This is a genomic window from Streptomyces sp. NPDC012827 (genome assembly GCF_042900905.1).
GTDB lineage: Bacteria > Actinomycetota > Actinomycetes > Streptomycetales > Streptomycetaceae > Streptomyces > Streptomyces gulbargensis.
This window is the reverse complement of sequence record NZ_JBIBBY010000003.1, coordinates 167,788-398,473: the sequence shown is the minus strand read 5'-3', so window position 1 is coordinate 398,473 and position 230,686 is coordinate 167,788. Positions and strand designations below refer to the sequence as shown.

Sequence of the window (230,686 nt, the reverse complement as noted above, 5' to 3'; positions counted from 1 at the left end):
CGGCGGACTCGGCTACGCCTTCCCCGCCGCCCTCGGCGCGGCGGCGGCCGAGCCCGGCCGGCCGGTCCTCGCGGTCTCCGGTGACGGCGGCGCGATGTACTCGCTCGCGGAGCTGGCGACGGCGAAGCAGTACGGCCTCGACGTCACCTGGCTGATCGTGGACGACGGCGGCTACGGCATCCTGCGCGAGTACATGACGGACGCCTTCGGCGAGGCCACCGGCACCGAGCTCGCCCGCCCCGACTTCGTGGCCCTCGCCGAGTCCTTCGGCGTCCCCGCCGTCCGTACGACCCCGGACACCCTCGCCGCCGACCTCGCGAAGGCCCTCGCCACCCCGGGCCCCTCCGTGGTCGTCCTCCCGGCCCTCCTCCGGATGTTCGAGCCGACCCACCTCTGACCGAGCACCGTCCACCGGGCCGGCCGCCACGCCCGGCCCGCCCCTCTCGCGGGCGGCGAACAGCCGGGGCCCTGCCCCCGGCGCCGCACCGCGGGTCCTAGGACCTTCGTCCCGTCTTCGCGCGCCGTTCGTGTCCGGGGGATGAAAACGCAGGCCGGGCACGTTGGAGCCTTCCGGTACACCAGGACGAACGGGAGGCGCCACGTGGCGGCGGTGGGGCAGAAACAGGCGGAGGAACGACGCGCGGAGGACCGGCCCGGGGAGGCGCGGGTCGGCTGGGCGCGGCGGCTGTGGGGATACGCCTGGCGGTTCCGCACGGACGTCGTCCTCGCGCTCGGCTCCTCCCTCGCCGGCATGGCGGTCCTCGCCCTCGTCCCCCTGATCACCAAGGTGATCATCGACGACGTCATCGGCACCCGCACCCGCTCCCTCGCCGTCTGGACCGGCCTCCTCATCGGGGCCGCCGTCCTCGTCTACGCCTTCACCTACGTCCGCCGCTACTACGGCGGACGCCTCGCGCTCGACGTCCAGCGCGACCTGCGCACCGACATGTACGGCACGCTCACGCGGCTCGACGGGCGACGGCAGGACGAGCTGTCCACCGGGCAGGTCGTGGGCCGGGCCACCAGTGATCTCCAGCTCATCCAGGGCCTTCTCTTCATGCTCCCGATGACGATCGGCAACATCCTGCTGTTCGTCATCTCCCTGGCCGTCATGGCCTGGCTCTCGGTCCCCCTCACCCTCGTCGCGCTCGCCGTCGCCCCCGCCCTCTGGTTCATCGCCCGGCGCAGCCGCACCCGCCTCCACCCCGCCACCTGGGCGGCGCAGCAGGAGGCCGGAGCCGTCGCGGGCGTGGTCGACGGGGCCGTGACCGGCGTCCGGGTCGTCAAGGGCTTCGGCCAGGAGGAGCAGGAGACCGGCAAGATCCGGCAGGCCGGCCGGCGCCTCTTCGCCACCCGGCTCCGCACCATCCGCCTCAACTCGCTCTACACCCCCGCCCTCCAGGCCGTCCCCGCCCTCGGCCAGGTCGCCGTCCTGGCCCTCGGCGGCTGGCTCGCCTACCGGGGCCAGATCACCCTCGGCACCTTCGTCGCCTTCTCCGCCTACCTGGCCTCCCTCGTCGGCCCGGTCCGCATGCTCGCCATGGTCCTCACCGTCGGCCAGCAGGCCCGCGCGGGCGTCGAGCGCGTCGTCGACCTGATCGACACCGAGCCGGTGATCAAGGACGGCACGAAGGAACTGCCGGCCGACGCCTCCGCCACCGTCGAGTTCGACGCCGTGTCCTTCGCGTACGAGCCCGGCCGCCCGGTCCTCGACGGCTTCTCGCTGGAGATCCGCCCCGGCGAGACCGTCGCCGTCGTCGGCGCCTCCGGCTCCGGCAAGTCCACCGTCTCCCTCCTCCTGCCGCGCTTCTACGACGCCGACCACGGCGCCGTCCTCGTCGGCGGCCACGACGTCCGCGAACTCACCCTCGACTCGCTGCGCGCTGCGATCGGCCTCGTCCCGGAGGACTCCTTCCTCTTCTCCGACACCGTCCGCGCCAACATCGCCTACGGCTTCCCGGACGCCACACAGGAGCAGATCGAGGCCGCCGCGCGCGCCGCGCAGGCCGACCGGTTCATCGCCGAGCTGCCCGAGGGGTACGACACGAAGGTCGGCGAGCACGGCCTGACCCTCTCCGGCGGTCAGCGCCAGCGCATCGCCCTCGCCCGCGCGATCCTCACCGACCCCCGGCTGCTGCTCCTGGACGACGCCACCTCCGCCGTCGACGCGCGGGTCGAGCACGAGATCCACGAGGCCCTCCGTTCGGTGATGGCGGGCCGTACCACCCTGCTCATCGCCCACCGCCGCTCCACCCTCGGCCTCGCCGACCGCATCGCCGTCCTCGACGCGGGCCGGCTCGCCGACATCGGCACCCACGAGGAGCTCCAGGAGCGGTCCGCGCTCTACCGCAGGCTCCTCACCGACCCGGACGAGCTCGGCGGCGTCTCGCCCGGCCACGTCACCCCGGCCGAGGTGCCGGAGGACCACACGCTGCGCGCCGAGCTGGACGCCGAGTTCGACGCCGAGCGCGGGATCACCCCGGCCCTGTGGGTACGGGACGAGTCCGCGGCGCCGGACGACGGCACGGCCCGCATGACGGACAAGGCCGGTGCCACCCCCGAGCTGCTCGCCGCCGTCGAGGCCCTGCCGCCCGCCGCCGACACCCCCGGCGTGGACGAGACCCGCGCGGTCTCGCCCGAGGACAGCTACGGCCTGCGCCGCCTGCTGCGCGGCTTCGGCCTGCCGCTGCTCGTCAGCCTCGGTCTGGTCGCCGCCGACGCGGGCGCCGGCCTGCTGCTGCCGGTGCTCATCCGGCACGGCATCGACGAGGGCGTCAACCGGCTCGCCCTCGGGGCCGTCTGGGCGGCCTCGGCGCTCGCCCTGCTCACCGTGCTCGTGCAGTGGGCCGCGCAGACCGCGGAGATCCGGATGACCGGCCGCACCGGCGAACGGGTCCTCTACGCGCTGCGCCTGAAGATCTTCGCCCAGCTCCAGCGGCTCGGCCTGGACTACTACGAGCGCGAGCTCACCGGCCGGATCATGACCCGGATGACCACGGACGTCGACGCCCTGTCGACCTTCCTCCAGACCGGCCTGGTCACCGCCTTCGTCTCCCTCGTCACGTTCTTCGGGATCATGGTCGCGCTGCTGGTGCTCGACCTCCAGCTCGCCCTGGTCGTCTTCGCGACCCTGCCGGTCCTCGCCGTCGCCACGTACTTCTTCCGCCGCTCCAGCGTGAAGGCGTACGAGCTGGCGCGCGAGCGGATCAGCGTCGTCAACGGCGACCTCCAGGAGTCCGTCGCCGGACTGCGGATCGTGCAGGCCTTCCGCCGCGAGCGGTCGGGCGCCGAGCGCTTCCGGGCGCACAGCGACGCGTACCGCGACGCCCGCGTGCGCGGCCAGTGGCTGATCTCGGTCTACTTCCCGTTCGTGACGCTGCTGTCCTCGGTCGCCGCCGCGGCCGTGATGATCGTCGGCGCGCACCGGATCCAGGCCGGCACCCTCACCACCGGCGCGCTCGTCGCCTACCTGCTCTACATCGACCTCTTCTTCGCCCCGGTCCAGCAGCTCTCCCAGGTCTTCGACGGCTACCAGCAGGCGGCCGTCTCCCTGAAGCGGATGCAGGAACTGCTCCAGGAGCCCACCTCCACGGCTCCCGCCGCCGAGCCGCGCCCGGTGCGGAAGCTGCGGGGCGAGATCGCCTTCGAGAACGTGTCCTTCGCGTACGGGGCGGGCGGCGGTGCCGGTGCGGGCGCCGGCGAGGACACCGCGCTCAGCGGGATCGACCTGCGCATCCCGGCCGGGCAGACCGTCGCCTTCGTCGGTGAGACCGGCGCGGGCAAGTCGACGCTGGTCAAACTGGTCGCCCGGTTCTACGACCCCACGTCGGGCCGTGTCACCGCCGACGGCACGGACCTGCGGGACCTGGACCTCACCGCGTACCGGCACCGGCTCGGCGTCGTCCCGCAGGAGGCGTACCTCTTCCCCGGCACCGTCCGGGACGCCATCGCCTACGGGCGGCCGGACGCCGGCGACGCCGAGGTGGAGGCGGCCGCGCGGGCGGTCGGCGCCCACGACATGATCGCCACGCTCGACGGCGGCTACCTGCACGAGGTCGCCGAGCGCGGCCGGAACCTGTCGGCCGGGCAGCGGCAGCTCATCGCCCTGGCCCGCGCCGAACTGGTCGACCCGGACGTGCTGCTCCTCGACGAGGCCACGGCCGCCCTGGACCTGGCCACCGAGGCCCAGGTCAACCAGGCCACCGACCGGCTCGCCGGCCGCCGTACGACCCTGGTCGTCGCCCACCGCCTCACCACGGCGGCGCGCGCGGACCGGGTGGTCGTCATGGACCACGGCCGGGTCGCGGAGGACGGCACGCACGACGAACTCCTCGCACGCGGCGGCCGGTACGCGCAGCTGTGGCGGACCTTCATCGGCGAGGAGGCGGAGCAGCTCGGCGAACGGGTCTGACAAGGGCCGGGCCCCTGGGGGCTCCCGGCTCGGCCGCGGCCCTCCGGCCGGGGGCGTGCCTCGGGCCGTCGGCGGAGGCAACCATTCCGGGAGCCCGCGCGTCGTACGGCCGTACGAGGAGACTCCCGGGAGGGGAACGCATGACCACGGACCCGACCGCCCGGCGCGGCCGAACACGCCCGCCGCGCGCCCGCACGGCCTCCGGGGACGGAGCCGCCGGAGGTCCCGCCCGCACCGGCGACCGCACCGGGGTGCGCACCGGGCCGGGTGACCCGTCCGGCAGCCGCGGCCCCACCCGTACCGCCGCCCCCTCCCGTACCGGCATCAGGGTCCTCGGCCGGGTTCTGGTCGCCGTCCTCGCGAGCGTCGCGCTGCTCGTGCTCCCGGGGCCCGGGACCGGGGGCGCCACCGCCGAGGCGCTGTCCGTGTGCCAGGGGCGTCCGACGAAGACCGTCTCCTTCGCCACCGGCGAGCTCCGCCTCTACCGGACCCGTCACTACGTCTGTGCCGTCACCGTCGCCAAGCGCCCCGGCACCCGCCGCCCGATGAGCGTCTCGCTCCAGCCGCGCGGCGGACGGCCCGCCGTCCGCGCGGGCCGCTTCGACCGGCAGGCCGGCCCCGTCACCGTCCACGCCCTCAACCGCTGCGTCCGCGCGAGCGGCTGGGTCGCCGGCCGGGGCGCGGCCACCGGCTGGACCCTCTGCTGACCCGGCCCGCGCGGCGGAAAGTCCCGGAGATCCGCGAGTAAGGAGCAACTGGGTCTGGCGGTCCCCACGTTCGCCCCGCTAGGTTCGCGACACCGTTGTGAACCAAGGGGAGGGTGAATGCGCAAGTCGCTCGGATGGGTGCTGTCGCTTTCGGTGCTCATAGGCACCGTGGGTACGGCCGGCGTGGCTACCGCCGCGGACTCGGACACCGGCAGCAGGGCCGTCGCCGACTCGCAGAGCACGGACATCAAGGACCGCATCCTGGCCATTCCCGGGATGAGCCTGATCGAGGAGAAGCCGTACGCCGGCTACCGCTTCTTCGTCCTGGAGTACGTCCAGCCGGTCGACCACCGCCGCCCGTGGGCCGGCACCTTCAAGCAGCGGCTCTCCGTCCTGCACAAGGACACGGAGCGCCCGACCGTCTTCCGCACCAGCGGCTACGGACTGAGCACCACCCCCGGCAGGGCCGAGCCGACGCGGATCGTCGACGGCAACCAGGTCTCGATGGAGTACCGCTTCTTCACGCCGTCCCGCCCGCAGCCGGCCGACTGGTCCAAGCTCGACATCTGGCAGGCCGCCAGCGACCAGCACCGCATCTTCACCGCCCTGAAGAAGATCTACGGCAAGAACTGGATCTCCACCGGCGGCTCCAAGGGCGGCATGACGGCCACCTACTACGAGCGCTTCTACCCGCGCGACATGGACGGCGTCGTCGCCTACGTGGCCCCCAACGACGTGGTCAACAAGGAGGACTCGGCCTACGACCGGTTCTTCGAGAACGTCGGCACCAAGGAGTGCCGCGACCGGCTCAACTCCCTCCAGCGCGAGGCCCTGATCCGCCGCGCGCCGCTCCAGAAGAAGTACAAGGAGTGGGCCGAGACCGAGGGCGCCACCTTCAACACGGTCGGCTCGCTCGACAAGGCGTACGAGGCCGTCGTCCTCGACTTCGTGTGGGGCTTCTGGCAGTACCACGGCCTGGACGCCTGCGACAGCATCCCGGACGCGAAGACCGCGAGCGACGACGCCGTCTACGAGACCGTCGACACCTACTCGGGCTGGTCCGCCTACACCGACCAGGGCCTGGAGTACTACACGCCGTACTACTACCAGGCGGCCACCGAGCTCGGCTCGCCCACCATCCAGCAGCCCCACCTGGACGGCCTGAGCCGCTACGGCTACCAGCCGGCGAGCAGCTTCGTGCCGCGCGAGATCCCGATGCGGTTCAAGCCGTGGGTCATGCGCGACATCGACGACTGGGTCCGCAAGAACGCGAACCGGATGATGTTCGTCAACGGCCAGAACGACCCGTGGAGCGCCGAACCGTTCCGCCTCGGCAAGGGCACGCGCGACAGCTACGTGTTCACGGCGCCGGGCGCCAACCACGGCGCGAACGTCGCCGGTCTGACCGACGCCGAGCGTGAGCGGGCCACCGCCCGCATCCTCGCCTGGGCCGGTGTGCCCGCCCCTGCGGTCACCGCCGCGCAGCCGCTGGCGCGCTTCGACGCCCGCCTCGACAAGGCGGTCGACGAGGAGCAGACCCGCGAGCACGGTCTGCGCCCGTAGGCACGGAAGCACGCGAGGACGGAGTGCACGAGGACGGGGTGCGCCCGGCGGCCGTGACCGCCGGGCGCACCGCGCCACGCGCCCCCGCTCAGCGGGTGTACGAGAGCCCGTGGCCCACCGGGTAGAGCACCTCCGCCGGGTTCCGCGCGCTCTGCACCGGCACGGGCAGGCGGCCCCGCGGCCGGGCGCGCCCGGCCATCACCCGTACGGCGGCGCGCAGTTCGACGTCGGTCCACGAGTACGCGGCCAGCGTCGCCCGCTGCCCGGAGATCCGCGCGATGTCGTACGGGTTGCGGATCGCGATCGTCACCACGGGCACCCCGGTCGCGACCAGCCGGTCCACGAGGGTGCGCTGCGGGCTGCTCGCCGAGACGTTGTACGTCCCCACGACGACCACGTCCTTGCCCGCGGCCGCCGCCACCGCCTCCTCGATCCGCGCGGCCGTCGGGGTGATCCCGGTGGAGAGCGCGGTCGCGGTGAAGCCCAGCTCGCGCAGGGCCGTCGCGAGGACGGTGGTCGGGGGACCCGTCGTACCGGAGGGGGAGGCCGGGTCGGCGCCGACGACCAGGACCGAGCCGTGGGTGTCCGGGCTCAGCGGCAGGAAACCGTCCTCGTTGAGGAGCAGGGTGGTGGTCGCCTCCGCGATCCGGTCGGCGTGCGCGCGGTGCGCGGCCGTGCCGACCACCCGCTCGACCCCTGCCCGCGTGGCGTACGGCTGCCGGAACAGGCCCAGCTTCGCCTTCAGCCGCAGGATCCGCAGGATCGATTCGTCCAGCCGGTCCTCCGTCAGCTCGCCCTCCCGGACCGCCCGCAGGACCGCGTTCCACGCCACGTCCAGCTTCGGCGGGTTGAGCAGCTGGTCCACGCCCGCCTTCAGCGCCAGTACCGGCACCCGGTCGTCCCCGTACTTGGTGCGCACCCCCTCCATGCCCAGGGAGTCCGTCACCACCACGCCCTCGTAGCCGAGCCGTTCGCGCAGGATGCCGGTGAGGATCGGCCGGGAGAGGGTGGCCGGGTCCTCGCTGGGGTCGAGGGCGGGCACGACGATGTGCGCGGTCATGATCGAGTCGATGCCGGCGGCGATCGCCGCCTCGAACGGCGGGGCGTCCAGCTCTGCCCACTGCGCCGGGGTGTGGGTGATGGTGGGCAGCCCGTAGTGGCTGTCGACGGCGGTGTCCCCGTGCCCGGGGAAGTGCTTGGAGGTCGCCGCGACCCCGGCCCGCTGGTAGCCCTTGACCTGGGCGGCGACCAGTCCGGCGACCGCCCGCGGGTCGGAGCCGAAGGAGCGGACGCCGATGACAGGGTTGGCCGGATTGACGTTGACGTCCGCGACCGGGGCGTAGTTCTGCCGGATGCCGAGGGCGGCCAGCTCGGCCCCCGCGATCTGCGCGGCCTTACGGGCGTTCGCGAGCGAGCCGCCGGCGCCCAGGGCCATCGCCCCGGGCAGCAGGGTGGCGGGCTCGCCGACCCGGCAGACGATGCCGTGCTCCTGGTCGGTGGAGATGAGCACCGGCACCGGGGTGGGTCCGGCGAGGGCGGCCCGCTGGATGCCGTTGGACAGCTCGGCGATCTGCTGCGGGTCCCGGGTGTTGTGGGCCCAGCTGAAGTAGATGACGCCGCCGACGTGGTAGCGCTCGATCAGCTCGGCGGCGGTGCGGACGCCGATCTCCTTGAGGTTGGCGTCGATGTCGGCCTGGTCCGGCGCGGTCGCCGAATGGCCGTACACCCGCATGACGAACAGCTGGCCGACCTTCTCCTCCAGGGACATGCGGTCGATGATCCGGCGCAGCCGGTCGTCGGTCCCGGCATGGGCCACGGGGGTGGTGGCGCCGGTGACGGCTGCTGCCGCGGCGGCGGCCGTGACGGTGAGCAGGGTGCGCCGCGAGGGCGCGGCGGCGGGGGAGGGGGAGGCGGAAGTCGAGGGGGTGGGGGAGGGGGCGGGGGCGCGGTGGTGCACTGATGCTCCTTCCGGCCGTGCAAGGTTGAAGGAAACTTCCAAGGTGTCACGGATAGCCCGAAAGTAACTGCCAGGTCAAGGATCCGCGCACGAATCGCCGTGGGCCGGGCCCGGAACCCGCCCGCACATCCCCGCTCGCCACCCGCCCCGCCCGGCCGGCCCGGACCACCCGCCTCCGCCCGCCCTGCCCCGCCCGGCCCGGACCGCCCGCCTCCGCCCGCCCGGCTCAGACCGGGGAGGCGACCGAGGGCCAGAGCTCCTGGAGCGTCCGTACCGTCTCCCGGATCGCCGGGCGCCTCGCCGCGCCCGTCCGCCACATGGCGCGCAGCCGGCGCATCGGCATGGGGTCCAGCCCGACCGGCACCACCTCCGGTGGCAGCGCCCCGCGCCCCAGCCGGGGTACGAGCGCGATCCCGAGCCCCGCCGCCACCAGCGCCACCTGTGTGTGGTTCTCCTCGGCCTGGTGCACGATCAGCGGCTCGTAGCCGGTGGCCCGCAGGGTCCGTATCAGCCAGCCGTGACAGACGGTCCCCGGCGGCTGCGAGATCCACCGCTCGGCCGCCAGCTCCTCCCGCCGCACCGACTCCCGCTCGGCCAGCGGATGGTCGCGGTGCACCAGGATGTCGCACAGGTCGTCGCCGATGACGGCCTGTTCCACCCCAGGAGGGGCGGGAAGCGGCGCGATGTCCCAGTCGTGCGCCACGGCCAGGTCGATCACGCCCCGCGCCACCAGGTCGACCGAGAGATGCGGGTCCACCTCGGACAGGCGCGTCTCCAGCTCGGGATGGAGGCGGGCCAGCTCCGCCAGCGCCCGGGGCATCAGCCCCCGCGCCGCGCTCGCGAAGCAGCCGATCGCCAGGCGCCCGGCGGGCCGGCCGCGCCGCTCCTCCAGACGCACCTCCGCCTCCTCCACGAGCGACAGCAACTCGCGTGCAGTGCAGGCCAGTTGGTGGGCGTCGTCGGTGAGCCGCACGCCCCGCCCGCTGCGTTCCAGCAGGGTCGTACGGGTCTCGCGCTCCAGCTTGGCGATCTGCTGCGAGACGGCCGAGGGGGTGTAGCCGAGGGCGGCGGCAGCGGCGCCGACGCTTCCGTGGACGGCGACGGCGTGCAAGGCGCGCAGACGACCGAGATCGAGCACGGTGACTCCCGTCCGGGACCGGGGACATGGATGAAGTGCTGCTTCATCCAACCATGAAGAAACCCGCGCTGGTGCTACACGTTCCGGCCCACCATGCTCGATCGCATGCGCCCTGCCCACCTCGCCCTCGCCGCCCTGGTCACCGCCCTCTGGGGAGTCAACTTCGTCATCATCGACCTCGGCCTCGACCACTTCCCGCCGCTGCTCTTCTCCGCACTCCGCTTCCTCGTGGCCGCCCTGCCCGCCGTCTTCTTCGTCGGCCGCCCCAAGGTCGCCTGGAAGTGGATCGTGGGAGTCGGACTGGCCCTCGGCGTCGCCAAGTTCGGTCTGCTGTTCACCGGCATGAGCATGGGCGCGCCGGCCGGCCTCTCCTCCCTGATCCTCCAGGTCCAGGCCGTCTTCACGGCTGTGTTCGCCTTCCTCGCGCTGGGCGAGCGGCCCGGCCGCGTCAAGCTGACGGGCATGGCCGTCGCCCTCGCCGGCATCGGGGTCGCGGCGATCGACGAGGGGGCGTCGAGCTCGCTGACCGGCTTCCTGCTGGTGATCGCCGCCGCCGTGGCCTGGGGCGTGTCCAACGTCCTCACCCGCAAGGCCGCCCCGCCCGACGCGCTCAACTTCATGGTCTGGGTGAGCACCGTGCCCGTCCTGCCGCTGCTCGCGCTCTCCCTGCTCATCGAGGGCCCCGAACGGGACCTCGCCGCGCTGCGGGACCTCGACCCGGTGGGCGTCGGCGTCATCGTCTTCATCGCCTGGGTCGCCACCGTCTTCGGCTTCGGCGCCTGGGGCTGGCTGCTCCGCCGCTACCCGGCCTCCTCCGTCGCCCCCTTCTCCCTCCTCGTCCCCGTCTTCGGGATGTCCTCGGCGGCCCTCTTCCTCGGTGAGGGGATCTCGCCGCTGCGGTGGTGCGCGGCGGCCCTGCTGGTCGGCGGGGTGGCGCTCACCTCCCTCACCCCGAAGCGCGAGCCGGCGCCGGAGAAACCACTGGCGCCGGAACCGGTCGCGCCGTAGCGTTCCCCGGTCGGTGGCGGGACCTGAGCCGTACGCCGGAGGGGCCGGCCGTACGGCACGGGGGACGGCGCCGGGGCCTGCCGCCCCGGAACCCGTCCGTGTGCCCGCCCCGCCCCGCCCGGGGCCCGTCCGGCAGGGCCCGTACCGCCGGCCCGTCCGAAAGGACCGCATGACCTTCGAGCACCTCACCGTCGACGCCCCCGAACCGGCACCGGGGGCCGTCCTCCTCGCCGGCATCCCCGGCAGCGGCAAGACGACCGTCGCGGCCGCCCTCGCGGCCCGTTTCCCCCGCGCCGCGCACATCGAGGTGGACCACCTCCAGGAACTGATCGTCAGCGGCGGCCGATGGCCGACCCCGGACGGGGACCCGGAGGCCGACCGCCAGATCCTGCTGCGCGCGCGCCACGCGTGCCTGCTCGCGGGCAGCTTCGCGGCGGCCGGCTTCCTGCCGGTCGTCGACGACGTGGTGGTACGCCGCTCCCACCTGCACTTCTACCGTGCCCGGGCCGGGAACCTCCGGCTCCACCCGGTGTTCCTCGCCCCCGGTCCCGAGACGGCCTGGGAGCGCAACAACGCCCGCCACAAGCGCCTCACCACCAACTGGGCGTTCCTGGACGAGGCCATGCGGGCCGAACTGTCCGGCCAGGGCGTGTGGATCGACAACGCGGACCTCACCGTCGAGGAGACGGTCGACGCCGTCCTCGCGGCCACCGGCCTGACGCCGTCCGGAAGCTGAGACGGCCTCGCCGCCCCGGGCCCGTCGTGTGAGAATCCCCGGCATGCAGCGGCGGCTCATTATCGGCGCCCGCGTGCCGGCACCGGGGTGACCTGGGGAGTGATCCCTCCCAGGCGGTCCACCGCCCGCACGCAGACCTCTCGCGTTCCGCGAGGGGTCTTTTCGTTTCCCCCGGCCCTGACCTCCCGGCCCTGACTCCCTGGCCCACCCGGCCGCACGACAAGGACAGGAAAACCCCATGGCAGACGACACCCGCACCGCCCCCGGCGCCTCCCTCTCCGGCGACGTGTGCACGATGACCGTGACCCTCAGGGACACGCCCGGCGCCCTCGCCCGTATCGCCGCGACGCTCGTCGGCACGCCGGTGCTGGCCCTGGAGTACGCGGTCACGGGCGCGGCCCGGGCGGTGGCCGAGGTGACCCTCCCCCGCCCCCACGCGACCCGCGCCCGCCACCGGCTGAGCCGCATGGTGGACACCCTGACCGTCGCCGAACCCTCCGCGCCGGCCCCCCGCCGGCCCCTCCGGTCCCGTTAACCCCGCGGCGCCCCCGTCGACCCCCGGAGCACCAGTTCGACCGGGACCGTCGCCGGACCGCCGGGCGGCGGCTCCTCCGCGCCCGTGGCCAGGCGTCCCGCGCGGGCGCCCGCCGCGTGGAGGGGGAGGCGCACGGTCGTGAGGGCCGGTACGGCGTCCACCGAGAACGGCAGGTCGTCGAAGCCGGCCACCGACACGTCGCCCGGGATGGACAGGCCCCGTTCCCGCAGGGCCGCGCAGACACCGAGGGCCACCGTGTCGTTGGCGGCCACCACGGCGGTGAGGTCCGGGTCGCGGGCCAGCAGCCCGGCCGTCGCCTCGTAACCGGAGCGCCGGTCGTACGGCCCGTGCACCGTCGGCCCCTCGGGGACGCCCGCCGCGGCGAGGGCCTGGCGGTGCCCCTCCAGCCGGTGCCGGGTCGTCGTGCGGTCGGCCGGGCCCGCCACGTAACCGATCCGCCGGTGTCCCAGCGCCAGCAGATGCTCCGTCAGGAGGCGGGCGCCCGCCCGGTTGTCGAAGACGAGCACCGCCGCCCCCGTGTCACCGGGCACCGGTGGGCGTCCGCACAGCACCACCCGGGTCCCGGCCTCGGTGAGGCGGGCCAGCTTCCCGGCCGTGGCCGCCAGGTGCTCCGGGTCCTCCAGGGAGCCGCCCATGAGGATGACGGCGGCGGCCCGCTGGCGCTGGAGCAGGGTGAGGTAGGTGAGCTCCCGTTCGGGGGAGCCGCCCGTGTTGCAGACGACGGCGAGCTTCTCCGCGCCGCCCCGCCCGCCCGCGCCCTCGCCGATCGCGCTCTGCGCCGCGCCCGCCATGATCCCGAAGAAGGGGTCGGCGATGTCGTTGACGAGGACCCCGACGAGGTCGGAGGTGGCTGCGGCGAGCGAACTCGCGGGTCCGTTGGGCACGTAGTCGAGTTCCCGCACCGCCAGGAGGACCCGCTCACGGGTCGAGGCGGCGACGGGGTAGTTGCCGTTGAGGACGCGGGAGACGGTGGCGGGGGAGACCCGGGCGCGGGCGGCCACGTCCGCCAGGGTGACGGTCATCGTGCACGTACCTCCAGGGCCCTTGTCCGGCGTGATGTCGGCAGGCTAGCGTCATCCGTGACAGAAAGCGCTTTCTATCGGGGCTCGGAGCCGCACCGCGAGCACCGCACGCCGGGGAGAGCGATCTCCGGGGAGAGGATCCTTCGTGACACGCAGGACAGTCCGCATCGCCATGAACGGCGTCACCGGACGCATGGGATACCGCCAGCACCTCGTCCGCTCCGTCCTCGCCCTGCGCGAACAGGGCGGACTCGACCTCGGCAACGGCGACGTCCTGTGGCCCGAGCCCGTCCTCGTGGGCCGCCGCGAGCACGCCCTGCGCACCCTCGCCGAGCGCCACGGCCTCGACCACTGGTCCACCGACCTCGACGCCGTCCTCGCCGACGACACCGTCGACATCTACTTCGACGCCCAGGTCACCTCCGCCCGCGCCGAGGCCCTGAAGAAGGCCGTCGCGGCGGGCAAGCACGTCTACACGGAGAAGCCCACCGCCGCCGACCTCGCCGGCGCCCTCGAACTCGCCCGCCTCGCCGAGGCCGCCGGCATCCGCCACGGTGTCGTCCAGGACAAGCTGTTCCTCCCGGGCCTGCTCAAGCTGAAGCGGCTCGTCGACGGCGGCTTCTTCGGCGAGATCCTCTCCGTGCGCGGCGAGTTCGGCTACTGGGTCTTCGAGGGCGACTGGCAGGACGCCCAGCGCCCCAGCTGGAACTACCGCGCCGAGGACGGCGGCGGCATCGTGGTCGACATGTTCCCGCACTGGGAGTACGTGCTCCACGAGCTGTTCGGCCGCGTCACCTCCGTCAGCGCCCACGTCACCACCCACATCCCGCGCCGCTGGGACGAGCAGGGCAAGCCCTACGAGGCCACCGCCGACGACGCCGCCTACGGCGTCTTCGAGCTGGAGGGCGGCGCCGTCGCCCAGATCAACTCCTCCTGGGCGGTCCGCGTCCACCGAGACGAACTCGTGGAGTTCCAGGTGGACGGCACGCACGGGTCCGCCGTCGCCGGACTGCGCGGCTGCCGTGTCCAGCACCGCTCGGCCACCCCCAAGCCGGTCTGGAACCCCGACATCCCGGCCACCGAGTCCTTCCGCGAGCAGTGGCAGGAGGTCCCGGACAACGCCGAGTTCGACAACGGCTTCAAGGCCCAGTGGGAGCTGTTCCTCCGCCATGTCGTCCTCGGCGAGCCCTACCACTGGGACCTCCTCGCCGGCGCCCGCGGCGTCCAGCTCGCCGAACTCGGCCTGAGGTCCGCCGCCGAGGGCCGCCGCCTGGCCGTGCCGGAGGTGTCGCTGTGACCCTCCGCCTCCCCGTGACCGGCGGCGGCGTACGGGAGTACGAGCCCCGTGCCGAGCCGCTCGCGCTCTCCCCGGCCGGCCCGCTCACCTCCCGTACCGTCTTCTCCGCCGCCCACGTCGTCGCCGACCCGTACGCCGACACCACCCCCGACGCGCCCGCCGCGATCGACTGGGACGCCACCCTCGCCTTCCGGCGCCACCTGTGGGCGCACGGGCTCGGGGTCGCCGAGGCCATGGACACCGCCCAGCGCGGCATGGGCCTGGACTGGGCCGGGGCCGCCGCCCTCATCCGCCGCTCCGCCGCCGAGGCGAAGGCCGTCGGCGGCCGGATCGCCTGCGGGGCCGGCACCGACCAGCTCACCGCCGACGGCACCCTGCCGGAGATCCGCGCCGCCTACGAGGAACAGCTCGCCGTCGTCGAGGAGTCGGGGGCCCAGGCCGTCCTCATGGCCTCCCGCGCCCTCGCCGCCACGGCCGGCGGCCCCGACGACTACCTCGGGCTCTACGGCCACCTCCTGCGCCAGGCGAGCGAGCCGGTGATCCTCCACTGGCTCGGCCCGATGTTCGACCCGGCGCTCGACGGTTACTGGGGCTCCACCGACCTCGACACCGCCACCGAGACCTTCCTGGAGGTCATCGCCGCCCACCCCGACAAGGTCGACGGCGTCAAGATCTCCCTCCTCGACGCGCGCCGCGAGGTGGAACTCCGGCGCCGCCTGCCGGAGGGCGTCCGCTGCTACACCGGTGACGACTTCCATTACCCCGAGCTGATCGCCGGCGAGGAGCCGCCGGCGGGCAACCGCTTCAGCCACGCCCTGCTCGGCGTCTTCGACCCGCTGGCCCCGCTCGCCGCCGAGGCCGTACGGCTCCTCGACACCGGTGACACCGAGGGGTTCCGCAAGGTCCTCGACCCGACCGTCGCCCTCTCCCGGCACCTCTTCGAGGCCCCGACCCGCTTCTACAAGACCGGCGTCGTCCTCCTCGCCTGGCTCGCCGGCCACCAGGAGCACTTCACCATGGTCGGCGGCCTCCAGTCCGCCCGCTCCCTGCCGCACCTCGCCCGGGCCTACGAACTCGCCGACGGACTCGGCCTCTTCCCCGACCCGGCGCGCGCCGAGGCACGGATGCGGTCCCTGCTCACCGTGTACGGAGTGCCGCAGTGAACCAGGACCGCTTCAGCATCAACCAGATGACGGTCAGGCAGCTGCCCCTGCCCGAGCTGGTCGCCGCCTGCGTCCGGCTCGGCGTCCCCGGCGTCGGCCTGTGGCGCGAACCCGTCCGGGAGTACGGGGTCGAGGCGGCGGCCGCGCTCGTGCGGGAGGCCGGGCTCGCCGTCACCACCCTCTGCCGGGGCGGCTTCTTCACCACCGACGGCTGGGAGGAGGAGAACCGGGCGGCGATCGACGAGGCGGTGGCCCTCGGCACCGACACCCTCGTCCTGGTCTCCGGCGGCCTCACCACCGCCTGCCCCGACCTGCCCTCGGCCCGCGCCCGGATCGCCGAGGCCGTCGGCGCGCTCGCCCCGTACGCGGGGGAGCGCGGCGTCCGCCTCGCCATCGAACCGCTCCACCCGATGTACGCCGCCGACCGCTGCGCCGTCTCCACCCTGGACCAGGCCCTGGACATCGCCGAACGGTTCCCGGCCGAGCAGGTGGGCGTCACGGTCGACACGTACCACCTCTGGTGGGACGACCGGGCCCCGGCGGCGGTGGCACGCGCGGGCGCGGCCGGCCGCATCCACTCCTACCAGCTCGCCGACTGGACGACCCCGCTCCCGGCCGGCGTCCTCACCGGCCGGGGCCAGCTCGGCACCGGCGTGATCGACCTGCGGGCCTGGTCGGAGCTGGTGGAGAAGGCCGGCTACACGGGCCCGGTCGAGGTCGAACTCTTCAACGACGACCTGTGGGCGAGGGACGGCGTGGAGGTCCTGGAGGAGACGCTGGCCGCCTTCCTGGACGTCTGACCGGCCGCCGCTCCGGTCCCGGTGCGGCGGGGCCGGAGCGGAGGCCTTCCCGCTCCCGGGGAAGGCGCGTACCCCGCCGGGGCCGCGGACCGGCCCCGGGTCACCTGTGCCCGCCGCCCCTGCCCTTGCGGGCGGCGGCCCGTTTGGTGATCACCGCCAGGGCGGCGGGGAGCAGGACCTGGAGGGCCCGGCTCACGGCGGGGGCGGGCAGGCCCGTCCGCTTCGCGATCGCCTTCGCGGCCGGCCTGGCGACCCGGTTCAGGACGACGCCGCCCATCAGTCCCCGGATCACCGCGCCTCCCCCCGCGTCCCCGTCCACGACGGTGCCCCGCCGTCCGCGCCCACCGGGCGCCGTCCGTACACGTTCCGCTCCCGCGTTTCGTCAGCCATGCCTCCCACGCTAGGCGCCCGCCCCGGCCCCGGCACCTCGGCGCCGCCCGCCGCCCGCCGGGTCGCCCCACCCGGCCTCCACCGGGCCGCCGTTGCCGTGCCCGGGACGTGCCGGGAGCCCCTCCCGCTGTCCGACCTCTTCGCTACGGTCGGGGCATGGTCAATCTGGCGGTGGTCGAGGGGGTCCTGGAGCGGATCACCTACGCCAACGAGGAGAACGGGTACACGGTCGCGCGGGTCGACACCGGGCGGGGCGCCGGTGATCTGCTCACCGTCGTCGGGTCGCTGCTCGGCGCGCAGCCGGGGGAGTCGCTGCGGATGGAGGGCCGGTGGGGCTCCCACCCGCAGTACGGGCGGCAGTTCACCGTCGAGAACTACACGACGGTGCTGCCCGCCACCGTCCAGGGCATCCGCCGCTACCTGGGCTCCGGACTCATCAAGGGCATCGGCCCCCGGATCGCCGAGCGGATCGTGGACCACTTCGGCACGGAGACGCTCGACGTCATCGAGAAGGAGCCGGAGCGGCTCGTCGAGGTCCCGGGGCTCGGGCCGAAGCGGACGAAGCTGATCGGGGCCGCCTGGGAGGAGCAGAAGGCGATCAAGGAGGTCATGGTCTTCCTCCAAGGGGTCGGCGTGTCGACGTCCATCGCCGTGCGGATCTACAAGCAGTACGGCGACGCCTCGATCTCGGTGGTGCGCGGCCGGCCGTACCGGCTCGCCGCCGACGTGTGGGGCATCGGGTTCCTCACCGCCGACCGGATCGCCCAGGCCGTCGGCATCCCGCACGACAGCCCCGACCGCGTGAAGGCGGGCCTCCAGTACGCCCTGTCGCAGTCCACCGACCAGGGTCACTGCTTCCTGCCCGAGGAGCGGCTCATCGCCGAGGCCGTGAAACTCCTCCAGGTGGACACCGGCCTCGTCATCGAGTGCCTGGCCGAGCTCGCCGAGGACCCGGAGGGAGTCGTACGGGAGACCGTGCCCGGCCCCGAGGGCGCCCCCGTGACCGCCGTCTATCTGATCCCCTTCCACCGGGCGGAGCTGTCCCTCGCCGGGCAGCTGCGGCGGCTGTTGCGGGCCGAGGAGGACCGGCTGGCGGCCTTCCGGGACGTGGCCTGGGACAAGGCCCTGGCGTGGCTGGCCGACCGCACGGGGGCGAGCCTGGCGGCCGAGCAGGAGCAGGCCGTGCGGCTCGCCCTGACCGAGAAGGTCGCGGTCCTGACCGGCGGGCCGGGCTGCGGCAAGTCCTTCACCGTCCGGTCGATCGTGGAGCTGGCCCGGGCCAAGCGGGCCAAGGTGGTGCTCGCCGCGCCCACCGGCCGGGCCGCCAAGCGGCTCGCGGAGCTGACCGGCGCCGAGGCGTCCACCGTCCACCGCCTGCTGGAGCTGAAGCCGGGCGGGGACGCGGCCTACGACCGGGACCGGCCGCTCGACGCCGATCTGATCGTGGTCGACGAGGCCTCCATGCTGGACCTCCTCCTCGCCAACAAGCTGGTCAAGGCGGTGGCACCGGGTGCCCACCTGCTGCTCGTGGGGGACGTGGACCAGCTGCCGTCGGTCGGCGCGGGGGAGGTCCTCGGCGACCTCCTCGCCCCGGACAGCCCCGTGCCCGCCGTCCGGCTGACCCGGATCTTCCGGCAGGCCCAGCAGTCCGGGGTGGTGACCAACGCGCACCGGATCAACGCGGGGATCCCGCCGGTCACCGACGGCCTGCCGGACTTCTTCCTCTTCGTGGAGGAGGAGACCGAGGACGCCGCCCGGGTCGCCGTGGAGGTGGCGTCCCGGCGCGTTCCGGCCAAGTTCGGCCTCGACCCGCGCCGGGACGTGCAGGTCCTGGCCCCCATGCACCGCGGCCCGGCGGGCGCCGGAGCTCTCAACGGTCTCCTCCAGCAGGCCATCACCCCGGGCCGGCCGGACCTGCCGGAGAAGCGGGTCGGCGGCCGGGTCTTCCGCGTAGGTGACAAAGTCACGCAGATCAGGAACAACTATGACAAGGGAGCCAACGGGGTCTTCAACGGTACGGTCGGCGTGGTGACCTCCCTGGACCCCGTCGAGCAGCGGCTCACCGTGCGGACGGACGAGGACGAGGAGGTGCCGTACGACTTCGACGAGCTGGACGAACTCGCCCACGCGTACGCGGTCACCATCCACCGCTCGCAGGGCAGCGAGTATCCGGCCGTGGTGATCCCGGTCACCATGAGCGCCTGGATGATGCTCCAGCGGAACCTGCTCTACACGGCTGTCACCCGGGCCCGGAAGCTGGTCGTCCTGGTCGGGTCCCGCCGGGCCGTCGCCCAGGCGGTCCGCACGGTCTCGGCGGGCCGGCGCTTTACCGCACTCGCCCACCGGCTCACAGGGGGCACCCTCGTGTGAAAGATCACGGGGGACTTCCGGAACCGGGGCGAAGGGGGCAGGATGAGCAGGTTGGCGGCACTGAGTGCCGCCAATTGGCCCAATGGTCGACCCCGAGTGCACTCTCCTGAGCCAAATGGGGGATGGTAGAGACAGTCAGGGCACCTCGAAGAAGAGGCACTACGTCGGTGAGGGATGACGTGAGCGACAACTCTGTAGTACTGCGGTACGCGGACGGTGAATACACCTACCCGGTGGTCGAGAGCACCGTCGGCGACAAGGGCTTCGACATCGGTAAACTCCGAGCCCAGACCGGTCTGGTCACCCTGGACAGCGGATACGGCAACACCGCCGCCTATAAATCCGCGATCACCTACCTCGACGGTGAGCAGGGCATTCTGCGGTACCGCGGCTACCCCATCGAGCAGCTGGCCGAGCGCTCCACCTTCCTTGAGGTGGCGTACCTGCTGATCAACGGTGAGCTGCCGAAGGTCGACGAGCTCGCGACCTTCAAGAACGAGATCACCCAGCACACGCTGGTCCACGAGGACGTCAAGAACTTCTTCCGCGGCTTCCCGCGCGACGCCCACCCGATGGCGATGCTGTCCTCGGTGGTCTCGGCGCTGTCCACCTTCTACCAGGACAGCCACAACCCGTTCGACGAGAAGCAGCGTCACCTCTCCACGATCCGGCTGCTCGCCAAGCTGCCGACCATCGCGGCGTACGCGTACAAGAAGTCGATCGGCCACCCGTTCGTCTACCCGCGCAACGACCTCGGCTACGTCGAGAACTTCCTGCGGATGACGTTCTCCGTCCCGGCGCAGGAGTACGAGCTCGACCCGGTCGTCGTGTCGGCCCTCGACAAGCTCCTCATCCTGCACGCGGACCACGAGCAGAACTGTTCGACCTCCACCGTCCGCCTGGTCGGCTCCTCGCAGGCGAACATGTTCGCCTCGATCTCCGCCGGCATCTCCGCCCTCTGGGGCCCGCTGCACGGCGGCGCCAACCAGTCGGTCCTGGAGATGCTGGAGGGCATCCAGGCCAACGGCGGCGACGTCGACTCCTTCATCAACAAGGTGAAGAACAAGGAGGACGGCGTCCGCCTGATGGGCTTCGGCCACCGGGTGTACAAGTCCTTCGACCCGCGCGCCAAGATCATCAAGGCGGCGGCGCACGACGTCCTCTCGGCCCTCGGCAAGTCCGACGAGCTGCTGGACATCGCGCTGAAGCTGGAGGAGCACGCGCTCTCCGACGACTACTTCGTCTCGCGCAACCTCTACCCGAACGTGGACTTCTACACGGGTCTGATCTACCGCGCGATGGGCTTCCCGACCGAGATGTTCACGGTCCTCTTCGCCCTCGGCCGCCTCCCGGGCTGGATCGCCCAGTGGCACGAGATGATCAAGGAGCCGGGTTCCCGCATCGGCCGCCCGCGCCAGATCTACACCGGCGAGGTCCTGCGCGACTTCGTCCCGGTCGAGGCCCGCTGACCGTCGCGTCGCGCCCCGGAGGCGGACCGAGCCCCCGGAAACAAGGAAAAGCGCCCCGCCGCCGATCCCCCCACGGGTCGGCGAGCGGGGCGCTTCCCATATCCCCGGTGCGGATTCCCCCCACGGGATCCGGGCCGGGCGTCTGCCGGGTTCAGCAGAGGCTGCGGGCGCGGTATGCCGGGGTACGTACGGGAGGGCCGCTCAAAGCTCCCCGTGCACGTGCCCCGGCCAGCGCTTGCCCGGGACGTCCCCCAAGACATCCCGTGAACGTCCCCCAAGACGTTCTTGGCATCGCCCACTTAGACCCGCGAGGGGCCCGGATGGTTACCCCCAAATATCTGTGATCTAGGTCTCCTTGTGAAGGTCCTGTGCGTCACGTGGAGGTCAATTCACGTGAAGTGCCGCAGCCGGAGACTGTGCGTGACGACGAACACGGACGAAAAGGCCATCGCCAGGCCGGCGATCATCGGGTTCAGCAGCCCGGCCGCCGCGAGCGGCAGCGCCGCCACGTTGTAGCCGAAGGCCCAGCCCAGGTTGCCCTTGATCGTCGCCAGGGTCCGCCGGGAGAGCCGGATCGCGTCCGCCGCCACCCGCAGATCGCCACGGACCAGGGTCAGGTCGCTCGCCTCGACGGCCGCGTCCGTCCCCGTCCCCATCGCGAGGCCCAGATCGGCGGTGGCCAGCGCGGCGGCGTCGTTCACCCCGTCGCCCACCATGGCGACCGTCCGGCCCTCCGCCTGGAGCCGCCGGATCACCCCGGCCTTCTCCTCCGGCAGCACCTCCGCGATCACCTCGTCGATGCCGACCTCCGCCGCGACTGCCTCCGCCGCCGCCCGGTGGTCCCCGGTGAGGAGCACCGGGCGCAGCCCCAGCGCGCGCAGCCGGGCGACCGCCTCCGCGCTGGTCCCCTTGACCGTGTCCGCGACGGTCAGGGTGCCGCGAGCCCGCCCGTCCCAGGCCACGTGCACCACGCCGGGCCCGGCCGTCCCCGGCACCTCGATCCCCTCGGCGGCGAGCAGGGCCGCCCGCCCGACGACCACCAGATGCCCGTCGACCGAACCGCGCACCCCGAGCCCGGGCACGTTCTCGAAGGTCTTCGGTACGGGCAGCTCGCCGAGCCGCGCGAGGGCGCCGGCCGCGACGGCCCGGGCCACCGGGTGCTCGGAGGCGTGCTCCAGGGCGCCCGCGAGCCGCAGCAGCTCGGCCTCGTCCGTGCCGTCGGTGCCGTACCGGCCCCCGTACACGCGCACCCCGGTCAGCTCCATGCGTCCCGTGGTGACCGTGCCGGTCTTGTCCAGGACGACCGTGTCGACGCGTCGCGTGGACTCCAGGACCTCGGGGCCCTTGATGAGGATGCCGAGCTGCGCGCCCCGTCCGGTGCCGACGAGGAGCGCGGTGGGTGTGGCGAGGCCGAGCGCGCACGGGCAGGCGATGATCAGCACGGCGACGGCGGCGGTGAACGCGGCCGCCGCGCCCTGGCCGGTGCCGAGCCAGAAGCCCAGGGTGCCGAGTGCGAGGAGCAGCACCGCCGGTACGAAGACGGCGGAGATCCGGTCGGCGAGCCGCTGGACCCGCGCCTTGCCGCTCTGTGCCTCCTCCACCATGTGGGCCATCCGGGCGAGCCGGGTGTCGTCGCCGACCCGGGTGGCCTCGACCACCAGGCGGCCGGAGACGTTCAGGCAGCCGCCGGTCACCGGGTCCCCGGCGGCGACGTCCACGGGCAGCGACTCGCCGGTGAGCAGGGAGGCGTCGACGGCGGAGGCGCCCTCGGTGACGGTGCCGTCGGTGGCGACCTTCTCCCCGGGCCGTACGACGAAGAGGTCGCCGGTCCGCAGGGCGGTGACCGGTACGCGGACCTCCGTGCCGTCCCGCAGGACGGCCACGTCCTTGGCGCCGAGGTCCATCAGGGCCCGCAGCGCGGCGCCCGCCTTCCGCTTGGCGCGGGCCTCCAGCCACCGGCCGAGGAGGAGGAAGGTGACGACCCCGGCCGCGACCTCCAGGTAGATCGCGGAGGCCGCGTCGGCCCGGTCCGCCGTGAGGTCGAAGCCGTGCCGCATGCCGGTCATGCCCGCGTCGCCCAGGAAGAGCGCCCACAGCGACCAGCCGAAGGCGGCCAGCGTGCCGAGCGAGACGAGGGTGTCCATGGTGGCGGCGCCGTGCCGGAGGTTGGTCCAGGTGGCCCGGTGGAAGGGCAGGCCGCCCCACACGACCACCGGCGCGGCGAGCGTGAGCGAGAGCCACTGCCAGTGGTCGAACTGGAGGGCGGGGACCATCGCGAGGAGGACCACCGGGACCGTGAGGACGGCGGAGACGGTCAGCCGTCGCCGCAGCGGGGCGAGCTCCGGGTCCGCCCCGCCGCCGGGGGCGTCCGCGTCCCCGGCGGGAGCGGAGGCGGGATCGGGCTCCGGGGGCGGGGGCTCCTCGGCGGTGTAGCCGGTCCTCACGACGGTGGCGATCAGCGCGTCGACCCCGACCTCCGGCGCGTGTTCGACGCGCGCCTTCTCCGTGGCGTAGTTGACGGTGGCGGTCACGCCGTCCATCCGGTTGAGCTTCTTCTCGACGCGGGCCGCGCAGGACGCGCAGGTCATCCCGCCGATCCGCAGCTCGGTGACGGTGGTGCTGGGCATGTGCGGTTCCAAAAGGGGAGCAGGGCCGTACCAGGCAACGGTACGGCCCTGCGGTGTGCGGAGTGGCGTCAGACCAGCTCGTAGCCCGCCTCGTCCACGGCGGCGGCCACGGCCTCGCGGTCGAGCGGCGCGGCGGAGACGACGGTGACCTCGCCGGTCTTGGCGACGGCCGTGACGGAGGAGACGCCCGGCAGCGCGGAGATCTCGCCGGCGACGGCCCCCTCGCAGTGGCCGCAGGTCATGCCCTTGACCTGGTACACGGTGGTGAGTTCGGTCTTCGTCTCTGCGGACATGGGGCTCTCCTCCTGGGGCTCACGTTGCGTACGGAACACAGATTATACCCCTAGGGGGTATGGCGCCACCGGGTCCGGGCCCGCGCCGCGCCGACCGGCGCGCGCGGAGGCGCCCGTCCAGTGTCACGCGTCGGCGGGGCGACAGGCCGACGCCGGGCCCCGGAGTGTTCCGGGACCCGGCGTCGGGGCGGGGAGGGCGGCCGGCCGCCGCGGGATCAGCCGCGCCGGTCCCGGTTGCCGGGCCGGCTGGCCACCCAGGCGCGGATGGTGTCCGCGTACCAGTAGGGCTTGCCCGACTCCACCTGGTCGGGCGGCGGCAGCAGTCCGTGCTTCCGGTACGAGCGGACCGTGTCCGTCTGCACCCGGATGTGGGCCGCGATGTCCTTGTACGACCAGAGCCTTCTGTCCGTCATGCCTGGCACCTCCCTGCTCGCCGCGCAGCGTGGCGGGGGTGCCGTTCGGGGGCGCTGCGGGCGGGCGTAGACGATCACTGAGCCTGTGCCCGTTGAACGACCCCTCCCGACAGGAGGAGAGCGGCTGTCGAACTCCTGTGACGTAAAACCCGCGTAACCAGGACATGTGTGACAGCGGGGCGACGCGCGTGACACAAGTGACGCACGCGCCCCACGGCGTGTCCGCGTGCGCGGCGGCCCGCCGGGCGGCTCAGTACCCGCAGGAGCGCAGGAAACGGCGGGTGCGCAGGGCGATCGGGTACGGGGTGTCCGGCTCGCACGGGTACATATCCTGCTCCACGATCGCGAACAGCTCCGCGTCGAGCCCCCGGGCCGCCGCCAGCACCGGTTCGAGGGCCGGCACCCCCGACGGCGGCTCGCACATCACGCCCCGCGCCACCGCGGGCCCGAACGGCAGCCCCTCCGCCAGCACCCCCGCCAGCACCTCCGGATCCACCTGCTTCAGATGCAGATAGCCGATCCGCTCCCCGTACGTCTCGATCAGCTTCACGCTGTCCCCGCCCGCGTAGGCGTAGTGCCCCGTGTCCAGGCACAGCGCCACCGCCTCCGGATCGGTGGCGTCGAGGAACCGGGTCACGCTCTCCTCCCCGTCCAGATGCGTGTCGGCGTGCGGATGCACCACGATCCGCAGCCCGTACCGCTCGCGCACCTCCCGCCCCAGCCGCTCCGTCAGCCCCGTCAGGTGCCGCCACTGCCCGGCGGTGAGCGTCGGCTCCTCCAGGATCTCGCCCGTCCGGTCGTCCCGCCAGAAGGACGGGATGACCACCAGGTGACCGGCGCCCATGGCCTGCGCCAGTGCGGCGTTCTCGGCGACGTGCGCCCAGGTCCGCTCCCACACATCGGGACCGTGGTGCAGCCCGGTGAAGACCGTCGCGGCCGACACCCGCAGCCCGCGCCGCCCGGTCTCCTCCGCGAGGACCGCCGGATCGGTGGGCAGATAGCCGTACGGGCCGAGCTCGATCCACTCGTAACCGGCGCCCGCCACCTCGTCCAGGAACCGCTGCCACGGCACCTGCCGGGGATCGTCGGGGAACCACACCCCCCAGGAGTCCGGTGCGGAACCGATGCGGATACGGGACGGCGACGGCGGGGGCGGCGACGGCTTCGTCATGCCTGCCACCTTGACCGGGGCCCGAGAGCACCGTCAAGACAGTCGTCCGAATGTCCGGACATATCGTTGACACGCCTCCCGACGGACCGTTAGACCTGGGGACGGGTCCGGAGGCGAGAGGTGGCACGGGTGGAGACGGAGCCGTACGACCTGATCGCCCTGGGGCGGGTCGGCGTGGACCTGTATCCCCTGCGGACCGGCGTCACGCTCGACCGGGTGGAGACCTTCGGCAGGTTCCTCGGCGGCTCCCCGGCCAACGTGGCCGTCGCCGCCGCCCGTCTCGGCCGCCGCACCGCGCTCGTCAGCCGCACCGGGGCCGACCCGTTCGGGGCGTACCTGCGCCGTGAGCTCACCGCGTTCGGGGTGGACGCCCGCTGGGTGACCGAGGTCGACGGACTCCCCACCCCGATCACCTTCTGCGAGATCTTCCCGCCGGACGACTTCCCCCTCCACTTCTACCGGCGCCCCAAGGCCCCCGACCTGGAGATCCACCCGCACGAGCTGGACCTCGGCGCGATCCGCGCCGCCCGCGTCCTGTGGACCACCGGCACCGGCCTGTGCGAGGAACCCAGCCGCACCGCCACCCTGGAGGCGCTCGCCGCCCGCTCCGGCCGCGAGGTGACCGTCCTCGACCTGGACTGGCGGCCCGCGTTCTGGCCCGACCCGGCCGCCGCCCGCCCGTACTACGCCGAGGCCCTGCGGCACGCCACCGTCGCCGTCGGCAACCTCGACGAGTGCGAGGTCGCCACCGGTGAGCGGGAACCCCGCGCCGCCGCCCGGGCGCTGCTCGCCTGCGGCCCCGGCCTCCGGCTCGCGGTCGTCAAACAGGGCCCGCGCGGCGTCCTGGCCGTCGCCTCCGACGGCACCGCGGTGGAGGTCCCGCCGCTGCCGGTGGAGGTGGTCAACGGGCTCGGCGCGGGCGACGCCTTCGGCGGGGCCCTCGTCCACGGGCTCCTCGCCGGCGGGGACCTGGAGCGGACCCTGCGCCACGCGAACGCGGCCGGCGCCATCGTCGCGGGCCGCCTCGCCTGCTCCCCGGCCATGCCGTCCGCGGAGGAGATCGCGGAGGCCCTGGCGAAGGGCACCGGCACGATCCCGGAGCGGGCCCCGCACCCGGAGGTGCCCCGGACCGCGCCGGGGGGACCGGGGGAGGGGGCTTCCCCGACCGCGCCGGGGGTTTCGGCGGCGCGGACTTCCCGAACCTCACCCGGTGCGATCCCGGAGCGGGGGCAGGGATCCGTCACGCGTTCCGACCCGGCCGGCACCGCCGCCCGCACGCTCCACCTGCCCGCCGGGACCGCCGCACGCGGCCCGTACGCCGTGCGCGTGGACCCGGAGGACGCCGGATGGGGGCACGCCGCCCTCCGGATCCTCGACCTCCCGCCCGGCGGAACGCACGACTTCGGCAGCGGGGACGCCGAATGGGCCGTGCTTCCCCTGTCCGGTGCCTGTACCGTGCGCGTCGACGGCGAGATCTTCGAACTCCAGGGCCGCGGCAGTGTGTTCGACGGCGTCACGGACTTCGCCTACGTACCCCGCGACGCCCACGCCCAGATCGCCTCCGGTGCGGGAGGCCGCTTCGCTTTGGCAGGAGCGAAGTGCGAGCGACGACTCCCCGCCCGCTACGGCCCCGCGCCGGAGGTACCCGTCGAGACCCGCGGCACCGGCAACCGCACCCGCCGGGTACGGAACTTCGCCTCGGCCGACGCCTTCGAATGCGACCGGCTCATCGCCGTCGAGGTCGTCACCCCGGGCGGCAACTGGTCCTCCTACCCGCCCCACAAGCACGACGAGCACCACCCCGGCACGGAGTCGGTCCTGGAGGAGATCTACCACTACGAGATCCAGGGCTCCGGCGGCTACGCCTACCAGCGGATCTCCCCCTCCCGCCCCGGCGGCGCCGACCTCCTCGCCGAGGTCCGTGCCGGTGACACCGTCCTCGTGCCCGACGGCTGGCACGGCCCCTCGATCGCCCGGCCCGGCCACGACCTCTACTACCTCAACGTCATGGCGGGCCCCGGCCCGGAACGGGAGTGGCGGATCCGCTTCCACCCCGACCACACGGAGGGATACCGGTGACACGCCGCCCCGGCCGTACGGAGGGACGCCGGTGACCCGTCACAGCGACCGCACGGAAGGACCCCGGTGACCCGTCACACCGTCGCCCAGGCGCTCGTCCGCTTCCTCGCCGCCCAGTACACCGAGCGCGACGGCGTCCGGCACCGGCTCATCGCCGCCACCTGGGGCATCTTCGGCCACGGCAACGTCGCCGGCCTCGGCCAGGCGCTCGTCGAACACCGCGACCTCATGCCCTTCCACCAGGGCCGCAACGAACAGGCCATGGTCCACGCGGCCGTCGGGTACGCCCGCCAGAGCGACCGCCTCTCGGCGCACGCCGTCACCACCTCCATCGGCCCCGGCGCCACCAACCTCGTCACCGGCGCCGCCCTCGCGACCGTCAACCACCTGCCCGTCCTGCTCCTCCCCGGCGACACCTTCGCCACCCGCCCCGCCGACCCCGTCCTCCAGCAGCTCCAGCTCCCGACCGCCGGCGAGGTCTCCGTCAACGACTGCCTGCGCCCGGTCTCCCGCTACTTCGACCGCGTCGACCGGCCCGAGGCGCTGATCCCGGCCGCCCTCGCCGCCGTCCGCGTCCTCGCCGACCCCGCCGAGACCGGCGCCGTCACCCTGGCTCTCCCGCAGGACGTCCAGGCCGAGGCGTACGACTGGCCGGAGGAGTTCTTCGCCGAGCGGATCTGGCGCGTCCGCAGGCCGCGGCCCGACACCGCCGAACTCGCCGCGGCAGCCCGGGCGGTCCGGGAGGCCGAGCGGCCCCTCGTCGTCGCCGGTGGCGGCGTCCGGTACAGCGGCGCCGAGGACGCCCTGCGGGCCTTCGCCGAACGGGCCGGCCTCCCCGTCGCCACCACCCAGGCCGGCAAGGGCGCCCTGCCGTACGACCATCCCTGCGAGGTCGGCGGCATCGGCCACACCGGCAGCGCCACCGCCGACGACCTCGCCCGGAGCAGCGACCTCGTCATCGGCGTCGGCACCCGCTACACCGACTTCACCACCGCCTCCGGCACCCTCTTCGCCCCCGGCACCCGCTTCCTCAACCTCAACATCACCGGCTTCGACGCCCACAAGCAGGCCGCGCTGCCGCTCGTCGCCGACGCGCGCGAGGGACTCACCGCCCTCACCGAGGCGCTCGCCGGCCCCCGCCCGCCGGCCCCCGCCGGCCCGTACCCCTGGACCGCCGCCAAGGACGAGTGGCAGCGGCGTACCGACGCCGCCTACGCCGCCCCCGACCCGGCCGCCCGGCCCACCCAGACCCAGGTCCTCGGCGTCCTCGACACCCTGGCCGACGCGACCGACATCCTGATCAACGCCGCCGGCTCGCTCCCCGGCGACCTCCACAAGCTGTGGCGCACCCGCTCCCGCGACCAGTACCACGTCGAGTACGGCTACTCCTGCATGGGCTACGAGATCCCCGCCGCCCTCGGCGTGCTCCTCGCCGCCCCCGGCCGTCCCGTCTGGGCCCTCGTCGGCGACGGCACGTACCTGATGAACCCCACCGAGATCGTCACCGCCGTCCAGGAACGCCTGCCGCTGAAGCTGATCGTGCTCCAGAACCACGGGTACGCCTCCATCGGAGGCCTCTCGCAGGCCGTCGGCGCCGAGCGGTACGGCACCGACTACCGCTTCCGGGACCCGGACGGCGGCTTCACCGGACCGCCGCTCCCCGTCGACCTCGGCGCCAACGCGGCCTCCCTCGGGATGCGGGTGCTGCGCCCCCGCACCGTGCGTGACCTGCGGGAAGCCCTCGCGGACGCGCGGGAGGCGACGGTTCCCACATGTGTCTACGTGGAGACCGAAACGGCAGACACAGTGTCGGGCGCGCCCCCCGCCCAGGCGTGGTGGGATGTGCCCGTGGCCGCGACCTCGACCCGCCCGTCGGCGGTCGGGGCCCGCGAGGAGTACGACCGGCACGTCACCGCCCGACGCCGCCATCTGTGAAGGAGCACGCAATGACGAAGACCGTCCACCACTGGATCGGTGGCAAGACCGTCGAGGGCACGTCGGGCAACTGGGGACCCGTCACCGACCCGGCCACCGGCGCCGTCACCACCCGCGTCGCGCTCGCCTCCGCCGAGGAGGTCGACGCCGCCGTCGCCGCCGCCAAGGACGCCTTCGCGACCTGGGGCACCTCGTCCCTCGCCCAGCGCACCACCATCCTCTTCGCGTTCCGCGCGCTGCTCGACGCCAACCGCGACGCCCTCGCCGAGCTGATCGTCGCCGAGCACGGCAAGGTCCACTCCGATGCCCTGGGCGAAGTGGCGCGCGGCCTGGAGATCGTCGACCTGGCCTGCGGCATCACCACCCAGCTCAAGGGCGAGCTGTCCACCCAGGTCTCGAACCGGGTCGACGTGGCCGCCATCCGCCAGCCGGTCGGCGTCGTCGCCGGCATCACGCCCTTCAACTTCCCGGCCATGGTGCCGATGTGGATGTTCCCGATCGCCATCGCGACCGGCAACACCTTCGTCCTCAAGCCGAGCGAGAAGGACCCGTCGCCCTCCCTGAAGATCGCGGAGCTGCTCGCCGAGGCGGGTCTGCCGGACGGCGTCTTCAACGTGCTCCACGGCGACAAGGTGGCCGTCGACCGGCTCCTGGAGCACCCGGACGTCGCCGCGGTCTCCTTCGTCGGCTCGACGCCCATCGCCCGGCACATCCACGCCACCGCCTCCGCGAACGGCAAGCGCGTCCAGGCCCTCGGCGGCGCCAAGAACCACATGCTGGTCCTGCCGGACGCCGACCTGGACGCGGCGGCGGACGCGGCCGTCTCGGCGGCGTACGGCTCGGCCGGCGAGCGCTGCATGGCCATCTCCGCCGTCGTGGCCGTCGGCTCCATCGGGGACGAGCTGGTGGAGAAGATCCGCGAGCGTGCCGAGAAGATCAAGATCGGCCCCGGCGCTGACCCCGCCTCGGAGATGGGCCCGCTCATCACGGCCGCCCACCGCGACAAGGTCGCCTCGTACGTCCACGGCGCGGCGGACGAGGGCTGCCAGGTCGTCCTGGACGGCACCGGTCACACCGTCGAGGGGTACGAGGACGGCCACTGGATCGGCCTCTCCCTCCTGGACCACGTGCCGACCACGGCCGCTGCCTACCGGGACGAGATCTTCGGCCCGGTCCTGTGCGTACTGCGCGCCGAGACGTACGAGGAGGGCGTCGCGCTCATCAACGCCTCGCCGTTCGGCAACGGCACCGCGATCTTCACCCGCGACGGCGGCGCCGCGCGCCGCTTCCAGCTGGAGGTCCAGGCCGGCATGGTCGGCGTGAACGTGCCGATCCCGGTGCCGGTCGGCTACCACTCCTTCGGTGGCTGGAAGGACTCCCTCTTCGGCGACCACCACATCTACGGCAACGACGGCGTGCACTTCTACACGCGCGGCAAGGTGATCACCACCCGCTGGCCGGACCCGTCCGAGGCCCCGGCGGGCGTGGACCTGGGCTTCCCGCGCAACCACTGACATCCGGGCACACGAGGGGCCCCCGGGGCGTGCGCCCCGGGGGCCCTCGCCGCGGGCGGTTACCAGCGGGAGTACAACAGCCGGTTCGGGGAGCCGGTCCGCGGGTCCTGGACCTTGCCGGCCGTCGCGTTGGCCGCGAGGGCGGAGCTCACCTGGGCCGGGGTGGCCGTGGGGTGGGCCGCCAGGTAGAGGGCCGCGACGCCCGCCGTGTGCGGGGCGGCCATGGAGGTCCCGGAGATGGTGCTGGTGGCGGTGTCGTTGTCCTTCCACGCGGAGGTGACCGAGACACCCGGCGCGAAGAGGTCCACGCAGGTGCCGTAGTTGGAGAAGGAGGCCCGCTTGTCGGCGGAGTCCGTGGCGCCGACGGTGATCGCCTCGGGGACGCGGGCGGGGGAGTAGTTGCAGGCGTTCGCGGGCCAGCCGAGGATGTTGCCGTTGCCCGCGGCCACCGCGTAGGTGACACCGGAGGCGATGGACCGCTTCACGGCGTCGTCGAGGGAGGCGTTGGCCCCGCCGCCGAGGCTCATGTTGGCGACGGCGGGCTTGACCGCGTGGGCGGTGACCCAGTCGACGCCCGCGATGACGCCGGCCGTGGTGCCGGAGCCGCTGCAGTTGAGGACCCGTACCGCCACCAGCTTCGCGCCCTTGGCCACGCCGTACTTCGCGCCGCCGACCGTGCCCGCGACGTGGGTGCCGTGGCCCTGGCAGTCCTGGCCGTTCTGCCCGTCGCCGACCGTGTCGGTGCCGACCGTGGCCCGGCCGCCGAACTCGCTGTGCGAGGTGCGGATGCCGGTGTCGATGACGTACGCCGTGACATTGGACGCCGTGGTGTCGTACGTGTACGTGGTCGACAGCGGCAGGTCGCGCTGGTCGATCCGGTCCAGGCCCCAGGTGGCGCCGTTCTGGGTGTCGGTGATCCGCACGGTCGTGTTCTGCTCCACGTACGCGACCCGGGGGTCGGCGGCGAGCTCGGCGGCCCTGGCCTTCGACAGGGTGGCGGAGAAGCCCTTGAGCGCGGCGCGGTACTCGTGCCTCGGGGAGACACCGAGGTCGGCGGCGCGGGTGGAACCGTCCTTCAGGACGACGATCCAGCTGTTCTCGACGGCGGTGGCGGCGGGGGCGAGCCGCAGGTCACCGAGGGCGGGGGCGCTGCGGGCGGTGGGGGAGACGGCGAGCTGGAGGCCCGCGGCGAGCGCCAGGGCGGGGACGAGGGCGGCGAGGCGGCGGGGGATCCGATTCATGTGGGGGGCACCTGAACCTTTCGTCGGCCGGAGGTGTCCCACAGAGTGACGCGTTGTCATGTGCAACACAAGGGTGCGGTCCGGTCGTCCTCCACCTCCTCACCGAACGTCCGCCCCCCGCTCTCCGAACCACCGCGAGGTGCCGCTCGTCGGGGGAGCACCGGCGGCGGGCGCTTTCCGAAGGGGCACGGGAGAGGCCGGTTTCGAGGAGTCCCGCGCGGGGGTGGGAGCCGGGCGGGTTTCCGAGGAGTCCCGTGTACGGGCGGGGGACGGGCCGGTCCTCGGGGCGGCGCCGTCCGTTCCGTCCCTCGGCGCCGTCACCCGGAGAGGGCGACGCACCGGGCCGCCTCCCGGGCGCCGGGCGCACCCGCGTACCGCGACCGCGGTACGCGGGTGCGCCCCCGTCCACCTCAAGGAGGCCGGGGAACTCCGCCCCCGGACAGCCGCGCCGTCCCCGGGCGACGCCTAGGCTCGTTCCATGCGACTCCGACTTCCCCGGTGGGGCCCCTCCCGGTGGGCCGCCGTGACCGCCGTCCTCGCCGTCCTCGCCGGCGCCGGCACCTGGACCGCCGTGGCCACGGACGAAGCGCCGCCCGTGCACCGCGCGGACCGGGCGCTCGACATGGACGGGGTGCGCATCGACACCTCGTACTTCACCGGGGGAGGCACCGGCCGGCGCCCCGCCGTGCTCCTCGGCCACGGCTTCGGCGGGTCCAAGGACGACGTCCGGGCCCAGGCCGAACGGCTCGCCCGCGACGGGTACGCCGTGCTCACCTGGTCCGCCCGCGGGTTCGGCGCCTCCACCGGCCGGATCGGACTCAACGACCCCGACCACGAGGTCCGGGACGTCCGGAAACTGATCGACTGGCTCGCCGCCCGGCCCGAGGTCCTCCTCGACGCCCCCGGTGACCCGCGCGTCGGCGTCACCGGCGCCTCCTACGGCGGCGCGATCTCCCTGCTCGCCGCCGGCCACGACCCGCGCGTCGACGCCATCGCGCCGCAGATCACCTACTGGAACCTGGCCGACGCCCTCCTGCCGAACGGCGTCCACAAGAAGCTCTGGGCCGGGATCCTCTTCTCGGCGGGCGCCACCCCCGCGGGGCCTTCCGTCCCCGCGCGCCCGGCCGACCCGGCCACCCCGCCCGCCGGGCAGGCGGATCCGGGAGCCGCCCCGGGCGGCGCCGCGGCCCGTACGGCCGCCGGCACCCCGGGCGCCGCCGCCGGGCGGGCCGACGCCTGCGGCCGGTTCACCGCCGAACTGTGCGCCCTCCAGCGGCGCGTCGCCGTCTCCGGCACCCCGGACGCCGCCGCCCGCGCCCTCCTGGAAGCCCGCAGCCCGTCCGCCGTCGGCTCCCGCATCAAGGCGCCCGCGCTCATCGTCCAGGGACAGAGCGACTCCCTCTTCACCCTGGACCAGGCCGACGCCATGGCCCGCACCCTCACCGCCAACGGCGCCCCCGTCGCCGTCGACTGGATCGCGGGCGGCCACGACGGCGGAGACCGCGAGACCGACCGTGTCGAACGGCGCGTCACCACCTGGTTCGACCGCTGGCTGAAGCGCGACACCTCCGTCGACACCGGCCCCGCCTTCCGGGTCAGCCGCGCCGGCGGCGTCGACTCCACCGACGGGCAGGCCACCCTGCGCGCGGCCACCGCCGACCGCTACCCGGGCCTCGCCGCCGGGGTCCGCGCCGTCCCGCTCACCGGGCCGCCCCGGCCCTTCGCCAACCCGGCGGGCGCCGCCCCGCCGGCCGTCTCCGCCGTCCCCGGCCTCGGCGGCGGGCTCTCGGGCCTCTCCTCCCTCGGCGTCGGCGTCGCCCTCGACTTCCCCGGCCAGCACGCCCGCTTCGACGCCGCCCCGCAACGCGAACCGCTCCGCGTCACCGGCGCGCCGACCGTCCGCGTCAAGGTCACCTCCACCGCCCCCGACGGCTCCGCCGTCCTCTTCGCCAAGGTGTACGACGTCGGACCCGACGGGCGGCAGCAGATCCTCCCGGCCCAGCTCGTCACCCCCGTCCGGGTCGAGGACGCCGCCCGCGGCCGGAGCCTCACCCTGAGCCTCCCGGCGATCGACCACGAGGTGGAGGCCGGCCACCGGCTGCGGCTGGTCCTGGCCGCCACCGACCTCGGTTACGCCTCGCCGGTCGTGCCCGCCACGTACACCGTCGCCGTCGAGAGCCCCCTCGCCGTCCCGACCGCACCCGGTGTCGACACCCAGGCGGCCGCGCTGCCCTGGTGGGTGTGGGGCCTGCCGCTCCTCGGCCTGGCCGTCGCCGCGGCGCTGCTGCTCACCGCCCGCCGCAGGACCGCCGCCCCCGCCCCCGACCCGGACCTCGCGGCCGTGCCGCTGCGGATCACCGGCCTGTCGAAGAAGTACGCGGGCGGCGACCGGTACAGCGTCCGCGGGCTCTCCTTCGGCGTCGAACAGGGCCAGGTCCTCGGGCTCCTCGGACCGAACGGCGCGGGGAAGACCACCACCCTGCGCATGCTCATGGGGCTGATCACCCCCGACGAGGGCGAGATCAGGATCTTCGGCCAGGCCGTCCGGCCCGGCGCCCCCGTCCTCTCCCGGGTCGGCGCCTTCGTCGAGGGCGCCGGCTTCCTGCCCCACCTGTCGGGGCGGGAGAACCTGGAGCTGTACTGGAAGGCCACCGGCCGTCCCGCCGAGGACGCCCAGGTGGACGAGGCCCTGCGCATCGCCAACCTGGGCGGCGCGCTCGAACGGGCCGTGCGCACCTACTCGCAGGGCATGCGCCAGCGCCTCGCCATCGCCCAGGCCATGCTCGGCCTGCCGGACCTGCTCATCCTGGACGAGCCGACCAACGGACTCGACCCGCCGCAGATCCGCGAGATGCGGGAGGTGATGATCCGCTACGCGGCCGGCGGGCGCACGGTCATCGTCTCCAGCCACCTCCTCGCGGAGGTGGAGCAGACCTGCACCCATCTCGTCGTCATGGACCGCGGCCGGCTCGTCCAGGCCGGGCCCGTCGCCGAGATCACCGGCTCCGGCTCCACCCTGCTGGTCACCCTCGGCGGCGACGTCCCCGACGCCCTGGTCGAGAAGGTCGCCGCCCTGCCCGGCGTCGGCTCGGCCACCCGCGCCGACGGCGGACTCCTCGTCCGCCTCGACGGCACCGACGCGACCGCGCTCATCGGTGAACTCGTCCGCCTGGACGTGCCGGTGACCGGTGTCGGACCCCACCGGCGCCTCGAAGACGCCTTCCTCACCCTGATCGAAGGAGGAGCCGCATGAGCAGCGCCCCCGGCCCGCTCACCGACCCGGCGGCACCGGGTCACCCCGCCGGTCCCCACGCCACCGGTACCGGCCCCGGCCCCGTGGAGGCCGCGCCCGGCTACCGGGCCGGCCGCACCCTGCCTCTGCGCGTCGAGGCCCTGCGCCAGTGGAAGCGCCGCCGCACCCTCGTCATGGGCGGGGTGCTCGCCGCCCTCCCCTTCGTCCTCATCGTCGCCTTCGCCATCGGCCGCCCGGACGGCGAGGGACCGGACAACCGCATCACGCTGATGGACACGGCGACCGCCTCGGGCGCCAACTTCGCCGCGACCTGCCTCTTCGTCTCGGCCGGCTTCCTCCTCGTCATCCCGGTCGCCCTCTTCTGCGGGGACACGGTCGCCTCCGAGGCCGGCTGGTCCTCGCTGCGCTACCTCCTGGCCGCACCCGTCCCCCGGTCCCGGCTGCTCGCCTCCAAACTGGCCGTCGCCCTCCTCTACAGCGCGGCCGCGATGCTCCTCCTGCCGCTCGTCGCCCTCGCCGCCGGCACGGTCGCCTACGGCTGGGGCCCGCTCCGGCTGCCGACCGGCGGCTCCCTGCCCGCCACCGACGCCCTGCTGCGGCTCGCCCTCGCGGTGGCCTTCGTCTTCGTCTCCCAACTGGTCACGGCCGGGCTCGCGTTCTGGCTCTCCACCCGCACCGACGCCCCGCTCGGCGCGGTCGGCGGAGCTGTCGGGCTCACCATCGTCGGCAACGTCCTCGACGCCGTCACCGCCCTCGGTGACTGGCGCGACTTCCTGCCCGCGCACTGGCAGTTCGCCTGGATCGACGCCCTCCAGCCGCAACTGGAGTGGGGCGGCATGGTCAAGGGAGCCGCGATCTCCGTGACCTTCGCCCTGATCCTCTTCGCCCTCGCCTTCCGCGGCTTCGCCCGCAAGGACATCGTGTCCTGACGGCACCCCGGCGACCCCGGGCCGGCCCCGGACGGGACCCGCCGCCCGCCCTCCCCGGCACGGCAACCGCCCCCGCGCCGGGCGGGGTCACGGTGCCCACCGCCCCCGCGCTCACAGCCAGCCTCTCCGAGCCGCTTCCGCACCCGCGCGGAAGCGGCTCGTCGTCCCCAGAGCCGCCATCAACTCGCCCACCCTGCGGCTGTAGGTGCGCGCCGACATACCGAGCCGGGCCGCCGCCGTCTCGTCCGTCACACCGGAGACGAGCGCTTCCAGGACCGGCCGCAGCTGTGGGGGCGGCTCCCGTGACGGGGACGGACGCGGCCGTACGTACGCCGGGTCCTCGGCCGCCGCCCAACTGAGGTGGTGCACGCGGACCAGCGCCTGCACCACCACCGGGTCCCGGATGAGCAACAGCCCGTTGTACAGCAGCTCCAGATCGAGCGGGACCGCCGCCACCGTCCGGTCGACCAGGATCATCTTGAACGGGATCGCCTCGGCCAGCCGCGCCCGGCCCGGGACCGGCGGCCCGTCCGCCAGTCGGGGCAGCGCGTGCCGGGGAACGATCCGCCGCACCTCGCCGGCCCGCTCCGCCGCCGCCCGCATGCACGCTCCCGCCAGCTCCAGGAACGGCTCGGGGATGGCACAGTCCGCGGAGGCCACCGGGTCGTCGAAGGTCAGCAGCTCGTGCCGGGTGGAGGCGGCCAGCCCGGCGAGCACGGCACTGATCCGCCGCGCGCCCCGGACCGGACGCCCCGCGGGCCGCTGTCCCTCGGTCGCGGCCCGGTTCATCGCCGACCGGGCGAGCATCACGGAGCCCGCACTCTCTGCCACCGCTGACCACCCCCGACCGATCGATGTCCACTCCATGTACGCATGTGACTGCACACGGTGACAACCCCTGTTGAAAACTATGGCGAATCCATGCCACCCCGGCCTGTCCCCCTCGCCGTTGCCACATCGAGATCCATCCGCAACCCCGTCGACGGCTCCGCCCCGGCCCCCCGTTCGTCACAGTCACACGAGCCCACACAAGTCAGGGGGAGACCGGATGGACCGAACCGAACGAACGACGGAGACGGCGGGGACCACGGGGACGGCGGGTACGGCGGGGACGGCGGAGTTGGCGCAGATGGCGGGGACGGCGGCGGCAACCGCGGAGCGGGGAAGTCCCCCGCCGGCCTCCCGCCGCCCCCGCCGTACCCGGCGCGCCGCCGCCCTGCTCGCGGCGCTGCTCGCGACCGGCCTGGCCCTGTCCGGCTGCGCCGGGGACGGCACGGCGCCCACGACGAGCGACGGCCACCGCGCCCCGCTGGTGCCCGACGGCGGCAAGGGCCCGGCCGCCCCCGACGGCGCCTCCCCGCACCCGGAGGGCGAGCAGCGCGCGCCGAGCCACGCGCCCGACTACCTGTCCACCTTCGCCCTGGACGTCGACACCGCCTCGTACGGCTACGCCCGCCGCACCCTCGCCGAGGGGCGGCTGCCCGCCCCGGCGACCGTGCGCCCCGAGGAGTTCGTCAACAGCTTCCGCCCCGACTACCCGCGCCCGGCCGACGACGGCTTCAGCGTCACCCTCGACGGGGCTCGCGGCGATGCCGACGGCTGGTCCCTGGTCCGGGTCGGGCTCGCCACGCGCGGCGCGGACCGGCGGGGTCCGCGCCCGCCCGCCGCCCTGACCTTCGTCGTCGACGTCTCCGGATCGATGCGCGAGCCGGGCCGCCTCGACCTCGTCAAGCGGTCCCTGCGGCTGCTCGTCGGTGAACTCCGCGACGACGACGCGGTCGCGTTGGTCACCTTCAGCGCCGAGGCCGAGACCCGGCTGCCCATGACGCGCGTCGGAGAGGCCCGCGAACGCATCGGCGACCTGGTGGACTCCCTGGAGATCGGCGCCTCGACCAACGTCGAGGCGGGTGTCCGCACCGGCTACGACGTCGCCGTCGAGGGCCACCGGGAGGGTGCCACCAACCGGGTCGTCCTGCTCTCCGACGCCCTCGCCAACACCGGCGAGACCGGAGCCGAGGGGATCCTCGCCCGGATCGACGAGGAGCGCAGGACGCACGGCATCACCCTCTTCGGCGTCGGCGTCGGCAGCGACTACGGCGACGACCTGATGGAGCGCCTCGCCGACAAGGGCGACGGCCACACCACGTACGTCTCCACCGACGAGCAGGCCCGCAAGGTCTTCGTCGACCAGCTGCCCGCCCAGGTCGAACTGCGCGCCCGCGACGCCAAGGCGCAGGTCGCCTTCGAGCGGGCGACCGTGGAGAAGTTCCGGCTGATCGGCTACGAGAACCGGGAGGTCGCCGACGAGGACTTCCGCGACGACCGGGTGGACGGTGGTGAGATCGGCGCGGGCCACACCGTCACGGCCCTCTACGCGGTCAAGACCCGGCCCGGCGCCTCCGGACGGGTCGCCACCGCCACCGTCCGCTGGCTCGACCCCGAAAGCCGGCAGCCGCGCGAGCGCTCCGGCACCGTGGGGACCGGGGCCCTCACCGCCGCCATCTGGGGCCCCGGCCACGACAGCCTGCAAGTGACCGCCGTCGCCGCGTACTTCGCGGACGCCCTGCGCGGCGGGGACCTGCCGGGCGCACCGGGCCTCGCCGCGCTCGCGGAGCGGGCCGACGCCATCGCCGCGCGTTCCGGCTCGGCCGTGGTGCGCGAGCTGGCCGAGGCCGTGCGGCAGGCGGAGCGGCTGCGTGCACCCGAGCCGGCCGGTGAAGGCGGAGCCGGCGAAGGGGAGATGAGGTCGGGCGACCCGTACGCCTGACCCGGTTCCTGGTTCGTACAGGTATCCGGTGCGTCCGGCGGCCGAGGCGGCATCATGAGGCCATGTCCTCCCTGCTGCTCGCCCTCGCCGTCGGATGCGCCGGTCTCTACGCCGGGTTCATGCTCATCTTCGCGACCGGCGTCATGCCCGCGCTGGCCCGGCTGGCCGACGCGGAGTTCGTCACGGCGATGCGCCGGATCAACGAGTACGTTCCGAGGCCCCTGTTCCTCGCCGTCTTCCTCGGCGCGGTCGCCTTCCCGCTCGCCGCGTTCCTCGTCCCGGCGGAGGGCCGGACCGGCATCCAGAAGTGGCTGGTCCTCGCGGGGCTCGTCTGCGCGGCCCTCAACCACGCCGTCACCCTCGGCGGAAACGTCCCGCTCAACACCGCGCTGGCGGCCTCGGAAGCCGCGGGCGGGGACCCGGCCGCCGTCCGCGCCGGCTTCGAACGCCGCTGGAACACCTTCCACCGCGTGCGTACCGCGCTGATCACCCTCGCCTTCGGACTCCTCACCGCGGCGGCCGTGCTCTAGCGGGTGTACGGGCCGCCCGGCGGGGGCCGCCGGCCGGGGAACCGTACCCGGCCGTCTGTTTATGGCGCGATCTCGCGGGTCGGCTCTCGGCGCGCCTCCGCAAGGACCCTGCGAAAGCGTACTCCCAAGTCCGAAAGCTGCTGTTCACCTCCGTCGGGTCTGCGCCACTGACGATTTACCGACGGTTTTATATCGGCACAAAGAGGGTGAATCACCCCGATATCCAACCTGGGGATTCCATACCTTCCGGTTTCTTATTGACATGCCTACGGGGGTCTTTTCTAATCAACGAGGGTCATCCCACGTTGAGGCACTGAGGGGGCATGGTGGACGTCCGGATCCTGGGGGGACTGTCGGTCCGTGAGAACGGGGTGTCGATCACTCCGACGGCGGCGGCGCCACGCCAGCTGCTCGCCCTGCTCACGGCCAACGCCGACCAGGTCGTACCGGTGACCGTCCTCACCGAGGAGCTGTGGCCGTCGGGCGCCCCGCGTGCCGCCCGCGCCGAACTCCAGGGGTACATAGCCGAGCTGCGCGCGCTCATCGCACGCGCCCTGCGCGGCTTCGCCCCGGCGGAACCCGCCCCCGGCTGGGCGGAGCGGCGCTCCGCGGACGCCATCCTCGTCTCCCAGCCCGGCGGCTACCGGCTCGACACCGGCGGCGGCCTGCACGACGTCTGGCAGTTCGAGCGCGCGGCCGGTGCCGGTTACCGAGCCATGGAGGCCGGCGACCTCGCGCGCGCCGCCCTCCGCCTCGGCGAGGCCCTCGCCCTCTGGCGCGGCGAGCCCTACGCGGGTGTGGCCGCGGGCCCCCGGCTGCGTCTGGAGATCGAGCGCCTCGAAGCCTCCCGGCTCAGCGTGCTCGACCAGTGGGTGGAGGCTCAGCTCGGCCTCGGCCGGCACGCCGAACTCCTCTCCGAACTCCCCGGGCTCGTCGCCCGCTACCGCACCAACGAGCCCCTGCACGCCCACCTCATGGTGGCGCTGCTGCGCTGCGGCCGGCACGACGAGGCCCTCGCCGTGTACGAGGGGCTCCGCGCGACGCTGCACCGGGACGGCGGCATGGAGCCCTCGGCCCGGCTGCGCCGGCTGCACCGTTCCGTCCTCGCCCTGCGGAACACCGCGGGCCGCAGCGCGTACGCGCTGGTCACCGCCACCGGACCGCAGGGCCCGCAGCTCGCGCAGAGCGCCCAGACGCCCTACGTACCCGCGCAGTACAGCCCCGCACGCCACCGGCTCGTCCCCGCGGGCTCGCCCGTCTGACGGCCCTCCGGTGCGGCGCCCCGACCCCGCTGACGGCACCTCACGTCGGCTGCCGGCAGGCCCCTCCGGCGGGCCGGCGGGAATGAAGTGCCACAGGTCACCGTTGACCGGCTTCCCGAGCCGAATTAGTTTCGGCGAGGAGTACGGGTTTCCTCCCTGGTGCCCGATTTCGCTGGACTACGGGGGTTGGACTGATGAACGCGTACGGCGCTGACGGTGACGGCGGTGCCGACGACGCGCTGCTCATGGTCCTCGAACTCCTCGCGGGCCACACCCCGCACGGCACCTCCGCACCGCCCGGCTCCCCGATCGCACCCGGCCCGCACGGCACCTCCGCCCCACCCGGCTCCCGCGCCCCGCACCGCCCGGCCGACGACGCGGCGCTCGACGACCTCCTCGGCGGTCTCGTCGCACGGGCCCGCCGCCGCGGCGCCCCCGCCGCCGAACTCGACCGCCTGACACGGGCCGTGCGCCTCGCCGAGGACATCCGCGCCGAACGCGCCGACGCCGCCCGGCGCGAGGCCGCGCTCACCACCCTCACCGACACCGCCCGCGACCTCACCTTCTCGTACGACCTGGACAGCCAGCTGCGCCTGATCACCCGCCGCGCCCGGAGCCTGCTCGGCCTCGATATGGCCTACGTGACACTGCGCGGCCCCCACGGCGCCTGCTACATCCGCACCACCGAGGGCTCCCGCACCGGCCCGGACACCGGACCGGGCCTCGGACTCGTCGCCGGACTGCGGCTCGCGGAGGGCAACTGCCTCGGCAGCGTCGTCCAGCGCGAGGGCGAACCGGTCTGGACCCCCGACTACCCGGCCGACGAGCGCTTCTCCCTCGCCGACACCGCCATCGGCGCGGACGCCGCCGACCCCGGCGACGCGGCCGTACGGGCCGAGGGCCTGCGCGCCATCATGGCTGTACCGCTGCGCAGCGGCGACGCGGTGATCGGCGCCCTGTACGGGGCGGACCGGCGTGTCCGGGAGCACACCCCGCAGGAGATCGCGCTCCTCTCCGCCCTCGCCGACCTCGCGGCCCTCGCGGTCGAGAAGGCCGGGCTCCTCGACCGCACCCGCGCCGAGGTCTCCGAACTGGAGCGGGACAGCTCCCGCGTCCGCACCAGCCTCACCCGCATGCGGCACGTCAGCGAGGCCCACAGCCGCATCATGAACCTCGTTCTCGCGGGCGGCGACCTGTGCAACGTGGCCAAGGCCGCCGGCGACGCCCTCGACGCGACCGTGATGATCCGCGACCCCGGCGGCCGGTGCCTGGCCACCACGGGCGGGGCCGGCATACCCGATCTGGACGAGGAGGCCGTCGCCAAGGCCTCGCTCGACGCGCACGCCCGCCGCCGGCCCGTCCTCGCCGGCGAGGACACCTGGGTCGCCCCGGTCATCGCCGGCTCCGAGGACCTCGGCGGCCTCGTCATCCGCGCCGCCAGCGGACTGACCGGCGAGGACGAGCGACTCGTGGAACTGGCCGCCCAGTCCGTCGCGTTCCTCCTCCTCATGCGGCGCTCCACGGCCGTCGCCGAGGGCCCCGTCCGCGACGAGCTCCTCGACGACCTCATCGCCGACCCGCCGCACGCCCCGCAGCAGATCGCCCAGCGGGCCCGCCGCCTCGGCGTCGATCTGCGCAAACCGCACGTCCTCGTGGTCGCCAGGCCCGAGGGCGGCGAGCAGGGCCGCGCCGTGGTGTGGGCCTCCTCGTACGCCTACCGGCTCTCCGGCCTGAAGACCGTGCAGGGCGGCTGCATCGTGCTGCTGCTGCCCGGCCTGGACCCCTCGGCCGCCGCGAAGGCCGTCTCCGAGGAACTCTCCCCGCTCCTCGGCCACCCCGTCTCGGTCGCCGCCGCCGGGCCGGGGCACAGCCCCGACGGGGTCGGCGCCCTGTACGCGGAGGCCGGACGCTGCCTCGACGCCATGAGCGCCCTCGGCGGCACCGGCTCCGCCGCGGCCGTCCAGGACCTCGGCTTCCTCGGGATGCTGCTCTCCGACGACCACGACGTGGACGGCTTCGTGGAGAACGCGATCGGGCCCGTCCTGGACTACGACGCCGAGCGGTTCACCGACCTGACCCGCACCCTGGAGGCGTACTTCGCCTCCGGAGGCAGCCCCACCAACGCGGCCGAGGCGCTGCACGTCCACCCCAACACCGTCTCCCGCCGCCTGGAGCGGATCGGTGAACTCCTCGGCCCCGAATGGCAGAAGCCCGGCCAGGTCCTGGAGGTGCAGCTCGCCCTGCGGCTCCAGCGCACCCGCGAGGTCCTCGCCCGCCGCCGCGCCGCCACCCACCCCACCCGCCCCGCGGGCCACCCGCCGGCCGCACCGGCCTCCGCCGGCCCCCCGGACTGACCCGGGTCGAGGGAGGGCGAGCGATCCCCGGCACCCTGCCCGGATACGTACCCGCCCGGTCCACCCCGGCGGCCGGTCCGGGGGCGAACCCTGGCCCGCGCCCCCGGTGCGTACCCGTCCGGTCTACCCCGCGGCCAGTCCGGGGGCGAACCCCGGCACCCTGCCCGGACCCGTGGCCGTCCCGTACGCCGCCGCGTCGCCCTCCGGGGCCAGCAGCTTCGCCGCGTGGGCCGCCGACGCCAGGGTGATGTGCCGGTGCCAGCCACGGAACGAGCGGCCCACGAAGTCCCGCAGCCCCGCCCCCTCGCCGACCGCCGCGAAGTCGCGCTCCACGCGCCGCGCGAGCTTGGTAAGCCGCACCAGCGACCCCACCGGCGAACTCGTCAGATCGCTCAGCCACACCCGGGCCGGCCCGCGCCGCGGGTCGTCCCACTCGCCCAGCAGCGTCAGCGGCCGCATCCGCTCCCCGGCAGGCATCGGCAGCGCCACACGGACCGCCGTCGCCAGCGAGGTGCGGGAGGTCGGCGTACCGGCCACCGTGTCCACCCAGCTCACCGGCCTGCGCAGCCCCCGCAGCGACTCCAGGATCTGCTGGGCGGGCAGCGGGCCCGCGCCGAAGCCGGGCAGCGACCGGTCCGCGATGGCGAGCCGCGACCCGGCGCCGATCCGCGCCACCACCGGCACCCCGGCCGCCGCCAGCCGGCTCAGCGCGGGCCGGCCCGCACCGCCCCGGATGTCGAGGAGGACCGGCTTGCGGGTGACGTCGCTCCACCGGGCGGTGTCGAGCGCCGCGGCGACCGCGCACTCCTCCAGCGTCTCCTCGCCCGCCTCGCGCGGAACCTCCGCGCGGTCACGGCGCGTCGGGTCGTTGACCCACGGATCGGGCAGGAAGAGACGCCAGTTGACGGGCGCGCTCAGCTCGTCGCTCGCGAACCACACACCGAAGGCCTGCTGACCGTGGAAGACCTGCCCGCGCTCCGGGTCGAAGCGCCGGTCCACGCCGACGGAGTGCTCCCCCGCCTTCGGGATCGGCATGGGCCGCACCACCCAGGCCTGCGGGCAGCCGCTCCGCTCCAGGAAGCGGGCGAGCGAGGCCCGCATGGGCTGCCAGTCCCAGGTGGAGCTGGAGATGAAGTGGTGGAGGCTCTGCTCGGCCGCCGGCCCGCCTATCTGGGCGGCGATGTTCCGGATGGACTTGCGGCCCTGCGCGGTGAGCAGCCCGTGCAGGTACTGCTCGGCCTTCAGGCGCTGGTCGCGCCGCGCGAAGCCGGAGAACAGCGTGGTGCACAGCTCGGCGTAGACGTCCTCGTCGGTACGGCCACGGGCCGCGCCGGCGGTACGCGGCCGGGAGCCGGCGGCGGCCCCCGTACGGGAGCCGGTGTTCGAGGCCGAACGGGCTCCGGCACCGGTGCGGGCCGCGCCGACGGTACGGACGCCCGGCCCGGGAACGGTCAGGGGAACGGCCCCGGAGGCGCCCCTGCGCTTGGTTGCGACGGATGTACTCACGACACTCCTGCCCGAAGGTTTCGCAGCTCCCTCCCGCTGCCCCTCCACAGTCACCCGGGGACACCCCTCCCGACGAGGTGGACCCGGCACCCGAATCGGGCCCCCGATGGTGGCCGGACCACCGCCCCCCGCAGCCCCCGGTAACGGGCCGAACAGCCCGCGCGGGGATCTGACAGACTCACCCGACCCGCTTTGACCCGTCGCGCTCCGTGGCCGGACCATCGCAGAGCGAGGCCGCACGGGCCGGCCGCCGGTTAATGCCCCAGGCCGGCGACCGCGCCCGTGCGCCTCGCGTCGGCGGCCCGCCACCACCCCCGTAACCTGGGGACATGCAGCCGCGCGGTCAGTTTCCGGTCGTCGGGGCGGTCGCGGTCGGCGGCGCCCTCGGGGCCGCCGCGCGCTACGGGGCGGCCCTCGCCTGGCCCACGCCGGCCGGCGCCTTCCCCTGGACCACCTTTCTCGTCAACGCCTCCGGCTGCGCCGCTCTCGGCGTGCTGATGGTCCTCGTCACCGAGGTCATGGAGTCACCGAATCCGCTTCTCCGGCCGTTCCTCGGCACCGGGTTCTGCGGGGGCTTCACCACCTTCTCCGCGTACGCGCTCGACACGCAGCGACTGCTGGCCGGCGGGGACCCCGCGCGCGGCCTGCTGTATGCGGGGGGAACGCTGCTGACGGCCCTCGTCGCGGTCGCGGCGGGCGTCGCCGCGGCCCGTGCGGCCTGGGGGAGGGCGCGGTGAACTGGCTGGCCGTCGTCCTCGGCGCCGCCGTCGGCGCGCCGCTGCGGTACCTCGCCGACCGCGCGCTCCGCGCCCGCTGCGGATCCGCCTTTCCCTGGGGCACGTTCGCGGTCAACGTCGCGGGCTCGTTCGTCCTCGGCCTGGTCGCCGGGACCACCACGGCCCGCGCCCAACTGCTGCTCGGCACCGGCCTGTGCGGTGCCCTCACCACGTACTCGACCTTCTCGTGGGAGACGCTGAAACTGTACGAGGACGGGGCGAAGCGCCTCGCCGTCCTGAACGTGGCGGGCAGCCTGGCCGCCGGCCTCGGAGCCGTATGGCTGGGAGTCGAGGCGGCGGCCGGGCTGCGGTGACGTGAGGAGTACCCGGCACGTCACGTGCGTCATCCGCGTCGCTCACGTCACGTGCCTCGCGTGTGCCGGGTGGTCCGGGTGCGCCGTGTGCGCACGGTGCGTCAGGCGGTGATCCAGTCGCTGGTCGCGATCACCGGCTGGACGCCGTCGCGGTGGACGGTGCCCTCGATGAGGCCGTACATCCGGTCGGCGGCGAAGTAGACCTCGTTGTCGTTCTTCAGGCCGAACGGCTCCAGGTCCACCAGGAAGTGGTGCTTGTTCGGCAGGTTGAGCCGCACCTCGTTGACCGTCGCGACATGGTCCAGGACCCGGTCGGCCATGGCGTGCAGGGTCTGCTGGAGCGAGTAGCTGTACGTCTCCGCGAACGCCTCCAGCAGATGCCGGCGCACCTTCGCGTACGAACGGTCCCAGTCGTGCCCGCCGTCCACCGCCGCCGAGGCCGAGTTCGCCCAGCGGGCCGTGACCTTGGTGGCGAGAATGCGGGCGTACGCCTCCTGGAGCGTCGTGTACTTGTCCTTGATGAAGCCGTGGAACTCGGAGTTGGTCGAGTTCATCACCGTCAGCTCCTTGAGACCGGAGAGGACCTGGAGCTGCCCGGTGTCCCGCGAGTAGGTGATCTGCGCGGTGCGGACCTCCTGGCCCTTGCGCACGAAGGAGTGCTGCTCCTTGCGCGTCGCCACCGGAATCCGCTCCCAGGTGAACTCCTCGACACGGATCTGCGCCTCGTGGACGACCGCCTGGGAGCTCACGAAGTGCTGGGCGAGGAGGATGCCGAAGGCCTCGGGGGAGTCCACCCCGTGCTCCTTGGCGAAGGCGTAGACCGTGTTCTTGGTGGTGTCGGTCGGCAGACAGTTGGCGTTGTCACCGGTCAGATGGACATCGCGGTACTCACCGCGCAGCGCCACCGACACGTTCAGGTCACGGAGCTCGTGCCAGGCACCGCCTTCACCCCTGCGGGTGATCTTCACGATGCGGTTCTCGGCCTTGCCGTACTGGTTCTGCGCCAGGACGTGCTTGCTCATGTGCTGTTCAGCTCCTGCGGGTACGCGGATACGGATATCCCGTACGCCCGGCGTCCAGCGCCCTTCGTCGGTCCTGCCGAGGGTGCGCTCCCCGCCGTCCGGCCCGCGCGTCGGGGCCGCCCCGGGACTGACGAGCATCCCGGTCCGTAGGTGTGGGCTCGAAGATAAGTGCGTTCCGGCCGACTGGCAATGGCCTCGCGGCAGTCAGCCGGGAGGCGTGCGCCGGCGCACGGGAGTCGCCCCCGGCCGAGCAGGCGGGTCTCGACCGCCGGGAGGCCCTTGGCCCACCAGTGGTCGTACCTCCGGTAGACACCGGGCTCGCGCGCCGCGAGCAGGGCGGACAGCGCCGCCGCCTCGGCCGCGAGCCCCTCCCACGCGTCCGGCGGCAGGCGACGGAACGCCGACGCCTCGATCCCGCCGTCCACCGGCCGCCACACACCGGCCACGTACCCGTCGGCCAGCAGCGTCGGCAGCACGTCACCGTTCACGCGTACGACGTGCCGGCGGTACGCGGGCGGGATCACCCGGCCCCGGTCGGCGTACGCCGGCAGGACGCTGTCCCACATGGCCATCAGGCGCGGCGGGGCCGGCGTGCCGGGGTCCGGCCGGGGGCGCCGGGGATGTCGTACAGCACCGCCCCGGCGGGCCCCGGAACCTGCTCCACGCGCGTGCCGAGCGCCCGCACGGCGGCCCGCGCCCGGTGCTGCTGGACCAGCGCGAACCGGCCGATGTCCGCGACGGAGGCGGGGCCGAAGCCCTCCAGGTAGCGCAGCACGAGGGCCGCCAGGCCGCCGGCCGCCGCTTCGGGATCGGCCAGGACCGGCCTGTCGGCCGCCGCCACGAAGGACTGCGCGGTGCCGAAGGACCACGGCGGCCCGGTGGGGGCGTGCCACAGCGGCGCGTACTGCCGCAGCATCCGCCAGGCCACCGGGGCCAGAGGCCCGGCGCCCACCGTCCGCTCCATCCAGGCGCGCAACTCGGCCCCGGTACGCGGGACTTCCGCGTACGCCGGCAGGCCGGGCAGCAGGGCGTCGGCGTCCGCGGCCGTCAGCCCGGCGCCGGTGAACCGTGCGTCGCCGAGCCGGGCGCCGCGCAGCGTCGGCTCCACCGCCTCCCGGAAGATGCGGTAGTTCGCCGCGTGCACCAGGTGCGGAGTGACCCGCATCAGCGTCGACCGACCACACGGAATCCGGCCACGTCCGTGTCGAAACCGGCGCCCGATGCTGCCCGGGGACGCCGGCCCCGGTGGCGCGGCCGTACGTCAGAGGGGCCGGACGCGGCTGCGCAGGAGGCAGAACTCGTTCCCCTCGGGGTCCGCCAGGACATGCCAGCTCTCGCTGCCGGTCTGGCCCACGTCGGCGGGCCGCGCGCCGAGCGCGAGCAGGCGCTCCAGCTCGGCGTCCTGGTCGTGGTCGGTGGGGCTGACGTCGATGTGCAGGGGGAGCTTCGCGGCCTTCGGGTCACCGCTGGGGCTGAGGACGAGGGTGGGCCGGCCGTCGGCGGGGCCCGCGCCGGGCGGCCCGATCTCGATGGCTCCGTCCACGTCCCGGTCGAGTTCCACGTACCCGAGGACCCCGCTCCAGAAGGCGGCGAGCCGCTCGGGATCGGCGCAGTCGAGGACCAGTTCACTGATGCGGCATGCCATGCGGGGCAGTGTACGGAGCGGGGCGGGCGGCGCCGTGTTCATGGGTGCGTGTGGCGCCTCGTGGCGCCTTCGTGATGCCGCATGACACCACGTGGCGCCATTCGGGGTTGCAGTGGCGCCATTCTGGTGCCACTATAAAGCCATGGACCTGAACCCCTACGTCGCACACCTCCGCCAGGAGCTCGCCGTCGCCGCGAGCGCCGGCGGGGACGAGGCGCGCGAGCTGGCCGAGCGGCTGACCACTCCCCTGGAGTCGGCGGTCCGCCTGACCTTGCTGAACGCGCTCTCCGCCGCCTCGGACGAAATCACCCGCGAACTGGCGCCGGGGTCGGTCGACGTACGGCTGCGCGGGCTCGACCCCGAGTTCGTGGTGACGGTCCCGCCCGCGCCGGAGGCCCACGGGGCGGGACCCGACGAGCGGATGGCGCCCGTGGTGCCACCTGTGGCGCCATCGGCGCCAGCGGTGGGGGAGGGCGAGGAAGGCGGTGGCACCGCCCGGATCAACTTCCGTCTCCCCGCCCACCTCAAGGCCCGCGCCGAGGAGGCCGCCGGCCAGGAAGGGCTCTCCGTCAACGCCTGGCTCGTACGGGCCGTCTCCGCCGCCCTGGACCAGGGCGGCAGCCCCGCCGGGCCCCCCGCCCGCGCCCCCCGCGTCGGAGGCGACAGCTACCGGGGCTGGGCCCGCTAGCCGGCCACCCGGTTCCCCGGCCCGCGGGCCGCCCCGCACACCGCGCACACCACCAGAGCCACGAGGACGGGACAGCCATGCCTTCTTACGACACGCCCGGAGCCATCACCGCGGACCTCGACTTCGAGGTCGGCAACGTACGGATCACCGCGACCGAGCGCGCGGACACGGTCGTGCGGGTGCTGCCGAGCGACAGCAACGACGAGAACGACGTCCGGGTCGCGGAGCAGACCAAGGTCACGTACGCCAACGGCACCCTGACCGTGAAGGGCCCGAGAAAACGCTCCCTCTTCGGCAAGCACGGTTCGATCGACCTGACCGTCGACCTGCCCGCCGGCTCCCGCCTCCGCGCCGCCTCCCCGATCGGGCACTACACCGCCGAAGGACCCCTCGGCGACTGCCGCGTCAGAACCTCCCTCGGCGACATCTCCCTCGCGCAGACGGGCCCCGCGAACCTCCGCACCGGCCACGGCTCCGTCCGCGTCGAGCGCGTGGCGGGAGACGTGGAGATCCACGGCTCCGGTCCGATCGACCTCGGCGAGGTCACCGGCACGGCCACCGTCAAGAACGGCAACGGGGACACCACGGTCGACGAGATCACCGGCGACCTCAAGGTGAGCGCCGCCAACGGCCGCATCACCATCGGCGTCGCCCACGCCTCGGTCGAGGCCAGGTCCGCCAACGGAGCCATCCGCGTCCACGACGTGGCCCGGGGCGTGGTCCGGCTCCAGACGGCCGCCGACGACGTGGAGGTCGGCGTACGGAAGTCCACCGCCGCCTGGCTGGACGTCACCACCCGGCTCGGCTCCGTCCGCAACACCCTCGGCGCGGCCGAAGGCCCCGGCACCTCCGACGAGACGGTCGAGATCCACGCCCGCACCGGCGTCGGCGACATCGTGATCCGCCGCGCCTGACGCCCCGGGGCGCCACCCCGGCGTCCGGCCACCACCGGCGCCCTCCCTTCCGCCCTCCCTTCCACCCTCCCCCACCGAACCGACATCCCGGAGAACCGACTCGATGCGAGAGACCGCACGTTCCACGACACCCCCGCGAGGGCGTGCGCCGCCCCGGCGCACCTCGGGGAGGTCCCTCGTGCGGTCCCCCGTGCCCACGTCGCCTCCGGGCCCACACCCCAGGAGACGTCACCGCATGCCCGCCACGCCCACACCCGCGCCCGCCACCCTCACCACGCCACCGGCGATCTCCGCCCTCGGCCTGCGCAAGTCGTACGGCGACAAGGTCGTCCTCGACGGCATCGACCTGCGGATCGCCGAAGGTTCGGTCTTCGCCCTCCTCGGGCCCAACGGTGCCGGCAAGACGACCACCGTCGAGATCCTCTCCACCCTCATCCGGCCCGACGCCGGCACGGCACACGTCGCCGGACACGACCTGGAGCACGACCCCGCCGGGGTGCGCGCCGCGATCGGTGTCACCGGCCAGTTCGCGGCGGTCGACCAGCTCCTCCACGCCGAGGAGAACCTGCTCCTCATGGCGGACCTCCAGCACCTGCCGCGCCGTGAGGGCCGCCGCCGCGCCGGCGAGCTGCTGGAGCGCTTCGAACTCACCGCCGCCGCCCGCAAGCCGGTCTCCACCCTCTCCGGCGGCATGCGCCGCAAGCTCGACCTCGCCATGACCCTGGTCGGCGACCCGCGCGTCATCTTCCTCGACGAGCCGACCACCGGACTCGACCCGCGCAGCCGCCGCACCATGTGGGAGATCATCCGCGGCCTCGTCACCGAACAGCGCGTCACCGTCTTCCTGACCACCCAGTACCTGGAGGAGGCGGATCAGCTCGCCGACCGCATCGCCGTCCTCGACCGGGGACGCCTGGTCGCCGAAGGCACCGCCGACGAACTCAAACGGCTCGTCCCCGGCGGCCACATCCGCCTCCGCTTCTCCTACCCGGGTCAACTCGACATCGCCGCACACCACTTCGGGGTCTCCACCCGGGACGAGGACGAGCTGACCCTGCGCGTCCCCGGCGACGGCGGCGTCGAGACCCTGCGCGCCGTGCTCGACGTCCTGGACGGCGCCGGCCTCCGGCCCGAATCGCTGACCGTGCACACCCCCGACCTCGACGACGTGTTCCTCACCCTGACCGGCGCCGGCCACACCCCCGGCGCGGCCGGCTCCCGGAAGGAGACCACCCGATGAGCAGCCTCGCCCACGCCGCGGCCGACTCGATGACCATGCTCCGGCGCAACCTCACCCACGCCCTGCGCTATCCGGCCATGACGGTCTCGGTCGTCGCCATGCCCGTCATGATGCTGCTGCTGTTCACCTACGCCTTCGGCGGCGCCCTCGGCGCCGGCATCGGGGCGGCGCCAGGAGGAGACGGCGCCTACATCGACTACCTCGCGCCCGGCATCATCCTCATGACCGCCACCGCCGGATCGGTGGCCACGGCCGTCGGCGTCTGCGTCGACATGACCGAGGGCATCGTCAACCGCTTCCGCACCATGTCGATCTCCCGCGCCGCCTTCCTCACCGGTCATGTCGCCGGCAGCGTCGTCCAGACGCTGATCGCCCTGGCCCTGGTCATCGGCGTCGCCCTCGCCATCGGCTTCCGCCCCGACGCCACCGCCGTCGAATGGCTCGCCGCGTTCGGCCTCCTCGCCTTCCTCGCCCTGGGCCTCACGTGGCTGTCGGCCGGCATAGGCCTCGTCGCCAGGACCCCCGAGTCCGCCAGCAACACGCCCCTGCCGCTGACCTTCCTGCCCTTCCTCGGCAGCGCCGTCGTACCGACCGACTCGATGCCGACCGCGCTGCGCTGGTTCGCCGAGTACCAGCCCTTCACCCCCGCCATCGAAACGCTGCGCGGCCTGCTCATGGGCACGCCCATCGGCAACAGCGGATACCTGGCGCTGGCCTGGTGCGCCGGCCTCACCCTGGTCGGCTACCTCTGGTCGCGCTCCGCCTTCGGCCGCTCCGCGAAGCGCTGACCCCCGCAGCCCGTCCCGTAGTTCCCCGCACGTCACTCTCCACGGAGGACCTCATGCAGAACGAAGCGACGCCCCACCGGACCACGCCCGCGACCACCCCGGCCACCGAGCCCGTGGCGGAACTCCCGACCCGGCGCGCCCCCGGCTGCCCCTTCGACCCGCCCGCCGGCCTCGCCCCGCTCCGTGAACGGAGCCCGCTGACCCGGATGACGTACCCCGACGGACACGTCGGCTGGCTCGCCACCGGACACGCCGCGGTCCGCGCGGTCCTCGGCGACCCCCGGTTCAGCTCACGGTACGAACTGATGCACCACCCCCTGCCCGGCGGCCCCGAGGGCCCGCTCGACCCCGCCCCGGTCGGCGACATGACCGGCATGGACGCCCCCGAGCACACCCGCTACCGACGGCTCCTGGCGGGGAAGTTCACCGTGCGGCGGATGCGGCGACTGGAGTCCCGGGTACGGGAGATCGTCGCCGAGTACCTGGACGCCCTGGAGCGCCGCGGCCCGGGCACCGACCTGGTCGACGCCTACGCCAAGCCCATACCCGCGCTCGTGATCTGCGAGCTGCTGGGTGTGCCGTACGCCGACCGCGAGCGTTTCCAGGACCACGCCCACACGCTCATGTCGGCGGAGGAGACACCGGAGAACCGGTACGCGGCCATGGTGGGACTCGAGCGGTACATGGGCGAACTCGTCACCGCCCAGCGCGCCGAGCCCACCGACGACCTGCTCGGCGACCTCGCCCGCGACTCCGACCTCAGCGACGAGGAACTGGTCGGCATCGGCGCCTTCCTGCTCGCGGCGGGACTCGACACCACCGCCAACATGATCGCGCACGGCACCTTCGCACTGCTCTCGCACCCCGCCCAGGCCGACGCCCTGCGCACCGACCCGGACCTCGCCCCCCAGGCCGTCGAGGAGCTGCTCCGCTACCTCAGCGTCGCCGCCACCGGCGTGCGGTCCGCGCGGGAGGACGTCGAGCTGGAGGGCCATCTGATCAGGGCGGGGGAGACGGTCACCCTCACCCTGGACGCCGCCAACCGGGACCCGCTGCGGTTCCCCGACCCCGACGTGCTCGACCTGCGCAGGAAGGCCACCGGGCATCTCGCCTTCGGCCACGGCATCCACCAGTGCCTCGGGCAGCAACTCGCCCGCGTGGAACTGACGATCGCCCTCCCCGCCCTGTTCACCCGCTTCCCGGACCTGCGCCTGGCCGTACCGGCCGACGAGATCCCCCTGCGCACGGACATGAACATCTACGGGGTGCACCGCCTCCCGGTGACCTGGAACGAGGCCTGATCCCATGGACGCCCCCGCCCCCGTCCGGGTCGACCGCGACCGCTGCGTCGGTTCCGGAATGTGCGCCCTGACCGCCCCCGCCGTCTTCGACCAGGACGACGAAGAGGGCCGGGTCCTCCTCCTGACCCCCCACCCCGCACCGAACGAATACCCGGCCGCCCGCCTCGCCGCCGGCCTCTGCCCCGCCTCGGCCATCACCCTCACACCCCGGCGGACGACCGGCTGACCCCCGCCCGCCCTCGCTCGGACAGCTCCCGCAGCTCGTCCGCTACCAGCCGCTCAGCGATCCCCACTACGTCGCACGGCCCACCGGCTCAGCCACAGGGTATGACGTCTCAGGGCTGGGGGTCGTTGGCGTCGCTGTGCGGCGGAACCAGGCTGGTGCACCGCACGAGGCGTGCGTTGGCTTCGAGAACGTGAATCAGATGCCGGCGGCGCCGCAACTCTCGTGTGTCGATCCGGGGCATGCCCGTCCGGGCGGACGAGGTGAATGTGGATACCAGCGAGCATGCTGAGGCGCATGCCAGGATAATCCACAGGGACACATTCATCGGGTAAGGCTCCTTTCGAAAGGGGGCGTACAGGGGCTCACTCCCGGCGGATAAGACGACTTTTTGCTAGCTGTCATCCGACCGGGTGACGGATCTTGCGTGATGGATCTTGAAATTAGGAGAATTACCGAGTTGGTCGGGCGACGCCCCTCCTCGGTGAGAGCCGCACACACCGGTTGGTGCTGCTGTCAGGAGGTGCACCGCTTTTCCGCGGGCGTCTTCACCTTCGGTATGCGCATCGGGCGACTTCGTCCCGGACGCGGCGGGGACTTCACGGGCGGCGATCGGTGCCCGGAGGGGATGTGAGGGATGGGGTGGCGCGGCGCCGCCGTCGTGCATTGCGAGGGGGCTTGGTGAGCGTGACGAAGCGGACCAGCTGGTGGAAGCAGGCCAGTGACGCGGCCGTGGGCAGAGCGGCTGCTGCCACGTCGGTGAAAGTCCAGTCGGCCTGCGCCACACAGAGCCACATCGCCACGAGGGAGAAGAACAGGACGACGAACCAGGAGTTCGAGGCGCGACGCTGATGAAAAGCGGCGCGCAGAATGGACAGGGAAGCCACGAGCCAGGGCCCGAAGATGAGAAACGGCCACCACGCGGCCAGGCTGGCCGGTGCTCGGGGTTCGGCGATACGCAGCAGAGGGCCGTACGCGATCACACCGCTGAGAACGTTGACGCCGCACACCAGGAAGACGCCCAGGGACGCGATGGAGATGTTGACCAGCCGTGCCCAACTCAGCATGCTGCGACGGGACTTACGGTGGCCGATCCCGGCGGACCGCGCAGGTGGCAGGTCGGTCGTGAACTCGGCGAGACTCTCCAGGCGCGTGCGGTCGTGGGTGTGGTCGTCGCTGTCCGGCAGGAAGGCCGGGGAGGGGGCCTGGTCGGCCTGCATGGCCTCCTGGAGGAGAAAGGCGAGCTCTTCGGCCGGATCCCATTCGGTGCCCATCAGACGGTTCGCCAGGTGGGGCCCGTGAAAGTTCATCTGCGGGATGGTCTCGTTCTCGGCGGACCGAGCCCACGGCTGGTCCTCACTCGCACGGTAGAAGCCCGAACGTGGGTCCAGTGCTTCTTCGGCATGCCACTCACGCATGATCGTGTCGCACCGTTCGTTCTTGATCCAGTGCCGGCAGGCCGGCATCCCTCCAGGCGCTGAGGAACTCCTGCTCGAGTTGAGCCATGGCGGCCACCAACTCCTCCACGGTCGGGGCGGACCACGTCAGGACAATCACTCCGCCGACTCCCTTGAGGCTTCCGCCGGCGCCTTCGGACGCGGAAGCCGGAAGGAACAGGAAATCGCCTATGGCAACGGAGTCGTCCGCCCAGGAACGATCATTCGCGCGCCCGGAGGTGAAGCTTTCAGGGAATGCTGCTGTCATAACCAGTTAACGCCTCCGCGGATCCCCCCGGTGTGTGGCATTCGGGTGGCCGTGAGCCTCCATCCGGGGGACTGTCGGGAGTTTTATCGGTTCTGCAAATTCCTTCGCGGGTAGCCGGAAAACGAACTGTACGAGACAACCCCCGGCAACTCCGACAGTTCCGTCAGCGCTCGGAATTTGCGGGCGAGGGTCGGCGCGTACGGAGAGCGGAGACGGCCTGGAGGGGTGCCGGAGTGCTCCGCGCGGCTCAAGCCGTCAGGGCTCGGACGGGCATGGCGATGTGGAGGTCCAGCAGACCGAGACCGGCCGCTCCGAGAGTGCCGCCGCCGCGTAGGCGAGCGCGGTGCCCAGGGTGCGCTGCGGGCCGTCCGGCCGGCCGTGCGGCTCTCCGGTGCTCCGCCGGGCGTCACCGTCACCCCCTGCCGCTTCGCTCATGTCGCCGCACCCCGTGCGGAAACGTCGGGAAATGCGACCGCCGGAGGCCGTCGCTGGTCGGATCCGGTCGGACGGACGTCAGCCGTCAGGGGCGTCACGCCGGGCCCTCGGGCTCGACCGAAAGCACCCTGAACAGTAAAAAGGACCCTCCCGAAGGAGGGTCCCGATCTTGCGCCCCCGGCAGGACTCGAACCTGCGGCCAAGTGCTTAGAAGAGACTGGGCCGCTACAGCACCCCCAGACCGCTGAACAGGCACTTCGACACTCTGTGATGCGCCACCTCGGAGCCTTCCCCGCGCATTCACCGGAGGGCGAGATTCCGGGTGTTGCTGGGGCGATCTTCCGGACACCCGATTCACACGCGACGTGAAGGTGGGGAGGTGCCCGTGGCTGCCGAACGGTGCGCTAAGGACGGATCACAGATGGCCGGGAGAAGGCAACTGCCACCCAGGAGGTGGGGCGGGCGCCGGAATCCGCCCGTTCTACTCTGCCGCGTGCGCGAAAGCCAACAAGCGCAGGCTCATCAACTGGCGGTACTGGTCCAAGTCCCTTAGACGGGCTTCCAGCGTCAGGCCGAAGTACCCCTGCCATGTCCTGACTCCCATCTCCAGCGCAGCCATGACAGCCTGCAGCGCAGCTACCACTGTGGCCGCCTCACCGACGAGAGCGCCTGTGCCTTCTCCAATGTGCCTGGCTCGGTCTGTCATCCAAGGCCGACCGTGCGCTGCTCCCGACAGAAGGCCGTAGGGCATCGGTATCCACTCGGGCAACCTGCTCGCGGTTCGATCCGTGATGTTGTAGTCGAGATTTGCGACCGCTCCATCGACTATGTACCCAGTGATCTTTCCGCTGGTATTTGTCCGTGCAACAATGTTGCACTCCTCGAACGCCTTCGTGATGTAGGCGTCCAGCGCGGCACCCTGTTCGTCCTGTCCTAGGATCTTCGCAAGGCTCATTGAGTAGTTTGTGTCTTTACGCCAAAGGCCGGCGCCTCGGGCAAACCGTAGAGCGCCTGTGATCTCCGGTTCGCAGAGGTAGTCAAAAACGAGGCAGCTCTCCAGCGCCGCCCGTGCCAGGACAAGCGGCGACCAGACAGGTGCTGGCCTGCGCGCTATATCGTGTTCCAGTGCTCGTACGTGGTCAAGGGTCGTATCCCATGACATGATCGCGATTTCGAGCAACATTTTGTGGAACGACCCCCGGTTTGCGCCGAGCGGGTCTGGCGTTGCGTTCACGCTGGCCATCTCCCTCCCGAGCGGCGAGTCAGGAGAGGGATCAATCGTACCCATAAGGCACTTTTCGACCATCTCTCGGTAGCCTCGGAGCGTCTCGACCGCTTCGCGCGCGAAGTCATCGTTGATGGGCACCGCGAACGGACGCACCCCCGTACCGTCCCACATTTCTTCATCCGTCATGGGCGGAGCGTACTTGGCCCCTTGCCTCTGAGAGCCGCGCGCCTCCGTCCCTGACGGCGAGACGCCACCCCTGGCATGCATCTGATCAATCTCCTGCGGAAAGGATCGTCCGCGCCTACCATGTTGACCAGTCGAGTGTAGTGAGGGGTCAGGATGGAAGCATTCGAAACTGACGGTCTCTTCTGGCTTCCGGGACGGAGCGAGGAAACGATCGGCGGTCGCATTAACTTTGATCCCGTGAAGGGTGTAAAGCTGTCCCTGATTGGCAGCTTTTCTGATTCCGAATTTTCCGACGACTTGGACGATGGTCCGGATCAGTCAATTATTCATGGAGTGGCAGGGAAGCGCTTTTTGATGCTTCTCGACTGTCGTGTTATTTCAAGCAGGTTTGATTTTCCTGGTTTTAAGCGAGATGATCATCGCGCAGGCTTCATGCTTGCTAGCCGTTCGCCCCTGGATCCAGATGAGCTCAAAATTGAACGCGTGTCCTTCAGTCTGTCGAACATGTTTGACTGGGTCGGGCTCGTGCCAGTTTCGCGCAATTTTCATGTCGATGAGGAGACCGGCCGGCTGATCGATTACAGCTTGACACTCACCCCGCCGAGTCCCGTCGAGCACGATGCATCTGGGTGCAAGATCTCCATTTCGGGCACTTGGAAAGTGTTGGGTGGTAAGCAGAACCCAGGATTCGAGTCTGGCTTCTCCTTGGATATTCACTATGAAACCCCTGCGGATTTTTCTACAGCTCGATCTGATGTTTCGGTCCTCCAGGATCTGGTCACTGCTACTGCAGGATCTGTCGCTTTTCCGACAAAGATCGTTTTGCGTATTCCGGGGGTTGATGAGGGCGAGCCCGTCAAGATTGATGCGCAGCTCTATGGGGCGCAGGTCGCTCAACCAAGCGAGAAAAGGCGAAAGTCATCCGACATGTTGCTTACCTTGCAGCAAATCGGCGGACTTTCGGCTGTGGCGCGATGGTTCGATTTCTTGCGCAGTCGGAGGGTGGTCCTAGGGTTGATGTTGTCCTCCGTTTATAATGGTGCTCTGTACACGGAGAACAAGTTCTTTAATGCGGTCTCTGCTGCAGAGACGCTGCATCGGATGGAGTTCCCTAATGAGGTGCGTCCGGCGGCGGAGTACAAGGCGTTCAAGCGCTTGCTTGCAGGTTATGTACCTGAAGAGCATCAGCGATGGCTGATGGATCAACTGGCTTATTCCAATGAGCCTCGCCTTCGGCAGCGTCTTATCGATCTCGCTGAATTTAGTGGCCTAGCTGATGTAATTGGCTGCGACGCGGAGTTGTGGGCGAAAGCAGTGACTAATGCAAGAAATCGCATGGTGCATCATGATGAGAAGAGAGGGAGAGGGGCCAAGAGTTCTGAACTCTACTGGCTTTCTGAGTCGCTAAAAATTTTGACACTGCTTTGCCTGGCTCGGTTCTGTGAATTCCAAGATGGGTGTAAGGATATTCTCTCCGAGAATGACTCAGTTGCCTTTATGGCTGAGCAGGTGGCGCAGATCGTGGGAGGTCGTGATACCTGAGGGCGTTAGCTTGGCTTGAGCTGCCGCATGGGACCCTGGCAATAGTCGAAAACTGCTGAAGGGAGGTGCCGTGCCCGAGGCTAGCCCGCGCGGAACCTATCTGATCATCGCTGACGTGCTGCGGAAGGACATCGAGAAGGGCTCTCACGGGGACGCGTTGCCGTCGGAGGCCGCTCTCATGCGGGAGCACGACGTCTCCCGGAACACCATTCGACGTGCGCTCAAGACGCTGGAGGCCGAGAGGCTGATCACTTCCGTCCCTGGGGCGGGGTGGCGGATGTCGGCTCAGCACGTTCGGCCGCTCGTCGATCGCATGACTGACCTGATCAGGGAGGAGGCTCTGACGGTGGGCGACGCCTACCCGTCGGAGTCGAAGCTGTGCGCGCGGTTCGGAGTCTCCCGCACGGCGGTGCGGCGCGCGCTCGCCCAGATGGAGGGGAACGGGCTGCTCGACACCGTCCACGGCAAGGGCCGGACCGTTCGCGCCCTCCCGACCAACCCGGAAGAGTCCTAACCTTGGCGCCCATGGGGCTTACAGAGTGGGCGTACGCGCTCTCCGAAACGATGTTGTCCGAGCAGTTGCCGCGCCGCTGGTCGCACTCCCTTGGCGTTGCCAAGCGGGCCCGGTCCCTCAGCCCGATCCTCGGTGCCGACGCCGAACTGCTGGAAGCCGCGGCCGTTCTTCACGACGTCGGCTATTCCCCCACCATCGCCGCCACGGGCTTCCACCCGCTCGACGGGGCACGGTTCCTTCGTGACCAGGAAGGGGCCGACGAGCGGGTCGTCCGGCTCGTGGCCCATCACTCCTGCGCGCTCCTGGAGGCGGAGGAGCGGGGACTCAGGCACGAGCTGGAGACCGAGTTCGCGCTGGAGCGGCCGGAGTTGGTGGACGCGCTCATTGTGTCCGACATGACGACGACGCCGGACGGCGGGCAGACCACGCCGGCGGCCCGGTTGGACGAGATCGTGCAGCGATACGGCCCCGACACCATCGTGGGCCGCTTCATCCAGCGGGCCGCCCCCGAGATCTACGCGGCCAACGAGCGCGTGGAACGGCGACTGGCCGCCGCACTCGATCAGCCGATGTAGGGCTCCCGCCGGGTCTCGTCCAGGCCGTGGCGGATGCGGAGGCGCATGGACGGGTGGATCTCGAGCCCGTCGAGGTCCGCCGGGTCCACCCAGCGGACCTCCCGAGATTCGCTGCTCGTACGGAGGCTGCCGCCGATCGGCTTGGCCCGGAAGCAGATCGAGAACTGTTGCCGCACCTCTCCGTCGTCGTACGCGATGACGTGGTCCGGGTCCGTGTAGAGGCCGATGACGGCCTCCACCTCGACCGCTATGCCGGTCTCCTCCTCGACTTCGCGGACGGCGGTGTCACCGATCCGCTCGCCGATGTCGTGGCCGCCCCCCGGCAAGGCCCACAGGCCGTTGTCGGTCTTGTGGATGAGCAGGATCCGCCCCTCGCTGTCGCGGACAACGACGGTGACGGAGGGGATCACGGAGTTGGCTTTCGGGGCGGAGGGGTCACGGAAGTAGTCGATCCGGCTCACGTGCTGGCACCTCCGAGATCCGTCGGGGAGGAGATCCGCCGCGCGCTCTCCCATACCCTCTCCACGCTCTCAGCGTAGGCGTCGAACAGCTCGCCACCCGGGACGCGCTGGAGGTGTAGAACGGGCGCCATGTACGCGCCGACGCCGTACAGGTGCCCGTTGGCGAGCATCGCGTCGTCGGCGCGGTAGATGGAGTTGTAGAGGGTGGTGGAGTGGAGGCGGAACTCGACTCCTGGAAGCCCGAACAGCGGGGCGTAGTTGACCAGCGCGTTGCGAATCTTGCCGGCCATCGCACCCCCTATTCCCTCGTCGGCTCCGCGGACAGCGACCGCAGCCGACTCAGGGTCGCCGAGCATGAACCTGATCGGAACGCCGTCGGCGGACTTCTCCTTCACCACCTGGTGGAAGGTAGCGTCCTCGGTGAGCCAGAAGCCGGAGTAGACCAGGACGTCGAACTGCCGCCGGGCACTGGCGTAGAGCTGCGGCCAGAGCCGGTTGGGCACGACGGACCGGTGCGGATAGAGCTGGACCAACTCGGCGTTGCCGGCTTCGGTGACTTCCGCGGATGTCCGCTCCTCCGGCCAGAGGTAGGACACCTCCCGCTGAAGTAGCGACGCCGTGGCGTACTTGAAGCGCCGGTACGGCTGCCGCTTGGGGTCGTTGATCCAGCGCTCCACCGTCTTCGCGGACACCCCGAGCCGCTCGGCTACCTGATCCAGCGTCATGCCGCGCTCGATGATCGCTCCGCGTAAGCGTTCGTTGGCCATGCCGCGTGCTCCCCTGTGGGACGACTTGGGACGACTTCACCGTAGCCAAGCCGTCCCGGAGTCGTACATGCGCGATGTCCACCGTCTGGGCTGATCAGGCCAAGCTGAAGGCATCGAGCGGGGCGGACTCGCAGGCGCCAAAGGCCCGAGGGACTTGACGATGCGAATCCTTCTCCGCATGATGGAGAACAGGTAATACATGTACCTCATCGGGCTTCGGCTCGATGACCGGTGCTGCCTGAGCACGCCGCCCGGAGAGCTCGTGAAACGGCTCGATGGAAGCGCAAGTCACGGTTGAGAACTGAACAGTGGACACACAGAACGACAGGCATCTGCGACAAGCCGATGGCCCTGCCGCACGAGCAGCAAGCACCTTGCTCCCAGTCGCCTTCCGGGGCCGGCCGAGGAGTCCTCCACGTACGGTGACACAGGGGCAAAGATCGCGTTCTGCACCACGTACCCGTGTCCGTCCTCCTGGGAGGCCGACGTGTACCGACGAAGACTCTGGGCGTCACCCCCGGCTGGACCGGCAGGGGTGGCTGTGCCCACCGCGTCACCCCGTCCCCCTGACCACGGACCATGTCCGCTGCCGGAGGCCGACGTGAAGCGCTTAAGACCCTGGGCGCCCCTCCCGCTGGACCGGCGGAGTGGCCACGCCCACCGCGTCATCTGACCACCGCGGCCGCTCGGCGGCTGCGGCCGGTTGCCTCCTCCGCCCGTCCGGGCCCCTTCGCCGGGGTGCCGTACGGGCGGGGTCGAGGGGAGCCGGATGGTTCCAACGGCGAGAGGTCCCGGAGTTGCACCTCCGGGACCTCGTTAGGGCCGTTCCTCTGAGAAGGGAGCACGACCCATGAAGTCCATCATCACACTCCCCGCCACGTCCGGGGCGCTGGCGTTCGACGGTGAGCCGTCGGACGCGGAGCTGGACGCGATCGAGCTGGAACTCCCGCTGATCCTGGCGGAGGTCGACCTCCTCGACGTGGAGATCATGACCCTGGACCGTCCGGCCACGGAGCTGGACGAGCGGCGGATCCGCCGGGCCCGGAACCGGGTCCTGGTCGAGCGCCGGAAGCTGACCAACCGCGTCGCCACGGTGCACTCCGGCGGTGTCGCGTGAACGCCCGGATCCTCTCCGACCTGGCGGTGCCGGTGACGGCGTTGATCGCGCTGGAGGCGAAGTTCTCGCACCTGCCGGCGCCGAACGTGGACTTCTGCCCGGTCTACCCGGACCGGCTGCGCCTGTCGCTGCACGACGACCTCGGCGCGTTCGAGGCGTGGCGCGAGGCGCTGAACATCGACCCGGCCGCGGTTGTTCACCGCGTTCAGGGCGGCGGCGGGACGCGGGTCCTGAAGGTTCACGGCCGCTTCGCCGGCGCCGACATCGAGCTGGTCGGCTTCACCCCGGTTCCGGTCCTGGAGCCGGTGGAGGCGGGTTCGGGGGCGGTGTCGTGAACGCTGTTCAGATCCGTTCAGCCGAGCAGGCCCTGAACGTGGGGACGTGGCTGATCGTGTGCGGGGCGATGTTGTACTCGGTCCTTACCGTCACGCCGCTGATGCGGGCCCACACCCCCGACGCGTGGGACTGGACCGCCCCCATCCTCCCCATCGTCGTGGACGCCGCGGTCGTCATCGTCGTCCGTCTCGACTCCGTCCTCGCCTGCCTGGGCGGGGAGGGCGGACGGTGGCCGGTGGTGCTGCGGTGGATGACCGGCATCATGACCCTCGCCCTCAACACCGCCGACTCGGCGCTGCGAAAAGACCTGGTCGGAGTGGCCGTCCACGCGGTCGCACCCCTCCTCCTCATCGTCACCTCGGAGACCGGCCTGGCCTACCGGCGCGCCATCACTGCTGCCGTGAACGGCCTGGAGGAGCGGGAGCGGGCCGAGCGCCGGCGCCGCGAGCAGGAGGCCCGCCAGCGGGCCGAGCAGGCCGAGCAGGCCGCCCGGCGGAAGGCGGATGAGGAGGAGCGGCGGGAGCGTGAGCGCCGCGAGTTCAACGCGAAGCTGGCCCGTGAACAGCGTGAGCATGAGGCGGCGCTGGCCCGCGAGCAGGCCGAGCGCGAGGAGCGTAGGGAGCGGGCGGAGCGGGAGGCTCGTGAACGCCTTGAACGTGAGCGTGAACAGCAGCGCCAGGCGCGTGAACGCCGTGAACGCGAGGCTGCCGAGAAGGCCGAGCGCGAGCGTCGCGAGGCCGTCGAGAAGGCGGCGCGTGAACGCCGTGAGCGTGAGGAGCGGGCCGAGCGTGAACGCGCCGCGCTCCTCGCCGCCGGCCCCGCCCAGAAGAAGCAGGACGACGACGTGGCCCTTAGGACGGTGGCCGCCGCGTTCGCCGCCGGCCTGTCGGTACGGCAGGCCGCCGAACTGACCGGCTGGTCCACCGGCTGGGTCACCGGCCGCTACCAGGAACTGCGCGGCAGCCACTCCGCCCCGACTCTCGAAGGAGCGTCCCGGTGAAGCTCTCCCCGAACACCAACCCGCCCGAGCCCGACAACCTCCTCATCCGGTTCCACTCCCAGACCGGCGCCGCGATCGACGTGCTCGGCACCACCGGCTACCAGGACTCGCACTGGCTCTGCCACGGCTGCGGCGACCGCTCCGGGCAGCACAGCATCCCCTTCAGCCGCCAGGAGGCGAATAAGCACGCCGCCACCTGCCTGGCCTCCCACCACCGGCTCTACTAGTGGCCGGCCTGCCCGTCTACCGGTGGCGTCTGGCGCCGGAGGGGCTGGCGACGTTCCGGCAGCTGCGGGCACTGGGGCTGCGGCCGGGCGGTTCGCCGGTCGTGGCCCAGCTCGAACGCCCCCGCCGCCGGCGCGAACCGCTGATCGCCTACCTGTACCGGATCGACCTGGCCCGGCCGGTGCGTCCGATGACCCCGGCCAAGCGGGCCGCGCTCGCCAAGGCGAACGCGGCCCGCCGCATCTGCCCCGAGTGCGGGCGGGACGCCGGATACCGCATCCCCACCTCGCTCGGCATGTGCGTCCCCTGCGCGGACGCCCCCTCACAAGCGGCCTGACCTGCGCCTTCTTCCGACCACCAGGGAGTTTCCCGTGGCTCGTCGTTCCCGTCCCCGCACGGTGCAGGTGCCCCCGGGCGCCACCACCGTCCGCATCCCCACCCAGCGCGGCGCCAAGGGCGCCCCGCCGGTGTTCGTCGTCGTCTCCGAAGCCCGCCCCACCCTCTCGTCCCGCCTCGCCCGCGCGCTGGGCGGCTGGGCCTGGCGCCATCGCGCCGCCTGGGCCCCCACCGGCTACGCCGTCCTCGCCTACGTCCTCACGGCCGTGGTCCACCTGATCGCGCCGTGGATGGTCTACGTCCTCGCCCCCACCGCCACCTTCCCGCTGCTGGCCGTGTGGTGGGTGCGGGTGAAGAGCCCGGAGCGGCTCGGGGAGCGTCCCAGCCGCCTCCTGACCGCGGCCGTCCTGGCCGCGCTCGCCACCGCCTGGACGGCCGCGACCGTCCACTACGGCCCCCTCGCCGTCCTGCTGGCCTGGGTGTGGGTGGGGCTGACGGTCGCGGTGCAGGTGTTCTGGCTCGTCGTCCGCCGCTCGAAGTGACCTGAGGAGACCCCGTCATGGCCCAGATCCCGAACCCCAACGCCCGCCGCACCACCCGCACGACCCGGACCAACACCAACCGCGCCAACAGCAACGGCCAGGGCAACAAGTCCAACAAGTTCGCCAACGCCGGCGCCGCCGTCGGCGGATTCGTCGGCGCGATGGGCGGCAGCTTCGTTCCCCCGGTCAACGTCAGCGTCAGCCGCACCACCGTCAACGGCGGCCGGCGGCCGCACTCCCAGGCCCTGATGCCCGAGCCGGACTTCTCCTCCCCGGCCCAGGTCCGCGCCTACTGCAACCACCTCCGGGCCACCGCCGTCGCCCTGTCGATCGAGGTCGCGATGGGCGCGGAGATCCTCAAGTCCGTCCTCGCGGCCGTCCCGGACCCCGAAGGCCGGATCGGCGGCTCCCGGGTCCGCGCGGCGAAGGTCGCCCGGAAGCTGCAGAAGTCGGCCGACGAGCTGCGCAACGCCGCGAAGCTCGCCGCCGCGACCTACGCCACGTTCCAGCAGGAGTACCAGGAAGAGATCAACCGGGTCCGTCACCACGCCCGCCCGCGTGCGCAGCAGCGCATGAACTGGGTCCAGCAGTAACCGAGTCGGAGGGAGGTCCGGTGATGGCCGGACGGAAGGACACGACCATAGACGTCCTCGACGCCGACCCCGGCGGCGGCCCTGCCGGGGGGACGATCACGGCCTACCTGCTCCACCGGGCCAAGCCCCACCTGCCGCCCTGGCTCGGCGTCGCTGGCACCGGCCTCGCCGGAGTCCTCGGAAACCTGCGGTGGGCCGACAGCGCCGCCGCCGGCGCCGGCCTCACCCTCGCCTCCGTCGCCCTGACCGGGGCGACGTGGTGGATCGGCCGCAACACCACCCAGCAGCGCCGCCTGCACTCCGCCATCACCGTCGCGGCCGGGTCGGCGTGGCTGACCGGCGCCTGCCTGGCCGGACCGGCCGCAGGGCCGCTGGACGACCTGTTCCTGATGGGCGGCCCGGTGGTTGCCCTGTCGTGGAACGTGCGCATGGTCATGCGCCGCAACAGCGACGACCCGGCCGCCGGCGGTGGGGACAAGGGCCTGTTGGAGAAGGTCGGCCTGGCCCGCGCGGCGATCGGAGCGACCAAGGTCGAGCCCAACCGGGTCACCGCCCAGATCTCGGTGGAGCGCGGTGAGCAGACCAACGACGACGTCTCCAAGGTCCTGCCCCGCCTCGCCTCCGCGCTGGACCTGCCCACGACGGCACTGCGGTTCCAGCCCAACCCGGACTCCGCCCGCCGCGGCGAGCTCGTCATCGTCCCCGAGGACATGCTCGGCGAGGTCGTCGAGTACGACGGCCCGTCGAACCTGGGCGGCTCGATCGCGGACCCGCTGGTCATCGGCCGGTACGACGACGGCTCCCCACTGGTTCTCTGGCTGCCCGGCGACCCGGAGCAGGAGCGCAACGCGAGTCACGTGCTCGTCGCCGGCGGCACCGGGTCGGGCAAGGGCGACGCGGCCCTGAACGTCATGACGGAGATCATCTCCCGCACCGACGTCAACGTGTGGCTCTCCGACCCCAAGGCGTTCCAGGACTTCCGCCCCCTCCTCCCGGCCCTGGACTGGGCCGAGGAAGCAGGCTCCGGCACCGAGGCCATGGTCGAAGCACTCCAGGCCGTCATCCCGGCCCGCACCCGCTGGCTCGGCGCCCACCGCTACCGGCAGTGGCTCCCCGCCGCCGCCCAGCGGCAGACCGACCCCGCCCACTCCTGCCGGACCGACGGCAGCGCGTGCGGCTGCGAGGGCATGGCGTTCCTGGTCGCCTGGTTCGAGGAGGCCGCCAACACCCTGCGCAACCTCGGAGACGACGCGTTCACCGGCATCGCGCAGGAGGCCCGCTCCGCCGGCGTCTCCCTGGTCGTCTCCCTCCAGCGCCCCAGCTACGACCAGATGAGCACCAGCACCCGCGCCTCCCTGTCCTCGGTGATCGCGCTCGGCTGCGACCCCCGCGACGAAGGGTTCTCCCTCCCGGAGCGGGTCCTGGACGCCGGCGCCCACCCCGGCGCGTGGGGCAACCGGCGCCCCGGCTACTGCTACGTGGTCGCTCCGGGCATCCCCGAGGACCGCCACGCCGCCCCGGGCCGCACCCGCCGGTTCACCACCCGCTCCGTCGAGGTGATGGAGGAGCTGGCGGACTGGGCCGCCGCGAATGGTGCCCCGGTCGACGCGGTCACGGTGAAGGCCGCGCAGGCGACCGTCGGCAACGCCTACACCCACCGCACCCGCCATACCCCCGACGGCCCGCCCGCCGCCGGGTCCGCCGGTCCGCAGCTCCAGTTGGTGGAGACCGAGGAGGACGAGGAGATGTCCGAGGGCATGTGGCTCGACGCGGAGGACGACGGCATCGACCCCGACGCCGAACTCCCCGACCCCCAGGACGGCGACGACGCCCCCCTCTTCGGCACCGAGCCCGGCCGCAAGCCCAAGGGCAAGGAGGCCCGGGACCTGCTCGACCAGGCGCTGGTCGCCTTCGAGGAGGCCGGACAGATGGTCGTCGGTCCGAAGGACTTCGCCGACTGGTGCAAGGCCAACAACCTCAGCCGCCCGTGGGTCTCCGGCGCCCTCCGGGACGCCGCACTGGAGGGCCGCCTGGAGGCCACCGCCCAGACCGGCCGGTGGCGGATCGTCCCCGTCCTCGCCGCCGCCTGACACCCGTCCTGACACCTGACACCGTCAGGGGCCCGTGACACCCAAACCCTTAGGCAGGAGCGGGTGTCACGCGCCCTGACACCCCCGCCTGACACCCCCTGACACCCCTTCCTGACACCTGCCGTGACACCCGGCACCCGGGCCCGTGACACCCCGAGTCGCGGGCCCCACCCACACCCCGAGAAGGGCCCCGCCATGCCCGACCACACCCACACCCCGGCCCCCGTCATCCACCACCCCACCCCCCTCCACCCCGCGCACGGGGTCGTCGTCCCCGCCGCGCCGGCCGCGCTTCCGGCGGTCGCGTCCGTGCAGCTCCCCGACGGGCGGATCGTCACCGGCTACACCCTCACCCTCACCCCCACCCCGCCCGCCCCGGCCCGGCCGGCGGGGTCGGTTCCGGCATGGGCCAAGACGACCGCGCTCCTCGCCCCGACCGTCGGCGGCGGGATCGCCGCGGCCGGCATCGGACTCTCCTACGCCGCCCCGGGACTCATCGCCATGAGCCACGCCCTGTGGTCCGCCGCCGCCCTCCTCGTCGCCACCGTCATCGCCGTCCCCCTCACCCTGCGCACCGCCCGCCGCGCCCTCACCGGCAACCACGGCAGCAACGCGGCTGGGGGCTCGGTGCGGACGACCACCCACATCACCCAGAACATCACCGCCACCGGCCTCTTCGGCCGCGCAGGCGGCACCACCAACCACCGCTAGGCAGTCGCACCTTCGACGTCGGCAGCTGCGCGCGGGGACGGGAGGCCGGTGGCCCGGTGGTTGTGCCAGTGCTCGGCCAGCCAGACGCGGTGGCCTTCCTGGAGCTCGTAGGCGGGCTTCTGGCCGTGGAGCCGTGCGTAGTCCGGGTAGGCGTCCAGGCTGCTGTCCGCATCGAGGAGGCCGGTGGCCGGGTCGATCGCGAGGTGGCCCAGGTCGAAGAGGCGGTGGATGTCCCTGCGCAGCAGTAGTCCGCCGAAGTCGTGGTGCTCGCCGCTGTCGGCGTAGCTGTAGAGGTGGGCGGCTTCCAGGACGCAGGCGGGTGCGGGGCCGGTGACGGCGCACATCTCGCCCTGCTCCCGCAGGAGCCGTTCGCGGAACTGGGGCTGGCCGATGCGGGCCCTGGTCTTGACGGTGCGGTGCCCGCCGGGGATCGGCAGGCGTTCCCGCCCGGCGAGGGTAGCGACCTGGTCGGCGCCTTCGGTGGCCAGCAGGGCGTCGCGCAGTTTCTCCCAGCGGGCGGGCCGCATGCTCAGCTGGGAGTCCGGTGAGTCGCACAGGGCCCGCAGCTGGCGTCCGGTCAGCAGGCCGCGGCCCTCGATCCAGGTGCGGCCGTGCCGGGACCGGTAGGTCGTGACGGTCCTGACCTTGCTTCCCGGATCGTCGAACAGGGCGCCGCACTTGTTGCAGCGGCAGGCAGGCGTCAGGCGTGTACGGCGCTTGAAGTCGGCCTTCTTGCACGCGGGGCAGAAGTAGACGGTCTTCTGCTCGACGGCGGTGTCGATGGCGTGGATCACCGAGACGCCGATCAGTTCCTTCTTGTCCCACAGGGCGATGACGTCGCCGACGGCGAGTTTGCCGTGGTTGGGGACGGTGCTGTCCCAGCTGTAGTGGGTCCGCGGGTTGTCGTCGTAGCCGTCGTTCCCGCCGTGCTGGCGCTCGTCACCGACCGCCAGGACCAGCCACGCCGTCGTCATCGCTCCCCCTTCGATTTCCCCAGTCCGGGACAGCCGCAGTCTTTGGCGAGAGGCGGCTGTCCCGGTTCCAGAACCAGTACAGAACTGGAGACACCAGAATGCCCCACCCCACCGACATCCCACCGCGCAGCAGGCCCCGGCCGCTGCTGCTGGACACGTTCTGCTGCCAGGGAGCCGCCACCGGCTTCGGCGTCACCCGCACCCACCACCTCGGAGCTCAGGCCCTCACCCCGGGCATGGGGGTGGCCGCGTGAGCGCGCTGCCGATGCGGCGTCCGAACGGGCTGCGGGTGCTGGACCTGTGCTGCGGCGCCGGCGGCCTGTCCATGGGCTACCACCAGGCCGGATTCGACGTCGTCGGCGTCGACATCAACCCCCAGCCGAACTACCCCTTCACCTTCCACCAGGCCGACGCCCTCACCTTCCCCCTCGACGGCTTCGACCTCATCCACGCCTCCTGGCCCTGCGAGCGCTACGCCCGCGTCACCGCCTGGCGCGGCAACCCCGACGACCACCCCGACCTCATCGCCCCCGGCCGCGACCGCCTGATGGCGTCCGGAATCCCGTGGGTCATCGAGAACGTCCCCGAGACCGCCAAGGCCGGGATCCTGCGGCCCGACTACCTGCTGTGCGGATCCCAGTTCGGGCTCAACGTCCGCCGCCACCGCGTCTTCGAGACCTCCTGGGGCGGCGGCGGAGACCTCCTCCCGCCCTGCTGGCACCACAAGAGGCTGCTCGCGTTCGAGCACAAGGGGGAGCGGGCCTACGCCGACGCCATGGGCTGCACCTGGATGTCCAGCGCCGAAGCCCGCAAGGCCGTACCCCCGGCCTACACCCAGTGGATCGCCACCCAGTACCTCACCCACACCCGCACGGAGGCGGCCGCATGAGCATGCTTCCGTCCATCGACATGCCCGGTCTGGGCCTGCTCGCCCACGCGATCGCCGCCGCCGAACGCGGCTGGCACGTCTTCCCCCTCCGCCCCCGCGACAAGCGGCCCGCCGGCCACCCCGAACGCGACTGCCCCCGCACCGGCCGGTGCGCGAACGGGCACCGGACCCCGGAGCAGCGGGCCACCACCGACCCCGATCTCCTCGTCACGGCCTGGACGCACGCCCCGTACAACGTGGGCATCGCCACCGGCCCGTCCGGCCTGCTCGTCGTCGACCTTGACACGCTGAAGGCGGGCGACGAGGAGGGAACGCCTGACGGCGTCGCCAACTTCGAAGAGCTCTGCGAGCGCGCCGGCCACGCCGTCCCCCTCACCCACCGCGTCCGGACCGCCCGCGGCGGCCAGCACCTGTACTTCACCCAGCCCGACGGCGCCCGGCTCGGCAACACCGCCGGACGGCTCGCCCGGCACGTCGACACCCGGGGGTGGGGCGGGTACGTCGTCGCCCCCGGCAGCGTGACGGAGAGCGGGGCGTACGAGCTCCTCGACAGCCGCCCGCCGGTCCCGCTGCCCGACTGGCTCCACGAAGCGCTCACCGCCCCGCGCGAGCCCTCCCGCACCCCGGCCCCGGTCGTCGTCCTCGGCAGCGGGACCCGGGCCGCCGAGGTGGCGCTGGAGCGCGAGACCGCCGCCGTCACCGCAGCCCTGGAGGGCGGCCGAAACGCGCAGTTGTTGGCGTCCGCCCGCGCGGTGGGGCGGTTCGTCGCGTGGGGCGACCTCCCCCGGCACGTGGCCGAGGAGGCTTTTCAGGCAGCGGGGGAGGCAGCGGGACTGTCCGCGTCCGAGTGCCGCGCCACGATCCGCAGCGCGCTCGACTGGTCCATCCGCACCGCCCGCCCCCGGCCGGCCGCCGCATGAGCCACCCCGAATCCCCCTCCCTGAAAAGCCCCACTGCTACCACGCAACGGCTCGCAGCCGCCGAACCAGCGCGGTCGAGCGATGCCGTAGGCGCCGAAAAGGTCGTCGCCGAAGGTGTCCCTTCAAGCTCTGACCCGCACCCAGCCGACCACCCCGACCACCACACCCCCGCTCACGTACGGAGGGACAGTCACATGCCCGAGCCCATCGACGGCGCCGCTCTGCTCGACGAGGTGGAGGCGTTCCACCGCCGGTTCAACGTCTTCCCCCGGGAAGGCGCCTACGTCGCCGTCGCGCTCTGGGACGCGCACGCCCACCTCCTCGACGCGTTCGACTCCACCCCGCGCCTGGCGTTCCTCTCCCCGGAGCCCGGCTCCGGCAAGTCCCGCGCCCTGGAAGTCGTGGAGACCCTGGTGCCCCGGCCCATGCTCGCGGTGAACGCCAGGGCCGCAGCCCTGTTCCGGTCCGTCTCCGACTCCGCCGGCCGCCCGACGATTCTCTACGACGAGATCGACACCGTCTTCGGCCCCAAGGCCGGGGACAACGAGGAACTCCGCGGCTTCCTCAACGCCGGACACCGCCGCTCCGGCGTCACCTACCGCTGCGTCGGTGACGGCGGCAACCAGACCGTCGTGGAGTTCCCCTCCTACAGTGCCGTCGCCGTCGCCGGACTCGGCGGACTGCCCGACACCATCACCACCCGCTCCGTCATCATCCGCATGCGCCGCCGTGCCCGGAACGAGAAGGTCGAGCCCTTCCGCGCCCGCCTCCATGAGGCCGAGGGCAACAAGCTCCGCGACCGGCTCGCCCAGTGGGCCGAGCAGGTACGCGAAGAGGTCGCCGGGCGCTGGCCCGAGATGCCCGACGGCGTCACTGACCGGGCCGCCGACGTGTGGGAACCCCTGCTCTCCGTCGCGGACGCCGCCGGCGGCGACTGGCCCGAGCGCGCCCGCGAGGCGTGCGTGGAACTCGTCAACGCCGCCCGCGCCGACGACAAGGGCTCCATCGGCATCCGCCTGCTCACCGATCTGCGCGACCACGTCATGGTCGGCATCGACCGGCTCCCTACCGTCGCCATCCTCGACCGGCTCTGCGCGCTGGAGGAGGCGCCCTGGTCCGACATGGCCGGCCGCCCCATCGACTCCCGGGGCCTGGCCAAGATGCTCGGCGAGTACATGACCACCGACAACACCCCCATCAAGGCCCGCAACATCAAGACTGCCGGCGCCGTCCTCAAGGGCTACTACGCGGCCGATCTGCACGACGCCTGGGAGCGCTACTGCCCCCCTCCCCTCCTGAGGGCCGCTACTTCCGCTACCTCCGCTACCCCGCAGGTCAGCGGCCCGGAAACGGTAGCGGCAGACCTCTTCACGTCCGCTACCTGATCCGCTACCCCGCTACCCGCCCCGGCCAGCCGAATCGGGGCCGGTAGCGGATTCATCCGCTACCGCTACCCCATCCGCTACCTCCGATCATGCCCCTGACCAGGGCGGTAGCGGAGGTAGCGGAAGTAGCGGACCTGACAGGTATGGGGCCCAAGGCTCCACTCCACCGCGATGAGGAGGCCGGCCATGGCCAGCACCCCCAAGACACGCGCGATGCTCACGGTCCCTGAGCTGTGCGACGAACTCGGCATCACCCGCTCCACCTTCTACGACTGGCGCCAGAAGCAGCGGGCTCCCCGCTGCATCAAGCTCCCGAACGGCAACCTCCGCGTGCGCCGCATCGACCTTGAGATCTGGCTGGACGAGCACGAGGACGCTGCTTGATGGACACGACGTACGACGTGAAGTTCTGGAAGACCTCCGTGTACGAGGGGAAGACGAAGACCACGTACACGGTCCGCTGGGAGCTGGAGGGGAAGGAGTGGCGGAAGCCGTTCGCCAAGAGCGCTCTCGCCGACTCCTTCCGCGCGGGGCTCGTCTCCGCAGCCAGCAAGGGCGAGGCGTTCAGCCTCTCCACCGGTCTGCCCGTCTCGCACATGTCCCGGGCGGCCAGCGTGAAGTGGTACGACTTCGCGATCCAGTTCGTGGACCAGCTCTGGGAGCGGACCTCCGCGAACAACCGGCGGAACGTGGCCAAGGCGCTCACGCCCGTCACGATCGCCCTGCTTCGGTCTCAGCCGACGACCTTCAAGGGGGTCGACGTGCGCCGGGCCCTCCGTGAGTACGCCTTCAACACCAAGCGACGGGGCGAGGCCCCGCCCGAGATCGCGGTGATCCTGCGCTGGGTGCAGCGCAACTCGCTCTCCATGGCAGCCTGGGAGGACGAGGGCCACGTGGAGACGGCGCTCAGGGCAGCCGCGGTGAAGCTGGACGGTACGCCGGTGGCCGCCAGCTCCGCCCGGCGGACGAAGCGCGTGCTGAACGTCCTCTTCGAGTACGCGCTCAAGAAGAAGGTGCTCAAGGAGAACCCGCTCCCGAAAGGGAAGGGATCCACCACGGCGGCCAAGACCTCCTCCACAGTTGACAAGCGGTCGCTGCTCAACCAGGAGCAGGCCGCCGCGCTGCTCGGCTGGATCCACGCACGCCCTCGCGGCGGCCGGCGGCTGCACACCTTCTTCGCCGCGATGTACTACGCCGGCGCCCGCCCGGAAGAGGTCGTCGCGATCGACGTCGGCGACGTGCGGCTGCCCGACACGGACGCCGACGACCAGTGGGGAGAGCTGCTGCTCCACACCGCGCACCCGGAGGTCGGGAAGCAGTGGACGACCACGGGGGAGGTGCGCGAGCAGCGGGGGCTCAAGGGGCGGGCCGCCGACGACACGCGCACGGTGCCCTGCCGCCCCGCCCTCACCCGGATTCTTCGGGCTCATATCGAGAAGGAGGGGCTGAAGCCTGGAGACCTCCTGATGAAGGGGGAGAAAGGCGGGGACCTCGCCGGGTCGGTGATCCGGCGCGCGTGGCGGCGGGCCCGAAAGGAAGTGCTAACCCCCTACGAATTCGGGACCCCGCTCGGCCGCCGCGTCTACGACCTCCGCCACACCTGCCTGACGAACTGGCTCAACGCCGGCGTTCCAGCCGCGACCGTTGCCGAGTGGGCGGGCAACAGCGTCCCCGTCCTGCTCGCCACCTACGCCCGGTGCATCGACGGGCAGCTTGACGATCTCAAGCGCCGCATCGAGCGGGCGGGGGAGCTGCCGGACCCGACCATCGGCCAGGGCTGAAAACTTCTCCGCGTATTCTCCGCAGCCACCCGCAGAAACCCGGAACTAGCCGGACACCGCCGGACGCGCCCAGGCAGCGCCACAGGGCGCGTCCGGCCCCTTCGTCACCCACGGGAAACCGCCCCTGACCAGCAAAAAGGCCCCTCCCGAAGGAGGGGCCTTGCTGTGCGCCCCCGGCAGGACTCGAACCTGCGGCCAAGTGCTTAGAAGGCACCTGCTCTATCCGCTGAGCTACGGGGGCCGGTGGTGGCCCGTGGGGCCCGAAGGCCCTGGAGGGTGGGGTGGGGCCCGCCCGGACAAGGATAGGGCTCCGATCCCCTCGGCCCGGGTGCTTCACCTGCGTGGCACGATGTGGAGGTTCGGTGAAGCGGAACGATAATCGCAGGCAGGTGCGATTCGCGCAGCGCTTTTCGCGTCGCTCGGGGCGGGTGTTGTGCACTCGTTATGCCCGGGCCGCCCGTCACCGCCCCTCTCCTCGGCGCGCAGGGTTGGAATACGCTTCAAAAACACTCATAAATTGGGCATTCTTCGCATGTGGTGACCTTGGACGAACGGCCTCAGCTGATCGACGCACTCTCCGCCCTGCGCGACCGAGTCGCCGCCGTGCGTCTCCCGCTGCCCCTCCCCGGTGCGCCACGCGCCCGGCAGACCCGGGCCGAGCTGCTCGCGCAGCTCGACGACTATCTGGTCCCCCGCCTCAAAGATCCCGACGCCCCGCTGCTGGCCGTCGTCGGTGGCTCGACCGGGGCCGGGAAGTCCACGCTCGTCAACTCCCTTGTCGGCAGGCGGGTCAGCGAGGCGGGGGTGCTCAGGCCCACCACCCGGACGCCCGTGCTCGTCTGCCACCCCGAGGACCATCACTGGTTCGCCGGGATGCGGGTCCTGCCGCAGCTCACCCGGGTCTGGCTGCCGCAGGCCGACGAGGACCACCCCGCGGAGGAGCCCCCCGACGAGAACGCGCTGCGTGTGGAGACCGCCTCCTCGCTGCCCCGCGGGCTCGCCCTGCTCGACGCGCCCGACATCGACTCCCTGGTCGTCGAGAACCGGCTGCTCGCCGCCGAGTTGATGTGCGCCGCCGACATCTGGGTCATGGTCACGACCGCCTCGCGGTACGCCGACGCCGTGCCCTGGCACCTGCTCCGTACCGCCAAGGAGTACGACGCCACCCTCGTCACCGTCCTCGACCGCGTCCCCCACCAGGTGATCGGCGAGGTCTCCCGGCAGTACGAGGCCCTGCTGGACAAAGCGGGCCTCGGGGACGTGCCCCGCTTCACCATCCCCGAACTTCCCGAGTCCACCGGCGGCGGCAGAGGGCTGCTGCCCGAGAGCGCCGTGGCCCCCCTGCGCGGCTGGCTCGTCCACCGTGCCGAGGACCCCGCCGCCCGGCAGCAGGCCGTGACCAGGACCGCCACCGGCGTGATCGACTCCCTCGACACGCGGCTGCCCGAGCTGGCCGGGGCCGTCGCGGCCCAGTACGCGGCGGCGGTACGGCTCGGCGGCGCCGTCGAGGCCGCCTACCGCGAACAGGGCGAGCGGGTCCGCCGCGAACTCGCCCGCGGCGCCGTCCTCGCCGGGGACGCCCGCACCCGCTGGCGGGCCTACCCGCGCGACAGCACCGCCGAGGAACTCCTCGACGCCCTCACCGAATCCTTCGCCGCCCTGCTGCACTGCGCCGTGGCCGCCGCCGACGAGCGCGTCCGGGAGGCCCACCGCCGTGAGCCGGCCGCCGCCCAGCTCCCCTCGGAAGCCCCCGGCGGGGGCCGCGAGGCCGTGGAACGGATCGGGCTCGAAGCGCGCCGCTGGCGGCGGATCCTGGAGGAACTGGCCGAGGACGAGGTACGGGAGGCGGACCGGCCCACCGGTTCGCGCGCCCCCCGGGCCTCCCGCGCCGCCCTGCCCGACGCCGAGACCGTCGCCGCGCTCCTCGCCGCCTCCCTCCTCGGGGGGCGGCGCGCCCGGCCCGCCGGGGAGCGGCTCGCCGAGCTGCTCGGCGCCCGGACCGCCCTCAGCCTCCGCGACAAGGGCGGCGATCTGGTCCTCACGTGCGTCGACCGCGTCCTGCACGCCGAGCGCGACCTGCGGCTCGCCCCCCTCGACGCGCTCGACGTGACCCCCGAGCCGCAGGCGGAGCTGATCGCCGCGCTCTCCGTGCTGCAGAAGGAGAAGTGACGTGAGTGACGTGGTGGACGAGGACCGGGCCCGCCGGAGCGACCGCGAACGGGAACCCGACCGCACCCGCGACGGTGACCCGCAGGAGGGTCGCGACGACGGGCGCGACTCCTGCGGCGGCCGGTGGGACGACGGGCTGATCGCACGGCGCGTGAACCGGCGGCCCGCGCCCACGCCCCCGCCCGGCGCGGACGGGCCGGCGCCCGAGGGGGAGGAGGACACGCTGCCGCCGCTCGGCGGGCAGTACGGCGGCGCCCTGCGCAGGCGGCTCGACGCCCTCCACGAGCTCGTGGGCCTCTCCCGCACCCGCGTCGAGGCCGAGGCGCTCGCCGAGGCCGGGCGCGTCCTGGACGAGGCCGCCGCCCGGCAGCGGCTCTCCTCCCGGCACACCGTGATCGCCGTCGCCGGGCCCAGCGGCAGCGGCAAGTCCACCCTCTTCAACGCGCTCGCCGGCGTGCCCGTCTCCGAGACGGGCCTGCGCAGGCCCACCACCTCGGCGCCGATCGCGCTCAGCTGGTCCGAGGGCGCCGCCGGCCTCCTCGACCGGCTTGCCGTGCCGGGCCGGCTCCGCCGCCGGCCGCTCGCGGGCGGCGCGGCCGACACCGAACTCCAGCCGCTCGTCCTCGTCGACCTCCCGGACCACGACTCGGCGGTCACCGCCCACCGCGACCAGGTCGACCGTGTCCTCTCCCTCGTGGACGCCGTGATCTGGGTCGTGGACCCGGAGAAGTACGCGGACGCCGCGCTCCACGAGCGCTACCTGCGCCCGCTCGCCGGGCACGCCGAGGTCACCTTCGTCGTCCTCAACCAGATCGACCGGCTGGGCACCGAGGCCACCGACCTCGTCCTGGACGACCTGCGGCGCCTCCTCGACGAGGACGGCGTGGCCCTCGGCGAGCACGGCGAACCCGGTGCCACCGTCCTCGCCCTCTCCGCGCTCACCGGCGAGGGGATGGGCGAACTGCGCGACGTCCTCGGCCGTTTCGTCCAGGAACGCTCCGCCGCCGAGCGCCGGCTCGCCGCCGACATCGACGCGGCCGCGACGCGGTTGCGCCCCACCTACGTGGCCGAAGGGCGGGCGGGCCTCGGGGAGCGGGCCCGGGAGGACTTCGCGGACCGGCTCGCGGTCGCCGTCGGTGCCCAGGCGGCGGGAGAGGCGGCCGAGCGGGTCTGGCGCCGCGGCGCCATCCGGGCCTGCGGTACGCCCTGGCTGCGGCTCTACCGCTGGTACGAGCGGCTGCGCGCACACGGCGGGGGAGGCGATGAGGCGGCGGAGCCCCCGGTGGAGGCGGAGCTGACGGCGCGCCAGCGGGTCGAGCAGGCGGTGCGGATCGTCGCGGACGAGGCCTCGCACGGACTGCCCGCCCCTTGGGCGCAGGCCGTGCGCGAGGCGGCGGCGCGAGGGGCCGACGGCCTGCCGGAGGCCCTGGACGAACTCACGGCCACGCTGGGCGACCCGGCCGCCCGGCCGCCGCGGCCCGCGTGGTGGCCGGCCGCCGTCCTGGTCCAGGCGATGATGACGCTCCTCCAGATCTTCGGCGCGCTGTGGCTGGTGGCCCAGATCGTGGGTGTCGTGGAGCCGGGACTGCTGCCGCCCGTCCTCGTGATGGTGGCGGGCATCGTGGGCGGTCCGCTCGTCGAGTGGGCCTGCGAGGGCGCGGTCAAGGGACCCGCCCGCCGGTACGGGCAGGAGGCCGAGCGCCGGTTGCGCGAGGCGGCCGCCGCCTGCGGCAGGGCCCGGGTGCTCGACCCGATCGCGGCCGAGCTGATGCGCTACCGGGAGGTCCGCGAGCAGTACGCGGCGGTGGCGAGCTCCGGCGGCGCTGCCCGGGTGGTGGGAGGTGGGCGCCCGGCCGCCGCCCGTCTCGGCGCCACGCGGGCGGGGGCCCGCGGCAGGTAGCGGGGGTGCGGGGCGGCGGCGCCGGGCAGCTTCCCGCCGCCGCTGTATCACCCGCACGAGTGAGGGAGTTGTCCCCAGGCCTTCGGTCGTCCACAGGCTTCGGCGCCGTTTCTCCGGCCGTCGCAGCATGGAGGCGAACGGATGGACGTGCAGTGCGAAGTGGGGGACAGGACCATGAACGAGACGACCGTGACGCTGGTGGGCAATGTGGCGACGGCGGTGGAGTACCGGGAGACGCCGACGGGTGGGGTCGCGCGATTCCGGTTCGCGGTGACGGCCCGCCGCTGGGACCGTGAGCGGGGCACCTGGTCGGACGGGAACACCAGCTTCTACACGGTGTCCGCGTGGCGGTCCCTCGGCGCGAATCTCGCCGCCTCGGTGTCGGTCGGCGAACCGCTCCTGGTGCACGGCAGGTTGCGGGTGCGGGAGGACGAGCGCGACGGCCAGCGCAAGACCTTCGTGGACATCGACGCGCTCGCGGTCGGCCACGACCTGGCGCGGGGCACGGCGGCCTTCCGTCGTGCGGCGCGGGCGGAATCCCGGCGTGAACCGGGCCCGGGACATGAAACGGAGTCATATGCTCCGTTTGGTACGGGAAGTGGAACCGACGGCCCCGGGCCCGCCGCCCCGGGGAGCGGGCCCCCGATCGCCGCCGGGAAGAGGGCCGGGGACGACCCCTGGGCGACCGGACCGAACCAGCTGGTAACCGTGTCCTGACCTTGTGTTGTGGGGATTTGTCGACCAACTCGCCAGGCGGATAACGATTCCGAGACGGAATGGTTATCTGATCGGATGACAGGGCACCGGGGGCTTCCGCATCCCTAGGATTCCCGAGTACTCATGTGGCACGTGAGCCCATCGAGTCTGTGAGTCTGCTGGCGGGCGCTCCCCCCACGTGAAACGACCAAGTTCGCGGAGCGGCTCGCCCGGAGGGGAATCCAATGTTTTCAGTTCGTGGGCGGGGCGCTGCCCGTCTCGCCGCCGCGACGCTGGTCGCGGGCCTCGCCGTGGCCGGCACGATGGTGACGGCCGCGCCGGCCCTCGCCGATGACGGTGCCGCGGCTTCCGGTGGTGCCACGGCGAAGCTCGGTGGTCTGTCGGAGGAAGAGTCCGGCGACATCAAGATCGTCGACGAGAACGGCAAGGAGTGGCCGGACGCGGTCTCCGGCGGCCTCTTCACCATGGAGGTCGAGGGTGGGGGAACTCTCTCGACCTACTGCATCGACTTCCGCACCCCGGCCAAGCACGACTACCGCTACAAGGAGGTCGGCTGGGACGCGTCCTCGCTGCACAGCAACGAGAACGCGGGCAAGATCCTCTGGATTCTGGAGAACTCCTACCCGAAGATCTCCGCGCAGGACCTCGGCGCGAAGGTGGGTGCCGACCTCTCCAAGGGTGAGGCCGCCGCCGCCACGCAGGCCGCCATCTGGAAGCTCTCCGACGACGTCACGGCGACGCCGACGAGCCCTGACGCGCAGAAGCTGACCGAGTCCCTCCTCAAGGACGCGGTCAAGCTGGCGGAGCCCAAGGCCTCCCTGACCCTCTCCCCGTCCTCCGTGTCGGGCAAGGCCGGTCAGAAGCTCGGCCCCGTCACGGTCTCCACCAACTCCCAGACCGCGAAGATCGCGACCGCCCCCGGCGCCGCCGCGGGCGTCACCGTCGTCGGCAAGGACGGCAAGCCCGTCACCGAGGCGAAGAACGGCGACGAGATCTTCTTCGACGTCCCCGCCGGCACCCCCGACGGCTCGGCCGAGCTGATCGTCGAGGCCTCCACCAAGGTCCCGCTGGGCCGCGCCTTCGTCTCCCTCGACGGCCCCTCGCAGACCCTGATCCTGGCCGGCTCCAGCGAGTCCACCGTCTCCGCCAAGGCCTCCGCGACCTGGGCGAAGACGGGCCCGATCCCGTCCGTCACGGTCGCCAAGGACTGCGCCAAGGGCGGCCTGGAGGTCATCGCGACCAACAAGGGCGACGAGCCCTGGACCTTCGACCTGAAGGGCGTCTCCCTGTCGATCGCCCCGGGTGAGACGAAGACCGTGCCGGTCCCGCTCGCCGAGGACGAGGCCTACAAGTTCACGATCAAGGGCCCGAACGGCTTCGAGGAGACCTTCGAGGGCGTTCTCGACTGCAAGACGGCCACCCCGGGCCCGGTTCCGTCCGAGTCGCCGTCGCAGACCCCCACCACCGAGCCCTCCCCGACCACCCCGGGCGGCTCCACCGGTTCGACCGGCACCACCGGCTCGACGGGTTCCACCGGCTCGACCGGCACCACCGGCGCCACGGGCACGACCGGCTCCACCACCACCGGTGGCGGTGACCTGGCCGAGACCGGCAGCTCCAACGCCACCCCGATGATCGCCGGCATCGCCGTCGCGCTCGTCCTGGCCGGCGGCGGCGCGGTGTTCTTCCTCCGCAAGAAGAAGACCGCCGGTCACTGAGTCACCACCGGGGCCGGCCACGCCGGCCCCGGACCTCGCGGAGTGATCCGCGTCACGCCCCCGGGCCGTGACGCCCCTCGTCCGTGAGCCCCGCACGGCCCCGGCCCGCACCCGCGCGCCGGGGCCGTCGCGCGTCCCGGACCCCCGGCAGCCCCGTACCGGGCCCTCACCGGTCGTACGCCGGGCGCCGTCGCCTCCGCCGCGAGCCCGCCACGCCCCCGCCCCGCGGGCCGGTCCCGGATCTTTCCGGTTTCCGTCTCACCCCGGGCGGCTGGCAAGATGGGTGTATCTGCCCACTCACTCTTTGCCGGACGGTTTCTCTTGGCTGAGTACATCTACACCATGCGCAAGGCGCGCAAGGCGCACGGCGACAAGGTCATCCTCGATGACGTGACGCTGAGCTTCCTGCCCGGTGCGAAGATCGGTGTGGTCGGCCCGAACGGTGCCGGTAAGTCCACGGTGCTGAAGATCATGGCCGGCCTGGAGCAGCCCTCCAACGGCGACGCGTTCCTCACCCCCGGTTACTCCGTCGGCATCCTCATGCAGGAGCCGAAGCTCGACGAGTCGAAGACCGTCCTGGAGAACGTCGAGGACGGCGTCGCCGAGATCAAGGGCAAGCTCGACCGGTTCAACGCCATCGCCGAGGAGATGGCGACGAACTACACCGACGAGCTCATGGAGGAGATGGGCAAGCTCCAGGACGACCTGGACCACGCCAACGCGTGGGACCTCGACGCCCAGCTGGAGCAGGCCATGGACGCGCTGGGCTGCCCGCCCGGCGACTGGCAGGTCACCAACCTCTCCGGTGGTGAGAAGCGCCGCGTGGCCCTCTGCAAGCTGCTGCTCGAGGCCCCCGACCTGCTGCTCCTCGACGAGCCCACCAACCACCTCGACGCCGAGTCGGTCAACTGGCTGGAGCAGCACCTCGCCCAGTACAAGGGCACCGTCGTGGCCATCACCCACGACCGGTACTTCCTCGACAACGTCGCCGAGTGGATCCTCGAGCTCGACCGCGGCCGCGCCCACCCGTACGAGGGCAACTACTCGACCTACCTCCAGAAGAAGTCCGAGCGCCTCAAGGTCGAGGGCAAGAAGGACGAGAAGCGCCAGAAGCGCCTCAAGGAAGAGCTGGAGTGGGTCCGCTCCAACGCCAAGGGCCGCCAGGCCAAGTCCAAGGCGCGCCTCGCCCGTTACGAGGAGATGGCCGCCGAGGCCGACAAGATGCGGAAGCTGGACTTCGAGGAGATCCAGATCCCGCCGGGCCCGCGCCTGGGCTCCGTCGTCGTCGAGGTCAACAACCTCTCCAAGGCGTTCGGCGACAAGGTCCTCATCGACGACCTGTCCTTCACCCTCCCGCGCAACGGCATCGTCGGCGTGATCGGCCCGAACGGCGCCGGCAAGACCACGCTGTTCAAGATGATCCAGGGCCTGGAGACCCCGGACTCCGGCGACATCCGGATCGGCGACACGGTCAAGATCTCGTACGTCGACCAGACCCGCGCCAACATCGACCCGAAGAAGACCCTCTGGGCCGTCGTCTCGGACGAGCTGGACTACATCAACGTCGGCCAGGTCGAGATGCCGTCCCGCGCCTACGTCTCCGCGTTCGGCTTCAAGGGCCCGGACCAGCAGAAGCCGGCCGGCGTCCTCTCCGGTGGTGAGCGCAACCGCCTGAACCTCGCGCTCACCCTCAAGCAGGGCGGCAACCTGCTGCTCCTCGACGAGCCCACCAACGACCTCGACGTCGAGACCCTGTCCTCGCTCGAGAACGCGCTCCTCGACTTCCCCGGCTGCGCCGTGGTCGTCTCCCACGACCGCTGGTTCCTCGACCGGGTCGCCACGCACATCCTGGCGTACGAGGGCGACTCCAAGTGGTTCTGGTTCGAGGGCAACTTCGAGTCGTACGAGAAGAACAAGGTCGAGCGGCTCGGCCCGGACGCCACCCGTCCGCACCGCGCCACCTACAAGAAGCTGACCCGGGGCTGACGGACTCCATGGCGAGGCACATCTACAGCTGTCCCCTGCGCTGGTCGGACATGGACGCCTTCGGGCACGTCAACAACGTCGTCTTCCTGCGGTACCTGGAAGAGGCGCGGATCGACTTCATGTTCCGGCTGGCGCCCGGGGACGGCTCCCCGTCGTTCTCCGGCGGGTCCGTCGTGGCCCGGCACGAGATCGACTACGTGCGGCCCCTGGTCCACCGGCACGAGCCGGTGACCATCGAGTCCTGGGTCACGAAGATAGGCGCGGCGTCCCTGACGATCGCCTACGAGATCAAGGACCCGGACGTCACCTACGTACGGGCCTCCACGGTCGTCGTGCCCTTCGACCTGGAGGCGCAGCGGCCGCGGCGGATCACCGCCGAGGAGCGCAGCTTCCTGGAGGAGTACGTCGACGACGGGATGACCTCCGCCGCATGAGCGTGCTCGCGCCCCTCCACTTCGCCGACGCCCGGGAGGCGGCGGCCCTCGCCGCCTTCCTGGGCCGGCTCGTGCACTACGACCGGGCCGCCGCCGTCCGCCTCCGGTGCGACGGCGGGGCGCTGGCCGTCTTCGGCCGGCCGCCGTCGTTCGAGGTCCTCGCGATCCGCACGGCCCGGCTGGTCGACGCGGCCGACTTCGACGTCACCGTCTCGGCCGGTGAACTCCTCGACGGCATCGAGGAGTCGGTTGGCAAGGCCGTCGTCCCCGGCGCCGTCACCGGACCGCCGTGGACGGGCGTGCTCCCGCCCCGCGGCGGCTGGGAACCGGTCGCGGGACTGCCCGACGCCGACGGGATGAGGGGCGCGGTCGCCGCGGCCGTCGCCGAGTTCCGCGCCCGGGACGAGGCCCTGCCCGAGGAGCGGCGCACCCGGTCCGAGCGGGACCGCATCGGCCGCGAGATCTGGGCCCGCACGCTCGGCGCGACCGGGCTGCCGCTGCGGGCCGTGCACGCCGCCCAGTCGCTGGGCTTCCTGCCGCCCGCGTCCGTCGCCGCGGACGTGCCGCTCGCGCTGTTCGCCTCGGGGCCGTGGCTGCGGCTGCGCACCCCGTACGGCTCCGTCGCCCTGCGGACCGCGCCGATGGCGCTCCAGGTGGCACCGGTCGCCGCCTCCCACGCCTGACCGCACCCGTCGGCCTCAGCTCCGCCGTTCCTCCGCCCTGCCCTCCGCCGCGAGGGTGACGACCGTGAGAGCCGAGGACAGCACGAGCAGGGCCGCCGGGAGCACCGGGGAACCGTGCGCCCTGTTCCGGTGCTCCAGGACCGGGTCCATCCGGCCCGCCGGGTCGTAGGCGATCCGTACCGTCCCGCCCGGCTCCGCGATCCGTTCCTCCGCCGAGAACTCCCGGGGACGACCGCCGTCGCAGTCCAGCGTGTGGTGGTACAGGGTCTTCGGGGGCGGCGCGCCCTCCCCGAACGTCGGATGGTGGGTCACCCGGACCTCGCCGACCACCACGCAGTCGGTGACCGCCCCGCGCACCGCCGAGTCCCGCGCCTCCACCCACACCGCCGCAAGACCCGCCAGCAGGAGGACCAGCGCGGCGATGCCGCCCTCCTCCCGGAACAGCGCGTTCTGCGCGACCAGGGCGACGAGCGCCAGCACCAGGCCGCCACCCACCGCGAGCACCAGGGGGAAGCCGTCGGGACTGCGCAGGCCGCGCGCCGCCCACAGCCACATGCCCGTGCCCGCGGCGGCCGGTACGGCGGCGGCGCCGGCGTACGGCAGGGACCTGCGGATCACCGTTGCCCCGTCCATGAGCACTCCCCAGCGGTGGGCGACACCCACCGGTGAGGACGCCCGGCGGTCGGCCTCCGGTTGCGGCCTCCGGCCGGGGAGAAGGGGCCGCGCGCCGGTCAGCCCGCGCTGTTCACCATCGACGCGGCGGCGTACGTCAGGTAGCGCCACAGCTCCCGCTCGTGCTCGGGGGCCAGGCCCAGCTCGTCGAGGGCGGCGCGCATGTGGCGCAGCCAGGCGTCGTGCGCCGCCCGGTCCACGGTGAAGGGGGCGTGACGCATCCGGAGCCGCGGGTGGCCGCGGTGGTCGCTGTAGGTGCGGGGGCCGCCCCAGTACTGCATCAGGAAGAGGGCGAGGCGCTCCTCCGCCGGGCCGAGGTCCTCCTCGGGATACATGGGCCGCAGCAGCGGGTCCTCCGCGACGCCCTCGTAGAAGCGGCGGACCAGGCGGCGGAAGGTCTCCTCGCCGCCGACCTGCTCGTAGAAGGTCTGCTCCTGCACGGTGTCCCCGGGATTCTCGTTCACCGTTCCATCGTCTCAGACGCCCCGTCCTAGGACCGGAGTCCCAGGACCTTCCCGGACCCCTCCACGGCTCGTTCGCGCCACCTCCCGCGCCCCCTTCGGGCAGACACCCGGGGCCGTTCGCCGGGACCGTTCGCCGGGCGGCTCCGGCGGGGCGAGAGTGGAGCCATGAGCGATGCACCGGACGCGTTCGCGGACGCCGCGGCGCGGGAGCGGCGGGCGCTCGTGCGCGAGATCGAGGCGTACGGCGAGCTCACCGACCCCGCCTGGCGGGCCGCCTTCGCCGAGGTACCGCGCCACCTCTTCGTCCCCTACTACTACGTCGCGGGGCCCGCCGGCTACGAGCGGCTCTGGTCCGGCGACCCCGACCCGGAGCGGCGGGACCGCTGGCTGCGCGGCGCCTACCGGGACACCGCGCTGGCCACCCGCGTACGGGACGGGGAGCTGGTCTCCTCGGCCAGCCAGCCCTCCCTGATGGCACTCATGCTGGAGGCCCTGGACGTGCGCGACGGGTACGACGTCCTGGAGATCGGCGCCGGCACCGGCTACCACGCCGCCCTGCTCTGCCACCGGCTCGGCGACCGGCACGTCACCACCGTCGACCTGGACGAGGAGATCGCCGAGTCCGCCCGGGCCCACCTCGCCGCCGCCGGCCACCGGCCCGCCGTGCTCACCGCCGACGGAGCCCGGGGCTGCCCGGATCGCGCCCCGTTCGACCGGATCGTGGCGACCTGCGCGCTGCCCTCGCTCCCGTACGCCTGGCTCCCGCAGTGCCGGCCGGGCGCGCTCGTCCTCGCCCCGCTGTCCACCGGACTCCTCCTGCTGCGGGTGCGCGACGCGGCCCACGCGGAGGGGAGGTTCCTGAACACGCCGGCGTACTTCGTGGGCCTCAGGGGCGTCGCCGCACGGGTCCCGCGCTCCGCCCCGGCCGGGGACGACCGGTTCGGCTTCCTGTACGGGCTCGCCGGCGACCGCCTCGACCGGCGCGAAGCGCTCGCGCTCTGGCGCCGTGAGGGGCGGCCGGAGCGGGAGCGCTTCGGGGTGACGGTGAGCGGGGGACGCCAGTGGGCCTGGCTGGACGAGCCCGGCGGCCCGTACGCCTGGCCCCTGCCGGAGGCCTGACCGGGGGCCGGACGGGCTGCCCCCGGTGGTTCAGCCGCGCCGGACGGTGATCGTCGTCCAGGCACCCACGTGCACCCGGTCACCCTCCTGGAGCGGCACCGGCACGTACGGCTGGATCGGCTCGTCGCCGCCGTTGATCGTGGTGCCGTTGGTGGAGTTCTGGTCCACCACCGCCCACGACCCGTCGGGCTGCTGCACCAGCACCGCGTGCTGGTGCGAGACGCCCGGGTCCTCCGGCGGCACCGACAGGTCGATGTCGGGCGACTCGCCGGTGGAGTGCCGGCGGCGGCCGATGGAGACCTGGTTGCCCTGGAGCGGCAGCTGCTTCGGCGGGGAGTACGCGGGCAGGTTCAGACCCGAGGCCTCCGGGCCGCTGCGCCGCATCATCGCCATGAAGTAGTCGCGGTCCGGGCCGATGTGCGCCGTCCAGCCCTGCGGCTGCCGCTGCGGCGGGAACTGCTGCTGCGGCGCCTGCTGGTGCTGCTGCGGTCCCTGGTGCTGCTGCGGAGCCTGGTGGGGCGCCTGCGGTCCCTGGTGCGGCGGGGGTCCCTGGTACGCCTGCGGCCCCTGGTGCTGCTGAGGCGGCGGCCCCTGATGAGACGGCTGCTGCGGCTCGTGCTGCGGCGGCCGGGGAGCCGGGGCCGGGGGCGCCGGAGGGGCGGGCGGCTGCGTCTGGGACGGCGGGGGCAGGACCCAGTCGTCGTCCGCGCGCGGCTGCGACGGGGCGGGCCGCGCGGGCGCCTGCGGGCCCGGCGCCTGGGCCTGTACGGGCCCGTGACCAGGGCCCTGGCCGGGTGCCTGGCCCGGGCCGCCCTGCGGGAAGGCCGGCGGCCGGGGCGCCTGCGGGCGCTGCGGCGGGGCCTGGTGGTGGGTCGGTTCGGCGCCCAGCGGCTCGGCCGGCCGGTTCACCTGCGAGGGCCGCGACCCCTGGTAGCCGAAAGGGTCCTGCTGCTGCTGCTGCGGCGGAGCGGGCGGCTGCGCCGGCGGCGGGGTCTGGAAGCCGGGGGGCAGGTTCAGGCCGGGCGGCGGGCCGGGCCGCTGCGAGGCCTGCGGGGGCGGCGCCACCGGCGTGTACGAGGTCGCCGTGTTCGTCAGGAAGTTCCAGCGGCACTCCTCGCAGAACGGCGCACTGTGCTCGCGCGGCGTCCGGCACTGCGGGCAGAGCTCCGCCTGGGCCGTGGCGTTCGGGTCGCCGCCGGGACCGAAACCGCCGGGCGCGGCCGGCGGAGGGCCGCCGGGTCCGCCGGGAGCACCCTGGCCGCCCGGACCGTTCGGGCCCGGGTATCCGTACGCGGGTGGCGGCGGGGGAGGCGGCGGTACGGCACCCGCCGGCGCACCCGTCCCGGCCATGCGATGGCCGCAGACCTCGCACCAGTCGTCGGAGACCGACTGGTGTCCGTTCGGGCAGGTCGGCATGTCGGTGCTTCCCCCTCTCGTCGTCCGGCCCGGCGGACCGGGCTCACCTCTTGACGCGAACGGTCTTCGTGGAGCGGGTCTCGAGTGTCATCTCGTCCGCCTCGGCGACCTTCGCCTTCAAACGCACAGTACCCGTCGCCGCGTCGACCACGTCCACCACCTTCGAAAGGAGTTTCGCGGTGTCCGCGTTGCCGGAGGCCGCCGCGAGCTGCACGGCCCGGCCCAGTTTCGCCGTCGCTCCGTCACGGTCGCCCGCTTTGCGGGCGTTCAAACCCTCCTGGATGGCGTCCGCGAGCTCGGCCTGCCCCGTGTAGTGCGCGACCTGAGGATGGATGGCCGTCGACAGGGCCAGGTCCTCCGTCCACACGGCCCGCACGAGGCCCTGGCCCAGAACCCGGGGATCGCCGCCCGCCCGGTCCGGGACGACCAGGGAGACCCGGGCGGCGAGCATCTCCCGCCCGATCGCGGCCTGGGGCACCCGCACGGTCACGTGGTAGTCGCGGGACTCGTCGCCCCAGGAACCCGTCGGGTAGTCACCGGAGCGCGGCCCCGCCTCCGTACGCCGCCCGGTCAGGTCCTCCACGGACGGCGCCACCTGCTTGACCCGCGTGAGCTCCGCCCCGACCGGCGTCCACAGCCGCAGCGCCACGTCGGCGACGCCCTTGCCCATCGCGGTCTCCATCATCGCCGTGAAGTCCGCGGCGAGTCCGGCCGGGTCGGCGACGATGTCGGCGGTGCCGAGGAGCGCCGAGGCGATCCCGGTGACCTCCTTGACCTCCCAGTCGGTGCCCACGCCCCGCGCGTCGCAGGTGAACCGGCCCGCGCAGGCGTCCAGGGCCGCCCGCAGCTCCTGCGGCGACTCGTGCTCGTTGCGGCCGTCGGTCAGCAGCACGCCGTGCCGGATGGCCAGGTCGGCGGAGGAGAGGAGCCGGTCGGCGAGGCGCAGCCAGGTGCCGATGGCGGTGCCGCCGGCCGCCGTCAGCCGGCGCAGCGCCTCCTTGGCCGCGGCGCGGGTGCGAGGGCCGGCGACGGCGAGCCCGCCGTTGGCCGGGTAGACCTCGGTGGCCTCGTGGGTGCCGGCGACCACGGCGAAGGCGGTCCCGTCACGCAGGGTGTCGATCGCGGCGGCGGTGGCCTCCCGGGCGCCCCGCATCTTCTCCGGCGGGTACTCCATCGAGCCCGAGCAGTCCACCATGATCACCACGCCGGCCGGGCCACCTCCCGCGAGCCCGCCGGCGCCGCTGGTGCCGCCGCCGGTCGCGGTGACCGTGACGACGGCGTGGACCTCGCGGCCGCCCTCCGGCAGGAACTCGTTCTGGAACACGTCCACCGAGAAGTGGGGCACGGTCGGCTTGGAGAAGTTCGCCATCGGTTTCGGCTCCTCGGCAGGACGGTGAAGGGGCGGGGTGCGGCGCGCCTCAGGCGGTCGCCGCCCGGGCGGAGGGCAGGGCGAACGGCAGGACGGCGACCGTGACGTTGTCGTGGCCGCCGCCGTCCAGGGCGTGGCCGACCAGCACCCGCGCGCTGTGCAGCGGGCGGTCCGCCGCGTCCGGCGGGACGACCCGTGCCATGTCCTCGGCCCCCTCCGCGTAGTTCCACAGACCGTCGGTGCAGACCACGACGACGCCGGAGCGGTCGGGTTTGAACGCGGCGGTGTGCGGGTCGAGTTCGTACGCGTCGGCGCCGAGCCAGCCGGTGATGGCGTGGGCGCGCTCGTCCGCGTACGCCTCGGCCTCGTTCATCAGGCCGGCCGCGACCATCTGGGCGGCCCAGGAGTCGTCCTCGGTCAGCCGGGCCGGCGGGGTGGTGCGGTCGTCGGGCACCCAGTAGACCCGGCTGTCACCGATCCAGCCGACGACGAGCAGCCCGTCGGCGACGACCGAGCCGACGATGGTGCAGGCCGGGGCCCCGCCCGCGCGGGCGCGCAGCGAGTCGAGTCCGTCGGCGTCGTCCCCGGGCTCGCCGGCCAGGGAGTTGACGGCCTCGGAGGCGGCGACGATCGCCTCGTGCATGGCCTGCTGCGGGTGGGTGCCCCGGGGCAGCGCGGCGAGCAGCGAGGCGCTGGCGGCCTCGGCCGCGGCGGCGGAGGCCTCGTCGGGGCGGGTCGCGGAGGAGACGCCGTCGCAGACGATGGCGAGGGTGGCCGGGGAGCCGTCGGGCAGCGTCGTCGCGGAGACGGCGAAGGCGTCCTCGTTGCGGTGGTGGCGCAGGCCCCGGTCGCTGACGGCGCCCGCGAGCCCGGCGAGTTCGCGCTCGACGTGGTCGCGTTCACGGGGCTGGGCGTGCCCGCAGTGCTCGCAGTACCCGTCGGTGTCCACCCGTCCGGCCCGGCACGCCACGCACACTCCGGCCGCCGGGAGGGCGGCGGGGGCCGGCGCGGGGGCCGGCGGCGGTGGGGGGGCCGTGAGGTCGGCCCGTACGGCGGTACGGGGGTCGGGCGCGGCGAGTTCGAAGTCCCCGCTCCCCGTGGCGGTCGGGCCACCGCCCGGCGAACCGGCTCGGGAACCCGGCTCCGGTACCCCGTCCGTACGGACCGCCAGGGTCGGCAGGTCCCGTCCGCCGGAGTCCGTGCCCGGGAGGTCGCCCGGGTGCTGGGTCGCGGTGGACAGGGAGCCGGCGTCCCGGGACGGGGCGTCCGGCCAGACCACGGGAGTGCCGATCGCCACGGTCGGGCGGTCCGGCTCGGGGCCCGCCAGGGGCAGGGCCGACAGGTCGTGGCCGCACGCCCCGCAGTACCGGTCTCCCGAGTCCAGCGGCTCCGCGCAGCCCGGGCAGGCGGCGAGTCCGTGCGACGGCTTCGGCTTCTGGGACATCCTCACACCCACGTCCGGGGGCGGAAACGGTTCGCCCGCTCCACCAGTTCGATCCTCTCCTCGCCCCGCTGCGCGAGCCGGGCCAGCACCCGGTACGAGCGTTCGAGGCCGAAGCGCAGTCCGCGCTCGTCCAGTTCACTGCCGAGCAGCAGCGCGCCACCGCCCGGTGCCGCGCCGGGACTACCGGAGAGTACCCAGTCGAGCGCCGTACCGAGCACCTCCGCCGACAACCGCTCCCGGCGCACCGCGTCCAGACCGAAGCTCCGCAGCGCCGAGACCTGCGCCGCCGCGGCCGTCAGGTCCGGCCCCAGCGGCTCGTTCGCCGGGCGCCGCCGCAGCCGCGCCCGTACGGCCGCGACCCGGGCCGCCGTGTAGTGGATCGACGTCTCCGGGACGGACTCCAGCGCCCGTACGGCTCCGGTCCGGTCACCCGCCGCGAGCCGCACCCGTGCCAGACCGAAGGCCGCGCTCACGAAGTTCGGGTCGGTCGCCCAGACCAGGCCGTAGTACTCGGCCGCGTTGTCCAGCTGGCCGAGGACCTCCGCGCAGACGGCCAGCGCCAGCTTGGGCGCCGGCTCCCCGGGGAAGGCGTCGTACACCGCGTCGAAGGCCAGCGCCGCGTGCGCGAAGTCCCCCACGACCAGCGACGCGACGCCCCGGTACCAGACCACCCGCCAGTCGTCCGCCCGGTGCTCCTCCAGGGCGACGAGGGTGCGCCCGGCCGCCGGCAGGTCCCCGAGCTCCAGCTGTGCCCGCAGGGAGCGCAGCCACAGTTCCGGCGAGGGCGCGGGCGCCGCCTGGAGCGCGACGAGCAGTTCGGCCGGAGCGGCGGCCACCAGGCCCGCGAGGAAACCGGCGTTGGGGTCGGCCGGGTCGACCCGCGGCACGGGCAGCGCGAGCGCGGTGGCGGGCACATCGAGCGGGGCGAGGGCCCCGCCCAGCCCCTGGCCCTCCGGCGGCGGGGTCACCGCCGGGCCCCTGGCCCGCCGTCCCCCGCGGGCACCGAGCACCGACACGTCCTGCGCCGACTCCGCGAACAGCTCGGTGTCCGTGACCCGCACCTCCGTGCCGAACAGCGTCGACAGGGCGGGGCGCGGACGACCGGACTGGAGCGCCACGACCTCGCGCAGCACCCCCGTCAACTGCTCGGCCATCTCCTGCGCGGAGGCGAACCGGCGCGCCGGATCCGGGTCGGTGGCCCGCACCAGGAGCCGGTAGAACGACTCGTACCGGCCGAAGACCTCGATGTGCTCCGGATCCGGCAGCGAGTCGGCGAAGACGTTCGTGTAGCCCTGGAAGTCGAAGGTCAGGACCGCGAGGGTGCGCGCCACCGTGTACAGGTCGCTCGCCACCGACGGGCCGACCTCGGCCACCTCCGGCGCCTGGTAGCCGACCGTGCCGTAGATCGCCGACTCGTCGTCGTCCATCCGCCGGACCGCGCCCATGTCGATCAGCTTCAGCTGGTCCTCGGTCTGGATCGCGTTGTCGACCTTGAAGTCGCAGTAGAGCAGGTTCCGGCTGTGCAGGTGCCCGAGCGCCTCCAGGGCCTCGATCCCGTACGCGCAGGCCTGTTCCACCGGCAGCGGGTCGCGCCGGCCGTCCGGGGCCCTGCGGTCGTTGGCGATCTCCTTGAGCGACTTGCCGCCCACGTACTCCATGACGATGTAGCCGTCCAGGGAGCCCGTGCGCGGGTCCAGGTGCTCGACGAAGTTGTAGATGCGGACGATGTTGGAGTGCTCGATCTCGGCGAGGAAGCGGCGCTCCGAGATCGCCGCGGCCATCGCGTCCTGGTCACCGGTGTCGAGCAGGCCCTTGAGGACCACCCACCGGTCGGAGACCGCCCGGTCCACGGCCAGGTAGACCCAGCCCAGGCCGCCGTGCGCGAGGCAGCCCGCCACCTCGTACTGCCCGTGCACGACGTCCCCGGCCCGCAGCTTCGGCACGAAGGAGTACGGGTGCCCGCACGAGGTGCAGAACCCCTCGGTGCGGCCCGGCCGGTCGCCCCGCGACCGGCCCACCGGGGCCCCGCACTCCGAGCGCGAGCAGAACCGCTTCCGCTCCGGGACCTCCGCACGCTCCATCACGGCCGCCCGCGGATCCGGACGCGGCACCTCCGGGACCGTCACCAGCCCCGCGCCCAGCCGGCTGCGCGCCGACTGCCCGGACGGGGTGCCCGAACTGCGCACCGACACCGACCGGTCGGAGGCCGCCCCGGACAGCGACCGCGACAGGCGCCCGGAGACCGAGCGGCGCGAGGACGAGGAGCGGGACGAGGCCCGCGAGGAGGCGCGCGAGGAACTGCGCGCCGAACCGGAGTCGGGCCCCCCGGCCACCGGCCCGGCACCGCCCTTCCCCGGCACGGCCACCCCCGTCGGCGCCGACCGCAGCAGCCCGCCGGGCGCGACGACCGGCGCGAGCCCGCACGTGTCGCAGTACAGCTCGCCGCCGCCCACGTCCTCGTACGACCCCTCGCACGAAGGCCGCTGACAGCTCACCACGCCCGTCCCCCCGCTCACCCCTCGCGTCCTTCCGCGTCCCTGGGCCCGGACAGCACGTCCGCCGCCGCCCGCTGGTAGCGCAGCACCGCCTGCTCGGCCGCCCGCAGGTCGCAGGGCGCGCTCCACAGCATCCGGCGGGCCGCGTCGTACCGCTCCACCAGCAGCGGGTCCTCCGCCGCCCCGAGCCGCGCCACCTTCGCCTTGTACGCGTCCAGCCGGCCGCGCAGCTCCGCCCGGACCGCGAGCGGCGCCGTCACCGCCGTCAGCGACTCCCTGGCCCGCAGCAGTTCGTCCTCCGCCTCCGCCTCCAGGGCGTCCAGGAGCGGCGACAGCCGGTGCCACTGGGCGTGCCTGCGGTACTCGGCGGCCGTCGCCAGCCGCTCCTGCAGGGCCGTCGGCGGCCCGCTCACGGCCGGCACCTCCGAGGCGGCGATCTTCGCCAGGACCTCACCGCGCGCGGCCCGGGCCTCCGCCAGGGTCCGGTCCGCCCGCGACAGCACGTCCCGCAGCCGCAGCAGCCGGTCCTCGGAGTCCTGCCGCACGGCCAGGACCGCCTCGATCTCGCGCCGCACGTCCTCCAGGGCCAGCGCCGCCCGGTCGTACCGCTCCGTGTCCGGCCGGCCCCCGCCGGGCGCCGAACTCGCACCGGCCGGCCGCCAGAAGGCCAACGGATCGGTCACCACCTGGGCGCGCAGCGCCGTCAGCTCGGCCGTGATCTCCTCCAGCGCGTCACCGGCCGGGTGCTCCCCGGGCCGGACACCGACCGAGTGCGCCAGCGACCGTGTCCGGCGCAGTTCGGCGGCGAGAAGGTCTATGCGGGCGGGCAGCGCCGACCAGACGGCGTCGGCGGTGACCACCACGTCGAGCGAGGACGCGTACAGCTCGTTCATCCGCCGCACCAGCCGGTCCAGGCTGAACAGTTCGGCGAGCACCGGCTCCCCGCCCGTCCCGCCCGGGACGGCCACCCACGCGCCGCGCAGCCGGTCGGTGAGCTCCGCGAGCTCCTCCCGGCCGGGCCAGCGGCGCCGCGCCCGGATCTCCCGCGCCTCCCGCAGCGCGGCCGTGTAGGCGTCGAAACAGTTCCAGAGCAGGCCGATGGCGCGCTCGGCGGCCGCCCAGCGCTCCCGGGTCGTGCCCGTCAGCTCCGCCCCTTCGAGGAGCCTGCGGCCGGCGTGGTCCTGGAGCGCGAGGAGCGAGTCCTCGATCGCCTTGTGCTCCGCGCCGAGCCGCGCCAGCGCACGGTCCGCCTCGTCCCGGTCCATCACCGGCCCAGGAGGTCCCGCGACGCTCATCGATCACCTCTTCCGCTCGCGTGTGCCGGGGCCGTGGCGGCCCCGGCGCTACTTGTACAGGGGGGCGGGCGGGGCGGTCATCCCGGGCAGGACGGCCTCCAGCCACTTCTGGTAGGCCTTCTGCCAGGGGCCCTTGCGGTAACCCTCCAGGACCTTGTTGACCCGGCGGACCAGGTCGTCGTTGCCCAGCTTGGCCGCCACCGCGTAGTACTCCTTGGTGAAGCGCGTGCCCTTGAGCTCGACGGCCGGGTCCTGCGCGGCCTGGCCGGCCGCGAGGGCGCTGTCGGTGACGACCGCGTCCACCTCGCCCAGCTGGAGGCGGGCCAGGCAGTCCAGCTGGTTGGGCACGGTCAGCAGGTCCTCGTCGTCCTTGGTGCCGTCGCCCGGGTCCTTGAAGACGGCGCCGAAGGCGTTCTCCTCCAGGGCCTCGTAGGCGGTGGAGCTCTCGGCCGTGCAGACCCGCTTGCCGCGCAGCGAGGCGTCGTGGCCGGTGATGCCGCGGTCGAGCTTGTGCGCCAGGACCTGCTGCCCGGTCTCGAAGTAGGCGGTGGAGAACGCGACCTGCTGGATCCGCCTGCAGTTGACCGTCATCGTCCGCACGACGAGGTCGACCTTGCCGTTGTCGAGGGCGGCGACCCGCTGGTTGGTGGGGACCGCCCGGAGGATCACCGCGTTCTCGTCACCGAGGATGTCCTTGGCGATGGCCTTCGCCAGGTCGATGTCGAAGCCCTGGAGGGTTTGCGTCTCCGGGTTCCGGTAGCCCCAGAGGTAGCTGGACTGGTCGACGCCGACGATCAGCTTCCCGCGCTTCCTGATGGCCCGCAGGGTGGGGCCGTCGGCGGTGGACGGGCGCAGCGAGGCCTCCGGGTCGCGGCAGGTGTCGGCCTTGACCTGGATGCCGGTGCCCACGCCCGGGCCGGAGACGGGGGCCCCGGGGACGGCCGCCGCGCCCCCGCCGTGCGCCAGCGGCAGCAGGGTCAGGGAGGCGGTCAGACCGCAGGCCACGGCCATGGCGGCGACCCCGCCCCAGCCGCGCAGCCGGGCCGCCGCCCGCCGCACCGCCCGCGTGGACGCACCCGGCGCCGTCCGCCGCGCCAGCGGGTCCGCGCCGCCCGCTCCGTACGAACCGTCCGTCATCCCGCCCCCTCTCACCGGTACTCCGACAGTCTGCGGTTGATGCCGAGCAGGGCGCCGAGCGCGCCGAGGAAGCCCAGCGCCGTCGCGCCGGCCGGGAGGGCCGCCAGCGCGTCCCCGGCGTCCCCGGCGGCGCGGGTGAACTCCGCCTGCTCGTGGGCGAGGCCCCGCTCCAGGGCCGCGTCGACCCGGTCGAAGGTCTCGCCCGTCGTTCCCTTCGGGCCGATGATCAGCCGCAGGGCGCCCAGGAAGTCACCGCCCTCGCCCAGCGCGCGGGCGGCGGTGTGGCGCTGCTTCCACTCCGCCGCGCGGGCGGCCGCCTCGTCCACCGGGCCGCGCCCGGCGTCGTCGTCCGCGAGCTCCCGCGCCCCGGCGAGCGCCGTGGTCAGGGCCTCCATGGCGGTCGCGTAGTCGGCCTCGTACTTGTCGTCCTTGCCGTCCTCGGTGAGCACGGCGCCCCGGGCGACCTGGGTCAGGTTCTCGTTGGCCCGGGCCTTCAGCGAGCTGATCCGGGCCTCGTTGAGGAGCTGGAGCGAGGCCTGGCCCTGGGTGCGGGCGGCGTTCAGCTCGGAGCGCGCCACGGTGTGGGCGGCGAGGAGCCAGACCAGCACGGCGAGCGAGGCGGCCGTGGCGGCGAGCAGCCCCGGGCTGAACACCCGGTGGGTACGGGTGTAGTGCCGCCGCTGGGCCCACGCGAGCACCCCGAGGGCGAGCAGGCCCACGGCGAGCGAGGCGACCGGCCGGGCGCGGGCGGCGTCGTCGTCCCGCCGGAGCCGCTCGGTCTCCGCCGCGTACAGCCGCTCGGCCGCGGGCAGCATGTGCCGGGTCATCTGCTGGTTGGCGTAGCGGAGATAGGCGCCGCCGAGCGGCAGCCCCTGCCGGTTCGCCGCGCGGGCCCGTTCGACCAGGCCGGTGTAGCGGGGCAGTTGCTCGTTGAGCGTGGTGATCTCGCGGCCCGAGGCGGACGAACCGTCCGTCTGCGCCGCCGCTTCGACCAGGAGGCGGGAGGCGGTGGCGATGTCGCGGAGGTAGCGCGCGCGGGACTCGGGGGACTCCAGGGTGCCCGCCAGGATCCCGGCCGCCGCGGTGGAGTCGGCGTCGGCAAGCGAGCGGTAGACGGCGGCGGCGTCGGCGCTCAGCGGCTGGCTGCGGCGCACGACGTCCTCGGCGGCCGAGGCCCGGTCCGCCACCTCGTAGGCGGTGACCGCGCCGAACGCGACGACGAGCAGCGCGAGCACGGCCCCCAGGATCTGGAGGCGGCCCGGTTCGGTCGTCGCCGCCTCGCGCAGCCGTTCACGGGCCACGGCCCGGGCGCTGCGGCCCCCGGGCTCCACGGTGAAGGAGCCGGCGGGCGGGCCGGACGCGGCCGACGGCTGCGCGGGCACACCGACGGGGCCCGCGGACGCGGTGGCCGCGCCGCGCGCCGCCGGCGCGGCGGGCGCGTTCGGCGGGTGTGTCACTGGACCTCCCCCTCGGTCGCCGACATCGGCGCGTCCCCATCCGTCTCCCGGCGGGACGTACGACCCGGCGAGCAGTATGACCTCAGCGGCCGTCCCGCACACCCGGGTTGACGCGATCTTGTTCCTATGGTGCCGCACGCCCCCGGCACATCCTCGGGCGAACCCTCCCCCTCTGAATACACCTTCCGGCCCGGATCGGTTCCGTTCGAGTCACCACTCGAACAGGTGATACGGCAGCGGGGCGCCCCCCTCCGGGAGGGGAACGCCCCGCGTGAGCCGCGCGCGAGCCCCCACGTGCCCGCGCGTCCGGCCCGTTCACACCCCTGCTTCCGGACCTGTTCAGCCCTCGTAGTGCGCCCGCAGCCGGGCCGCCGCCTCCGGCCGGGCCGCCGCCTCGTCCAGGGCGAGCAGCGCCGCCCCGAGGACCGGCGGGGCCGTCACGTATCCGGTCACCGCCTTCGGCGCGCGCTCGGCGAGCAGGTCGCCGATCCGCCGCTCCAGCTGCGGGTGCCGGGCGGCCAGGACGCTGCCGCCCAGCATCACCGGGGTCTCCTCCGCCAGGAGTCCGAGCCGGCCGAGCGCCACCACCGACATCGCCACGACCTCCTCCGCCTGCCGGTGCACGAGGCCCAGCGCCACCGGGTCGCCCGCCGCCGCCACCCGGAAGAGGACCGGCGTCAGCTCGTGCTTCCGGGCGGGCGGGATCCGGCCCAGGTGCAGGGCCTCGATCAGCCCGTACATCGACTCCAGGCCGAAGTGCGCCGGCAGTTCCCGGGCCAGCGCGGTCGGCTCGCCGCGCCCGTCCTCGGCGCGGGCGGCCGACCACAGCGCCTCGTCGGCGAGTCCGCCGCCCCCGCCCCAGTCGCCGGAGATCTTCCCGATCGCCGGGAAGCGGGCCGTACGCCCGTCCGGCGTCATCCCCACGCAGTTGATGCCCGCCCCGCAGACCACGGCCACGCCCCGCGGCTCGTCGATCCCGGCCCGCAGGATCGCGAAGGTGTCGTTGTGCACCCGCACCGATCCGCTCCAGCCCCGGGCGAGGAGCGCGCGGTGCAGCTCCGCCTCCTCCACGGGCAGGTCGGCGTTGGCGAGACACGCCGTGACATGGGCGAAGCGGACCGGGACGGCCGCCTCGGCCGCCGCCCGCCCCACGATCCCGGCCAGTGCGTCCACCGCCGTCCCGACCCCCACCACCGGAGGCTGGAACCCGCCGCCGCGCGCCGTGCCGAGCACGGTTCCGTCCGTGGAGAGGACCACGGCGTCGGTCTTGCTGTTCCCCGCGTCGATCGCGAGGAGGACCTCGTCCGGGCTTCCGTTCACGCCCACGCGAGGTGCTCCCGGTTGTGCGCGATCAGCCGGTCGGTGAGCCCCTCGGCGGTGGCGTACTGCCCGACCAGCGGGTGGGCGAGCAGTGCCTTGAACACCCGGTCGCGGCCCCCGCGCAGCGCCGCCTCCAGGGCGAGCTCCTCGTAGGCCGTGACGTGGGCGATCAGCCCCGCGTACAGCGGGTCGAGCGGCGCCACCGGCAGCGGCACGGGTCCGGCCGGACCGACCGCCGCCTGCGTCTCGATGACGGCGTCGTCCGGCAGGAACGGCAGCGTGCCCCGGTTGTACGTGTTCACCACCTGGTACGGGGAACCCGCGCCGCCCAGCAGCGCGGCCGCCAGGTCCACTGCCGCCTCCGAGTAGAAGGCGCCGCCGCGCTTCGCGAGCAGGGCCGGCTTCTCGTCGAGCGCCGGGTCCCCGTACATCTCCAGGAGTTCCTTCTCCATCGCCGCGACCTCGGCGGCCCGCGAGGGCTTCGTGCCCAGCTCCCGCACCACTTCGTCGTGCGCGTAGAAGTAGCGCAGGTAGTACGAGGGGACGACGCCGAGCCGGTCCAGGACCGCCCGCGGCAGACGCAGGTCGCCGGCGATCGCGTCGCCGTGCCCGGCGAGCAGCCGCGGCAGCGCGTTCTCGCCCTCGGGGCCCCCGATCCGTACCGCCGTCTCCCACGTCAGGTGGTTGAGCCCGACGTGGTCGAGGTGGATCTCGGACGGGGCGAGGTCCAGGAGCGCGGCGAACTTCCGCTGGAAGCCGATCGCCACGTTGCACAGGCCGACGGCCTTGTGGCCGGCGTGGAGCAGCGCGCGCGTGACGATGCCCACCGGGTTGGTGAAGTCGATGATCCAGGCGTCCGGGTTGGCGCGCCGGACCCGCTCGGCGATGTCCAGGACGACGGGGACCGTGCGCAGCGCCTTGGCCAGACCGCCCGCGCCCGTGGTCTCCTGGCCGACGCAGCCGCACTCCAGCGGCCAGGTCTCGTCCTGGTTCCGGGCGGCCTGGCCGCCGACCCGCAGCTGGAGCAGGACGGCGTCGGCGCCCTCCACCCCGGCGTCGAGGTCGGCGGTGGTGGTGATCGCCCCCGCGTGGTCCTGCTTGGCGAAGATCCGCCGGGCGAGCCCGCCGACCAGCTCCAGACGGTCGGCGGCCGGGTCGACGAGGACCAGTTCGGTGACGGGCAGGGTGTCGCGCAACCGCGCGAAACCGTCGATCAGTTCGGGGGTGTAGGTGGAGCCGCCCCCCACGACAGCGAGCTTCATGATGTGTGCGTCAGCCCTTCACTCCGGTGAGTGTGACTCCCTCGACGAACGCCTTCTGGGCGAAGAAGAACACGAGGATCACGGGGGCCATGACCAGGACGGTCGCGGCCATGGTCAGGTTCCAGTCGGTGTGGTGCGCGCCCTTGAAGGACTCCAGGCCGTAGCTGAGCGTCCAGGCGGCCGGGTTCTCGGAGGCGTAGATCTGCGGCCCGAAGTAGTCGTTCCAGCAGTAGAAGAACTGGAAGAGCGCGACGGCGGCGATGCCCGGCTTCGCCATCGGCAGCACGATCCGCAGCAGGGTGCGCAGCTCCCCGCAGCCGTCGATCCGCGCCGCCTCGATGTACTCGTCCGGGATGGTCAGCAGGAACTGGCGCAACAGGAAGATCGCGAAGGCGTCACCGAAGGCCATCGGGATCAGCAGCGGCCAGAGCGTGCCGGACAGGTCCATCTGCTTGGCCCAGAACAGGTACATCGGGATGAGGACGACCTGCGGCGGCAGCATCATCGTCGCGACCACGAGCAGCAGCGACAGGTGCCGGCCCCGGAAGCGGAACTTGGCGAGCGCGTACGCGACGGGCACGGAGGACACCACGACGAGGAGGGTGCCGAGCCCCGCGTACAGCAGCGAGTTCCGCCACCAGGTGAGGAAGCCGGGGGTCTCGAAGACCTTGACGTAGTTCTCCGGGTGCCAGCTGTTCGGGGTGAGGTCCCGGGTGAGCGCCTGCGCGTCGCTCATGAGGGAGGTGAGCAGGACGAAGACGAACGGCAGCACGAAGAAGAGGGCCGCGGCGACCGCCAGCGCGTGCACGGCGATCCAGTGCAGCAGAGCCTTGCGGCGGGCGGTCCGCGCGGCGGACCCGGCGGGCCCGGCCGCGCGCCCGCCGCGGGGGCGGTCGAGGACGGTGGAGGTGCTCATGGTTCAGTCACCCGAGCCGATCAGGCCGCCGCGCCGGCGCATGAGCAGCGCGGTGCAGGCCATGGAGAGGGCGAACAGGACGAGGGCCACGACGCAGGCGGCGCCGTAGTCGAAGCGGCCGAAGCCGAGGGTGTAGACGAGCTGCGGCAGGGTCAGCGTGGAGTCGTCGGGGTGGCCGGGCTCGAAGGTCTGCCCGGAGCCGCCGATCACGCCGGAGGCGACCTTGGCCGCCACGATCGGCTGCGTGTAGTACTGCATCGCGCCGATGATCCCGGTGACGACCGCGAAGAGGACGATCGGCGCGATGTTCGGCAGCGTCACGAAGCGGAACCGCTGCCAGGCGGAGGCGCCGTCCAGCTCCGCCGCCTCGTACTGCTCCTTCGGCACGTCGAGCAGCGCCGCCATGAAGATGACCATGAGGTCGCCCACGCCCCACACGGCGAGCACGGTGAGGGCGGGCTTGGCCCAGGCGGCGTCGTTGAACCAGGAGGGGGCGGGGATGCCGACCGCCTCCAGGAACGCGTTGACGGGACCGGTGCCGGGGTTGAGCAGGAAGACGAAGGCGAGCGTCGCGGCCACCGGCGGCGCCAGGTAGGGCAGGTAGAACAGGGTGCGGAAGACGCCGGTGCCGGTCTTCACCCGGGTGGCGATCATGCCGACGCCGAGGCCGAAGACGACCCGGCAGGTCACCATGACGACCGCCAGCCAGAGCGTGTTCTGCAGGGCGGGCCAGAACTTCGGCAGGTCGGAGAAGACGTACGTCCAGTTGTCCAGGCCGCGCCAGGTGGGCGGGTTGAGCCCGTCGTACCGCATGAGCGAGAAGTAGACGGTCGAGACGAGCGGGTACGCGAAGAAGACGCCGAAGCCGACGAGCCACGGGGCCATGAAGGCCGCCGTGCGCAGCGCCGACCTGCGGCGCTTCGAGCGGAGGGTGTACGTGGTCATGGACGGTTACTTCGCCTGCGCGATGTCGCGGTCGATCTGGGCGGCGGTCTCGGCCAGGCCCTTCCTCAGGTCCGGCACCTGGCCCTTCTCGTACTTCTCGGCGAAGTCCTGGAAGGTGTCCTGGTAGGTGGAGCCGTTCACGGCACCGTCGGAGGTGGTGGACTCGGGGTGCCGGGCGATGTCCAGGAAGACCTTGAACCGCTCGTCCGTCCTCAGGTCGGGGGACTTGAGGGCGTCCAGGGTGGAGGGGACGTTGCCGATGGCGTTGGCGAAGTTCACCACCGCCCCGGTGTCCATGGTCATGTACTTGACCAGCTCCCAGGCGGCGTTCTGCTTGCGGCTCTGCGGGGCGATGCCGATGATCGTGCCGGAGAGGTAGCCCTTGCCGTACTCGTCCACCTCGTCGTCCGCGACGGGCAGCGGCGCGACGCCGACCTCGAAGCCGACCTTGGCCTCCTTGAGGAAGTTCAGCCGCCACTCGCCGTCGAGCTGCATGGCGACCTGGCCGGTGTGGAAGGGGTGCTTGGCGCCCCACTCGTCACCGAAGGTGGCGCGGTAGCGGTCCAGCTTCTCGAAGCCGCCCAGCGCGTCCACCAGGGACTTCTGGTACGTCAGCATCTCGGCGAAGGCGGGGTCCTTGGCGATGTTGGACTTGCCGTCCGCGTCGAAGTAGCGGTGGTCCCACTGCGACATGTAGTGGCTCGGGACGGTCTCGTAGCCCAGGTAGGTGGGCATGAATCCGAGCCGCTCGTAGCCGTTGCCCTTGTGCTTCGTGAGCTTCTTGGCGACCCGGGTGAACTCCGACCAGGTCTTCGGCGGCTCCTTGATGCCGGCGGCCTCGAAGGCGTCCTTGTCGTAGTAGAGGCCGTACGCGTCGGAGAGCAGCGGCAGGGTGCAGCGCTTGCCCTCGAACTGGGTGTAGTCCTGGAGGACCTTGGAGAAGGTCTTGTCGAGGTCGACCTTGTCCCTCTCCAGGAACGGCTTCAGGTCCGCGAAGGCGCCCGAGTGGCAGAACTTGCCGACGTTGGCTGTGGTGAAGGAGGCGGCGACGTCCGGACCGTTGGAGCCGCCCGCGCGCAGCGCCTGGTTGAGCTTGTCGTCGTTGATGTTGCCGACGACCTTCACCTTGATGTTCGGGTGGGTCTTGGTGAACCGGTCGATGTTGTCCTGGATCGCCTTGACCTCGGAGGGCGCCGACCAGCCGTGCCAGAAGGTGAGGGTGGTCACGGCGTTCGGGTCGTCGGCCGCCGCGTCGCCGGCGGATCCGGTGCAGGCGGTGGCGAACAGGGCGAGGGAGGCGGTGGCGGCGAGCGCGGCGGCTGCTCCGCGGGTGCGTACGGGCATGGCGGTGTCACTCCCGGGACGGAAAGTTTGCGGGGACGAACGGGGACGAACGGGGACGGACGGGGACGGGCGGGGACGTGGCGGGTCGGCCCCGGGGCGCGGCGGGCCCCGGGACGGTCGGGCGGGGACGGGTCAGCGGGAGGTGTCGAAGACCTCGTCGCGGGTGGTGGCGAGGGCGCTTTCGAGGGCGCCGCGCAGGACGGGCCGGTGGGGTACGGCGGTGAGGACGAGCCGGGGTCGGGAGGCGGCCAGGTCGGCCAGCTCGGACTGCACCCGGGCCCGCAGGGGTTCGCCGCCCGCGACGAGGACCTCCCCGGACAGCACGATCAGTTCCGGGTCCAGTACGGCGACGACGGAGGCGAGCCCGGTGGCGAGCCGCTCGGCGTACCGGTCGAGCAGCTCCGCGTATCGGGCGTCCTCCGCGTGGACGGCGGCGGCCCGGGACAGCAGCCCCGAAGCGACCGGTACGTACGGCTGCTCGGGTGTCCCGATGCCGAGGGCGCGGGCGATCCGGGGCACCGACTGGACGCCGGCGAGCTCCTGGTAGCCGCCGGAGTTGGCCTTGGTGACCTGCCGGACGAGCGGGGTGCCCGGCACGGGCAGGAAACCGACCTCGCCGGCGCCGCCGGTGAAGCCGCGGTGGAGGCGCCCGCCGAGGACGACGGCGGCGCCGAGGCCTTCCTCGTTCCACAGCAGGACGAAGTCGCCGTGGCCGCGCGCGGCGCCCAGGCGCTGCTCGGCCACGGCGGCGAGGTTGACGTCGTTCTCGTACTCGAACGGCATGGGCAGGGCCGCGGCCAGCTCCGCCAGGAGGGTGGGGGAGTGCCAGCCGGGCAGGTGGGAGGCGTAGCGGAGCCGTCCGGTGGCCGGGTCGAAGGCGCCGGGTGTGCCGATGACCAGGCGCCGCACCTCCGCGCGCCCGATCCCGGCGGCCGCCACCGCCCCGTCGAGGGCCTCGGTGACCTGGCGGACGACCCCGCCGGCGGGACGGCCCGGGGTGCGCAGCTCGAACTCGCCGACGAGGGCGCCGGTGAGGTCGGCGACGGCGGCGTGGATGCGGTCGGGACTCACGTCGAGGCCGGCGGCGTACGCGGCGCGGGCATTGACGGCGTACAGCTGGGCGTTGGGGCCGGGCCGGCCGGCGGTGGTGCCGGTGGCGACGACCAGCCCGGCCGCTTCGAGGCGGGCGAGGAGCTGCGAGGCGGTCGGCTTGGACAGGCCGGTGAGCTTGCCGATCCGGGTGCGGGAGAGCGGGCCGTGGGCCAGGAGCAGGTCCAGGGCGGCGCGGTCGTTCATGGCGCGCAGCACGCGCGGCGTACCGGGGACCGTGGCGGAGCCGGCGGAGACCGGCGGCGCGCCGCCGACCGGGGACGCGCCCGTGGTCGCCGCCCCGGGGGCGCCCGGGGCTCCGGGGGTCGTACCGGCCATCTCGGTCGCACCTGCCCTTCGACGCTTTCGGGCCATTGTGCCGCCGGGAAGGGCGGTCGGCGGGCCCGTTGTCCCGACCACACTGTTAGGAAAGTTTCCTATTCTGTGGAAGGAAGGTAAGGCGCCCGTCACGGGGCCGTCAATACCCGGGAACGCGCGACGCCCCCGAAGGCGGCCGAAGCGCTGCCCGCGGGGGCGTCGGGGCGGTCCCCCCGACCGCCGCTACTTGTTCAGATCGGGCTTGGGCAGCGGCGTCGCCGCCGCCGACTGCGGCGAGGTGGTCGACGCGAACGCCGAGGGCGGCGCCATGCCCGCCGTCGGGTCGGCCTGCTCGTCGTCGGCCGGCTGCGGCAGCCCGCCCACGATTCGGATGCCCGCCTGGTCCAGGCCCCGCTTGACGCGCCAGCGCAGCTCCCGCTCCACGCCCAGCGCCTTGCCCGGCATCGTCTTCGCCGACACCCGGACCGTCATGGAGTCGATCAGCACCTCGGTCAGACCGAGCACCTCCACCGGCCCCCAGAGGTGCTCGTTCCACGGCTCCTCCTTGGCCATGGCCTCACCCGCCGCGGTGATCACCGACCGCACCTCGTCCAGGTCCTCCGACGGCCGGACCGTCACGTCCACGCACGCCGTCGCCCAGCCCTGGCTGAGGTTGCCTATGCGCTTGATCTCGCCGTTGCGGACGTACCAGATCTCGCCGTCCACGCCCCGCAGCTTCGTCACCCGCAGGCCCACCTCGACGACCTCGCCGGAGGCCACACCCGCGTCGACCGAGTCGCCGACCCCGTACTGGTCCTCCAGGATCATGAAGACGCCGGACAGGAAGTCCGTCACCAGGTTCCGGGCGCCGAAACCGATCGCCACACCGGCCACACCGGCCGAGGCGAGCAGCGGCGCGAGATCGATCTTGAAGGCACCGAGGATCATCAGGCCGGCCGTGCCCAGGATGAGGAAGGACGCGACCGAACGCAGCACCGACCCGATCGCCTCGGACCGCTGCCGCCGCCGCTCGGCGTTGACGAGGAGACCGCCCAGGGCCGTCCCCTCCACCGCCTGCGCCGACCGGTTCATCCGGTCGATCAGCTTCGTCAGGGCGCGGCGGACGGCCATCCGCAGCAGGATGGCCACGACCAGGATCAGCAGGATGCGCAGACCGGTGTTGAGCCAGGTGGACCAGTTCTCCTCCACCCAGCCGGCGGCGTTCGTCGCCCTCTCCGCCGCCTCGTCCAGGGTCGCCGGCAAGGGCTCGGGTTCGGTGGCAGCCGCCAGGGCGGACCAGGACACGGGACAACCTCCAGGCATCGCGTACGCAGGCCATCCACAGTAACGGGGCCGCACACCCGGACCCGTGGACCTGTTCGAGGGAGAGACGGACCTCACCCGGGCACGTAGGAGGAGAGACAGCTGCCGATGTGGTCGAGAACACCCCCGGCCGTCACCCCCGTTCCGGATACGTGGTGGCGTTCCGACCAGGCATGAGGAGAGACTGAGAGCAGTTTCGTCCCGGCGCGAGCCACGCGCCGCCGGCGTCATAGGAGGCATCCGTGCCGCACGTCCTGGTCCTGAACGCGTCGTACGAGCCGCTCGGCGTCGTACCGCTCCGCCGCGCACTCGTCCTCGTACTGGAGAACAAGGCCCTCTGCATCGAGGAGTCCGGCGCCTTCCTGCACAGCGAGACCCAAGTCGTCCCCGCGCCCAGCGTGGTGCGGCTGAAACGCTTCGTGCGGGTCCCCTACCGGGGGCCCGTTCCCTTGACCCGCAGAGCCCTCTTCGCCCGGGACGGCGGGCGGTGCATGTACTGCGGGGGCGTCGCCACCAGCGTCGACCACGTCATCCCGCGCAGCCGGGGCGGCACCCACGCGTGGGACAACGTGGTGGCGGCCTGCCGCCGCTGCAACCACCTCAAGGCCGACCGGCACCTGCGCGAACTGGGCTGGCGGCTGCGCCACCAACCCGCTCCGCCGACCGGCCTGGCCTGGCGGATCATCGGGACCGGACACCGGGACCCCCGCTGGCTGCCGTACCTCAAGGCGTTCGGCGCCGAGGACGTGATGGCCCGGATCGACTCCGTCGCCGACACCCCCGAAGGGGCGTTGACGACGGGCTGATCCGGGCCTTTCGCGTACCGGAGGAGACCTCCTAGGAGGTCTCCTCCGGTGCCGTCGTCCGGCCCGGGGCGTCCGGTGCCTGTGCCGGGGGCGCCGCGGGTTCCTCCGGCGTGCCCGTGCCCGTGCCCGTGTCCGGGGCCTGCGGCGCGGCCGGGGCCGCCGGGGCGCCGCCGGCCTTGGGTGCCTCCCGCTCCTGCGGGTCCTCCGGCGCCTTCGGGTCCTCGTCGGGCCTGGCCGGCTCCGCCACCGCGTACGTCTCCACGGACCAGAGCGAGTAGCCGTACCGGGTCGCCCGGGCCTCGCCGCGCACCCGCAGGAAGCGGGTGTCCGCCGCGTCCATCCGCACCGACTCCCGGCCGCCCCGCCCGTCCTCGACGCGCGCGGCCGTGCGCCAGGTGCGGCCGTCCGGCGACACCTCCACCCGGTAGCGGGAGGCGTACGCGTCCTGCCAGTGCAGCACCACCCGCCCTATCCGCGCCGGGGCGGGCAGCTCCAGCTGCCACCAGGCGTCGTCCTCGGCCGGGGAGGACCAGCGGGTCGCCGGATCGCCGTCCACCGCCGAGGCGGCCGGAAAGTCGGGGGTCTCGTCGCCCGAGGACGTCGCCGTCGCCGTCCGCGCCAGGTCCGGGCCGGCCGTGCGCGGGAAGGCCCGCACGGTCAGCACCCGCTCCTCGCCCGCGAAGGAGACCGGCACCCGGTACGCGCCGGCCGGCGCGTCCGCCGCCACCGACACCTCCAGCGGCACCGTCGTCCGGCCGCCCCGCTCCACCACCGTCCGCCGCGGCACCCGTACGGAGACACCCTTCGGCGCCTTCGCCGTGACCGTCCCGGCGACCTCACCCGCGCGCACACCCGACAGCTCCAGGTCCACCCGCTGGGCCGCGCCGCCGATCTCGGCGTCCGTCCGCGACCCCTTCACCTCCAGGCCGGCCCGCGGCCCGTCCGCGAACCACGGCACCAGCGCGCGCACCTCGGGCGCCGCGGCCCCCTCGTCCCAGACCACCCGCAGCGCGTCCGCGCGCACTCCCTTCGGCTCCGGCTGCGTCCAGCCGCCGGCCGCCAGCGGGCCGAGGGTGCGCCAGCCCTCGCCGGGGACGTACGCCTCCACGCGCGCGTGCCCGTCGCCCGCTCCCGGCACCGTGAGCACCGTCACGGCCTCCAGGGCCCTGGGGCGGTCGAGCTTCACCGTGTACGCGCCGGCCGTGCGCCCGGCCCGCCGCGCCTCGGGCCGGCCGGTCCCCGTCCAGGCGGCCGACTCGGCGAGCGCCGCGTCGAGGAACGGGCCCAGCACTCCCGCGCCGACCGTCACCTGCCCGGGCTCCAGGGACGCCCGCAGCGGCTCCAGGCGCAGCCGCGCCCGCCAGGCCGCCGGCCCGTCACCCCGGTCCTGGGCGAGCAGCATGTCGACCGCCGCCTCGCCGGCCCGGCCGTACCGGGAGAGCCGCTCCAGCCACGGACCGGTCTCGTCGCCCAGGGCGCCGCCCGCGGTGCCGACGAGCCGCCGCGGGGCCTCGCCCATCACCGTGAACGCGGCCCGCAGCTCCCGCGCGGCCTTCTCCCGCGCCGCCTTCTCCCGGGGGCCCGTGCCCGGGAGGGCGCGGGCGGCGCGGAACGCGGCCAGGAGCGGCTTCAGATAGGCCGACTCGGCGCCCGGCGCGAGGATCGAGGAGGCGTCGTTCCCGGCGAGCGCCCACAGCGCCTCGCGGGCCGCCGGGTCCGGCCCCGCGAGGTCGTCGACGGCCGCCCGCCAGGACTCCTGGGGCCGGTAGCCCTTGGGGTTCCAGGCGTAGTCGGCGGCGGTGAACAGCGGCACGCGCGAGGCCACCGGCTGCTCCATCGCGTGGGCGAGGAAGGCGGCGGACCCGGCGGCCACGGCCGGTTCCCGGCCGGTGTGCGGCCCGAGGAAGAGACGGTCCTGCGCGTAGTCGTTGACCGGGTAGTTGTCCATGGTGACCAGCGGGTGGCCGCCCAGGGCCGCGCGGACCCCGGCCATCTCGCCACCGGTGATGGTGCGCGGCACCACCCCGACGCCGGTCCAGGCCACCCGCACGCGCGCGTCGAGCGCCCCGGCGAGCGCCGTCCGGTAGGCGGTGGCGCCGTCCTGGAAGTACTCCGTCGGCATCACCGTCAGCGGTTCGGCGTCCGGGTGCCGCTCGGCCAGGTGCCGGGCGACGGTGTTCGCCACGCGCGCGTGCGCGGTGGCGGCGCCCGCCGCGTCCCGCCCGAAGACCTCGGCGTCCCGGGCGCAGTGCCACTCGCCGTAACCGGCGTCCTGGAACTGGAGCTGGAACGAGCGGAAGCCGAGCTCCCACATCGCGTCGAGCTTCCGCGTCAGGGCCCGTACGTCGGCGTCCGAGGCGAGGCACATGGACTGGGCGGGCGCCACGGCCCAGCCGAGCGTCACGTGGTTGGCGCGGGCCCGTTCGGCGAGCGCCCGGAACTCCGCGCGACGCTCCGCCGGATAGGGCTCGCGCCACTGTGCCTGGCGGTACGGGTCGTCACCGGGCGCGTAGAGGTACCGGTTCTGCTTGGTGCGGCCCAGGAAGTCGAGGTGCGCGAGCCGCTGCTCCGCCGTCCACGGGGTGCCGTAGAAGCCCTCGGTGACACCGCGCTCGGCCGTGCCCGGCCAGTCGCGGACGACGACGCCCGGGATCTCCCGGCCGCCGCCGAGGAGCTGGCGCACCGTCTGGACGGCGTGGAAGAGGCCGTCCTCGCCGGCCCCGTCCAGGACGAGCGTGTCCCGGCCGCCCAGGCGCCCGGTCGCCAGCCGGTAGCCGCCGCGCGGCAGGTCGAGCCGCTCGGGCACCCGCAGCGCGCGCAGCGCCTCCGCGGCTCCGGAGACCCCCTCGCCGGACGGCCCGGCGGCCCGGATCACGGGCCCGGCGCCGGGGAGCGCGGTGTGGACGGTCCGTACCCCGGCCCCGCGCAGCAGCTCCCGCAGGACGGCGAGCGCGTACGGGTCGGCGTCGGCGTCCGCGAGCAGCGTCACCTCGCCCCCGAGGCGTACGGAGGGGCCGCCGGGAGTCAGTGACTGGGGCCGGGGCCAGACGGCGGGAGCGCCGCCGGACGCGGTGGTGGCACCCGGGACCTTCGCCGCCTCCGGGCCGGCCGGTGTGTCCCGGCTCCCCGGGGGCGCCTGGGTCCCCGGTGCTCCCGCGCTCGCCGGCGCTCCCCCCGGGCCCGGTGGCGTCCCCGCGCCCGGCGGTGTCCCCGGGTTCTGCGGTGCCACCGGCGCGAGGGGTGAGCGGGGGGCGTGCGGCGCGGCCTGCGCCACCCCGGGGGCGGGGCCTCCGAGAAGGCCGCCGATCACCGCCGCGGCCACCGCCGTAGCGGTCCGCTTCCTGCGCCCCACGAGGACTCCCTTCGGCCCGATCACTTGCCCCGATGCCCCGGCTTCCCGGTCGCCGCCCGCCCGGCCGCACACCCGCTCCGCGCGCCCGCCGACGGGCGTGCGGCCGGGCCTGCGGCGGGTCACGAGCGGGTTACGACCCCACCACCCGTCGCACGGGGGTGTCAATGTGCGGGGGCGATGTGTCGCCTTTGCCCGTCGATCCTTCGGCGAGGTGACGTCACTTCGCCGCATTCCGCCGGTAAAACGAGGAGCGATGGGTAGGGCTTGAGTCGTTGTGCCCTGGTCCCTCCTGCCGAGACGACATCCGGGAGACCCCCGTGCCCCCCACCGCCCCCCACCATGCCGGACGGATACGGATTCCCCGTCAGAGCGAGCCTCCCGCCGGGCCGTTGACCAGCGAGCCGCCCCTCGCCGCCGCCGCGCCCCTGACCAGCGAACCGCCCCTCACCGGTGCGGCCCCCCTCACCAGCGAAGCCACCGCCCCCGGCACCGCGGGCGGCACGGAGTCCCCCGGAGTGTGAAGTGACCCTGGCCCGTCTCGCCGCCCGCCACGGCGTCGCCACCGAGTACAGCCCCTCCCCAGGCGTCACCGTCCCCGTGCCGGACACCACCGTGGTCGCGGTCCTCGGCGCCCTGGGGGTGGACGCCACCACCCCGGAGGCGGTCGCCACCGCCCTCGGCGCGGCGGAACGGGCCGAGCGGGAGCGGCTGCTGCCGCCCACCCTGGTCCGTCACCGGGACGGCGAACCGGTCCGGCCCCCGGCCGATCTGCCGCCCGGGACCCGGCTGCGGGTCACCACCGAGACGGGCGGCACCCACACCGGACCCGACTGGGACGCCCTGCCCCCCGGCGTCCACACCGTGACGGCCGAGGCCCCCGACGGCCGCACCACCACCAGCACCCTGATCGTCGCCCCCGCGCGCGTGCCCGGGCCGGGCCGGCGCGGCTTCGGGCTCCTCGTCCAGCTGTACTCGCTGCTCTCCACCCGCTCCTGGGGCATGGGCGACCTCGGCGACCTGCGCGAGCTGGCCGGCTGGGCGGGCCGCGTCCACGGAGCGTCCTTCCTCCAGGTCAACCCGCTCCACGCGGGCGTGCCCGGGGCCCCCTCCGACCCCTCCCCGTACCGGCCCTCCTCCCGCCGCTTCCCCGACCCGGTCCATCTGCGGATCGAGGACGTCCCCGAGTACCGCCACCTCGGCCCCGGGCACCGCGAGGAAATGGACCGGATCCTCGCCGAGGCCTCCGACCTGCGCGAACGGGTCCTCAAGGGCGCCCTGATCGACCGCGACGCCGTCTGGGCGCTCAAGCTGCGAGCCCTGGAGCTCATCGTCACCGGCGTCGATCTCGGCCCCGGCCGGCGCGCCGACTACCACGACTTCCTCGCCGAGCGCGGGCGCGCCCTGGAGGACCACGCCACCTATCTGGCCCTCGCCGAGCGGTACGGCCACCACTGGCGCTCCTGGCCCGAGAAGCTGCGGACCCCGCGCGGCGCCGAGGCCGCCGTCCACGCCGACGCGGAACTCGCCACCCGGGTCGACCTCCACTGCCGCCTGGCCTGGCTGACGGACCGGCAGCTCGCCGGGGCCGCCGCCGCCGCCCGCGAGGCCGGCATGGCGGTCGGGATCATCCACGACCTGGCCGTCGGCGTGCACCCCGAGGGCTCCGACGTCTGGGCGCGCCAGGGCGACTTCGCCGCCGGGATGTCGGTCGGCGCCCCGCCCGACGCGTTCAACGCGCGCGGCCAGGACTGGGGCCTGCCGCCCTGGCGGCCCGACGCCCTCGCCGCCGCCGGCTACGCCCCGTACCGCGCGCTCCTGCGCGAACTCCTCCGCCACGCGGGCGCCCTGCGCATCGACCACGTGATGGGCCTGTTCCGGCTCTGGTGGGTGCCGGAGGGCCACGAACCCACGGAGGGCACCTACGTCCGGTACGACGCCGAGGCGATGCTCGCCGTCCTCGTCCTGGAGGCGCACCGGGCCGGCGCCCTCGTCATCGGCGAGGACCTGGGCACGGTCGAACCGGGCGTACGGGAGGCGCTGGCCCGGCGCGGCGTCCTCGGGACCTCCGTGCTCTGGTTCGAACGCGACTGGGCGGGCGGCGGCCGGCCGCTCGCCCCGGAGGCCTGGCGGGCCGACTGCGTGGCCACCGCCACCACCCACGACCTGCCGTCCACGGCCGCCCGGCTCTCCGGCGACCACGTGGCCCTGCGGCAGCGGCTGGGCCTGCTGCCGGGGGACCCGGAGCGGGAGCGGGCGGCGGACGCGGCGGAGACCGCCGAGTGGCTCGGCCTCTTCCAGCGGCTGGGCATGCTCCCGGAGGGCCGGGGCGAGGAGGAGGCCTCCGTCCGGGCCGTCCACCGCTTCCTGTGCGCCACCCCGGCCCGGCTGGTGGGGGTGTGGCTGCCGGATCTCGTGGGGGACCGCAGACCGCAGAACCTCCCCGGCACCTGGGACCAGTACCCCAACTGGCGGCTGCCCGTCGCGGACCCCGGAGGGCAGCCCGTCACGCTGGAGCGGATCGCCGCCTCCCCGCGCGCCCACGCGCTGCTGCGGCTCGTCCGGGACGGCACCGGAGCCCCGGCCGGAGCCCGTACGGCACCCCCGGACGCGCGGCCCGTTTAGGTGTTCGCTACGTTTGCACCGTGGACAAGAAGAACGCCCTGCGCGCCGGCGCCGTCGCGGCCGGTACGACGCTGATGATGCTGCTCATGTCGTCCCCCGCGCTCGCGCTGACCCGCGACGACGGTGACGACCCGGCCCCCAAGCTGGAGGTCGTCGAGACCCTCGGTCTCTTCGTGGTGGCCCCGCTGGTGCTGTTCCTGGTCATCACCGGTCTGGTGATGGTGCTCGACAAGTCCCGCAAGAAGGCCTGACCGCCTCCTCGTCCTTTCCCGCGAGGGCGCCGCACGGTACGACGTACCGCGCGGCGCCCTCGCCTGCGTGCGCGCTCCTGCTCCCCCGCCTCAGGCCGTGGTCGCGAGCAGTTTGCGGAGCAGGCCGGCCAGCTGGTCCGCCTCCTCCTCGGTGAGCGCCGACTCCAGGGCCTCCCGCTGGCGTTCGAGGCCCGCGCCCACCGCCTGGTCCACCAGCTCCCGGCCGCGTTCGGTGAGCGTGACGCGCAGCCCGCGCCGGTCGTTCGGGTCGGGGCTGCGGGTGAGCAGCCCGGCCTTCTCCAGCTTGTCGAGCCGGCCCGTCATCCCGCCGGTGGTGATCATCAGCGTGGCGGTCAGCTCACGCGGTGACAGCGTGTACGGCTCCCCGGACCTGCGCAGGGTGGCCAGCACGTCGAACTCCCCGAGCGCCATGCCGTAGGGCGCGTACGCCTTGTCGACCTTGCCGCGCATCGCGGCGGCCAGCCGGTAGATCCGCCCGAAGACCGCCATGGGGAGCGTGTCGAGATCGGGGCGGACCGCCGCCCACTGGTCGGTGATGGCGTCGACGGCGTCGTGGGCGGGGCCGGGGGAGTGGCCGGCGCCCGGGGTGTGCTTCTCCATGGCCCCAGTCTTCCCTTCTCCCTGACTCGAAGGCAAGAAAGACACTTGCAAGTAAGTAGCTTAGTGGTAAGTTAATTATCGCCAAGGCACTCCGGTGCCGCCGCACTCACCGCAGGGGGAACCGTCATGTCCCGCAAGGCCGCCGTCGTCGCGCTCACCGCCCTCGCCCCCATCTCCTGGGGCTCGACCTACTTCGTCACCACCGAGTTCCTGCCGCCCGACCGGCCCCTCTTCACCGGCCTGATGCGCGCCCTGCCCGCCGGGCTGCTCCTCCTCGCCGTCACCCGCAAGCTGCCCAAGGGCGCCTGGTGGTGGAAGGCCGCGGTCCTCGGTGCCCTCAACATCGGCGCCTTCTTCCCCCTCCTCTTCCTCGCCGCCTACCGGCTGCCCGGGGGCCTCGCCGCCGTCGTCGGCTCGGTCGGCCCGCTGTTCGTCGTCGGCCTCGCCGCCCTCGTCCTCGGCGACCGCCCCACCGTCCGCTCCCTGCTCACCGCCGTCGCCGCGGCCTTCGGTGTCAGCCTCGTCGTCCTGAAGGCGGGGGCCGCCTTCGACCTCGTCGGAGTGGGAGCCGGACTGCTCTCCGCCCTCTCCATGTCCGCCGGCGTCGTCCTCACCAAGCGCTGGGGCCGCCCCGAGGGCGTCGGCGCCCTCGCCCTCACCGGCTGGCAGCTCACCGCCGGCGGCCTGGTCATCCTGCCCCTCGCCCTCGCGATCGAGGGGGCGCCGCCGGCCCTGACCGGCACCCACCTGGCGGGCTACGCCTACCTCGCCCTCGGCAACACCGCCGTCTCGTACTTCCTCTGGTTCCGCGGCATCGAGCGGCTCGGCGCCTCCTCGGCCACCCTCCTCGGCCCGCTCTCGCCGATCACCGCCGCCGTCATCGGCTGGGCCGCCCTCGGCCAGGCCCTCGGCCCGGTCCAGCTGCTCGGCATGGCCATCGCCTTCGGCGCCACCGTCGCCGGCCAGCTGACCCCCCGTACCGCCCCGACCCCCCAGCAGGAAACGTTCAGCTCCACTGAATGGAACGCTCAGGAAGTTTCGATGGACCTGGAGGTTTCCGGAGTGCGACGGTAGGCGGCATGACCTCCACCACCGCCCGCCTTCCGACCACCCCCGGCGCCGGCCCCACCGGCCCCGCCGGCCCCGCCGACTCCGAGAGGCCGACGCCCGCCAAGGGCGCCGGCCTCGGTCTGCTGCTCGCCCTCCTCGCCACCGTCGTCTGGTCCGGCAGCTTCGTCGCCACCCGCGACCTGGCCGACTCCGTCCCGCCCGTCCAGGCCGTCTTCTGGCGCTGGATCATCGCCCTCGCCGCCGTCGCCCCCTTCGCCGCCCGCCCCTTCCGGCGGCAGCACCGGCTCCTCCGCCGCCACCTCGGCTTCCTCGCCCTCGCCTCCCTCTTCGGCGTCGCGCTCTACAACACCCTGGTCCACCAGGCGGGACTGACCACCTCGGCCACCAACATGGGCATGATCATGGCCGCCTCCCCGGTGATCATGGCGGTGTACGCGCGCTGCGGCGGCGAACGCCTCGGCCCGCGCCGCGTCCTCGGCACCGCCGTGGCCGTCGTCGGCGTCCTCCTGCTCGTCGGCAAGGGCGAACTCACGATCGACCTCGCGGCGGGCGACCTGTGGATGTTCGCCGCGGCCCTCTCCTTCGCCTCGTACAGCGCCCTGCTCAAGCGCAGGCCCGAGGGGATCGACCCGCTCGCCTTCCTCTTCGCCACCTTCCTGCTCGGCGCCCTGATGCTCGCCCCCGCCTACGGCGTCTCCCTCGCCCTCCAGGGCGGCTTCCCCCTCACCCCCGGCACCGCAGGCCCCCTGCTCTACGTCGGCGTCCTCTCCTCCGCCGTCGCCTTCTTCGCCTGGAACCGGGCGATCTCCCTGGTCGGAGCCGCCCGCGCCGGTGTCGTCTACTACCTCCAGCCCGTCTGCGTCGCCCTGCTCTCCGCCGCCCTCCTCGGCGAGCGGCTCGGCCTCCTCGGCGGCGTCAGCATGGCGCTCATCCTCGGCGGAGTCGCCCTCAGCTCCGCCCGGTAGGTTGCGGCCATGACCGAGTGGGACATCAAGAAGCTGCGCATCCTGCGCACCCTGCGCGACCGCGGCACCGTCACCGCCACCGCCGAGGCGCTGTGCATGACTCCCTCGGCCGTCTCCCAGCAGCTCACCAACCTCGCCCGCCAGCTCGGCGTCCCGCTCCTGGAGGCCCACGGCCGGCGCGTCCGGCTCACCGACGCCGCCCACCTGGTCCTGCGGCACGCCGAGGCCGTCTTCGCCCAGCTGGAACGAGCCGGAGCCGAACTCGACGCGCACGTCCGGGGCGAGGCGGGCCGGTTCCGGATCGCCGCCTTCTCCACCGCCGTGCCCGCCCTGGTCGTCCCCGCCGTCCAGAGCCTGCGCGCCGACCACCCCGGCCTCGACGTCCGCGTCCACGAGGCCGAGGCGGCCGAGGCGTACGAACTCCTGGCCGGCGGCGAGGCCGACCTGGCGCTCTCGCTCGCCGCCCACGCCCCCACCGCCCGGGACCCCCAGTTCGGCCGGATCCCGCTGCTCGCCGACCCGCTCGACGTCGCCCTGCCCGCCGGACACCCGCTCGCCGAGGCGCCCGGCCTGCGCCTCGCCGACCTCTCCGGCGAGCCGTGGATCTTCGGCGGCTCCGGTCCGTGGTCCGAGATCACCACCGCCGCCTGCGAGGCGGCCGGCTTCGTCCCCGAACAGGCCCACAGCGCCGCCGGCTGGACCGCCATCCTCGCCATGGTCGAGGCCGGGATGGGGGTCGCCCTCGTCCCGCGCATGGCCTCCGCCGAACGCCGGGGCGGCACCGGCTCCGGCGTCGTCATGCGGGTCCTCGCCGCCGACCAGCCCCGCCGCCACGTCGTCGCGGCCGTCCGGCGCGGAGCCGAGGAAGGCCCGGCCGTGGCGCGGGTCCTCCACGCGCTGCGGCTGGCCGCCGGCCGGCGCGAGACCGCCCACTGACCCTCACGCTGACCGTTCGAAGAAACTGAACAGGCTCATCGGAAACATTCGATGGACCTCAGGGGTCGGGGCGGGGGAGAGTCGAACCATGACGACCTCCGCAGGGAACACCGCCCCCGAGAACCAGGACCCGCACGCCAACGACGCCGCCCCCTACTCCGGTGGCGACCCCTACGCCGACTACCGCGCCGGCGACTTCCCCTTCACCGAGCTCGTCGACCTGGCCGACCGCCGTCTCGGCGCCGGAGTCGTCGCCGCCAACGACGAGTTCTTCGCCGAGCGCGAGAACCTCCTCGTCCGCGAGCGCGCCGTCTTCGACCCGGAGCACTTCGGCCACAAGGGCAAGATCATGGACGGCTGGGAGACCCGCCGCCGCCGGGGCGCCGACGCCGAGAACGTCTTCCCCGCCGCCGACGACCACGACTGGGCGATCGTCCGCCTCGGCGCCCCCGGCGTGATCCGCGGCATCGTCGTCGACACGGCCCACTTCCGCGGCAACTACCCGCAGCGGGTCAGCGTGCAGGCCACCGCCGTCGAGGGCTCGCCCAGCCCGGCGGAACTCCTCGACGCGAAGTGGGAGGAGCTCGTCCCGCCCACCCCCGTCCGGGGCCACGCCGCCAACGGCTTCACCGTCGACAGCGAGCGCCGCTGGACCCACATCCGGCTCTGCCAGCACCCCGACGGCGGCATCGCCCGCCTCCGCGTCCACGGCGAGGTCGTCCCCGACCCCGAATGGCTGGAACTCCTCGGCACCCTCGACCTGATCTCCGTCCTCAACGGCGGTGTGTACGAGGACGCCTCGGACAAGTTCTACTCCTCGCCCACCCAGATCATCCTGCCCGGCACCTCCCGCAAGATGGACGACGGCTGGGAGAACCGCCGCCGCCGCGTGCGGGGCACCAACGACTGGGTCCGCTTCCGCCTCGCCGCCCAGGGCGCCGTACGCGCCGTGGAGATCGACACCGCCTACCTCAAGGGCAACTCGGCCGGCTGGATCGCCCTGCACGGCCGCAACGGCGAGACCGGCGAATGGTTCGAGATCATCCCCCGCACCCGCCTCCAGCCCGACACCCTGCACCGCTTCAAGCTCCCGGCGCAGGCCGTCGTCACCCACGTCCGCCTCGACGCCTTCCCCGACGGCGGCGTCGCCCGGATGCGGCTCCACGGCACCCTCACGGAGCAGGGCGCGGCCGACCTGCGCGCCCGCCACGAGCGCCTGACCGCCTGACGGCCCGGCCCCCGGCGGCCCGAGACCTCCGCCCGGCGGCGCGGCCGCGCGCCGACGCCCGCCCGCCGGGCGGATTCCAGACACGGAAGAAGGGGCGCCCCCGGGGGGAGGCGCCCCTTCTTCCGTACGACGGCGAAACGCCGGACGGCGGCGGTCCGCTAGACGGCGGCGGCCGCGTCCGCCGCCTGGGCCCGCAGGGCCCGCTCCACACCGGCGCGGCTCTCCGTCACCAGACGCCGCAGCGCCGGCACCGGCCGGTGCTCCGCGATCCACGCGTCGGTGGCGTCCAGCGTCTCCCGGGACACCTGAAGCGTCGGGTAGAGCCCGACCACGATCTGCTGGATCATCTCGTGGCTCCGGGTCTCCGCGACCCGCTTGATCGAGGCGAAGTACTTCTCCGTGTACGGGGCGAGCAGCTCACGCTGGTCGGGCTGGACGAACCCGGCGATCACCGCCTCCTGCACCGCGTTCGCCAGCTTGTCGTCCTCGACGACCGACGCCCAGGCCTCCGCCTTCGCCGCCTCCGTCGGGCGGGCCGCCCGCGCGGTGGCCGCGTGGCGCTCGCCCGCCGCCGTCCGGTCGCGCTCCAGCTCGGCGGCGATCTCCGTCTCGTCGTAGACGCCGGCCGCGGCCAGCCGCTGCACGAACGCCCAGCGCAGCTCGGCGTCGACGGCGAGGCCCTCGACCGTCTCGCGGCCCTCCAGGAGCGCGGCCAGCAGGTCGAGCTGCTGCGGGGTACGGGCGGTCGCGGCGAAGGCCCGCGCCCACGCCAGCTGGTGGTCGCTGCCCGGCTCGGCCGCCTGGAGGTGCGCCAGGGTCGCCTCCGTCCAGCGCGTCAGGCCCGTCTCCCGCCACTGCGGCGCCGCGTACAGCTCCAGGGCGGCCTTCACCTGGCCCTGGAGGGACTGCACCACGCCGATGTCGGACTCCTTGGCGATGCCGGAGAGCACCAGCTCCAGGTAGTCACGGGTGGCCATCTCGCCGTCACGGGTCATGTCCCAGGCGGAGGCCCAGCACAGGGCGCGCGGCAGCGACTCGGCGAAGTCGCCGAGGTGCGCGGTGACGTGGGCGAGGGACTCCTCGTCGAGGCGGACCTTGGCGTACGACAGGTCGTCGTCGTTCAGGAGCACGACCGCCGGGCGGGCCTTGCCCACGAGCTCCGGCACGTCGGTCGAGGCGGCCGCGGCGATGTCCAGCTCCAGGCGGTCGGTCCGGACCAGCTTGCCGGTCCCGTTCGGCTCGTAGAAGCCGATCGCGATCCGGTGCGGGCGCAGCACGGCCTCGTCCTTGGCGCCGGCGGGCAGCGCGGGGGCCTCCTGGCGTACCGCGAACGAGGTGATGACCCCGTTCTCGTCGGTCTCGATCTCCGGGCGGAGAACGTTGATGCCGGCCGTCTCCAGCCACGCCTTCGACCAGGCCGTCAGGTCGCGGCCGGAGGTCTCCTCCAGCGCGCCGAGGAGGTCGGCGAGGCGGGTGTTGCCGAAGGCGTGCCGCTTGAAGTAGGCCTGCACGCCGGAGAAGAAGGCGTCCTCGCCGACGTAGGCGACGAGCTGCTTGAGGACCGAGGCGCCCTTGGCGTACGTGATGCCGTCGAAGTTGACGAGCACGTCCTCCAGGTCGTTGATCTCGGCCATGATCGGGTGCGTGGACGGCAGCTGGTCCTGGCGGTAGGCCCAGGTCTTCTCCGCGTTGGCGAAGGTGGTCCAGGCGTGCGGCCAGCGGGTGCCGGGGACGGCGGCCTGGCAGGCGACGGAGGTGAAGGTCGCGAACGACTCGTTCAGCCAGAGGTCGTTCCACCACTCCATGGTGACGAGGTCGCCGAACCACATGTGGGCGAGCTCGTGCAGGATGGTCTCGGCCCGGCGCTCGTACGCCGCGTCCGTCACCTTCGAGCGGAAGACGTACTGGTCGCGGATGGTGACCGCGCCCGCGTTCTCCATCGCGCCGGCGTTGAACTCCGGCACGAACAGCTGGTCGTACTTGGCGAACGGGTAGTCGTACGCGAACTTCTCCTGGAACCAGTCGAAGCCCTGGCGCGTGACGTCGAAGATGTGGTCCGCGTCGAGGAACTCGGCCAGCGACGGGCGGCAGTAGATGCCGAGCGGGACGGTCCGGCCGTCCTTCTCGTACGTCGAGTGCACCGCGTGGTACGGGCCGGCGACGAGCGCCGTGATGTAGGTGGAGATCCGCGGGGTCGGCTCGAAGACCCACACGCCGTCCTTGGGCTCCGGCGTCGGCGAGTTCGAGACGACCGTCCAGCCCTCCGGGGCCTTCACGGTGAACTGGAAGGTCGCCTTCAGGTCGGGCTGCTCGAAGGAGGCGAAGACGCGCCGCGCGTCCGGCACCTCGAACTGGGTGTAGAGGTAGACCTGCTCGTCGACCGGGTCGACGAAGCGGTGCAGGCCCTCACCGGTGTTCGTGTACGCGCAGTCCGCGACGACCCGGAGCTCGTTGCGGCCGGCCTTCAGGTGCCGCAGGGCGATCCGCGAGTCCCGGAAGACGGCGGCCACGTCCAGCGCCTTGCCGTTCAGGACGGCCTCGTGGACGGCGGGGGCGACGAGATCGATGAAGGTCTCGGCACCTTCCTCGGCGGCGTCGAAGCGGACGGTGGTGACGGACCGGTAGGTGCCGCCCTCCCGCGCACCGGAGAGGTCGAGTTCGACCTCGTACGCGTCCACGGTGAGCAGCGCCGCCCGCGCTTGCGCCTCTTCACGGGTCAGGTTCGTGCCAGGCACCCGGTCATCTCCTCGGTTTCGTGACGTTTGGGCCATCCTTCCACGGGGCCCGGCGGTGGCGCACGGAACATTTCCCAGGGCGAACAGGGAAAAGGGCGGCCACCCCTCGGGTGGCCGCCCTCGACGGGTCCGTACCGGCGTCAGCCCTTGAGCTCCGCCGCGACGAGCTCCGCGATCTGCACCGCGTTGAGCGCGGCGCCCTTGCGCAGGTTGTCGCTGGAAAGGAACAGCGCGAGGCCGTTCTCGACGGTCTCGTCCACGCGGATGCGGCCGACGTAGGAGGCGTCCTTGCCGGCGGCCTGGAGCGGGGTCGGGATCTCGGAGAGCTCGACGCCCTCGGCGTCCTTCAGCAGCTCGTAGGCGCGCTCGACGCCGATCGGACGCGCGAAGCGGGCGTTGACCTGGAGGGAGTGGCCGGAGAAGACGGGGACGCGCACGCAGGTGCCGGAGACCTTCAGGTCCGGGATCTCCAGGATCTTGCGGGACTCGTGGCGGAGCTTCTGCTCCTCGTCCGTCTCGTGGGAGCCGTCGTCCACGATCGAGCCGGCCAGCGGCAGGACGTTGAAGGCGATCGGGCGCCGGTAGACGCCGGGCTCCGGGTAGGCGACGGCCCCGCCGTCGTGGGTGAGCTCGGTGGCGCGCTCGGCGACGGCCTTGACCTGGCCGTCCAGCTCGGCGACACCGGCCACGCCCGAGCCGGAGACGGCCTGGTAGGTGGTGGCGACGAGCGCGGTCAGGCCCGCCTCCTGGTGGAGGGGCTTGAGGACCGGCATGGCGGCCATGGTGGTGCAGTTCGGGTTGGCGATGATCCCCTTGGGGCGGTCCTTGACCGCGTGCGGGTTCACCTCGGACACGACGAGGGGGACCTCGGGGTCGCGGCGCCAGGCGGAGGAGTTGTCGATCACGACGGCGCCCTGGGAGGCGACCTTCTCGGCCAGGGCCTTGGAGGTGGCGCCGCCGGCCGAGAAGAGGACGATGTCCAGGCCGGTGTAGTCGGCGGTGGACGCGTCCTCGACGGTGACCCCGTCGACGACGGTGCCGGCGGAGCGGGCGGAGGCGAAGAGGCGCAGCTCGTCCACCGGGAAGTTCCGCTCGGCCAGGATCTTGCGCATGACTGTGCCGACCTGACCGGTGGCTCCGACGATTCCGACCTTCACGGGGACTCCTCCGTACGAATGTGCAGGCTGCTGCCGTCCATGATGCGCGTCTTCCGGCCCGCCTTGTCCAATCCATTGTCCAAGGGCCGGGACGGGTGCCGGACGTGATGCCGGACACGCCGTGCGGTGGGCGGGTCTGTCCGGGGGGACGACGGAGGGGCGGGCACCGGTTCCGGTGCCCGCCCCCACTGGTCGTGCGGTGTTACGGGGTGACCTTGCCGATCAGGACGCTGCCGGAGCCCGCGACGGTGCCGCGCGCGTTGAGCAGCTGGACCTCGCCGAAGAACTGGCGTCCCTCGGGGGCGGGGCCGGCGACCAGGACCTGGGCCGCGACCTTGGCGCTGCCGCCGTTGGCCAGCGGGTAGGTCTTGGCGGAGTCCACCTGGACGCTGCCGAGCGCGGCCGAGTAGTACACGTCCTTGTAGTCGAAGGTCGTGCCGCCCTCGGCGTGCACCGCGTAGCCGTCGATCACGACGGTGTAGGTGCCCGGCGCCGGCTTGACCAGGGAGACGCTCTCCTCGGAGTCGCCGTCGGCCGACTGGCCGACCTGCTTGCCGTCGAGGAGGACGCTCAGGTCGAGGTCGGCCGCCTTGTCGGAGGTGTTGCCGATCGCGATGTCGAGCCGCTCGACGCCCTCACCGACGGTGACGGTCTTCGTCTGCTGCTCGTGGTGCTTGATCGTCGGGGTCTCGACCCGCGCCGAGCCCAGCGGGCCGCCCTTCAGCTTGCCGTCGAGCGCGGCGAAGGAGTTGGTGACGGTCCACTCGACGGCGGCCGGGGTGCCGACCTTCGCCTCGGCCACGGTCTGGACGGCCGGGTCGAAGGAGGCGCCGAGGACGGAGACACCGAGGGTGTACGGGTTGTCCAGCTCGGGCGAGGTCCGGCGGGCCTCGACCTCGATCTCCCAGACGCCCGGCGTCGGGTTGGCGTACGACCGCAGGTCCGGACGGCAGGTGTTCGCCGGGTTGTAGTGCGGGTAGCACGCGGTGGACGCGGTGGACTCGATGGCCACGCCGTACGGGTGGATCGCGATGAACCGGGTCTGGCTCTTGCCCTTCAGGCCCCCGAGGGAGACCTCCAGGGACTTGGCGCCCTCCGGCACGGTCACGAAGTACGACTTGTGGCTGTTGCGCTGGACCGAGCCGGCGGCGGAGAAGCCGTAGCCGGGCGCGACCAGGTCGCTCGCGACGACCGAGGTGGCGAGGATCTGCTTGTCGACGCCCTCGGTGCGCTCGTCGTCGGCCTCCAGGATGACGCTGTGCACGCCGGCCGTGGTGGGACGGGCCTGGAGCTTGACGGTGACCGGCTTGTTCAGCGGCAGGTCGATCTCGTCGTCGCCGAGGATGCGGAAGGTGCCGTCGTTGTACTTCAGCTCCAGCTCGTGCTCGATGACCCGGTCCGGGCCGCTCGTGCGCGTGACGGTGACGTCGTAGACCTTCTTCTGGCCGACCTTGAGGCCGCCCTCGCGGTCGTACACACCGGTGCCGGTGCGCGGGGCCGGGAAGATCGCGGTGTCGACCGGGGCCTCGACCTTGTAGTCGTGGGCGGTCGCGCCGTCCTTGATGGCGTCCCAGGCCTCTTCGATGTCGATGAGGCCCGAGCCCTGCTCGTGGGCCGCGACACCGGAGATCCGCTTGGCGGTCGAGGTGAGCGCCGTACGCAGGGTGAGCGGGGAGAGCTCCAGGCCCTTCTGCTTCGCGGCGGAGAGCAGCAGCGCGCTCGCGCCCGCGACCTGCGGGGAGGACATGGAGGTGCCGTTGAGCATGCCGTAGCCGGCGGGCAGCGCGTACCCGGCCTCGGCGACGCCGGAACCGGCCTGCCAGGTCGGGATGGTGTTCACGGCCGAGCCCGGACCGGTGATGGTCGGGGTGAAGCCGCCGTCCTCACGCGGGCCGCGCGAGGAGAAGGGGAACATGGCGTAGGACTTCTCGACGGCCGAGCCGTAGTTGGCGGCCCAGGTCGACTTCGAGATGGCCGCGCCGACCGAGACGACCTTGTCGGCCAGGCCGGGGTCGCCGATGGTGTTGATGCCGGGGCCCGAGTTGCCGGCCGAGATGACCAGCTGGACGCCGTACTCGTCGATGAGACGGGTGTAGAGGCGGGCGCGGACGTTGTCGCCGTCGTTCTGCGCGGGCAGGCCGCCGATCGACATGTTGACGATGTCGACGCCGCGGTGGGCGACGAGGTCCACCATGCCCTCGGTGAGGGCGGTGTTCGTGCAGCCGCCGGTCCACGTGCAGGCACGGGAGGAGACGATCTTCGCGCCGGGCGCGGCGCCGTTCATCCGGCCGCCGAAGAGGCCCTTGGCGGCGGTGATGCCGGCGACGTGGGTGCCGTGCGAGGACTCGACCAGGCCGACGTTGACGAAGTCGCGCTTCTGGCCGACCCAGCTGCCGCCCAGCGGGTCCATCGGGACGTCCTTGCGGATCTCCACGACGAACGGGGTCTTCTCGACGACCTCGGTGGCCGGGTTGTCGGTACCGAACCAGCCGATCTGGTACCCGTCCTTGTACGGCTTCATCGGCGCGTTGTCCGTGAAGTCGTTGTTCTGGTCGGTGTCCACGCGGACGGTGCCCGCGGCCGGGTCGTACAGCAGGCCGAAGACGTCGGTGGTGTCGCCGTCGCGGTTGATGTCACCGGCCGGGTCGCCGCCCGCGGTGACCGACTCGCTGAAGCGGCTCCACTGGTACGAGCCCTCCGGGGCCTTCCAGCTCTGGGTGGCCGCGGTGAAGACGGGGCCGGAGACCGGGGTGACCTGGACGCGCCAGGTGCCGTCGCTCTCGGTCAGCGGGTCGGTGGCCGTGACCCAGTCGACGATCTTGCGCTCGCCGGTGGTGGTCTTCTGCAGGGCCGGGTGGCCGAGGTCGACGCCCGAGTCCAGGATCCCGATGGTCACCCCGCGGCCGTCGGCCTTCGGGTGGTCCTCGACGAAGTCGACCGCGCCCGTCTCGTGGGACGGGTTGTACGGGTTCTTCGCCGGGGTGCTCTTCGAGGGCGCCGGGTAGGTGCGCGTGACGGTGGTGCCCTCGACGGCACCGGTGGCGGCGCCCGCGTCGGGGGTCGGGTCGTCCAGCGGGATCTCGGCCTGGAGGTCGATCGACTGGACGGAGGAGAGCTTGGCGGCGGCCTTGATCGCCGCGTCGGCCTTGCCGGTGGGCAGGGTGGCGCGGACGTAGCCGAGCTTGTCCTCCCGCTTGCCGACGGAGGCGCCCTGGAGCGCGTCGAGCTGGCCGGCGACCTGCTCGGTGGCACCGGGGGCGGTGGCGACGAGGATCGTGACGTTCTTCTCGCCGCTCGCCTCGGCCTCGGAGAGGCGCTGCGCGTCCGTGGCGCCGAGCTTGTCGGCGGGCTCGGTGGTCTTCACCGGGGGAGTGGTCGCCGGGTCCTCGGCGGCCAGGACCGGGGCGGCACCGGCCGCGACGAGCGCGGTCACCAGTCCGGCGGCGGCGGCGATGCGGGCCGCGCGTCTCCCGGGGGTCGAGCGCCCGGGTATGGAGCTCTGGGTTTCGGGGGTGGTCATTTACATCCCTGTTTGTGAAAAGAGAGGGTCCGGATTTCGGTACCGGATGACCGCTCAGCCTTTCGCAAATGACAGGGGTTTGGGGAGAGTTGCCGGGTGTCCGGTTGGGCCGATGGCGTACATCCGCCATCATGCCCGATACGCCATCAGGAGCGAAACACCCCCAACCGGGGTGAGTCGCCCCGGCGCTCAGCTGTCCTTCGTACGGGCGTAGTGACGCGAGGCCTTGGCCCGGTTGCCGCAGGTCGCCATCGAGCACCAGCGCCGGGTGCCGTTGCGCGAGGTGTCGAAGAAGTGCAGGACGCAGGCCTCGTGGGCGCAGGCGCGGATGCGGTCGGGGGCGGTGCGCAGCAGGTCGAGGTAGTCCCGGGCGGCGATCCAGCCGGGGCCGCGGGCCGGGTCGGCGAACTCCGCCTCCTCGCCGGGGCCCTCGCTGGTGAGGGTGGCCCGGATGCGGCCGTGGCCGAGGACCGCGTCGACCCGGGCGGTGGCCCCGGGGTCGCCGGGCCGGTCGACGAGCGCGGCGAGGGCGTCCCGGGCGGCGAGGGTGTGGCGCAGGGTCGGGGCGTCGGCGGTGAAGCGCCCGTCGAGCCCGTTGGCGGCGAGCCAGACCGCGAGGCCCTCCTCGTCGGTGAGCAGGTCCTGGAGGACGCCCTCGTGGTTCCAGCGGGTGTTGAGCAGGTCGAGCGAGACGGGCTCGCCGGTGAGCGGCCGGGGGTCGGGAGCGGTCATGGCGGCACCTTCCTCGCAGGACTAACCCCTCAAGGGTACGTGAGCGGTTGACGCCCGCGAGTCCTAACCCCTAAAGTCACGTTAAGAGGTTAGCCCGCACGGGCCGGCCACCATCGGGAGGGGAATCCCCATGTCCGCCATCGGCACGCTCGCCACCCACCACGTCGGCCTCAACGTCACCGACCTCGACCGCTCCCTCGCCTTCTACGGCGGCGTCCTCGGCTTCGCACTCCTCCGCGAGGGCACCGAGGACACCCGCCGCTACGCCCTGCTCGGCCAGGACGGCCGCCTCGTCCTCACGCTCTGGCAGCAGGCCGGCGAGACCTATGACGCGGGCCGGGCCGGCCTGCACCACCTCGCCTTCGAGGCCGAGTCCCCCGACCACGTCCGTGCCGCCGAGGCCGCGCTCACCGCCCGCGGCGCCGCCTTCGCGTACGAGGGCGTCGTCGCCCACCGCGAGGGCGCGGCCTCCGGCGGCATCTTCTTCCACGACCCCGACGGCACCCGCCTGGAGATCTCCGTCCGGCACGGCGCGGAGGGCGCCCCGGCCCCCTCGGGCGACGCCCCCACCTGCGGCTTCTTCTGACCTCCCCGCAGCCGTCCGCCCCCGCCCCCATGGAGCCCCGTATGACCCCGTATCACCACGGCTCCCTCGCCGTGCAGGAACGGCTCGGCGTCCGGCAGCTCGCCGAACACGTCGGCCGTTCCCTCCTCCCCACCCTCCGTCCCGTCGCCGCCGCCTTCCTGGAGGCCCAGCCCCTGCTGGTCGTCGGCGTCGGAGACGACCGGGGCCGGGTCGGGGCACACCTGCTCACCGGCGCCCCCGGCTTCGTCCGCGCGACGGGCCCCCGCACCGTCTCGGTGGCCGCCCCCCTCCCCGGGGGACCGCTCGCCGACCCGGCCGCCGGCACCCCCGTCGGCACCCTCGCCCTCGACCCCCGCACCCGGCGCCGCATGCGCCTCAACGGCCTGGCCCGCCCCGGCGCCCACGGCTTCACGATCGAGGCCGAAGAGGTCTTCTCCAACTGCCCCAAATACCTCCAGAAGCGGGAGCTGTACGACTCCGGCCCCGCCGGACCCCCCGGCCCCGTACGCCACGGCGAGGCGCTCACTCCCGGGCAGGCGCGCCGGATCCGCGCCGCCGACACCTTCTTCATCGCCACCACCGCACCCGACGGCGTGGACGCGAGCCACCGCGGCGGCAACCCCGGCTTCGTCCGCGTGGACGGCGCCCGGGACCTCAGCTGGCGCGACTACCCGGGCAACGCGATGTTCCTCACCCTGGGCAACCTGGAGACGGACGACCGCGCCGGAATCCTCTTCCCCGACTGGGAGACGGGGACGACCCTGCAGCTCAGCGGCCACGCGCGGACGGAGTACGGTCAAGACGAGCGGATCGTTCGCTTCCGGATCGACAGCGTCGTCGAGACCCCGGCCGCCGGCCCCCTGCGCTGGTCCGCGCCCGAGTTCTCCCCGGCCAACCCGACCACCCCCTGACCGTCCCGCTCCTCGCCCGCCCGCACGCGGACACCCGACATCCATGACCCCGAGGAACCCGTGACCACCACCCCGGCTCCCGAGGCCACCGTGCCCGCCACCCCGCCCGCCCCCGTCGCCCCCGCCCCGGCCGCCACCCGGCTCCGCCCGCCCGCCCGGCCCCGCCCCCTGGCCGTGCTCGCCGCCACCGCCGCCAGCACCGCCGCGCTCCTCCTGCTCGCCGCCCTCGGCACGGTCCTCCACCACCCCCTGCTCATACCGCCGCTCGCCGCGAGCATGGCCCTGGTCGCCGCCTCGCCCGAACTGCCGCTCTCCCAGCCCCGCTCACTCGTCGGCGGTCAGCTGCTGTCCGCCCTCGCGGGTTTCGCCGTGCTCGCCGTCGCGGGCCCCGGCCTGTGGAGCGCCGCCGTCGCCGGCGGGCTCGCGCTCGGCGTGATGATGCTCGCCCGCACCCCGCACTCCCCGGCCGCCGCCACCGCGGTGATCGTCGCCCTCCAGAACCCGCCCTTCCTGGCCTTCACCGCCCTGCTCCTCCTCTCCTGTCTCCTCCTCGTCGCGGTCGGCCTCGCCGCCGCCCGCGCCACCCGCCGCGCCTATCCCACGTACTGGTTCTAGGCCGATCGCCTAACCTCGGTGCATGAAACAGGAGTTGCGGGTGGCGGCCTACGCCGTGTGCGTACGGGACGGGGAGATACTGCTGGCCCGCTGGGTGGCCAGGGACGGCACCAAGCGGTGGACCCTGCCCGGCGGCGGCATGGACCACGGCGAGGAACCCGTCGCGACCGTCGTCCGCGAGGTCGAGGAGGAGACCGGGTACCTCAGCGAACCCACGGCCCTCCTCGGCGTCGACTCCGTCCTGCGCACCTGGACGCCGCGCCTCGGCATCCCCGGTTCCTTCCAGGGCCTCCGCCTCCTCTACGAGGCCCGGATCACCGGGGGTGCCCTCCGCAACGAGACCGGCGGTTCCACGGACCTCGCCGCCTGGCATCCGCTGGACTCCGTCGCCGCTCTGCCCCGGGTCGAACTCGTCGACATCGGGCTCGACCTGTGGCGCGAGCGGCCTCCGCTCGGCCGCTCCCGGCTCACCGGCTCGGGAAACGGCTGAAAAACGCTCAACCGGCCCCGGGCGGCGCAACCCCGGCCGCCCGCCCGCGGTCCTCCCCGCCGACCGCAGTACTTCCGTACACAGATCAGGGGACACCGCATGTCAGCCGTACGCACCACGCGCGCCGCTCTCGCCACCGCCCTCGTCGCGGGCCTCACCGTCACCGCCCTCGCCACGCCGGCCCTGGCCGCCCCGGCCGACCGGGACCACGCGGCGACCCAGCGGGCACTCCAGGCCGCCGTCGACGCGGGCGTCCCGGGCGCGGTCGCCCAGGCGCGCGACGGGGGAGCGTCCTGGACCGGCACCGCCGGTGAGCGCGGCGGCGACGACCGCTACCGGGTCGGCTCCATCACCAAGACCTTCGTCGCCACCGTCCTCCTCCAGCTCCAGGCCGAGGGCCGGATCGACCTCGACGACCCGGTCGAGAAGTGGCTGCCCGGCCTGGTGCGCGGCAACGGCCACGACGGCCGGAAGATAACCGTCCGCCAGCTCCTCAACCACACCAGCGGCGTCTACGGCTACACCGAGGACCCCGGCTTCCAGACGAAGGTCTTCGGCCCCGGCTTCCTGAAGCACCGCTACGACACCTGGGCCCCCGAGCGGCTCGTCGCCATCGCCATGGAGCACCGGCCGGAGTTCGAGCCCGGCACCTCCTGGAAGTACTCCAACACCAACTTCGTCCTGGCCGGCCTGGTGATCGAGAAGGTCACCGGACGCCCCTACGGCAAGGCCGTCGAGAACCGGATCATCAAGCCGCTGAAGCTCCGCTCCACCAGCGTCCCCGGCACCCGGCCGACCGTGCGCGGGCCGCACAGCCCCGCGTACTCCACCCTCTCGGCGGACCCCACCGCGCCCGTCCACGACGTCACCGAGCTCAACCCCTCCCTCGCCCACGCGGCCGGCGAGATGATCTCCGACTCCGCCGACCTCCAGACCTTCTACCGGTCCCTGCTCAAGGGCCGGCTGCTCCCGAAGAACGAGATGCGCGAACTGACCACCGCCGTCCCGGTCTCCCCCCAGCACCCCGACTTCCGCTACGGCCTCGGCATCTCCTGGCAGAAGCTCGGCTGCGGCACCGAGATCTGGGGCCACGGCGGCGGCATCCACGGCTCCCTCTCCGAGGCGTACACCACCCGCGACGGCCGGCACTCCCTCGCCGCGAACATCAACGCCGACTGGACGGGCGACACGCAGGCGGTCATCGAGGCCGAGTTCTGCGGTACGAAGCCGAAGGCCGCGGCCGGGAAGGCGGACCCGAAGGGGCTCGCCGCGAAGGCCGCGGCCGGGCTCCTGCCGGCGGGCTGACCCTCACCGGGGCAGGACGACGACGTAGGCGGCGGGCTGCCGGTCCGACGCGGCCATCAGGGCCGTGCGGACCACGGTGGCCTGCTGCTCCATCGACTCCCGCAGCTTGCGCGGGGTGAGGTGGACGACGGTGATCCCGAGCCGCTCCAGGTGCTCGCGCTTGCGGGTGTACTCGGCCCACCGCGCGTCGTCGTCCTCGCGCGGCGCCCGGGTGTCCAGCTCGACCGCGACCGCCTGGTCCGGCCAGTAGGCGTCGAGCCCGCCCAGGTGCGGGCCGCCCGGCAGCCGCAGGTCCACGTTCCACAGCGGGTCCGGCAGCCCGAACGCGCGCACCATCTCGTAGAGCCGCTCCTCCGACAGGGACCGCCCCTCGGCCAGCAGCGTGTCCACGGCGTCCACGACGTGCGGGCGGGTGAGCAGCCGGGCCCGGCTCAGCTCGCGGACCACCGGGCCCGGTTCGCAGTGCCCGCCCCGGACCGCCTCGGTGACCAGCCGCCGTACCGCCTCCGGGTCCGCCAGCGCCGCCACCGCGTCGGCGACCGCCCGGGCCACCGGGGCGACCGGCAGACCGGTGACCTCCACGGGCTCCGGCGTCCCGGGCGCCCGCACCACCCGTACCCAGCCGGTCGAGCGCGGACGCCGGGCCCCGGGCACCAGCACGTCGATCCGGTCCAGGGCCGTCAGCGGGGGAGCGGCGGTGAAGCCGTGCAGGGCCAGCGCGGCGAGGCCCGTGATCATCGGCTCTGGTCCCTGGGCGGGCACGGCCCCGTCCTTGCGGGCGTACAGGAGGGCGGCGCCCAGCCGGTCCTCGCTGGTGGGCCGGCCCGGGCGGAGCAGGAAGACGCCGGGCAGCAGCTGCTGCCAGTCGCCGCCGGGGGCGCAGCGGGTGGCGACCTCGGCCCCGGTCAGCCCCTGTGCCCTCAACTGGGCGGTGGTGGCGAGGCGTTGCGTACCGGGGGTGCGGGAGGCGCGGGGGAGGGGGCGGGGGGAGATGGGGGTGTTGTGGTTCATGCCGGGGGTCTTCCGCTTCCGAAGGGTCCCCTAACCCCTGTTACACGCTCGTCGACATTCCGGGACAACCTCGCCCTAAAGTACGCGCGTTCGAGTGCCGATGAAGGGCCCGGCCACGGCGGCCGGCTCCGGGCCCGGTCCACGGAAGAGGGCCCCGGAGCCGCGCGTTCCCGCACGCCTCCGGGGCCCTCCGTCGTACCGCCCGCCCCGCTACGAGGCCCTTCCGTCGCAGGCCTGCGCCCGCAGCGCCCGCGCCAGGTCGTCCCGCGCCTCCAGGACCAGACGCCGCAGGGCCGGGGCCGCCCCGGCGTGCTCCGACAGCCAGGCGTCCGTCGCCGCCAGGGTCTCCTCACGGTCCTGGAGCGCCGGGAAGAGACCCCGGACCACGTCCATGCCGATCTGGATGGACCGCTCGGCCCACAGCCGCTCGATCACCGCGAAGTACTTCTCCGCGTAGGGGGCGGTCAGTGCCCGCTGCGAGGGCTGGGAGAAGCCCGCGATCGTCGCCCCCACCAGCGCGTTCGACAGGGCGTCCGACTCGACGACCTGCGCCCAGGCCTGCGCCTTCACCTCCGCCGCCGGCCGCGAGGCGAGCAGCCGGACCTGGTGCCGCTTGCCCGTCGCCGTGTCGTCCCGGGCCAGCTCCGCGCCGATCCGGGCCTCGTCCGCCCGCCCGTACGCGGCCAGCGGCGACAGCAGGGCCCAGCGCAGCTCCTGGTCGACGTCGAGCCCGTCGATCTTCGCCGTACCGTCCAGGAGCCCCTCCAGGAGCTGGAAGTCCGCCTCGGACCCGGCCACGGCCGCGAAGAAGCGCGCCCAGGTCAGCTGGTGCTCGCTGCCCGGCTCGGCGAGCCGCAGCTCGCGCAGGCCGCCCTCGGCGAGCAGCCGCGCGCCCTCCTCGCGCCACGCGGGGGCCGCGTAGTGCGTGACCGCCGTCCGCGCCCAGGTGTGCACCATCTGGAGCACCCCGATGTCGGTCTCGCGGCCCGCGTGGGCGAGCGCCACGGAGACGAAGTCCCGGGCCGGCATCAGCCCGTCCCGCGTCAGGTTCCACAGCGCCGACCAGCACAGCGCCCGCGCCAGCGGGTCCGTGACGTCCCCGAGGTGCGCCCGCAGGGTGGCGAGCGAACCCTCGTCGAAGCGGACCTTGCAGTACGTCAGGTCGTCGTCGTTCACCAGGACCAGGTCCGGCCGCTCGGCTCCGGTCAGTTCCGCGACCGCCGTCCGGGTGCCCGTCACGTCCACCTCGGCACGGGCGTACCGGACGAGGTCCCCGCCGGTGAGCCGGTAGAGGCCCACGGCGGCCCGGTGCGGGCGCGGCTCCGCGCTGTCCTGGACCACGGCGAGCTCGGTGATCCGGCCGTCCGCGTCGTAGGTGACGTCCGGGGTCAGGGTGTTGACGCCGGAGGTCTGGAGCCAGGACTTCGCCCAGGCCTTCATGTCGCGGCCGGAGGTCTCCTCCAGGACGGACAGCAGATCGGCCAGGCGCGTGTTGCCGTACGCGTGCCGCTTGAAGTAGATCCGCGCCCCCTCCAGGAACGCGTCCCGGCCGGCGTAGGCGACGAGCTGCTTGAGGACGGAGGCGCCCTTGGCGTAGGTGATGCCGTCGAAGTTCAGCTTGGCGTCCTCCAGGTCACGGATGTCGGCCGTGATCGGGTGCGTGGACGGCAGCTGGTCGGCGCGGTACGCCCAGGCCTTGCGGTTGTTGGCGAAGGTGACCCAGCTGTTGGTGAAGCGGGTCGCCTCGGCGAGCGAGAAGGAGCCCATGAAGTCGGCGAAGGACTCCTTGAGCCACAGGTCGTCCCACCAGACCATGGTCACCAGGTCGCCGAACCACATGTGGGCCATCTCGTGCAGGACGACGTTGGCCCGGCGCTCGTAGGCCGCCTGCGTCACCTTGCCCCGGTAGATGTACTCCTCGGTGAAGGTGACCAGGCCCGGGTTCTCCATGGCGCCCAGGTTGTACTCGGGCACGAAGGCCTGGTCGTACTTGCCGAAGGGGTACGGGTAGTCGAAGTTGTCGTGGAAGAAGTCGAGCCCCTGCTTGGTGACCAGGAAGACGTCGTCCGCGTCGAAGTGCCGGGCGAGCCCCTTGCGGCACATCGCGCCCAGCGGGATCTCCAGGTCCCCGCGCGTGTACGTGTCCGTCACGTAGTGGTAAGGGCCGGCGACGACACAGGTGATGTACGTGGAGATGGGCGCGGTCCGCGCGAACCGCCACACGCCGTCCTCGCCCCGCTCGCCCGCGCCGTTCGACCAGACCGTCCAGTCCTCGGGCGCGGTCACCTCGAAGCGGTACGGGGCCTTGAGGTCGGGCTGCTCGAAGTTGGCGAAGACCCGGCGGGCGTCGGCCGGCTCGTACTGCGTGTAGAGGTAGACCTCGCCGTCCTCCGGGTCCACGAAGCGGTGCATGCCCTCACCGGTGCGGCTGTAGGCGCACTGGGCGTCGACGACCAGGACGTTCTCGTCGGCGAGCCCGTCTAGGGTGATCCGGGCGCCGTCGAAGACGGCCGCCGGGTCCAGGGAGCGCCCGTTGAGGGTGACCGCGTTCACCGAGGGGGCGATCAGGTCGACGAAGGTCGAGGTGCCCGTGCCCGTACGGCGGAACCGGACGGTCGTGACCGAGCGGAAGGTGCGGACCGCCTCCCCGGAGTCACCGACCGCCGAGCGCAGGTCGAGGGCGACCTCGTAGGCGTCGACGGACAGCAGCTCGGCCCGCTCGCGGGCCTCGTCGCGGGACAGGTTCTCACCGGGCACGGTCACTCCTTCGTGGCGCGTTCGAAACAGCCCCGATCCTCCCACGGGCCCCGGGGGACGGAAGAACCCCCGTGAGTCACGTCCTCACGGGGGTTCTTCTTTCATCCGCCCGCAGGTGAAGGTTGAGAAGACGATCACGAGCAGGACGCAGGGGGCGGGCGGCGCGGGCCGCCGCCGGTCAGAAGGAGATCAGCGGGACACTGGCCTTCGCCGCCTGGTAGCGCTTGTGCACGTCCTGCCAGTTGACGACCTGCCACATGGCCTCGATGAAGTCCACCTTCTGGTTCTTGTACTGCAGGTAGAAGGCGTGCTCCCAGGCGTCGAAGACCAGGATCGGGACCGAGCCCTGGCCGACGTTGCCCTGGTGGTCGTAGACCTGCTCCACGATCAGCCGGCCGCTGATCGGCTCGTAGGCGAGGACGCCCCAGCCGGAGCCCTGCGTGGTCGCGGAGGCCTTCGTGAGCTGCGCCTTGAACTTGGCGAAGGAGCCGAAGGACTCGGTGATCGCGTCCGCGAGGTCGCCGACACCGTCGGCGGCCAGCGGCTCGCCGCCGCCGCCGTCCTTCGGGCTGTTCATGTTGTTCCAGTAGATGCTGTGCAGGATGTGGCCGGAGAGGTGGAAGGCCAGGTTCTTCTCCAGGCCGGTGATGGAGCCCCACTGCTCCTTGTCGCGGGCCTCCTCCAGCTGCTCCAGCGTGTCGTTCGCGCCCTTGACGTACGCGGCGTGGTGCTTGTCGTGGTGCAGCTCGATGATCTGCGGATTGATCACCGGCTCCAGCGCCGCGTAGTCGTACGGCAGCTCCGGAAGGGTGTAGATCGCCATGTGCCCGGCTCCTTCGACAGCGTGCTTATTGCAACCTATATGCAAGTGCAGGCTAACAGTAGGTGCGACAGAAGTTGATCAGCCCCTGGACCTAGGTCTCCGGTCCCTCGCCCGGACGCGCCGGAGCCCCCGGACCGTGGTCGGTCCGGGGGCTCCGGCGAAGGGGTGGGAGCGCGTCAGGAGGCGCGGCCCGCCGCGGCCTTCTGGCGTACGAAGCCGATGGCGGCCAGCAGCACGGTGAGGCCGCCCGTCCAGTACAGCTGCACGCGGGTGCCCTCCTCGCGGGCCATCAGGAAGAAGATGGCCGCCATGCCGGCCAGCGCCACCCAGGTCAGCACCGGGAACGCCCACATCTTCACGACCAGCTTCTCCGGCTCCTCGCGCTCGGTGCGGCGGCGCAGCACCAGCTGCGAGGCGGCGATGAAGAACCAGACGACGAGGATGATCGCGCCGATGGTGTTGAGCAGCCAGATGAAGATGTCGTTCGGCCGCCAGTAGCTCAGCAGCACGCACGCGAAGCCGAAGACGGAGGAGACCAGCACCGCCGTGCGCGGCACCCCGCCGTGGAGGCGGCCCAGCGCCTTGGGGCCCTGGCCGCGGGCGACCAGCGAGCCGGCCATGCGGGAGGCGCCGTAGATGTTGGCGTTCATCGCGGAGAGCAGGGCGATCAGCACGACCACGTTCATGATCTGGCCGGCCGCCGGGATGCCCAGGTGGTCGAGGGTGGCCACGTACGGGCCCTTCTCGACGACCGCCTTGTCGTCCCACGGCACGAGCGTGACGATGACGGCCATGGAGCCGATGTAGAACAGCGCGATCCGCCACATCGCCGTACGGACCGCCTTGGCGACGCCCTGCACCGGGTGCTCCGACTCGGCCGCCGCGATGGTGACGGTCTCCAGGCCGCCGTACGCGAAGACCGAGGCCAGCAGACCCACGATCAGGCCCTCGGAGCCGTGCGGGAAGAAGCCGCCGTCACCGGTGAGGTTGCTGGTGCCCGGCGCGTCGCTGCCCGGCAGCGCGCCCACGATCGCCAGCACGCCGATGCCGAGGAAGAGGACGATCGCGCCGACCTTCAGGGCGGCGAACCAGAACTCGAACTCGCCGAAGTTCTTCACCGCCGCCAGGTTGGTGCCGCAGAAGACCAGCATGAACAGGGCGACCCAGGCCCACTCGGGGGTGCCCGGGAACCAGCCCGTCATGATCTTCGCGGCGCCGATGCCCTCCAGGCCGACGGCCACGCAGAGCAGGAACCAGAAGGCCCAGCCCGCGGTGAACCCGGCCCACGAGCCGAAGGCCCGCTCGGCGTGGACGGAGAAGGAGCCGGAGGCCGGATTGGCCGCCGACATCTCGCCCAGCATGCGCATCACCAGCATGACGAGCAGGCCGGAGAGCGCGTAGGCGACCACGATGGAGGGGCCGGCGGCGGCGATGCCGGCGCCGGAGCCCACGAAGAGGCCGGCCCCGATCACGCCGCCGAGGGCGATCATGGAGAGATGGCGCTGCTTGAGGCCGTGGGAGAGGCCGTCGGCAGGAGCGGACGCGCCGTCCTTGCGGTCGGCCGGCGCGGGCGCGGTGGTCCGGGGCATGGGCGAACCCTGTTCAGTAGCCGAGACGGGGAGGGAGCCACAGTCTGGGGGCCCGCCCCGCTGACAGGGAACAGATGTCCGCTATACGGTCACGATCTTCACACAAGGTGAAGAATCAATTCCGTTTCGGTGAGGGCGCGGAAGAGGCCGAACGGGTACGGAACTCCCGCACCCACGCCACCAGAAGCACCGCGGCGGTCGCCGCCGCCGACCACAGGACCTGCGGTCGCGCCCCCTCGTCGGTCAGCATCAGCACGACCACCGCCGCCATCGCGGCCAGCGCCAGCCAGGTCAGCCACGGGAAGCCCCACATCCGCAGCGTCAGCGTCTCCGGCGCCTCCCGCTCGATCCGGCGCCGCAGCCGCAGCTGCGAGACCGCGATCAGCGCCCACACGAACAGCAGTACCGCGCCCACCGCGTTGAGCATGTAGAGGAAGACCGAATCCGGCCACTTCAGATTGAGCAGGACCGAGACGAAACCGAAGGCCACCGAGGCGAGCACCGCGCGCCGCGGCACCCCGCCCGCCGAGACCCGCAGCAGCCCGCGCGGCGCCTCCCCGCGCTCGGCCAGCGAGAACACCATCCGGGACGACCCGTACAGATTGGCGTTGAGCGCCGACAGGAGCGCCACGAACACCACCACGTTCATGATCTGACCGGCCGCCGGCACGCCGATCGCGTCCAGCACTGCCACGTACGGCGAGCGGCCCGGCTCCATCGCCGTCCACGGCAGCAGCGTCACCACGACCAGCATCGAGCCCACGTAGAAGAGGAGGATCCGCCAGACCGCGCTGCGCACCGCCCGCGCCACGTTCCGCGCCGGGTCCTCCGTCTCGGCCGCCGCGATCGTGACGACCTCCAGGCCGCCGAAGGCGAAGACGACGGCGAGGACGCCGGAGACGACGCCCTCCCAGCCGTGCGGCAGGAAACCGCCCTGGCCGGTGAGGTTGGCGAGGCCCACCGGATCGGTGTCCGGCAGCCGGCCCGCGATCGCGAGGACCCCGAGGGCCAGGAAGAGGACGATCGCCCCGACCTTGAGCGCGGCGAACCAGAACTCGAACTCGCCGAAGTTCTTCACCGCCGCCAGGTTGGCCGCCGTGAAGACGAGCATGAAGACCAGCACCCAGGCCCACTGCGGGAATCCTGGGACCCAGCCGTTCGCGATCCGGGCCGCGCCCGTCGCCTCCACGGCGAGGACGACCACCAGCAGGAACCAGTACAGCCAGCCCACCGAGAAGCCCGCCCAGCGCCCCAGCGCCCGCTCGGCGTGGACGGAGAAGGCGCCCGAGGCCGGCATCGCCGCCGACATCTCGCCCAGCATCCGCATCACCAGCATCGCAAGCGTCCCGGCGATCAGGTACGAGACCACGATCCCGGGCCCCGCGACGGCGATGCCCGCGCCCGAACCGACGAAGAGACCGGCGCCGATGACCCCGCCGAGCCCCAGCATCGTCAGGTGACGCTGCTTCAGACCGTGGGAGAGGGGCTCGGGTTCGGCGAGCGGGGAGGACGGCGGGGCGTCGTCGCGCATGGTGGGCTCGTGCTCTCGGGGAAGGGACACCTTTATGGGGACCCCACAGTCTCCCTGGTGACCGGGCCCGGAGGCAAAAGGGGCGTCTCGCAGCGACTCGCCAGTGACCAGGGTCACGTGGCGCCGTGCATGGTTTTCCTCTTTTGTCGAAACCCCATGAAGTGCTGAGCTCCGGCTTTGTCGACGCCTCACGGTGATCGGGCGTTCACTCCTGGCATAGCGTCAACCTGTCCCTCCCTTCTCACCCCCGCGGAGTAACGATGAGCACCGCCGCCGCCCCCGCCCGCACCCTCCGTGCGGGCACCGTCCTCGCCGATCTGCTCCCCGCGAGCCGCGCCCGCGACATCGCCCTCGTCGCCGGCGGTGCCGCCCTCACCGGCCTCGCCGCCCAGCTCTCCGTCCCGGTCCCCGGCTCCCCGGTCCCCGTCTCCGGCCAGACCTTCGCCGCCCTGCTCGTCGGCACCGCGCTCGGTGCCCGCCGCGGCTTCCTCTCCCTCGCCCTCTACACCGTGGTGGGCATGGCGGGCGTGCCGTGGTTCGCCCAGGCCACCTCCGGCTACGCCATGCCGTCCTTCGGCTACATCCTCGGCATGCTGCTCGCCGCCACCGTCGTGGGCGCCCTCGCCCGCCGCGGCGCCGACCGCTCGGTCCTGCGCACCGCCGGGACCATGGTGCTCGGCTCCGCGATCATCTACGCGGTCGGCGTGCCCTACCTGGCCCTCGCCACCGGCATGACCCTCGGCCAGGCGGTCGCCGCCGGCCTGGTCCCCTTCCTCATCGGCGACGCCCTCAAGGCCGCCCTCGCCATGGGCGTCCTCCCGGCCGCCTGGAAGTTCGCGGGCCGCGCCTCCTGACCCGCCCGCACGGGCACGCGAAGGCCCCGCCGCTCCCTGGAGCGGCGGGGCCTTCGCGTGTGCCGGGCGGAACCTACGGGCGCGCCGAGGACTTCGCGATCTTCTCCCGGACCAGCGCGATCACCAGGACCAAGGCCGCCACGAGGAGGGAGAGCACGACCTGCTCGCGGGCGCTGCCGCCGTCGTACAGCATGTAGCCGAGGACGAAGACGATCATGCCGATCGTCGCCCAGGTCAGGTACGGGAACAGCCACATCCGCACGACCAGCTTCTCGGGCGTCTCGCGCAGGATGATGCCGCGCATCCGCAGCTGGGTCACACAGATGACCAGCCAGACGAAGAGGGCCACGGCGCCGGAGGAGTTCAGCAGGAAGGCGAAAACGGTGTCGGGCCACTTGTAGTTGAAGAAGACCGCGACGAAACCGAAGACGACCGAGGAGAGGATCGCGGCCCGCGGCACGCTCCGCTTGTCGACCTTCGCGAAGGACTTCGGCGCGTCACCGCGCTGTCCGAGCGAGAAGGCCATGCGGGAGGCCGTGTAGAGGCCGGAGTTCAGGCAGGAGAGCACCGCGGTCAGCACGATGACGTTCATGACCTGGCCGGCGTGCGGGATGCCGATCGAGTCGAGGGCGGCGACGTACGAGCCCTTCTCCACGATCGACTTGTCGTTCCACGGCAGGAGCGTGAGGACGACGAAGATCGAGCCCAGGTAGAAGACGCCGATCCGCCAGATCACGCTGTTGGTCGCCTTCGTCACGGCCCGCTGCGGGTCCTCGGACTCGCCGGCGGCCAGGGTGACGATCTCGCTGCCCATGAAGGAGAAGACGACCATCAGGACACCGGTGAGGATCGCGCCCGCGCCCATCGGGAGGAAGCCCCCGGTGTCGGTGAGGTGCGCGAACCCGGCGCCGGGGTTGTCCGAGCCCGGCAGCACGCCGAAGACGGCCAGCAGACCGATGGCCACGAACGCGCCGATCGCCACGACCTTGATGCCGGCGAACCAGAACTCGAACTCGCCGTACGAGGAGACGGAGGCGAGGTTCGTCGCGGTGAGGACCACCATCACGATCAGTGCCCAGGCCCACTGCGGTACGGCCGGGACCCAGCCCTCCAGGATGACCGCGCCGGCGGTCGCCTCGACGGCCAGCACCACGACCCAGAAGAACCAGTACAGCCAGCCGATGGTGAAGCCGGCCCAGCGGCCGAGCGCCTGGTCGGCGTAGGTGGAGAAGGAGCCGGAGGTCGGCCGGGCGGCCGCCATCTCGCCGAGCATGCGCATGACGAAGACGACCATGGCGCCGACGAGGGCGTAGGAGAGGAGGATCGCGGGACCGGCGGCGGCTATGCCCGCGCCGGAGCCGACGAACAGGCCGGCGCCGATGACACCGCCGATGGCGATCATCGACAGATGGCGGTTCTTGAGTCCGGCCTTGAGGCCGTCGGGCGACTGCGAGGCGCCGGTGCCGCCGGGTTCGCCGGCCTGCCCGCCGTCCTTCGTCAGGGTCGGTTGCGTGTTCATGAACGCTTCCTCGTGTGAGTGGGGCTGCTCGGGTCACGAGCCCGAGCATTCAACCCCGTGGACAGGGGTGATCGGAAGTCTTTGTTCCGGATCGTTGTCGAGGGAGCGCCGCCAGGGCCGAAGGTCCGGACCGGACCGGGTGAAGGTCCCGACCCCGCTGACCGCTACCCCGCTCCCGGCGTGCCACACTCGGATCCATGCGCGTCTACATCGGTTCCGACCACGCCGGCTACGAACTCAAGAACCACCTCGTCGAGTGGCTGAAGGCCCACGGCCACGAGCCCGTCGACTGCGGTCCCCACATCTACGACGCCCTCGACGACTACCCGCCGTTCTGCCTGCGTGCCGCCGAGCGGACGGCCGCCGACCCGGACAGCCTGGGCATCGTCATCGGCGGCTCCGGCAACGGTGAGCAGATCGCCGCGAACAAGGTCAAGGGAGTCCGCGCCGCCCTCGCCTGGAGCGAGCAGACCGCCGCCCTCGGCCGCGAGCACAACAACGCCAATGTGATCTCCGTCGGCGGACGCATGCACACCCAGGAAGAGGCGACCAAGTTCGTCGAGATCTTCCTGAACACCCCCTACTCCGGTGACGAGCGTCACACGCGCCGCATCGACATGCTGACCGCCTACGAGAACACCGGCGAGCTGCCCCCGATTCCGGCCCACCACCCGCAGGAGCCGACCGCCTGATGCCCGAGGGGCACACGATCCACCGACTGGCCGCCGACCACCGCGAACGGTTCGGCGGCCGGTCCGTGCGCGTCTCCAGCCCGCAGGGCAAGTTCGCCGACTCGGCGGCCCTGCTCGACGGCTCCGTCCTGGAGACCACCGAGGCCCACGGCAAACACCTCTTCCTCGGCTTCCCCGGCGAGGAGTGGATCCACATCCACCTCGGCCTCTTCGGCAAGGTGACCTTCGGCGCCGCACCGGCCCCGCCGCCCACCGACACCGTGCGCCTCCGGCTCGCCACCCCCGAGGCCTACGTCGACCTGCGCGGCCCCACCACCTGCGCGCTCATCACCGACGCGGAGAAGCGCGCGATACACGACCGGCTCGGCCCCGACCCGCTGCGCGAGGGCGACGACCCGGACAAGGCCTGGCGCCGGATCTCCCGCAGCCGCACCACCATCGCCGCCCTGCTCATGGACCAGAAGGTCATCGCCGGCGTCGGGAACGTCTACCGGGCCGAGGTCCTCTTCCGTCACGGCATCGACCCCTACCGCCCGGGCAAGGACCTCACGCCGGGGGAGTGGGACGCGATCTGGACCGACCTCGTCGCCCTCATGCGCGAAGGCGTCCGGCTCAACCGCATCGACACCGTCCGCCCCGAGCACACCCCCGAGGCCATGGGCCGCCCGCCGCGCGTCGACGACCACGGCGGCGAGGTGTACGTCTACCGCCGCGCCGCCCTGCCCTGCCACCTGTGCGCCACCGAGATCCGCACCGCCGAACTGGCCGCCCGCAACCTCTTCTGGTGCCCGGCCTGCCAGCAGCGCTGACGGCCGGACGGCCTGCCTAGAACCCGTGCGGCAGCCACGGCGCCACCGGGGACCCGAACGCCACCGACGCCTCCGTCAGCGCCCCGTCGCGCAGCTCCCGCACCCGGCCGGCCGCCGCCAGCGACAGCAGCGACGTCCCGCCCAGATACGCCGCGCCCAGCTCCCGTACCGACAGCTCCACGTCCGCCGGCTCCGAGGTGCGGACGCACACCGCGCCCTTCGCGTCACCCGTGAGGCGCCAGCGCCCCTCGTTCCACGGACAGAACGCGTCCGTCACCTCGAACACCACGTCCACCGGCGCCTGGTACGTCCGCGCCTCCAGGGCCGCGCCCACCTCCACCAGGCGGACGAACAGGCCCTCCCGCACCGTCGGTTCGCACCGCCGCAGCTCCGACACCAGGTGCTGCCACCCGTCGTCCACCGGCCGGCTGTGGATCCGTACCCGAGAGGTCAGGTCCACCGAGCAGAGGAACCGCCACAGCGCCGCCTCCGCCGCCGGCTCCAGGGCCATCACCTGGTGCGGCACCACCGTCCCGTCGGGACCCGCGAACGACCAGTCCGGCTTGATCGCGTACAGCGCGAAGCCCACGACCTCCCCGTCCCGCTCCGCCAGCACGCACTGCCGGGCCGAGGCCCCCTCCCGGCTCCCCGCCGGGTCGAGCAGCGGCAGCCGCTCCCACCCGGGCCGCCGGGCCAGCATCCCCGGCCGGGTCGGCACCAGCCGCGCATACACCGCCTCACAGGCCTCCGCGGCCGCCGCCGGATCCGCCGCCCGCAGCCTCACCGCGTCCGTGCCCGCCGGCACCGACAGCCGCACCCGGTGCGTGTCGATCGTCGCGTGCGTCGTGTACGAGGCCGCGCCGTAACCGAAGCGCCCGTAGATCTCCGGCTCCGAGGCCGTCAGGACCGCCAGCGGCTCCCCCCACGCCCGTACGTCCGACAGCTGCCGCCGCATCATCGAGGTCAGGATCCCGCGCCGACGGTGCGTCCCCGCCACGCTCACCATCGTCACCCCGGCCGCCGGCACCGACGCCCCGCCCGGCACCGTCAGGCGGAACGAGAACGCCCCCGCCGTACCCACCGGCAGATCCCCGTCCCAGGCGCCGAGGAAGCGGTCGTGCTCGGTCAGGTCCTGCCAGAGCCGCCGCTCCTCCGGCTCCTCCTGCACGCCCCCGAACGCCAGGGCGAGAACTTCGTACCAGCGGTCCCACTCGGCCGGGTCCAGCACCCGCAATTCCGTCGTCATATGCCATCGATATCAGGGCTCCCGCGCCCGGGGCGACCCGATTTCACGCACCTTGTCACCGGGGTACCGCTGCACGACCCCGGAGCGGGTGGATAGGGTCACTGGCCAATGGGACACCGCGCGGGAATGCACACGTACGCGGCCCGGCTGCGCAGGCGCGCCCGCCGGGCCCGCACCGCCCTGCGCAAATCGGGGGTCGACTACTTCCGCGGCGACGGCTCCGACCGGCTCGCTCTCGCCGGCCTGCTCCTGACGATCCCGGCCCTCGCCGCCGGAACCCTGGTCAACCCCGTCTGGTGCGCTCCCCCCGTCCTCGTCCTGCCCATCGTGGCCGGCGGGCTGCTGCTGCGCCCCGCCAGCCTCCTCGGCCTGTACGCGGCGGCCGCCTGCGCGCTCATCGTCGAGTCCTTCGCCCTCGGCCCGTACACCCAGGGTCCGGCCAGGGTCACCCCCGGCACCGTGCTCGTCGTGGCGGCCTGCGGGCTCTTCGGGCTGCTCATCGCCCAGTTCCGGGCCCGGGTCGGCGTGCCCTGGCGGCGCGGCGGCACCATGCTGTTCGACCTGCGCGAACGCATCCGCGTCCAGAGCGCCCTGCCCCGCCTCCCGCAGGGCTGGCACCGGGAGATGGCACTGCGCCCGGCCGGCGGCCAGTCGTTCTCCGGCGACTTCGTGGTCGCGGCCCGCACGCACGGCGGCCGCACCCTGGAGGTCGTCCTCACCGACGTCTCCGGCAAGGGGATGGACGCCGCCTCCCGCTCCCTGCTGCTCTCCGGCGCCTTCGGCGGCCTGCTCGGCTCACTGCCGCCGCACGGCTTCCTGCCCGCGGCCAACGGTTACCTGCTGCGGCAGAACTGGGACGAGGGCTTCGCCACCTCCATCCACCTCGTCCTCGACCTCGACTCCGGCGACTACGAGCTGTTCTCCGCCGGCCACCTGCCCGCGCTCCAGCTCCACGCCGGCACCGGGCGCTGGGAGGAGAAGGCCGCGGAAGGCCCCCTCCTCGGCGTGTACGACGGGGCCGAGTTCCATCCGGTCAAGGGCTCCCTGCGCCCCGGCGACGTCCTCATGCTGTTCACCGACGGGCTGGTCGAGGCCTCCGACCGGGACATCGCCGAGGGCATCGACCGCCTCACCGGGGAGGCGGACCGCTGCGTCACCGAGGGCTTCCAGGGCGTCGCCTGGCACCTCATCGAGGCCGTCGCCAAGGACGTCAACGACGACCGGGCTCTGCTCCTGCTTTCCCGTCGCGCCTGAACGCCCACGCCATGTCCGGTTCCGTGACCGGCTTCATGATCTTCCGTACGACCGGGGTGCACAGCAGCGTCATCACCGCGAGCATCGCCACCGTGATGCCCACCCGGCCCGCCGGGGTCTGCAGCCAGTCGAGCTTGTCGTAGAAGCCGGTGTAGAGGCCGGTACGGATCGGGAAGCCGTGCAGCAGGTAGCCGCAGATGGTGCCCGCGCCGAGGACGGTGAACCAGCGGTTGCTGCCCGGCACGAGCGACAGGAAGGCGGCCGTCAGGAGCAGGGTCAGCAGGAAGAGGACACCGGCCCAGAACAGGCCCGGCAGCACCTCCATGTTCATCTCCTGCACGCTGCGCGACCGGTAGATCCAGTTCAGCGGGACGCGGTCGGTGACGCGGTAGGTGACGATCAGCGTCACGGCGAGCACCACCACGGACGCCACCCGGACCGGCGTCCGGCGCAGCATGTGGAAGTGCTCCGCCTTCATGCGCAGGCCGATCACGAAGAACGGCAGGAACTGCAGGACCCGGGGCAGGTCGAAGGCGCCGCCGAGACCGGGGGTGACGACGGCGAGGGCCGCGATGCCGACGGAGATCGCCACCGGCCAGCGGACCACCGACCAGAAGGGCGCCGTCACGCGCCAGAAGAACAGCGCCAGCAGGAACCACATCAGGTACGAGGGGTGGAGCAGGCTGAACGGCCGGTTCGGCTCGGTGCCCCACCGCATCAGCAGCGTGTACGCGGTCTCGAAGACCACGTACGGCAGGGCGACACCGGTCAGCAGGCGCTTGAGCTGGTCGGGCCGGCCCGTGTAACTCCGCGACAGGTAGCCCGATATGAGGACGAACACCGGCATGTGGAACACGTATATCCACATGTACAGGGTGCGGGTGGCCTGGCTGCCCGCGAGCACCACGGGCAGGATGTGGCCGACGGCCACGAGCAGGATGGCCAGGTACTTCGCGTTGTCGAAGTACGGGTCGCGCACGGAGGGGCGGGGGGCGCGCGCCTCGGGGAGGGGGGCCGTCGCGGATGACGGCGAGACCGTGGCGCCGGGGCCACTCTGAGCGGTGAACGACATTGCGGTGACGTTAGTTGTGCACCCTCTGTCCCGAAACCATGAGGTGCCGGGGGCTTTTGTCCGGACACATCACCCCGAAAGGGGTGGCATGGCGGGGAGAGAACCCCTCGAACCGGGGCAATTCGAGCAGGGTTGTACGCCTGTGTGATTTCTCTCTATCTTCTTTGCCCTCCGTACCCCTCCCGTGCCCCGCGCGTCCGCCCTGCGTCCTCCTCCCGTTCGCGAGGGTTCGTCACCGTCCGGTGAGGGCAAGCAGGTTGGTGGCACCATGGGAACAACGGGGGGTGTATTCGGACACGTACCCCCCGGTGGACAAGGCGGAACCGACCGAGGGTGTGATCAGTGTGGCCATTTCGCTGTCCGTGGTGCTGCTGTTGGCAGTCATTCTGGTGGTGTTGATCCGCGGCGGAAACCTCAAGGGCGGCCCGGCCGTCGTCGCCGTCCTCTTCGGCTTCTTCCTCGCCTCCACGGGCATGGCCGACGACATCCAGCGCTTCCTGGACTCGATCACGTCGACCATCGGCTCCATAAAGTTCTGACCCACCGCACGGAAGCGGGCCCCACCGATCCCGGCGGGGCCCGCGCCCGTTCCCGGGACCAGAAGAGCCGCAGACCCGCCGGCACGCCACCGACGGCCACCGCACCGCCCGGCACCCCGCCGCTCCCGACCACCCGCACGGCGAGCCGCCCGAACCGGCCGGCCGTCACCAGGTCGACCACCCCGATGACGAAGGTCGTCGTCGCCGAGCCGTCCGCCCCGACCGGGATCCGCCGCTCGGATGCGTCTCACCGTCCCGGCGACGCCCGCGGTGGCGGAACCGCACCTCGGACACCGCCGGACCGGAAAACGCCCACGGCCCGGAACGCGGAAGCGTCCGGGCCGTGGGACCGTGGAGCGGGCGACGGGAATCGAACCCGCGTAGCTAGTTTGGAAGACTAGGGCTCTACCATTGAGCTACGCCCGCACAGGGATGCGCCGCCGGTCGTCGTCCGACCGCGGCACGGACAGCATGGTAGCCGGTCCGGGGCGGTGCGCGCACACCTCGTAAAAGAGGGGGCGCCGCAGCGTCCCCGTGCATGTACCCTACGTGTCGCACCGACGGGGTGTGGCGCAGCTTGGTAGCGCGTCCGCTTTGGGAGCGGAAGGCCGTGGGTTCAAATCCCGCCACCCCGACCATGACGATCACGCCGCTCGGCGCACACCTTCTTGATCACGTTGTGGGGGCCCTCCCGCTTGCGGTTACTATGCAAGCTGCGTGCCCGTGTGTCTCTCTGACCGGGCCGATCGGCCGGAACCGCCCCGTGCGGCGCCGGCAGCATCCAGGAATCAGCCACAAGGAGACCGAACCGTGAAGAGCGCCGTGGAGACCCTGAACCCGACCCGGGTTCGGCTCACTGTCGAGGTGCCCTTCGAGGAGCTCAAGGACAGCCTCGACGCGGCGTACAAGAAGATCAACCAGCAGGTCACGGTCAAGGGCTTCCGCAAGGGCAAGATCCCGGCTCGCGTGATCGACCAGCGCTTCGGCCGGGGCGCCGTGCTGGAGGAGGCCGTCAACGACGCGCTTCCGAAGTTCTACAGCGAGGCCGTGAACGAGGCCGAGGTCAACCCGCTGGGCCAGCCCGAGGTCGACATCACCGAGCTGAAGGACGGCGAGCTGCTGGCCTTCACCGCCGAGGTGGACGTCCGCCCGGCCCTCGAGATCCCGGACTACTCCGGCATCGAGGTCACCGTCGACGCCGTCGAGGTCACCGACGAGGACGTCGAGAAGTCCGTGGAGCAGCTCCGCGAGCGCTTCGCCTCGACCTCCCCGGTCGAGCGCGCCGCCCAGGACGGCGACGTCGTCACCATCGACCTCGAGGCCAAGGTCGACGGCGAGGTCCTGCCCGACGGTGTCGCCGAGGGCGTCTCGTACACCATCGGTTCCGGCGAGCTGCTCGACGGCATCGACGAGGCCGTCAAGGGCCTGGAGGCCGGCGGCGAGGCCACCTTCACCTCGCAGCTGAAGGGCGGCTCCGCCGAGGGCAAGGACGCCGAGGTCACCGTCAAGGTCACCGCCGTCGCCGCCCGTGAGCTCCCCGAGCTCGACGACGACTTCGCGCAGATGGCGTCCGAGTTCGACACCCTCGAGGAGCTCAAGGCGGACAGCCGCAAGCGCCTCGAGAACATGAAGCAGTTCGACCAGGCCACCCAGGCCCAGGAGCGCGTCCTGGACGAGCTCCTCAAGCTGGTCGAGGTCCCGATGCCCGAGAAGCTTCTCGAGGACGAGATCAACACCCGCAAGCACAACCTGGAGCACCACCAGCTCGGCCAGATGGGCCTCACCTTCGAGAAGTACCTGGAGATCCAGGGCAAGACCGAGGAGGAGTTCCTGGCCGAGACCAAGGAGCAGGCGGAGAAGGGCATCAAGACGCAGTTCATCCTCGATGAGCTCGTCAACAAGGAGAAGCTCGACGTCTCCCGCGAGGAGCTCACCGAGCACCTGTTCCGCCGTGCCGCCTCCTCCGGCATGAGCCCCGACCAGTTCGCCCAGGCCGTGGCCCAGGGCGGCCAGGTGCCGATGCTCGTCGGCGAGGTCGCCCGCGGCAAGGCCCTCGCGGTCGTCGTCGAGGCCGCCAAGGTCGTCGACACCAACGGCGAGGTCGTGGACCTCTCCGACGACGAGGACGAGACCGAGACCACCGAGGCCGCCGCCGGCGAGGCCGAGGTCTCCGAGGAGAAGTAAGGCGCACCGGACGGCCCAGCGCCGCCCGCCGAACTCCCTGCCACGGGCCCGGACGCACATGAGTGCGGCCGGGCCCGTGGACGTCCCGGGACCCCTCGCGCACCCCCAACTACCTTGCGCTCCCAGCGAACAGTTCGGGAACCGGGATGGCGTTGTCCTACCTGCGCGTTAGGGTCCATGAATACGGGGGCACTGCCCTCAGAACGAGACGCTGAGACGGCCCGGGGCCGTCGGAGACGAGCAGGTGGATACGTGACGAATCTGAAGCCTTACGCCGCGGGTGAGCCGTCCATCGGTGGCGGCCTCGGCGACCATGTCTACAACCGGCTGCTCGGCGAGCGCATCATCTTCCTCGGCCAGCAGGTCGACGACGAGATCGCCAACAAGATCACCGCGCAGATGCTGCTCCTGGCCGCCGACCCGGAGAAGGACATCTACCTCTACATCAACAGCCCCGGCGGCTCGGTGACGGCCGGCATGGCGATCTACGACACCATGCAGTACATCCCGAACGACGTGGTGACCATCGGTATGGGCATGGCGGCCTCCATGGGCCAGTTCCTGCTCACCGGCGGTACGGCCGGCAAGCGCTTCGCCCTGCCGAACACCGACATCCTGATGCACCAGGGCTCCGCCGGCATCGGCGGTACCGCCTCGGACATCAAGATCCAGGCCGAGTACCTCCTGCGCACCAAGAGGCGCATGGCCGAGATCACCGCGCGCCACTCCGGCCAGACCGTCGAGGCGATCATCCGCGACGGTGACCGCGACCGCTGGTTCACGGCGGACGAGGCCAAGGAGTACGGCCTCATCGACGAGATCATCTCCGCCGCTTCGGGCGTTCCGGGCGGTGGCGGTACGGGCGCCTGAGTCCCGCCCGCCCGCTCAACAGCCCCAGCCCACCGAACGCCACCAGGACGGTGAACACCCAGATGCAGAACAACCTCTCCGCGAGCGGCCTCTACACCGGCGCTCCGATGGACAACCGCTACGTCGTCCCGCGCTTCGTCGAGCGCACCTCGCAGGGCGTCCGCGAGTACGACCCCTACGCGAAGCTGTTCGAGGAGCGCGTGATCTTCCTCGGCGTGCAGATCGACGACGCCTCCGCCAACGACGTCATGGCGCAGCTGCTGTGCCTGGAGTCGATGGACCCGGACCGTGACATCTCGATCTACATCAACAGCCCCGGTGGCTCCTTCACCGCGCTGACGGCCATCTACGACACGATGCAGTTCGTGAAGCCCGACATCCAGACGGTCTGCATGGGCCAGGCGGCCTCCGCCGCGGCCGTGCTGCTCGCCGCCGGCACCCCCGGCAAGCGGATGGCCCTGCCGAACGCCCGCGTGCTCATCCACCAGCCCTCGGGCGGCACCGGCCGTGAGCAGCTCTCCGACCTGGAGATCGCGGCCAACGAGATCCTGCGGATGCGCAGCCAGCTCGAAGAGATGCTGGCCAAGCACTCCTCGACCCCGATCGAGAAGATCCGCGACGACATCGAGCGCGACAAGATCCTGACGGCCGAGGACGCCCTCGCCTACGGTCTCGTCGACCAGATCGTCTCGACCCGCAAGAGCACGGCCGCCTCGGCAGCCTGACGCTCGACGTTCCCTGGAGCACGGTCCGCACGGCCCGCATCGGCGCACGTGGCCGAATCGCGACCATGTGAACCGTGCCAAGGGGGGCCCGAACGGGGGGCCCGGCAAGGTACCGTCGAATATGAGGCACCAGGAGTCGCTGAACCAAGCGCTCCCAGGCGATAGGGGAAGCACCTCGTGGCACGCATCGGTGATGGCGGCGACCTGCTCAAGTGCTCGTTCTGCGGAAAGAGCCAGAAGCAGGTGAAGAAGCTCATCGCAGGACCCGGTGTGTACATCTGCGACGAGTGCATCGACCTCTGCAACGAGATCATCGAGGAAGAACTCGCCGAGACGAGCGAGGTGCGGTGGGAGGAACTCCCCAAGCCCCGCGAGATCTACGAGTTCCTCGAGGGCTACGTCGTCGGGCAGGAGCCCGCGAAGAAGGCCCTCTCGGTCGCGGTGTACAACCACTACAAGCGCGTCCAGGCCGGCGAGAACGGCGGCGCGCAGGGCCGTGACGACGCCATCGAGCTGGCGAAGTCCAACATTCTGCTGCTCGGCCCCACCGGCTCCGGCAAGACGCTGCTCGCGCAGACCCTGGCCCGGATGCTGAACGTCCCGTTCGCCATCGCCGACGCGACGGCGCTGACGGAGGCCGGCTACGTCGGCGAGGACGTCGAGAACATCCTGCTCAAGCTGATCCAGGCGGCCGACTACGACGTCAAGAAGGCCGAGACCGGGATCATCTACATCGACGAGATCGACAAGGTCGCCCGTAAGAGCGAAAACCCGTCGATCACGCGTGACGTCTCCGGTGAGGGCGTGCAGCAGGCCCTGCTGAAGATCCTGGAGGGCACCACCGCCTCCGTCCCGCCGCAGGGCGGCCGGAAGCACCCGCACCAGGAGTTCATCCAGATCGACACGACGAACGTCCTGTTCATCGTGGGCGGTGCCTTCGCCGGCCTGGAGAAGATCATCGAGTCCCGCGCCGGCGCGAAGGGCATCGGCTTCGGGGCGACCATCCGCTCCAAGCGCGAGATCGAGGCGAGCGACCAGTTCCAGGAGGTCATGCCGGAGGACCTGGTGAAGTTCGGGATGATCCCCGAGTTCATCGGCCGCCTCCCGGTCATCACCTCGGTCCACAACCTCGACCGCGAGGCCCTCCTCAAGATCCTCGTCGAGCCCCGCAACGCGCTGGTCAAGCAGTACCAGCGCCTCTTCGAACTCGACGGCGTGGAGCTGGACTTCGACCGCCCCGCCCTGGAGGCCATCGCCGACCAGGCCATCCTCCGCGGCACGGGCGCGCGCGGCCTGCGCGCCATCATGGAGGAGGTCCTCCAGTCGGTGATGTACGAGGTCCCGTCCCGCAAGGACGTGGCCCGCGTGGTCATCACGGCGGACGTGGTGCGGAACAACGTCAACCCGACGCTGGTGCCGCGGATCGTGAAGAACGACGGCAGGCACGAGAAGTCGGCCTGACGGTCGCACCGGACGACGCGAGGGGGTCCCGCCGGAAGGCGGGACCCCCTCTGCCGTGCCGTCAGACCCGGCGGGCCGGTCAGACCTTGGACCGCGAGGTGCTGTACAGCTTCGCCGCGAGGTCCGCGACCTCCGCCTGCGGGACGGGCTGCCCCGCCCCCGTGATCTGCGTCATGCTGATCAGGTTCACGCCGGCGATCGTGCTGTAGTCGGCCCAGACACAGATCGGGACCTCGAACGACTTGGCCGCCAGGCCGGAGGACGACGCCTTGGGCGTGAGCTTCGCGTTCTGGCACTTCATGAGGGCGCCCGAGAAGCCGCTGGGCGTCACCTCGGTCGGGCTGCCCACCAGCTCGGCCTTCATCTCGTCGTCGTCGCCGCTGCCTTCCTTCATCTTCTGGAAGTAGCCGTCGATCGCCTTCTCGGGGTCGGAGATCTCGCCCCACATCCCGTTCAGGGTCAGCACGTTGCCCGTGGGGAGCTGTCCGCTGGCGGGCGTGCTGTTGCCGTACGAGGCGGAGGCCTTCTGCGGGTTCTTGATCCCCAGGTACTGCTCGGCCGAGGCCTTGTCGTCGGCGGACATCTCGGCGGAGGACCCCTTGGATTCCTGCTTCTTGTACTCACCCACCGCCGCCGCCGGGGTGATCTTGAAGCCCTTCGTGTCGTCGGCCACCGCCCCGTTCCCGCCGGTGGCGCCGAACAGGAAGTACGCCCCCACGCCCAGCGCCGCGACCACCGCGACCGCGCCTATGACGAGGCCCGTCTTCGACTTCTTCGGGGCCGGCGGGGGCGGGGGGAAGGCGCCGGGGTGCTGGGGGGCGCCGTAGGGGGGCTGCTGGGGGTACTGGCCCGGCTGCTGGTAGCCGCCGCCGTACGGCTGCTGCGGGGGGACGCCCTGCGGGGCCTGCTGCGGGTAGCCGTAACCGGGCTGCGGCGCCTGCGGGGGCTGACCGTAGGGCCCCGGCTGCTGCGGCTGCTGGCCGTACGGGCCGGGCTGGCCGTAAGGACCGGGCTGCTGCGGCTGCTGGCCGTACGGCCCCGGCTGGTTGAAGCTCATCGACAGGTTCCCCTCACAGGATGTTTATGCGTAGCGGACATCCTCGCGGAAGCCGGCCGCCGGGAGGGAGCCGGGGCCCCACACCGTTACCGAACAATCGAGTTTCGGGGCACCGGCACCGCACCCCTAAACTGGGCCCGTGACCGAGAACACTCAGCAGCACACAGCGCCCACCACCGAACTGCCGACCCAGTACGCGCCGGCCGAGGTAGAGGGGGCGCTGTACGAGCGCTGGGTGGAGCGCGGGTACTTCGAGGCGGACGAGAAGAGTGACAAGCCGCCCTACACCATCGTCATCCCGCCGCCCAACGTCACCGGTTCCCTGCACCTGGGCCACGCCTTCGAGCACACGCTGATCGACGCCCTGACCCGCCGCAAGCGCATGCAGGGCTACGAGACGCTGTGGCAGCCCGGCATGGACCACGCCGGCATCGCCACGCAGAACGTCGTCGAGCGCGAACTCGCCAAGGAGGGCAAGTCCCGCCACGACCTCGGCCGCGAGGCCTTCGTCGAGCGCGTCTGGCAGTGGAAGGCCGAGTCCGGTGGCCAGATCTCCGGCCAGATGCGCCGGCTCGGCGACGGTGTCGCCTGGTCGCGTGAGCGCTTCACCATGGACGAAGGCCTCTCGCAGGCCGTCCAGACCATCTTCAAGAAGCTCTACGACGACGAGCTGATCTACCGCGCCGAGCGCATCATCAACTGGTGCCCGCGCTGCCTCACCGCGATCTCGGACATCGAGGTCGAGTACCAGGACGACGACGGCGAGCTCGTCTCCATCCGGTACGGCTCCGGGGACGCGGAGATCGTCGTCGCCACCACCCGCGCCGAGACGATGCTCGGTGACACCGCCGTCGCCGTCCACCCCGACGACGAGCGCTACAAGCACCTCATCGGCACCGAGATCGAGCTGCCGCTGACCGGCCGCCGCATCCCGGTCGTCGCCGACGAGCACGTCGACCCCGAGTTCGGCACCGGTGCCGTCAAGGTGACCCCGGCCCACGACCCGAACGACTTCGAGATCGGCCAGCGCCACGACCTGCCGTCGATCGCCGTCATGGACGAGCGCGCGGTCATCACCGCCCACGGCCCCTTCGAGGGCCTGGACCGCCTGGAGGCCCGCTCCGCCATCGTCGCCGCCCTGCGCGCCGAGGGCCGGATCGTGGCCGAGAAGCGGCCGTACGTCCACTCCGTCGGCCACTGCTCGCGCTGCAAGACCACCATCGAGCCGCGCCTGTCGATGCAGTGGTGGGTCAAGGTCGGCCCGCTCGCCAAGGCCGCCGGTGACGCGGTCCGCGACGGCAAGGTCAAGATCCACCCGCAGGAGATGGAGAAGCGGTACTTCGACTGGGTCGACAACCTGCACGACTGGTGCATCTCGCGCCAGCTGTGGTGGGGCCACCGCATCCCGGTCTGGTACGGCCCGAACGGCGAGGTCGTCTGCGTCGGACCCGACGAGCAGCCGCCCGGCACCGAGGCCGAGGGCTGGAAGCAGGACTCCGACGTCCTCGACACCTGGTTCTCCTCGGGCCTGTGGCCCTTCTCCACGCTGGGCTGGCCCGAGCGGACCGAGAGCCTCGCGAAGTTCTACCCGAACTCCGTCCTCGTCACCGGCTACGACATCCTCTTCTTCTGGGTCGCCCGGATGATGATGTTCGGTCTGTACGCGATGGACGGCACCCCGCCGTTCCACACCATCGCCCTGCACGGCATGGTCCGTGACCAGAACGGCAAGAAGATGTCGAAGTCCTTCGGCAACGTGGTCAACCCGCTGGACTGGATGGACGAGTACGGCTCCGACGCCGTCCGTTTCACCCTGGCCGGTGGCGCCAACCCGGGCGTCGACGTGCCCATCGGCGAGGACTGGGTCAAGGCCTCCCGCAACTTCGCCAACAAGATCTGGAACGCGACCCGCTTCGCGCTCATGAACGGCGCCACGATCGAGGGGGACCTGCCCCCGGTCGAGCAGCTGTCCGCGACCGACCGGTGGATCCTGTCCCGTCTCAACAAGACGGTCGCCCAGGTCGACGCGTACTACGAGGACTACCAGTTCGCCAAGCTCAGCGACGCCCTCTACCACTTCGCGTGGGACGAGGTCTTCGACTGGTACGTCGAGCTGTCGAAGACGACGTTCTTCGCCGGCGGCGAGCAGGCCAAGGTCTCCGGCCGGGTCCTCGGCGAGGTCCTCGACGTCATGCTGCGTCTGCTGCACCCGATCGTCCCGTTCGTCACCGAGGCCCTGTGGACCACGCTCACCGGTCGTGAGTCCGTCGTCATCGCGGACTGGCCGCAGGACTCGGGCTTCCGCGACGAGGCGGCCGAGGCCGAGATCGTGAACCTGCAGCAGGTCGTCACGGAGGTCCGCCGCTTCCGCGCCGACCAGGGCCTCCAGCCCGGCCAGAAGGTCCCCGCCCGCCTCGAGCTCGACGGCACCGCGCTCGCCCCGCACGAGGCCGCCATCCGGCAGCTGCTGCGGCTCCAGCCGGAGGGGGAGGGCTTCTCCGCCACCGCCTCCCTGCCGGTCGCCGGGGCCACGGTCTCCCTCGACCTGTCGGGCACGATCGACGTGGCCGCGGAGCGCAAGCGCCTCGCGAAGGACCTGGCCGCCGCCGAGAAGGAGAAGGCCCAGGCCGAGGGCAAGCTCGGCAACGAGGCCTTCCTCGCCAAGGCCCCGGACAACGTGGTCGACAAGATCCGCACCCGCCTCGCCAAGGCGGAGGAGGACATCGCCCGCCTCCAGGCGCAGCTGGAGCGGCTGCCGCAGGCGTAGCGGCGCCGGACGCCGACGGGAGGGGCCCGGGACCGGAATCGGTTCCGGGCCCCTCCCGTTTGTACCGGAGTGGGTGACCTCACACGACTTGTGACGAAAGTCCGCCGGGCCGGGCCGAAGGACCCTGGATGATGGACGGCATGGACCGCATCCCCGCCCTCCGCGCGCTGCGCCGCCGCGTGGACCGGTGGGCGGGGCAGCCCCGGGCCATGGACGTCGTCGCCGCGTGCAGCGCCTTCGGCCTGATGCTCCTGGACGTGCCCGGGCTCGCCCGGGCCGACAATTCCCTCACCGGCGTCACCGCGAGCCTGGTCCTCGCGGCCGGCGCCGCCACCCTGGCCCTGCGGCGCAGGGCGCCCTGGGTGCCGCTGCTCGTGGCGCTCGGCCTGATGGGCTGGCTGCACGAGCTGACCATGGTCCAGTTCGCCCTGTACTCCCTCGGCCGCTTCCGGGGCCGCCGGGCCGCCGTGCTCGCCACCCTGCTCTACGTCGGCACCGCCTACGCCTACTTCCACCTGCCCGGGTGGCCGGCCCGGCACGGCGCCACCCTGAGCGACTTCCTGAGCCTGGTCGTGCCGATCGGTGTCCTCGCGGCCGGCGTCGGCATCGCCGCGTACCGCCAGGACCTGGTGCGCGCCCTGGAGGCGCAGCGCCGGGAGGCCGCCGCCCGGCAGGCCGTGCAGGAGGAGCGGATCTCCGTCGGCCGGGACGTCCACGACCTGGTCGGCCGCGAGCTGACCGTCCTCGCGGTCCGGGCCGAGGTCCTCGCCGTACGGGCCAGGGGAGAGGCGCACCGGAAGGACTTCGAAGAGCTCGCCGACACGGCCAGGCGCGCCCACCACATGCTCAACGAGACCATCGTGCGGCGTGGCGACGGGACCACCCCCGGCCTGGAGGGGCTCGCCGAGCTGGCCCGGGAGAGCGAGCGGATGGGCAGCCCCGTGGACGTCCGGATCACGGAGGCGGCGAAGGCCCTGTCTCCGCTGCGGCAGACGGCCGTCCACCGGGTGGTGCGGGAGTGCCTGACGAACGCGGCCAAGCACGCGCCCGGCCTCCCCGTGACCGTCACCGTCGCGGTCGACGGCCCCCGGCTGCGCGTCGAGGTGCGCAACCCGCTGCCGAGGAACCCGCCGGAGCGGGCGCCCGTCTCGGCCGGCACGGGCCTGTTCTCGATGGAGGAGCGGGTCGCCAGCATGGGCGGCACGCTCCGGGCCCGCCGCGAGGACGGCGCCTACGTGGTCACGGCGCTGCTGCCGTCGGGCCTGGACCGCTGACCGGGGAGCGCGGTCTCGCCCGCCGTGGTCCGAAAGTCCCGAAAGGGGTGGGTCCACGGTGCTGTCGGCCCCCCTCCGTAGACTGGGGGCGTGAGTGAGCCCCGCGAGCCGATGGACGCGTCGGAAGACGCCCAGCCCGAAGCCTTCGACGAGATCGTCGACGCCGAGACCGACCGTGACCCCGACCTGGCGGTGATCGAGGCCGGGAGCCGCACCCTGCGTGCCCAGGCCGGGCCCCCGCAGGGCGACCCCGTGCCGAGCCGCCCGGAGGACCCGGAGGTGGACCGGGCGCTGCGCGAGGTCGAGACCGAGCTGTCCACCCGCTGGGGCGAGACCAAGCTGGAGCCGTCGGTCACCCGGATCGCGGCCCTGATGGACGTGCTGGGCGAGCCGCAGCGCGCGTACCCGTCGATCCACATCACGGGCACCAACGGCAAGACGTCGACGGCCCGCATGATCGAGGTGCTGCTCGGCGCCTTCGAACTGCGCACCGGGCGGTACACCTCGCCGCACGTGCAGAGCATCACCGAGCGGATCAGCCTGGACGGCGCGCCCATCTCGGCGGAGCGTTTCATCGAGACGTACCAGGACGTCAAGCCGTACGTGGAGATGGTCGACGCCCGCGAGGAGTACCGGCTCTCCTTCTTCGAGGTCCTCACCGGGATGGCGTACGCGGCCTTCGCGGACGCCCCGGTCGACGCGGCGGTCGTCGAGGTCGGCATGGGCGGCACCTGGGACGCGACGAACGTGATCGACGGCTCGGTCGCCGTGGTCACCCCGATCGACCTGGACCACACCGACCGGCTCGGCGGGACGACCGCCGAGATCGCCGGGGAGAAGTCCGGGATCATCAAGCCGGGCGCGACGGTGATCCTCGCCCAGCAGCCGGTGGACGCGGCGCAGGTCCTGCTGAAGAAGGCGGTCGACGCCGACGCCACGGTGGCCCGTGAGGGCATGGAGTTCGGCGTGGTCTCCCGCGAGGTCGCGGTCGGCGGCCAGCTCCTCACCCTGCGCGGCCTCGGCGGCGAGTACGGCGACATCTTCCTGCCGCTGTACGGGGCCCACCAGGCGCACAACGCGGCGGTGGCGCTCGCGGCGGTCGAGGCCTTCTTCGGCATCGGCGCGCAGCACGCCCGGACCCTGGACGTGGACACCGTCCGGCGGGCCTTCGCCCAGGTGGCCTCGCCGGGCCGCCTGGAGGTCGTCCGCTCCTCCCCGACGGTCGTCCTGGACGCCGCCCACAACCCGCACGGGGCGCGGGCGACGGCCGAGGGCATCTCGGAGTCCTTCGGCTTCTCCCGGCTCATCGGCGTGGTCTCGACCAGCGCCGACAAGGACGCCCGCGGGCTCCTGGAGGCCTTCGAGCCGATCTTCGCGGAGGTCGTGATCACGGCCAACTCCAACCCGCGGGCCACCGACGTCGACGCGCTGGCCGCGATCGCCGTCGAGGTCTTCGGCGAGGACCGGGTGGTCGTGGAGCCGCGGCTGCCCGACGCCCTGGAGGCGGCGATCACGCTCGCCGAGGAGGAGGCCGAGTTCGGGGGCGCCGGTGTCCTGGTGACCGGTTCGATCTTCACGGTCGGGGACGCCCGGCTGCTGCTCAAGAGGGGCTGACCCCGATGCGTACGCTCTGTTCCTCGACGCTCATCGGCGAGTTCTTCGTGATCGGTTTCGCCGGTCTCGTCGCGATGAAGGACGCCTCCCTGGAGGTCTCCACGGTCTGGACCGTCTGCGGCGTCGCCATGGTCCTGTCGGTGCTGCTGTGCGGGATGATCACCCGGCCCGGTGGGGTGCAGCTCGGCTGGGCCCTGCAGATCGGTCTGATCCTCAGCGGCTTCTTCGTCCCCGTCATGTTCTTCCTGGGGGCCGGCTTCGCCGCCCTGTGGTGGTGCTCGGTGCACTACGGCCGGAAGGTGGACGAGGTCAAGGCCCGCTGGGCCGCGTCCCAGGCGGCCGCCGAGGGCTCCGCAGGGCCTGACGCTGCGTAATCGACCGGGGTGAGGCCCCTGTAGCCTCGGACCACCCGCACACCGCTTTTCCCGAAGGAGTTCCCCCGTGAGCCAGCGCACGCTCGTCCTGCTCAAGCCCGACGCCGTCCGCCGTGGCCTGATCGGCGAGATCATCGGCCGTATCGAGCGCAAGGCCGGCTGGACCATCGCGGCCCTGGAGCTGCGCGAGCTGGACCAGGAGACGCTGGAGCAGCACTACGGCGAGCACAAGGGCAAGCCGTTCTACGAGCCGCTGATGGGCTTCATGTCCTCCGGTCCCGTCGTCGCGCTCGTCGTCGAGGGCGAGCGGGTCATCGAGGGCGTCCGCCAGCTGGCCGGCCCGACCGACCCGATCGCCGCCGCCCCCGGCTCCATCCGTGGCGACTACGGCACCATCGTCCGGGAGAACCTCATCCACGCCTCCGACTCGGAGGAGTCGGCGCAGCGCGAGCTGAAGATCTTCTTCCCGGGTCTGGTCTGATCCCGAGTTGAGCCGGCGTCAGCCGAACAGCAGCCAAACGTGGGGCGACCGAAGGAATTTCGGTCGCCCCCAGGCATATGAACGTTCATCCCGGGAACGGATCGCCGCGTCCTACCGTCACCTATACAGCAGGTGGACCACCGCGCGGTATCCGCGTGAGCGGCACTACGATGGAAAACTCCACGCCGCACCACCCTCAGCCATGGGAAACAAGGGGAGCTCAATGTCGTTCATCGGCCGTGACATGGCTGTCGACCTCGGGACCGCCAACACGCTGGTGTACGTCAGGGGTCGAGGCATCGTTCTGAACGAGCCGTCCGTCGTCGCGATCAACACCAACACCGGCGGCATTCTCGCGGTCGGTTCCGAGGCGAAGAAAATGATCGGGCGCACCCCCGGCAACATCGTCGCCGTCCGCCCGCTCAAGGACGGCGTGATCGCCGACTTCGAGATCACCGAGCGGATGCTCCGCTACTTCATTCTCAAGATCCACAAGCGCCGCTACCTGGCCCGCCCCCGGGTCGTCGTCTGCGTGCCCTCGGGCATCACCGGCGTGGAGCGCCGCGCCGTCATCGAGGCCTCGACCCAGGCCGGCGCCCGCCAGGTCCACATCATCGAGGAGCCCATGGCGGCGGCCATCGGCTCGGGCCTCCCCGTCCACGAGGCGACCGGCAACATGGTCGTCGACATCGGCGGCGGCACGACCGAGGTCGCGGTCATCTCCCTCGGAGGAATCGTCACGGCACAGTCCATCCGGGTGGCCGGCGACGAGCTGGACAACGCGATCATCCAGCACATCAAGAAGGAGTACTCGCTCCTCCTCGGTGAGCGGACCGCCGAACAGATCAAGATCACCATCGGTTCGGCCTACGACCTCGAACAGGACGAGCACACCGAGATCCGCGGCCGCGACCTGGTCTCCGGCCTGCCGAAGACCGTGGTCATCTCGGCCGCCGAGGTGCGCAAGGCCATCGAGGAGCCGGTCAACGCGATCGTGGACGCCGTGAAGACCACGCTCGACAAGTGCCCGCCGGAGCTGTCCGGTGACGTCATGGACCGCGGCATCGTTCTCACGGGTGGCGGCGCCCTGCTGCGCGGCCTCGACGAGCGTCTGCGCCGCGAGACGGGCATGCCGATCCACATCGCGGAGGACCCGCTGGACTCGGTCGCCCTCGGCTCCGGCAAGTGCGTCGAGGAGTTCGAGGCCCTCCAGCAGGTCCTGGACGCCCAGCCGCGCCGCTGACGCCCGGCCCCGCGCCGTACGCACCCGTACGGCGCAGGGCGCCCGGCACCGTACGAGCGCACCACCCGCACCACCGCACATCTGCACACCGAACCACGAGGAAAGGCACGGCCGCCGCACGTGAGGGACACACGAGAGAGCCGGCTGCTCCTGGTGCTGCTGATCGCCATCGCGTTCGCATTGATCACGGTGGACATCCGCGGCGGCCAGGAGTCGCCGGTCGACGGCGCCCGGCGGGCCGCCGCCGCGGTCTTCGGACCGGTCGAGAACGGCGTCGCGGCGGCCGTCGACCCGGTCGGCAACGCCATAGGCGCGGTGCGCGACTCCGGGGAGCGGCACACCCGGATCGCCGCCCTGGAGAAGGAGAACGCCGAACTCAAGGCGAAGCTCGGCAGCGACGACCGCAACCGCAGCCGCCTGCGCGAGCTCGACACCCTCCTGAAGACGGCCGGCGCCGGCCAGTACGGGATCAAGGGAGCCCAGGTCATCGCCATAGGGTCGGCCCAGGGCTTCTCCTGGACGATCACCATCGACGTGGGCGCCCGGGACGGCATCCAGCGGGACATGACGGTGCTCAACGGCGCCGGTCTCGTCGGCCGCGTCACCACCGTCGGCCCCTCCACCTCCACGGTCCTGCTTGCCAACGACCCCGACTTCACCGTCGGCACCCGGATGGAGAAGACCGACGAGCTCGGCTTCGCCACCGGCCAGGGCGACCGGCCGCTCCTCGTCCAGCTCCTCAACGGCAAGGCGAAGGTGAAGCCGGGCGACCGGCTCGTCACCTTCGGCTCGCAGGGCGACAAGCCGTTCGTGCCCGGCGTGCCCGTCGGCGAGGTCCTGCGCGTCGACCCGTCGGGCGGCGGCCTGACCCGTAACGTCTACGTCCGTCCGTACGTCGGCTTCAGCAAGCTCGACATCGTCGGCGTGGTCGTCCAGGCACCCCGCTCCAACCCGCGCGACGCCGTCCTGCCGCCGAAGCCGAAGCCGGCGCCGACGGTCACCGTGACCGTCACGCCGAAGCCACCGGCGAACGCCGTGAACGAGGGCCAGAACCAGGCCGGCCAGAACCAGCAGAACCAGAACCAGGCCGGCCGGAACGAGCAGGGCCAGAACCTGAACCAGAATCAGAACGCCGACGGGAACGCGAACCAGAACGCGGGCCAGGACCAGCAGGCGCAGCAGGACGAGGGGGACGCGACACCGTGAAGTTCAACCGCATCTTCCTCTCCGCGGCCCTGATCGCGGTCGCCCTCGTCGTCCAGGTCTCCGTCCTCGCCCGCCTCCAGCTCCCCGGAGCCGTACCCGACCTCGTCCTCCTCACGGTCGTCGCCCTGGCCCTCGTGTACGGGCACGTCAGCGGCGCCCTCGTCGGCTTCAGCGCCGGACTGCTCGCCGACTTCGCCCCGCCCGCCGACCACGCCGCAGGCCGCTACGCCCTCGTGCTCTGCGTCATCGGCTACCTCGTCGGCCTCGCCAAGCCCGAGAACGGCCGGCTCACCTCCGCCGCCGTCCCCATGGCCGTGGTCGTCGCCGCCGCCGTCGGCTCCACCCTGCTCTACGCGGGCGTCGGCGCCCTCGTCGGCGACACCGCCGCCCGTCACGTCGGCCTCGGCTCCCTCCTCTTCACCGCGGCCGTCTACGACCTGCTCCTGGCACCCTTCACGGTGCCGCTGATCATGGCCCTGGCCCGCCGCGTCGACAACGATCCGCTCGCCGACACCAGCGGCTCCAACGGGGCCGACGTCTCCTCCGGCTGGCTCTCCTCCGGCACCGGCCTGCGGATCGGCACCCAGCGCGGCGGACTGCGCGTGAAGGCCGCCAGGAGCCGCGCCTCACGGGCCGGGCGCATCAAGGGAGTCAAGCGACTGTGACCGAGGGGGCACCGGCAGCATGAGCAACATCCCCGAGACCGGACGGACCCCCCGGGTCCGGATCCGGCTCGTCGTCATCCAGGTCCTCGTCTTCTCGCTGCTCCTCACCCTGGGGGGACGGCTCTGGTACCTCCAGATCCGCAACGGCAAGGAGTACACGGACGAGGCCAAGAACAACCACGTCCAGCAGGTCGTCCAGCCCGCCGTCCGCGGGTCCATCCTCGACGCCCGCGGGGTCCCGCTCGCCGACAACGAGACCCGCCTCGTCGTCTCCGCCTCGCGCACCGAGCTGATGAAGATGAAGGACAAGGGCAAGGCCGTCCTCACCCGGCTCGCCGGCGTGCTCGAGATGAAGCCCGAGGACGTCATCAACAAGATCCGGCTCTGCGACTCCAAGACGCCCAAGCCCTGCTGGAACGGTTCGCCCTACCAGCCGATCCCGGTCACCGACGAGGCCACCACCCAGCAGGCGCTGACCATCCGCGAGGCCTCCGAGGACTTCCCCGGCATCACCGCCGAACCCACCGCCGTACGCCGCTACCCGGCGCCCGGCAAGGCCCGCACCGCCCAGGTCCTCGGCTACCTCTCGCCCGTCACCGACCAGGAGATCGAGAAGGCCAAGGACACCGACTCGCCGTTCCTCCGCTCCGACCAGGTCGGCCGCTCCGGCATCGAGCGCACGTACGACAAGGAGCTGCGCGGCAAGGCCGGCGTCACCCGCTACGAGGTCGACAACCTCGGCCGCGTCATGGGCCAGACCAAGTCCGACCCCGGCATCGCCGGCTCCACCCTCGTCACCAGCATCGACGCCCGCGTCCAGGCCGTCGCCGAGTACGAGCTCGCCCAGGCCATGAAGGCCGTCCGCCAGGAGACCGACAAGATCACCGGCCGGAAGTACGAGGCCGACGCCGGCGCCGTCGTCGTCATGGAGACGAAGACCGGCCGGGTCGTCGCCATGGCCTCCCAGCCCGACTACGACCCCAACGCCTGGGTCGGCGGCATCTCCGCCTCCGACTACGCCGCCCTCACCAGCAAGAAGTCGAACTACCCGCTCCTCAACCGGGCGATCCAGGGCCAGGCCCCCGCGGGCTCCATCTTCAAGGTGGTGTCCGCGAGCGCCGCCGTCCGCGCCGGACACGGCTTCAACGACCGGTACAACTGCAGCAGCTCCTACAGCCTCGGCGGCCGCAGCTTCGCCAACTTCGAGTCCAAGGGCCACGGCCCCATCACCCTCGGAGAGGCCCTCAAGTTCTCCTGCAACACCGTCTTCTACGCCCTCGGCCACCAGGAGTGGCAGCGCGACGGCGGGCTCAAGCCCAAGAAGGACGCCCACGACTGGTTCTACCGGACCGCCCGCGACTTCGGCCTCGGCGCGGAGACCGGCATCGACCTGCCCAACGAGGTCACCGGCCGCATCCCCGACCGCCAGTGGAAGCAGAGCTTCTGGGAGGCCAACAAGGACGTCTGGTGCAAGCAGGGCAAGAAGGGCGGCAGCTACGTCGAGCAGATCGCCTACGAGAGCTGCCTCGAAGGCAACCAGCTGAAGGCGTACGACAGCATCAACTTCGCCATCGGCCAGGGTGACGTCCTCGTCACCCCCATCCAGATGGCCACCGCCTATGCCGCCATCAGCAACGGCGGCACGCTCTACAACCCCACCGTCGGCAAGGCCGTCGTCAGCCCCGACGGCAAGCGCGTCCGGGAGATCAAGCCGACCCCGCACGGCAAGCTGCCCGTCGGCCCCGAGACCGTCCGCGACCTCGACAAGGGTCTGCGCTCCGTCGTCGAACCGGGCGGCACCGCCGCCTGGCGCTTCGGCGGCTGGCCCCAGGACAAGATCCCGATGCGCGCCAAGACCGGCACCGCCCAGGTCTACGGCAAGCAGACCACCTCCTGGCTGGCCACCTACACCGACGACTTCACCATCGTCATGACGATCTCCCAGGGCGGCACCGGCTCCGGCGCCTCCGGCCCCGCCGTACGCAACATCTACGACGCCATGTACGGCCTCGACGACGCCGGCAACCAGGACCTGAAGCGCGCCCTGCTGCCGAAGCCGCAGAAGGCCCTGCCGAAGATCAACCCCGACGGCACGATCGACGCCCCCGCCGTCAAGCCCTACGACCCCGAGGCGCAGAAGGTCGATCCCGAGGCGGGCGGGGCGACGCCGCCGCTCGCGGGCCCGCCCCCCGTCTGGAGGGACTGACCCGATGACGACCCGTACCGGCTTCTCCGTCTCCCGCTACGCCCCCGACCGCGGGCCGGTCGCGAAGCTCACCGCCCGCGACTCCGTCCTGCGCCGGCTCGACTGGCCGATGCTGCTCTCCAGCCTCGCCCTGTCGCTCCTGGGGGCCCTGCTCGTCTGGTCCGCCACCCGCGGCCGTACCGAGCTCAACAACGGCGATCCGTACTACTTCCTCTTCCGGCACCTCCTCAACACCGGCATCGGGCTCGCCCTGATGGTCGGCACGGTCTGGCTCGGCCACCGCACCCTGCGCGGGGCCGTTCCGATCCTCTACGGCGTGTCGATCCTGCTGATCCTCGCCGTCCTCACCCCGCTCGGCGCGACCATCAACGGCGCCCACGCGTGGATCGTCATCGGCGGCGGCTTCTCCCTCCAGCCCAGCGAGTTCGTGAAGATCACGATCATTCTGGTCATGGCGGTGCTGCTCGCCTCCAAGGTCGACGCCGGCGACCAGCTCCACCCGGACCACATGACCGTCGCCAAGTCGCTGGTCCTGGCCGCCCTCCCCATGGGCATCGTCATGCTGATGCCGGACCTCGGCTCGGTCATGGTCATGGCCGTCATCGTGCTCGGCGTGCTCCTCGCCTCCGGCGCCTCCAACCGGTGGGTCCTCGGGCTCATCGGCGCCGGCGTCGGCGGCGCCGTCCTCGTCACCGCCCTCGGGATGCTGGACGAGTACCAGATCAACCGGTTCGCCGCCTTCGCCAACCCCGAACTCGACCCGGCCGGCGTCGGCTACAACACCAACCAGGCCCGCATCGCCATCGGCTCCGGCGGCCTCTACGGCGCCGGCCTGTTCAAGGGTCACCAGACCACCGGCCAGTTCGTCCCCGAACAGCAGACCGACTTCATCTTCACCGTCGCCGGCGAGGAGCTCGGCTTCATCGGCGCCGGGTTCATCCTCGTGCTGCTCGGCGTCGTCCTCTGGCGCGCCTGCCGCATCGCCCGCGAGACCACCGAGCTCTACGGCACGGTCGTCGCGGCCGGCATCATCGCCTGGTTCGCCTTCCAGTCCTTCGAGAACATCGGCATGACCCTCGGCATCATGCCGGTCGCCGGCCTGCCGCTGCCCTTCGTCTCGTACGGCGGTTCGTCCATGTTCGCGGTGTGGATAGCGATCGGACTGCTCCAGTCGATCCGGGTCCAGCGCCCCATGACGGCCTGAGCCCCCACCGGGGCCGTGGTCCCGCGAACGGCCGGCGACGGCGACCGGATCGCGGGACCACGACTGGATCGCGCGAGCGGGGCTAGATTCAAAGACATGGCCGAGACGAAGCGCGAGACCGAGCGGAAGTACGAAGCCGACGACACCACCACCCTGCCCGACCTGACCCGCGTCCCCGGGGTCGCCCGGGTCACCGACGAAGGCGTCATGGAACTCGACGCCGTCTACTACGACACCCCCGACCTGCGCCTCGCCGCCGACGGGCTCACCCTGCGCCGCCGCACCGGCGGCCGGGACGCCGGCTGGCACCTGAAGTTCCCCGTCGCCCCCGGCGTACGCGACGAGATCCGGGCCCCGCTCTCGGACACGCTCCCACCGGACCTCGCCGCGCTCCTGCGCTCCCGCGTCCGCGACACCGAGGTCGTCCCCGTGGTCCGCCTCCGCTCCTCCCGCGACGTCCGTCACCTCCTCGGCGACGACGGCACGCTCCTCGCGGAGGTCTCCGTGGACACCGTCCGCGCCGAGCGCAAGGACCGGGGAGCGAAGGGAAAGCGGGCCGCCTGGACCGAGATCGAGGTCGAACTCGCGGACGACGACCCCTTCGGCGGCAAGACGGCCGGGAGCGCGCCGGGCGGAGCCGAGAGCGACAGGGCCGGGAAGGCCAGTGCCGACGGGGAGGCCTTCCTCGACGCCGTCGGAAAATGCCTCCTCAAGGCGGGCATCCACCCCGCGACCTCCCCCTCCAAGCTCGCCCGCGCCCTGGCCGACACCGGCGCCCGCCCCACCCCCGTCCTCACCGCCCCGCCCGGAGCACCCGGCACCGCCGGAGCCGCAGTCCTCGCCTACGTACGCGAACAGGTCCGGGCGATCGTCACCCTCGACCCCGCCGTCCGGCGCGACCGGCCCGACGCCGTCCACACGATGCGGGTCGCCTGCCGGCGCCTGCGCAGCGCCTTCAAGACGTACCGCAAGGTCCTCGACCGGGAGGTCACCGACCCGATCGGGCGCGAGCTGAAGTGGCTCGCCGGCGAACTCGGCGTCGCCCGCGACACGGAAGTCCTCGCCGAACGCCTCCGCACCCGTGTCGACGCCGTCCCCGGCCCCCTCCTCCTCGGCCCCGTCCAGGGGCGCCTGCGGATCTGGCGCACCGCACGGGAGGCGTCCGCCCGCCGCACCGTCCTCGCCGCCCTCGACTCCGACCGCCACCTCGCCCTCCTCGCCGCCCTCGACCGGCTCCTCGCCGACCCGCCCCTGCGCAAGGCCGCCTCCCGCGACGCCCGCGAGGTCCTCGCCGGTGCCGTCCGCAAGGACCACGACCGCCTCGCCGCCCGGGTCGAACGCGCCCTCGCCCTCGACCCCGGTGAGCGGCGCGACCGCGCCCTCCACGAGGCCCGCAAGGCCGCCAAACGCGCCCGGTACGCCGCCGACGCCGCCCGCCCCGCCCTCGGCAAACCCGCCCGGCGGTTCGCCAAGCGCGTCAAGGCCCTCCAGACCCGCCTCGGTGACCACCAGGACAGCGTCGTCACCCGCGAGGCCCTGCGGGAACTCGCCATCCAGGCCCACGCGGCCGGCGAGTCCGCCTTCACCTGGGGCGTTCTGTACGGCCGCGAGGCGGCGACGGCGGAGAACCTGGCGGGGGAGCTGCCGGAGCTGTGGTCCCGCGCCTCCCGCCCCGGGCTGCGGGCGGCACTGAGCCGCTGAGCACCGGGGTACGCTTGAGAGTCGCCCCCCTGCCAGCTCACGAAGGTTCGAGATGTCTGCTGCCGAGTCTGTCTTCCCGCAGCTCGAAGCTCTGCTCCCGCACGTGCAGAAGCCGATTCAGTACGTCGGTGGAGAGCTGAACTCCACGGTCAAGCCGTGGGAGTCCGCCGACGTCCGCTGGGCTCTGATGTACCCGGACGCGTACGAGGTCGGCCTGCCCAATCAGGGCGTCATGATCCTCTACGAGGTACTGAACGAGCGTGAGGGCGTCCTCGCGGAGCGCACGTACAGCGTGTGGCCCGACCTCGAGGCGCTGATGCGCGAGCACGGCGTGCCGCAGTTCACCGTCGACAGCCACCGGCCCGTCGGTGCCTTCGACGTGTTCGGTCTGTCGTTCTCGACCGAGCTCGGGTACACCAACATGCTCACCGCCCTCGACCTGGCGGGCATCCCGCTGGAGTCGAAGGACCGCACCGTCGACCACCCCATCGTGCTCGCCGGCGGCCACGCCGCCTTCAACCCCGAGCCGATCGCGGACTTCATCGACGCGGCGATCATCGGCGACGGCGAGCAGGCCGTCCTCGACATGACCGAGATCATCCGCCGGTGGAAGGCCGAGGGCCGGCCCGGTGGCCGCGAGGAGGTCCTCCTCCGCCTCGCGAAGACCGGCTCGGTCTACATCCCGGCGTTCTACGACGTCGAGTACCTGCCGGACGGTCGCATCGGCCGCGTCGTGCCCAACCGCTCCGGCGTGCCGTGGCGCGTGTCCAAGCACACCGTCATGGACCTCGACGAGTGGCCGTACCCCAAGCAGCCCCTCGTCCCGCTCGCGGAGACCGTCCACGAGCGCATGTCCGTCGAGATCTTCCGCGGCTGCACCCGCGGCTGCCGCTTCTGCCAGGCCGGCATGATCACGCGCCCCGTGCGGGAGCGAAGCATCACCGGCATCGGCGAGATGGTGGAGAAGGGCCTCAAGGCCACCGGCTTCGAGGAGGTCGGGCTGCTGTCGCTCTCCTCCGCGGACCACTCCGAGATCGGCGACATCGCCAAGGGCCTGGCCGATCGGTACGAGGAGGACAAGATCGGTCTGTCCCTCCCGTCCACCCGCGTCGACGCCTTCAACGTCGACCTGGCCAACGAGCTGACCCGCAACGGCCGCCGCTCCGGGCTCACCTTCGCCCCCGAGGGCGGCTCCGAGCGCATGCGCAAGGTCATCAACAAGATGGTCTCGGAGGAGGACCTGATCCGGACCGTCTCCACCGCGTACGGCAACGGCTGGCGCCAGGTGAAGCTGTACTTCATGTGCGGCCTGCCCACGGAGACCGACGAGGACGTCCTCCAGATCGCCGACATGGCGATGAACGTGATCGCCGAGGGCCGCAAGGTCTCCGGCCAGAACGACATCCGCTGCACCGTCTCCATCGGCGGCTTCGTCCCCAAGCCGCACACCCCCTTCCAGTGGGCCCCGCAGCTCTCCGCCGAGGAGACCGACGAGCGCCTGGCGAAGCTCCGCGACAAGATCCGCGGCGACAAGAAGTACGGCCGCTCGATCGGCTTCCGCTACCACGACGGCAAGCCCGGCATCGTCGAGGGCCTCCTCTCCCGCGGTGACCGCCGAGTCGGCGCCGTCATCCGCGCGGTCTACGAGGACGGCGGCCGTTTCGACGGCTGGCGCGAGCACTTCTCGTACGACCGCTGGATGGAGTGCGCGGAGAAGACCCTCCCCGAGTTCGGCGTGGACGTGGCCTGGTACACCACCCGCGAGCGCACCTACGAGGAGGTCCTGCCCTGGGACCACCTGGACTCCGGTCTCGACAAGGACTGGCTCTGGGAGGACTGGCAGGACGCCCTCGACGAGACCGAGGTCGAGGACTGCCGCTGGACGCCGTGCTTCGACTGCGGCGTGTGCCCGGCCATGCAGACCGAGATCCAGGTCGGCCCGACCGGCAAGAAGCTCCTGCCGCTGACCGTGGTCAAGTAGCCCGGCCGGAAGGCCCCTCGTAACGCTCCGGTGACGGCCCGTCCCAGGTGAGAACCCTGGGGCGGGCCGTCGCGTCATGTGCGGCATGAGCATGGAGAAGCCCGCGCCCCCGCCCGCCCCGGAGGGATGCCTGACGGCGGTCGTCAGGATTCCGGTGAGGATCGTCGTGCTGGTGCTCGTCGTGCCGGTGCGGATGGTGTGGGACGTCCTCGCCGCCGGTGGGCGGTTCGTCGGCCGGTCCGTGCTGCGGCCGCTGGGGCGGGGACTCGCCGCCGCGGGGGCGTGGCTCGGACGGGCGCTGTTCGTGTGGCCGTGGGTCGCGCTGTGGCGGTACGTCCTCGCGCCGGTGCTGCGGTACGGGATCGCCGTGCCGTCCGCCTGGCTGTACCGGGCCGTCCTGACACCGCTCGGCCACGGCCTCGTGCGCCTGGCGGAGGTGCTGGTGCGGGCACCGGCCGCCTGGCTGTACCGCGCGGTGCTCACCCCGTTGGGCCAGGGCCTCGCGTGGTTCTTCTCACGACTGGGCCGCGGGCTCGCGCTCGGCGGCGGGTGGCTGCTGCGGGCGCTGTTCGTGTGGCCCTGGGTGGGGCTCTGGCGGTACGCGCTCGTGCCCCTCGTGCGGTACGGCATCGTGCTGCCGCTCTCCTGGCTGTGGCGGTACGTGGTCGTGCCGGCCGCGCGGTACGGGATCGCGCTGCCGCTCGGGCTGCTGTGGCGGTACGCCGTCGTCCTGCCGTTCGGTTGGCTCGGGCGGCGCGTGCTCCTGCCCGTGGCGCGGGAGATCGGGGCGGCGTTCGTCGTCGGCTGGCGCGTGGCGGGGTTCGTCTCGCGCGCTGTCGGCCGGGCCCTCGCCCTCCTCGCCCGGACCCTCGTCGGCCGGCCCGCCGCCTGGTTCTACCGGAGCGTGTGCACACCCGTCGGCCACTGGGTCCGTGACTCCCTGTGGACCCCCGCGCGGAAGGCGGCTGTGGAGGCGGGGCGCGCCGTCCGGGGAACCCTGGCCGCCGCGCGGATCACGGTGCGCCGAGCCCGTGCGGACGCCTGGCGGGCGCTGGTGGGCGGCACCCGGGTGCCGGAGGCCGGGGAACCGGAGGTGGCCAAGGCGCGTACTCTGGGTAGTACAAGGAATGTCCCCGGCGCGGTGCCCGCCCCCGAGATCTCCCCGCAGACGCGGGGGTGATCCGGGCAGGCCCCCCAGGGGCCGCCCCATGAGCTTCCGGGCGGTGCGCCACCCGCGCCCGCCCCGCACCGAGGAGAAGAACCACTGGGCAAGCGACAGCCCGAAGGCCCGCCGCCCGCACCGGCGGTGCAGCGCATTCGTCTGCGCTACACCAAGCGCGGCCGCCTCCGGTTCACCAGCCACCGTGACTTCCAGCGCGCCTTCGAGCGCGCCCTGCGCCGCGCCGAGGTGCCCATGGCGTACTCGGCCGGCTTCACCCCGCACCCCAAGGTGTCGTACGCCAACGCCGCGCCGACGGGCACCGGCTCCGAGGCCGAGTACCTGGAGATCGCCCTCACCGAGCGGCGCGACCCCGAGACCCTCCGGGCCCTGCTGGACGAGTCCCTGCCGGACGGGCTCGACATCACCGACGCCGTCGAGGCCCGCACCTCCGGCCTCGCCGACCGGCTCACCGCCTCCGTGTGGGAGCTGCGGCTCGACGGTGTCACCGTCGAGGAGGCCGAGAAGGCCGTGGCCGCGTTCAACGCGGCCGAGGCCGTGGAGGTCCAGCGCAAGACCAAGAACGGCATCCGCACCTTCGACGCCCGTTCCGCCGTCGCCGAACTCGTCGCAGCGCGTCCCCAGGCCGATTCCCACGGTGATAGGCCGCTGGACAGTGCCTGTGCGATACTGCGGCTGGTTGTTCGGCACGAGACACCCGCCGTACGACCCGACGACGTCCTGTCCGGTCTCCGAGCTGTGGCCGACCTGGCGCCGCCGGTCCCCGCAGCGGTGACCAGGCTGGCGCAGGGCCCCTTCGACGAGGAGTCCGGCACGGTGACCGACCCGCTCGCGCCCGACCGCGAGGCAGTCACGGCCGCTCCACCCACGGCCGCCGCGACCGCTTCAGCGACGGCGCCGAGTGCGGGCACCGCGTAGGGAGCGGTCGTCGTAGCGCCGCCCTCGTACTCGGGAGCCACCTGGGTCGGGCAGCGCACTGACCAGAAGACTTTCGCCAGGCCGTACGCATCGGGCGTACGGAACCGGCGAGCCAGACATACAGCTCCCGTGCGGCGCCCGCGCCCCGGACGGCGGCACCGCGCCCCAGGCGTGACCGTGCCGCCGGACCGGAATCCGACGCGGCGCCCGGGAGCGTGACGGGAGAACCGCCCGCATGCTCGAACACGACGAGAACAACAACGACAACGCCCCCGGGGACAAGCTGCCGCCGCGCCGCAGGCGCCGCGCCGCCTCCCGCCCGGCCGGCCCGCCGGTGACCGCCGGTGCCACCGAGGCCGTCGAGACCCCGGAGCCCGCCGCGCCGGTCGCGGAGACCGCGCCCGCCGCCGAGCCCGCCGAGGCCCCGGCCCCGCGTACCCGCCGCCGTGCCACCCGTAAGGCCACCGCTCCGGTGACCTCCCCGGCGCCCGCGGACGAGCCGGTCGCCGCCGAGGCCGCCCCGGTGGAGGAGCCGGCCGCCGAGCCCGCGCCCGCCGCCGAGCCCGCCGAGGCCCCGGCCCCGCGTACCCGCCGCCGCGCGACGCGCAAGGCCACCGCTCCGGTGACCTCCCCGGCGCCCGCGGACGAGCCGGTCGCCGCCGAGGCCGCCCCGGTGGAGGAGCCGGCCGCCGAGGCCGCGCCCGCCGCCGAGCCCGCCGAGGCCCCGGCCCCGCGTACCCGCCGCCGCGCCACCCGCAAGGCCACCGCGCCCGTCACCTCGCCGACCGCCGCCGCGGCCGCCGAGGAGCCCGTCACCCAGGTCGCCGCCGCGCCGTCCGCAGAGACGCCGGCCGCCGAGGCCGCGCCCGTCGACGCCCCGGAGGCCGAGCCCGCGCCGCGCACCCGCCGCCGTGCCACCCGCAAGGCGACCGCCCCCGTGACCTCCCCGGCGCCCGCCGCCGAGGAGCCCACCTCCGGCGAGTCGCTGCCCGGTGACACCGTCGCACAGATCGCCGCCGACGAGGCCGAGGTCACCGCCGCCGAGACCGCCGCCACCCGTGGCCGCGGCCGCCGCCGCGCCACCTCGCCGCAGTTCGCCGCCGAGCCCGCCACGGCGGCCGAGGAGACCGGCCGGCCGCGCCGCGCCGCCCGCCCCGCCGTCCCCGTCTTCCAGCCCCCGGTCTTCACCGAGCCGATGTTCCAGACCCCGGAGACGGCGGCCGCCATCGCCGCCGCCGAGGCCGTGGAGGACGACGAGGAGCTGGAGGAGTTCGAGGAGACCGCCCCGGCGCCCGAGGCCGTGGAGACCGCCGAGCGCGCCGAGTCCGGCTCGCGCCGCCGCCGTCGCCGCCGCGGTGAGCCCGTCGCCGTCGAGCCCGTCCCGGCCACCGTCGCCGACGAGCCCGAGGTCGAGTCCGCCGAGGCCGCCGAAGAGGCACAGGCGGCCGAGGAGGCCGAGGAGACCGACGAGTACGAGGACCGCCCGTCCCGCCGCCGCCGTCGCGGTGGCCGCCGCCGTCGCCGCGGCGAGCTCGCCGAGACGGAGGAGTCCGAGGAGTCGGAGGAGTACCACGCCGAGGACGAGGGCGAGGAAGCCGCCGAGGGCGAGGACGAGCACGAGGAGCACGACGGCCTGAACGGCGGCGGCTCCAGCAGCTCCCGCCGTCGCCGTCGCCGCCGCCGGCGCAGCGGTGACGCCGCCGCCGAGGCGGAGGCCGCCGAGGAGGACGGCGTCCGTACGGTCGTCAAGGTCCGCGAGCCGCGCCCGGCCCGCGAGAAGGCCGAGCCCGGCACCGGCGTGGACGAGGTCCAGTCCATCAAGGGCTCGACCCGTCTGGAGGCGAAGAAGCAGCGCCGCCGGGAGGGCCGCGAGCAGGGCCGCCGCCGCGTGCCGATCATCACCGAGGCCGAGTTCCTCGCCCGCCGCGAGGCCGTCGAGCGCGTGATGGTCGTCCGCCAGAACGGCGAGCGCACCCAGATCGGCGTCCTGGAGGACAACGTCCTCGTCGAGCACTACGTCAACAAGGAGCAGGCCACCTCCTACGTCGGCAACGTCTACCTGGGCAAGGTCCAGAACGTGCTGCCGTCGATGGAGGCCGCCTTCGTCGACATCGGCAAGGGCCGCAACGCCGTCCTGTACGCCGGTGAGGTCAACTTCGAGGCGCTCGGCATGGCCAACGGGCCGCGCCGCATCGAGACCGCCCTCAAGTCCGGCCAGTCGGTCCTCGTCCAGGTGACGAAGGACCCCATCGGCCACAAGGGCGCCCGACTGACCAGCCAGGTCTCCCTCCCGGGCCGCTACCTCGTGTACGTGCCCGAGGGCTCGATGACCGGCATCAGCCGCAAGCTCCCGGACACCGAGCGGGCCCGTCTGAAGACCATCCTCAAGAAGATCGTCCCCGAGGACGCGGGCGTCATCGTGCGCACCGCCGCCGAGGGCGCGAGCGAGGACGAGCTGCGCCGTGACGTCGAGCGTCTGCAGGCCCAGTGGGAGGACATCCGGAAGAAGGCGCAGAGCGGCAACGCCCCGACGCTGCTCTACGGCGAGCCGGACATGACCGTCCGGGTCGTCCGCGACATCTTCAACGAGGACTTCTCCAAGGTCATCGTCAGCGGTGACGAGGCCTGGCAGACCATCCACGGGTACGTCTCCCACGTCGCGCCCGACCTGGTCGACCGCCTGTCCAGGTGGACGAGCGAGGTCGACGTCTTCGCCACGTACCGGATCGACGAACAGCTGATGAAGGCGCTGGACCGCAAGGTCTGGCTGCCGTCCGGCGGCTCGCTGGTGATCGACAAGACCGAGGCGATGGTCGTGGTCGACGTCAACACCGGCAAGTTCACCGGCCAGGGCGGCAACCTGGAGGAGACCGTCACCAGGAACAACCTGGAGGCGGCCGAGGAGATCGTGCGCCAGCTGCGGCTGCGCGACCTCGGCGGCATCGTCGTGATCGACTTCATCGACATGGTCCTGGAGTCCAACCGCGACCTGGTGCTGCGCCGCCTGCTGGAGTGCCTGGGCCGCGACCGGACCAAGCACCAGGTGGCCGAGGTCACCTCGCTCGGCCTGGTGCAGATGACCCGCAAGCGGGTCGGTCAGGGCCTCCTGGAGTCCTTCTCCGAGACCTGCGTCCACTGCAACGGCCGCGGTGTCATCGTGCACATGGAGCAGCCGACCACCTCCGGCGGCGGTGGCGGCGGCAAGCGCGCGAAGAAGCGCGGCCGCGGCGGCGCCGAGCACGTCCACGAGCACGAGGCCGTCGAGACCCCGGCCGACGAGGCCGAGGTGGAGACCGAGGCCGAGGTCGCGGCGGAGATCGCCGCCCCGGTGGCCGTGGAGGAGCCCTTCCGCCCCGACGAGGAGCTGTACAGCAGCGTCGCGGAGGCCGAGGCCGCCGCCTCGCGCGGCCGTGGCCGGCGCCGCGCCTCCCGGCGCGCCACCGCCCCGGTCGCCTCGACGCCGGTCGCCGAGACCGACGCCGTGGAGCTGGTCGAGGACGTGGCCGACACCGCGCCCGTGACCCCGGAGCCCGAGCCGGTCGCCGAGACCGCCCCGGAGCCGGCCCCGGCCGAGCGGCCGGAGCCCGCCGCGGAGGAGAACGCCGCGCCCGCGCCGCGTACCCGCCGCCGCGCCACCCGCAAGGTGTCCGCGCCGGTCGTCTCCACCACCCCCGTGGCGGAGGCCGAGGTCGTCGTGGAGTCGGCCCCGGAGCCGGTCGCGGCGCCCGAGCCCGCCCCGGCGCCCGAGCCGGCCGCCGAGGAGGCCCCCGCCGCCGCGCCGCGCACCCGCCGACGGGTGGTCCGCAAGGCCACCGCCCCGGCCGGTTCGCCCTCGGGCGCCGAGGAGGCGGCCGTGGTCGTCCTGCCCGCGGCCACCGCCCAGGACGCGCCGGAGACCCCCGCCGCGGAGCCGCAGGCCGAGCCGGAGTCCGAGGCCGCCCCGGCGGCCCGGAAGACGGCCCGCAAGACGGCGAAGAAGGCGGCCCCGGCCAAGAAGGCCGCCGCGAAGAAGACGACGGCCAAGAAGACGGCGGCGAAGAAGACCACCGCCAAGAAGACCACCGCCAAGAAGGCGGCGGACAAGTCCCCGGCTCCGGCCCAGGACTGATCCGGTCCGTTCCACCGGCGCGGACCGCCCCAGCACGGGGCGGTCCGCACCCGGTCGGGCGAATTTGACCCCCCGCGTCAGCCGCCCGTACCCTAGGTCGTCGGCGTGTCTGAAGGTGCGCCGCACCTCTGAGCACCTCCCTCCCGCTCGTCGGGAGAGGCCGCTCGTCCGATCCCGGATCACCACGGACCCCTCGGGGACCGTGTGGGCGGCTGGCGTCAGAGGTTCCATCGCGAGTGAGAGAGAGATCCGCGTGTACGCCATCGTGCGCAGCGGTGGTCGCCAGCACAAGGTTGCTGTCGGCGACATCGTTGAGGTTGACAAGATTTCCACTGCCAAGGTTGGCGACACGGTCGAGCTCTCGACCCTGCTCGTTGTCGACGGCGAGGCCGTGACCAGCGACCCGTGGGTCCTGGCCGGCATCAAGGTCCAGGCCGAGGTCGTGGACCACCACAAGGGCGCCAAGATCGACATCCTGCGCTACAAGAACAAGACCGGCTACCGCCGTCGCCAGGGTCACCGTCAGCAGTACACGGCGATCAAGGTCACCGCGATCCCGACGGCCGCGAAGTAAAGAGGGACTGAGCAATGGCACACAAGAAGGGCGCATCGTCCACCCGGAACGGTCGCGACTCCAACGCCCAGCGGCTCGGCGTGAAGCGCTTCGGCGGTCAGGTCGTCAACGCGGGTGAGATCCTGGTCCGCCAGCGCGGCACCCACTTCCACCCGGGCGCGGGCGTCGGCCGTGGCGGCGACGACACGCTGTTCGCCCTGCAGGCCGGTTCGGTGCAGTTCGGCACCCACCGTGGCCGCAAGGTCGTGAACATCGTTCCGGTCGCCTGATCGGATCTTTGCGGAGGCGGACCTCACTTCCCTCACGGGAAGCGGGTCCGCCTTTCGCGTGTTACTAGAGAGACATTCCCCCCGTTTTACGCATCTGGAGGCACAGAACATGACCACCTTCGTGGACCGCGTCGAGCTGCACGTCGCCGCGGGTAACGGAGGCCACGGCTGCGCCTCCGTCCATCGCGAGAAGTTCAAGCCGCTCGGCGGGCCCGACGGCGGCAACGGCGGTCGCGGCGGTGACGTGATCCTGGTCGTCGACCAGTCGGTCACCACCCTCCTCGAGTACCACCACTCGCCGCACCGCAAGGCCACCAACGGCCAGCCCGGCGCCGGCGACAACCGCTCCGGCAAGGACGGCCAGGACCTGGTCCTGACCGTGCCCGACGGCACCGTCGTCCTCGACAAGCAGGGCAACGTCCTCGCGGACCTGGTCGGACAGGGCACCACCTTCGTCGCGGGCCAGGGCGGCCGCGGCGGCCTCGGCAACGCGGCGCTGTCCTCCGCGCGCCGCAAGGCCCCCGGCTTCGCGCTCCTCGGCGAGCCCGGCGAGGCGCGGGACATCGTCCTGGAGCTCAAGACCGTCGCCGACGTCGCCCTCGTCGGCTACCCGAGCGCCGGCAAGTCCTCGCTCATCTCCGTCCTGTCGGCCGCCAAGCCGAAGATCGCGGACTACCCCTTCACCACCCTCGTCCCGAACCTGGGCGTCGTCACCGCCGGCTCGACCGTCTACACCATCGCCGACGTGCCGGGCCTCATCCCGGGCGCCAGCCAGGGCCGCGGCCTCGGCCTGGAGTTCCTCCGCCACGTCGAGCGCTGCTCGGTCCTCGTCCACGTCCTGGACACGGCGACCCTGGAGTCCGACCGCGACCCGGTGACCGACCTCGATGTGATCGAGGAGGAGCTGCGGCAGTACGGCGGCCTGGAGAACCGGCCCCGGATCGTCGTCCTCAACAAGATCGACATCCCGGACGGCAAGGACCTCGCGGACATGATCCGCCCCGACCTGGAGAAGCGCGGCTACCGCGTCTTCGAGGTTTCCGCGGTCGCCCGCACCGGCCTGAAGGAGCTCTCCTTCGCGCTGGCCGGCATCGTCGCCGAGGCCCGCGCCGCCAAGCCGAAGGAGGAGGCGACCCGCATCGTCATCCGCCCGAAGGCCGTGGACGACTCCGGCTTCACCGTCACGTACGACGAGACCGAGGACGTGTACCGGGTGCGCGGCGAGAAGCCCGAGCGCTGGGTCCGCCAGACCGACTTCAACAACGACGAGGCCGTCGGCTACCTGGCCGACCGGCTCAACCGCCTCGGTGTCGAGGACGCGTTGATGAAGGCCGGTGCCCGCGCCGGCGACGGTGTGGCGATCGGCGCCGAGGAGAACGCGGTCGTCTTCGACTGGGAGCCCAGCATGACGGCCGGCGCCGAGATGCTCGGCCGCCGCGGCGAGGACCACCGCATGGAGGCACCGCGCCCGGCGGCGCAGCGCCGCCGCGAGCGCCAGGCGGAGCGCGACGAGGCCGACCGCGAGTTCAACGAGTTCAACCCCTTCTAGAAGGGACGCCGGGGCCGCTCCCCGGTCGCGCCGCGGAGCCCTCCGCCGCCCCGTCGGGGGTGGTGGGGGGCTCCCGTAGGATCCAGGCTGTGAGCAGCGTTTCCCCGTCCGAGCAGACCGCCGGCAGCACCGCGTCCGAGACGACCGCGGGCAAGGTGAGCGTCGTCGTCATCGCCTACGACGACGAGGCGCTCGTCGCCGAGGCGATCAGGTCCGCGCTCGACCAGGGTCCGGTCGTGGCCGAGGTCGTCGCGGTCGACGACCGCTCCGGGGACGGGACGGGCCGCGTCCTCGACGAGCTCGCCGCCCGCCACCCGAAGGTACGGGTGATCCACCGCACCGAGAACAGCGGCGGGTGCGGCACCCCCCGCAACGACGGCGTCCGGGCCGCCACCGCCCCGTACGTCATGTTCCTCGACAGCGACGACGTCCTGCCCGCCGGCGCCGCCGAGGCGCTGGTCGCCGCCGCCGAGCGGCACCGCACCCCGGTGGCCGTCGGCGTCTGCGTCCGGCGGGAGCTGCCGGAGGGCCGGGACGTCCGCTGGCAGCCGGAGCTCTACCGGGAGCCCGCCGTCCTGGAGACCGCCGAGGAGCTGCGGCCCCTGCTCCACGACACCCTGTGCGTCAACAAGGTCTACGACCGGGCCTTCCTCGCCGAGCACGGCATCCGCTTCCCCGACGGCCGGTTCGTGTACGAGGACTTCCTCTTCACCGCCCGCGTGTACGCCGCCGCGCCGCGGGTCGCCGTCGTCCCCGACACCGTGTACGTGTGGCACGTGCGCCGGGCCGCCGCCCGCCTGTCGATCTCCCTGGACCGCGAGGGCGTCACCAACTGGCGGGCGAGGATCGCCGCCCACCGCGCCGCCGTGGAGACCCTCGCCGAGGCCGGGCAGCCGGGTCTCGCCGCCGCCTGCCGCACCAAGTTCCTCGAACACGACCTGCGCATGTACGCCCGCGACCTGAGGCAGCGGGACGCGGACCACCGCGCCGCGTGGTGGGACCTCACCCGGGACCACCTCGCGGACTTCACGGAGGCGGAGATCGCCGCCGCGAGCGCGCCCGCCCGCTGGATCGCCCGGTTCCTGCTCGCCGCGCGGGAGCCGCGCGACCTCCTGCGCCTTTCCCGGCTGGCCGCCCGCCCCGCCCGGCTCCTGCCGCCGTACGCGGGGACCCGTACCGCCGCCGTCTGGTCCGAGGACCTGCCCGGGGCGGAGCTGGACGGCACGGACACCCTGCCCCTGGACGAACTGCCGCTCCTCGTGGACGCCACCCTGCGGACGACGGGCGGCGGCGAACTGGCCCTGACCATCCGGGACCTGTACGGGCGGCTCGCCGAGGCCGTGCCCCGTACCGCGGAGGTGTCGTTCCTCCCGCGCGAGGGCGGCGGCCCGGCCCGCACCGTGCCGGCCGCCCTGGCCCCGGGGGAGGGCGGCTGGACCGCCCAGGTGCCCGCCCCGCTCACCGCGCTGGCCAGGACCGGCCGCCGGCGCGGCCGCCGGGGCACGCAGCTGTGGGACTTCGGGGTCACCGTGACGTGCGCCGACGGCACCTCCTTCACCACCGCGCTGCGGCTGCCGGACGGCTCCCAGCGTCGTTCGGTCGTTCCGAGCAGCCGGTACGGTGTACTCCTGGTGCAGCAGTACGTCACGGCCAACGGGTCGCTGGCCGTACGGCTCGCACCGGGAGCACGAGACGGACTCCGGGCGGTCAGGGCCCGGCTCCGTCGGCTCTCGCGCAGTTCTCAGTGAAAGGGTTTGGGGCGCTATGACTTATCTGATCACCGGCGGCGCCGGGTACATCGGCTCGCACGTGGTCCGCGCCATGACGCAGGCGGGCGAGCGGGTCGTCGTCCTCGACGACCTGTCCACGGGCTACGCGGAGCGCGTGCCGGAGGGCGTACCGCTGGTGGTCGGGTCGACGCTCGACCGCGAGGTCCTGGACCGGACGATCGCCGAGCACGGGGTGACGGGCGTCGTCCACCTCGCGGCCAAGAAGCAGGTCGGCGAGTCCGTGGAGCTGCCGCTCCACTACTACCGCGAGAACGTCATCGGCCTCACCGTCCTCCTGGAGGCGGTCACCGCCGCGGGCGTGCGCAACTTCCTCTTCTCCTCCTCGGCCGCCGTCTACGGCATGCCGGACGTGGACCTCGTCACGGAGGAGACCCCCTGCCTGCCGCTGAGCCCGTACGGCGAGACGAAGCTCGCGGGCGAGTGGCTGGTCCGCGCGGCGGGCAAGGCCCACGGCATCTCGACCGCCTGCCTGCGCTACTTCAACGTGGCCGGCGCGGCCACCCCCGAGCTGGCCGACACGGGTGTCTTCAACCTGGTCCCGATGGTCTTCGAGCGCCTGGACGCGGGCGAGTCCCCGCGGATCTTCGGTGACGACTACGACACCCCGGACGGCACCTGCATCCGCGACTACATCCACGTCGAGGACCTGGCCGACGCCCACCTCGTCGCCGCGCGCAAGCTGGCGGAATGGGCCGAGGCGGGCGAGCCGCGCGACCTGACGGTCAACATCGGCCGCGGCGAGGGCGTCTCCGTCACCGAGATGGTCGGCCTGATCAACGAGATCACCGGCCACACGACCGAGCCCGTCGTCACCCCGCGCCGCCCCGGCGACCCGGCCCGGGTGGTCGCGTCCGCCGACCGCATCGCGGCGGAGCTGGGCTGGAAGGCCCGCCACGACGTGCGCGACATGATCAGCTCGGCCTGGGCCGGCTGGGTCGCGCGCCGCGGCGCCACCGTCTGACCGACGCGGTTCCCGCGCGGGAACACGGGAACGGGCCGGGGAGATCCTCTCCCCGGCCCGTTCCCGTACGTCCGGCCCCGTCGACGAGCGCCGTCAGCGCTCCAGGAAGGCGAACAGCGCCTCCCAGCGGTCGGTGATCTCGTCCGCCGCGAACCGCTTCACGTTCCGGAAGGCGGCGTCGCCCATCCGGTCCCGCAGCTCCTTGTCGGAGATCAGCGTGCTGATGTGCCCGCCGAGCTCCATGGCGTTGCCGAGCCGCGCGAGCAGCCCGTCCTCGCCGTCACGGATGATCTCGCGTACACCCGGGGCGCAGTCGAACGCGGCGCAGGGCACGCCGGCCGCCATCGCCTCCAGGAGGGTGATGGGGAAGCCCTCCGCGCGGGAGGCCTGCGCGAAGACCGAGGCCTCGGAGAGCGCGCCGAGCACGTCGTTGGTACGGCCCATCCACTCCACGGACCCGTCGAGCCCGAGGCTGGTGGTCCGGGCGCGCAGCGCCTGCTCCTCGTCGCCGGCGCCGTAGATCCGCAGCTTCCAGTCGGGGTGACGGTCGGCGATCTCGGCCCAGCTGTCGAGCAGCATGTCGACGCCCTTCTCGTGCGAGAGGCGTCCGATGGAGGCGACGATCTTCCCGGTGCGTGGGACCGGGTTCTCGGGCATGAACGGCAGGGCGTTCGGCATGTGGCCGACGTTGTCCATGCCGGCCCGGATCCACTGGTCCGCGTCCCCGGGAGTGAGGACGAGGAGCCGGTCGACGTCCTTGTAGTAGCGCTTCACGCGGGCGAGCCGGGAGGAGGCGGCGCTCGCGGCGTACGACTCGTGGCTCATGCCGATGACGACGAGGCCCTTGGTGTCGGCGAGGGAGACCCACTCCATCGCCCACACCTGGGTCACGATCACCACGGCGCCGGGCCGGGCGGCGGCGAAGAGGGCCGTCAGCCGGTCGGCACGCTCGCGCATCCCGGCCGCGCGGGCCGCGTGGCGCCGCCGCTCGACCGCGTTGAGCTTGCCCTTGAGGCCGCGCAGCGGCTTCACCTGCGGCGGGTGGGCGTCGTACAGCGTGGTCGTCTCGTACGGCAGCGGCTCGGGGAACTCGTGCTGCCGGCCCTCGGGGGCGGGGGTGATGCCGATGACGTGGACGCGGTGCCCGCGGCCGGTGAACTCCCGGGCCATCTGGTGCGTCCAGGTGGTCACACCGCCCATCTCGTCCACGCTGTTGGAGACGATGAAGATGTCGCGGCCGCCGGACACGGTGGTCTGGTTGGTCACTTCCCGCTCCTGGTGAAGAACTTGGCGACGATCTGACGGGCCGCGTCGCCCCGGTCGTACTCGCTGAACTCTGCGTTGAACCGCTGGCGTGCCGCCGCGTACTTGGTGTCGGCCTCGTCCTTGAAGTTGGCGATCACTCCGAAGAGTTCCTCCTCCGTGGCCACGACCGGGCCCGGGGCGCGCTCCTTCAGGTCGAAGTAGGTGCCGCGGTTCTCCTTGGCGTACTCGTCGTAGTCGTACGTGAAGAAGATCATCGGCCGGTCGAGCAGCCCGTAGTCGAACATCACGGAGGAGTAGTCCGTGATCAGACCGTCCGCGAGGGCCAGCAGCGGCGTGATGTCGTGGAGCCGCGACACGTCGACGATCCGGCCCTGGACGGACGGGGGCAGCGACACGCTGTTCAGGTAGTGGGTCCTGATGAGCAGCGTGTGGGTGTCGCCGAAGCGCTCCGCGAACTCCTCCAGGTCGAAGGGGGGCTGGAAGGCCCGCACCTTGCCGCCGGGGGCCGCGCGGAAGGTCGGCGCGTACAGCAGCACCTTCTTGTCCGGGTCGAGGCCCAGCTCCTCCGCGAGCCGGCCGCGCTCGCGCCGGCCGCTCTCGGCCTCGGCGTCACGGGCGGCGACCAGTTCGTCGTTGCGCGGGTAGCCGACGGGCAGCAGCACCTCGTCGCGGAGCCGGAAGCCCTTCGCGAGGGTGCGCCGGTCGTGCTCACCGCGGATGAGGAAGTGGTCGAACCGGTCCAGGGCGCGCTGGAAGGACTCCTGCGCGGCCAGGCCGCGGGCCTTGGTGTTGGGCTCGTCGAAGCCCATCCGCTTCAGGGCGGTGCCGTGCCAGGTCTGGATGTAGGTGGTGCCGGGGCGCTTGGTGAGGCGCAGCGGGAATCCCTGGTTGTCGATCCAGAACTCCGCCTGGGCCAGCGCCCGCAGGTACTGCCAGCTCCAGCGCTTGACCAGCGTGGCGTCCTCGGGGAAACCGGTCGGCCGGGCGCCCGCGTACGACCAGACCGCCTCGAAGGCCACGCCCTGACGGCGCATCTCCTCGTAGATGGCCTTCGGGCTGTCGCTGTACTGCTTGCCGAGGTGGCTCTCGAAGACGACGAGGCCCTTGCGGATCGGCAGCTTGCTGTAGAACTCGTGGTAGACGCGCAGCTTGGTCTCGCCCGAGTGCAGGTCCTTCTTCGCCTTGAGCAGGCGGCGCAGGCTCGTCTTCGCGAACTGCGCGGTGCGCCCGTGCATGGCGCCCTCGATCACCGCCGAGGTGTGCACGGCCGCCTTGCCCTCGGCGGACAGGACGTAGGACAGGTTGCCCTTCTTCGTGATCTCCGGGACGAAACGGTCGGAGACCAGCGTGGTGAGCTTCGGGCGGACGCGCAGGGCGCGGGCGTTGTCGAGCGAGGTGCCGCCGACGGAGACCCGGGTGCGCAGGCGCTTGCCGTCGACCGTGAGGATCACCCGCACGTCCCAGACGGCGTCGATGATGCCGAGCGGGCGCACGGCGCGGGCGATGTCCGCGGTGCCCTCCCACTCGATGAACCGGCCGGCGTGGCGCAGCGAGGACACCGGGATGTGCGCGGTCTTGCCGCCGACGCTGCGGCGGGCGGCGAACTCCAGGACGGCGCTCATCTCCGCGTCCGGGGCGATGCGGCCCAGCGGGTTGACGATCCGGCCCGCCAGCTTGACGACGCCGTCGGTGCTCTCGTACGAGGTCAGACGGTTGCCCAGGGCGAGCGCGGTGAGCGGCCGGGTGTGGAAGCCGCGCGCGGTGACGTCCAGGATGCTGCGGCCCTGCTCGGTGTCGATGTGGCGGTCGCACCAGTAGATCCGCTCGTCCTGCTCGGCGAGCGGGACGGTGAGGCGGCCCGGGTTGGTGAGCGCCTCGGTGGCCGGGAGCAGGTTCTCCCAGTCCTCCTTGCTCAGCAGGTAGGCGCAGATCGCGTGGATCGGCTGCACTTCCTCGTACGCCTGCGGGTCGATCTCGGCGAGGTAGCCGTTGGCCACCTCGGCGAACTCGCGCCGGTAGTCCTCGCCGAGCAGCGGCAGGTCGCGCAGGTGGAGGACGAGGTCGTGCTTGAGGAACTTGATGTCCTTGCGGTACTTGAGCTCGTCGTAGCCCTTGCTCTCCAGCAGGGCGTCCACGCGGCGGTGGATCTCCATCCGGTGGACGAAGTTGGCGATCTCGTGGCGCCGGTTGCTGATGGACTTGGAGGCGGCGCTCTCCTGCACGTTCCAGAAGTAGACCGTGTTGGGGATCAGCGTGATCCGGCGCGCGGCGACGTAGGCCTGCGCCGAGAACAGCAGGTCCTCGTAGTGGATGCCGACCGGGAACTCCAGGCCGTTCTCCAGCAGGAAGTCGCGGCGGTAGCACTTGTTCGTCGACAGGGTGTCGAACGTCAGCAGGTCCGAGAGCTCGGTGATCGACTCGATCGTCCGGGTCTTGGAGTAGAGCCACGGGTACCAGGCGGTCTTCTTCTGGTTGCGGCTGTCCAGGTGCACACGGACGCACAGGCCGGAGACGATGTCGGAGCCGGTGCTCTCGGCGGCGTCCAGCATGTTGCGGCAGGCGTTGCGTTCCAGCACGTCGTCGCTGTCGAGGAACATGACGTAGGCGCCGGAGCACTGCTGGACGCCGTAGTTGCGGGGCGCGCCGCAGCCGCCGCTGTTCTGCGGCAGCTGGAAGGCCCGCACCCGGTCCGGGTGCGCGGCGGCGAGCGCCTGGGCGACCTCGAAGGTGCTGTCCTTGCTGCAGTCGTCGACGATCACGACCTCGACGCCGTGCAGAGTCTGATCCAGGACCGACTGAACGGCCGTCGGGAGACGCTCTGCGTCGTTGTAGGCGATGACGACCACGGAGACGTCAGGCACTTGCACCTCGATCCACTTGTCTTTCCTCCAGACACACCCAAGCTACCTGGTGTTCCCCAGCTGGTTTGCCGCGCCTTTCGCCCGGGCGGCGAGCGCCGTGTCCCGATCGTGACGGAGCGGACGGCGCTCACGGCACAACCATTGCCCGGCGCCGGAAGTCGCCCTTCGGGGCGCCACCTCGCGACGAGCGCCGGGACGTCGGCACATGTGCCGAGAACCTACCCCAAACCCTGTTACGCCCGGTCCGGGGGTGTGAGGGGGAACACACCCCCGGAGGGGATTTGCCGCCGTCGGACCTGGGCAAAGAGGGCACCCGGACCGGTCAGCCGCGGCGCAGCCGGTCCACGCCGTAGTACGTGGCGGCGCACCGGGCCGCCCAGTCACGCGCGTACACCTCGGTGAAGAACGGCTCCGCGAGTCCGCCGATGAGCAGCGGACGGTACGTGACCTCGGTGGCGCCGTCCGCGATGCCGGCCCGGATCCGGGCGTTCTGCCGGTCCCAGGCCACGCTGCGGGACACCGTCTGGGTGGCCGTCGTGCGCACCGTGGGCACCAGGGCGGCCAGACTCGCGGCGGTGAGGCTCCCGGCGAGGACGAGGACGGTGAGACGTACGGCACGGTCGCGGCGGGCGACGGGGATGCGCGGGGTCTCAGGGGGCCTCCGGTCCGGGCCCGGCGCCTTCGCGCCCGGGGCCGGGGTCCGCTCCGGGTCCGCGTCCGGGGCCCGTCCCAGGTCCGGGGCCTTCGGGTCCGGGGAGCCGAAGCGGCGCCCGAGGGTGTGCCCGAGCCACGCCCCGTACGCGCCGAGCGCGAGCAGGAAGGGGACGAGGAAGCTGGTCCAGGTCCGCGCGTACGTCCACCCCGTCGGCCCGTAGCCACTGCGCAGCCCGTACGCCGCCACCAGGCTCGCCAGCGCGATCAGCGGCACCGGCAGCACCGCGAGCAGCCACAGCGGCGGCCGGGCCGTGCCGCCCGGCCGGGCGTGCGGGCCCCGGTCCCCGGCCGCGAACGCCACCGCGAGGCCCAGGAGCACCCCGGCGGCCAGGGCCCCCGCGTACGCCCACTGGCCGCCGATCGTCTCCCAGATCCGCAGCCAGTCCCGGACCGTCTCGCCCAGTTCCGCGGCCGTCAGCGGCTTCTCCGGCTGCTGCGCGCGCCGCCAGCGGGCGCCGGGCGAGGTGGTGAGCAGCACCAGGCCGATGCCGAGGCCCAGGCACCAGGCCGTGCACCAGGTCGCCGCGTACCGGTCGCGCGCCCGGCCCAGGCCGGGCAGGCACAGCACGCCCACCACCGCCGCGGCCGTCCCCGCCGTCACCACGAAGGGCTCGCTGAGCATGCCGGCCGCCACCCCGACCAGCAGCGCGCCCGCCACGGCCGCGGCGCGCGCCCGGCTCCCGCCGCGCGCCGCCCGTACGGCCCAGATCACCGCCCAGACGCCCAGCACGCTCGGCACCGTGTGCGAGAGGGTGGCCGGTGCCCACAGCAGGGCCTGGTACGGGCGTGTGCCGGCGAAGAACAGCAGTGCCTCGACGACGGCCACCGCCGCCGCGAGCACGACCGCCGGCACCGGCAGGCGCAGGGCCCGCAGCGCCTCACGGGCGAGGAGGAAGAGGCCCGCGCCGAGCGTGACCACGAGGAGGGTGGGCAGCAGCTTGGGGCCCGTCATGTCGTCGGCGTACAGGACGCCGGTCAGGAAGGCGTTGGTCACCCGTCCGTTCTGCGTGCGGTAGAAGTCCGCCGAGATGCCGAGGACGCCCAGGTCCCGTGCCTTCCAGAGCGCGCACCAGTCGTCGGAGACCGGGCGCACGTACAGGCCGAGGAAGGCGCCGACCGAGAGCAGCGCCCCGGCGCCCGCCATCAGTACCAGTCCGGCCCCGGCCGCCGCGCGCCGCAGCCCGCCCCCGCCGGTGCCGTTCTCCTCCGGCCGTCCGGCCGTGGCTCCGCCCTCCCGGGGGTCGTCGCCTGTACCGTCCTGTGAACGGTCCGGCGGTGTGTGCGCGCCGTCGTTCTCCGGGAAGGTCGTCCTGCTCACCGGTCATCGCTCCTGCGGCCAAGGTCGCCTCTACGGGTGACAAATGGGTGAAAATGGCATGCGACTCACTATCTGCCCCGCATGCTTTGCTCCGTGGACGACATGCCGACCGTGAGCGGTCACTCGCGCGCCGCGCGCCGGTCACCCACGCGCCGTACCGTGACCGGGCTGCTCGAAGGAGAGTTCGGTGGCGGTCCCTCAGGACGTACTCTCGCTCGGCCCTCTGGAGTGACCGTTCAATGACCAGGCTTTCCGTCGTCGTCCCCTGTTACAACGAGGAAGACGTCATCGAGCGATTCGACACACGTATGCGAGAGGTACTCGACGGCCTCCCGGTCGGCTACGAGATCTGTTACGTGGACGACGGCAGCTCCGACGGAACCCTCGAACGGCTGCGCGCGATCGCCGCCCGGCACCCGCACCGCACCCAGTACGCCTCCTTCAGCCGCAACTTCGGCAAGGAGGCCGCCATGCTCGCCGGCCTGCGCAAATCCAGCGGCGACGCCGTCGTCATCATGGACGCCGACCTCCAGCACCCGCCCGAGCTCCTCGGCCGCATGCTCGACCTCCACCACCAGGGGTACGACCAGGTGATGGCCCGGCGCACCCGTGAGGGCGACAAGAAACTGCGTTCGGCGCTCAGCCGTCTGTACTACCGGGCCGTGAACCGCTGGGTGGACGTCGAACTCACGGACGGCGTCGGCGACTTCCGCCTGCTGTCCCGGCCCGCCGTCGACGCCCTGCTCTCCCTGCCCGAGTACAACCGCTTCTCCAAGGGCCTGTTCTCCTGGATCGGCTTCGACACCGTCACCTTCGACTACCAGAACGCCGCCCGGGAGGCCGGCGAGACGAAGTGGAAGTTCGGCTCCCTGCTCAACTACGGCATGGACGGGCTGATCTCCTTCAACAACCGGCCGCTGCGCATCGCGCTCTGGCTCGGTCTCATGCTCAGCGGGCTGGCCGCCCTGTACGCGGTCTGGATCACCGTCACCGCCCTCTTCCAGGGCGTCACCGCGCCCGGTTACGTCACCCTCGTCGCCATCGTCGTCGGCCTCGGGGGAGTGCAGATGGTGATGCTCGGCCTCATCGGCGAGTACATCGGGCGCATCTACTACGAGACCAAGCGCCGGCCGCACTTCCTGGTGAAGGAGACCCACCGCTCCTTCGGGCGCGCCGCGGCCGAGCAGGCCGCCGCCGAACGGATCCGCGTCACCTCGACCGAGCGGGACCCCCGGTGAGGCGCGGGGGAGCCGCGCCCGGAGCCTCCGCGGGCGGGCGGTCCGGGTCCGGGGAGCGGCGCGGCGGCGGGCGGCGGGCACGGCTCGCCGAGATAGTCCGCTTCGCGCTCGTCGGCGGGGTCAACACCGGCACCTTCTTCGGCTGCTACCTGCTGCTCCACCCCTGGATGCCGTACTTCGCCGCGTACACCCTCGCCTTCCTCCTCAGCATGGTCGGCTCCTTCTTCCTCAACACCTACTTCACCTACCGCACCCGCCCGACCTGGAAGAAGTTCGCCCTCTTCCCCCTCACCAACGTCACCAACTACCTGGTGCAGAGCGTCGGCCTGTACGCCCTCGTCACCTGGGCCGGAATGGACGACAGGATCGCGCCACTCGTCGCCGCCGTCGTCGCGATCCCCTTCACCTACCTCATCTCCCAGCGGATCCTCGTGCCCCGCCGGCCCGGGGACGACGATCCGGAGCCGCCCGGTCCAGGGAACGGAATGGACGAGCGGCAGCCCTCCCGACTCGCGTAGATTGCCTGGCAGCCGCGACCCCGGGAGCGCGCGGCGCGTGGGACGGCCGAGTGAGGACGACGCAGGTGGCGACGCAGGTGACGACGGTGGAGACGGACGCGGCGAGGCAGTACGTGACGGAGGCCCGGAGGATCGTCGTCAAGGTCGGCTCCTCCTCCCTCACCACCGCCTCCGGAGGGCTCGACGCCGACCGCGTGGACGCCCTCGTGGACGTGCTCGCCAAGGTCCGCAGCGGCGGCGAGAAGGAGATCGTCCTCGTCTCCTCCGGCGCCATCGCCGCCGGCCTCGCGCCGCTCGGCCTGACCAGGCGGCCGAAGGACCTCGCCCGGCAGCAGGCCGCCGCCAGCGTCGGACAGGGCCTGCTGGTCGCCCGCTACACCGCCTCCTTCGCCCGCTACGGGGTCCGCGTCGGCCAGGTCCTGCTGACCACCGACGACACCAGCCGCCGGGCCCACTACCGCAACGCCTACCGGACCCTCGACCAGCTCCTCGCCATGGGCGCGCTGCCGGTCGTCAACGAGAACGACACCGTCGCCACGGACGAGATCCGCTTCGGCGACAACGACCGGCTCGCCGCCCTCGTCGCCCACCTCGTCCGCGCCGACCTGCTCGTCCTGCTCTCCGACGTCGACGGGCTCTACGACGGCGACCCCTCCAAGCCCGGCACGTCCCGGATCGCCGAGGTCACCGGGCCCGAGGACATCGCGCACGTGGAGATCGGCTCCGCCGGCAAGGCCGGGGTCGGCACCGGCGGCATGGTCACCAAGGTCGAGGCGGCGCGGATCGCCGCCGCCGCCGGGATCCCGGTCGTCCTCACCTCCGCCAGCCGCGCCGCCGACGCCCTCGCGGGCCGCGACACCGGCACGTACTTCCACCGCACCGGCCGCCGCTCCGCCGACCGGCTGCTCTGGCTCGCCCACGCCTCCACCCCGCAGGGCTCCCTCACCCTCGACGACGGGGCCGTCCGCGCCGTCGTCGAGGGCAAGAAGTCCCTGCTCGCGGCGGGCGTCGCGGCCGTCGAGGGCGACTTCGTGGCCGGTGACCCGGTCGAGCTGCGCGACACCGAGGGGCGGGCCGTGGCCCGCGGACTCGTCAACTTCGACGCCAAGGAGATCCCCCGGATGACGGGCCGCTCCACGCACGAGCTGGCCAGGGAACTGGGCCCGGAGTACGCCCGCGAGGTCGTCCACCGGGACGACCTCGTGGTCCTGGCCTGAGCGGACGCGGCCGGAAATCGCGGCGGAAGCGCTTGCGAAACCCCCTCCGAAACGGCTGAAAGTCCTGCCATCCGGAAGGGACGTTCACCAAAACCGCCCCATCCACCGCCGCGGACTGGTCAACTTTGTCTCGGGGGTAACAGCAAGGCGGGGTACAGCACCACACGCATCACACAGGAGGCCGCCGGTGAGACGAGCGCGCCCTGGGGCACCGCCCCGCGGGACTGGCGAACGCGCCCTGACCAGTGTCGAGGCCGGAGCCGACTTCGACCAGGCACGGAACAGGGCCGCGGACGGGACGACGGAAGGGGCCACCGAGACACCCGCGGCACGGGTCGCCGCCGAGGAACGGCCCGTGTCCAAGCTCTGGCACATCACCCTCAGCGTGTCCGGCGTCGAGTCGCCGCTGCAGGAGGTGCGACGGGGTCTGGAACAGCTGGCACACGACCACCCCTTCCTGCTGACCAGCCGCTACGCCGGCGACCACGCCGAGATCCGGTACTGGGAGGAGGCCCGCGACCTGCACGACGCGGCGGCCGTCGCCCTGCGCCTGTGGGGCGAGCACCGGCAGACCGCGAAGCTGCCGCCCTGGGAGATCGTCGGCCTGGAGGTCATCGACCGCGAGACCTACCACCAGCGGATCGCGGAGGGCTACGGCCCGCCGCCGGCCGCCCCGGTCGGCGTCCACCCCTACTGAGCGGCTCCCGCCGGGGGCGGACGCCCGTCTCGGAGTGCGGGACGGCCGTGAGATACGTGAGGGATGTCCGCAGAGGTACCAGTACCCTGCGGACATGACCTCGCTCACGCCCCTCGACAACCTCACCCCGGTCACCCGGGCCGCCTACCGGGCCCGTGGCGCCGCCGCGCAGATCGCGCCACTCCCGCGCGCCGCCAAGGACGACGCCCTCCTGGCGATCGCGGACGCCCTCGAAGTCCGCACCGCCGAGATCGTCGAGGCCAACGCCGAGGACATCGCCAAGGCCCGCGAGGCCGGCACCAGCGAGTCGGTCATCGACCGCCTCACCCTCACCCCCGAGCGCGTCCGGGCCATCGCCGCCGACGTCCGCGACGTCGCCGCCCTGCCCGACCCCGTCGGCGAGGTCGTCCGGGGCTCCACCCTTCCCAACGGCATCGACCTCCGCCAGGTCCGCGTGCCCCTCGGCGTCGTCGGCATCATCTACGAGGCCCGCCCCAACGTCACCGTCGACGCCGCCGCGCTCTGCCTCAAGTCCGGCAACGCGGTCCTGCTGCGCGGCTCCTCCTCCGCGTACGCCTCCAACACCGCCCTGGTGAAGGTCCTGCGCGACGCCATCGGCGACGCCGGTCTGCCCGCCGACGCCATCCAGCTCGTCCCCGGCGAGTCCCGCGACTCGGTGCGCGAGCTGATGCGCGCCCGCGGCCTGGTCGACGTCCTCATCCCGCGCGGCGGAGCCTCCCTCATCCGCACCGTCGTGGAGGAGTCCACCGTCCCGGTCATCGAGACCGGCACCGGCAACTGCCACGTCTACGTCGACGCCCAGGCCGACCTGGACACCGCCGTCGACATCCTGATCAACTCCAAGGCCCAGCGGGTCAGTGTCTGCAACGCCGCCGAGACGCTCCTCGTCCACCGGGACATCGCCGAGGCCTTCCTGCCCCGCGCCCTGGCCGCGCTCGCCGAGGCCGGGGTCACCGTCCACGCCGACGAGCGGGTCCTCGCGCACGCCGAGGGCTCCAAGGCCACCGTCGTCCCGGCCACCCCCGAGGACTGGGAGACCGAGTACCTCTCCTACGACATCGCCGCCGCCGTCGTCGACGACCTCGACAAGGCCGTCGAGCACATCCGCATGTGGTCCTCCGGCCACACCGAGGCCATCGTCACCACCTCCCAGGCCGCGGCCCGCCGCTTCACCCAGCTGGTCGACTCCACCACGGTGGCCGTGAACGCCTCCACCCGGTTCACGGACGGCGGCCAGTTCGGCTTCGGCGCCGAGATCGGCATCTCCACCCAGAAGCTCCACGCCCGCGGCCCCATGGGCCTGCCGGAGCTGACCTCGACCAAGTACATCGTCACCGGCGACGGTCACATCCGGTAAACACCCCCTTTCGGCGGGGCGGGGAGGGTTCGCACTCTCCCTGCCCAAATCTCCCTCCCCGGGCTACGCTGAGCACGTGCCGGACGACGTGGGGGGCAGGCCGTTTCCTGACGGCCGGGACCCCGAGGACTGGGACAACCGCGGAGGCGCGGACGAGGACCACGCCGCCGTGGTCTTCGACGAGGACTTCGTCCGGTCCGCGCCCGTCCACGAGCCGACCGCCGTCGAGCGGCTCCTCGCCGCCGCCCAGGCCCGCGCCGAGGCCGAATCCGCCCGGGCCCGCGCCGGCGGCGGACACGGCGACGAGGACTACTGCGAGGACGGCTACGACCCCGGCCTCACCTACGAGCCCGACGACATCGGCGACGACGCCAGCCCCTATGGTCCCCACGGCGGCGCCCTGCGGCCCTACCGGGGCAGCGCCCGCTGGCACCGGCCCGTCGCCTGGCTCCTCGCCCTCCTGATGGGCGTCGGCATGGTCGCCCTCGCCTTCAGCGCCGTCTACCGGGGCGCCACCGCCAACCGCCAGGACCGGATCACACCCCCGGCCACCACCGGCGTCGACAAGCCGAACCCGCACCCCGCTCCGCCGGCCGCGCCCGCCCTCCACGCACCCTCCGCGCTCCTCACCCCCTCGGCCGAACCGGCCCGCCCCGAGTACGCGGCGCCACCGGCCGCCCCGGGGTCGCGCGCCCGCACCCCCTGACCGGGGGCACCCTCCACACCCCTGGCCGAAGTGCGTCCGCGCCCGGCGTTTACCGGAGCCCCGACCGACCTACCCTGAAGGTATGGCAGGGCGTGGCGACCCGCCTGAGGGGACGCCCGACGGGCTCCCCGGCGGTGGTGAGGACGAGTACCGATCCGTCGTCTTCGACGAGTCGTTCGTCCGCGCTGCCCGCCTCCAGGAGTTCTCCGCCCGGGAACGGATGGGCGAGCACGCCCAGGCCGTCCGCAGCCGGTCCCCGGGGGAGGACGGCACCGCCCGGGGCGGCGGCTCCCGCCAGGCCCTCCTCCTGGTCCTGCTGATCCTCCTCGCCTTCGGCACCGCCATCTACCTGGGCGTCCGCAACCCCTACCTGCCCCCTGCCGACGAGCGGGCCGCCCCCTTGCGGACCACCGTGGTCCCGCTGGCCCCGCAGCGGACCGTTCCCGGCGGCGAACCGGCCCGGCTGTTCGCCCGCGCCCCCGCCGCCGAGCACCGCAGCGGAGCGGCCGGCATCAACCTCCCCGTCACCGGGCGCACCCCCCACTTCTCGGAGAGCCAGGTCGTCACCGCCCTCGGCATCGCCAAGGACTACCTCGTCGCCTCCTCGCTGGAACCCGGCGTCCTGTCCGGCGCCACCGTGCGGCCCGCGCGGCTCCTCCTCGACCCCGACCAGCTGGCCCAGTTCGACCGGAGCGTCGAGGCCCCCGCCGACGACGGCCGCCACGCCGAAGCGGGCTGGCTCGTCCGATTCGACCCACGGCGGGCCGTCCTCGCCGACCCCGCCGTCCGGGTACAGGGCACCCTCCGCTTCGAGGAGACCGGCCCCGAGACCTTGGACGTCACCGCCGACCACACGTTCACCTACGCCCTGCGGGCCCCCGGCGCCCCACCGGAGCGGGCCTCCCTCTTCACCGTTCAGCGGCAGACGCACTTCCGCTTCGACCGCGAGGATCTGCGCATGCACCGGACCGAGCTGCTCACCAGCACCGTCCTGGCCGGTCCCCAGGCGTGCGGCGCCGACAGCACCGGCTCCCTGGCACCGCTCCTGGCCGGAGCCGGTGTCCCCGAGGCGGGCACGGCACGGGCCACCGACCCGTACGCCACGGCCCGCCCCGCCGCCCCGTCGCTCTGCGGCGCGCTGGCGCCGGGCGCTCAGCCCTCGCCCTGACCCTCTCTGCCGGGCCCGTCCTTCTCCTCGCCGCCGCCGGAGCCGCCGTCCGGGGCCTTGCCGCCGCCCTGGCCGCCGCCGAACCGGTTGCGCAGCCGACCGCCCAGGTCGCCCGCCAGGTCCCCGGCGCCGCCCGCGATGTCCCCGACCAGCTTCATCAGCGGGTCCTTGCTGGTGCGTACCGTGTCGGCGTAGTGCCCGGCCGACTCGCGGAACGAGTCCGTGACCGAGGCGTCCTTGTCCTCGGAGCGCTTCGGGTAGTGGCCGTCCATGATCCGCTGGAAGTCCCGGCTCTCCGACCACTTCTTCAGCTCCGCCGCCCGGACGGTGGTGAAGGGGTGCGAGCGCGGCAGCACGTTGAGGATCTTCAGGACCGAGTCCCGCAGGTCACCGGCCTTCTCGTACTCGTCCGCCTGGGCGAGGAACGCGTCCACGTTCATCTCGTGCAGGTGATTGCCGCCCGCGATCTTCATCAGCCCCCGCATCGAGGCCTGCACGTCCTGCCCCACCAGCAGGCCGGCCCGGTCGGCGGACAGCTCCGACTTGCGGAACCACTCGCGCAGCGCCGTCACGATGGCCATGATCGCCACGTTGCCCAGCGGGATCCAGGCGACCTTCAGGGCCAGATTGGTCAGGAACAGCAGGACCGTGCGGTACACGGAGTGCCCCGACAGGGCGTGCCCGACCTCGTGGCCGACGACCGCCCGCATCTCCTCCTCGTCCAGGAGCTCCACCAGACCGGTGGTGAGCACGATGATCGGCTCGTCCAGGCCGATGCACATCGCGTTCGGCTTCGGGTCCTGCGTCACGTACATCGGCGGGACCTTCTCCAGGTCCAGGATGTAACAGGCGTCCCGCAGCATGTCGTTGAGGTGGCTGAACTGCGCGTCGCTCACCCGGACGGAGTCCGACAGGAAGAGGAGTCGCAGACTGCGCTCGGGCAGCAGCCCGCTGAGCGCCTTGAAGGCCGTGTCGAAGCCGCTGAGCTTCCGCAGCGCCACCAGCGCCGAGCGGTCGGCCGGGTGTTCGTAGGCCCGCGAGGAGATGCCGGGGAACCGCTTGCGCTGCCTGCTCGGCACGCTCCCCTGATGGTTCTCGGTCATGGATGCCCCCTGTTCGTACGAGTCGGTGCTCGTCCCCCTGACGACCCCAGCCTAGGCGCTGGCGTTACCGTGTGGCGGGAGCCTGTGGATAACTCGGGCACCGTGGACGACCGAGGAGCACGACCGACATGCCGGACACCGGCCACACCACCGATCCCGCGGCCGCCCTGTGGGGGCTCGCCGCCGCACAGGACGGACCGGGCGACACGCTCCGCATCGTCCTGCTCGTCTCCCTCGTCGGCGGCGCCCTGCTCGCCTGGTTCCTGCTCCGGGGCTACGGCCGCGACGACGCGGGCCGCGGGGACGACGACGCCAACGCCTGAGTCGGCGTGAGCGTGCCCGGACCGCCCGCATACGATGTGCGCGAAGTCTCCGCTCCCACCCCCGATCGATAGGTCCTGCTGAAGATGAGCCTCCACAGCACCGCCGCCAACCTGGTCACGCTCGCCTCCGAGGGCGCCGAGCACGGCGGCAACCACGACAGCCTCAACCCGTACGTCACGGGCGGCGGCGCCTTCCTCGCCCTGATGCTGCTGCTCTGGATCACCACCCGCTTCAACCGCGACCGCTGAGCCGGAAGACCGCCGATCCGGTGTCCGCCGCCGTGCCAGTAGGCTCTGCACGCATGGGAGAGCAGGAAGTGCCTACTGGCGGCCGCGGCAAGCGCCGACTCGGCGTGATGGGCGGGACGTTCGACCCGATCCACCACGGACACCTGGTGGCGGCCAGTGAAGTGGCCGCCCTGTTCCACCTCGACGAGGTGGTGTTCGTGCCGACCGGGGAGCCCTGGCAGAAGAGTCACAAGGCCGTGTCGCCGGCCGAGGACCGCTATCTGATGACGGTCATCGCCACCGCCTCGAACCCGCAGTTCTCGGTCAGCCGGATCGACATCGACCGCGGCGGCGCCACGTACACCATCGACACCCTTCGGGACCTGCGCTCCCTCAACAGCGACTCCGACCTCTTCTTCATCACCGGGGCGGACGCGCTGTCGCAGATCCTCACCTGGCGCGACGCCGAGGAACTCTTCTCGCTCGCCCACTTCATCGGTGTCACCCGGCCGGGTCACGACCTCACCGACGACGGCCTGCCCAAGGGCGGCGTCTCGCTGGTCGAGGTGCCCGCCCTCGCCATCTCCTCCACCGACTGCCGCGCGCGGGTCGCGCAGGGCGACCCCGTCTGGTATCTGGTCCCGGACGGTGTGGTCCGCTACATCGACAAGCGCCAGCTGTACCGCGGCGAGTGAGTCCCGGGGAGGGGCACCGGTGAACGATCAGCAGAACCCGTACGACCCGTACCAGCCGCAGCCGCAGATCATCGGCTACGACGCGTACGGGCAGCCGGTGTACCAGCAGCAGCTCCCGCAGCAGGCACAGCAGCAGCACTACGACCCGTACGCCGCCCAGCAGGGCTACGCCTACGACGCGTACGGACAGCCGGTCCAGCAGCCGGCGTACGACCCGTACGCCCAGCAGGCCCCCTACCAGCAGCCGGAGCAGCCGCAGGACTACGCCTACCCCGCGTACGACAGCACCGGCAGCACCCAGCAGTGGCAGGCGGCCGCCCCGCCCGAGGCCGCCCCGTACGCGAACCCCGCGCCCGAGGCGCCGGCTGCCCCCACGGCGGCGCCCCCCGGTGTCCCCGGCCAGCGGCCCGCCCCGGAAGCCCCCGGCGAGCCCGGGCGTGCCGGCGGAGCCGGGCGGACGGTGCAGGACGAGGACCGGGCCTACCGCACCGAACAGTTCTCGTTCATCGAGGAGCCCGACGAGGACTCCGAGGACGTCATCGACTGGCTCAAGTTCACCGAGAGCCGCTCCGAGCGGCGCGAGGAGGCCCGCCGGCGCGGCCGCAACCGCATCGTCGCCCTCGTCGTCGTCCTCGTGCTCGCCGCCGCCGGCGGGGTCGGCTACCTCTGGTCCGCAGGCCTGCTGCCCGGCACCTCCCGCGAGCAGGCCGGCCCGGCCCCCGCGACCGGACCGCAGAAGCGCGACACCCTCGTCATCCACCTCCACGACACCAAGAGCGGCACGACCACCACCGCCCTGCTCGTCGACAACGCCACCACCAAGCAGGGCACCACCGTCCTGCTCCCCAACTCCGTCGTCGTCGCCGACGGCGAGGGCGCCGCGACCACCCTCGGCAAGTCCGTCGAGGACGACGGCTCCAGCGGCACCCGCGAGGCCGTCGGCAACCTCCTCGGCGCCGAGATCACCGGCACCTGGCGGCTCGACACCCCCTACCTGGAGAACCTCGTCGAGTACCTCGGCGGCATCGAGGCCGACACCGACACCACGGTGCCCGACCGCAGGAAGGGCGCCGCCCCGCTCGTCGAGAAGGGCGAGAAGCAGACCCTCAACGGCGCCGCCGCCGTCGCCTACGCCACGTACCGCGCCCCGGGCGAGACCGAGGCCGACCAGAGCCGGCGCTTCGGGCAGGTCCTGTACGGCGTGCTCCGCAAGATGCCCGGTGACCCCCAGGCCGCCACCGCCGCCATCGAGTACCTCGTCCAGATCCTCGACCCTTCCCTGCCCGCCAAGGACCTCGGCGCCTCCCTCGCCAAGCTGGGCGAGTACGCCAAGGTCGGTGACTACCGCACGACGGTGCTCCCCGTCGGCGCCGACGGCACCCTCAGCGCCGGCGCGAGCGACGACGTGGTCAAGGACGTCCTCGGCGGCAAGGTCACCCCGCCGGAGAACGACGGCGTGCCGCGGGTCGCCGTGAAGGATGCCTCCGGCAGGAACGCCACCGAGGCCGCCCGGGCCGTCCTGATCAACGGCGGCTACGCCTTCGTCGGCGGGACGACGGAGACCGGCACCCGGGGGACGTCGCAGGTCGTGTACGGCGACGACGCACGGAAGGCGACCGCCGTCGAGGTCGCCAAGACCCTCGGCCTGCCGGAGAGCGCGGTCACCAAGGGCACGCCCGGCGGTGCCGCCGCGGTCACCGTGGTCCTCGGCCGGGACTACAAGGTTCCGGGCGCCTCGTAATCGTTTGCGGGTCCGTCGGCGGTCCGTGAGACCCTGGAGGGGTACTGGACCGCCGACGAAAGCCTGCCTGTGACCGCCACTGATCGCTCCATCGAGCTCGTCACCGCCGCCGCCCAGGCGGCGGCCGACCGGCTCGCGCACGACATCATCGCGTACGACGTCAGCGATGTGCTGTCGATCACCGACGCCTTCCTGCTCGCCTCCGCCCCCAACGACCGCCAGGTCAAGTCGATCGTCGACGAGATCGAGGAGCGGCTGCTCAAGGAGCTCGGTGCCAAGCCGGTCCGCCGCGAGGGCGACCGCGACGCGCGCTGGATCCTGCTCGACTACGTGGACATCGTCGTCCACGTCCAGCACAGCGAGGAGCGCGTCTTCTACGCCCTCGAGCGGCTGTGGAAGGACTGCCCCGAGCTCCCGCTGCCCGAGGACGCCGTGAAGACCCGCGGCAAGGCGGCCGAGCACGCCGCCCTCACCGGCGCCGACGGAGCGGACGGTGAGCTGAGCTGAGCACCACCACGGGCGGCAGGGGCCGCCGCATCGTTCTGTGGCGCCACGGGCAGACCTCGTGGAACCTGGAGCGCCGCTTCCAGGGCTCGACCGACATCGAGCTGACGGAGACCGGCGTCGCCCAGGCGCGCCGGGCCGCCCGTCTGCTCGCCGCGCTGGGCCCGGACGCCATCGTCGCCTCCGACCTGAAGCGCGCGGCCGCCACCGCCGCCGAACTCGCCGCGATCACCGGCCACACCGTCGCCCACGACTCCGCGCTGCGCGAGACGTACGCGGGGGAGTGGCAGGGCCTCACCCACGAGGAGATCGTCGAGCGGTACGGCGAGCAGTACGCGGCCTGGAAGCGCGGCGAGCCCGTGCGCCGGGGCGGCGGCGAACTGGAGACCGAGGTGGCCGACCGGGCCGCCCCGGTGGTCCTGGAGCACGCCGACAAGCTTCCCGACGGCGGCACGCTCGTCGTGGTCAGCCACGGCGGCACCATCCGCACCACCATCGGCCGGCTCCTCGGCCTGGAGGCCCGGCACTGGGAGAGCCTGGGCGGGCTCACCAACTGCTGCTGGTCGGTCCTCGGCGAGGGCGCGCGCGGCTGGCGCCTGCTGGAGCACAACGCCGGCACGCTGCCCGAGCCGGTCCTCGGCGACGACGACTGAGGTCCGAGCGGCCCCCGCCGGGAGCCCTGAGGGGCCTGCGGACCCGGATTTCACTTTCCGGCAGGTCACAGGCTAAAGTTCTTCTTGTTCGAAGCGCGGAGCGCGAAGAACACGAGGGGCTATAGCTCAGTTGGTAGAGCGCCTGCATGGCATGCAGGAGGTCAGGAGTTCAATTCTCCTTAGCTCCACAGACACCGGATCCCGTCCCCGCAGGGGGGCGGGATCCGTCGTTTCCCCCGCTTCGGTCGTCGTCCCGGCCGTTCCTCCGCAGGGTGTCGATCGCGCGGCGGCTCTCCTCGTCGTGCGGCGTGTAGGCCACGATCCGGCACTCCGGCATCCCGGTGACCGACAGCGAGACCGAGGTCATCCGGAGCTCGCCCACCAGCTCGTGCCGGAAGGTCCTCACCGTGGTCCCCGGCGGCACCACGTCACCGCCGCGCCAGAGCCGGGCGAAGTGCGGGCTGGCCTCCGAAAGGCGCCGTACGAAGGACTCCCACGCCGGCTCGCCGACGTGCCGCCCGTACGCGCCGCGCAGCTGGGCCACCATCAGCGGCAGCTCCACCTCCCGGTCGACCACCGGGCACTTCGCGTCGGCCACGGTGAACAGCCCCCACAGCACGTTGGGTGTCCCGGACGGGGCCGGCCTCACCCCCCGCGCGTCCTCCAGGAACAGCCGCGCGTAGGTGGAATTGGCCGCCAGCGCGTCGTACCGCGCGTTGAGGAGCACCGCCGGATGCGGGACCAGCGCGTCGAGGATGCCCTGGATCTCCGGGCTCACGGAGAGGACCTGGCCGGTCGCCGGATCCGGCTCGTACGGCACCTCGGCGAGGCGGTAGAGGTGCTCCCGCTCCGGCCGGTCGAGCCGCAGCGTACGGGCCACCGCGTCCAGCACCTGCGCGGAGGCGTTGATCGGCCGCCCCTGCTCCAGCCACGTGTACCAGGTCACGCCCACCCCGGAGAGCTGGGCGACCTCCTCCCGGCGCAGCCCGGGCGTGCGGCGGCGCAGCCCCGGAGGCATGCCCACGTCCTCCGGAGTCACCCGGGCCCGGCGGCTGCGCAGGAAGGCGGCCAGCTCCGGCCGCCGGCGCGCTCGAGTCGGTGCCACCGTCGTCACACCCCCATGGTCGAGTCCCCGTCCCACCGCTGCCAGGTTCCGCGGATGCCGGCATCGGCGGTCTCTCGTCACCCGTACGCGGCCGCGGTCACGCTCGGCGCACGACCTCGGCCACGACACGTCCCGTCCTCAGTAAAGCCCCCGGCACCGACAATCGCCCCGGACCGCTCCTCGCCACCTGGTTCATGGGGCTCCCCGGCACCTTCATCGTCGATGTCGCCGCCCCGCCATCCGCGCCGAACCGGCCGCCACGCGCGCGGGACCGCGACTCCCGGTCGCCGGACACGCCATCGCCCACGCCGAGTTACCCGTCACCGGTGCCCGCCTCGGGGACCTGGCGGGCCACCGCCGGACCGGCCTCCGGTGAGGGGACGTCAGCGCCGGCCGCCTCGCCGCCGCCGTCACCTTGCTGACCGTGCCCCTGTTCCTCGGGCAGGAGTACGACCGGGTGCTGCCGTCGTCCCGGGAGCCGGGGGGCGTGGTGGGACGGGTGTGACGAGCGCGCCACCCCTCTTGCGGTGCCATGGCAGAATCGGACGGCCGGAGGGGGACCAGGATCCGGACGGGAGGGTGGCCCAGGTGTTCGGCGTCGACGGCGGGGTGTCCTATGTGTGCGCGGCCTGCGGCCACAGCGGGAGCTGACTGATGGGTGCACACAGGCGGAAGTGCGACTGGTGCGGCAGTGGGACGCCCATCGTCCGCGACATGGATCCCGTGAACCCCGATTTCCAGTACTGGTGCGAGGAGTGCGCGCGGGCGCTGATCATAAAAGGCGACCCGATCGAGACCTACCGCGAGTTGGAGGGGGAGCCGATCTACGGCCGGCTCCTCGACGAGCACTGCACCCTCAAGCGGTTCTACTCCTTCGCCACGGCGTGATCGCGTCGGACCGCCGGCTCTCCCTCACCGGGGCCCGGGCGGCCGACGTCTTCTCCTGAGCCGCCGGCGCGTTCCCCCGCCGGCGCGTCACGCCGCCGCAGGCTCAGCGCGTACCCGGCGAGAACGGCGGTCGCCGTCAGCGGGTAGACCGCCGACAGCAGCATCTGACCCGCGTTCTGGTCCAGTTCGGGCCGGCCCGGGTCGTGCGGCACCCACCACAGCGCGAACGAGGCGAAGGCCAGCGCGACCGCGCCCGTCACCGGCCACGCGCGCGTGGAGCGGTCCGCGAGCAGGATCAGCAGCGGGACGCACCAGACCCAGTGATGGGACCAGGAGATCGGGCTGATCATCAGAGCGGTGAAGGCGCAGACGACGACGGCCACCGCCTTGTCTCCGCGCAGCGCCGCCCGTATCGCCAGCGTCATCGCCACGGCGCCGAACGCGCCGGCGGCGAGCACCCACCACACGCCGGGGGAGTCGGTGTGCATCAGCCGGGCGAGGACCCCGCTCAGCGACTGGTTGGCGGTCTCCTCGGCGTGGCCGACCCGCCCGGTCTCGAACAGGGTCCGCGTCCAGAAGGTGCGGGAGTCGGCCGGCAGGGCCACCACCGCGGCCAGGGTCGTGGCGAGGAACACCCCGGTCGCCGTCAGTGCCGTCCTCAGCCACGGGTTCGTCCCGCGGTCGCGGCGCCACAGCAGCAGACCGGCCGCGAGCAGCAGCACCACGAAGAGGCCCGGTGTGAGTTTCACCGCGGTCGCCAGGCCGATCCCGAGCCCGGCCCAGCGGCTCCCCTCGCGACGCGTGAGGTCCCACAGCACCGCCACCGCCACCAGCAGGTTGATCTGTCCGTAGCGCAGCGTCGTCCACACCGGCTCGCACCACACCACGACGGCGGCCACCCACAGCGTCGTACGCCACAGGTCCGTACGGGCCTCGGCGCGCGCCAGGGCCGGGCGCACCAGCTGGAGCGACAGCCGGACCAGGGCGATCACGAGCAGCAGGTTCCCCGCCGTCGACAGCGTCCGCATCACCGGAACGCTCACCCAGGTCAGCGGCAGGAACAGCACGGCGGCGATGGGCGGGTACGTCATGCCCAGGTTCGCCGAGGTGGCGCGCATCGCGTACAGGTCGCCGCCGGCCCGCAGCGTCTCGGCCTCGGCGCGGTAGACCATCACGTCGAGCATGTTCACGTGGGCGAGGCGTTGCGCCACCCAGAAGGCCGTGAAGGAGAGCAGGCAGACCGCCGCGGCGGTGACCAGGGGCCAGGGCCGGGCGCGGGTTTTCGACAGCACGGAGACGGACACAGTCGGCGACCCTACCCGCTGGTCAGAGGCCCCCGGAGAACCGATTTGGAGATCTGCCGGGGAGCCGGTTAATGTTCTGTCTGTCGCCGCGAGGGAAACCGGAACGGAGACGGAAACAGCAAGGGGCTATAGCTCAGTTGGTAGAGCGCCTGCATGGCATGCAGGAGGTCAGGAGTTCAATTCTCCTTAGCTCCACAGTGAAGAAGCGGGCCACCCGGATCGGGTGGCCCGCTTCTTCGTGTGCCGTCCTCTGCGCAGGTCGCGCCCCTTCGCGTGCCGCGCCGTGGCCGTCCGGGCGGCGGACATTCGGTGCGGCCGTTGTGGGCCCTGCGGTACCCTGGCGCCATGCGTGCCGTACGCCTCCTGCTTATCGAGCCGCGCTGATCAGTCCCGGCGGTCACAGACATCCGTCGGATCGGCGCGGCGTCCCCTCCTGTGCGAGGGGATTTTTCATTTCGTGGCAGTTCGTGGCAGTGGGCAGAGACGATCGATGGAGCTTCAAGGACCATGACCGAGACCAATACGGCCGCCGAGACGGCGGCACCGCATCGCTACACGGCGGCCATGGCCGCCGACATCGAGGCACGCTGGCAGGACTTCTGGGACGCCGACGGCACGTACGAGGCTCCGAACCCCACCGGTGACCTGGCGGGCGACCCCGAGATCGCCGCCCGGCCCAAGAAGTTCATCATGGACATGTTCCCGTACCCCTCGGGCGCGGGCCTGCACGTCGGTCACCCCCTGGGTTACATCGCCACGGATGTTTTCGCCCGCCACGCGCGCATGAACGGGCACAACGTTCTGCACACCCTGGGCTTCGACGCCTTCGGCCTGCCGGCCGAGCAGTACGCCGTGCAGACCGGCACGCACCCGCGTGTCTCCACCGAGGCCAACATGGAGAACATGAAGGCCCAGCTGCGCCGGCTGGGCCTGGGCCACGACAAGCGCCGGTCGTTCGCCACGATCGACCCGGACTACTACAAGTGGACCCAGTGGATCTTCCTGCAGATCTTCAACTCCTGGTACGACACCGAGGCCCGCAAGGCCCGGCCGATCGCGGAGCTGGTCGAGCAGTTCGAGAACGGCACCCGCGAGGTTCCCGGCGGCCGTGAGTGGAGCGCGCTGACCGCGGCCGAGCGCGCCGACGTCCTGGGCGAGTACCGCCTGGCGTACGCCTCCGACGCCCCGGTCAACTGGTGCCCCGGCCTGGGCACCGTCCTGGCCAACGAGGAGGTCACCGCCGACGGCCGCTCCGAGCGCGGCAACTTCCCCGTCTTCAAGGCCAAGCTGCGCCAGTGGAACATGCGCATCACCGCCTACGCGGACCGCCTGCTGGACGACCTGGACGGCCTGGACTGGCCCGAGGCCATCAAGCTGCAGCAGCGCAACTGGATCGGGCGCTCCGAGGGCGCCCGCGTCGACTTCCAGGTCGGCGACGCCGGTGCGATCACCGTCTTCACCACCCGCCAGGACACGCTGTTCGGCGCGACCTACATGGTGCTGGCCCCCGAGCACGACCTGGTCGAGAAGATCGTCCCGGCCGCCTGGCCCGAGGGCACCCACGAGGTGTGGACCGGCGGTCACGCCACCCCGGCCGAGGCCGTCGACGCCTACCGCAAGCAGGCCGCCTCCAAGTCCGACGTCGAGCGCCAGGCCGACGCCAAGGAGAAGACCGGCGTCTTCACCGGCGCGTACGCGACCAACCCGGTCAGCGGCGAGCGGGTCCCCGTCTTCATCGCCGACTACGTCCTGATGGGCTACGGCACCGGCGCGATCATGGCGGTTCCGGCGCACGACTCCCGCGACTTCGCCTTCGCGCGCGCCTTCGAGCTGCCGATGCGCTGCGTCGTGGAGCCGAGCGACGACCGCGGTACCGACCCGGCCACCTGGGACGACGCCTTCTCCTCGTACGAGGCGAAGCTGATCAACTCCGCCAACGACGAGGTCTCCCTGGACGGCCTGGGCGTCGTCGAGGCCAAGGCGAGGATCACCGCCTGGCTGGCCGAGCGCGGCATCGGCGAGGGCACCGTCAACTTCCGCCTGCGCGACTGGCTGTTCAGCCGCCAGCGCTACTGGGGCGAGCCCTTCCCGATCGTCTACGACGAGGACGGCGTCGCCCACCCGCTGCCCGAGTCGATGCTGCCGCTGGAGCTGCCGGAGGTCGAGGACTACTCGCCCCGCACCTTCGACCCGGACGACGCCGACACCCAGCCGGAGACCCCGCTGTCCCGCAACGAGGACTGGGTCAACGTCACGCTGGACCTGGGCGACGGCCCCAAGCGGTACCGCCGCGAGACCAACACCATGCCCAACTGGGCCGGATCCTGCTGGTACGAGCTGCGCTACCTGGACCCGCACAACGACCGGGAGCTGGTCGACCCGGCCATCGAGCAGTACTGGATGGGGCCGCGGGAGGGCATGCCCACCGGCGGTGTCGACCTGTACGTGGGCGGCGCCGAGCACGCCGTGCTGCACCTGCTGTACGCCCGATTCTGGTCCAAGGTCCTGTTCGACCTGGGCCACATCTCCTCGGCCGAGCCGTTCCACAAGCTGTACAACCAGGGCATGATCCAGGCCTACGTCTACCGGGACGCGCGCGGCATCGCCGTCCCCGCGGCCGAGGTCGAGGAGCGTGACGGCGGCTTCTGGTACCAGGGCGAGAAGGTCAGCCGCGTCCTGGGCAAGATGGGCAAGTCCCTGAAGAACGCGGTCACCCCGGACGAGATCTGCGCCGAGTACGGGGCCGACACCCTGCGCCTGTACGAGATGGCGATGGGCCCGCTGGACGTCTCGCGGCCCTGGGACACGCGCGCCGTGGTCGGCCAGTACCGGCTGCTGCAGCGGCTGTGGCGCAACATCGTCGACGAGGCGACCGGCGAGGTCACCGTCGTCGACACCGCGCCCGACGAGGACACGCTGCGCGCCCTGCACAAGGCGATCGACGGCGTCTCCCAGGACATGGCCGCGATGCGCTTCAACACCGCCATCGCCAAGATCACCGAGCTGAACAACCACCTGACCAAGTCCGGTGGCGCGGTCTCCCGCACGGTCGCCGAGCAGCTGGTGCTGCTGGTCGCCCCGCTGGCCCCGCACATCGCCGAGGAGCTGTGGCACCGCCTGGGCCACGGGGAGTCGGTCGTCCACCAGGACTTCCCGGTCGCCGACCCGGCGTACGTCGTGGACGAGACGGTGACCTGCGTCGTGCAGATCAAGGGCAAGGTCAAGGCTCGCCTGGAGGTCCCGCCGTCGATCACCGACGCCGACCTGGAGAAGCTGGCCCTGGCCGACCCGCACGTGGTCAACGCGCTGGGCGGTGCCCAGATCCGCAAGGTGATCGTGCGCGCGCCGAAGCTGGTCAACATCGTGGCCGGCTAGCCACCCGCGGACCGACCCAGGGGTTTCCCCTACGGGCAGGTTGGGGGTTCCGATGGAACCTCCGGCCTGCCCGTTCCGTTTACCGTGGAGGAACCACAACCGTGGAAGCCGACGGACACCGGAGGGGCGCACATGGATGCCGCGATTGTCACGATCCTGGCGCTGTTGTTCTTGGCGTTCGTGGCGCTCGGGGTCTACGCCACCGTCAAGGTGGTCAAGGCGACCAAGCGCGGGGTGGACCGCACGATCGACCAGGCGCGACGGACCGTCGAGGACACGACGCTGCGCGCCAAGAGCATCGGCCAGGCGGGCGTCGCGGGCGAGCTGGCCCGGCTGAGACTGTCGCTGCGCACGTCGATGAGGGCCACGCAGGAGGCGCTGAAGGCCGGTGCCGTCGAGGACGCCTCCCTGCGGGAGTCCCTCGATCTCTTCCAGCGGCTGAGCGCTCACGGCCTCGAACTGGACGAGGACCTCAAGCGGCTGGAGAAGGAGCCCGACCGGGCGTGGGTGGCCGCACAGCTCCCCGATCTGAGCGCGCGGACGGAGCGGATCACGGGCTCGGCCGAGGCCCTGCGCCGGGCCGCCCGGGAGCGGGCCCGGAAGTTCGCCGAGGACGACTTGTCGACGCTGTCCGCGCAGATCGACATGGAGGCGGGCGCGCTGCGCCACTGGGACGGCGTGGAAGGCGGACCGCGGGCCGCCGCCGGCGGTGCGGCCGCGTCCGCCGCCCCCTGGGGGGAGCCGGGACCGGCGGCCACCGGACACTCGACGGCCGGTTCCGGCGGGACGGGGGCGGCCGAGGGGCCGCAGGCCCTTCCGCCGCGCGATCCGCGGCCGACCGCCTACCCGTGGGAGAAGTCGGCCCGCCCGGAGAGCACCACCTGACGGAGCGGACGGGGCCCGTCGGACCCGCCGGGGAAGGGTGACCGGGCCGTCGGTGCCGTGCTGTCCGGCGGGCCCGCGCCGTCCGGGCCCGGGCTGCGCAGGGGGCGGACTGCCGCGCGGCGGCCGTGACGGGTAACCTCCCGCTCATGTCCCGGCATGTCGCGATCGTCACCGATTCCACGGCCTACCTGCCACCCCAGACGATGGAGCGGCACGCGATCACCGCGGTCCCGCTGACCGTCGTCATCGGTGACCGCGCCTATGAGGAGGGCACCGAGATCTCCGCCAGATCCCTGGCCGAGGCCCTGCAGAAACGGCGACACGTCACCACCTCGCGCCCGGCGCCCGAGGTCTTCGCGGAGGCCTACCGGGAGGCTGCCGCGGCCGGTGCAGGGGGCATCGTCTCCCTGCACCTGTCCTCCGAGGTCTCCGGCACGTACGACGCGGCCGTCCTGGCCGCGAAGGAGGCACCCGTCCCCGTGCGGGTGGTCGACACCCGCATGGTCGGCATGGCCCTGGGCTTCTGCGCGCTCGCGGCGGCCGAGGTCGCGGAGGCCGGCGGCTCTCTCGACGAGGCCGCCGCGGCGGCCGAGAAGCGGGTGGCGAACACCTCCGCCTACTTCTACGTCGACACCCTCGACTATCTGCGCAAGGGCGGCCGCATCGGGGCCGCCCAGGCCCTGCTGGGTTCCGCCTTCGCGGTCAAGCCGCTCCTCGCACTCGACGGCGGTCGCATCGAGTTGCGGGAGAAGGTCCGCACCGCCTCCAAGGCCATCGCACGCCTGGAGGAGATCGCCGTCGAACGGGCCGGAACGGGCCCCGTCGACGTCGCCGTGCACCACCTCTCCGCACCCGAGCGGGCCGCCGTGCTCGCCGACCGTCTGCGAAAGCGCCTACCGGCCATCGAGGACCTCCAGGTCAGCGAGGTGGGTGCGGTCATCGGCGCCCACACGGGGCCCGGTCTGCTCGCGGTGGTCGTCTCCCCCCGCTGATCGCCGGCCCCTCACCCGGAAGAGTGAGGGAGTTTTCCACAACCGGGCGATTGTCCACGGAACATGGCGCGGACCGGCACGGCGAGGCGGTGATCCCTACCGTCACGAGCATGGTTCTTCACACAGACATCGCCACGACCGCGTTCGGCACCGGCAGCGCCCCGGCGGCCCCGACGAGCGGGCCCGGCCGTGCGCCGGGTTCCGACGGACGGAGCAGGACGGGCGGCCGGGGGTCGCCTCCCGGACGGGCCCGGCGACGTTCCCGCGTCGGCGGGACGGGGGTGGCGGCGGGCGCGGGCTCGGTGCCGCCTCCGGTCCGGGACGCCGCGACAGCCCCGGACCCGCTTCCGATCGGCGGGGACGCCGTACGGGTCAGGGGAGCCGCCCTGTTTCCGGAGGCCCGGCTGCCGGGGGTGACGGAGGTTCGGGAGACGGGGGGCCGGGAGGAGGTGACGGCCCGCCGTTCACCGCCGGGACGGCGGGAGCGGTTCGCGGAGGCGGTCCGGGAGCGGATCCCGCTGTGGGTGCGGACACGGTGCGGTCTCGAACCGAGGACGCTGGCCGCGCTCGCGGTGGTCCTCGCGGTGGCGACCGTGATCGCGGGCGCCTTCTTCTGGACGGGACGGCCCGAGCCGATCCGGGCGCCCGAAGTGGTGCGTGCCGTCCCGCCACCGGTGGCCGCCCCGGCGTCGGAGGTGTCCACACCGCTTCCGGCGCAGGCCGCTCCGCCGAGGGCCGTGGCGAGCGCGGCGAGCCAGGCGAACGTCGTCGTGGACGTCAGCGGCAAGGTGCGCCGCCCCGGGGTGCTGACGCTGCCGGCGGGGTCACGGGTGGCGGACGCCCTGAGCGCCGCGGGAGGGGCGCAGCCGGGAGCGGATCTGACCGGTCTCAACCGGGCGAGGGTGCTCCTGGACGGTGAGCAGGTCCTCGTCGGTACGCCGGGGCCGCCGGGCGGCGGCCCGGGACCGGGCGCCGCCCCGGGATCCGCCGGTGGTTCGGCACCCGGGGCTGCCCCGGGCCCTACGGCACCGCTGAGCCTCAACGCGGCCACGGCGGAACAACTCGACTCGCTGCCGGGCGTGGGGCCGGTCCTGGCGCGGCACATCGTGGACCACCGCAGCCGGCACGGCGGCTTCCGCACGGTCGCGGAGCTGCGGGACGTCGACGGCATCGGTGAGCGCCGCTTCGCGGATCTCGAACCGCTGGTCCGGCCATGAGCCCGGGAGGCCGTCCGGCCGGGCCCGTGGCTGAGCCGTCGGCAGGTCCAGGTGCGCGGACACACCCGGAGCCCGACAGGGAGGCGGGCGCGCGGGTGGAGAAGGAGGGGCCGTCCGATCTGCGGCTCGTGCCGCCGGCCCTGGCCGCCTGGGCGGCGGCGGCCTGGGCCGTGGGCACGACCGGGTGGCGGACAATGGCCGCTGTGGCGTTCTGCCTGGTGGCGGCGGCCTTCCTGCTGGTTCCGGCGGTGCGGCGGCGTGCCGCGCGGACGGCGGGGCGCGGACTGCGGGCGACGGCGATGGCCGGAGTGCTGCTGTGCGCGGCGGCGGGTGCGGCGTCGGCGGGGCTGCACGCGGCGGACCGGGTGCGTGGTCCTGTGCCGGGTCTGGTGGAGCGGTACGGCCGGGCGCAGGTGGAGGTGACGGTCACCGCCGATCCCCGGCTCACCCGGCCCAGGGTGCGGGGCAACGCGATGGCGCCCGTCTCGGTCGTCCTGGACGGGGAGGTGACCCGGGTCGAGGGCGTGGACGGCTCCGTCCACCGGACCAGGACCCCGGTGCTGGTGATCGTGCCGCCGGGGGAGGGGCGGGAGGCGTGGCTCCGGCTCCTTCCCTCCACCCGGCTGCGGGTGGAGGGACGGTTCGCGCCGCCCCTGAACCCGGCGGAGCGGTTCGCCGCGGTCCTGAGGGCGGACCGGTCGGGTCCGCCCCGGGTCGTCGGGCGGCCGAGCGCGCCGCAGCGCCTCGCGGGGAAGCTGCGGGCCGGGCTGCGGACGGCGTCCGACGATCTCGCCCCCGACCCGCGGGCTCTGCTGCCGGGCCTGGTCGTCGGCGACACCTCCAGGATCGGGCCCGAGCTGCGGGAGGCCTTCGTGGCCACGGACCTCACCCACCTGCTGGCGGTCTCCGGGAGCAACCTGTCGGTCGTCCTGCTGCTGCTCGTCGGCCGCCCGGGCAGGGCCCACCGGGTGGAGCGGGGCGGGCTCGCGCCCCGGCTGGGGATGTCCCTGAGAGCCACGGCGCTCGCGGGCGGGGCGCTGACGCTGGTCTTCGTCCTGGTCTGCAGGCCCGATCCGAGTGTGCTGAGGGCCGCCGCCTGCGGTCTGGTCGTGCTCCTCGCGATCGGCACGGGCCGGCGCCGGTCGCTGATCCCGGCGCTCGCGGCGGCCGTGCTGGCGCTGGTGCTCATCGACCCCTGGCTGGCGCGGAGTTACGGGTTCCTGCTCTCGGTCCTGGCCACCGGGTCGCTGCTCACGGTGGCGCCGCGCTGGAGCGCGGCCCTGCGACGGCGCGGGATGCCGGACCGGATCGCGGAGGCGCTCGCGGCGGCTTTGGCGGCGCAGGCGGTGTGCGCGCCGGTCGTGGTGGTGTTCGCGGCGCGGGTGAGCCTGGTCGCGATCCCGGCGAACCTGTTCGCGGAGTTCGCCGTCGCCCCGGCGACGGTGCTCGGCTTCGCCGCGCTCGCCCTGGCGCCGCTGTGGGCGCCGGCCGCGGAGGGCGTGGCCTGGGTGGCGGGGTGGCCGGCCGGGTGGATCGCCACGGTGGCGCGGACGGGTACGGCGCTGCCGGGTGCGGAGGTGCGCTGGCCGGGCGGTTGGTGGGGCGGTCTGGGGCTCGCGGTGCTCACGGCCCTGGTGGTGTTCGGCGCCCGCCGGTTGCCGTACCGGGGGGTGATCGGCGCGGTCCTGACCGTCGTGCTGGTCCTGGTGGTCGTACGGCCGGCGCCGCTGGCGCGGTGGGCCACCGGATGGCCGCCACCGGGCTGGGCGCTGGCCCTGTGCCAGGTGGGGCAGGGGGACGCCGTGGTGCTCGCGGCGGGCGGGGACGCGGCCGTCGTCGTGGACGCGGGCCCGGAAGCGGGGCCGGTCGACCGCTGTCTGCGCGAACTCGGGGTGAAAGAGGTGCCGTTGATCGTCCTCACACACTTCCACGCGGATCACGTGGCGGGGCTGCCGGGGGTGCTGCGCGGTCGCGCGGTGGGGGCCATCCAGACCACGGGGCTCCAGGAGCCGCCGGGGCAGGCGGCGTTCGTCCGGCGGACGGCGGCACAGGCGGGGGTGCCGCTGGTGCGCGCCGTGGCGGGGGAGCACCGGAGGATCGGTGCCCTGCAGTGGTGGGTGCTCTGGCCGGCCGCCGGGCCCCCCGCGCCGGGGACCGGGGCGAACGACTCCAGCGTCACCCTGCTCGTCCGGACCGCGGCCGGTGCGAGGGTGCTGCTGCTCGGGGACCTCGAACCACCGGCGCAGGCGGCCCTGTTGCGCAGCCGTCCGGAGCTGGGTCCGGTCGACGTGCTGAAGGTGGCCCATCACGGCTCGGCGCACCAGGACCCGGGGCTGATGCGGGCGGTGCGGCCACGGCTGGCACTGGTCTCGGCAGGGGCCGACAACCCGTACGGGCATCCCTCGCCCCGCACCGTGGCAGCGCTGGGCGCGGGCGGGGCGAGGGTGCTGCGAACGGACCGGGACGGGGCGATCGCGGTGGTGGGCGCGGGACGCGGGCTGGCCGCCGTGGCGAAGGGCGGGTGAGCGCCACAGGAAGCTTGTAAAGGAATCTTTCTAAAGATATCTTTACATCATGTCGGAGAACAGCGAACCCCGCCCCAGCGAAGTCCGCCCCGGAGAGGAGCAGCCCCGCAGCATCCGACTGACCGACCCCCGTGCCCTGCGGGCCTACGCCCACCCCCTGCGGCTGACCCTGGTCGGCCTGCTCCGCAGCAACGGCCCCTTCACCGCCACCCGGGCCGCCGCTCTGACCGGGGAGTCCGTGGCCAGTTGCTCCTACCACCTGCGCATACTCGCCAAGTACGGCCTCGTGGAGGAGGCGCCCGGCGGGCGCGGGCGGCAGAAGCCCTGGCGGGCCACCGCCCAGTACACGGAATGGCCGGAGTACAGCGAGGACCCGACGGTCGCGGAGGCCGCCGACGCGCTGAGCGCCGCCGTCGCCGAGCGCTACTTCGAGCGGTTCACCCGCGCCATGGAGAACCGGCGCGGCACCCCGAAGGAGTGGCGCGAGGCCGAACAGCTCGGCGACTCCCTGCTCCACCTCACCCCCGGGGAGCTGGCCGACCTGGGGAAGCGGATCGAGGAGTTGCTCCGGCCCTACGAGGAGCGGGAGAGCGACCGTTCGCTCCGACCCGAGGGGGCCCGCCCCGTCAGCATCATGCGCATCGCCTACCTGGACCAGGACGTCCCCACCGACGAGAAGGAGTGACCGAGGTGCCCTTCGCCGACCGCGTTCCCGCGCTGCTGCGCGAACGTGTCTTCCGCCGGTACTGGACGGGACAGACCGTCTCCCTCGTCGGCGACCAGATCTCCCTCATCGCCATCCCGCTCGCCGCCGTCCTGGTCCTCGGCGCGGACGCCGCCTCCATGGGCTGGCTCAAGACCGCCGAACTGCTCCCCGCCCTCCTGCTCAACATGCCGCTCGGCGCCTGGGCCGACCGGCAGGCCCGCCGCCGGCACGTCATGATCGCCACCGACCTCGCACGGGCAGCGCTGCTCCTGACGCTCCCCGTCGCCTACGCCTTCGACGCCCTCACGCTGGTCCAGCTGTACGTGGTCGCCTTCGCGGTCGGGGCGCTCACCGTGCTGTTCGAGGTCTGCAACAGCACGATTCTCGTCGCGCTCGTCCCCACCGACCGCTATGTGCAGGCCAACTCGCTGGTGAACGGCAGCCGGTCGGCGTCCTGGCTGGCCGGGCCCGGCATCGGCGGCCTGCTCGTGCAGTTCCTCACCGCCCCCTTCGCCCTGGTGGCCGACGCCCTCACCTACCTGGTGTCGGCCGGATACCTGGCACGGATACGCCCCGAGGAGCCCCCGGCCACCCCCGCGGGCAAAGGCCACTTCACCGAAGGGCTCCGCTGGGTGATCCGGGAGCGCTCCATGCGCGTGCTGTTCGCGGCCTCCGGCACCGTGCAGTTCTTCAACTACATGTTCCACACCCTCTTCGTGCTCTACGCGACCGCCGAACTCGGCCTGAGCGCGGGAGTGCTGGGCGCGGTGCTCGCCGCGGGTGCCGTCGGCGGACTGCTCGGTGCCGTGCTGAGCGGCACGGTGGTCCGCAGGATCGGCATCGGCCCCTCCATCGTCACCGGCTTTCTCGGCTTCACCGCGCCGCTGGTCCTCATACCCCTGGCCGACGGTCCGTTCCCGCTGGTCGTCGGCCTGCTGTTCGTCGCGGAGTTCCTCTCCTGCGTGGGTGTCATGCTCGTGGACATCGCCGCCGGCTCCTTCCAGATGGCGGTGATACCCGACGGGATCCGGGCCCGGGTGATGGGCGCCTTCCGTACCCTCAACCACGGGTTCCGCCCGGTCGGCGCGCTCGCCGGCGGTCTGCTCGGCACCGCCCTCGGTCTTCGCCCCACGCTGTGGATCGCCACCGTCGGAGCCATGCTCGCCGTCCTGTGGATCCTGCCCTCCCCCCTGGCCAGGCTGCGCCAACTCCCCTCCAGGGAAAGGGAACCGGCACCCGTCACGTGATCTGCCGGGTCGGGCAGACTGGCCGTATGACCACTCAGCAGACCGGGGGCGAACCAGCCCCGACCGCCATCCCGCCGACCGGGGCCCACGAAGCCCCGGCCGGCCTCCTGCCGGCCGCCACCGTCGACGCGTACCTGAGCCGTATCGGGGCGGACCGGCCCGACCGCGCGGACGCCGACGCCCTGGGTGACCTCCAGGTGCGCCACCTGCGCAGCGTCCCCTTCGAGAATCTCTCGATCCACCTCGGCGAGCCCGTCGTGCTGGATGAGAGGGCGCTGGTCGACAAGGTGGTGGAGAGGCGCAGGGGCGGCTTCTGCTACGAGGTCAACACCGCGTTCGCCGCGCTCCTGCGGTCACTCGGCTTTCAGGTCTCCCTCCTCCAGGGACGCGTCTTCGACCCGGCGGGGCGGCCCGGCATCCCGTACGACCACATGGCGCTCCTGGTCGTGACGGAGGACGGGCGGCGGTGGCTCGCGGACGTCGGCTTCGGCGAGCACAGCCACCACCCGCTCGCCTACGACGAGCGCGGCGAGCAGAAGGACCCGGCCGGAACCTTCCTCGTACGGGAGACGGCCGAGGGCGACCTGGACGTGCTGTACGAGGGAAAGCCGCAGTACCGGCTGGAGACGCGCCCGCGCGAACTCGCCGATTTCGCCGCCGGTGCCTGGTACCACCAGACCTCGCCCGCGTCGCACTTCACGGGCTCCCTCGTCTGCTCGCGTCTCACCGACGACGGACGGGTGACCCTCAGCGGTACGAAGCTGATCACCCGGTCCGGAGGGCGGCGGACCGAGCGGGAACTCGACGGGGAGGAGGAGGTCCGCACGGCGTACCGGGACCTCTTCGGGATCGTGCTGGACGCGCTCCCGGTGGTGAGGAATCCGGCCGTAAAGAACCGGACTCCCTAAAACGGACCCTCGGTAACACTTGCCCCCGTTTGCCTCGAACACCGCAACGGTGATCGAATGCCACGTCGTCGCATGGTGAACGAGTCGCACGGGGGTGCGTGAAGGATGTTCGGTGGTCTGTTCGGAAAGCGTCAGGCCGGTGCCGCCCGAGGCGGTCCCCTCTCCGGCCTCGCCGTACCCGCCTCGGCGGGCGTGCTGAGCTGCCGGGTGCTCGACCCCGTGCACGAACCGGTACGGCAGGCCGAGTTCACCCTCAGCGACACGGCCGGGCGCAAGGTGCTGGGCGGTGAGACCGACCCGTACGGCACCGTCCTCGCCACCGTGCCCGCCGGTGAGTACCGACTCGCCGTCACCTCCGACGGCTACACCCCGTACCACCGCACCGCCGTCGTCACCGAGGGCCGGCACGCAGGCCTCGGCGACGTCCTCCTCCAGGTCGCACCGCAGCCCCAGCTCCCCGAACCCGGCGACTGGGAGATCGACCCGCTGCATTCGCAGATCGGTTTCACCGCCCGCCACATCGGCCTCGCCCGGATCCACGGACGGTTCAACAGCTTCGCCGGCGCCCTCCGGATCGCCGACCGCATGGAGCACTCCGCGATGCACGTCGTCATCGACGCGGCCTCCATCGACACCGGGGTCCGGATGCGCGACGACCACCTGCGTTCCGCCGACTTCCTGGAGGTCGGCGCCTACCCCACGATGGAGTTCTACAGCGACCGCTTCGTCCACCGGGGCGGCAGCCGCTGGGCCGTCACCGGCGCGCTGACCCTCCACGGGGTCAGCCGCACCGTCACCCTCGACACCCAGTACCTCGGCCTCGGCAACGGCCTGGAGGGGGAGACCCGCGGCGCCTGCCGGGCCACCACCGAGCTGCACCGCGAGGACTTCACCCTGACCTGGCAGACGCTCCTCGCCCGCGGGATCGCCGCCGTCGGCTCCAGCATCAGCATCGACCTCGACGTCCAGATCCTGCCCAAGGCCGGCACGGCGGTCGTGGACGAAGCGCCGGCCCACGCCCACGCCTGACCCGGGCGGGCCCCGGGCGGGCGGCGGGGGGACGGACCCCTACGGGGCCTCGAGCCATCCCTCGTACTCGGCGGCCAGGGCGTCCAGGGCCGCCGGGTCGAACCGGCCCTCCGGATCCTCGACCACCACCAGCCACTGCGCGTCCTCCGCGTCGTCCTCCCCGGCCAGCGCGTCCCGGACCAGCTGCGGCTCCTCCCCGACGCCGAAACGGTCCGGCAGCTCCTGGGCGACCTCCTCGGCCGCGTCCCGGTCGGGCAGTACCAGTACGTGTCGTTCACTCACCCCGCCATTCTCCCGTCCCGTGCGGCCACGGTTGTCAGTGGCCCATGGGATGCTGAAGGGCGATGGCCACCAGAAAGACATCCCCCGACGACCTGCTCGGCCCCGTGACGCTCGCCGTGGGGCAGGAGGACCTGCTCCTCGACCGCGCCGTCCAGGAAGTGGTCGCGGCCGCCCGCGCCGCCGACGCCGACACGGACGTACGCGACCTCACCCCGGACCAGCTCCAGCCCGGGTCCCTCATGGAGCTCACCAGCCCCTCCCTGTTCGCCGAGCGCAAGGTGCTGGTCGTGCGCAACGCCCAGGACCTCACGGCGGACACGATCAAGGACGTCAAGGCCTACCTGGACGCGCCCGTCGAGGACATCACCCTCGTCCTCCTCCACGCGGGCGGCGCCAAGGGCAAGGGCCTGCTCGACGCGGCGCGCAAGGCCGGGGCGCGTGAGGTCGCGTGCCCGAGGACGACGAAACCGGCGGAGCGGCTGACGTTCGTACGGCAGGAGTTCCGGCGGCTCGGGCGGGCGGCCACGCCCGAGGCGTGCCAGGCGCTCGTGGACGCCATCGGCAGTGACCTGCGGGAGCTTGCCTCCGCCGTCGCCCAGCTCACCGCCGACGTCGACGGGACCGTCGATGAGGCGGTCGTCGCCCGCTACTACACCGGGCGCGCCGAGGCCTCCTCCTTCACCGTCGCCGACCGCGCCGTCGAAGGGCGGGCCGCCGAGGCTCTGGAGGCCCTGCGCTGGTCCCTGTCCACCGGTGTCGCACCCGTCCTCATCACCAGTGCCCTCGCGCAGGGCGTCCGGGCCATCGGCAAGCTCTCCTCGGCGCGGGGCATGCGGCCGGCGGACCTCGCGCGGGAGCTCGGCATGCCGCCCTGGAAGATCGACCGCGTCCGGCAGCAGATGCGGGGCTGGACCCCCGACGGCGTCTCCCAGGCGCTGCGGGCCGTCGCCGAGGCGGACGCGGGTGTGAAGGGCGGCGGGGACGACCCCGAGTACGCCCTGGAGAAGGCGGTGGTGGCGGTGGCCCGCGCGGCGAGGGGGCGGCGCTAGCGGGACCGTGCGGGGCGCGTTCCCGCGCGGGCGCGGGGCCGGTCCGTCGGCCCCCACCCGGGCCCCTCCCGAAACCCTGCGGGGGGCTGGGCTCCCGCCCCGGGCGGACCCCGGCCCGTTGGTCGGGCGAGCGGGCGCGGGCCCGCCCCGCCGGTGCGGTGGGGTCGGGGCCCCGTCCGGCGGGACGCGGGTGAACGCGACCGCCCGCGCGGCCGGACCGCGTACGGTACGGCGGCCGTACCCGCCGTACCGGGTCCGGGCCGAAGGTGTCCGTCCCGGTGCTTCGGCCGTACGCGGCGTCGCCGCGTTTCGATCGGGGCGTGGTTCGCCGGCCACGACCGGCCTGCGAACGTCCCGGACCGTCCGCCCAGCGGTGCGTCTCCTCGTGCGGTGAGCCGCCCCCATCACCGGACGAACGCCCTCGCTCCCAGCCCTCCAGGGCAGCGCCCACCCACGACATCGCCCAGGGCCCTTTCCCCCCGGTCCCGGGCACGGCGAAGGCCCCGCCGCCCCCTGGGGAAGGGGGAGGCGGGGCCTTCGGCGTCGTGATGTGGGCTCGCACACGCGTGGCGAACGCGTCTCGCGTGCGGGTCCGGGGGGCCGGGTGGGAGCGGTAGAGAGGGTCCGCTGGGTCCCGTGCGGCCGGTGGAGCGCTAGATCAGAGCTCAGCCCTGGAGGGACGCGACCTTGACCGCCAGCGCCGACTTCTTGTTGGCGGCGGCGTTCTTGTGGATGACACCCTTCGAGACAGCCTTGTCGAGCTGACGCGAGGCGGCACGAGCGGCAACGGTGGCCTTCTCGAGGTCGCCGGCGGCGACAGCCTCACGGGCCTTGCGGATCGCGGTCTTGAGCGACGACTTGACGGCCTTGTTGCGCAGGCGCGCCTTCTCGTTGGTCTTGTTCCGCTTGATCTGGGACTTGATGTTCGCCACGAAAGAGCCTTTACAGGTTCGATGTTTCTTCAGGATGTGCCTCTCCCCCGTAGCCCTCCGGGCACGGGAGGCACCCCCGGAAGAGGGCACACGAGACACAGCTGTCCACGGTATCAGCCGCTCTCCGTACCGCCCAAACCGAGCACAGGCCCGCAGTCATGGGACCATGGAGCCTACGTATCCGTTCTGAACATCGCCCGAGACGAGAACCCTGCGTGCCCGCGACTCCTACCAACGTGCCCGAGCCGAGCCGAACCGACCCGGCTCTGATCCGCAACTTCTGCATCATCGCGCACATCGACCACGGCAAGTCCACGCTCGCCGACCGGATGCTCCAGCTGACCGGTGTGGTCGACCAGCGGCAGATGCGCGCCCAGTATCTCGACCGGATGGACATCGAGCGTGAGCGCGGCATCACGATCAAGTCCCAGGCGGTCCGTCTGCCCTGGGCCCCCAACGAGGGGCCCGACCAGGGCACGACGCACATCCTGAACATGATCGACACCCCCGGGCACGTCGACTTCACCTACGAGGTCTCGCGGTCGCTCGCGGCCTGCGAGGGCACGATCCTGCTCGTGGACGCCGCGCAGGGCATCGAGGCGCAGACCCTCGCCAACCTGTACCTGGCGATGGAGAACGACCTCACCATCGTCCCCGTCCTGAACAAGATCGACCTGCCGGCCGCGCAGCCGGAGAAGTTCTCCGAGGAGCTGGCGAACCTCATCGGCTGCCAGCCCGAGGACGTCCTCAAGGTCTCCGCCAAGACCGGCATGGGCGTCGAGGCGCTGCTCGACCGCGTGGTCAGGGACGTTCCGGCCCCGGTCGGCAACGCGGACGCCCCCGCCCGCGCGATGATCTTCGACTCGGTCTACGACTCGTACCGCGGCGTGGTGACGTACGTACGAGTGATCGACGGGCAGCTGAACAAGCGCGAGCGCATCAGGATGATGTCGACCGGCGCGACCCACGAGCTGCTGGAGATCGGCACGAACTCGCCCGAGATGCTGCCGGCCGACGGCCTCGGCGTCGGTGAGGTGGGCTACCTCATCACCGGCGTGAAGGACGTCCGCCAGTCCAAGGTCGGCGACACGATCACCTCGCAGGCGAAGGGCGCCACCGAGGCGCTCGGCGGCTACAAGGACCCGAAGCCGATGGTCTTCTCCGGTCTGTACCCGCTGGACGGCTCGGACTACCCGGAGCTGCGCGACGCGCTCGACAAGCTCCAGCTCAACGACGCCGCGCTGGTCTACGAGCCGGAGACCTCCGCCGCGCTCGGCTTCGGCTTCCGCGTCGGCTTCCTCGGCCTGCTCCACCTCGACGTGATCCGCGAGCGCCTGGAGCGCGAGTTCGGGCTCGACCTGATCGCCACCGCCCCCAACGTGGTCTACCGCGTGGTCATGGAGGACGGCAGCGAGCACACGGTCACCAACCCGAGCGAGTTCCCCGAGGGCAAGATCAGCGAGGTGTACGAGCCGGTCGTCCGCGCCACGATCCTCGCGCCCAGCGAGTTCATCGGCTCCATCATGGAGCTGTGCCAGAACCGCCGGGGCACCCTCATCGGCATGGACTACCTCTCCGAGGACCGGGTGGAGATCCGCTACACCCTGCCCCTCGCCGAGATCGTCTTCGACTTCTTCGACCAGCTGAAGTCGAAGACGCGCGGATACGCCTCCCTCGACTACGAGCCCACCGGCGAGCAGTCCTCCAGCCTGGTCAAGGTGGACATCCTCCTGCACGGCGACAAGGTGGACGCCTTCTCGGCGATCACCCACAAGGACGCCGCGTACGCCTACGGTGTGCGGCTCGTCGCCAAGCTGCGCGAGCTCATCCCGCGCCAGGCCTTCGAGGTGCCCATCCAGGCCGCGATCGGCTCCCGTGTCATCGCCCGCGAGACCATCCGCGCCATCCGCAAGGACGTCCTCGCCAAGTGCTACGGCGGTGACATCTCCCGTAAGCGGAAGCTGCTGGAGAAGCAGAAGGAGGGCAAGAAGCGCATGAAGATGGTCGGCTCCGTCGAGGTGCCGCAGGAGGCCTTCATCGCCGTCCTGTCGAGTGACGAGTCCTCCGGCAAGGGCAAGAAGTAGTCACCCCCGGGTAGCTTCCTCATGCACCGAAGGGGCCCACGTGCGCACGGCACGTGGGCCCGTTCGTTATCCACAGACCCTTACGTGACGGCTTTCCGGCCTCTACTCTGAAGCCGGTTCGAAGGTTACTCGCCAGTTAGTTACGCACCACCCGTAGGCACCGCCGCCGCCCGGAGGACGTCGTGAGCGACACACAGACCCTGATCGAGAACCGGCCGCCGTCCGTGGCGACCCTCTTCCTTGAGCGCGTCGAGCGGACTCCCGACGCGGAGGCCTACCGCTATCCGGTGCCCGCCGCCTCCGGCCAGGGGCCCGACGACTGGAAGTCGCTCAGCTGGGGCCAGGCCGCCCAGCGGGTCTACGCCATCGCCGCCGGCCTCGTCGACCTCGGCGTGCAGCCCGAGGAGCGCGTGGCCCTCGCCTCGTCCACCCGCGTCGAGTGGATCCTCGCCGACCTCGGCGTCATGTGCGCGGGCGCGGCCACCACCACGGTCTACCCGCAGACCAACGCCGAGGAGTCGGCCTTCATCCTCTCCGACTCCGAGTCCAAGGTCCTCATCGCGGAGAACGCCGCGCAGCTCGCGAAGGCCGTCGAGCGCCGTGCCGACCTGCCCGGCCTGCACCACGTGGTCGTCGTCGACCCCGAGGGCGCGGACACCTCCGACGACTGGGTCCTCACCCTCGCCGAGCTCGAGGCGCGCGGCGCCGCCTACCTGGAGAAGCACCCCGAGGCGGTCAAGGAGCGGGTCGCCGCCATCACCCCCCGGCAGCTCGCCACCCTCATCTACACCTCCGGCACCACCGGCCGCCCCAAGGGCGTCCGCCTCCCGCACGACAACTGGTCGTACATGGCCAAGGCCATCGCGGCCACGGGCCTCGTCACCCAGGAGGACGTCCAGTACCTCTGGCTGCCGCTCGCCCACGTCTTCGGCAAGGTCCTCACCTCCGGGCAGATCGAGGTCGGCCACGTCACCGCCGTCGACGGCCGCGTCGACAAGATCATCGAGAATCTGCCGGTGGTCCAGCCGACCTACATGGCGGCCGTGCCCCGCATCTTCGAAAAGGTCTACAACGGGGTCGCCGCCAAGGCCCGGGCCGGTGGCGGCGCCAAGTACAAGATCTTCCAGTGGGCGGCGGAGGTGGCCCGCGAGTACGCCAAGGTCACCCAGGACAACTTCCGCCGCACCGGCACCGCCTCCGCGCCCTTCGGCCTCACCGCCAAGCACAAGGTCGCCGACGCGCTCGTCTACGCCAAGATCCGCGAGGCCTTCGGCGGCAACCTGCGCGCCTGCATCTCCGGCTCCGCCGCCCTCGCCCCCGAGATCGGCTACTTCTTCTCCGGCGCCGGCATCCACATCCTGGAGGGCTACGGCCTCACCGAGTCCTCCGCCGCCTCCTTCGTGAACCCGGGCGAGGCCTACCGCACCGGTACCGTCGGCAAGCCGCTGCCCGGCACCGAGGTCCGCATCGCCGACGACGGCGAGATCCTGCTGCGCGGCCCCGGGATCATGGAGGGCTACCACGGCCTGCCCGAGAAGACGGCCGAGGTCCTGGAGTCCGACGGCTGGTTCCACACCGGCGACATCGGCGAGCTCTCCGCCGACGGCTACCTCAAGATCACCGACCGCAAGAAGGACCTCATCAAGACCTCCGGCGGCAAGTACATCGCGCCGGCCGAGGTCGAGGGCCAGTTCAAGGCCGTCTGTCCGTTCGTCTCCAACATCCTCGTCCACGGCGCCGACCGGAACTTCTGCACCGCGCTCATCGCCCTCGACGAGCCCGCGATCCTCGGCTGGGCCGCCGAGCACGGCCTCGCGGGCAAGACGTACGCCGAGGTCGTCGCCGCCCCGCAGACCGAGAAGATGGTCCAGGGGTACGTCGACCGCCTCAACCAGAACCTCCAGCGCTGGCAGACGATCAAGAAGTTCCGCCTCCTGCCGCGTGACCTCGACATCGAGCACGGCGAGCTCACCCCGTCCCTGAAGCTCAAGCGCCCGGTCGTCGAGCGGGCCTACAAGGACCTCATCGAGGACATGTACGCCGGGTCGCGCGAGGCCTGATCCGCGCGGCGGCCGTTCACCCGGGCGGTACGGGACAATGGACCCCATGCCTTCCGTACTGCCCGATGGTGAGCCCATGCCCGAGGACGGGGCGCTGCCCGCACGCGCCCTGGAAGGGGCCGGGGAGCGTCCGCTCGGGTTCTATCTGCACGTGCCGTACTGCGCCACGCGGTGCGGTTACTGCGACTTCAACACCTACACCGCGAGCGAGCTGCGCGGCGAGGGCGGCGTGCTCGCCTCCCGCGACAACTACGCCGGACAGGTCGGCGAGGAGATCCGCCTCGCCCGGAAGGTGCTCGGCGACGACCCCCGGCCGGTCAGGACCGTCTTCGTCGGCGGTGGCACGCCCACGCTGCTCGCGGCCGGCGACCTCGTCCGGATGCTGGGCGTCGTCCGCGAGGAGTTCGGGCTCGCGGACGACGCCGAAATCACCACCGAGGCCAACCCGGAATCGGTGGACCCGGAGTACCTGGCCGAGCTGCGGGCCGGCGGCTTCAACCGCATCTCCTTCGGCATGCAGAGCGCCCGGCAGCACGTCCTGAAGGTCCTCGACCGCACGCACACCCCCGGCCGGCCCGAGGCGTGCGTCGCCGAGGCGCGGGCGGCCGGCTTCGAGCACGTCAACCTGGACCTGATCTACGGCACGCCGGGGGAGTCCGACGACGACTGGCGGGCCTCCCTGGAAGCGGCGATCGGCGCCGGCCCCGACCACGTCAGCGCCTACGCCCTCATCGTCGAGGAGGGCACGCAGCTCGCGCGCCGCATCCGGCGCGGCGAGGTGCCCATGACCGACGACGACGTGCACGCCGACCGCTACCTCATCGCCGAGGACGTGCTCTCCCGGGCCGGATACTCCTGGTACGAGGTCTCCAACTGGGCCACTTCCGACGCCGGGCGCTGCCTCCACAACGAGCTCTACTGGCGCGGCGCCGACTGGTGGGGCGCCGGGCCGGGCGCCCACTCGCACGTCGGCGGGGTGCGGTGGTGGAACGTGAAGCACCCCGGGGCGTACGCGGCGGCCCTGGGCGCCGGGAAGTCACCGGGCGCCGGGCGCGAGGTCCTGTCGGACGAGGACCGGCGCGTCGAGCGCGTCCTGCTGGAGCTGCGGCTCCGGGAGGGCTGCCCGCTGGACCTGCTGAAGCCCGCCGGCCTGGCCGCCTCGCGGAAGGCCCTCGCGGACGGACTCCTGGAGGACGGGGCGTACGGGGCGGGGCGGGCGGTGCTGACGCTGCGCGGGCGGCTCCTCGCGGACGCGGTGGTCCGGGACCTGGTGGACTGACGCGGCGCGCCCCGTTCGCGCGGGCCCGCGCCGGCCGGGCGCGTGCCCCTGCTCCGTGCGGGCGCGAGGCGCCCGCCGCCGCCCCGCTACGGCGCCGTCACGAAGTCGATCAGCTCCTCCACGCGGCCCAGGAGCGCCGGCTCCAGGTCCTTGTAGGAGTGGACCTTGGAGAGGATGTGGCGCCAGGCGGCGCCGGTGTTGTCGGCGGGCCAGCCGAGGGCGCGGCAGACGCCCGTCTTCCAGTCCTGGCCGCGCGGGACCGCCGGCCACGCGGGGATCCCGACCGAGGAGGGCTTCACGGCCTCCCAGACGTCGATGTACGGGTGGCCGACCACCAGCACGTGCGGCGAGGTCACCCGGGCCGCGATGCGGGCCTCCTTGGAGCCGGGCACGAGGTGGTCGACCAGTACGCCGAGGCGGGCGTCCGGGCCGGGCCCGAACGCGTCGACGATCTCCGGGAGGTCGTCGACGCCCTCCAGGTACTCCACCACGACGCCCTCGATCCGCAGGTCGTCGCCCCAGACCCGCTCGACCAGCTCGGCGTCGTGCCGGCCCTCCACGTAGATGCGGCCCGCGCGGGCCACCCGGGCCCGCGCGCCGGGGACCGCGATCGAGCCGGAGGCGGTGCGGGCGGGCCGGGACGGGGCGGCGGCCGGGGGCCTGACCAGGGTGACGGCCTTCCCCTCCAGGAGGAAGCCGCGCGGCTCCAGCGGGAAGACCCGGTGCTTGCCGAACCGGTCCTCCAGCGTGACCGTGCCGGCCTCGCAGCGGATCACCGCCCCGCAGAAGCCGGTCGTGACCTCCTCGACGACCAGGTCGCGTTCGGCCGGCACCTCGGGCACCGGGGCCTGCTTCTTCCACGGGGGCGTCAGATCCGGGTTGTAGCTGCGCATTGACCGGACGTTAGGCGACGGAGAAGCGCCGTGCCAGTTCCGCGCGCTGGCGTCGGACGAAGGCGGCGTCCACCACCGCCCCGTGCCCGGGCACGTACAGCGCGTCCTCGCCGCCGAGCGCGAGCAGCCGGTCCAGGGCGTCCGGCCAGCGGGAGGGGATCGCGTCCGGGCCGGCCTGCGGCTCGCCGGACTCCTCCACCAGGTCGCCGCAGAACACGGTCTCGCGCTCGCCCGGCACGAACAGGGCCAGGTCGTGGCCCGTGTGGCCGGGCCCCACGTTGGCCAGGAGCACCTGGCGCCCGCCCAGGTCGAGCGTCCACTCGCCGGACACCAGGTGCCCCGGGGCCACCAGGGCCCCGGCCGCCTCCTGAGCCGCCCGCGCGTCGAGACCGTGCCGTACCGCGTCCCCGCGCATCTCCCGCGCCGCCCGCTCGCCCGCCAGCAGGCGGTCCGAGCCGACGGCCCCGAAGACCTCGGCCCCGGGGAAGGCCGCCGTGCCGAGCACATGGTCGAAATGGGGATGACTGAGTGCGATGTGCGTCACGTCCCGGCCGCCCGTCAGCGCCCGCGCGTCGGCGCGCAGCGCCGCGCCCTCGGCGAGCGAGGCGCCCGTGTCGTACAGCAGCACGCCCAGCTCTCCCACCACCAGGCCCACCGTGGCGTCCCATCCCGGCAGCCGCCGCCGGCCCACACCGTCGGCGAGCCGCTCCCATCCCCGCGCCGTCCAGTCGATCTCCGAAGCGTCCATACCGAGACGCTAGCGGTTCGGCCTCCTTGCCAGGAGCGACCGGCCCGGCCGTACACTGGCCGGGGATTCCTGGCACTCGAACAGGGCGAGTGCCAAATGCGGAGCAACCGGAACGACCACAGCTGGAGGTGTGCGCATGCTCAGCGAACGCAGACTCGAGGTGCTCCGCGCCATCGTCCAGGACTATGTCGGCACGGAGGAGCCCGTCGGCTCCAAGGCGCTCACCGAACGCCACAAGCTCGGCGTCTCGCCCGCCACCGTGCGCAACGACATGGCGGTGCTGGAGGAGGAGGGCTACATCGCCCAGCCGCACACCAGCGCCGGGCGCATCCCCACCGACAAGGGCTACCGCCTCTTCGTCGACCGGCTGGCCGGCGTCAAACCGCTGTCCACCCCGGAGCGGCGCGCCATCCACAACTTCCTGGACGGCGCGGTCGACCTGGACGACGTCGTGGGCCGTACGGTGCGGCTGCTCGCGCAGCTCACCCGTCAGGTCGCCGTCGTCCAGTACCCCTCGCTGACCCGTTCGACCGTGCGGCACGTGGAACTGCTCTCGCTGGCCCCGGCCCGCCTGATGCTGGTCCTGATCACGGACACCGGCCGGGTCGAGCAGCGGGTGATCGACTGCCCCGCCCCCTTCGGCGAGACCTCCCTCGCCGACCTGCGGGCCCGGCTCAACAGCCGGGTCGTCGGCCGCCGGTTCGCCGACGTGCCGCAGCTGGTGCAGGACCTCCCCGAGTCCTTCGAGGAGTCGGAGGACCGGGCCACGGTCTCGACCGTGCTCGCCACCCTCCTCGAAACGCTCGTGGAGGAGCAGGAGGAGCGGCTGATGATCGGCGGCACCGCCAATCTCACCCGCTTCGGCCATGACTTCCCCCTGACGATCAGGCCCGTCCTGGAGGCGCTCGAGGAGCAGGTCGTGCTCCTCAAGCTGCTCGGCGAGGCCAAGGAATCGGGCATGACCGTACGTATCGGGCATGAGAACGCCCATGAAGGACTGAACTCCACGTCCGTCGTCTCGGTCGGCTACGGTTCGGGCGGCGAAGCAGTCGCCAAGCTCGGCGTGGTCGGACCGACCCGCATGGACTACCCCGGAACGATGGGAGCGGTACGCGCAGTGGCACGTTACGTCGGACAGATCCTGGCGGAGTCGTAAGTGGCCACGGACTATTACGCCGTACTCGGCGTGCGCCGAGACGCGTCCCAGGACGAGATCAAGAAGGCCTTCCGCCGCCTGGCCCGCGAGCTTCACCCGGACGTGAATCCGGACCCGAAGACGCAGGAGCGGTTCAAGGAGATCAACGCGGCCTACGAGGTCCTCTCGGATCCGCAGAAGAAGCAGGTCTACGACCTGGGCGGCGACCCGCTGTCCTCCTCCGGCGGAGGCGGCGCGGGCGGCTTCGGGGCCGGGGGCTTCGGCAACTTCTCCGACATCATGGACGCGTTCTTCGGCACGGCCTCGCAGCGCGGGCCGCGTTCGCGGACCCGTCGCGGCCAGGACGCCATGATCCGCCTGGAGATCGACCTCAACGAGGCGGCCTTCGGCACCACGAAGGACATCCAGGTCGACACGGCCGTCGTCTGCACCACCTGCTCGGGCGAGGGCGCGGCCCCCGGCACCTCCGCGCAGACCTGTGACATGTGCCGCGGCCGCGGTGAGGTCTCCCAGGTCACCCGGTCCTTCCTCGGCCAGGTCATGACCTCGCGGCCCTGCCCGCAGTGCCAGGGCTTCGGCACCGTCGTCCCGACCCCGTGCCCCGAGTGCGCGGGCGACGGCCGGGTCCGCTCCCGCCGCACGCTCACGGTCAAGATCCCGGCCGGTGTCGACAACGGCACCCGCATCCAGCTCGCGGGCGAGGGCGAGGTCGGCCCCGGCGGCGGCCCCGCCGGCGACCTGTACGTCGAGATCCACGAGACCCCGCACGAGACGTTCCAGCGGCGCGGGGACGACCTGCACTGCACGGTGACGATCCCGATGACGGCGGGTGCGCTCGGCACGAAGGTGCCGCTGCAGACCCTGGACGGGGTGGAGGAGGTCGACATCCGGCCCGGCACGCAGTCCGGCCAGTCGATCCCGCTGCACGGCCGGGGCGTCACGCACCTGCGCGGCAACGGGCGCGGCGACCTCATCGTCCACGTCGAGGTGCAGACGCCGAGCAAGCTCGACGCGGAGCAGGAGCGGCTGCTGCGGGAACTGGCGAAGCTGCGCGGCGAGGAGAGGCCGACCGGCCAGTTCCAGCCGGGCCAGCAGGGACTGTTCTCCCGGCTGAAGGACGCGTTCAACGGGCGCTGACCCGTACGGTCGAAGGGGCGGCGCGGTGCGCCGCCCCTTTCCCGTACGGTCCGGCGCACGGCGGCGGCGCGCGCCCGTCCGCGCGGCCGGGCGGCACCTCGCTGCCGCCTCGCCCTTTTCCGGTGGGGCGCCCGGGGCATGACACGATGCCCGTATGTCCACCACCGCACTGAACGATCTCTCCCGGGTCCCGATCGTGCAGGCCCCCATGGCGGGTGGCGCCTCCTGTCCCGAGCTCGTCGGGGCCGTCTGCGAAGCCGGGGCGCTCGGTTTCCTCGCCGGCGGCTACAAGACCGCCGGCGGGCTCTACCAGGAGATCAAACGGGTCCGCGCGCTGACCTCGCGGCCCTTCGGCGTGAACGTCTTCATGCCGCAGACCGGCCGGCCCGGTGACCCGGCCGCCGTCGGGCTCTACCGGCACCAGCTGGCCGGCGAGGCCACCTGGTACGACACGGCGCTCGGCGACGCCGACGACAGCGGCGACGACTTCTACGACGCCAAGCTGGCCATCCTCCTGGAGGACCCGGTCCCCGTCGTCTCCTTCACCTTCGGCTGCCCCGCGCCCGAGACGCTCCAGGCCTTCGCGCGGGCCGGTACGTACACGGTCGTCACCGTCACCTCCGCCGACGAGGCCCTCGCCGCCGAGCGCGCGGGCGCCGACGCCGTCTGCGTCCAGGGCGTCGAGGCGGGCGGCCACCAGGGCACGTACCGCGACGACCCGGCCGGCGAGGGCCCGTCCGGCACCGGGCTGCTCACCCTCCTCACCCTGGTCCGCGAGGCCGTCGGGCTGCCGATGATCGCCGCGGGCGGCATCATGCGCGGCGCGCAGATCGCGGCCGCCCTCGCCGCCGGCGCCGTCGCCGCGCAGCTCGGCACCGCCTTCCTCGTCTGCCCCGAGTCCGGCGCCCACCCGCTGCACAAGCGGGCCCTGACCGACCCGCTGTTCCACCGCACCGAACTCACCCGGGCCTTCTCGGGGCGCCCGGCGCGCGGGCTCGTGAACCGCTTCGTCCGCGAGCACGGGCCGTACGCCCCCGCCGCCTACCCCGAGGTCCACCACCTGACCGCCCCGCTGCGCAAGGCCGCCGCGACCGCGGGGGACGCCCAGGGCATGGCCCTGTGGGCCGGACAGGGCCACCGGCTCGCCCGCGAGCTGCCCGCCGGGGACCTGGTGGAGGTCCTCGCCGCCGAACTCGACACCGCACTCACCGGCCTCGCCGGCGCCCACGTTCCCAGGAGCTCCCCATGACAGCCCCCGTCTTCGTCGTCGACACCCTCCCCGACACCCGGCAGTTCGTCCTGGACGGGCCCGAGGGCCGGCACGCGGTCTCCGTGAAGCGGCTGCGCGCCGGGGAGGGCGTGGTCCTGACGGACGGGCGGGGCCGCTGGGCCGAGGGCCTGGTCCTCGCGGCGGAGGGCAAGGACCGGCTGACCGTGGAGCTCTCGCCGGTACGCGAGGACCCGGAGGAGGAGCCGCGCGTCACCGTCGTCCAGGCCCTGCCCAAGGGCGACCGGGGCGAGCTGGCCGTCGAGACCATGACCGAGACGGGGGTGGACGCGATCGTCCCCTGGGCCGCCTCCCGCTGCATCACCCAGTGGAAGGGCGACCGGGGCGAGAAGGCGCTCGGCAAGTGGCGTTCCACCGCGCGCGAGGCGGGCAAGCAGTCGCGCCGCACCCGCTTCCCCGAGGTGGCGGGACCGATGACCACCAAGCAGGTGGCCGCGCTCCTCGCCGGGGCCGACTTCGCGGGCGTCCTGCACGAGGACCGTGACCACCCGAGCGAGGCGCTCGCCACCGCCGAGCTGCCCGCGAAGGGGTCGATCGTGCTGGTCGTCGGCCCCGAGGGCGGGGTGTCCCCGGAGGAGCTGGCCGTCTTCGAGGCGGCGGGCGCCAAGCCGTACCGGCTGGGCCGCAGCGTGCTGCGCACCTCCACGGCGGGGACGGCGGCGACGGCCCTGGTGCTGGGCAGGACCGGCCGCTGGAGCTGACCACCGTCCGGGTGGGGGGCCTCGGCGGACCGCCCGCCGGCTTGTCATGCAAGTGAACACTTGCCTATGTTGAGGGTATGGCCGAAGACGTCTTCAAGGCACTGGCCGACCCCACCCGCCGGCGCATCCTCGACGAGCTGGCGGACCGGGACGGCCAGTCCCTGTTCGAGATATGCGCCCGGCTCTCGACCCGGCACGGCCTCGGCCTGTCCCGGCAGGCGATCAGCCAGCACCTCGCCGTCCTGGAAGCCGCGGACCTCATCCGCACCCGGCGCGAGGGCCGCTACAAGTTCCACGACCTGAACGCCGCACCGCTCGAGCGCATCGTGACCCCATGGCTCAGGCCCGACGCGCCGGAGGACACCCCATGAGGATCCACCTGACCAGTGTTTTCGTCGACGACCAGGACAAGGCCCTGCGCTTCTACACCGACGTCCTCGGCTTCGTGAAGAAGCATGAGGTGCCGCTCGGCGAGCACCGCTGGCTGACCGTCGTCTCGCCCGAGGACCCCGACGGCACCGAACTCGTCCTGGAGCCGGACGCCCACCCCGCCGCGAAGCCGTATCAGACGGCGCTCGCCAAGGACGGCATCCCGGTGACCTCCTTCGCCGTGGACGACGTACGGGCCGAGTTCGAGCGGCTGCGCGCGCTCGGCGTCCGCTTCACCCAGGACCCCACGGAGATGGGCCCGGTCACCACGGCCGTCCTCGACGACACCTGCGGCAACCTGATCCAGATCGCCCAGTACGCGTAACCGCGCGCGGGCCCCGGCCGCCTCAGCCCCTCCCGGCCCCCGTGAGGGCGTCGAACAGCGGCCAGCCGTCCACCTCCCGCGCCCCGTGCGCGACGGGCAGGAGACCGCGGGCGGCGGCCAGGTCCAGGAAGCGGCGCACCACGCCCGGTTCGTGGAGGTTGAGGTGACCGCCGTCCACGGCGGCCACCTCACCGGCGCCCATCGGGAACCCGGCCACGATCCGGCCGGGCCCGTCCCGGAAGACCAGCCGCAGCGCGCTGTGCCGGGCCTCCACCCGGCGCAGGGTCAGATACGTCCGGCAGTCCGGGTGCGTGTGCCCGACGTTCCACAGCCAGACCTGTCCGTCCACCGTCAGCCGGCGTACGCGTGCGCGTCCCATCCGCCGCAGCCTACGCGGGCGGAACCCGGTGGACGGGCTCCCGGGCGCCTTTTCTAGGCTGACCCGCATGGCCGACGAGTCCCCCCTGATCCGCAGTCTCCGCGCCGCCGTCGCCGGCGCGCCCGGTGACGTGCCCCTGCGCCTCCATTTCGCCGAACTCCTCCTCTCCGAGGGGCGGAACGACGAGGCCGTCGCGGAGGCGGCCGCGGCCCTTCAGCACGTGCCCGGCGACGCGGACGCCCGCGCCCTGATGATCCGGGCGATGGGCATGCCCCCGGCCCCGCCGGCACCTCCCGCACCCCCGGCCCCCGCGCCGCCCGCCCCCCAGGCCCCGGCCCCCGTACCGCCGCCGAACGAGCGGAGCGAGACGGAACCCCCCGCCCCCGCGACGCCCGAGGAGCCGCCCGCCTTCGACTGGGCCGCCGCCGAGCAGCAGGTCCAGGACCTGGTGGGCCCGCGCTTCCTGGAGGACCCGCAGGCCGCCGACGGCGACGGCACCGCCGGGGACGCCGCCGCCTGGGACGTCGACGCGCCCGGCGCCGTACGCCTCGCCGACGTCGGCGGCATGAGCGAGGTCAAGGAGCGCCTGGAGGCCGCCTTCCTCGCCCCCATGCGCAACCCCGAACTCCGCCGCCTCTACGGCAAGTCGCTCCGCGGCGGCCTCCTCCTCTACGGCCCGCCCGGCTGCGGAAAGACCTTCATCGCCCGCGCGGTCGCCGGCGAACTCGGCGCCAACTTCCTCACCGTCTCGCTCTCCGACGTCCTCGACATGTGGATCGGCGCCTCCGAGAAGAACATCCACGACATCTTCGAGACCGCCCGCCGCCAGGCGCCCTGCGTCGTCTTCCTCGACGAGCTCGACGCGCTCGGCGCCAAGCGCTCCCGCACCCACCACAGCGGCCTGCGCAACGTCGTCAACCAGCTCCTCACCGAGCTCGACGGCATCGCGAGCGGCGCCGGCAACGAGGGGGTCTTCGTGCTGGCCGCCACCAACGTGCCGTGGGACGTGGACATCGCGCTGCGCCGCCCCGGCCGCCTCGACCGCACGCTGCTGGTGCTGCCGCCGGACGCCGCCGCACGCGAGGCGATCCTCCGCTACCACCTGCGTGAACGCCCGATCGAATCCGTCGACCTCGGCAAACTCGTCAAGGTCACCGAGGACTTCTCCGGCGCCGACCTCGCCCACGTCTGCGAGACGGCCGCCGAGGCCGCGCTCCTCGACTCCGCCCGCACCGGCTCCGTACGGCTCATCACCACCAAGGACCTGCTGGCCGCCGCCAAGCAGCTCCGCCCGTCCACCGAACCGTGGTTCGCCGCGGCCAAGAACGTCGCCATGTTCGCCAACGAGGGCGGTCTCTACGACGACCTGCTCGCCTACCTCAAGCGGAAGCGCAAGCTGTGACCACGCCCGGCACCCCCCACGCCCCCGGCGCGCCCACCGCCCTCGACCGCGCCGAGGCGCTGTACGAGGCGGGGCGGTTCGCGCAGGCCGGCGCCCTCGCCGCCCAGCACCTCGCCTCCGACCCGGAGGACGCCGAGGCCCTCGTCCTGCTCGCCCGCTGCCACCACCGGGCCGAGGAGCACCCCGCCGCCCTGACCGCCGTCGACCGGGCGCTCGCCGCCCGGCCGGAGCTGCTCATGGGCTGGCTGATGCGGACCCAGATCCTGCTCGCCCTGCGGCGGTACGCGGAGGCCGAGGCCGCCGCCCAGCAGGCGGTGGCGCTGGCCCCGCAGTACTGGGGCAGCCACTACGCGCTCGGCACCGCGCTAGCCGAGACCGGCGAACGCACCCGTGACCGGGCCCGGCTCGCCACCGCCTACGAGGCGGCGCGGGCGGCGGTCACCCTCGCCCCCGAGGAGGACGCGGCCCATTTCCTGGTCGGCCTGACCGCCCAGCGCCGGGGCGACCACGCCACCGCGCAGCGCGCGTACGAGACGGCCCTGCGGCTCAACCCGCAGAGCAGCGAGGCGCACAACAACCTGTCCCTGCTGCGGCTGCGGCGCCGCTGGTTCCGGCGCGGGGCCTGGACGCAGGCCGCCGAGGGCTTCGTCGCCTCCGCCGCGCTCGACCTCCAGGACCGCAAGGCCCGCTACAACCTGGAGGCGATGGCCTGGAACACCGCCGCCGGCGCCCGCTGGGTCGCCCTCGCCGGCTTCGTCGCCGCCGCGATCGGTTCGGCCCCGCTCCGTACCGGCTCCACCGGCGCCGAGGCGGTCGTGCCCTTCCTCGTCGGCGCCGCCGTGCTCGCCGGCGCCTGGGGCGGCTGGTTCCTGTGGATGGCGCGCCGGGTGCCGCCCCGGCTGCGGCGCCCCCTGCTGCTCGTGGCCCGCGCCTGCCCGCCGGTCCTCGCCATGGCCGGGGCGGTGGGGCTGCTCGGCCTGTACTCGGTGCTCACCATGGCCCTGTGGACCTTCGACGCCGGGATCGTGGGGGCGCTCGGGACGCCGCTGTTCTGGGCCGTCGTCCTCACCTACTGGGTGAGCCGGGCGCGCCTGAACCGGCGCGCGCCCCGGGACTGACCGGCTCCCGCGCCCGTCCCCGGGCCGGACCGGCCGCGCACGCCCCGCGGGCCGGTGCCGGATAGCATGCCCGGGTACCGATCCACGACGGCGAGGAGGCCCGGGCCATGGCCGGAGAGCCGCAGAGCGACTGCCTGTTCTGCAAGATCGCGCAGGGGGAGGTGCCCGCGACGATCGTGCGCGAGACGGAGACCACCGTCGCCTTCCGCGACATCAACCCGCAGGCGCCCACGCACGTGCTCGTCATCCCGCGCCTCCACCACCCGGACGCCGCCTCGC

The 230,686-nt window shown here is 72.8% G+C and carries 195 protein-coding genes, 5 tRNA genes and 3 pseudogenes (2 of these 203 running past the window's edge); 138 read left to right on the top strand and 65 right to left on the bottom strand.

What is annotated here, in order from left to right; translation table 11 throughout:
- The 4 genes from ACFY60_RS08350 to ACFY60_RS08335 all read left to right on the top strand — a co-directional run.
- Positions 1-397, top strand: the end of a protein-coding gene (locus ACFY60_RS08350; RefSeq protein ID WP_388608901.1) for a thiamine pyrophosphate-binding protein. Its footprint begins 1,286 nt before the window's first position; the window shows 397 of its 1,683 coding nt (coding positions 1,287-1,683); the start codon falls outside the window, past its left edge; the stop codon is at positions 395-397.
- 141 nt (positions 398-538) lie between these two features.
- The gene (locus tag ACFY60_RS08345) at positions 539-4,411 is read left to right on the top strand and encodes an ABC transporter ATP-binding protein (protein ID WP_388608898.1); all 3,873 of its coding nucleotides are present in this window, start codon (positions 539-541) and stop codon (positions 4,409-4,411) included.
- A gap of 323 nt (positions 4,412-4,734) precedes the next feature.
- Positions 4,735-5,118, top strand: a complete 384-nt coding sequence (locus tag ACFY60_RS08340) for a hypothetical protein (protein ID WP_388609226.1) — start codon at positions 4,735-4,737, stop codon at positions 5,116-5,118.
- Between the two features lie 117 nt (positions 5,119-5,235).
- Positions 5,236-6,681, top strand: a complete 1,446-nt coding sequence (locus ACFY60_RS08335; protein WP_388608896.1) for a S28 family serine protease — start codon at positions 5,236-5,238, stop codon at positions 6,679-6,681.
- Positions 6,682-6,769: 88 nt separating this feature from the next.
- On the opposite strand, the gene ACFY60_RS08330 is transcribed toward ACFY60_RS08335, so the two are convergent.
- Together ACFY60_RS08330 and ACFY60_RS08325 are read right to left on the bottom strand one after the other, a co-directional pair.
- Positions 6,770-8,554, bottom strand: a complete 1,785-nt coding sequence (locus ACFY60_RS08330) for a glycoside hydrolase family 3 protein (protein WP_388609224.1) — start codon at positions 8,552-8,554, stop codon at positions 6,770-6,772.
- 310 nt (positions 8,555-8,864) lie between these two features.
- Positions 8,865-9,776 (bottom strand): LysR family transcriptional regulator, encoded by a 912-nt coding sequence (locus ACFY60_RS08325; RefSeq protein ID WP_388608894.1) that lies wholly within the window; start codon positions 9,774-9,776, stop codon positions 8,865-8,867.
- A 105-nt stretch (positions 9,777-9,881) separates the two neighbouring features.
- Here ACFY60_RS08325 and ACFY60_RS08320 point away from each other — a divergent pair, with 105 nt between their 5' ends.
- From ACFY60_RS08320 to ACFY60_RS08310, 3 genes are all read left to right on the top strand, one after another.
- The gene (locus ACFY60_RS08320; RefSeq protein WP_388608892.1) at positions 9,882-10,784 is read left to right on the top strand and encodes an EamA family transporter; all 903 of its coding nucleotides are present in this window, start codon (positions 9,882-9,884) and stop codon (positions 10,782-10,784) included.
- Positions 10,785-10,953: 169 nt separating this feature from the next.
- The gene (locus ACFY60_RS08315; RefSeq protein ID WP_388608890.1) at positions 10,954-11,520 is read left to right on the top strand and encodes an AAA family ATPase; all 567 of its coding nucleotides are present in this window, start codon (positions 10,954-10,956) and stop codon (positions 11,518-11,520) included.
- Positions 11,521-11,758: 238 nt separating this feature from the next.
- Positions 11,759-12,055 carry a hypothetical protein gene (locus tag ACFY60_RS08310; RefSeq protein WP_388608888.1) on the top strand — a complete coding sequence of 99 codons (297 nt, stop codon included), beginning with the start codon at positions 11,759-11,761 and terminating at the stop codon, positions 12,053-12,055.
- Here ACFY60_RS08310 and ACFY60_RS08305 read toward each other — a convergent pair.
- The gene (locus ACFY60_RS08305) at positions 12,052-13,098 is read right to left on the bottom strand and encodes a LacI family DNA-binding transcriptional regulator (protein ID WP_388608887.1); all 1,047 of its coding nucleotides are present in this window, start codon (positions 13,096-13,098) and stop codon (positions 12,052-12,054) included. The genes ACFY60_RS08310 and ACFY60_RS08305 overlap by 4 nt on opposite strands.
- A gap of 145 nt (positions 13,099-13,243) precedes the next feature.
- Here ACFY60_RS08305 and ACFY60_RS08300 point away from each other — a divergent pair, with 145 nt between their 5' ends.
- From ACFY60_RS08300 to ACFY60_RS08290, 3 genes are read left to right on the top strand one after another with little or no spacing between them, the layout of a single operon-like run.
- On the top strand, positions 13,244-14,395 hold the full coding sequence (locus tag ACFY60_RS08300; protein ID WP_388608884.1) for a Gfo/Idh/MocA family protein: 1,152 nt from the start codon (positions 13,244-13,246) through the stop codon (positions 14,393-14,395).
- Positions 14,392-15,558 carry a dihydrodipicolinate synthase family protein gene (locus ACFY60_RS08295; protein ID WP_388608881.1) on the top strand — a complete coding sequence of 389 codons (1,167 nt, stop codon included), beginning with the start codon at positions 14,392-14,394 and terminating at the stop codon, positions 15,556-15,558. Before ACFY60_RS08300 ends, ACFY60_RS08295 begins: the two co-directional genes overlap by 4 nt.
- Before the next feature lie 26 nt (positions 15,559-15,584).
- Positions 15,585-16,358: a sugar phosphate isomerase/epimerase family protein gene (locus ACFY60_RS08290; protein ID WP_388609223.1), complete on the top strand. Its 774-nt coding sequence runs from the start codon at positions 15,585-15,587 to the stop codon at positions 16,356-16,358.
- A gap of 100 nt (positions 16,359-16,458) precedes the next feature.
- Here the strand turns inward: ACFY60_RS08290 and ACFY60_RS08285 are convergent, their stop codons facing one another.
- Positions 16,459-16,650: a hypothetical protein gene (locus ACFY60_RS08285; RefSeq protein WP_388608880.1), complete on the bottom strand. Its 192-nt coding sequence runs from the start codon at positions 16,648-16,650 to the stop codon at positions 16,459-16,461.
- Positions 16,651-16,904: 254 nt separating this feature from the next.
- Between ACFY60_RS08285 and ACFY60_RS08280 the strand changes: the two genes are divergently transcribed.
- Together ACFY60_RS08280 and ACFY60_RS08275 are read left to right on the top strand one after the other, a co-directional pair.
- Entirely contained in the window at positions 16,905-19,118 is a 2,214-nt protein-coding gene (locus tag ACFY60_RS08280) for an ATP-dependent RecD-like DNA helicase (protein WP_388608878.1), read from the top strand.
- Positions 19,119-19,297: 179 nt separating this feature from the next.
- Entirely contained in the window at positions 19,298-20,587 is a 1,290-nt protein-coding gene (locus tag ACFY60_RS08275; RefSeq protein ID WP_309050782.1) for a citrate synthase, read from the top strand.
- A gap of 389 nt (positions 20,588-20,976) precedes the next feature.
- On the opposite strand, the gene ACFY60_RS08270 is transcribed toward ACFY60_RS08275, so the two are convergent.
- The 4 genes from ACFY60_RS08270 to ACFY60_RS08255 form a co-directional block, all read right to left on the bottom strand.
- Positions 20,977-23,214: a heavy metal translocating P-type ATPase gene (locus ACFY60_RS08270; RefSeq protein ID WP_388608876.1), complete on the bottom strand. Its 2,238-nt coding sequence runs from the start codon at positions 23,212-23,214 to the stop codon at positions 20,977-20,979.
- Between the two features lie 68 nt (positions 23,215-23,282).
- Positions 23,283-23,507 carry a cation transporter gene (locus ACFY60_RS08265; protein WP_345281547.1) on the bottom strand — a complete coding sequence of 75 codons (225 nt, stop codon included), beginning with the start codon at positions 23,505-23,507 and terminating at the stop codon, positions 23,283-23,285.
- Positions 23,508-23,722: 215 nt separating this feature from the next.
- Positions 23,723-23,920: a MerR family transcriptional regulator gene (locus tag ACFY60_RS08260; RefSeq protein ID WP_309050785.1), complete on the bottom strand. Its 198-nt coding sequence runs from the start codon at positions 23,918-23,920 to the stop codon at positions 23,723-23,725.
- A gap of 250 nt (positions 23,921-24,170) precedes the next feature.
- A complete protein-coding gene (locus tag ACFY60_RS08255) occupies positions 24,171-25,091 on the bottom strand; it encodes a sugar phosphate isomerase/epimerase family protein (RefSeq protein WP_388608875.1) in 921 nt (306 codons plus the stop codon).
- Between the two features lie 129 nt (positions 25,092-25,220).
- Between ACFY60_RS08255 and iolC the strand changes: the two are divergent.
- The 4 genes and pseudogenes from iolC to mmsA all read left to right on the top strand — a co-directional run.
- A pseudogene (gene iolC, locus ACFY60_RS08250) lies at positions 25,221-26,189 on the top strand (5-dehydro-2-deoxygluconokinase); the annotation flags it as partial.
- Positions 26,190-26,210: 21 nt separating this feature from the next.
- On the top strand, positions 26,211-27,170 hold the full coding sequence (gene iolB / locus ACFY60_RS08245) for a 5-deoxy-glucuronate isomerase (protein ID WP_388609221.1): 960 nt from the start codon (positions 26,211-26,213) through the stop codon (positions 27,168-27,170).
- Positions 27,171-27,236: 66 nt separating this feature from the next.
- A complete protein-coding gene (gene iolD, locus ACFY60_RS08240) occupies positions 27,237-29,105 on the top strand; it encodes a 3D-(3,5/4)-trihydroxycyclohexane-1,2-dione acylhydrolase (decyclizing) (RefSeq protein ID WP_388608873.1) in 1,869 nt (622 codons plus the stop codon).
- Positions 29,106-29,116: 11 nt separating this feature from the next.
- Positions 29,117-30,619: a CoA-acylating methylmalonate-semialdehyde dehydrogenase gene (gene mmsA / locus ACFY60_RS08235; RefSeq protein ID WP_388608870.1), complete on the top strand. Its 1,503-nt coding sequence runs from the start codon at positions 29,117-29,119 to the stop codon at positions 30,617-30,619.
- A gap of 59 nt (positions 30,620-30,678) precedes the next feature.
- Here the strand turns inward: mmsA and ACFY60_RS08230 are convergent, their stop codons facing one another.
- Positions 30,679-31,860: a S8 family peptidase gene (locus ACFY60_RS08230; protein ID WP_388608868.1), complete on the bottom strand. Its 1,182-nt coding sequence runs from the start codon at positions 31,858-31,860 to the stop codon at positions 30,679-30,681.
- 478 nt (positions 31,861-32,338) lie between these two features.
- Here ACFY60_RS08230 and ACFY60_RS08225 point away from each other — a divergent pair, with 478 nt between their 5' ends.
- Together ACFY60_RS08225 and ACFY60_RS08220 are read left to right on the top strand one after the other, a co-directional pair.
- On the top strand, positions 32,339-35,113 hold the full coding sequence (locus ACFY60_RS08225; RefSeq protein ID WP_388608866.1) for an alpha/beta fold hydrolase: 2,775 nt from the start codon (positions 32,339-32,341) through the stop codon (positions 35,111-35,113).
- A complete protein-coding gene (locus ACFY60_RS08220) occupies positions 35,110-36,042 on the top strand; it encodes an ABC transporter permease (RefSeq protein ID WP_388608864.1) in 933 nt (310 codons plus the stop codon). The genes ACFY60_RS08225 and ACFY60_RS08220 overlap by 4 nt, the downstream gene beginning before the upstream one ends.
- 111 nt (positions 36,043-36,153) lie before the next feature.
- Here ACFY60_RS08220 and ACFY60_RS08215 read toward each other — a convergent pair whose 3' ends face one another.
- Complete coding sequence (locus tag ACFY60_RS08215; RefSeq protein WP_388608862.1) at positions 36,154-36,873, bottom strand: DNA-binding response regulator; 720 nt, start codon at positions 36,871-36,873, stop codon at positions 36,154-36,156.
- A 217-nt stretch (positions 36,874-37,090) separates the two neighbouring features.
- Between ACFY60_RS08215 and ACFY60_RS08210 the strand changes: the two genes are divergently transcribed.
- From ACFY60_RS08210 to ACFY60_RS08195, 4 genes are all read left to right on the top strand, one after another.
- Positions 37,091-38,809 (top strand): von Willebrand factor type A domain-containing protein, encoded by a 1,719-nt coding sequence (locus ACFY60_RS08210; RefSeq protein WP_388608860.1) that lies wholly within the window; start codon positions 37,091-37,093, stop codon positions 38,807-38,809.
- A 62-nt stretch (positions 38,810-38,871) separates the two neighbouring features.
- Positions 38,872-39,339: a DUF1772 domain-containing protein gene (locus tag ACFY60_RS08205; RefSeq protein WP_388608857.1), complete on the top strand. Its 468-nt coding sequence runs from the start codon at positions 38,872-38,874 to the stop codon at positions 39,337-39,339.
- Between the two features lie 326 nt (positions 39,340-39,665).
- A complete protein-coding gene (locus ACFY60_RS08200) occupies positions 39,666-40,601 on the top strand; it encodes a BTAD domain-containing putative transcriptional regulator (RefSeq protein ID WP_388609219.1) in 936 nt (311 codons plus the stop codon).
- Between the two features lie 194 nt (positions 40,602-40,795).
- Entirely contained in the window at positions 40,796-42,955 is a 2,160-nt protein-coding gene (locus ACFY60_RS08195) for a helix-turn-helix domain-containing protein (protein WP_388608855.1), read from the top strand.
- Between the two features lie 123 nt (positions 42,956-43,078).
- Here ACFY60_RS08195 and ACFY60_RS08190 read toward each other — a convergent pair whose 3' ends face one another.
- Positions 43,079-44,461: an IS701 family transposase gene (locus ACFY60_RS08190; protein WP_388608853.1), complete on the bottom strand. Its 1,383-nt coding sequence runs from the start codon at positions 44,459-44,461 to the stop codon at positions 43,079-43,081.
- Between the two features lie 329 nt (positions 44,462-44,790).
- Here ACFY60_RS08190 and crcB (ACFY60_RS08185) point away from each other — a divergent pair, with 329 nt between their 5' ends.
- On the top strand, positions 44,791-45,198 hold the full coding sequence (crcB, locus tag ACFY60_RS08185) for a fluoride efflux transporter CrcB (protein WP_388608851.1): 408 nt from the start codon (positions 44,791-44,793) through the stop codon (positions 45,196-45,198).
- Positions 45,195-45,551: a fluoride efflux transporter CrcB gene (crcB, locus tag ACFY60_RS08180; protein ID WP_388608849.1), complete on the top strand. Its 357-nt coding sequence runs from the start codon at positions 45,195-45,197 to the stop codon at positions 45,549-45,551. Before crcB (ACFY60_RS08185) ends, crcB (ACFY60_RS08180) begins: the two co-directional genes overlap by 4 nt.
- 101 nt (positions 45,552-45,652) lie before the next feature.
- On the opposite strand, the gene pucL is transcribed toward crcB (ACFY60_RS08180), so the two are convergent.
- From pucL to ACFY60_RS08165, 3 genes and pseudogenes are all read right to left on the bottom strand, one after another.
- Positions 45,653-46,573: a factor-independent urate hydroxylase gene (gene pucL / locus ACFY60_RS08175; protein ID WP_388608848.1), complete on the bottom strand. Its 921-nt coding sequence runs from the start codon at positions 46,571-46,573 to the stop codon at positions 45,653-45,655.
- Positions 46,574-46,812: 239 nt separating this feature from the next.
- A pseudogene (locus tag ACFY60_RS08170) lies at positions 46,813-47,750 on the bottom strand (DNA glycosylase AlkZ-like family protein); the annotation flags it as partial.
- Between the two features lie 84 nt (positions 47,751-47,834).
- A complete protein-coding gene (locus ACFY60_RS08165) occupies positions 47,835-48,218 on the bottom strand; it encodes a VOC family protein (RefSeq protein WP_388608845.1) in 384 nt (127 codons plus the stop codon).
- Between the two features lie 142 nt (positions 48,219-48,360).
- Here ACFY60_RS08165 and ACFY60_RS08160 point away from each other — a divergent pair, with 142 nt between their 5' ends.
- The 6 genes from ACFY60_RS08160 to ACFY60_RS08135 all read left to right on the top strand — a co-directional run bounded on the left by ACFY60_RS08160 (position 48,361) and on the right by ACFY60_RS08135 (position 53,375).
- Positions 48,361-48,906, top strand: a complete 546-nt coding sequence (locus ACFY60_RS08160; protein ID WP_388608843.1) for a hypothetical protein — start codon at positions 48,361-48,363, stop codon at positions 48,904-48,906.
- A gap of 77 nt (positions 48,907-48,983) precedes the next feature.
- Positions 48,984-49,820, top strand: coding sequence for a DUF4097 domain-containing protein (locus tag ACFY60_RS08155; RefSeq protein WP_388608841.1), 837 nt, complete (start codon positions 48,984-48,986; stop codon positions 49,818-49,820).
- A gap of 235 nt (positions 49,821-50,055) precedes the next feature.
- Positions 50,056-51,060 (top strand): ATP-binding cassette domain-containing protein, encoded by a 1,005-nt coding sequence (locus ACFY60_RS08150; protein WP_388608840.1) that lies wholly within the window; start codon positions 50,056-50,058, stop codon positions 51,058-51,060.
- Complete coding sequence (locus tag ACFY60_RS08145; RefSeq protein WP_388608839.1) at positions 51,057-51,848, top strand: ABC transporter permease; 792 nt, start codon at positions 51,057-51,059, stop codon at positions 51,846-51,848. Before ACFY60_RS08150 ends, ACFY60_RS08145 begins: the two co-directional genes overlap by 4 nt.
- Before the next feature lie 53 nt (positions 51,849-51,901).
- Complete coding sequence (locus ACFY60_RS08140; protein ID WP_388608837.1) at positions 51,902-53,149, top strand: cytochrome P450; 1,248 nt, start codon at positions 51,902-51,904, stop codon at positions 53,147-53,149.
- A gap of 4 nt (positions 53,150-53,153) precedes the next feature.
- The gene (locus ACFY60_RS08135) at positions 53,154-53,375 is read left to right on the top strand and encodes a ferredoxin (protein WP_388608834.1); all 222 of its coding nucleotides are present in this window, start codon (positions 53,154-53,156) and stop codon (positions 53,373-53,375) included.
- A gap of 596 nt (positions 53,376-53,971) precedes the next feature.
- Here ACFY60_RS08135 and ACFY60_RS08130 read toward each other — a convergent pair.
- The 4 genes from ACFY60_RS08130 to ACFY60_RS08115 form a co-directional block, all read right to left on the bottom strand.
- The gene (locus ACFY60_RS08130; RefSeq protein ID WP_388608832.1) at positions 53,972-54,790 is read right to left on the bottom strand and encodes a DUF2637 domain-containing protein; all 819 of its coding nucleotides are present in this window, start codon (positions 54,788-54,790) and stop codon (positions 53,972-53,974) included.
- A complete protein-coding gene (locus ACFY60_RS08125; protein WP_388608830.1) occupies positions 54,783-55,076 on the bottom strand; it encodes a hypothetical protein in 294 nt (97 codons plus the stop codon). The genes ACFY60_RS08130 and ACFY60_RS08125 overlap by 8 nt, the downstream gene beginning before the upstream one ends.
- Before the next feature lie 255 nt (positions 55,077-55,331).
- Complete coding sequence (locus tag ACFY60_RS08120) at positions 55,332-55,511, bottom strand: hypothetical protein (protein WP_388608828.1); 180 nt, start codon at positions 55,509-55,511, stop codon at positions 55,332-55,334.
- A gap of 481 nt (positions 55,512-55,992) precedes the next feature.
- Positions 55,993-56,925, bottom strand: coding sequence for a hypothetical protein (locus ACFY60_RS08115; RefSeq protein WP_388608826.1), 933 nt, complete (start codon positions 56,923-56,925; stop codon positions 55,993-55,995).
- A gap of 153 nt (positions 56,926-57,078) precedes the next feature.
- On the opposite strand from ACFY60_RS08115, the gene ACFY60_RS08110 reads away from it, so the two are divergent.
- From ACFY60_RS08110 to ACFY60_RS08095, 4 genes and pseudogenes are all read left to right on the top strand, one after another.
- The gene (locus ACFY60_RS08110; RefSeq protein ID WP_388608824.1) at positions 57,079-58,467 is read left to right on the top strand and encodes a HEPN domain-containing protein; all 1,389 of its coding nucleotides are present in this window, start codon (positions 57,079-57,081) and stop codon (positions 58,465-58,467) included.
- Between the two features lie 70 nt (positions 58,468-58,537).
- A pseudogene (locus ACFY60_RS08105) lies at positions 58,538-58,696 on the top strand (GntR family transcriptional regulator); the annotation flags it as partial.
- Between the two features lie 84 nt (positions 58,697-58,780).
- Positions 58,781-58,981, top strand: coding sequence for a GntR family transcriptional regulator (locus tag ACFY60_RS08100; RefSeq protein WP_388609216.1), 201 nt, complete (start codon positions 58,781-58,783; stop codon positions 58,979-58,981).
- 11 nt (positions 58,982-58,992) lie between these two features.
- Positions 58,993-59,556, top strand: a complete 564-nt coding sequence (locus ACFY60_RS08095; RefSeq protein ID WP_388608822.1) for an HD domain-containing protein — start codon at positions 58,993-58,995, stop codon at positions 59,554-59,556.
- Here ACFY60_RS08095 and ACFY60_RS08090 read toward each other — a convergent pair.
- Together ACFY60_RS08090 and ACFY60_RS08085 are read right to left on the bottom strand one after the other, a co-directional pair.
- Positions 59,544-60,017, bottom strand: coding sequence for an NUDIX domain-containing protein (locus tag ACFY60_RS08090; RefSeq protein WP_388608820.1), 474 nt, complete (start codon positions 60,015-60,017; stop codon positions 59,544-59,546). The two genes, ACFY60_RS08095 and ACFY60_RS08090, sit on opposite strands and share 13 nt — an antisense overlap.
- Complete coding sequence (locus ACFY60_RS08085; RefSeq protein ID WP_388608819.1) at positions 60,014-60,784, bottom strand: helix-turn-helix domain-containing protein; 771 nt, start codon at positions 60,782-60,784, stop codon at positions 60,014-60,016. The genes ACFY60_RS08090 and ACFY60_RS08085 overlap by 4 nt, the downstream gene beginning before the upstream one ends.
- 850 nt (positions 60,785-61,634) lie before the next feature.
- Here ACFY60_RS08085 and ACFY60_RS08080 point away from each other — a divergent pair.
- From ACFY60_RS08080 to ACFY60_RS08040, 9 genes are all read left to right on the top strand, one after another.
- The gene (locus ACFY60_RS08080; RefSeq protein ID WP_388608817.1) at positions 61,635-61,901 is read left to right on the top strand and encodes a DUF6284 family protein; all 267 of its coding nucleotides are present in this window, start codon (positions 61,635-61,637) and stop codon (positions 61,899-61,901) included.
- Complete coding sequence (locus ACFY60_RS08075) at positions 61,898-62,236, top strand: hypothetical protein (RefSeq protein WP_388608815.1); 339 nt, start codon at positions 61,898-61,900, stop codon at positions 62,234-62,236. The genes ACFY60_RS08080 and ACFY60_RS08075 overlap by 4 nt, the downstream gene beginning before the upstream one ends.
- Positions 62,233-63,237 (top strand): DUF2637 domain-containing protein, encoded by a 1,005-nt coding sequence (locus tag ACFY60_RS08070; protein WP_388608813.1) that lies wholly within the window; start codon positions 62,233-62,235, stop codon positions 63,235-63,237. The genes ACFY60_RS08075 and ACFY60_RS08070 overlap by 4 nt, the downstream gene beginning before the upstream one ends.
- Positions 63,234-63,464: a hypothetical protein gene (locus ACFY60_RS08065; RefSeq protein WP_388608811.1), complete on the top strand. Its 231-nt coding sequence runs from the start codon at positions 63,234-63,236 to the stop codon at positions 63,462-63,464. The genes ACFY60_RS08070 and ACFY60_RS08065 overlap by 4 nt, the downstream gene beginning before the upstream one ends.
- Entirely contained in the window at positions 63,464-63,799 is a 336-nt protein-coding gene (locus ACFY60_RS08060) for an RRQRL motif-containing zinc-binding protein (RefSeq protein ID WP_388608809.1), read from the top strand. Before ACFY60_RS08065 ends, ACFY60_RS08060 begins: the two co-directional genes overlap by 1 nt.
- 34 nt (positions 63,800-63,833) lie before the next feature.
- On the top strand, positions 63,834-64,340 hold the full coding sequence (locus ACFY60_RS08055; protein WP_388608807.1) for a hypothetical protein: 507 nt from the start codon (positions 63,834-63,836) through the stop codon (positions 64,338-64,340).
- 17 nt (positions 64,341-64,357) lie between these two features.
- Positions 64,358-64,933 carry a plasmid transfer protein TraA gene (gene traA / locus ACFY60_RS08050; RefSeq protein ID WP_388608805.1) on the top strand — a complete coding sequence of 192 codons (576 nt, stop codon included), beginning with the start codon at positions 64,358-64,360 and terminating at the stop codon, positions 64,931-64,933.
- A gap of 23 nt (positions 64,934-64,956) precedes the next feature.
- Complete coding sequence (gene traB, locus ACFY60_RS08045) at positions 64,957-67,023, top strand: plasmid transfer protein TraB (protein ID WP_388608802.1); 2,067 nt, start codon at positions 64,957-64,959, stop codon at positions 67,021-67,023.
- A gap of 195 nt (positions 67,024-67,218) precedes the next feature.
- Positions 67,219-67,734: a hypothetical protein gene (locus ACFY60_RS08040; RefSeq protein WP_388608801.1), complete on the top strand. Its 516-nt coding sequence runs from the start codon at positions 67,219-67,221 to the stop codon at positions 67,732-67,734.
- On the opposite strand, the gene ACFY60_RS08035 is transcribed toward ACFY60_RS08040, so the two are convergent.
- Positions 67,731-68,708, bottom strand: coding sequence for an HNH endonuclease (locus tag ACFY60_RS08035; protein ID WP_388608798.1), 978 nt, complete (start codon positions 68,706-68,708; stop codon positions 67,731-67,733). The genes ACFY60_RS08040 and ACFY60_RS08035 overlap by 4 nt on opposite strands.
- A 98-nt stretch (positions 68,709-68,806) precedes the next feature.
- Between ACFY60_RS08035 and ACFY60_RS08030 the strand changes: the two genes are divergently transcribed.
- From ACFY60_RS08030 to ACFY60_RS08005, 6 genes are all read left to right on the top strand, one after another.
- On the top strand, positions 68,807-68,962 hold the full coding sequence (locus tag ACFY60_RS08030) for a hypothetical protein (protein ID WP_388608795.1): 156 nt from the start codon (positions 68,807-68,809) through the stop codon (positions 68,960-68,962).
- Positions 68,963-68,973: 11 nt separating this feature from the next.
- On the top strand, positions 68,974-69,597 hold the full coding sequence (locus tag ACFY60_RS08025; protein ID WP_388609214.1) for a methyltransferase domain-containing protein: 624 nt from the start codon (positions 68,974-68,976) through the stop codon (positions 69,595-69,597).
- Positions 69,594-70,517 carry a bifunctional DNA primase/polymerase gene (locus ACFY60_RS08020; RefSeq protein WP_388608792.1) on the top strand — a complete coding sequence of 308 codons (924 nt, stop codon included), beginning with the start codon at positions 69,594-69,596 and terminating at the stop codon, positions 70,515-70,517. The genes ACFY60_RS08025 and ACFY60_RS08020 overlap by 4 nt, the downstream gene beginning before the upstream one ends.
- Positions 70,518-70,711: 194 nt before the next feature.
- Positions 70,712-71,902, top strand: a complete 1,191-nt coding sequence (locus tag ACFY60_RS08015; protein ID WP_388608790.1) for a DUF3631 domain-containing protein — start codon at positions 70,712-70,714, stop codon at positions 71,900-71,902.
- A gap of 186 nt (positions 71,903-72,088) precedes the next feature.
- Positions 72,089-72,286 (top strand): helix-turn-helix transcriptional regulator, encoded by a 198-nt coding sequence (locus ACFY60_RS08010; protein ID WP_388608788.1) that lies wholly within the window; start codon positions 72,089-72,091, stop codon positions 72,284-72,286.
- Positions 72,286-73,683 carry a tyrosine-type recombinase/integrase gene (locus ACFY60_RS08005; RefSeq protein ID WP_388608786.1) on the top strand — a complete coding sequence of 466 codons (1,398 nt, stop codon included), beginning with the start codon at positions 72,286-72,288 and terminating at the stop codon, positions 73,681-73,683. Before ACFY60_RS08010 ends, ACFY60_RS08005 begins: the two co-directional genes overlap by 1 nt.
- Before the next feature lie 168 nt (positions 73,684-73,851).
- Here the strand turns inward: ACFY60_RS08005 and ACFY60_RS08000 are convergent.
- Positions 73,852-73,924: transfer RNA gene (locus ACFY60_RS08000), tRNA-Arg, on the bottom strand.
- A 302-nt stretch (positions 73,925-74,226) separates the two neighbouring features.
- Here ACFY60_RS08000 and ACFY60_RS07995 point away from each other — a divergent pair.
- The 7 genes from ACFY60_RS07995 (at position 74,227) to ACFY60_RS07965 (ending at position 83,290) form a co-directional block, all read left to right on the top strand.
- Entirely contained in the window at positions 74,227-75,852 is a 1,626-nt protein-coding gene (locus ACFY60_RS07995; RefSeq protein ID WP_388608784.1) for a dynamin family protein, read from the top strand.
- A 1-nt stretch (position 75,853) separates the two neighbouring features.
- Positions 75,854-77,752: a GTPase gene (locus ACFY60_RS07990; protein WP_388608782.1), complete on the top strand. Its 1,899-nt coding sequence runs from the start codon at positions 75,854-75,856 to the stop codon at positions 77,750-77,752.
- Between the two features lie 174 nt (positions 77,753-77,926).
- Complete coding sequence (locus tag ACFY60_RS07985) at positions 77,927-78,469, top strand: single-stranded DNA-binding protein (protein WP_388608781.1); 543 nt, start codon at positions 77,927-77,929, stop codon at positions 78,467-78,469.
- Positions 78,470-78,693: 224 nt separating this feature from the next.
- On the top strand, positions 78,694-80,187 hold the full coding sequence (locus ACFY60_RS07980; protein ID WP_388608779.1) for an LAETG motif-containing sortase-dependent surface protein: 1,494 nt from the start codon (positions 78,694-78,696) through the stop codon (positions 80,185-80,187).
- Between the two features lie 321 nt (positions 80,188-80,508).
- Positions 80,509-82,173 carry an energy-dependent translational throttle protein EttA gene (ettA, locus tag ACFY60_RS07975; RefSeq protein WP_309053111.1) on the top strand — a complete coding sequence of 555 codons (1,665 nt, stop codon included), beginning with the start codon at positions 80,509-80,511 and terminating at the stop codon, positions 82,171-82,173.
- A gap of 8 nt (positions 82,174-82,181) precedes the next feature.
- Positions 82,182-82,607 carry a thioesterase family protein gene (locus tag ACFY60_RS07970; protein ID WP_309053110.1) on the top strand — a complete coding sequence of 142 codons (426 nt, stop codon included), beginning with the start codon at positions 82,182-82,184 and terminating at the stop codon, positions 82,605-82,607.
- Complete coding sequence (locus ACFY60_RS07965; RefSeq protein ID WP_388608776.1) at positions 82,604-83,290, top strand: hypothetical protein; 687 nt, start codon at positions 82,604-82,606, stop codon at positions 83,288-83,290. Before ACFY60_RS07970 ends, ACFY60_RS07965 begins: the two co-directional genes overlap by 4 nt.
- Before the next feature lie 15 nt (positions 83,291-83,305).
- Here ACFY60_RS07965 and ACFY60_RS07960 read toward each other — a convergent pair whose 3' ends face one another.
- Together ACFY60_RS07960 and ACFY60_RS07955 are read right to left on the bottom strand one after the other, a co-directional pair.
- Positions 83,306-83,923 carry a hypothetical protein gene (locus ACFY60_RS07960; RefSeq protein ID WP_388608774.1) on the bottom strand — a complete coding sequence of 206 codons (618 nt, stop codon included), beginning with the start codon at positions 83,921-83,923 and terminating at the stop codon, positions 83,306-83,308.
- A gap of 98 nt (positions 83,924-84,021) precedes the next feature.
- Positions 84,022-84,426: a globin gene (locus ACFY60_RS07955; protein ID WP_388608772.1), complete on the bottom strand. Its 405-nt coding sequence runs from the start codon at positions 84,424-84,426 to the stop codon at positions 84,022-84,024.
- Positions 84,427-84,591: 165 nt separating this feature from the next.
- Between ACFY60_RS07955 and ACFY60_RS07950 the strand changes: the two genes are divergently transcribed.
- On the top strand, positions 84,592-85,545 hold the full coding sequence (locus ACFY60_RS07950) for a methyltransferase domain-containing protein (protein WP_388608769.1): 954 nt from the start codon (positions 84,592-84,594) through the stop codon (positions 85,543-85,545).
- A gap of 30 nt (positions 85,546-85,575) precedes the next feature.
- Here ACFY60_RS07950 and ACFY60_RS07945 read toward each other — a convergent pair whose 3' ends face one another.
- The 14 genes from ACFY60_RS07945 to ACFY60_RS07880 form a co-directional block, all read right to left on the bottom strand.
- A complete protein-coding gene (locus tag ACFY60_RS07945; RefSeq protein ID WP_388608767.1) occupies positions 85,576-86,961 on the bottom strand; it encodes an FHA domain-containing protein in 1,386 nt (461 codons plus the stop codon).
- A 43-nt stretch (positions 86,962-87,004) separates the two neighbouring features.
- Positions 87,005-88,330, bottom strand: a complete 1,326-nt coding sequence (locus ACFY60_RS07940) for a VWA domain-containing protein (RefSeq protein ID WP_388608765.1) — start codon at positions 88,328-88,330, stop codon at positions 87,005-87,007.
- 49 nt (positions 88,331-88,379) lie between these two features.
- Positions 88,380-89,774, bottom strand: a complete 1,395-nt coding sequence (locus tag ACFY60_RS07935; protein WP_388608763.1) for a protein phosphatase 2C domain-containing protein — start codon at positions 89,772-89,774, stop codon at positions 88,380-88,382.
- Between the two features lie 2 nt (positions 89,775-89,776).
- A complete protein-coding gene (locus tag ACFY60_RS07930; protein ID WP_388608760.1) occupies positions 89,777-92,290 on the bottom strand; it encodes a tetratricopeptide repeat protein in 2,514 nt (837 codons plus the stop codon).
- Positions 92,287-93,564, bottom strand: coding sequence for a hypothetical protein (locus ACFY60_RS07925; RefSeq protein WP_388608757.1), 1,278 nt, complete (start codon positions 93,562-93,564; stop codon positions 92,287-92,289). Before ACFY60_RS07925 ends, ACFY60_RS07930 begins: the two co-directional genes overlap by 4 nt.
- 48 nt (positions 93,565-93,612) lie before the next feature.
- Entirely contained in the window at positions 93,613-94,701 is a 1,089-nt protein-coding gene (locus tag ACFY60_RS07920) for a glutamate ABC transporter substrate-binding protein (protein ID WP_388608756.1), read from the bottom strand.
- Positions 94,702-94,712: 11 nt separating this feature from the next.
- Positions 94,713-96,158 carry a hypothetical protein gene (locus ACFY60_RS07915; RefSeq protein ID WP_388608754.1) on the bottom strand — a complete coding sequence of 482 codons (1,446 nt, stop codon included), beginning with the start codon at positions 96,156-96,158 and terminating at the stop codon, positions 94,713-94,715.
- Positions 96,159-96,497: 339 nt separating this feature from the next.
- Positions 96,498-97,484: an N-acetylglucosamine kinase gene (locus tag ACFY60_RS07910; RefSeq protein ID WP_388608753.1), complete on the bottom strand. Its 987-nt coding sequence runs from the start codon at positions 97,482-97,484 to the stop codon at positions 96,498-96,500.
- Positions 97,475-98,740 (bottom strand): 6-phospho-beta-glucosidase, encoded by a 1,266-nt coding sequence (locus ACFY60_RS07905; RefSeq protein ID WP_388608751.1) that lies wholly within the window; start codon positions 98,738-98,740, stop codon positions 97,475-97,477. Before ACFY60_RS07905 ends, ACFY60_RS07910 begins: the two co-directional genes overlap by 10 nt.
- 10 nt (positions 98,741-98,750) lie before the next feature.
- A complete protein-coding gene (locus ACFY60_RS07900; RefSeq protein ID WP_388608750.1) occupies positions 98,751-99,656 on the bottom strand; it encodes a carbohydrate ABC transporter permease in 906 nt (301 codons plus the stop codon).
- 3 nt (positions 99,657-99,659) lie between these two features.
- On the bottom strand, positions 99,660-100,601 hold the full coding sequence (locus ACFY60_RS07895) for a carbohydrate ABC transporter permease (RefSeq protein WP_388608747.1): 942 nt from the start codon (positions 100,599-100,601) through the stop codon (positions 99,660-99,662).
- 6 nt (positions 100,602-100,607) lie between these two features.
- Positions 100,608-101,945: an ABC transporter substrate-binding protein gene (locus ACFY60_RS07890; protein ID WP_388608745.1), complete on the bottom strand. Its 1,338-nt coding sequence runs from the start codon at positions 101,943-101,945 to the stop codon at positions 100,608-100,610.
- Positions 101,946-102,077: 132 nt separating this feature from the next.
- On the bottom strand, positions 102,078-103,241 hold the full coding sequence (locus ACFY60_RS07885; protein ID WP_388609212.1) for an ROK family protein: 1,164 nt from the start codon (positions 103,239-103,241) through the stop codon (positions 102,078-102,080).
- A 354-nt stretch (positions 103,242-103,595) separates the two neighbouring features.
- Complete coding sequence (locus ACFY60_RS07880; protein WP_388608743.1) at positions 103,596-104,675, bottom strand: mechanosensitive ion channel family protein; 1,080 nt, start codon at positions 104,673-104,675, stop codon at positions 103,596-103,598.
- 242 nt (positions 104,676-104,917) lie between these two features.
- On the opposite strand from ACFY60_RS07880, the gene ACFY60_RS07875 reads away from it, so the two are divergent.
- A complete protein-coding gene (locus tag ACFY60_RS07875) occupies positions 104,918-105,481 on the top strand; it encodes an HNH endonuclease (RefSeq protein ID WP_309049770.1) in 564 nt (187 codons plus the stop codon).
- Between the two features lie 31 nt (positions 105,482-105,512).
- Here the strand turns inward: ACFY60_RS07875 and ACFY60_RS07870 are convergent, their stop codons facing one another.
- Positions 105,513-108,833, bottom strand: coding sequence for a beta-N-acetylglucosaminidase domain-containing protein (locus ACFY60_RS07870; protein WP_388608741.1), 3,321 nt, complete (start codon positions 108,831-108,833; stop codon positions 105,513-105,515).
- Positions 108,834-109,135: 302 nt separating this feature from the next.
- Here ACFY60_RS07870 and ACFY60_RS07865 point away from each other — a divergent pair, with 302 nt between their 5' ends.
- From ACFY60_RS07865 to ACFY60_RS07855, 3 genes are read left to right on the top strand one after another with little or no spacing between them, the layout of a single operon-like run.
- The gene (locus ACFY60_RS07865) at positions 109,136-109,354 is read left to right on the top strand and encodes a hypothetical protein (RefSeq protein WP_388609210.1); all 219 of its coding nucleotides are present in this window, start codon (positions 109,136-109,138) and stop codon (positions 109,352-109,354) included.
- Between the two features lies 1 nt (position 109,355).
- Positions 109,356-111,455: a 4-alpha-glucanotransferase gene (malQ, locus tag ACFY60_RS07860; RefSeq protein ID WP_388608738.1), complete on the top strand. Its 2,100-nt coding sequence runs from the start codon at positions 109,356-109,358 to the stop codon at positions 111,453-111,455.
- A gap of 20 nt (positions 111,456-111,475) precedes the next feature.
- The gene (locus ACFY60_RS07855; protein ID WP_309053572.1) at positions 111,476-111,706 is read left to right on the top strand and encodes a hypothetical protein; all 231 of its coding nucleotides are present in this window, start codon (positions 111,476-111,478) and stop codon (positions 111,704-111,706) included.
- Between the two features lie 90 nt (positions 111,707-111,796).
- Here ACFY60_RS07855 and ACFY60_RS07850 read toward each other — a convergent pair whose 3' ends face one another.
- On the bottom strand, positions 111,797-112,327 hold the full coding sequence (locus tag ACFY60_RS07850) for a MarR family transcriptional regulator (protein WP_309053571.1): 531 nt from the start codon (positions 112,325-112,327) through the stop codon (positions 111,797-111,799).
- Between the two features lie 126 nt (positions 112,328-112,453).
- Between ACFY60_RS07850 and ACFY60_RS07845 the strand changes: the two genes are divergently transcribed.
- The 4 genes from ACFY60_RS07845 to alc all read left to right on the top strand — a co-directional run bounded on the left by ACFY60_RS07845 (position 112,454) and on the right by alc (position 116,527).
- Positions 112,454-113,401: an EamA family transporter gene (locus ACFY60_RS07845; protein WP_388608736.1), complete on the top strand. Its 948-nt coding sequence runs from the start codon at positions 112,454-112,456 to the stop codon at positions 113,399-113,401.
- 5 nt (positions 113,402-113,406) lie between these two features.
- Complete coding sequence (locus ACFY60_RS07840) at positions 113,407-114,363, top strand: DMT family transporter (protein WP_388608734.1); 957 nt, start codon at positions 113,407-113,409, stop codon at positions 114,361-114,363.
- Positions 114,364-114,372: 9 nt separating this feature from the next.
- On the top strand, positions 114,373-115,299 hold the full coding sequence (locus ACFY60_RS07835; RefSeq protein WP_388608732.1) for a LysR family transcriptional regulator: 927 nt from the start codon (positions 114,373-114,375) through the stop codon (positions 115,297-115,299).
- A gap of 88 nt (positions 115,300-115,387) precedes the next feature.
- A complete protein-coding gene (gene alc / locus ACFY60_RS07830) occupies positions 115,388-116,527 on the top strand; it encodes an allantoicase (protein WP_388608730.1) in 1,140 nt (379 codons plus the stop codon).
- A 158-nt stretch (positions 116,528-116,685) separates the two neighbouring features.
- Here the strand turns inward: alc and pepN (ACFY60_RS07825) are convergent, their stop codons facing one another.
- The 4 genes from pepN (ACFY60_RS07825) to ACFY60_RS07810 all read right to left on the bottom strand — a co-directional run bounded on the left by pepN (ACFY60_RS07825) (position 116,686) and on the right by ACFY60_RS07810 (position 124,671).
- Complete coding sequence (pepN, locus tag ACFY60_RS07825; protein WP_388608728.1) at positions 116,686-119,262, bottom strand: aminopeptidase N; 2,577 nt, start codon at positions 119,260-119,262, stop codon at positions 116,686-116,688.
- Positions 119,263-119,402: 140 nt separating this feature from the next.
- Positions 119,403-120,419 (bottom strand): aspartate-semialdehyde dehydrogenase, encoded by a 1,017-nt coding sequence (locus tag ACFY60_RS07820; protein ID WP_388608726.1) that lies wholly within the window; start codon positions 120,417-120,419, stop codon positions 119,403-119,405.
- A gap of 202 nt (positions 120,420-120,621) precedes the next feature.
- Positions 120,622-123,939, bottom strand: coding sequence for a S8 family serine peptidase (locus ACFY60_RS07815; protein WP_388608724.1), 3,318 nt, complete (start codon positions 123,937-123,939; stop codon positions 120,622-120,624).
- A 189-nt stretch (positions 123,940-124,128) separates the two neighbouring features.
- Positions 124,129-124,671, bottom strand: a complete 543-nt coding sequence (locus ACFY60_RS07810; protein ID WP_388608721.1) for a CGNR zinc finger domain-containing protein — start codon at positions 124,669-124,671, stop codon at positions 124,129-124,131.
- Positions 124,672-124,801: 130 nt separating this feature from the next.
- Between ACFY60_RS07810 and ACFY60_RS07805 the strand changes: the two genes are divergently transcribed.
- The 5 genes from ACFY60_RS07805 to ACFY60_RS07785 all read left to right on the top strand — a co-directional run bounded on the left by ACFY60_RS07805 (position 124,802) and on the right by ACFY60_RS07785 (position 128,578).
- Positions 124,802-125,257 carry a VOC family protein gene (locus ACFY60_RS07805; RefSeq protein WP_388608718.1) on the top strand — a complete coding sequence of 152 codons (456 nt, stop codon included), beginning with the start codon at positions 124,802-124,804 and terminating at the stop codon, positions 125,255-125,257.
- A 41-nt stretch (positions 125,258-125,298) separates the two neighbouring features.
- Positions 125,299-126,168, top strand: a complete 870-nt coding sequence (locus tag ACFY60_RS07800; RefSeq protein ID WP_388608716.1) for a pyridoxamine 5'-phosphate oxidase family protein — start codon at positions 125,299-125,301, stop codon at positions 126,166-126,168.
- Between the two features lie 60 nt (positions 126,169-126,228).
- Positions 126,229-126,783, top strand: coding sequence for an HPP family protein (locus ACFY60_RS07795; protein ID WP_388608714.1), 555 nt, complete (start codon positions 126,229-126,231; stop codon positions 126,781-126,783).
- A gap of 22 nt (positions 126,784-126,805) precedes the next feature.
- Positions 126,806-127,273, top strand: coding sequence for an NUDIX hydrolase (locus ACFY60_RS07790; RefSeq protein WP_388608711.1), 468 nt, complete (start codon positions 126,806-126,808; stop codon positions 127,271-127,273).
- 99 nt (positions 127,274-127,372) lie between these two features.
- Entirely contained in the window at positions 127,373-128,578 is a 1,206-nt protein-coding gene (locus ACFY60_RS07785) for a serine hydrolase domain-containing protein (protein WP_388608708.1), read from the top strand.
- Between the two features lie 3 nt (positions 128,579-128,581).
- Here ACFY60_RS07785 and ACFY60_RS07780 read toward each other — a convergent pair whose 3' ends face one another.
- From ACFY60_RS07780 to ACFY60_RS07760, 5 genes are all read right to left on the bottom strand, one after another.
- On the bottom strand, positions 128,582-129,589 hold the full coding sequence (locus tag ACFY60_RS07780) for a hypothetical protein (RefSeq protein ID WP_388608705.1): 1,008 nt from the start codon (positions 129,587-129,589) through the stop codon (positions 128,582-128,584).
- A gap of 210 nt (positions 129,590-129,799) precedes the next feature.
- Complete coding sequence (pepN, locus tag ACFY60_RS07775) at positions 129,800-132,346, bottom strand: aminopeptidase N (protein ID WP_388608703.1); 2,547 nt, start codon at positions 132,344-132,346, stop codon at positions 129,800-129,802.
- A 178-nt stretch (positions 132,347-132,524) separates the two neighbouring features.
- A complete protein-coding gene (locus ACFY60_RS07770) occupies positions 132,525-133,169 on the bottom strand; it encodes a superoxide dismutase (protein WP_388608702.1) in 645 nt (214 codons plus the stop codon).
- A 176-nt stretch (positions 133,170-133,345) separates the two neighbouring features.
- Positions 133,346-134,758 carry an amino acid permease gene (locus ACFY60_RS07765; protein ID WP_388608699.1) on the bottom strand — a complete coding sequence of 471 codons (1,413 nt, stop codon included), beginning with the start codon at positions 134,756-134,758 and terminating at the stop codon, positions 133,346-133,348.
- Positions 134,759-134,873: 115 nt separating this feature from the next.
- A complete protein-coding gene (locus ACFY60_RS07760) occupies positions 134,874-136,289 on the bottom strand; it encodes an amino acid permease (RefSeq protein ID WP_388608697.1) in 1,416 nt (471 codons plus the stop codon).
- 260 nt (positions 136,290-136,549) lie between these two features.
- Here ACFY60_RS07760 and ACFY60_RS07755 point away from each other — a divergent pair, with 260 nt between their 5' ends.
- Complete coding sequence (locus tag ACFY60_RS07755; RefSeq protein ID WP_388608695.1) at positions 136,550-137,143, top strand: biotin transporter BioY; 594 nt, start codon at positions 136,550-136,552, stop codon at positions 137,141-137,143.
- Positions 137,144-137,216: 73 nt separating this feature from the next.
- On the opposite strand, the gene ACFY60_RS07750 is transcribed toward ACFY60_RS07755, so the two are convergent.
- On the bottom strand, positions 137,217-138,662 hold the full coding sequence (locus ACFY60_RS07750; protein WP_388608693.1) for an amino acid permease: 1,446 nt from the start codon (positions 138,660-138,662) through the stop codon (positions 137,217-137,219).
- 197 nt (positions 138,663-138,859) lie between these two features.
- On the opposite strand from ACFY60_RS07750, the gene ACFY60_RS07745 reads away from it, so the two are divergent.
- Both ACFY60_RS07745 and ACFY60_RS07740 read left to right on the top strand, forming a co-directional pair.
- Entirely contained in the window at positions 138,860-139,354 is a 495-nt protein-coding gene (locus tag ACFY60_RS07745) for a ribose-5-phosphate isomerase (protein ID WP_388608691.1), read from the top strand.
- Complete coding sequence (locus tag ACFY60_RS07740; protein ID WP_388608689.1) at positions 139,354-140,163, top strand: Fpg/Nei family DNA glycosylase; 810 nt, start codon at positions 139,354-139,356, stop codon at positions 140,161-140,163. The genes ACFY60_RS07745 and ACFY60_RS07740 overlap by 1 nt, the downstream gene beginning before the upstream one ends.
- 16 nt (positions 140,164-140,179) lie before the next feature.
- Here ACFY60_RS07740 and ACFY60_RS07735 read toward each other — a convergent pair whose 3' ends face one another.
- Positions 140,180-141,409 carry a GNAT family N-acetyltransferase gene (locus ACFY60_RS07735; RefSeq protein ID WP_388608687.1) on the bottom strand — a complete coding sequence of 410 codons (1,230 nt, stop codon included), beginning with the start codon at positions 141,407-141,409 and terminating at the stop codon, positions 140,180-140,182.
- Positions 141,410-141,535: 126 nt separating this feature from the next.
- Between ACFY60_RS07735 and ACFY60_RS07730 the strand changes: the two genes are divergently transcribed.
- Complete coding sequence (locus ACFY60_RS07730) at positions 141,536-142,663, top strand: PP2C family protein-serine/threonine phosphatase (RefSeq protein ID WP_388608686.1); 1,128 nt, start codon at positions 141,536-141,538, stop codon at positions 142,661-142,663.
- On the opposite strand, the gene ACFY60_RS07725 is transcribed toward ACFY60_RS07730, so the two are convergent.
- Positions 142,620-143,735, bottom strand: coding sequence for an acyltransferase family protein (locus ACFY60_RS07725; RefSeq protein WP_388608684.1), 1,116 nt, complete (start codon positions 143,733-143,735; stop codon positions 142,620-142,622). The genes ACFY60_RS07730 and ACFY60_RS07725 overlap by 44 nt on opposite strands.
- Positions 143,736-144,079: 344 nt before the next feature.
- Here ACFY60_RS07725 and ACFY60_RS07720 point away from each other — a divergent pair, with 344 nt between their 5' ends.
- A complete protein-coding gene (locus ACFY60_RS07720; RefSeq protein WP_388608682.1) occupies positions 144,080-144,274 on the top strand; it encodes a hypothetical protein in 195 nt (64 codons plus the stop codon).
- Between the two features lie 352 nt (positions 144,275-144,626).
- Here ACFY60_RS07720 and ACFY60_RS07715 read toward each other — a convergent pair.
- A tRNA-Gly gene (locus ACFY60_RS07715) sits at positions 144,627-144,700 on the bottom strand.
- A 135-nt stretch (positions 144,701-144,835) separates the two neighbouring features.
- On the opposite strand from ACFY60_RS07715, the gene ACFY60_RS07710 reads away from it, so the two are divergent.
- From ACFY60_RS07710 to clpX, 5 genes are all read left to right on the top strand, one after another.
- A tRNA-Pro gene (locus tag ACFY60_RS07710) sits at positions 144,836-144,912 on the top strand.
- 172 nt (positions 144,913-145,084) lie between these two features.
- A complete protein-coding gene (gene tig, locus ACFY60_RS07705) occupies positions 145,085-146,458 on the top strand; it encodes a trigger factor (protein WP_388608680.1) in 1,374 nt (457 codons plus the stop codon).
- 252 nt (positions 146,459-146,710) lie between these two features.
- Complete coding sequence (locus ACFY60_RS07700) at positions 146,711-147,328, top strand: ATP-dependent Clp protease proteolytic subunit (RefSeq protein WP_388608677.1); 618 nt, start codon at positions 146,711-146,713, stop codon at positions 147,326-147,328.
- A 62-nt stretch (positions 147,329-147,390) separates the two neighbouring features.
- Positions 147,391-148,053, top strand: coding sequence for an ATP-dependent Clp protease proteolytic subunit (locus ACFY60_RS07695; protein ID WP_345281335.1), 663 nt, complete (start codon positions 147,391-147,393; stop codon positions 148,051-148,053).
- A 177-nt stretch (positions 148,054-148,230) separates the two neighbouring features.
- Positions 148,231-149,514, top strand: coding sequence for an ATP-dependent Clp protease ATP-binding subunit ClpX (gene clpX, locus ACFY60_RS07690; RefSeq protein ID WP_030494070.1), 1,284 nt, complete (start codon positions 148,231-148,233; stop codon positions 149,512-149,514).
- Positions 149,515-149,593: 79 nt separating this feature from the next.
- On the opposite strand, the gene ACFY60_RS07685 is transcribed toward clpX, so the two are convergent.
- Complete coding sequence (locus tag ACFY60_RS07685; protein WP_388608675.1) at positions 149,594-150,571, bottom strand: hypothetical protein; 978 nt, start codon at positions 150,569-150,571, stop codon at positions 149,594-149,596.
- Positions 150,572-150,710: 139 nt separating this feature from the next.
- On the opposite strand from ACFY60_RS07685, the gene ACFY60_RS07680 reads away from it, so the two are divergent.
- The 20 genes from ACFY60_RS07680 (at position 150,711) to galE (ending at position 178,636) form a co-directional block, all read left to right on the top strand.
- Positions 150,711-153,338 (top strand): valine--tRNA ligase, encoded by a 2,628-nt coding sequence (locus ACFY60_RS07680; RefSeq protein WP_388608673.1) that lies wholly within the window; start codon positions 150,711-150,713, stop codon positions 153,336-153,338.
- A gap of 140 nt (positions 153,339-153,478) precedes the next feature.
- Positions 153,479-154,612 (top strand): sensor histidine kinase, encoded by a 1,134-nt coding sequence (locus tag ACFY60_RS07675; RefSeq protein ID WP_388608671.1) that lies wholly within the window; start codon positions 153,479-153,481, stop codon positions 154,610-154,612.
- Positions 154,613-154,702: 90 nt separating this feature from the next.
- Positions 154,703-156,226 (top strand): bifunctional folylpolyglutamate synthase/dihydrofolate synthase, encoded by a 1,524-nt coding sequence (locus ACFY60_RS07670; protein WP_388608669.1) that lies wholly within the window; start codon positions 154,703-154,705, stop codon positions 156,224-156,226.
- Between the two features lie 5 nt (positions 156,227-156,231).
- Positions 156,232-156,600: a DUF4233 domain-containing protein gene (locus ACFY60_RS07665; protein ID WP_309054746.1), complete on the top strand. Its 369-nt coding sequence runs from the start codon at positions 156,232-156,234 to the stop codon at positions 156,598-156,600.
- A gap of 67 nt (positions 156,601-156,667) precedes the next feature.
- Positions 156,668-157,081, top strand: coding sequence for a nucleoside-diphosphate kinase (ndk, locus tag ACFY60_RS07660; RefSeq protein WP_309054747.1), 414 nt, complete (start codon positions 156,668-156,670; stop codon positions 157,079-157,081).
- Positions 157,082-157,304: 223 nt separating this feature from the next.
- Positions 157,305-158,324: a rod shape-determining protein gene (locus ACFY60_RS07655; protein WP_309050388.1), complete on the top strand. Its 1,020-nt coding sequence runs from the start codon at positions 157,305-157,307 to the stop codon at positions 158,322-158,324.
- Positions 158,325-158,444: 120 nt separating this feature from the next.
- Positions 158,445-159,530, top strand: a complete 1,086-nt coding sequence (gene mreC, locus ACFY60_RS07650; RefSeq protein ID WP_388608666.1) for a rod shape-determining protein MreC — start codon at positions 158,445-158,447, stop codon at positions 159,528-159,530.
- Positions 159,527-160,195 (top strand): rod shape-determining protein MreD, encoded by a 669-nt coding sequence (gene mreD / locus ACFY60_RS07645; RefSeq protein ID WP_388608663.1) that lies wholly within the window; start codon positions 159,527-159,529, stop codon positions 160,193-160,195. The genes mreC and mreD overlap by 4 nt, the downstream gene beginning before the upstream one ends.
- Before the next feature lie 19 nt (positions 160,196-160,214).
- The gene (gene mrdA / locus ACFY60_RS07640; RefSeq protein ID WP_388608661.1) at positions 160,215-162,401 is read left to right on the top strand and encodes a penicillin-binding protein 2; all 2,187 of its coding nucleotides are present in this window, start codon (positions 160,215-160,217) and stop codon (positions 162,399-162,401) included.
- 4 nt (positions 162,402-162,405) lie between these two features.
- On the top strand, positions 162,406-163,605 hold the full coding sequence (gene rodA / locus ACFY60_RS07635) for a rod shape-determining protein RodA (protein WP_309050384.1): 1,200 nt from the start codon (positions 162,406-162,408) through the stop codon (positions 163,603-163,605).
- A 96-nt stretch (positions 163,606-163,701) separates the two neighbouring features.
- A complete protein-coding gene (locus tag ACFY60_RS07630) occupies positions 163,702-165,306 on the top strand; it encodes a CHAD domain-containing protein (protein WP_388608659.1) in 1,605 nt (534 codons plus the stop codon).
- Positions 165,307-165,358: 52 nt separating this feature from the next.
- Entirely contained in the window at positions 165,359-167,287 is a 1,929-nt protein-coding gene (locus tag ACFY60_RS07625) for a TIGR03960 family B12-binding radical SAM protein (protein WP_309050382.1), read from the top strand.
- Positions 167,288-167,372: 85 nt separating this feature from the next.
- Positions 167,373-168,467, top strand: a complete 1,095-nt coding sequence (locus tag ACFY60_RS07620) for a hypothetical protein (protein WP_388608657.1) — start codon at positions 167,373-167,375, stop codon at positions 168,465-168,467.
- A 126-nt stretch (positions 168,468-168,593) separates the two neighbouring features.
- A complete protein-coding gene (locus ACFY60_RS07615) occupies positions 168,594-169,385 on the top strand; it encodes a TIGR03936 family radical SAM-associated protein (protein ID WP_309050380.1) in 792 nt (263 codons plus the stop codon).
- 235 nt (positions 169,386-169,620) lie between these two features.
- Complete coding sequence (locus ACFY60_RS07610; protein ID WP_388608655.1) at positions 169,621-173,493, top strand: Rne/Rng family ribonuclease; 3,873 nt, start codon at positions 169,621-169,623, stop codon at positions 173,491-173,493.
- Between the two features lie 253 nt (positions 173,494-173,746).
- Positions 173,747-174,067: a 50S ribosomal protein L21 gene (gene rplU, locus ACFY60_RS07605; RefSeq protein ID WP_309053521.1), complete on the top strand. Its 321-nt coding sequence runs from the start codon at positions 173,747-173,749 to the stop codon at positions 174,065-174,067.
- A 14-nt stretch (positions 174,068-174,081) separates the two neighbouring features.
- Positions 174,082-174,336 (top strand): 50S ribosomal protein L27, encoded by a 255-nt coding sequence (gene rpmA / locus ACFY60_RS07600; protein ID WP_010041940.1) that lies wholly within the window; start codon positions 174,082-174,084, stop codon positions 174,334-174,336.
- A gap of 109 nt (positions 174,337-174,445) precedes the next feature.
- Positions 174,446-175,885, top strand: a complete 1,440-nt coding sequence (obgE, locus tag ACFY60_RS07595; RefSeq protein ID WP_388608654.1) for a GTPase ObgE — start codon at positions 174,446-174,448, stop codon at positions 175,883-175,885.
- 89 nt (positions 175,886-175,974) lie between these two features.
- Complete coding sequence (locus tag ACFY60_RS07590) at positions 175,975-177,633, top strand: glycosyltransferase family 2 protein (protein ID WP_388608652.1); 1,659 nt, start codon at positions 175,975-175,977, stop codon at positions 177,631-177,633.
- A 16-nt stretch (positions 177,634-177,649) separates the two neighbouring features.
- Positions 177,650-178,636, top strand: a complete 987-nt coding sequence (gene galE, locus ACFY60_RS07585) for a UDP-glucose 4-epimerase GalE (RefSeq protein WP_388608650.1) — start codon at positions 177,650-177,652, stop codon at positions 178,634-178,636.
- Between the two features lie 93 nt (positions 178,637-178,729).
- Here the strand turns inward: galE and ACFY60_RS07580 are convergent, their stop codons facing one another.
- From ACFY60_RS07580 to ACFY60_RS07570, 3 genes are all read right to left on the bottom strand, one after another.
- Complete coding sequence (locus ACFY60_RS07580; protein WP_388609208.1) at positions 178,730-179,836, bottom strand: glycosyltransferase; 1,107 nt, start codon at positions 179,834-179,836, stop codon at positions 178,730-178,732.
- A gap of 62 nt (positions 179,837-179,898) precedes the next feature.
- A complete protein-coding gene (locus ACFY60_RS07575; RefSeq protein WP_388608648.1) occupies positions 179,899-182,769 on the bottom strand; it encodes a CDP-glycerol glycerophosphotransferase family protein in 2,871 nt (956 codons plus the stop codon).
- A gap of 316 nt (positions 182,770-183,085) precedes the next feature.
- Entirely contained in the window at positions 183,086-184,795 is a 1,710-nt protein-coding gene (locus ACFY60_RS07570) for a hypothetical protein (RefSeq protein WP_388608647.1), read from the bottom strand.
- A 239-nt stretch (positions 184,796-185,034) separates the two neighbouring features.
- Here ACFY60_RS07570 and ACFY60_RS07565 point away from each other — a divergent pair, with 239 nt between their 5' ends.
- From ACFY60_RS07565 to ACFY60_RS07535, 7 genes are all read left to right on the top strand, one after another.
- Positions 185,035-186,033: a glycosyltransferase family 2 protein gene (locus ACFY60_RS07565; protein ID WP_388608645.1), complete on the top strand. Its 999-nt coding sequence runs from the start codon at positions 185,035-185,037 to the stop codon at positions 186,031-186,033.
- Positions 186,034-186,125: 92 nt separating this feature from the next.
- On the top strand, positions 186,126-186,551 hold the full coding sequence (locus ACFY60_RS07560; RefSeq protein ID WP_309057031.1) for a GtrA family protein: 426 nt from the start codon (positions 186,126-186,128) through the stop codon (positions 186,549-186,551).
- A 113-nt stretch (positions 186,552-186,664) separates the two neighbouring features.
- Positions 186,665-187,768 (top strand): glutamate 5-kinase, encoded by a 1,104-nt coding sequence (gene proB, locus ACFY60_RS07555; RefSeq protein WP_388609205.1) that lies wholly within the window; start codon positions 186,665-186,667, stop codon positions 187,766-187,768.
- Positions 187,769-187,955: 187 nt separating this feature from the next.
- Positions 187,956-188,465, top strand: a complete 510-nt coding sequence (locus ACFY60_RS07550) for a hypothetical protein (RefSeq protein ID WP_388608643.1) — start codon at positions 187,956-187,958, stop codon at positions 188,463-188,465.
- Positions 188,466-188,559: 94 nt separating this feature from the next.
- Positions 188,560-189,843 carry a glutamate-5-semialdehyde dehydrogenase gene (locus tag ACFY60_RS07545; protein ID WP_388608641.1) on the top strand — a complete coding sequence of 428 codons (1,284 nt, stop codon included), beginning with the start codon at positions 188,560-188,562 and terminating at the stop codon, positions 189,841-189,843.
- A gap of 76 nt (positions 189,844-189,919) precedes the next feature.
- Positions 189,920-190,549: a hypothetical protein gene (locus tag ACFY60_RS07540; RefSeq protein ID WP_388608639.1), complete on the top strand. Its 630-nt coding sequence runs from the start codon at positions 189,920-189,922 to the stop codon at positions 190,547-190,549.
- A gap of 82 nt (positions 190,550-190,631) precedes the next feature.
- A complete protein-coding gene (locus ACFY60_RS07535; protein ID WP_388608637.1) occupies positions 190,632-191,717 on the top strand; it encodes a hypothetical protein in 1,086 nt (361 codons plus the stop codon).
- Here the strand turns inward: ACFY60_RS07535 and ACFY60_RS07530 are convergent.
- On the bottom strand, positions 191,702-192,820 hold the full coding sequence (locus ACFY60_RS07530) for a M48 family metallopeptidase (RefSeq protein ID WP_388608635.1): 1,119 nt from the start codon (positions 192,818-192,820) through the stop codon (positions 191,702-191,704). The two genes, ACFY60_RS07535 and ACFY60_RS07530, sit on opposite strands and share 16 nt — an antisense overlap.
- Positions 192,821-192,948: 128 nt before the next feature.
- Between ACFY60_RS07530 and ACFY60_RS07525 the strand changes: the two genes are divergently transcribed.
- The 7 genes from ACFY60_RS07525 to ACFY60_RS07495 all read left to right on the top strand — a co-directional run bounded on the left by ACFY60_RS07525 (position 192,949) and on the right by ACFY60_RS07495 (position 197,152).
- Positions 192,949-193,143 carry a hypothetical protein gene (locus ACFY60_RS07525; protein ID WP_388608634.1) on the top strand — a complete coding sequence of 65 codons (195 nt, stop codon included), beginning with the start codon at positions 192,949-192,951 and terminating at the stop codon, positions 193,141-193,143.
- An 84-nt stretch (positions 193,144-193,227) separates the two neighbouring features.
- A complete protein-coding gene (locus ACFY60_RS07520; RefSeq protein ID WP_030494103.1) occupies positions 193,228-193,392 on the top strand; it encodes a hypothetical protein in 165 nt (54 codons plus the stop codon).
- 53 nt (positions 193,393-193,445) lie between these two features.
- The gene (gene nadD, locus ACFY60_RS07515) at positions 193,446-194,066 is read left to right on the top strand and encodes a nicotinate-nucleotide adenylyltransferase (RefSeq protein WP_345283268.1); all 621 of its coding nucleotides are present in this window, start codon (positions 193,446-193,448) and stop codon (positions 194,064-194,066) included.
- Between the two features lie 19 nt (positions 194,067-194,085).
- Complete coding sequence (locus ACFY60_RS07510; protein ID WP_388608632.1) at positions 194,086-195,807, top strand: LytR C-terminal domain-containing protein; 1,722 nt, start codon at positions 194,086-194,088, stop codon at positions 195,805-195,807.
- 69 nt (positions 195,808-195,876) lie between these two features.
- Positions 195,877-196,314, top strand: a complete 438-nt coding sequence (gene rsfS, locus ACFY60_RS07505) for a ribosome silencing factor (protein WP_345283282.1) — start codon at positions 195,877-195,879, stop codon at positions 196,312-196,314.
- A complete protein-coding gene (locus tag ACFY60_RS07500; protein ID WP_388609204.1) occupies positions 196,311-196,964 on the top strand; it encodes a histidine phosphatase family protein in 654 nt (217 codons plus the stop codon). The genes rsfS and ACFY60_RS07500 overlap by 4 nt, the downstream gene beginning before the upstream one ends.
- A 115-nt stretch (positions 196,965-197,079) precedes the next feature.
- Positions 197,080-197,152, top strand: a tRNA-Ala gene (locus ACFY60_RS07495).
- Here the strand turns inward: ACFY60_RS07495 and ACFY60_RS07490 are convergent.
- Positions 197,134-198,078, bottom strand: coding sequence for a helix-turn-helix transcriptional regulator (locus tag ACFY60_RS07490; protein WP_388608630.1), 945 nt, complete (start codon positions 198,076-198,078; stop codon positions 197,134-197,136). The genes ACFY60_RS07495 and ACFY60_RS07490 overlap by 19 nt on opposite strands.
- A 645-nt stretch (positions 198,079-198,723) precedes the next feature.
- Here ACFY60_RS07490 and ACFY60_RS07485 point away from each other — a divergent pair.
- Complete coding sequence (locus tag ACFY60_RS07485; protein ID WP_030211122.1) at positions 198,724-198,957, top strand: hypothetical protein; 234 nt, start codon at positions 198,724-198,726, stop codon at positions 198,955-198,957.
- Here ACFY60_RS07485 and ACFY60_RS07480 read toward each other — a convergent pair.
- Positions 198,936-200,261: a glycosyltransferase 87 family protein gene (locus ACFY60_RS07480; RefSeq protein ID WP_388608629.1), complete on the bottom strand. Its 1,326-nt coding sequence runs from the start codon at positions 200,259-200,261 to the stop codon at positions 198,936-198,938. The genes ACFY60_RS07485 and ACFY60_RS07480 overlap by 22 nt on opposite strands.
- 122 nt (positions 200,262-200,383) lie before the next feature.
- Here ACFY60_RS07480 and ACFY60_RS07475 point away from each other — a divergent pair.
- The 10 genes from ACFY60_RS07475 (at position 200,384) to ACFY60_RS07430 (ending at position 213,145) form a co-directional block, all read left to right on the top strand.
- Positions 200,384-200,456, top strand: a tRNA-Ala gene (locus ACFY60_RS07475).
- 312 nt (positions 200,457-200,768) lie between these two features.
- The gene (gene leuS / locus ACFY60_RS07470; protein ID WP_388608627.1) at positions 200,769-203,636 is read left to right on the top strand and encodes a leucine--tRNA ligase; all 2,868 of its coding nucleotides are present in this window, start codon (positions 200,769-200,771) and stop codon (positions 203,634-203,636) included.
- Positions 203,637-203,768: 132 nt separating this feature from the next.
- Entirely contained in the window at positions 203,769-204,521 is a 753-nt protein-coding gene (locus ACFY60_RS07465; protein ID WP_388608626.1) for a hypothetical protein, read from the top strand.
- Between the two features lie 146 nt (positions 204,522-204,667).
- Positions 204,668-205,513 (top strand): DegV family protein, encoded by an 846-nt coding sequence (locus ACFY60_RS07460; RefSeq protein ID WP_388608624.1) that lies wholly within the window; start codon positions 204,668-204,670, stop codon positions 205,511-205,513.
- A gap of 413 nt (positions 205,514-205,926) precedes the next feature.
- Positions 205,927-206,730, top strand: coding sequence for a helix-hairpin-helix domain-containing protein (locus ACFY60_RS07455; RefSeq protein ID WP_388608622.1), 804 nt, complete (start codon positions 205,927-205,929; stop codon positions 206,728-206,730).
- On the top strand, positions 206,727-209,255 hold the full coding sequence (locus ACFY60_RS07450; RefSeq protein ID WP_388608620.1) for a ComEC/Rec2 family competence protein: 2,529 nt from the start codon (positions 206,727-206,729) through the stop codon (positions 209,253-209,255). Before ACFY60_RS07455 ends, ACFY60_RS07450 begins: the two co-directional genes overlap by 4 nt.
- A 49-nt stretch (positions 209,256-209,304) precedes the next feature.
- Positions 209,305-209,940: a winged helix-turn-helix domain-containing protein gene (locus tag ACFY60_RS07445; protein ID WP_388608618.1), complete on the top strand. Its 636-nt coding sequence runs from the start codon at positions 209,305-209,307 to the stop codon at positions 209,938-209,940.
- A 5-nt stretch (positions 209,941-209,945) separates the two neighbouring features.
- Positions 209,946-211,208: an MFS transporter gene (locus ACFY60_RS07440; RefSeq protein ID WP_388608617.1), complete on the top strand. Its 1,263-nt coding sequence runs from the start codon at positions 209,946-209,948 to the stop codon at positions 211,206-211,208.
- A gap of 26 nt (positions 211,209-211,234) precedes the next feature.
- Complete coding sequence (locus tag ACFY60_RS07435) at positions 211,235-212,116, top strand: arylamine N-acetyltransferase (protein ID WP_388608615.1); 882 nt, start codon at positions 211,235-211,237, stop codon at positions 212,114-212,116.
- A 105-nt stretch (positions 212,117-212,221) separates the two neighbouring features.
- Positions 212,222-213,145, top strand: coding sequence for a YceI family protein (locus tag ACFY60_RS07430; RefSeq protein WP_388608613.1), 924 nt, complete (start codon positions 212,222-212,224; stop codon positions 213,143-213,145).
- A 39-nt stretch (positions 213,146-213,184) separates the two neighbouring features.
- On the opposite strand, the gene ACFY60_RS07425 is transcribed toward ACFY60_RS07430, so the two are convergent.
- Entirely contained in the window at positions 213,185-213,427 is a 243-nt protein-coding gene (locus ACFY60_RS07425) for a hypothetical protein (RefSeq protein ID WP_388608612.1), read from the bottom strand.
- 62 nt (positions 213,428-213,489) lie between these two features.
- Here ACFY60_RS07425 and holA point away from each other — a divergent pair, with 62 nt between their 5' ends.
- Positions 213,490-214,476, top strand: a complete 987-nt coding sequence (holA, locus tag ACFY60_RS07420; protein ID WP_388608610.1) for a DNA polymerase III subunit delta — start codon at positions 213,490-213,492, stop codon at positions 214,474-214,476.
- A gap of 665 nt (positions 214,477-215,141) precedes the next feature.
- Here holA and rpsT read toward each other — a convergent pair.
- Complete coding sequence (rpsT, locus tag ACFY60_RS07415) at positions 215,142-215,408, bottom strand: 30S ribosomal protein S20 (RefSeq protein WP_043221497.1); 267 nt, start codon at positions 215,406-215,408, stop codon at positions 215,142-215,144.
- A 215-nt stretch (positions 215,409-215,623) separates the two neighbouring features.
- On the opposite strand from rpsT, the gene lepA reads away from it, so the two are divergent.
- From lepA to hemW, 3 genes are all read left to right on the top strand, one after another.
- Positions 215,624-217,492, top strand: coding sequence for a translation elongation factor 4 (gene lepA / locus ACFY60_RS07410; protein WP_388608607.1), 1,869 nt, complete (start codon positions 215,624-215,626; stop codon positions 217,490-217,492).
- A 182-nt stretch (positions 217,493-217,674) separates the two neighbouring features.
- A complete protein-coding gene (locus ACFY60_RS07405) occupies positions 217,675-219,552 on the top strand; it encodes an AMP-dependent synthetase/ligase (protein WP_388608605.1) in 1,878 nt (625 codons plus the stop codon).
- A gap of 37 nt (positions 219,553-219,589) precedes the next feature.
- Entirely contained in the window at positions 219,590-220,831 is a 1,242-nt protein-coding gene (gene hemW, locus ACFY60_RS07400; protein WP_388608602.1) for a radical SAM family heme chaperone HemW, read from the top strand.
- 86 nt (positions 220,832-220,917) lie between these two features.
- On the opposite strand, the gene ACFY60_RS07395 is transcribed toward hemW, so the two are convergent.
- Positions 220,918-221,724, bottom strand: a complete 807-nt coding sequence (locus ACFY60_RS07395) for a DUF3097 domain-containing protein (RefSeq protein WP_345283334.1) — start codon at positions 221,722-221,724, stop codon at positions 220,918-220,920.
- Between the two features lie 10 nt (positions 221,725-221,734).
- Positions 221,735-222,472: an MBL fold metallo-hydrolase gene (locus tag ACFY60_RS07390; RefSeq protein WP_388608600.1), complete on the bottom strand. Its 738-nt coding sequence runs from the start codon at positions 222,470-222,472 to the stop codon at positions 221,735-221,737.
- Between the two features lie 136 nt (positions 222,473-222,608).
- Between ACFY60_RS07390 and hrcA the strand changes: the two genes are divergently transcribed.
- From hrcA to ACFY60_RS07360, 6 genes are all read left to right on the top strand, one after another.
- Entirely contained in the window at positions 222,609-223,628 is a 1,020-nt protein-coding gene (hrcA, locus tag ACFY60_RS07385; RefSeq protein ID WP_309049518.1) for a heat-inducible transcriptional repressor HrcA, read from the top strand.
- Positions 223,629-224,765 carry a molecular chaperone DnaJ gene (dnaJ, locus tag ACFY60_RS07380; protein WP_309049519.1) on the top strand — a complete coding sequence of 379 codons (1,137 nt, stop codon included), beginning with the start codon at positions 223,629-223,631 and terminating at the stop codon, positions 224,763-224,765.
- 154 nt (positions 224,766-224,919) lie between these two features.
- On the top strand, positions 224,920-226,014 hold the full coding sequence (locus ACFY60_RS07375) for a nitronate monooxygenase (RefSeq protein WP_388608598.1): 1,095 nt from the start codon (positions 224,920-224,922) through the stop codon (positions 226,012-226,014).
- The gene (locus ACFY60_RS07370; protein WP_309049521.1) at positions 226,011-226,754 is read left to right on the top strand and encodes a 16S rRNA (uracil(1498)-N(3))-methyltransferase; all 744 of its coding nucleotides are present in this window, start codon (positions 226,011-226,013) and stop codon (positions 226,752-226,754) included. Before ACFY60_RS07375 ends, ACFY60_RS07370 begins: the two co-directional genes overlap by 4 nt.
- 77 nt (positions 226,755-226,831) lie before the next feature.
- A complete protein-coding gene (locus ACFY60_RS07365; RefSeq protein ID WP_388608596.1) occupies positions 226,832-227,125 on the top strand; it encodes an ArsR/SmtB family transcription factor in 294 nt (97 codons plus the stop codon).
- On the top strand, positions 227,122-227,508 hold the full coding sequence (locus ACFY60_RS07360; RefSeq protein ID WP_388608595.1) for a VOC family protein: 387 nt from the start codon (positions 227,122-227,124) through the stop codon (positions 227,506-227,508). Before ACFY60_RS07365 ends, ACFY60_RS07360 begins: the two co-directional genes overlap by 4 nt.
- A 22-nt stretch (positions 227,509-227,530) precedes the next feature.
- Here the strand turns inward: ACFY60_RS07360 and ACFY60_RS07355 are convergent, their stop codons facing one another.
- Positions 227,531-227,887, bottom strand: coding sequence for a hypothetical protein (locus ACFY60_RS07355; protein WP_388608593.1), 357 nt, complete (start codon positions 227,885-227,887; stop codon positions 227,531-227,533).
- Positions 227,888-227,954: 67 nt separating this feature from the next.
- Between ACFY60_RS07355 and ACFY60_RS07350 the strand changes: the two genes are divergently transcribed.
- The 3 genes from ACFY60_RS07350 to ACFY60_RS07340 all read left to right on the top strand — a co-directional run.
- A complete protein-coding gene (locus tag ACFY60_RS07350; protein ID WP_388608592.1) occupies positions 227,955-229,289 on the top strand; it encodes an ATP-binding protein in 1,335 nt (444 codons plus the stop codon).
- Positions 229,286-230,407, top strand: a complete 1,122-nt coding sequence (locus ACFY60_RS07345; protein WP_388608590.1) for a tetratricopeptide repeat protein — start codon at positions 229,286-229,288, stop codon at positions 230,405-230,407. Before ACFY60_RS07350 ends, ACFY60_RS07345 begins: the two co-directional genes overlap by 4 nt.
- A gap of 107 nt (positions 230,408-230,514) precedes the next feature.
- Positions 230,515-230,686, top strand: partial view of a histidine triad nucleotide-binding protein gene (locus ACFY60_RS07340; protein ID WP_388608588.1) — the 5' end (the start) only. Its footprint extends 188 nt past the window's final position; only the first 172 of its 360 coding nucleotides appear in the window; its start codon is at positions 230,515-230,517; its stop codon lies beyond the right edge, outside the window.

Excerpts from the sequence above, each read along its gene's own strand:
- ACFY60_RS08345 (WP_388608898.1), top strand. The coding sequence starts at position 539 with ATGAAAACGCAGGCCGGGCACGTTGGAGCCTTCCGGTACACCAGGACG.
- ACFY60_RS08335 (WP_388608896.1), top strand. The coding sequence starts at position 5,236 with ATGCGCAAGTCGCTCGGATGGGTGCTGTCGCTTTCGGTGCTCATAGGC.
- ACFY60_RS08320 (WP_388608892.1), top strand. The coding sequence starts at position 9,882 with ATGCGCCCTGCCCACCTCGCCCTCGCCGCCCTGGTCACCGCCCTCTGG.
- ACFY60_RS08315 (WP_388608890.1), top strand. The coding sequence starts at position 10,954 with ATGACCTTCGAGCACCTCACCGTCGACGCCCCCGAACCGGCACCGGGG.
- ACFY60_RS08310 (WP_388608888.1), top strand. The coding sequence starts at position 11,759 with ATGGCAGACGACACCCGCACCGCCCCCGGCGCCTCCCTCTCCGGCGAC.
- ACFY60_RS08305 (WP_388608887.1), bottom strand. The coding sequence starts at position 13,098 with ATGACCGTCACCCTGGCGGACGTGGCCGCCCGCGCCCGGGTCTCCCCC.
- ACFY60_RS08290 (WP_388609223.1), top strand. The coding sequence starts at position 15,585 with ATGACGGTCAGGCAGCTGCCCCTGCCCGAGCTGGTCGCCGCCTGCGTC.
- ACFY60_RS08280 (WP_388608878.1), top strand. The coding sequence starts at position 16,905 with ATGGTCAATCTGGCGGTGGTCGAGGGGGTCCTGGAGCGGATCACCTAC.
- ACFY60_RS08270 (WP_388608876.1), bottom strand. The coding sequence starts at position 23,214 with ATGCCCAGCACCACCGTCACCGAGCTGCGGATCGGCGGGATGACCTGC.
- ACFY60_RS08265 (WP_345281547.1), bottom strand. The coding sequence starts at position 23,507 with ATGTCCGCAGAGACGAAGACCGAACTCACCACCGTGTACCAGGTCAAG.
- ACFY60_RS08260 (WP_309050785.1), bottom strand. The coding sequence starts at position 23,920 with ATGACGGACAGAAGGCTCTGGTCGTACAAGGACATCGCGGCCCACATC.
- ACFY60_RS08255 (WP_388608875.1), bottom strand. The coding sequence starts at position 25,091 with ATGACGAAGCCGTCGCCGCCCCCGCCGTCGCCGTCCCGTATCCGCATC.
- mmsA (WP_388608870.1), top strand. The coding sequence starts at position 29,117 with ATGACGAAGACCGTCCACCACTGGATCGGTGGCAAGACCGTCGAGGGC.
- ACFY60_RS08230 (WP_388608868.1), bottom strand. The coding sequence starts at position 31,860 with ATGAATCGGATCCCCCGCCGCCTCGCCGCCCTCGTCCCCGCCCTGGCG.
- ACFY60_RS08225 (WP_388608866.1), top strand. The coding sequence starts at position 32,339 with ATGCGACTCCGACTTCCCCGGTGGGGCCCCTCCCGGTGGGCCGCCGTG.
- ACFY60_RS08220 (WP_388608864.1), top strand. The coding sequence starts at position 35,110 with ATGAGCAGCGCCCCCGGCCCGCTCACCGACCCGGCGGCACCGGGTCAC.
- ACFY60_RS08210 (WP_388608860.1), top strand. The coding sequence starts at position 37,091 with ATGGACCGAACCGAACGAACGACGGAGACGGCGGGGACCACGGGGACG.
- ACFY60_RS08205 (WP_388608857.1), top strand. The coding sequence starts at position 38,872 with ATGTCCTCCCTGCTGCTCGCCCTCGCCGTCGGATGCGCCGGTCTCTAC.
- ACFY60_RS08195 (WP_388608855.1), top strand. The coding sequence starts at position 40,796 with ATGAACGCGTACGGCGCTGACGGTGACGGCGGTGCCGACGACGCGCTG.
- crcB (WP_388608851.1), top strand. The coding sequence starts at position 44,791 with ATGCAGCCGCGCGGTCAGTTTCCGGTCGTCGGGGCGGTCGCGGTCGGC.
- pucL (WP_388608848.1), bottom strand. The coding sequence starts at position 46,573 with ATGAGCAAGCACGTCCTGGCGCAGAACCAGTACGGCAAGGCCGAGAAC.
- ACFY60_RS08165 (WP_388608845.1), bottom strand. The coding sequence starts at position 48,218 with ATGGCATGCCGCATCAGTGAACTGGTCCTCGACTGCGCCGATCCCGAG.
- ACFY60_RS08160 (WP_388608843.1), top strand. The coding sequence starts at position 48,361 with ATGGACCTGAACCCCTACGTCGCACACCTCCGCCAGGAGCTCGCCGTC.
- ACFY60_RS08155 (WP_388608841.1), top strand. The coding sequence starts at position 48,984 with ATGCCTTCTTACGACACGCCCGGAGCCATCACCGCGGACCTCGACTTC.
- ACFY60_RS08150 (WP_388608840.1), top strand. The coding sequence starts at position 50,056 with ATGCCCGCCACGCCCACACCCGCGCCCGCCACCCTCACCACGCCACCG.
- ACFY60_RS08145 (WP_388608839.1), top strand. The coding sequence starts at position 51,057 with ATGAGCAGCCTCGCCCACGCCGCGGCCGACTCGATGACCATGCTCCGG.
- ACFY60_RS08140 (WP_388608837.1), top strand. The coding sequence starts at position 51,902 with ATGCAGAACGAAGCGACGCCCCACCGGACCACGCCCGCGACCACCCCG.
- ACFY60_RS08135 (WP_388608834.1), top strand. The coding sequence starts at position 53,154 with ATGGACGCCCCCGCCCCCGTCCGGGTCGACCGCGACCGCTGCGTCGGT.
- ACFY60_RS08130 (WP_388608832.1), bottom strand. The coding sequence starts at position 54,790 with ATGCGTGAGTGGCATGCCGAAGAAGCACTGGACCCACGTTCGGGCTTC.
- ACFY60_RS08125 (WP_388608830.1), bottom strand. The coding sequence starts at position 55,076 with ATGACAGCAGCATTCCCTGAAAGCTTCACCTCCGGGCGCGCGAATGAT.
- ACFY60_RS08120 (WP_388608828.1), bottom strand. The coding sequence starts at position 55,511 with ATGAGCGAAGCGGCAGGGGGTGACGGTGACGCCCGGCGGAGCACCGGA.
- ACFY60_RS08115 (WP_388608826.1), bottom strand. The coding sequence starts at position 56,925 with ATGACGGATGAAGAAATGTGGGACGGTACGGGGGTGCGTCCGTTCGCG.
- ACFY60_RS08110 (WP_388608824.1), top strand. The coding sequence starts at position 57,079 with ATGGAAGCATTCGAAACTGACGGTCTCTTCTGGCTTCCGGGACGGAGC.
- ACFY60_RS08100 (WP_388609216.1), top strand. The coding sequence starts at position 58,781 with ATGACTGACCTGATCAGGGAGGAGGCTCTGACGGTGGGCGACGCCTAC.
- ACFY60_RS08095 (WP_388608822.1), top strand. The coding sequence starts at position 58,993 with ATGGGGCTTACAGAGTGGGCGTACGCGCTCTCCGAAACGATGTTGTCC.
- ACFY60_RS08085 (WP_388608819.1), bottom strand. The coding sequence starts at position 60,784 with ATGGCCAACGAACGCTTACGCGGAGCGATCATCGAGCGCGGCATGACG.
- ACFY60_RS08080 (WP_388608817.1), top strand. The coding sequence starts at position 61,635 with ATGAAGTCCATCATCACACTCCCCGCCACGTCCGGGGCGCTGGCGTTC.
- traA (WP_388608805.1), top strand. The coding sequence starts at position 64,358 with ATGGCCCAGATCCCGAACCCCAACGCCCGCCGCACCACCCGCACGACC.
- traB (WP_388608802.1), top strand. The coding sequence starts at position 64,957 with ATGGCCGGACGGAAGGACACGACCATAGACGTCCTCGACGCCGACCCC.
- ACFY60_RS08040 (WP_388608801.1), top strand. The coding sequence starts at position 67,219 with ATGCCCGACCACACCCACACCCCGGCCCCCGTCATCCACCACCCCACC.
- ACFY60_RS08035 (WP_388608798.1), bottom strand. The coding sequence starts at position 68,708 with ATGACGACGGCGTGGCTGGTCCTGGCGGTCGGTGACGAGCGCCAGCAC.
- ACFY60_RS08030 (WP_388608795.1), top strand. The coding sequence starts at position 68,807 with ATGCCCCACCCCACCGACATCCCACCGCGCAGCAGGCCCCGGCCGCTG.
- ACFY60_RS08025 (WP_388609214.1), top strand. The coding sequence starts at position 68,974 with ATGCGGCGTCCGAACGGGCTGCGGGTGCTGGACCTGTGCTGCGGCGCC.
- ACFY60_RS08020 (WP_388608792.1), top strand. The coding sequence starts at position 69,594 with ATGAGCATGCTTCCGTCCATCGACATGCCCGGTCTGGGCCTGCTCGCC.
- ACFY60_RS08015 (WP_388608790.1), top strand. The coding sequence starts at position 70,712 with ATGCCCGAGCCCATCGACGGCGCCGCTCTGCTCGACGAGGTGGAGGCG.
- ACFY60_RS08010 (WP_388608788.1), top strand. The coding sequence starts at position 72,089 with ATGGCCAGCACCCCCAAGACACGCGCGATGCTCACGGTCCCTGAGCTG.
- ACFY60_RS08005 (WP_388608786.1), top strand. The coding sequence starts at position 72,286 with ATGGACACGACGTACGACGTGAAGTTCTGGAAGACCTCCGTGTACGAG.
- ACFY60_RS07985 (WP_388608781.1), top strand. The coding sequence starts at position 77,927 with ATGAACGAGACGACCGTGACGCTGGTGGGCAATGTGGCGACGGCGGTG.
- ACFY60_RS07980 (WP_388608779.1), top strand. The coding sequence starts at position 78,694 with ATGTTTTCAGTTCGTGGGCGGGGCGCTGCCCGTCTCGCCGCCGCGACG.
- ACFY60_RS07970 (WP_309053110.1), top strand. The coding sequence starts at position 82,182 with ATGGCGAGGCACATCTACAGCTGTCCCCTGCGCTGGTCGGACATGGAC.
- ACFY60_RS07965 (WP_388608776.1), top strand. The coding sequence starts at position 82,604 with ATGAGCGTGCTCGCGCCCCTCCACTTCGCCGACGCCCGGGAGGCGGCG.
- ACFY60_RS07960 (WP_388608774.1), bottom strand. The coding sequence starts at position 83,923 with ATGGACGGGGCAACGGTGATCCGCAGGTCCCTGCCGTACGCCGGCGCC.
- ACFY60_RS07950 (WP_388608769.1), top strand. The coding sequence starts at position 84,592 with ATGAGCGATGCACCGGACGCGTTCGCGGACGCCGCGGCGCGGGAGCGG.
- ACFY60_RS07945 (WP_388608767.1), bottom strand. The coding sequence starts at position 86,961 with ATGCCGACCTGCCCGAACGGACACCAGTCGGTCTCCGACGACTGGTGC.
- ACFY60_RS07940 (WP_388608765.1), bottom strand. The coding sequence starts at position 88,330 with ATGGCGAACTTCTCCAAGCCGACCGTGCCCCACTTCTCGGTGGACGTG.
- ACFY60_RS07935 (WP_388608763.1), bottom strand. The coding sequence starts at position 89,774 with ATGTCCCAGAAGCCGAAGCCGTCGCACGGACTCGCCGCCTGCCCGGGC.
- ACFY60_RS07925 (WP_388608757.1), bottom strand. The coding sequence starts at position 93,564 with ATGAGCGTCGCGGGACCTCCTGGGCCGGTGATGGACCGGGACGAGGCG.
- ACFY60_RS07920 (WP_388608756.1), bottom strand. The coding sequence starts at position 94,701 with ATGACGGACGGTTCGTACGGAGCGGGCGGCGCGGACCCGCTGGCGCGG.
- ACFY60_RS07905 (WP_388608751.1), bottom strand. The coding sequence starts at position 98,740 with ATGAAGCTCGCTGTCGTGGGGGGCGGCTCCACCTACACCCCCGAACTG.
- ACFY60_RS07900 (WP_388608750.1), bottom strand. The coding sequence starts at position 99,656 with ATGAGCACCTCCACCGTCCTCGACCGCCCCCGCGGCGGGCGCGCGGCC.
- ACFY60_RS07895 (WP_388608747.1), bottom strand. The coding sequence starts at position 100,601 with ATGACCACGTACACCCTCCGCTCGAAGCGCCGCAGGTCGGCGCTGCGC.
- ACFY60_RS07890 (WP_388608745.1), bottom strand. The coding sequence starts at position 101,945 with ATGCCCGTACGCACCCGCGGAGCAGCCGCCGCGCTCGCCGCCACCGCC.
- ACFY60_RS07885 (WP_388609212.1), bottom strand. The coding sequence starts at position 103,241 with ATGAACGACCGCGCCGCCCTGGACCTGCTCCTGGCCCACGGCCCGCTC.
- ACFY60_RS07880 (WP_388608743.1), bottom strand. The coding sequence starts at position 104,675 with ATGCCTGGAGGTTGTCCCGTGTCCTGGTCCGCCCTGGCGGCTGCCACC.
- ACFY60_RS07850 (WP_309053571.1), bottom strand. The coding sequence starts at position 112,327 with ATGGAGAAGCACACCCCGGGCGCCGGCCACTCCCCCGGCCCCGCCCAC.
- ACFY60_RS07845 (WP_388608736.1), top strand. The coding sequence starts at position 112,454 with ATGTCCCGCAAGGCCGCCGTCGTCGCGCTCACCGCCCTCGCCCCCATC.
- ACFY60_RS07840 (WP_388608734.1), top strand. The coding sequence starts at position 113,407 with ATGACCTCCACCACCGCCCGCCTTCCGACCACCCCCGGCGCCGGCCCC.
- ACFY60_RS07835 (WP_388608732.1), top strand. The coding sequence starts at position 114,373 with ATGACCGAGTGGGACATCAAGAAGCTGCGCATCCTGCGCACCCTGCGC.
- alc (WP_388608730.1), top strand. The coding sequence starts at position 115,388 with ATGACGACCTCCGCAGGGAACACCGCCCCCGAGAACCAGGACCCGCAC.
- ACFY60_RS07815 (WP_388608724.1), bottom strand. The coding sequence starts at position 123,939 with ATGACCACCCCCGAAACCCAGAGCTCCATACCCGGGCGCTCGACCCCC.
- ACFY60_RS07810 (WP_388608721.1), bottom strand. The coding sequence starts at position 124,671 with ATGACCGCTCCCGACCCCCGGCCGCTCACCGGCGAGCCCGTCTCGCTC.
- ACFY60_RS07805 (WP_388608718.1), top strand. The coding sequence starts at position 124,802 with ATGTCCGCCATCGGCACGCTCGCCACCCACCACGTCGGCCTCAACGTC.
- ACFY60_RS07800 (WP_388608716.1), top strand. The coding sequence starts at position 125,299 with ATGACCCCGTATCACCACGGCTCCCTCGCCGTGCAGGAACGGCTCGGC.
- ACFY60_RS07790 (WP_388608711.1), top strand. The coding sequence starts at position 126,806 with ATGAAACAGGAGTTGCGGGTGGCGGCCTACGCCGTGTGCGTACGGGAC.
- ACFY60_RS07785 (WP_388608708.1), top strand. The coding sequence starts at position 127,373 with ATGTCAGCCGTACGCACCACGCGCGCCGCTCTCGCCACCGCCCTCGTC.
- ACFY60_RS07780 (WP_388608705.1), bottom strand. The coding sequence starts at position 129,589 with ATGAACCACAACACCCCCATCTCCCCCCGCCCCCTCCCCCGCGCCTCC.
- ACFY60_RS07770 (WP_388608702.1), bottom strand. The coding sequence starts at position 133,169 with ATGGCGATCTACACCCTTCCGGAGCTGCCGTACGACTACGCGGCGCTG.
- ACFY60_RS07765 (WP_388608699.1), bottom strand. The coding sequence starts at position 134,758 with ATGCCCCGGACCACCGCGCCCGCGCCGGCCGACCGCAAGGACGGCGCG.
- ACFY60_RS07760 (WP_388608697.1), bottom strand. The coding sequence starts at position 136,289 with ATGCGCGACGACGCCCCGCCGTCCTCCCCGCTCGCCGAACCCGAGCCC.
- ACFY60_RS07755 (WP_388608695.1), top strand. The coding sequence starts at position 136,550 with ATGAGCACCGCCGCCGCCCCCGCCCGCACCCTCCGTGCGGGCACCGTC.
- ACFY60_RS07750 (WP_388608693.1), bottom strand. The coding sequence starts at position 138,662 with ATGAACACGCAACCGACCCTGACGAAGGACGGCGGGCAGGCCGGCGAA.
- ACFY60_RS07745 (WP_388608691.1), top strand. The coding sequence starts at position 138,860 with ATGCGCGTCTACATCGGTTCCGACCACGCCGGCTACGAACTCAAGAAC.
- ACFY60_RS07740 (WP_388608689.1), top strand. The coding sequence starts at position 139,354 with ATGCCCGAGGGGCACACGATCCACCGACTGGCCGCCGACCACCGCGAA.
- ACFY60_RS07735 (WP_388608687.1), bottom strand. The coding sequence starts at position 141,409 with ATGACGACGGAATTGCGGGTGCTGGACCCGGCCGAGTGGGACCGCTGG.
- ACFY60_RS07730 (WP_388608686.1), top strand. The coding sequence starts at position 141,536 with ATGCACACGTACGCGGCCCGGCTGCGCAGGCGCGCCCGCCGGGCCCGC.
- ACFY60_RS07725 (WP_388608684.1), bottom strand. The coding sequence starts at position 143,735 with ATGTCGTTCACCGCTCAGAGTGGCCCCGGCGCCACGGTCTCGCCGTCA.
- ACFY60_RS07695 (WP_345281335.1), top strand. The coding sequence starts at position 147,391 with ATGCAGAACAACCTCTCCGCGAGCGGCCTCTACACCGGCGCTCCGATG.
- ACFY60_RS07685 (WP_388608675.1), bottom strand. The coding sequence starts at position 150,571 with ATGAGCTTCAACCAGCCGGGGCCGTACGGCCAGCAGCCGCAGCAGCCC.
- ACFY60_RS07675 (WP_388608671.1), top strand. The coding sequence starts at position 153,479 with ATGGACCGCATCCCCGCCCTCCGCGCGCTGCGCCGCCGCGTGGACCGG.
- ACFY60_RS07665 (WP_309054746.1), top strand. The coding sequence starts at position 156,232 with ATGCGTACGCTCTGTTCCTCGACGCTCATCGGCGAGTTCTTCGTGATC.
- ACFY60_RS07655 (WP_309050388.1), top strand. The coding sequence starts at position 157,305 with ATGTCGTTCATCGGCCGTGACATGGCTGTCGACCTCGGGACCGCCAAC.
- mrdA (WP_388608661.1), top strand. The coding sequence starts at position 160,215 with ATGAGCAACATCCCCGAGACCGGACGGACCCCCCGGGTCCGGATCCGG.
- rodA (WP_309050384.1), top strand. The coding sequence starts at position 162,406 with ATGACGACCCGTACCGGCTTCTCCGTCTCCCGCTACGCCCCCGACCGC.
- ACFY60_RS07630 (WP_388608659.1), top strand. The coding sequence starts at position 163,702 with ATGGCCGAGACGAAGCGCGAGACCGAGCGGAAGTACGAAGCCGACGAC.
- ACFY60_RS07625 (WP_309050382.1), top strand. The coding sequence starts at position 165,359 with ATGTCTGCTGCCGAGTCTGTCTTCCCGCAGCTCGAAGCTCTGCTCCCG.
- ACFY60_RS07620 (WP_388608657.1), top strand. The coding sequence starts at position 167,373 with ATGAGCATGGAGAAGCCCGCGCCCCCGCCCGCCCCGGAGGGATGCCTG.
- ACFY60_RS07610 (WP_388608655.1), top strand. The coding sequence starts at position 169,621 with ATGCTCGAACACGACGAGAACAACAACGACAACGCCCCCGGGGACAAG.
- rpmA (WP_010041940.1), top strand. The coding sequence starts at position 174,082 with ATGGCACACAAGAAGGGCGCATCGTCCACCCGGAACGGTCGCGACTCC.
- obgE (WP_388608654.1), top strand. The coding sequence starts at position 174,446 with ATGACCACCTTCGTGGACCGCGTCGAGCTGCACGTCGCCGCGGGTAAC.
- galE (WP_388608650.1), top strand. The coding sequence starts at position 177,650 with ATGACTTATCTGATCACCGGCGGCGCCGGGTACATCGGCTCGCACGTG.
- ACFY60_RS07580 (WP_388609208.1), bottom strand. The coding sequence starts at position 179,836 with ATGGGCGGTGTGACCACCTGGACGCACCAGATGGCCCGGGAGTTCACC.
- ACFY60_RS07565 (WP_388608645.1), top strand. The coding sequence starts at position 185,035 with ATGACCAGGCTTTCCGTCGTCGTCCCCTGTTACAACGAGGAAGACGTC.
- ACFY60_RS07545 (WP_388608641.1), top strand. The coding sequence starts at position 188,560 with ATGACCTCGCTCACGCCCCTCGACAACCTCACCCCGGTCACCCGGGCC.
- ACFY60_RS07535 (WP_388608637.1), top strand. The coding sequence starts at position 190,632 with ATGGCAGGGCGTGGCGACCCGCCTGAGGGGACGCCCGACGGGCTCCCC.
- ACFY60_RS07530 (WP_388608635.1), bottom strand. The coding sequence starts at position 192,820 with ATGACCGAGAACCATCAGGGGAGCGTGCCGAGCAGGCAGCGCAAGCGG.
- ACFY60_RS07525 (WP_388608634.1), top strand. The coding sequence starts at position 192,949 with ATGCCGGACACCGGCCACACCACCGATCCCGCGGCCGCCCTGTGGGGG.
- ACFY60_RS07520 (WP_030494103.1), top strand. The coding sequence starts at position 193,228 with ATGAGCCTCCACAGCACCGCCGCCAACCTGGTCACGCTCGCCTCCGAG.
- nadD (WP_345283268.1), top strand. The coding sequence starts at position 193,446 with ATGGGAGAGCAGGAAGTGCCTACTGGCGGCCGCGGCAAGCGCCGACTC.
- ACFY60_RS07485 (WP_030211122.1), top strand. The coding sequence starts at position 198,724 with ATGGGTGCACACAGGCGGAAGTGCGACTGGTGCGGCAGTGGGACGCCC.
- leuS (WP_388608627.1), top strand. The coding sequence starts at position 200,769 with ATGACCGAGACCAATACGGCCGCCGAGACGGCGGCACCGCATCGCTAC.
- ACFY60_RS07465 (WP_388608626.1), top strand. The coding sequence starts at position 203,769 with ATGGATGCCGCGATTGTCACGATCCTGGCGCTGTTGTTCTTGGCGTTC.
- ACFY60_RS07460 (WP_388608624.1), top strand. The coding sequence starts at position 204,668 with ATGTCCCGGCATGTCGCGATCGTCACCGATTCCACGGCCTACCTGCCA.
- ACFY60_RS07450 (WP_388608620.1), top strand. The coding sequence starts at position 206,727 with ATGAGCCCGGGAGGCCGTCCGGCCGGGCCCGTGGCTGAGCCGTCGGCA.
- ACFY60_RS07445 (WP_388608618.1), top strand. The coding sequence starts at position 209,305 with ATGTCGGAGAACAGCGAACCCCGCCCCAGCGAAGTCCGCCCCGGAGAG.
- ACFY60_RS07435 (WP_388608615.1), top strand. The coding sequence starts at position 211,235 with ATGACCACTCAGCAGACCGGGGGCGAACCAGCCCCGACCGCCATCCCG.
- ACFY60_RS07430 (WP_388608613.1), top strand. The coding sequence starts at position 212,222 with ATGTTCGGTGGTCTGTTCGGAAAGCGTCAGGCCGGTGCCGCCCGAGGC.
- holA (WP_388608610.1), top strand. The coding sequence starts at position 213,490 with ATGGCCACCAGAAAGACATCCCCCGACGACCTGCTCGGCCCCGTGACG.
- hemW (WP_388608602.1), top strand. The coding sequence starts at position 219,590 with ATGGACCCCATGCCTTCCGTACTGCCCGATGGTGAGCCCATGCCCGAG.
- ACFY60_RS07395 (WP_345283334.1), bottom strand. The coding sequence starts at position 221,724 with ATGCGCAGCTACAACCCGGATCTGACGCCCCCGTGGAAGAAGCAGGCC.
- ACFY60_RS07390 (WP_388608600.1), bottom strand. The coding sequence starts at position 222,472 with ATGGACGCTTCGGAGATCGACTGGACGGCGCGGGGATGGGAGCGGCTC.
- hrcA (WP_309049518.1), top strand. The coding sequence starts at position 222,609 with ATGCTCAGCGAACGCAGACTCGAGGTGCTCCGCGCCATCGTCCAGGAC.
- ACFY60_RS07375 (WP_388608598.1), top strand. The coding sequence starts at position 224,920 with ATGTCCACCACCGCACTGAACGATCTCTCCCGGGTCCCGATCGTGCAG.
- ACFY60_RS07370 (WP_309049521.1), top strand. The coding sequence starts at position 226,011 with ATGACAGCCCCCGTCTTCGTCGTCGACACCCTCCCCGACACCCGGCAG.
- ACFY60_RS07365 (WP_388608596.1), top strand. The coding sequence starts at position 226,832 with ATGGCCGAAGACGTCTTCAAGGCACTGGCCGACCCCACCCGCCGGCGC.
- ACFY60_RS07360 (WP_388608595.1), top strand. The coding sequence starts at position 227,122 with ATGAGGATCCACCTGACCAGTGTTTTCGTCGACGACCAGGACAAGGCC.
- ACFY60_RS07355 (WP_388608593.1), bottom strand. The coding sequence starts at position 227,887 with ATGGGACGCGCACGCGTACGCCGGCTGACGGTGGACGGACAGGTCTGG.
- ACFY60_RS07350 (WP_388608592.1), top strand. The coding sequence starts at position 227,955 with ATGGCCGACGAGTCCCCCCTGATCCGCAGTCTCCGCGCCGCCGTCGCC.